Source organism: Deinococcus sonorensis KR-87 (assembly GCF_040256395.1).
GTDB classification, from domain to species: domain Bacteria; phylum Deinococcota; class Deinococci; order Deinococcales; family Deinococcaceae; genus Deinococcus; species Deinococcus sonorensis.
In genome coordinates this window covers 2,068,108-2,288,523 of the sequence record NZ_CP158299.1, presented here as the reverse complement: position 1 = coordinate 2,288,523, position 220,416 = coordinate 2,068,108, and the positions used below count along the sequence as shown (strand labels likewise).

The window sequence follows — 220,416 nt, the reverse complement described above, 5'->3', positions numbered from 1 at the left end:
GCCCGCGAGGCCGCCCAGATTCTGCTGCACTACCGCCGCACCGGCTTCGACGTGGAACTCAAGACCAGCGCCGAGGACCCGGTGACGGTGGCCGACCGGGAGGCCAGCGAACTGATCGTGGCCGGGCTGCGCGAGGCCTTCCCGGACGACGGCATCCTGAGCGAGGAACTGCTCGACACCGACGAGCGCCTGAGCCGCGAGCGCGTGTGGATCATTGACCCGATTGACGGCACCAAGGAGTACGTGGACGGCACCCCGGACTACTGCGTGTCCATCGGGCTGAGCGTGAACGGGCAGGCCATGCTGGGCGTGGTGCTGGCCCCCGAGAAGGATGAGCTGTTCAGCGGCATCGTGGGCCAGGGCGTGTGGAAGAACGGGCAGCCGAGCGGCTTCAGTGACCGCGCGCCCCAGGACAGCGTGATTGCCGTCTCGGACTCGGAGCACGAGCGTGAGCTGCACCGCTACCCGCTGCCGCACATGAAACCCAGCGGGAGCATCGCGCTGAAGCTGGCGCGCATCTCGGCCGGCGAGGCCGACGCCACCTTCACCATGAGCCCGCGCAGCGAGTGGGACATCGCGGCCGGGATGGCGCTGGTGGAGGCAGCTGGCGGGGTGTACAGCCGCCGCAACAGCGCCCCGATCGTGCTGAACAGCCCGCGCCCGGAGCTGCGCCGGGGCTTCATCGGCGGCCGGGCCGACACGGTGGCGTGGCTGAAGGACGAACTGGTGCGGCTGGACGTGCCGGAGCAGATCCACGGCGTGACCGAGCAGGACGACGTGTGGGTGCTGGTGCCGGACGAGGTGCGGGCCCTGGTGCAGCCGGGCAAGAATCTGCACCTGCGGCAGGCGGGCGGCTCGGAGCAGCCGGGCCGGCTGGTGGCCTGGGCGCTGGTGCAGCCGCAGCCGGGCCGGGCTCAGCTGCTGCGGCTGGAGGGCGAGGCGTTCCACCAGGACATCCTGCAGCGCGATCTGGTCCGCATCTACGGACCGCTTGAAGCGGCCTCGTCCGGCGGCTGACCCGCCGCCGACCCTGCTAGACTGGCCGCAGATGATCAACATTGTGACCGACTCCACCAGTGACCTGACGCTGGAGGAGCAACACCAGTACGGCATCGTGTCCGTGCCGCTGTACGTGCTGTTCGGCGGCCAGATGTACAAGGACGGCCTGGAGATCACGCCCGCCGACCTGTTCAAGGGCCTGCGCGAAGGCAAGAAGACGCCGTCCACCAGCCAGCCGAGCCCGGCCGAGTTTGCAGCGGCCTACGAGCAGGCGCTGCAGTCGGCCGACGAGGTGCTGAGCCTGCACATCAGCGGGCAGCTGTCCGGCACGGTGGGCAGCGCCCGGCTGGCGGCCCAGGACTTCGGCGGCCGGGTGACCGTCATGGACACCCATACGGTCGCAATGGGCCTGGGCATGCAGGCGATCCGCGCCCAGCAGCGCGCCGCCGAGGGCCGGCCCATGGCCGAGATCGTCTCGGAGCTGGAGCGGCTGCAGCGGCACGCGCACATCCGCTTTACGGTGGAGACGCTGGACTTCCTGCGGATGAACGGCCGCATCGGCGGGGCCGCCGCGCTGCTGGGCGGCTTGCTGAACATCAAGCCGATCCTCGCGGTGCAGGGCGGCCGGGTGGAGGCGGCGGGCCGGGTGCGTGGGGCCAAGAAGGCGCTCTCGGAGATCAGCCAGTATGCCCGCGACTACATCCGGCAGCACGGCCGCACCCGCATCAGTTTCATCTGCACCGACGGTGGCGAGACCACCCTGGAGGAACTGCGCGCCAGCCTGCAGGGCCAGGACTTCGAGGATTTCGGCAACCACAAGTTCGGTGCCGTGATCGCCACCCACGCCGGTCCGGGAACGTACGGGCTGGCGCTGGAGCCGGTGCAGGCCTGAGCCGGTGCGGCTGCTGCCTCCCCGCCTGCTGCGCCGCAAGGGGCGCTATGTGCTGCTGGCCGCCGCGCTGGCGCTCGGCTGGTCCCTGAGGCCACACCCGGCCAGTCCGCCCACGGACCAAGCCGCCGTACCTCCCGTCCGCTGTGCGGGCGCGCCGCCCACCGCCGCCGCCCCGGCAGCTCCCAGCCGGCTGTCCGGGCGGCTGGGCCTGTACGTGGCGGTCATCGACCCGCTGACGCTCAAACCGCTGCGCGCGGTGGCGCAGGCGCCGGATCAGGTGTTTCCGCTGGCCAGCAGCTACAAGCAGGCGGTGCTGTGGGCACTGCTGAAGCAGGTGGATGCCGGGCAGGTGAAACTCTCCGAACGCTTCGACGTGACGACCGCCAACCAGAGCCTGGGCAACTACCCGCACGACCACAGCGACGTGCGGACGCTGGCTGGTCGCATGATCCACAACTCGGACAACACCGCCACCGACATCCTGCACCGCCGCGCCGGGCTGGCCAGCGTGCAGGCGATTCCGGAGCGGCTGAACCTGTGCCACACCCGCCTGATCCTGCCCACCAAAACCTGGTGGACGGCGCAGGCGGGCCTGTCTCCCCGCTTCCCCGGCCCGGCCACCTTCGCCCGGCTGCGCGGCCCGGACCTGCTGCAGGCGGCCGAAAAGATGGATCAGGACGCCCAACAGCTGCGCTCCGACCGGCTGCAACTGCGACTGGACGATTACTTCGACCACCGCTACGCCCCCGAGACGGATCTGGGTACCCAGAACGTCAGCACGCCCTACGAGTTCGCCCAGCTGATCGCGCAGGAGTTCCTGCGGCCGGGCCTGAGTGCCCAGGGGGCGGCCCTGCAGCGCGAGGTGATGGCCACCGGCTTTGGCCGGTCGCGGCTGCGGGCGCCCATCCGCTACTTCGGCGGCAAGGGCGGCAATGGCTGGCGGCTGCTGACGTACACCGGCTACTTCGAGACCCCGACCGGCGAGCACGTGGTCTACACCTTCATGCAGCACGGCGCCGACCAGAGTTACACCATGCACAACACCGCCGCCGCCTTCGCCTGGATCAACGCGGCGGTGGCCGAGGTGTTGAAAGCCGGCGACGAGGGCCATCGCCCCGGGCCGGCAGTCCTCGCCAGCCGACGTTAGGGCTGCTACTTCAGGTACGGCCGGAACGGGGCGAGCGCCTGGGCGTCTGGCTTGACCGCCTTGCTCCCGCTGATCAGCAGCAGCCCGTCAGCGCGGGGGTTCTGGTAGCGCCCCCCTTTGAAGCTCAGCAGGTACGGCCCGCTGAGCAGCACCTGGGCGCCCCCCTGTCGCGCCACCACCCGGCTGGCCGAGAGGGTGGGCGTCTGCGCCCTGACGCCGCCCAGCGCCGTCAGGATCCCAGCCTTCAGGTCCAGCCGGACCTGCGCGGCGCTCAGCTGCCGGATCTCCCGGTCCGAATAGGTCAGGTGGCCGCTGGCCTCGATCAGGCCGCTGCGCTGGTCGTAGCTCAGCGTGTCGGCGCTGAGCGTGCCCCCCTCGCGGGTGTGCAGCGTCACGTGGCTGGCCGTCAGGTTCTGCCCGGACAGGTAGCTGATCTGTGCGGCGTCCAGCGTCAGGCCGGAGGCAGCGTCCACGGCGGTGCCGCCCTGCGGCAGCTCGGTGCGGCCGGTGCCGAGGTCCATCCGCTGCTCGCCGCGCGCGGTGATCTGAAAGCCCCCGAAGGTGGCGGCCTGCGCGGGCAGCAGGGTCAGGGAGGTGAGGGTCAGGAGGGCCAGCACTCGGCGCATACGCATGACCGTACCCTACAGGCTGCCAGCACAGCCGCGTGAGGACGCGGGTCAGGGGCCGGTCAGGTGCGCCCAGACGCGGTCTCATGGCATCCGGCGGTGTCCGGAGTACACTTCCGGCAGGTGAAACGTCTCTTTGTTCTCTTGCTGCTGCTGAGTGGGCTTGCCCAGGCGGCTCCCCGCGTCGGCACGCACGACGGCTATACCCGGCTGGTCTTTGACCTGCCCGCCGCCTCCAGCCTGTCCACCACCCGCAGCGGCAGCACCGTGACGGTGCAGCTGAGCGTGGCCCTGAAAGCGGAGCAGGGCACGCTCTCGGGCCCGGCCACCCGCTACGCCATCCAGGGCAAGGCCGTGAGCCTGACGCTCGCCACAGCGCAGCAGCCGGTGTCGGCCCAGATCTATCCGGCGGCCGCCGGTCAGCCAAACCGCCTGGTGATTGACCTGCCGGCCGCCTCCCGCGCCCCGGTCGCCACCCGCCCGCCGACCACCGCCACCGTCAAGCCGGCCAGCACCGCCCAGAAGCCGCGCCTGACGGTCGTGATCGATCCGGGGCACGGCGGGGTGGATTCGGGCATGGCCAGCACCTGGGTCACCGAGAAGCAGGTGACGCTGGACGTAGGCCTGCGGGTCCGCGCGTACCTGGAAGCCCACGGTGTGAAGGTCATCATGACCCGCGACCGCGACACCCAGCTGTCCAGAGACAAGCAGACCGACCTGGAGATGCGCTCGCGGCTGGCCAAGGCTGGCACCGTGAACGCCTACATCAGCATTCACGTCAATGCCGGCAACAGCGCCGCCCAGGGCATCGAGACGTACTACTTCGGCAGTTCGCTGGGGAGCAGCAACCGCTCGCTGGCCGTCTCGGAGAACGGCGGCGGCAACGTGGGCGAAACCCTGACCCGGCAGGCCAGCAGCACCGCCCAGAATCTGGTGGGCGACCTGCTGTCCCAGGCCAAGCTGGCGTTCAGCGCCAACCTGGCCCGCTCGGTCCAGAGCGCGCTGATCGGGAGCACCTCCGCCGTGAACCGCGGTGTCCACAGCGACGCCTTCTACGTGATCCGCAACCCGACCGTGCCGGCCATCCTGACTGAGATCGGGTTCGGCAGCAACCCGGCCGAGGGGGCCCGGCTGGCGCAGCCGGCCTACCGGGACCGGGTGGCGGTGGCCATCGCCCGGGGCATCCTCAGCTTCCTGAAGGCCGACGAGTAGCGCCGGCCGCTCAGCGGCGCTTCTTGACCTGCCACTCCTCCTCCGCGATGCCGGCGCGCAGGTTGACCGCGCGGGCCATGATGAACAGCAGGTCCGAGACGCGGTTCAGGTACACCTGGGCCTGCAGATTGACCGTCTCCTGCTCGGCCAGCCGGATCACGTCACGCTCGGCCCGCCGCGCCACGGCCCGCGCCACCTGCAGGCTGGCCGCCGCCGGCGTCCCGCCCGGGTGAATGAACTGCGTCAGCGGCGGCACGCCCTCCTGGTAGCGGTCGATCATCGCTTCCAGGTGCGCCACGTCCTGCTCGTCCAGCCGGGCGATGTTCTTGCTGTAGGGGCTCTCGCTGCGGGTGGCCAGATCGGCGCCCAGATCGAAGAGCGCATTCTGCAGGTACTCCAGATCGGTGTCCAGCTCCGGGTCCGGCCGGTGTGAGCGGGTGTTGTGCGCGCGCGCCAGCCCCAGCAGGCTGTTGAGTTCGTCCACCGTGCCGTAGGCTTCCACCCGCACGTGGCCCTTGCTGACCCGGTCGCTTCCGTAGAGACCGGTCAGTCCGGCATCCCCTGTCCTGGTATAGAGCTTCATGGCTCCAGGGTAGTGGAAGCGGGGCGGGAATGGAGGATGGCTGTGCCTCCATTCCCGCCCCGGCACCCGCTTCTGGGTTACGGCTGGGCCAGCCGGCCGGTCTCGTCGGTGAGCTGGCGCAACTTCTCGGCCAGCGCGGGCGTCAGCTGGCCGTCGCGGTAGCGCCACGTCCAGTTCTGCGGCCCGGTGGTGCCGGGCAGGTTCATGCGGTCGGAGGACGGCAGGTTCAGCAGGTCCTGCAGCGGCACCACGCTCAGCTTGGCGCGGCTGCGGAAGGCCAGCTGGGTCAGCTCCCACGCGAAGGTCTGCTCGGTGGGGTTGCTGCTGGTGTACACCCGGTAGGTGTGGCGCTCCAGCTCCTCGGCATTGACCCACCAGCCGCGCGAGGTGTCGTTGTCGTGGGTGCCGGTGTAGACCACCTGGTTCTCGCGCAGGTTGCTGGGCAGGAAGGCGTTCACGCTGAAGTCGCCGCCCCCGAAGGCGAACTGCAGCACGGCCATGCCGGGAAAGTGGAAGTCGTCACGCAGCTTCTCCACGTCCGGCGTCACCACGCCCAGGTCCTCGGCGATGATGTCCACCTCGCCCAGCGCCTTCAGGACCGCGCTGAACATCTCGTGGCCGGGCGCCGGCACCCAGCGCCCGTGCACCGCCGTCTCGGCCGGGAACGGAATCTCCCAGTGGGCGGCAAAGCCGCGGAAGTGGTCGATGCGAATCACGTCGAACAGCTTGAGGCTGCCCTGGAAGCGCTCGGTCCACCAGCGGTAGCCGTCCTTGGCCATCACGTCCCAGCGGTACAGCGGGTTGCCCCACAACTGGCCGGTCTCGCTGAAGTAGTCGGGCGGCACGCCCGCCACCGCCACCGGCTGGCGCTGCTCGTCGAACAGGAACTGCTCCGGGTGGGCCCAGGCGTCGGAGCTGTCCATCGCCACGAAGATCGGAATGTCTCCGACCACCAGCACGCCCTTGCTGTGGGCGTACTCGCGCAGTTCGCGCCACTGCCGGAAGAACAGGAACTGCACGAACGCCACCCGCCGCAGGTCGCGCTCCAGCCGGCTGCGCGCCTCGTCCAGCACCGCCGGCTCGCGGTCGCGCAGCGGGGCGGGCCAGGCGTTCCAGGGCAGCCCACCCTGGGTGGCCTTGATGGCGGTGTACAGCGCGTAATCGTCGAGCCAGCCGGCCTCCTCGGCACTGAAGGCAGCCAGTTCATCCTTGAGCTGGGGGGCCACGCCGCGCTCGAAGTGCGCGAAGGCCCGGTCCAGCATCTGGTTGCGCCAGATGTACTGCAGCCCAAAATCCACCCGGTCCAGGTTGAAGGTCGGCACCGCGTCGAAGTCGGCCGCTTCAAGCAGACCCAGGTCCTTCAGGGCGTCCAGGCTGATCAGGTAGGGGTTGCCCGCGAAGGCACTGAACGACTGGTAAGGGCTGTCACCGTAGCCGGTGGGGCCCAGCGGCATCACCTGCCAGTAGCGCTGGCCGGCCTGCGCCAGCCAGTCCACGAACGCGAAGGCGGAGGTGCCCAGCTCACCGATGCCGTAGGGACCGGGCAGGCTGGTGGGATGCAGCAGAACGCCGCTGGAACGGGAGATACTCATGCTTGACTCCTTCTTCGGACCGGGACGGATGGCCGGCGGCCTCGCGCTGGCGGACCCGCAGGGCCCACGGGTTTGGAAGCACTTCCACTCAACTGCCCGTCACCGCGCCCGATCATGTCCGGGCATTCTAACGTGATGCGGGCGTCGTGCGGCGACCTGCACCGCATGACCCTCTCAGTACCCACGGCCGGTCGGCACCCGGCCCTCCGGGGCGCCGCCCTGCTGCATCTCCCGCAGGAAGGTCGTCGCGTAGTCAGCACCGCGCTGCGGTAGGTCGTCGGTGGTGCTGGCGATGTGCGGGGTGATGATCACCTGCTCCAGGCCCCACAGCGGATGGTCCTGCGGCAGCGGCTCTGGCTCGGTCACGTCCAGAGCCGCCCCGGCGACCTGCCCGGCCTGCACCGCCGAGAGCAGCGCGTCCGGGTCAATCAGCTCGCCGCGCCCCAGGTTCAGCACCCACGCGCCGGGCTTGAGCTGTTCCAACCGCTGCGCGTTCAGGATGTGGCGGGTGGCCGGGGTGCCGGGCAGCAGCAGCACCAGATCGTCGGCCTTCCCCAGCGCCGCGCGCACCTCTTCATCGCTGCTGCGGGAGGTCAGGCCGCTGACCCGCGCCCCGAACGGCTGCAGCATCCCCTCCAGCAGCCGCCCGATGTGGCCGTACCCCCAGATCACCACCTCACGGCCCCGCAGGGTGTGGAGTGACCCGCTTAGGCCCCAGTGGCCCTCGCGCTGGGCATCCCGGAAGCGGGACAGCCCGCGCCCGGCGCTCAGCAGCAGCGCGGCGGCGTGCTGGGCCACCGCGTCGTCGTGGAGCGTGTGGGCGTTGTAGAGGGCCACTCCTTCCGGCAGGTCCGGCAGCAGATGATCCACACCCGCCGTGAGCGTGAGCACCCACTTCAGGCCGCCCCGGGTCAGCAGGGTCCGGCGGGCCTCCCGGGGGAGCCCCCACAGCACCAGCCCGTCCGCGGGGCCGTCCGGCAGATGATCGGCAGAAACATAGGCCACCTCCAGGCCCGGCAGGTGCAGGGCACGGAACGGTGGCTGGTCAGGAAGCAACACGCGCATGAAGTCATTCTGCCGGGCCGGGCGGGGCGGGGCGGGCCATGCCGTCAGAAACGGTAAAGGGTGGGGTGAGGCTCAGTCCTGCGTCGCTGCCCCCACACCCGCCAACCAGTCCTCGCGCACCACTTCCATGTGGACGTCGGTGCGTTCGTCGTGGACGCTGCGGCCCACCTCCCGGAATCCGCAGGCCAGAAAAGCCCGCTGGGCCCGGCGGTTGTGCGCGAAGGTAGTCAGCCGCACCCGCGACAGCGGCGGCTCGCGCTGCACGAAGGCCCAGGCCAGCACCGCCATCACCGCCTCGCGGCCATAGCCGTGGCCCCACAGCTCACGCTCCCCGATCATCACGCCCAGGGTGGCGAAGCGGGCCGCCACCGGCGGCGAGGGGCGCAGGTCGTACAGTTCCACGCTGCCGATAAACCGCTCCGACTCGTCCAGGATGCCGAAGCCGTGCCGGTCGCCACTGCGTTCCTCGTCCAGCATCACGCGCCGGAACAGAAACTCCGGCAGCCGGATCGGCTGCGCCCCGTTCCAGTCGGCCAGCTCGCGGTCGCGGAAATACTGGTGCAGCCGCCGCCATTCGGCGGGGCTCAGCTGCACCAGGGGTTTGAGGGTCACGCGACCGGAGACGGGACGGCTCATGCAGAGGTCAGTCTAGCAGTGCGTGGGGAGCGGTTCAGGTCGGCTCCGGCAGCTGGGGGTCCACGTAGACCGTTTTCTGCTGGGTGTAATGCACCTGCCCGGCCGAGGCTCCACGCGGCCGCCAGACGTGCTTGATGCGCGTGTAGTCCACCGCCACGTTGCCGGACTGACGCGCCTTGCTGTGATAGGCGGCCAGCTGCGCCGCGAACAGCACATCCGGCGTCTGCAGTTCCCGGCCCCCGCTGCGCACCAGCACATGCGAGCCGGGGAACCCCTGCACGTGGAACCAGTGGTCCATGCTGCGCCCGACCCGGTGGGTCAGGGTGGCGTTCTCCTTGTTGTTGCGGCCCACCAGCACCTCGTAGCCGCCCGGCGAGGTGTAGCGCGCACCGTAGGGGCTGCGGTCCGGGCGCGCCTGCTCCAGCTGCGCCTGCAGCTGCTCCAGGCGCTCCAGCGGGGCATCCTCCAGGGCGGCCCGGTCCCGCTGCACCTCGGCCAGTTCTGCGCGCAGGCCCTCCTCGCGTTCGGCCAGCCGCAGGTACACCTCCTCGCGGCGGCGGGCGCGGGTGTAGCGCTTCTCGGCGTTCTGCACGGCGGTCAGCTGCGGCTCCAGGCTCAGCGGCACCTCTCCGCTGCCGTCGAAGGCCGGCAGCAGCACCGTGCTGGCTCCGGCCGGCACCTGATGCTGATAGGCCATCAGCAGGTCCGCTTCCTGACGCTCATGGGCCGCCGTTTCCAGGCCTTCCACGGCCCGGTCCACGTCGGCGGTCTGGTTGCGCAGCAGTGTCAGGCGGCGCTCCAGTGGCTCACGCAGCGTCTTGCGCAGCTGGGCGGCCTTCTCCTGGCGGCTGGACTCGCGGGCACCCTCGCTGACGGTGGCAGCGTCAGCGCTGGGGTCCTCTACCAGCGACTGCAGGGCCGCGTAGACCTGCGGCCAGCGTTCCTGCGGCGGCTCACTGCCCGGCAACCCGGCCCGGCGCACCAGTTCGGCGCCCAGCACCGTGCCCAGGCCGTCAATGCGTTCGCGCCAGCGGGACAGCGGCAGGGTCCGGAGCGCTTCGGCGTCCTGGGGGCTCATCGTGCGGGGGTCCAGCTTGTCGTACGGCGGTGGCGGCGTGTACTGGCCCCCGCTGCGGACCGTGCGGAAACGGTTGCGGCTGCCGGTGATCTCGCGCCCGGCGGCCACGATGCGCCCTTCCCAGCCGGTGGCATCGTCCAGCACCAGCAGGTTGCAGTTGCGTCCGGTCAACTCGAACAGCAGCCGCGCCGGGGGCACGTCCACGAAGCCCGACTCGCCGGACAGCCAAAACTGCGCGACCCGGTCGAGCTTGAGCTGCTCGGCCGAGGTTAGGTCGCCGCGCACGCGGGCCACCAGCAGCCGCTGGAACGGGTTGTGCGGCTCGCCGCGCAGGCGCTCACGGCTGAGGTAGACCACCGGCTGAGGCGGCCGGTAGCTGAATACCAGGTTGCCGTGCCCCTCCAGCAGCAGCGCCGCCGTGGTCTCGTCCGGAAACGCCCAGCCGAGCGTGCGGGCCGGCAGCAGCGGCTGCAGCTGCGCCAAGGCCGCCGCGAGTGTCAGGCCTTCCATGCGGTCTCCCCCACCCCCCTCACCGGGCCCGCACGAACTCGATCAGCTGCTGATAGCTGGCCGCGTCGTAGGGGTCCGGCACCGTGTAGCCGTTCACGAAGACCGTGGGGGTGCCGGACACCTCCAGCCGGTCTGCCTCGGCCAGCCCAGCGTCCACCTCCGCCCGACCGGCGCGGCTGGCCACACAGCGCTGGTACTGGTCCAGATTCAGCCCCACCTGGGCCGCCACAGCCCGGTAGGCGGCCACCGGACTGTCGGCACGCTGCCAGTCGTTGCGGCGAAACAGCGCATCCTTGAACGGCCAGAACTTGCCCTGCTGCTCCGCGCACACGCTGGCTTCGGCGGCCGAGCGGGCGTTGGGGTGCAGCCGTTCTAAAGGCAGGTGATGAAACTCGAAGCGCACGTCCGGACCGAGCTGCCGCAGCACGGCCGGCAGCGCCTCCAGCTCGGCCTTCTGGCAGAAGGGGCACTGGAAATCGCTGTAGAGCCGCACCACGATGGGTGCCGCAGCGCTGCCCAGGGTGCGGGCCACCGGAACCGGCGCAAAGCCGCTCTGCTGGTGCAGCGACACCCGGACCTGCAGGCCCGCTCCGCTGGACTGGAGCCGCAGGTCGTACGCGTCCGCCTGGGTGGTGAAGCCGGCCGGCAGCGCCGCCTTCACCGAGGGGCGGCCCAGGAAGTCGGTGAGCGCGGCGGTGTAGTCGCCGTCCAGCAGCACGTTGAGGTAGCGGGCGACCAGCGCCGGATCGGCGGAGGGCACGGTCAGGGTGGCCTGTTCCAGAAAGCGGCCCCGCGGGGTCAGCTGCACCCGGACGCCGCCGGGGCCGCTCAGCTGCGCGCCGGCCTGCTGGAACCCGTGAAAGGCCGGCTGCTGCAGCAGCCTGGCCACGGGCGCGCCCACCTGGGCGAAGACGGACACGCTGCTCAGGGCGGCCAGCGCCAGCACGGTCAAGGAGCGTCGGAGGGAGGCAGTCGGCATCGGCGCAGTCTAGCGCCCGCGCCGCGTTATACCCGCACGAACTCGTCCACACCCAGCACAAACATCACGGCGCCGCCTACCGGCACCTCCACCGGTTCGGCCACCAGGCCCTCGCCCTGCTCGCCCATCGGGACGCTGGGGGTTACCAGCCGGGTGCGGGAGCGGCAGGTCTGCGACACCAGGCGCTTGAGGGCGTCCATCCGTTCATTCTGGACGCCGATCATCAGGGTGGTGTTGCCCTCGCGCAGGAAGCCGCCGGTGGAGGCCAGCTTCGTGACCTCGAAGGCATTTTCGGACAGGGCACGCATCAGGGTCGCTGCGTCGGCATCCTGGATGACGGCGAGAACGAGTTTCATGAAAGGCAGTGTAGCAGGCCATCCGCGCCTGTCCGTCAGGGGGCCGCCTGCATCCTGCATGCAGACACGCTAGACTTCCCGGGTGAATCTTGACTTTCTGAAGGCCCTGCTGTCCCAGGCTGCTCCCAGCGGGTACGAAGCCCGCGCCGCCGCCGTCTGGCGCGCCGAAGCTGAGACCTTTGCCGACCGCGTGACGGAAGACCACTACGGCAACGTCTACGCGGAGATCAACGTCTCCGAGGACCGGCCGATCGCCCTGATGGGCCACCTCGACGAGATCGGGCTGATCGTGTCGTACATCAACGACAAGGGCTTCATCTCGGTGCTGCCGGTCGGTGGCTGGGACCCGCAGGTGCTGGTGGGCCAGCGTGTGCGGCTGCTGGCCGAGGACGGCGACATCCTGGGCGTGATCGGCAAAAAGGCCATCCACGTGATGGACGCCGAGGACCGCAGCAAGGCCAGCAAGCTCGAAGACCTGTGGATCGACACCGCCCTGGAGGTCGAGGAGGTCAAGCGGCGCGTGCCGGTCGGCACGGTCGGCGTGATCGAGCAGCCGCCCATCGAGCAGAACGGCCACATCATCAGCAAGGCGGTGGACAACCGCGCCGGGGCCTTCATCGTGCTGGAGGCGCTGCGGGCCATGAAGGCCGCCGGCGTCACGCGCCGGGTGGTGGCGGTGGCCACCAGCCAGGAGGAGATCGGCTGCTTCGGCGCGCAGGTCAGCGGCTACCACCTGAACCCGGTGGCGGGCGTGGTGGTGGACGTGACGCACGAGACCAGCCAGCCGGGCGTGGAGGAGAAGAAGTACGGCGTGGCCCCCTTCGGCAGCGGCGCCAACCTGTCGGTGGGCCCGATGCTCAACCCGGTGATCGTGCGGCAGATGAAGCAGGTGGCCGCCGAGCAGAGCATTCCCTACACCCTCTCGGCCAGCGGCCGCTACACCGGCACCGACAACGACACCCTGGCGCTGACGCGCGCGGGCGTGCCGGCCGCCGTGGTCAGCATTCCCAACCGCTACATGCACAGCCCCAGCGAGATGGTGCGCCTCAGCGACGTGCAGGCCTGCATCGACATCATCGCGGCGTGGGTGGGCAGTCTGAAGGGCGAGCAGGACTACACCCGCCGGTAAGGCAGCAACACATGGCCCCCGGATGCCCTTACGGGTCCGGGGGCCATGTGTTGCCTGTGCCTATCCGGCCAGCACCGCTGCTTCCGGGCGGGCATCCAGCACCGCGTCCGGCACGCCGCTCAGCGCCGCCTCGATCACGTCCAGACCAGCGCCCGGCAGGTGCGCCCGCTCCGAGAGGGTGCGCTTCCAGTGGCGCGCCCCCGGCTGCCCCGCGAACAGGCCCAGCGTGTGGCGCATCAGGCGGCTGAGGTACACGTCCTGGGCCAGCATCCGCTCCACGTACGGCAGGTAGCGCTCCATCACCTCGCGGCGGGTGGGCACCGGGGCCACGTCCCCGAAGAGGTCGGCATCCACGCGGGCCAGCACGTAGGGGTTCTGATACGCTTCCCGGCCCACCATCACGCCGTCCGCCCAGCCGAGGTGGGCCTGGGCGGCCTCCAGAGAGGTGATGCCCCCGTTGAGCACGAAGGTCAGGTGCGGGAAGTCCTGCTTCAGCTGCCGCACCACCTCGTAGCGCAGCGGCGGGATCTCCCGGTTCTGCTTGGGCGAGAGGCCGCTCAGCCAGGCCTTGCGGGCGTGCACGATGAAGGTCTGGCAGCCGGCCGCCGCCACCGTACTCACGAAGTGGGTCAGGTGCTCGTAGCTGTCGAGGTCGTCGATGCCGATGCGGTGCTTGACCGTGACCGGCAGCCGGGTGGCCGCGCGCATGGCCGCCACGCCCTCCGCCACCAGTTCGGGCCGCGCCATCAGGCAGGCCCCGAACATGCCGTTCTGAACCCGGTCACTCGGGCAGCCCACGTTCAGGTTGATCTCGTGGTAGCCCCACTGCTCGCCCAGGCGGGCCGCCTCCGCCAGGGCGGCGGGGTCCGAGCCGCCCAGTTGCAGCGCCACCGGCCCCTCCTCGGGGCTGAAGTCCAGGTGGCGGGCGCGGTCGCCGTGCAGCAGTGCCCCGGTGGTGATCATCTCGGTGTACAGCAGGGCATGGCGGCTGTGCTGACGGTGGAACATCCGGCAGTGCCGGTCGGTCCAGTCGAGCATCGGGGCCACCGAGAAGCGGTGGGAGGCGGGAGCAGCGTTCATCAATCGACCAGTGTAAACGCTGGACCAAGCCGGCTTGGTGACGCCCCTTTCCCTGACTAAATCCGTGCTCATCCAGACTCAGGGGCGCTGGAGGGTTCGGCTGGTTTAATGGCGGCATGAACAAGAACACCATCCTGGTCACGGTCGCTGCGTTGGTGGGCCTGGGACTCGGCGCCACCGTCATGCGCGACCAGGTGCCGGTTTCACTGGCGCAACAGACGGGCAGCACGGCCAAAAGCACGGCGGCCGCGGCGGCCAGCGCTGTGCAGAAGGAAGCCGGCGCCCGGCTGCAGAACGAGACCAACACCATCGACATCGTCAAGCGCTACGAGCCGGGGCTGGTCTACATCAGCACCGAGCAGACGGTCCAGGCGGACCCCTATGCCCAGATGATGTTCGGGCAGGGCGGCGCGCAGGTGCAGGAGGGCGTGGGCTCCGGGTTCTTCGTGAATGCCGCGGGCGACATCCTGACCAACTACCACGTGGTGCAGGACGCCGACAAGATCACCATCCGGGTCCAGAACCAGACCAAGACCTACGCCGCCACCGTGATCGGCCGCGCCCCGCAGTACGACCTCGCGCTGATCCGCAGCAGCACGCTGCCCAAGAACCTGATCCGGCCGATTCCGCTGGGCGACTCCAGCGCCCTGGCGGTGGGCCAGAAGGCCATCGCAATGGGCGCGCCGTTCGGCTTTGACTTCAGCGTCACCGAAGGCATCGTCTCCAGCACGCAGCGGCGCATCCCGATCGGGTTCAGCACCAACGGCCAGGGCATCAACCAGAACGCCATCCAGACCGACGCGGCCATCAACCCCGGCAACAGCGGCGGCCCACTGCTGAACAGCGCGGGACAGGTGATCGGCATCAACACCCAGATCATCAGCCCCAGCGGCTCGCAGAGCGGCACCGGCCAGAGCGCGGGCGTGGGCTTCGCCATTCCCATCAACGCCGCCAAGACCCTGCTGCCCCGGCTGCAGGCAGCCAAAGGTGGCGTGGTGACGGCCCCGGTGCTGGGCATCACGGCCGGCCTGATCGGCTTCCAGAACGGCGCGGGCGGCACCCAGCAGATCGCGGTGGGCCTGGGCGAGCTGCGCGACGAGGCCAAGCAGCAGTACAAGCTGCCGAACTCCGGTCTGGTGATCGCCACGGTGCTGCCGAACACGCCGGCCTCGCGCGCCGGGCTGAAGGGCGGGACCAGCACGCAGCAGTTCCAGGGCGGCCAGATCTCCCTGGGCGGCGACGTGATCACCAAGGTGAACGGGCAGCCGATCGACACGCTGGAAGACCTGCAGTCGTACCTGATCGACAAGCGCCAGGGCGACACCATCACCCTGACGGTGGTGCGCGGCGGCAAGAGCCGGAACGTCAAGGTGACGCTGGACGCCTCCGCCTTCAGCAATTAAGGCGCAGGCTGCGTGAGACAATGCCGGGCGTGACCGCGCCGCCCACCCTCCGGACCCTGCTGCCGCTCCAGCCTCCGCCCCACGGTGGAGGCTGGCCGGTGCTGTCTGCCGCCGCGCTGCCGCAGGTGCCGCCGACCTGGAGCCCGGATCAGGCGCGCGCCGTGGCGCGAGACGCTGGCGCACCAGGAGTGGCGGTGGTGGAGCAGGGCACCCTGCTGGGCGTGCTGAATTGGGCCGACCTGAAGCCCCCCAGTCACCCCGTGGACGCCCGGCAGCTGTACGCGGCCCTGCCGGCCCCGGCCCGTGGGCTGCTGGAGCAGCTGGCGGTGCTCGCGGGTCCACGGGCCCAGGTGGCGCTGGTGGGCGGCGCGGTGCGTGATCTGCTGCTGCAGGCGGCCAGCGAGACGCCGGACCTAGACATCGTGGTGAGCGGCGTGGAGGTGGAGCTGCTGTTGGAGCGGCTGGGACTGCCCCGGCTGTGGCACCCGGCCTACCGCAACGCCACCCTCACGCTGCCGGGCGGTCTGGTGGCCGACGTGGTGAGCGCGCGAATGGAACAGTACCCGCAGCCGGGCGCGTCGCCGCTTCCCTTCCCCGGCACCCTGATGCAGGACCTGCAGCGCCGCGACTTCAGCGTGAATGCGCTGGCGCTGCTGATCGGCCCGGATGGACAGCCGGTGGGCCTGCGCTGTCCGGAAGGCGCGCTGGACGATCTGGCGGCCCGTACCCTGCGGCCCCTGCATGACCACAGCTTTCGGGACGACGCCTCGCGCCTGATCCGGGCCGCCCGGCTGGCCGCCCGGCTGGACCTGCGGGCCCACCCCGCGCTGCTGGCCCAGGTGCCGGACGCCCTGCGCGAGGCGCCGCACACACCGAGACTGTGGGCCGAGCTGCGCCTGCTGCTGGATGAACCGGCGCCGGGCCGGGCCGCCTGGCGCCTGCAGACGTGGGGCGCGGGCACCCTGCTGCCCGAAGGCGCCGCCGAGGTGCTGGAGCGCCTGGACGCCCGGCAACCCGCCCCTGGCGCGACGCTGGCGGCCGCCGCGCTCTACAGCCGCACCCCGGACGCCCCGGCCCTGGCCCGGCAGCTGGGCCTGGGCGAGCGGGCGCTGGACCTGCTGGCCCGGGCACGCAGCGACCGGCCGTACCCGCCCGGCACGCCGGAGGCCACCCTGCGGGAGGTGCTGGGCCTCGCTCCCCCCTATCCGCCGCTGCAGGGCCGCGACCTGCTGAGCCTGGGTCTCCCGCCCGGGCCGCAGGTCGGCGAGGTGCTGGCCCACCTGAGCCGGCTGCGGGCCCAGCACCGGCTGCACTCCCGCGACGACGAGGTGGCGGCTGTGCAGGCCTATCTTGCGGAGCGCGGCTGATGTTCGGCCCGATCAGCCAAATTGCCCGGGACCCGCTGGTGCTGGTGCTGCTGGTGCTGGCGGTGCTGGGCGGGCTGGTGCTGCACAACGTGGCGCAGGCACAGCTGGCCCGGCGTCTGGGCGACCCGTCCGGGCAGCGGGCGGGCTTCGGCACGCCGGAACCGCCGGTGCATTTCAGTCTGTGGGGGCTGCTCGGCTATCTGCTGCTGGGGCTGGCGCTGCCACGCCCGGTGCCGCTGGCACTGCGCGGCCGGCGGGCCGGCTGGGTGCTGCTGTCCGGGCCGCTGCTGCTGCTGCTGAGCGCGCTGGTGCTGCTGGTGCTACAACGCGCCCAGCAGGTGTGGCTCTCCACCTTCGACCCGCTGGGACACGCGCTGCAGATGGCGGCGCTGGGCCTGACCCAGCACGCGCTGTTCTTTGTGCTGCCGCTGCCGGGCCTGGACGTGGGCCGCGCCCTGGAACAGGCCGCTCCACGCCCGGCGCAGCGCCTGATGGCCCAGCTCAAGGGGGCGGGCGTGCCGGTCACCTACATCGTGTGGCTGCTGCTGGCGCTGTCGGGCGGGCTGGGCTGGGTGACCGCTCCGGTCTGGCGCGGGCTGGGCACCGTGATCGCGTGGCTGCCGCTGTGAACGCCCCTCATCTGGCCAGCCCCTAGAATGGCCGGGTGCTGATCGGTCTCCTGCAAACCAACCCCGTCGCCTTTGTCATCACTGCACTGGCCCTGGTTCTGTCGCTCGCCGCCCACGAGTTCGCCCATGCCTACACCGCCGACCGGCTGGGCGACTCGACGCCTCGGCGCTTCGGGCGGGTCACGCTCAATCCGCTGGCCCATCTGGACCCCTTCGGAACGCTGCTGCTGCTGTTCGCCGGCTTCGGCTTCGCCAAGCCGGTGCCGGTCAACCCCACCACTCTGGGTCGCTGGGGCACCTTCTGGGTGTCGGCCGCCGGGCCCCTCTCCAATCTGGCCATCGCCATTGTGGCTGGACTGCTGCTACGCATCTTTCAGGACGGACAGCTGGCCGTGCAGGTGCTGATTGCGGTGCTGGAAATCAACGTGGTGCTGGCGGTGTTCAACCTGATTCCCATTCCGCTGCTGGACGGGAGCCGCATGCTGGCCGCCCTGTTCCCGCGCACCCTGGGCCGCTCCTTGATGCAGTTCGAGATGATGCCGTACAGCTTCATCGTGGTGATGGTGTTTATCTACCTGGCCCGGCCGCTGATCAGCCAGATCATCAATGTGGTGGGCGGCTGGGTGTTGCGGCTCGTCGGCTTCTGAGCACGAGCCGGCTGCTCAGGCGCTGTCCAGCTGCGTGAAGCAGACCTCCCCCACCTCGTCCAGCTCCAGGGCGCTGTGATCGGTCAGGCTGGTCCAGACCTCCCCCCCGTTCAGCTCGGCAGCCCGGTTCATCAGCGGCCGGTCGGCGGCGGGGTGCAGCGTGGCCCACAGCATGGCCGCGCCGCTGTGGAGCAGCAGCGCCCCCACCGGCTCTCCCCCCGCGTAGGCCATCAGCAGCAGCGGGTCCGGAACGTTCGGAAGGGCCGCCTGCAGGCTGCGGGTCAGGGCGCCGCTCCATTCCGGCAGCCCGGACGCCTCGGCCAGCACCGTGCTGAAGCGGGCCAGCTGAAGGGGCGACACCTGCTCTACCGCCAGCACCTCCGGCTGCGGGTGCGGCCGATAGCGTCCAACCCGCAGCGTCTCCACCACCTCCAGCCCCGGCAGCGGTTCCAGGCTGGCCACCAGCGGCGGCGCGTCCTGGCCGAGGTACCACGCCCGGAGCAGCGGCAGCAGGGCCTGGTCCCCGTCCCTCAGGTAACTGGCGTTGACGCCCAGGAGCGGGGACCCCGGGGTGTGTAAGGTGGGCACGCCCCGCACCTCGCGCTGCACGGTGCTGAGCGGCCGGTAGTAGGCCAGCAGCCGCTCCAGCGCGTCCGGCACGGTCAGCGTCCGACGGTGAGCGTCACGTTGACGGTACGGCCCGCCGGCGCCACCTTCACGGTGCGGCCCACCTCCACCAGCAGACCGTTCCAGCCGCGCCCCAGCGTGGCGGAAAAGCCGCGCGCCGCATTCACGCGGGCATCGGTGCTGGCCCAGCTGAGCACCAGGGTGGCGCGGCCCACCACCGGCACCGCTTCCTGCAGCCCCTCGCCGCTGTCGTAGCGGCCGTTTCCGTTGCGGTCGGCGTACACGTACAGCCGCAGATCGGCGATGCTCGCCTCACCGCTGACCGTGATCGGCTCCAGCACGCCGGGCCAGGCGATGGCGTCGGGGCGGAGGCTCGAGAGGTACCGTCCGGGCGGGGCCACGTCCGGCAGGTCCAGGCTGAAGCGGCCGTCCTGCACCGGCACGCTCACCACCTCAGCGCCCGGCTGACCGGCAGGGTCCAGCACAAAACCGGCCACCCGCGCCTGGGGAGGCGGAGAGCCGGTCACCGTCCCGCTGACCGACAGGGCGGCAGCTCCGCTGGTCGTGGCGGCCAGCAGCAGGGCCAGGAGGGGCCTGTTCATGGTGGGAGTATAGGCGGCCCAGCTGACGGCGTCTTGATCGTCCATCAGGGGGGGAGGGGGTATTCACATTGCCTCCTCACCGGTCCCGGCAACCGGCGTCACGTTCTGGCGGCGCGGCCGGGCGTTTACTGACCGGCATGACGCTTCCTCTCTCGGTGCTGGACCTGTCTCCGGTGCCTTCCGGCAGCAGCGGGGCCCAGGCGCTGCAGCGCACCCTGGATCTTGCCCGTTTCACCGACCGGCTGGGCTACACCCGCTACTGGATGGCCGAGCATCACAACATGGCTTCCGTGGTGAGCAGCGCGCCGGAGGTGCTGCTGGGCGCGCTGGCCACCCAGACCCGCCGCATCCGCATCGGGTCCGGCGGCATCATGCTGCCGAACCACTCGCCGCTGAAGGTGGCCGAAACCTTCCGCACCCTGGCGGGGCTGGCCCCCGGCCGGGTGGACCTGGGACTGGGCCGCGCGCCCGGCACCGATCAGGTCACCGCCCTGGCGCTGCGCCGCAACCAGGAGGCGGTCTACGCCGACGACTTCCCGCAGCAGCTCGCCTACCTGCGCGCCTTCTCGGGCGAAGGGGAGTTTCCGGACGGTCACCCCTTCGCGCGGGTGCAGGCCAGCCCGGTGGATGTGCCGCTGCCGCCGCTGTACCTGCTGAGCAGCAGCGGCTACAGCGCCCGGCTGGCCGCCCAGCTGGGGCTGGGCTTCGCGTTTGCCCATCATTTCAGCCCGGCCGCCGCCGCCGAGTCCATGCAGATGTACCGCGACGAGTTCCAGCCCTCGGAGGCGTTCCCGGAGCCGCACGCCATCTTGACCGTGGCCGCAGCCGTGGCCGACACCGACGAGGAAGCGGACCACCTGGCCCGCACCCTGGACCTGATGACCCTGAACATCCGGTCCGGCCGCCGCTCGCCGCTGCCCAGCCCGGAGGAGGCGCTGGCCTACCCGTACAGCCCGGCGGAACTGGCCTTCGTGCAGGCGAACCGCAGAAACCAGTTCATCGGCACGCCGGACGTGGTGAGGGAGCGGCTGCTGGCCCTGGCCACCGACCTGCAGGCCGACGAGCTGATGATCACCACCAACCTGCACAGCCACGAGGCGCGCAAGCATTCGTATGCGCTGCTGGCCCGGGCCTTCGGGCTACAGGAGCAGGCGACCGCCGAACTGGTGAGTGGGCGATAACGTCCGCCCCTACGCCAGTCCTGCCTGACCTTCCAGCCGCTCCAGCACGTCCCGGCGCTGCCGCAGTGCCGGGACGATAAAGCGGGTCAGCACGTCCAGCACCGCTGCGTCCTGTTCCGGCGAGAGCGGATCATGCAGCAGCTGTTGCAGGTCCACGGCCAGGTCCTCCAGCGTCCGGCGGCACAGGTAGAACCCGGTCAGCACCGGCGACGGCACGAAGGCGTGCCCGGCTGCCGCCTGATACACCGGCAGCACCTCGGGCAGCATGTCCTCCAGCATCCACAGGTCATGTTCGGCCGGAGCCAGCCGGGCGGTCTCCCAGTCAATCAGCCAGAGCGCGCCCACCTCGTCGCGCATCACGTTGCCGCCGTGGGCGTCGGTGTGGCAGGCCACGAACGGCCAGGTCGCGGCACGCGCGGCCTGCTGGAAACGCCGGGCCTGCGCCAGGAGCCGCCGCAGTTCGGCCCGGTGCGGATGCAGCAGGGCACGCAGGGCGACCACCACCGGGCGGTCGTGCGGCCGGGCCATCCAGACCCGCTGCAGGTCCGCAGCCAGCGTGTCGGCAAACGGCAGCCCGAAGTCCTCCGGTGGAACCGGCCAGCCGGACACGCTGGCCTGGAGCACCGGCGTCAGGGCATGCAGCCGGCCCAGCAGAGCCGCCAGTTCGGACTGAGCTGCGGCCCAATCCTGCCCGAGAGGGACTCCCTCAATCCAGCGGTGGACGGCCAGGGTGAAGCCACCGGTGTGGCCGACCGCTGCACCGGTCAGGGTTGGCACCGGCACCTGCACCTGAAGGACGGCGGCCTGAAGCGCCTGAAGCAGCGGCAGTTCGGCCCTGACCCGCTGCCGTGCCTCGGCCCAGAACGGCGTGCCGGGCAGCACCTTGACGAAGAACGTGCCGCTCTGCCCCTGAGCGCGGTAGGCGGGCGCGGTGCCGTGCGGCAGGAACTCGAACCGGTCCACGGTCAGGCCATAGTGCGTCTGCAGACCCTGCTGCAGGGCGGCATGCGGAAGCGGGGGCTCGGCGCTCATCGAACCGCAGTCTAGAAACGGCGGAGCACTAAAAAAAGCGGCCGGCCCACTGGCCAGCCGCTTCCCTGGTTGTGCCGCTTACTTGTTCAGCACCTGCTTCACCAGATCGATGATCTGGGGCATGGTGTCGGCCACCGGCACCTGGGCGGCGGCGAAGGCGGCCAGCTTGCTCTCCGGGGTGCCCACGTTGCCCATGATGATGGCGCCCGCGTGACCCATGCGCTTGCCGGCCGGCGCGCTGCGCCCGCTGATGAACGCTACCACCGGCTTCTTCATGTGACTGGCGATGTACTCGGCGGCAGCTTCCTCGTCGGCACCGCCGATCTCACCGATGACCACCACGGCGTCGGTGTCGGGGTCCGCCTCGAACAGCGGCAGCACGTCCGCGAAGGTGGTCCCGATGACCGGGTCGCCGCCGATGCCCACGGTGGTGCTGGTGCCCAGGCCCGCGTCGCCCAGCAGCTTGGCCGCCTCGTAGGTGAGGGTGCCGCTGCGCGAGATCAGGCCGATGCGGCCCTTCTGCTCGTAGATGCGGTTGGGCATGATGCCGATCTTGGTCTCGCCGCTGCTGACCAGACCCGGGCAATTGCCGCCGATCAGCCGGATGCCCTTGCCGCCCGCCTGCCGGCTAGCCGCGTCCAGCGCCTTGACTTCCTGCACCGCGCGCATCATGTCCACGGTCGGCACGCCCTCGGTGATCAGCACGATCAGTTCCACGCCGGCGTGCGCCGCTTCCAGCACGCTGTCGGCCGCGCCGAACGGCGGCACGAAGATGATCGAGACGTCCGGGTGCAGCGCCTCCACCGCCTCCGCCACGCTGTTGTAGACCGGCAGACCTTCCACTTCGCTGCCGCCCTTGCCGGGGGTCACGCCGCCCACGACCTTGGTGCCGAAGGCCAGCATGGCCTTGGTGTGGTTCAGTCCCTCACGGCCGGTGATGCCCTGCACGATCACCCGGCTGTCCTTGTTGACCAGAATCGCCATTACTTCTTCGCCTCCTCGACGGCGGCCTCGGCGGCCTGGAACATATCGGGGTACATCTTGATCAGGTCGCTGTTCACGTCCTGCAGCAACGCCTTGGCCTCATCCTCGGCGGTCCCGGCGATGCGCATGCGCACCGGCTTGGTCAGGATGCCCTCGTTGAGCGCCTGGATCACGCCCTTGGCCACCTCGTCGGCGCGGGTGATGCCGCCGAAGATGTTGATGAAGATGCTCTTGACGTCCGGGTCCTTGCTGACCAGCTTGACCGCGTTGTACACGATGTCGGCGCGCGCACCGCCGCCGATGTCCAGGAAGTTGGCCGGCTTGCCGCCCGCGCGGTTCACCACGTCCAGCGTGGTCATCACGATGCCGGCGCCGTTGCCCAGCACGCCGGTGCTGCCGTCGAGCTTCACGTAGGCAAAGCCGTACTTGGCGGCCTCCACCTCCAGCGGATGGTCGGCTTCGCTCTCGCGCAGCTCGGCCAGGTCCGGGTGACGGAACAGGGCGTTGTCGTCCACATCGAACTTGGTGTCGAGCGCCAGCGGGGTGCCGTTCTCGTCAATGAACAGCGGGTTGATCTCGACGAGGTTGGCGTCGAGTTCCAGCGCCGCGCGGCTCATGCGGACCATGATGTCGGCGATCTTGTTGAGGTTGCCCTTGAAGCCGGCCTTGAGCGCTACTTCGCGCGCCTCGTAGGGGCGCAGGCCGGTCACCGGGTCCACGCGGTGGCGGATGATCGCCTCCGGACGCTCGGCAGCCAGTTCCTCGATCTCCATGCCACCCTCCGCGCAGGCCATCAGGGTGAAGCTCTGGACGTTGCGGTCCACGATCATCCCGACGTAGTACTCCACGCCCTTGTCGATGTCCACGGCCTTGGTGACCAGCACCTTGTTGACGGTCAGGCCCTTGATGTCCATGCCCAGGATCTTCTGACCGTTCTCGTAGGCCTTGTCGGGGGTGGGGCTGAACTTCACGCCGCCCGCCTTGCCGCGCCCGCCCACGTACACCTGCGCCTTGACCACGACCGGCTGGCCGTACTCGTTGGCGATGGTGCGCACCTCGTCGGGGGTGTACGCGACCTTGCCTTCCTGCACATTCACGCCGAAGCGGCGCAGCAGTTCCTTGCCTTGATACTCGTGGAGTTTCACAGTGTCCTCCTCGTGACGGACCAGGGGGCCGCACGATCCCCGGACTGGATGTCCGGACTTGCTGGGTTGTACCTGGGCAGTTTGCCGTTCCCAATCGCTGAGTATACGCGCCCCCCCGGGCCGAGCGGTCGCCTGTCCCTGAAGCGGGTACAGCCTGCGGCTCAGGCCTGCTGCGGGCGGGCCGCCCGGCCACGCCGCATCGCCAGCAGCGGGGCGACCAGGGCCAGCAGCAGGCCCAGACTGCCAAACTGCGGCCGGGTGGGCAGCAGGAACAGCGCCAGCATCAGCCCGCCCTGCAACAGCAGGGTGCTGACGGTCATCAGCAGGTCGCCGCGCTGCCCACCCCGGCGGAACAGGTCGGCGCGGCGCACCTCCATCGGCCGCCACAGCACGATCAGGGCGCTGCCCAGCACGGCCCACAGCCCCAGCAGCGCGCCCAGGGCCGAGCGCAGCCCAGGGGCGTGCCACAGGCCCGCGGCGCTCAGCAGCAGCCACAGCCCCAGCACCGGCAGGGTGGCGGCCCACAGCCGCAGCCAGCGGAGCCGCGTCAGCGACTGCGGCGCGGACAGCAGCAGGTCCGGCGCCTCCTCTCCGTTGGTGGTGATCAGGGCCAGGCTGGTGGCCAGCGAACCGAGCGCCAGAATGCCGGCCCCCCCCACCAGCTGACCGGCGCCGCCCTGCCGCAGCAGCACGAAGCCGAGCGGTACCAGATACACCAGCTGCAGCAGAATGCGCGACAGCAGCAGCGGATCGCGCGCCAACAGCCGCCATTCCTTGATCAGCACAGCGAGCGCCCCGCTGCGAAAGTGCAGCGGCCGGAGCGCCGAGCGGCGGCCACGTGGCGCAGCACGGCCATGCATGCCCGCCTGCTGCGCGCCGCGCTGGAAGGCACCCTCCAGCAGGGTCACACTCAGCCCGAACAGGACGGCGGCCGCCGCCAGCATCGTCAGGGTCGGCAGCGGTTCCAGCCACAGCGCCCGCGCCGGGTACCACAGCGCGCTGCCCTCGCCGAGCGGCCCGCCGCCCTGCAGGGTCTGTTGCAGCCGCTGCAGCAGTTCCGGCGTCACCACGCCGGAGACTTCCCGCCCGCGCAGGTTCTGCAGCTGGGTCACGATGAAAAACGCGGCGCCACTCAGCGCCCCCACAATGGACGCCGCGGTGCGGGCCCGGCGCACCCCGATCAGCCGCACCAGCCCCAGCGTGATCAGCCCGGCCAGCGACGCGGCGAGCAGCGACAGCGACAGCAGCCACGGCAGCAGGCCCAGCAGCCGCCACAGCCCGGCCACCAGGGCGAACACCACCACCGGCACCGCCAGCAGGCCGTACAGCGTGCCCGCAGACACCGCCACGCCCAGCAGCCGCGAGGCCAGCACGGTCCGGGGGCGCAGCGGAGCGCCCAGCAGCAGGTCCAGGTCGCCGCGCTCGTACAGCGCTTCCAGGGTGGCGCTGATGGCTGCCGAGAGCATCAGCAGGAACACCAGCAGCGTGATGGCCCCGGCCAGCAGCAGTCCCGGCCCCTGCAGCTGCCCCAGCGCCGCCAGCGGACCGCGCAGCTGCCACAGCCAGGGGGCCGCCGCCACGGCCCCAAACACCAGCAGGCCCACCGCCACCAGCGCCAGGATGCGGGTGCTGCGCTGAGCCAGCAGGACGCGCCAGCTGACCCGCAGCTGCATCCGCAGCAGCCATAGCAGCGAGCCGGGCCGGGCCGGCGTGCCCCGCCGGGCCGTCCAGGGGCGCTCAGGCGACGACATCGGCGTCCGGAGTCTGAACCAGTTCCAGGAACACGTCCTCGAGCGAGCCGGCACCCGCGTGCCCGGCCCGGGCGCGCAGCTGCTCCAGCGTGCCCTCGGCGATCAGCTCCCCGCCCCGGATCACCCCGATGCGGTCCGAGAGTCGCTCGGCCACCTCCATGATGTGGGTGGTCAGCACCACCGCGCCGCCCCGCTCCACGAAGTCGCGCAGCGCGTCCTTGACCTGACGGGCGGCCGCCGCGTCCAGGCCGGTCAGCGGCTCGTCCAGCAGCAGCAGGCTCGGCTGGTGGATCAGCGCGCCGGCCAGCGCCAGCTTCTGTTTCATGCCCCTGGAGAAGCCCTCGGTCAGCTCCGACCCGTGCGACCACAGGTCCAGCCAGCGCAGCAGCCGTTCGGCCTCGGGGGCCGCCTGGGCGGCCGGAATGCCCCACAGGCCCGCCACGAACTCCAGGTACTCGGCCGGGCGCAGCTTGCCGTACAGCATCGGGTCGTCCGGCAGGTAGGCCAGCCGCCGCTTGGCCTCCAGCGGCTCTTTCAACACGCTGTGGCCGTAGATCCGCACGTCGCCGCCGTCCGGGGCCAGCAGGCCGGCGATCATTCGCAGGGTGGTGGTCTTGCCGGCCCCGTTGGTGCCGAGCAGGGCATACAGCTCGCCCGGCGGCACCGTCAGGCTGAGCCGGTCCACGGCGGGCCGGCCCGAGAAGGTCTTGCGGAGGTGCTGCAGCTCCAGGGCCGGAGAGGGGCTCGTCATGAGGCAGGGTACGCCGCCCGGCCGCCAGAAGTTGCCCCGAGCCGCCGCGTCAGTGGTCCTTCGAGCGCCGCTCCTGTTCGCCCAGCCAGCGGAGCAGCAGGTCCTCGATCAGCTCGTTCATGTTGCCGCTGCGGCCCCGGTCCAGCTGCCGCCAGACCGCGCGCAGCGTCTCCTTGCGGACGTACACCATCTCCAGCCGCTCGGTGCTGGACAGCTTCTCCGCCTCCTTGCGCTTGAGCTTCTGACCGTCCAGATAGGCGAACCGCTTAGCCATGCGCTCTCCCCCCGCTCACAGCACTTCCCTCGACAGGCTCACGATGTCGGCCCAGGCCTGGGCGGCGCGCTCGTCCGGCAGGTCGCGGCACAGCACGCCCAGTTCCGCCGCCCGCACGTACACCGCGTATTGACGCACCAGCGTGTTGCAGACGGTCAGGCCCGCGTCGCGCAGGTCCTCGCGGGCCTGGGCGCCGGCCTGCCCCACCGGCGGCACCCGGTTGAGCACCACCCGCAGCTTGCGCCGCGCCCCGCCCTCCCCCACCAGATACTCGGCCAGGTGCAGGGTGCTTTCCAGCTCCAGGGTGCTGACGCCGCTGGGCAGCAGGATCACGTCGGCCCGCTCCGACAGGTCGCGCAGCTCACGGCGCTTGGGGCGACCCTCGGTGTCGATCAGCACCGCGTCCAGTTCGCGCAGCCGTTTGGGCCGGACCTCGTCGGGCAGCAGAACCTCGAACGGCAGGCCGGGGCCGGGGCCGTGCTGCGCGGCCCGGCGGGCCCAGCCCACGCTGGAGCCGACCCGGCCGTCCTCGTCGATCAGCACGACGTTCAGGCCCCGTTCCGCGAGCGCGCCGGTGAGATGGACGCTGAGGGTGCTCTTGCCCACGCCGCCTTTTTCAGATGTGATGGCCACGACGGCAGACATGGCTCAAGGTAGCAGGCAGAATTTGTTCATGAGTCAGGTGGAGCAGATGATGCGCGGCGAACGCTACTGGACCGCGCGGGCGATGCAGGAGCAGGGCAGCCGCTTCTTTCAGGCGCTGGGGCACGCGCTGGAGGCCGCCGACCGGGCGAACGAGCGGCGCATCTACGAGAGCTGGACCGCCGAGTGCTGGGACTTCTACCAGCGCGGGCTGACGCTGGCCGCGGCGGAGGCAGACGGATGAGGCCGGCAGCAAAGTGGCTACACTGACCGCTATGACCAGCTTCGATCCAACCTTCAATCTGAAGTACCGCGACATCAACGCGCCGACCATCCTGGCCGTGTTCGCCCACCCGGACGACGAGGCCTTCAGCGTGGGCGGCACGCTCGCCTACTACGCCGAGCGCGGCGTGCGGGTGGTGCTGGCCTGCGCCACCCGGGGCGAGGCCGGCAAGATCACCGACCCCAGCATGACGGTAGAGGACCTGGGCGCCCAGCGCGAGCAGGAACTGCGCAACGCCTGCGAGGCCCTGGGCATTCCGGCCCCGGTGTTCCTGGGCTACCACGACTCGGGCCGCGAGGAACGCACCCGCCACGACGATCCCCGGGCCCTGATGAACGTGGACGTGTTCGAACTGGAAAAGGACATACGCGCGTTGATCGAGGAGTACCGGCCGCAGGTGATCATCACCTTCGACCCGCACGGCGGCTACGGCCACGTGGACCACATTCAGGTGCACCGCGCCACGAGTGCGGCCTTCTTCTCGACCGGGCACCTGCAGGGCGCGCCGCAGCGGCTGTACTTCACCGCGCTGAGCCTGGAGACCGCCAAGCGCATGGAGATGTTCAACCCCGGCAACGACCCGGAAATCTACGGAGTCAGCGAGCAGACGACGCTGGTGCGGATGGACGTGAGCCGCTACGCCGGGCGCAAGAAGGCCGCGCTGGCCGCCCACGGCACCCAGATGGGGCCGCAGAGCCGCATGGGCCAGATGTCGGAGGCCGACCGCGCCCAGATGGAGCAGACGCTGCTGGGCCGCGAGGCGTTCAGCCTGGGCGGCAGCCGGGCCTCGGTCCCGCGCTACCCGTTGGGCGGACTGTTTGACGGCGTGGACTACGTGATGTACGTGGACGACTGAACCCGGGCGCTGATGGCACTGTGCGAACTGTGTGGCCGGGACGTGCCGCGCACCACCCTGCACCATCTGGTGCCGCGGGTGGTGGGCCGGCGGCGGGGCGAGCGGGTGGTGGACCTGCCCACCGCTCAGCTGTGTCCGCCCTGCCACAAGATGCTGCACCGCCTGTACTCCAACCATGAGCTGGGCCGCGACCTGAGCAGCCTGGAGGCGCTGCGGCAGCAGCCCGAGGTGCAGCGCTTCGTGAAGTGGGTGCGGACCCAGCCGGGCAGCAAGGGCGTGCGGGTGAAATGAAGGGAGGGGGCCGGAATGCTGTTCCGGCCCCCTCCCTCATATCCGCTCAGCTGAGGCCCAGCGCGGCCTCCAGCGCCACCTCGATCATCTGGTTGAAGGTGGTCTGACGTTCCTCGGCGGTCGTCTCCTCGTGGGTGATCAGGTGGTCGCTGACGGTCAGGACGGTCAGGGCGCGCACGCCGGCCTTCGCGGCGATGGTGTACAGCCCGGCCGCCTCCATCTCGACGGCCAGCACGCCGTACTCGGCCCAGCGCTGCATCACGCCCGGGTTGTCCTGGTAGAAGGTGTCGCTGGAAACGATGTTCCCGACGTGCGTGCTGAAGCCGTGCGCCTGGGCCCGCTGGTACGCGGCCATCAGCAGCCCGAAGTCCGCGATGGGGGCGTAATCCAGCCCCTGGAAGCGAATGCGGTTGACGTTGCTGTCGGTGCAGGCGGCCTGCGCCAGCACCAGATCGCGGACGTGCACGCCCGTCTGGTACGACCCGCAGGTGCCGACCCGCACCAGCGTCTGGACCCCGTAGCTGTGAATCAGCTCGTGGGTGTAGATGCTGGCGCTGGCGATGCCCATGCCGGTGCCCTGCACGCTCACCGGCTGGCCCCGGTAGGTGCCGGTGTAGCCGAGCATGCCGCGCACCGAGTTGTGCTGCACCGGGTTGTCGAAGAACGTCTGGGCGATGTGCTGGGCGCGCAGCGGGTCGCCGGGGAGCAGGACGGTGGGGGCAATCTGGCCTTCACTGGCATTCAGGTGGACACTCATGCGGCCCAGGGTAGCGCCTGATGCACAGCCAGATGCCCTGCGGTACGCTGACCCATGACCACATCCAGGCCCGAGGTGGCCTTCCAGGTGAACATGGAGGACGGCGGGGTGGTGCTGCTGGTGGACGCCCCGACCACGGTGCAGGCCCATGCCCAGGCCCTCGGTACCCCTCTGGAGGATTTCGGGGAGGCCGTGAACAGCATGCGGGCGGTGCTGCAGCGCCTCTACGACGGCCTGAACGGCCTGGACCCGGCCCAGATCAGCGTCACGCTGGGCCTGACCATCAAGTCCGGCAGCGTGCTGAAACTGGTGGCCGACGCCGAAGCCCAGGTGCAGGTCACGCTGAGCTGGGGAAAAGGCAGCTGAAAGGGCAGAAGGGCAGAGGCTAAGCTTCAGCTGGCAGGATGATGCCCTCCTTCGCCCAGCGTCTCTGGTCTTCATTCTGCCGGGCAGGACGGCCTGCCCGTTGATACAGAGTCTCCAATCCGCCTCTCCGTGCACCGGGGCGGCCCGGTGCTTGACGCCCTGCTCCGCCCACCGCTCTGCCCCTGGTTACAGCCCGAACAGGTCGCGCATACTGCCTTCCACCTCGGCCGCCTCTGTCACCTGCTCCACCTCGTCGGGGCGGGTGGCCCAAGCGGGGAACGGGTAGTTCACCAGCACCGGATTCGGCACGTCCGGCTGGCTGACCAGCATGCTGCCCGGCTGCAGAATACCGGCCCGGGCGCGGAAGCTCTGCGGCAGGAAGCGGTACTCGGGGCGCTCGGCCTCGGCCATGTCCAGGCGGCCCACCACCCGGATGGCCGCGTTGCTCACGATGCGGCGCTCCACCTCTGAGGCGGTCTGCTGCGCCCCGATCAGGATGATGCCCAGGGACCGGCCACGCTCAGCGATGTCCAGCAGCACGTCTTTGATCGGACTGTCGCCCTCGCGCGGGGCGTACTTGTTCAGCTCGTCCAGCACCACGAAGATGGTGTTGCTGCGCCCGGTGCGCTCCTTGTACTCGAACAGGTCGCGCAGCAGCACCCCCACCACGAACATCTGGCCGTGCCCGGACAGTTTGTGAATGTCCACCACGCTCAGCTGCCGGTCGGGGCGGGTCAGGTCCGGGCGATACTGGGCCGCCTGGGCCGCGCTGAGGTCGCCGCGGATCAGCGGCGCGAGGTGCTTCTGCACGCCGCGCAGCCGCCGGATGAACGCCTGAAGGGTCGCCGGGGCCTGCTTGCCCACCCAGCGCGGGTCGCCGTTGCCGTCGTTCTCGTCCAGCAGCTTGTATTCCAGGTAGCTGACCAGCTTCGGGAAGGTGTCCACGCGGACCTCGCCGAGTTCGCTGAACTGGAGTTCCTCGTCCAGCATCACGTCGGTGTCGGGCTTCCAGTCGGCCACGGTCAGGTACGGCTGCTCCCCGTCCCGGCTGAGCCGGAAGAGCTTCTCCTCGATGCTGCCGATCACGAAGCCCAGGTTCAGGCTGCTGTCGCGGTCCGCGAAGCTGTAGGGCAGCATCCGGCGCCGGCAGAACTCGCGCAGGGTGAACACGAACGGCGTGACCCCGCTGGTGCGCTGCTCCACGTGCGGCACGATGCTGCTGCCGGTGCCGCCCGGCCGGGGCGGCGCCAGGAACTGCACGTCGCGGAATGGTTCCTGCGGCAGACCCAGCAACTGGTAGCGGTTGGCGGCCAGCCCCTTGCCGCGCTGCACGCCCGCCTCGATCTCGCTGGCGCTGCGGTTGGGCCGGTCCAGGAACATCAGGTCCTCGCCCTTCACGTTGAAGATCACGGCCCGGGTGTCGCTGGCGCCCTTGCCCAGCACCCCGCTGCGGAAGATGCTGTGCAGCAGGAACAGCGCGTAGCTGGTCTTGGTGGCCACCCCGGAGATGCCGGAGATGTTGATATGCCCGCCGCTCTCACCGTTCACGAAGCGGTAGTTGAGCGGCATCACCTGCCCGTCGGCCAGCAGGCCGCCGGGGAACGCCGCGTCCTTCATCTTGTCGGCGGACAGCGCCATGTGCAGGTCGGCGCCGCGCGCGTGCAGCACCGGGTCGCCCGGCTGCGGCGGCACGAAGTTCTCCGGATCCACCCGTGTCACCAGCACCCGCGCGGCGTAGCTGACGCTGGCCGGCAGCACGCCCGCCATCACGTCCTCCACGTCCGACTCGAAGCTCACGCCCTCGTGCCGCTTGCGCACGCTCTCCACCAGCCCGTAGAACGCCACTTCCAGCCCGTCGGGGCGGCGGGTACGCGCCACCACCAGATCGTCCAGCTGCACGCTCTGGCCGCTGGCCACCAGGAACCAGAAGCTGGTGGGCGTGGCGTCCTCGGTGCCCAGCACCCGGCCCAGCATCAGGCCACCCCGCCCAGCACCGCCGCTCCCAGCTCGGCGGCGATGTGCGCCCGGATGCGCCGGGTCACCAGGTTCAGGTCGCCCATGCTGCGGCCCATGGCGGTTTCCAGAGCGGCGGTGGGAATCAGGTTCTGTGGCGCGCGCGGGTCCTTATGCGCCTGCCCGGCCAGCCGGCACAGCAGGGTCCCGCTCACGTTGGCGACCGCCCGTACGATGGGCGGCAGGAAATCCGGCTCCTCCGGGGCGTACATCTCCAGCCGCATCACGCCGGCCAGCGGGTGCAGGTGGAACGGCGCCTCGCACAGCCGCACGTACCACGAGAAGCGGGTGAACTGGTTGTGGCCGTAGCGCAGGTGCAGGATCGGGGTGCGCTCGCCGGGCTTCAGGCGGGCCAGCAGTTCCATGCGGCCCGGGTCGATGTACATGGTGTGCAGCGTCTTGACGCAGCCGACCACCGCGCCGCCCAGGTTGCGGCCGCGCAGGGTGCCGTCCTGGATGGTCAGGGCGCTCAGCACCTCGCGGTCGTCGTCCTCGTCGAAGGGGACGCTGCTGGCCAGCCCGTGCGACAGCTGCTGCTCGGCCTCCAGCATCAGTGCCTGGATGTGGGCAGCCGGCGCCGTGGCCTCGTCCCGGTCCGCCGGGAACCCGGACGGCCGGTACTCCAGCTGACCGGTATGGGGGTTGCGCGGCGACAGCTGTACCGGGCTGAGCTGCATGTTGGCGCCGTGGGCCAGGACCCGCTGGACCCGCACGTCCTTGAGCTCGGCGGGGCGGCTGCCGTGTGGGCACAGGTCCACGGCGCCGGCCACGAACGCGCCGTACCCGGCAAAGCTGCTCTGCCCCTGATCGTCCTCAATCAGCAGCCGGGCTTCCATGCGCGGCTTGCCGTCCACCACATAGACGCGCTTGAGGCGCTGGGGAATGTCACGTGGGGCGATGGCCGCCCACCTCGGCGTCTCGATGTCGATGGCCTCCCCATTGAAGGCGTGAAGAGAGAGCTGGCCGCTCTGGGTGTCCACGGGCCAGGGGTCGAGACGTATCCGCATAGCCGGTAGATTAACAGATGAAGCCAGGGGCGTTTTGATGAGAGCGAAGTGACGCAGCGGCCCAGAGCGCCCACCGGAACTGGACAGCGGCCGTGTCCGGACCCCACCGCCCGTCTACGCTGGAAGCATGAAACTGATCACGGCGGTGGTGCGCCCCGAGCGGATCGGAGCGGTCAAGGAAGCGCTGTTTCAGGCGGGCATCAGTGGGATCACGCTCAGCCGGGTCAGTGGGCACGGCGGCGAGCGGGAGGTGGTGGAGCATTACCGGGGCACCCGCGTGATGGTCGAGTTTCACGAGAAGGTGGAATTCAGAATGGCGGTCAGCGAGCCGTTCGTGGAGGTGGCGATTCAGGCCATCCTTCAGTCGGCCCGCACCGGCGAGGTGGGGGACGGCAAGATCTTCGTGCAGCCGCTGGAACGGGTGGTCCGCATCCGCACCGGCGAGCAGGACAACGCCGCCCTCACCCCCGTCACGGAAACGCAGCTGTCCCCGCAGGACGCCTCCTGAGGGAACAACGGCAGAGGGCGGCCTCTTTCATGCGGCCGCCCTGACAGCATCACAGCGCCTGTGTTCAGCCGGCGCTCAGTGCCTGCGACACCTTCACGAGCTGTGCCGACGCCTCGTCACGGACCAGGCCGCCGTGGTAGGTCAGGATCTGCCGCACCGGCAGGGCGCTCAGCTTCTCCACGCTGCGGATCGCCTCCGGCATGTCGGGGGTGGCACGCTCCATCGGCCCGTGCAACTCTCCGCCACTGCTGGTCATGGCGTCTCCGGTGATCAGGATGTCGTCCTGCTCCACGAAGAGGCTCAGGTGCCCGGTGGTGTGGCCCGGGGTGGCCACCACCCGCACGCCGCCCGCCATCGGCAGCACCTCACCGTCCTGCAGCACCCGGTCCACCGCGATGCGCGGCGGGTCCAGCAGGTAGGCCTTCAGCGCGGGCGAGGCCGTGTCGAGCATCCGCTGGCGCATTTCGGGCGAGGGCGTCTTCTGGGAGGGCAGGTCGCCCACCAGATACGGCACCTCCTGCTCCAGCGCCATCACCTGCGCGCCGCTGGCGGCCACCAGCACGGCCAGCGACCCGATGTGATCCAGGTCGTGGTGGGTGATGATGATCTGTCGCAGGTCCTTCACTCCCAGCCCGGCCTCCCGAAGAGCCGTTTCGATCAGGTCCTGCATGCCGGGCATGCCGGTGTCCACCAGGGTGGCCCCCTGTAGGTCATCGAGGATCAGGGCGGGGTAGATGGAGGTCTGGCCGCCGCTCAGCGTGGCCTGGAGGTCCAGCGCGTAGACGTGATCGCTGAGCTTCATGCGGCACCGCAGGTCGGGCGGGAAGGGCGCAGGGCGGCAGATGATGGCGTCATGGGCCGATGGTAGGCCGTGGCCGGCCCGCTCTACCTTGGGGAACCCTGAAGAAAGCAGGCTACAGGACGGCGCTGACCAGCGTGATCACCAGGGCGCCCAGACACATGCCCACGCTGGCCGCCGCCCCGGTGAGGTCGCTCTCCTCGCGCGCCCGGCCGGTCCCGATGCCGTGGGCCACGGCGCCCAGCGCGATCCCCCGCGCGACCGGCGCGTGGACGCCCAGCCGGGTCAGCAGGCCCGGCAGCGCCACCGCCCCGATCAGGCCCACCAGAATCACGAAGGCCGCCGCCAGCGAGGGCGCGCCGTGCAGCCGCTGGGCGATGGCGTACGCCACCGGGCTGGTGACCGGATCGGTGATCAGGGCCAGCCGCACCTCGCGCGGGGCCTGCACCAGCCGCGCCCCCAGCGCGTTCACCGCCGAGGACAGCAACGTGCCGGCCACGCCGCCGAGCAGCACGGCCCGCCATGCCCGGCGGATCAGGGCGCGCTGGCGGTAGAGCGGCACCGCCAGCGCCACCACCGCCGGGGTGAGCAGGGCACTGAGTGGCCGCGCGTCGGCGCTGTAGGCGGCGTAGCTGGTCCGCGTCAGCAGCAGAAGCGGCACCACGATCAGGCAGGCAATCAGGGTGGGGTTCATGAGGGGCGAGCGGGTGCGCGCCTGGAGCGCCGCGCCCAGGGCATAGGCCAGCAGGCTGACGGCCAGCCACAGCATCGGAGCGCTCACCGGTCTCCCCCGTCCGGGACCGCGCCCAGCCGGGTGGCCAGCAGCCCCGCCACCGACCCGCCGATCAGCACGCCGGCGGCCATCACCAGCAGCCAGCCGGGCCACGCGCGGCCGTACCCCAGGTAGTCCACCACGCCCACCGCCGCCGGCACGAACAGCAGTGACAGCAGCCCGATCAGCGTGTCGGCGGCGCCCTCCACCCAGGCGAGCGGCACCAGCCGGGTCGCCAGCGCCAGCAGCAGCAGCAGCAGCCCCACCACCGAGCCGGGCAGCGGCAGGCGGGTCCAGCCGACCAGCGCCTGCCCCAGCACCGCGAAGCCGAACAGCAGGCCCAGGCCCAGCGCCCCGCGCAGGACCGACGTCACCTCAGGCCTGGGCCAGCCGGCGGGTCATGCCGCGCACCACCTGTTTGGCGTGCCGAGCCACCCGCGGCATGAACTCGCGGTAGTCCACGTTGGCCGTGCCGTCGGCGGTGTCGGACACCGAGCGGATCACCACGAACGGCACCCCATGCCGGGCACACACCTGCGCCACCGCCGCCCCCTCCATCTCGGCACAGGCAGCTCCGAAGGTCTGCCACAGCCACGCCACCCGGTCGCGGTCCGCCACGAACACGTCGCCGCTCACCACCCGTCCGGCCATCACGTGCAGCTCCGGCAGCTCATGGGCCGCGCTCAGCGCCAGTTCGCGCAGCGCCTCGTCGGCGGTCCAGGCCAGCGTCTCGCCGGGGATCACGCCCAGCTCGTAGCCGAGCGGCGTCACGTCCACGTCGTGCTGCACGCAGTCGGTGGACACCACGATGTCCCCCACCCGCAGCTCCGGATGCACCCCGCCCGCCACTCCGGTAAAGATGACCCGGGTCGCGCCGGCCATCAGCAGGTAGGTGGTGGTCATGGCCGCATTCACCTTGCCGATGCCGGCCACCGTCAGCAACACCTCCTGGCCATCCAGGCGGCCGCGCAGCAGCGTCACGCCGGGATGTTCAATGCGCGTCAGGCCTTCCAGCTCCTCCTGAAGCAGCTCCACTTCTTCCTGCATGGCACCGATGATTCCGAGCATGCGGGCAGTATAGGGAAGTGCACTCAGCCGGGCATCGTCCGCCCCTGGCCGTCGTAGTCGGCGCGGGCGCTCAGCACCTCCATCATGTGCTGCTCGGCCCAGCACCCCATCTGCACCACCACCTCCTGCAGGCTGCGGCCCAGCGGGGTCAGGCAGTACTCGGTGTGCGGCGGGACCACCGGATACACCCGGCGAGCCACCAGACCGTCGCGCTCCAGGTCGCGCAGCGTCTGGGTCAGCATCTTCTGCGAGATGCCCTCGATGGCGGTGTGCAGTTGACTGTAACGCAGCGTCCCGTCACGCAGCGCGTACACCACCAGCATGTTCCACTTGCCGGCAATCAGCTCCAGCACGGAATTGGAGGGGCACGAGCGGCTCAGCACGTTGAGGGCCATGGTCATGCCACCATGCTACACCTATACGCACCAAAAGGTATGTACTTCCCAAAAAGTTCGCTTGGCCGTACGCTGCAGCAGGAGGTTCACCATGATTCTGATCACCACCCCGAACGGCAAGGTCGGCAGCGAGATCGTCCGGCAACTCCAGGCACAGGGCACCCCGGTGCGTGTCGGCGCACACACGGTGGAGAAGGCCCGGGCCGCCTTCCCGGACACCGAGGTCGTTCATTTTGATTTCAACGATGAGGCCAGCGTCCACGCTGCGCTGCAGGGTGTGGACCGGCTATACCTCGCCTCCCCCGGCCCGATGCCGGCAGCCCCCGTCAAGCGCGTGGTGGACCTGGCGAAGGAAGCGGGCGTGCAGCACGTGGTGCGGCTCTCGGCGCTGGGCGCGGAGCAGGGCGACAACCCGCTGCGCGACGTGGAACGGCACCTGGAAGCGTCCGGCCTGCAGTGGACCTTCCTGCGCCCCAACTGGTTCATGCAGAACTACAGCACCGACATGGCCGGCGGCATCCGGGAGCAGGGTCAGCTGCTGGAGCCGGCCGGCGACGCAGCCACCGGCTTCGTGGACGCCCGCGACATCGCGGCGGTGGGCGTGGCGGCCCTGACGACCGACGGCCACGCCGGACAGGCCTACGGCATCACCGGCCCGGCAGCGCTCACCCGCACTGAGGTGGCGGCGGCCATCTCGGCGGCCACTGGGCGCGAGGTGCAGTACCAGCCGATCAGCGAGGAGCAGTATCAGCAGGTGATGGGCCGCGCCGGCGCGCCCGACGCCTACGTGGGCCTGATGACCAACCTGTACCAGATGGTGCGGGCCGGCTACACCGCCACCGTCACGGACGACGTGCAGCGGGTGACCGGCCGGGCGCCCATTTCCTTTGAGCAGTTTGCCCGCGATCACGCGGACACCTGGCGCTGAGGCGGCTTACTGGCCCAGCACGAACACGGCGGCGGTGCGGCCCGGCAAGCTCAGGTGCAGGTAGCCGCCGCTGACGCTCATCCCGGCGTTCTGCGGCTGGCCGCCCGGCTCGTGAAACAGGCTGCCGGTCAGCGGCTGCCCGGCCAGGGTGGAGCGCAGCGAGTAGGTGCGGCGGGCGTCCTGGTTGTTCCAGGCGACCAGCACCGTCTGGTTGCCGGCGGTGCGGGTGTAGACCAGCAGCTGGGAATTCACGCTGTCCGGCACGTCCAGCAGCTGCAGGGTGCCGCCCGACAGCGCCGGGCTGGCCTTGCGCACCGTGATGGCGTCCTGGGCCGTCTGGAAGACCGCGCGCTCGGCGGGCGTCCACTGGTCCTCGAAGCGCATGTCGTGGCGGTTGTCCGGGTTGGCGCCGCCCCGCTGCGCGATTTCGATGCCCTGGTAGAGCACCGGAATGCCCGGCAGCGTCATCAGGGCGCGCAGGGCGTAGGCGGTGCGGGCCTGCCCCTGGTCCTCGAACAGCGTGCCGCTGGCAAACCGTGGCAGGTCGTGGTTGTCCAGGAAGGCCGCGATCAGCTGCGGCTGCGGCACCTGCTGGTTCTGGGTCAGCACCGAGCGCAGCGGCCCGAAGCCGGCGCCGTGCATGACGCTCCTGTTCATGGCGTCCTGCAGCGAGAAGTCGAACAGGCTGGACAGCCCCAGCTGCTGGTACTCGCGGATGGTAGCGGCGTCGGCGCCGTAGTACTCGCCCAGCGTGAAGGTGCCGGCAGCCCGGTCGCGCGTCACCAGCCGCTGCAGAAAGGTGGCGTCCACATGCTTGATGGCGTCGTAGCGGAAGGCGTCCACCCCCTGCTGCCGCCAGAAGTCGGCGTTGCCGTACAGCAGGTCCTGCACCTCGCCCACCTGCTGGTTCAGGTCCGGCAGGCCACTCAGCGGGCAGTCGGTGTCGTGCTGGGCCGGGGTCATGGCCCGGTCGCAGTCCTGCTGGGTATGAAACCAGCCGGGATGCTCGCGGGTGGCCGGCGCGCCGGGACCGTAGTGGTTGATCACCTGATCCAGCATCACCCGCAGGTTCAGGCTGTGGGCCTTCTGGGTGAAGCCCTGAAACTGTGCCAGGGTCCCGAAGTGCGGGTCCACGCTCCGGAAGTCGTAGGGCCAGTACCCGTGGTAGCCGGCGGTGCCGTCGGTCAGCCCGTCCTTCTGCTGGTAGATCGGCGTCAGCCAGACCGCGGTGGCGCCCAGCGTCTGGATGTAGTTCAGGCGGCTGGTCAGGCCGGTCAGGTCACCGCCGTGCCACGCCCGCAGGTTGGTCTTGTCCACGCCCTGGTTGTTGGTGGCGTCGCCGTCCGAGAAGCGGTCCGGCATCACCTGATAGATGATCTGTCCGGTCCAGTCGGGCAGCGCAGCCGGCGCGGCACTCTGGGCCTGGGCGCCGGCGGCCAGCAGCAGGGTGGTCAGGGCGAGCGGTTTCATGGCCGGTATTGTACCGGGCCTCGGCTGGCCCGGAGCGGCGCTGCTAGACTGCCGGCATGACCAGGGGCAAGAAACCTACCCGCAAACCCACGCCCCGCGCCGGGGCCACCGACACCAAGTCGGCCAGCAGCGGCTCCCGCCCGGCCCGGCCCGGTGGCCCGCGCCGCCCCAACCCGCCGCGCAAGGACGCGCCGCAGCTGGACGCGCCCCCCGCCAGCGCCAAGTTCCGCGACCGGGACGGCGAGGTGCACACCTTTCCCGAGAGCGCCCTGAAACGGCTGGCCGCCCAGATCCTGCAGGAACGAAGGAAGGTGTGGCGTTACCGGCCCTTCTCGTTTCCGCTGTTCACGCCCAGCGGCACCGAGCAGGCCATGTACTTCGATTTCTACGTCTACGACAACATGGACAGCGTGGTCCGGCTGATTCTGGTCACGCCGCGCGAGAGCCGCGACGTGTGGGACCGGATCGGGCGCTTCAAGCAGCAGTACCCCACCTACAGCTACGAGCTGTGGACCCCGGACGCGCTGGCGCGGCTGAGCAACCCGCGCGCCCGGCTGGGCTTCTGAGCTGACTGACTTCCCCAGTTAATGTAAACAATCTCTGAGGAGGGGTGGCCCTGTCAGCCGGGGCCACCCTTGCGCCATGATGAGGGCGTCAAGTGGAGCGTGGAAGCACTTCCATTTCCGGTGCATGAACCGGCTTCCTCTCCACTGACCAGACCCAATTCCCTCTGTTGACTAAGGGGCGGCTGCCCACCGGCACCCCGCCCCCAGGAGCACAATCATGACCAAGACCGACCTCAGCGCGCCCACTCCTCCCGCCACCCCGGCTGCCGTTCCGTACACCGGACGGCAACTGCCCGGACGCAGCTACCCGCTCGGCTCGATCTGGGACGGCCAGGGCACCAACTTCGCGCTCTACAGCGAGAACGCCCGCAAGGTCACGCTCTGCCTCTTTGATGAGCAGGGCCGGGAGACCCAGGTGCAGATGCCCGAGCAGACCGCGTTCATCTGGCACGTGTACCTGCCGCAGATCGGCCCCGGGCAGCGGTACGGCTACCGGGTGGACGGCGAGTACGCCCCGGAGCGTGGCCTGCGCTTCAACCCGCAGGTGGTGCTGAGCGACCCGTACGCCCGCGCGCTGGCCGGCACCGAACAGTTTGACCAGGGCGTCTTTGGCTACCAGATGGGCGGCAACGAGGACTTCGACCCGGCCACCGAACCGCAGCACGGCGCCCCGCTGGCCGTGGTGGTGGACAACGCCTTCGACTGGCAGGGGGACCATCGCCCGAACATTCCGCTGCACCAGTCCGTGATCTATGAGGCCCACGTCAAGGGTCTGACCATGCTGCACCCGGACGTGCCAGAAGAGCTGCGCGGCACCTACGCCGGTATCGCCACCGAGCCGGTGCTGCAGTACCTCAAGACGCTGGGCATCACCACCATCGAGCTGATGCCGGTGCACCAGCACGTGGACGACCCCTTCCTGCTCGACAAGGGCCTGACGAACTACTGGGGCTACAGCTCGCTGGCGTATTTCGCGCCGGACGTGCGCTACAGCGCGTATGCGCGGCGTGGCGAGCTGGGCGGCGAAGTGCGCGAGTTCAAGGAGATGGTGCGGGCGCTGCACCGGGCCGGCATCGAGGTGATTCTGGACGTGGTGTACAACCACACCGCCGAGGGCAACCACCTGGGCCCGACCTTCAGCTTCAAAGGCATCGATAACCCCACCTACTACCGGCTGGTGCAGGACAACCCGCGCTTCTACTTCGACTACACCGGCACCGGCAACAGCCTGAACGTGCGCCACCCGCAGACGCTGCAGCTGATCATGGACAGCCTGCGCTACTGGATCAGCGAGATGCACGTGGACGGCTTCCGCTTCGATCTGGCCAGCACCCTGGCACGCGGCCTGCACGAGGTGGACCAGCTGAGCAGCTTCTTCACCATCATCCATCAGGACCCGACCATCGGGCAGGCCAAGCTGATCGCCGAGCCGTGGGATGTGGGCGAGGGCGGCTATCAGGTGGGCAACTTCCCGGTGCAGTGGGCCGAGTGGAACGGCATCTACCGCGACGACATGCGCGCCTTCTGGAAGGGCGAGGGCGGGCTGGCCAGCGAGATCGGCTACCGGCTGACCGGCAGCTCGGACCTGTATCAGAGTGACGGGCGCAAGCCGTACGCCAGCATCAACTTCGTGACCGCCCACGACGGCTTCACGCTGCGCGACACCGTGATGTACAACGACAAGCACAACGAGGCCAACCAGGAAGGCAACCAGGACGGCCACAACGACAACCGCAGCTGGAACTGCGGCGTGGAAGGCCCCACCGACGACCCGGACATCAACGCGCTGCGCGCGCGTCAGCAACGCAACATCCTGGCCACGCTGATGCTGTCGCAGGGCACGCCGATGCTGCTGGGCGGCGACGAGTTCGGACGCACCCAGCAGGGCAACAACAACGCCTACTGCCAGGACAACGAGATCAGCTGGTTCGACTGGGAAAACCAGGATCAGGGCCTGCTGGAATTCACCCGGCGGCTGATCCGGCTGCGGCGCGAGCATCCGGGGCTGCACCGGCGCAAGTTCTTCTCGGGCCGCCCGATCCGTGGGCAGGTCAGCGACATTCTGTGGCTGCGCCACGACGGCGAGATGATGACCGACCAGGACTGGAGCAGCGCCCAGACCCAGAGCCTGGCGATGTTCCTGGACGGCAACGGCCTGAACGACCTGGACGCTGAAGGACAGCCGCTGCGCGACGACCACCTGCTGCTGATGCTGTCAGCGTCGCACGTGGACCTGGACTTCACCCTGCCCAAGATCACCGAGTGTGACCAGTGGGAGCTGCTGCTCGACACCACGGACGACAACGCCGCCGGAACGCGGGTCCAGGCCGGCAGCGCCGTGAACCTGACGGCCCGCAGCGTCCAGCTGTACCGCTGTCCGCGCCGGAACTAAAGGGCAACGAGAGAGCGGGGCGGGCCACCTTCAGGCCCGCCCCGCTTGCTGTCAAGGAACAGTGGTAGTGGGCCACCTTCTTGCCGCTCTGAGCCAGGATCGCCGTCTGACCTGTGGCAGGACCGGGCGTTTTCAGGACTTTCCGCAATCTGCGTGAACCAGCCCCCGCTTCAGGCACTCAGGCGACTGGTTCACGCGGGCCCTCCTCCAGGCGCTCTGCCTGGCGCTTCAGGATGCCTGAGGGCCAGCCTTCCCCGCTGAGCCAACGGAACGCACAGCCTCAGATGTCCAAGGCCACCCGCCACGTAGCCTCGTCATGCAGTCACCGAATGGGTGCGCGGCAGGAGAGGATGCCGCGGAACGCTGAAGCTCAGCAGGGAGCCCAGCACCAGCCCGGCCGCGGCGGCCAGGAACGCCACGGTGTAGCTGCCGGTCAGGTCGTACAGCACGCCCGGCAGGTACGCGCCCAGGGCCGACCCGAGCTGATGACTGAGCGAGAGCAGACCGAACACGGTCCCGACCGAGTGGCCCTCGAACAGGCGGGAGGCGAGCACCTGGGTGGGCGCGAGCACCGCGAAGTCCACCAGCCCGAACACCATCCCAAACCCCATCAGCCACACCGAATGGTGCGGTGCAACCACCAGCACGACCAGCGTCACCGCCCGCACGGCATACAGCGTGCCGAGAATCTTGCGGTTGTCCAGCCGGTCCGCCAGTGGCCCGGAGGCCAGTGTGCCGAGGATGTTGAAGGCCGCCAGCAGACTGACCGCTGCGCCGGTCACGCCCGTCGAGTAGCCGTGATCGTGGGCGAATGGGACCAGGTGGGTATCAATCATGCCGGTCGTGGACACGCCGCAGATGAAGAACGGCAACGCCAGGCTCCAGAACGCCCGCGTGGTCCACAGATTCACGCGGCTGGCCGGTGGGTCCGGCGTCACAGTGGGGGCGGTGGTCACGTCCGGGGCCAGCTCATCCGAGGTGTCTTCACCGTACGGACGCAGCCCCAGATCGGCAGGGCCGGCCCGCAGGAACGTCAGCAGCAGCGGCACCACGATCACCACCGAGAAGGCGCCGAGCGCCCCCAGGGTCACGCGCCAGCCATAGGCCTCAATCAGGAAGAGCGACGCCGGCACCAGCACCAGTTGCCCCGCACCGAAACCCGCCTCGATGATGCCGAACGCCAGACCCCGCCTCGCCTTGAACCACTGTGTGACGGCCACAGACGCGGCCACGCCGGACGCGCCGCCAAACCCGAGCGAGGCAAGAATGCCGTACACCACGGTCAGGGCCACGGGCGAGTGGACGAACGCCGCCGTCACCAGGCTCAGGCCCACGAGCAACACGCTGAGCGACAACACCCGCCGCACCCCCACCCGGTCCACCAGGCGGCCCACCAGCGGCTGGGTGAGGCCGTACACCACGAAGCTCACCAGGGACACAAAGGAAATCGTGCTGCGGCTGACGCTGAACTCGTGTTCCCATGGGGTGACGAAGGCACCGAAGGCCAGGCGAACGCCCTGCGCCGCCAGAATGCCGAAGAAGCACACCGCGAGGATGATCCAGGCGTAGTGGACGCGGGGCCTCTGGGGGCGGGTCGGCAGGATCACCGGATCACCCGGACAGCAGCGTGAGGGGGCATCAGCATGCCCGCACGGTAGCCAACGAAGGCCCGATGCGTCTTGTAAAAACTTGCGCCCCGGATGGCCCCAGATTCCTTTCGCGGGCCTATCCTGAGGGCATGAGCGAAGGCACACCGCCACACCGGAAACGCCTCGGCCGAGACGAGGCGCGGCTGTGGCGCGTGCCGTTCCTGGGCGGCCTGGACGTGCTTCAGGCGCGCTTCGTGAAGCAGGCTTTTGCCCGGCACACGCACGAGGAGTTCACGGTGGGGGTGGTGCATCAGGGCGCGGCGGAGTTCTGGAACCGGGGCGCGGAACGGATCGCCCCTTCAGGCAGCGTCATGATGATCAACGCAGACGAGGTGACCACCGGGCACTCGTACGCGGAGGACGGCTATCTGCATCTGGTGCTGTACCCCACTGCGGAGCAGCTGCGCTGCGTAGCAGCCGAGGTCACGGGCCGGCGGGTGGTGACGCCGTATTTTCCACAGAGTGTGGCGGAGGCACCGGAGGTGGCGGGGCGGCTCACAGCGGCCCACCGCACACTTGCGGATCCGTCCGCCTCGCTGCTGTTCCGCGAAAGCGCCCTTCAGGCCGCCCTGACCAGCCTGGTGACCACGCTGGCCGAGGAGCGCCTGTCCCCCGCCCGGACGGGCCGGGAGCGGACGGCGGTGCGCCTGGTGCGCACGTATCTGGACGACCATGCCACCGAAGAGGTGGCGCTGGAGACCCTGGCCCAGCTGGCCGGTCTCAGCGCCTTTCACCTCAACCGGGTGTTCCGGCAGGAGGTGGGCCTGCCCCCACACGCCTATCAGGTACAGGCGCGGATTCGGCAGGCACAGGCCTGGATTGCCGCCGGCTGGAGTCTGGCGGAGGTGGCGCTCGCCGCAGGCTTCAGCGACCAGAGCGCCCTCTCCACTCAGTTCCGGCGGCACGTGGGCGTCACGCCCGGCCAGTACGCGCGAGGCACCGCGCGTTCCCGACCCGGGTAATGCGGGTCAGGAGCGGCCCTGCAGTCGCTTTTCACGCCGCACGAGCTGCACGAACTGTGCCAGCCGGGGCGCGCGGTTCCAGCGGCTGCGGTCGCCCGCCACCCGCCAGACCCACTCCACGCCCATGCGCCGTGTCCAGGCCGGCGCCAGATTGGCAGTGCCGCTCAGCACGTCCAGCACGCCGCCCACCCCGATCATCACCGGGACGTTCATCACGCCGCGCCAGTATTCGTTGAAGATCTCCTGCCGGGCCGCGCCCATGGCGGTCAGCAGCAGGTCCGGACGGCTGTCGCGCACCAGTTCGGCCACCCGCACGTCCTCGGAGATGTCGAAGTAGCCGTGGTGTGTGCCGGCCACCACGATGCCGTAACGGGCGGCGGCCTGCTGGGCCGCGGCTTCGGCCACCCCGGGCCGGGCGCCCAGGAAGAACACCCGCAGGTTGGCGCCGTGGCGCTGCATCAGGCCCGCACTCAGGTCGAAGCCCGGCGCGCGCGGCACCTCCAGGCCCAGCAGCTGACGGGCGGCCCACACGATGCCCACCCCGTCCGCCGTCACCAGATCGGCCCGCTGCATGGCTGACGTGAATGTCTCGTCGCTGCGGCCCTGCATGATGAATTCCGGGTTGAGCGTGACCACCGTGTGCGGCGCGCGCGGCTGGGCCAGCCAGTCGCCCAGCAGGTCCAGCGCCGCCTCCAGCGACACCGGGTCGAGCGGCAGCCCCAGCAGCTGCACGCGCCCGGACCTGGGCTCCCCGGTCACGCCCTCCTCCAAGCTGACAGTTGCATCTGTACCTCCGGTGGGCGGCCTGTGGCACGGCCACGCCGCCCGAACGCCGGGAGTGTAGCACGCGAAAAGTGCGTTTGGCCGCCTTTGGCCTGGGCGAAAGCTCCTGATACTGTGGGCCATATGCTTCCTGGTTTCTTTGGCGCACTCACCACCGAGGCGCGGACTGCGGTGACCGCCGCCGCCCGCACGGTCCACTGGACCCGCGGCAGCCTGCTGCACCACAGCGACGACGCTGCCGACGCCGCCTACGCGCTGAATTCCGGCCATGTGCGGCTGTACCGGCTGGGCAGCGGCGCGCGCGAGGTCACGGTGAATGTGCACACCGCCGGCGAGCTGCTGGGCATGGCCACCCTGGTGGACGGCAGCCGCTACGGGCTGTATGCCGAGGCCATGGACGACGTGGAGGCGCTGGTGCTGGGCGGCGACCACCTGCGCACGCTGATCCGGCAGCACCCGGACGTGGCGGTGGCGCTGACCGCCCAGGTGGCCCGCCAGACCCGCAACCTGCAGGAGCGCCTCTCGCAGCTGGTGTTTCTGGAGGTGTCGCAGCGGCTGGCGCTGGCGCTGCTGGGGCTGGCGCACGACAACGCCTCGGAGCTGGAAAACGGGCAGCTGGCGCTCAAGGGCCGCATCTCGCATCAGGACCTGGCGCACACGGTCGGCAGCACCCGCGAGACCATCACCAAGTTGCTGGGCGACTTCCGGACGCGCGGGCTGCTGGACCTGGGCTACCGCCGCATCGTGATCACCGACCTCTCCGGGCTGGAGGTGGCAGCGCGGCATCCGCTGAGCTCGTGAGCCCGGTGCAGACGCGCCGCAGCATCGCCGCCGACTACCGGGCCGGGCGGCTGCAGGAGCGGTTCCGGCTGACGCCGGATCAGCTGGAGGAGGCCGCCCGTCTCGAGCGCCCGGAGCTGGACCGGGAGGCGCTGAGCCGCGCCCTGCGCCAGTACCATCAGGACCTGGGCACGCTGGACGCCACCAGCGAGGCGCTGCTGGAGCGTCTGGCCCATCCGGCCTCGCGGGTGGTGGTCACCGGGCAGCAGGCTGGCCTGCTGGGCGGTCCCGCCTACAGCGTCCACAAGGGTGCCGGCGCCGCTCTGCTCGCCCGGCAGCTGGACCGGCCCGACGCCCCGGTGGTCGGCATCTACTGGATCGCCAGCCAGGACCACGACGCTGACGAGGTGGCCAGCACCACCCTGCTGGACCACGCCGAGACTCTGCACCGCCTGACCCTGGACCTGCCGCGCGGCGTGCCGGTGGGACGCATCGCGTGGCAGCCGGAATGGACCCGGCAGGTGCATGAGCTGCTCGACTGCTTCGAGACCCAGCCGGTCTACCGCGAGCAGGTCCGCGCCCGCCTGAATTTCGCCCTGCAGGGGCGCAGCTACGCCGACGTGTTCGCCCGCCTGATGCACCGCCTGTTGGGTCCGGCCGGCCTGCTGGTGCTGGACCCGCTGCACCCGGCGCTGGCAGGGCTGATGAAGGGCGCGTTGCAGCGCGAGCTGACGGCCCCTCTGGAAGGGCCGCGCCGCATCGAGCAGGCGGCCGCTCAGCTGGAGCGGCTGGGCTACACGCCACAGCTGCGTCGACCGGAAGGGGCCACCAACCTGTTCCTGGAGCGCGAGGACGGCCAGCGCATTCTGCTGCGCCAGGACCAGGGCAGCTTCGAGGCCGAGGGCGAACGGTTCAGCGCGGGCGAGCTGAGCGCCCTGCTGGATGGGGAGCCCAGCCGCATCACCCCGGCGGCGGGCCTGCGTCCGGTGATTCAGGACGCGCTGCTGCCCACCGTGGCCTTTGTGGTGGGGCCGGGCGAAATCGCGTACGGAGCGCAGCTGCGCGAGGTGTATCCGCTGCATGGCCTGGAGCAGCCGCTGCTGTGGCCGCGCTTGAGCGTGACGTGGCTGGAACCGAACGTGGCACGGATGCTTGGCCGCTTCGGGCTGGACGCCGCCACCTTCCAGCAGGACCCGGAAGCCGCCCTCGGCCGGGCGCTGGCCCGCGAACGGGAAGCGGGCGCGGTGTCGGCCGAGCAGCTCACGCGCCTGGCCGCTGAGTTCCAGACGCTGGCCGGACAGCTGGCCGCACTGGACCCGACCCTGGAAACGGCGGCCCTGCGGGTCCAGACCCGCAGCCTGGGTCAGCTGGCCCGGCTGCAGGAGCGGGCGGTGCGCGCGCTGGCCCGCGCCGAGGACGACCGCAGCCGCCAGCTGACCCGGCTGAAGCTGCACCTGCTCCCGAACGGCGTGCCGCAGGAGCGCGAGATGAATTTCCTGACCTACCTGCTCAAGCACGGTGAAGAACCGCTGCGCCGGCTGCTGGAGCAGGACCCGGCTGCTTCGGTGGAACTGCGCCTGAGCTGAGGAAAAGGGCAACAACTCAAGGCAGGTGCGGGTGGCCGAACATCAGCCACCCGCACCTGTTTGCCCGTCTTCAGCGCAGGGTCAGCGCTTTGCCGGAGGTGTCGCGCACCGAAACGCTGGTGAAGCTGCCGGCCACGTCCACCGCGATCCAGGGGCTGGTGAGCGCCTGGGTGGTGATGGCGCCGGCGGCAGGCGTGGTCACGTTGACGGTCAGCTCCAGTACCCCGCCCGAGATGCGCGCCGAGTTCAGCGACAGCCCGTACCCACCGGTGGGCCGCTGCCCCAGGAACACCCCCACCACGCTGTGCCCGGCGCTGAGGGTCGGCAGCGGCGGACGGGTGGTCTGCAGGCCGTAGGCCACCGACCACAGGCTGGCCAGCGCCGAGGCGTCGCGCGCAACGATCAGCTGGCCCACGTCGCTGGCGGCGTTGTTGCCCCCGGCCACCTGCCGGGCCGCCGAGCTGACCGGGGTCGTGGCCGGGGCGGTGGCCGCGCTGGAGGTGACCACGCCGGACTGCACGTACAGCCCGGTGAGCAGGTGACGCTCAGCGGTCGGCGCCGGCTCCACCGCCAGCGGCGCGTCCGGCAGGACGCTGTCCGGCAGCACCGCCACCACCAGCACCCCCTTGCCAAGCAGCTGGCTGCCCAGCGCGTCGGCCTCGGCGTCGGTGAGGCTGCCTGCGCCGCGCAGGCTGGTGGTGCGCTGCGGCGTGGCCAGCACCGTCTGCCCGGCGCTGATGGCTCCGCTCAGGCGAAACCAGCCCGTTCCGTCCGTCAGGTAGACGCCGCCCAGGTTGCCGCCCGCCTGGATGGTGTAGGTGCCGTTCTGGGCGCTGCGCGTCACGCTCAGCTGCGCGCCCAGCGGCTGGGTGACGCCCCGGTAGGTGGCGCGGCCATCAATGCTGAGGGTGCCGGGCAGCGCCAGCGCGTCGTCGGCCAGCTGGGCCTTGAGCTCCACCTGGACGGCCCCCAGCTTCACCGCGCTGCTGCCGCCGCTGACGTTCCCGTAGATCCAGACGATGCGTTCCTGGCTGCTCCCGTACAGCAGCGCCTCGTGCACCGACAGATTGGATGGGTTCTGCATGCTGCACCCGCTGAGCAGGGCCAGGCCCAAAATGAGGCCCACGCCAAGTTTCGTCTTCATGACGTGCATCTTATGGGGTGCATCTGACCCATGACTGAACCGCCCTTTACACAACCTGAAAGGGCCGCGCTCAGCCGGAGAGCCCCAGCAGCTCACCGGCGTGCTGCAGCGCCGCCTCGGAGGTGTTGCCGCTCAGCATCCGGGCAATCTCGTGCAGCCGCTCCTGGGCCGACAGCGGCCGCACGCTGGTGTGGGTGCGTCCACCCTGCAGCACCTTCTCCACCTTGAAGTGGTGGTCGGCCCTGGCCGCAATCTGCGCCAGGTGCGTCACCACCAGCACCTGACGGTCGCGCGCCAGCGTGTACAGCTGCTCGGCCACCGCCAGGGCCGCTGCCCCGCCGATCCCGGCGTCCACCTCGTCGAACACCACCGCCGGGGTGCCAGCCCCCAGCACCGTGCTGATCGCCAGCATCACGCGCGACAGCTCGCCTCCGGAGGCCACCTCTGACAGACTGCCCAGCGCCTCGCCGGGGTTGGCGCTGAACACCAGCCGCACGTCCTGCAGGCCATGCGGCCCCGGCTCGGCCAGCGGCTCCAGCTGAAACTCCATCCGGGCATGCGGCATGCCCAGCTCGCGCACCACCGACACCAGCCGCGCCGCCAGCGGGCCGGCATGAACGGCCCGGGCACGCCCCAGCCGCTCCCCGTGCTGGCGCACCACCTGCAGCAGCCGCTCCACCTCGGCGTCCAGGGTGCCGGCATCCTGCTCGTCGCGGTTCAGCGCGCTCAGTTCCTGCTCCACCCGAGCCTGAAATTCCAGCACGTCGTCCAGCTCTGGGCCGTACTTGGTGCGCAGGCGGGCCAGCAGGCTCAGCCGCGTCTCCACCCGTTCCAGTTCCTCCGGGTCCGGGGCGCTGTCCTCGGCCAGACTCCGCAGCTCACCCACCACCGCCTGCACCGCCTCCAGCGCGGTCCGGAGTTCGGTCTGCAGCTGCGCGGAGGTCTCGTCGTATTTCGCCCCGCTGTTCAGGGAGCGCACCGCCTCGGCGATCAGACCGGCCGCGTTGATCTCGCCCTCGCTGAGCAGCTCCAGCGCTCCGGCGGCGCCCGCCGCGATGCTTTCCAGATTGGAGAGGCGGCCCAGTTCCGCCTGGAGCGGCTCCTCTTCCCCGGCCTGCGGCGCGGCGTCCCCGATCTCCTTGGCCTGAAATTCCAGCAGGTCCAGCTGTCTGGCCCGCTCACGCTCGTTGCGGCGCAGCGTCTCCAGCCGCGAGGTGGCCTGCTGCCACGCCCGGTACGCCTGGATGTAGGCGGCCAGTTCGTCCGGAAGCTGCCGGTCCAGCAGGTCGCGCTGGTGGGCGGGGCTCAGCAGGCTCTGGGCGCTATGCTGCCAGTGGATGGTCAGGCGTTCGCCGGTCCACTCGCCGAGTTCGCGCACCGCCACCACCTCGCCGTCCAGCCGGGCAGTGCTGCGGCCCTGCACCGTGATGCGGCGCGACGCGCTCTGCTCCTGCTCCCCGAAAAAAGCCGTCACCAGCAGGTCGTCGGTGCCGCTGCGGATCAGGTCCGAGCCGCCGCGCCCGCCCAGCAGCAGGCCCAGCGCGTCCACGATGATGCTCTTGCCCGCGCCGGTCTCGCCGGTGAAGGCCAGAAACCCGCCGGGCAGGTCCAGGTCCAGCGTCTCGATGGTCGCCAGACGACGCACCTCCAGCCGCGTCAGTGCTGGCGCGGCTGGAGCGGGGGGCGGCGTGTGGGTGGGGGTCGGCTGCCGACGTGAAGGCACGCAGCAGTCTAGCAAGTTCGTCTGAAGCGCAAGTGTCCCAGTGCCCCTTCCGGGGCGGGACCGCTCAGCGGGTCTCGCCGGGCTTGGGGTCGCCGGCCGCCGGGTGCACCACGGACGGCTGGGCCGGCGTGACCGGGGCTTCCGGCGTCAGGGCCGCGCTGCCCGGCTCGGTGGGCATCACCGGCACCACCGGCGTCTGGGCCATCACCGTCTCGGTGCTGACGCTGCTGAGCAGCAGGTCCAGCAGTCCGGCGGCCCGCGCCTGCTCCACCGCCTTGTGGGTCACGATCTCGCCGGCATTCAGGATGATGTTGTCCTGACGGTCCAGCACCACCCGGTTCACCGGGCGGCCCAGCGCCTCGAGAATCTGATGTTCCTCAGCGTCCTCGCTGACCCGGTCGCGGGTTTCGCTGATCCAGCTGCGCGCCCGGTCCAGCAGGCCGGTCGCGCCCTCACGCACCGTCTGCGCGCCGGCCGCCAACCGGTCGCCGGCCACCTGCACCCCGTCCTGCAGCGACGACCCGCTGGTCGGCGCCGCGTTGCCTTCCACCGCCGCTTCCAGTTCGGCCTCGCGGCCCTGGAAGCGCGCCCGGTTCAGCACGGCCTCGGTCACGATCTGGCCCTGCGCCGCGATGAAACTGCGCTGCGGGCCGTACACGTCGTGCAGCACCCGGCGTCCGATCAGGCGGGCCGGGCTCGGCTGGAAGTGTTCACGGACCGACTCCCCCGCCTCCTGAACCTGCGCCCGGATCACCTGGGTGCTCTGCTGCACCTGACCGCTGGTGGCCGCCGCCACCAGGGTGGCCAGCATGCCGTGGTCCTGGGCCAGCAGCGCCTGGGCGTCGCCGATGACCTCGCCGCGCCGCGCCACCACCAGGCCATCCGGCGTCACGACGTCCGCGCCGGCCATCCGGCCGATCACAAATTCACGCTGGCGCTCGGCGGACGCATCCGCCAGGTTCTCGTAGTGCTCCACGATGGTGGTACGTGCAGTGCTGACGCCCTGCTGCGTCTGCTCGCGGGCGCTGCTGTAGGCCTCCTGCAGCGCGCCGCCGCCCGCCGCCACGGTCAGGGCGCCCAGCAGCCCCAGCTGCTCGGCCTGCTGGGCGTGCAGCGCTGTGATGGTCTCGCCGCTGTGCACCAGCACACTGCCGGACTCGGCGGCCACGTCACGCGACGCCACCTTGCCGACCACGAAGGCCTTCTGCCGCTCGCGGGCGGCGTCACTCACGCTGTCGGCTGCACTCCGCACGTTCTCGGAGACGGTGCCGGCCGCGCTGCGGACGCCCTCGGCCACCGAACCCGCCGCGCCGGACAGGCTCTCTCCGGCGCTCTGGAAGGCACCCTGTAGGCCGCCGGCCGGCTGCTCCTCCATGGCCGCCGCCACCGTCACCGGGACGATGGCCGCCTCCACACCGATGGTGATGCTGTCGGGCGCCGGCACGAAGGTGCGCCCGGCGCTCAGGTCGCTGAAGAGCCCGCCGGTCGCCTCGTAGCCCACCACGTGCCCGCTCGTCTCGTCGAAGAACACGTCGGCGATGCGGCCCAGGTCCTTGCCGTCGGTGGTCAGCAGGTTCAGGCCCACCAGACTCTTCTTGCTGTGCAGCGCGTCCGAAACCACGCCGTCGTCCTGGGCGTTGACCACCGAGCCGACCGAGCCGATCATGATGGCGTCCTCACCGAAGCTGCGAATGTCCTGAAACGGCACCACCCGCGCGCCCCGGAACCAGCCGCCCTCGTCCACCAGCAGCGCCAGCAGCTGATTGCCTTGCTCGTCGAACACCAGGTCGTGGACGCTCTCCACCCGCTCTCCACTTTCCAGCGCCACGATTTTACTGCCGATCAGTTCTCTGGCCTTGAGCATGCATGCCTCCGCCCGCGTTCCGGGCTCACGTGTGGTGACTTCAAAATCCGAGATTCAACAGGCCCTGCGGCTTGAGGTACAGGAAATACGCCAGCAGGAAGAGGATGATCAGCACCACCACCACGATCAGGACAGTGTTGCCCCCACCTGAGCCCTTGCCGTTCAGTCTGGTCATGCGGCCTCCATTGCGGTCACTGTAGAGAGCCTGGCGCGGCGGATGCATTTACTTGGCTCAGCCGCGCTTGCCCTTCCCTTGCGCTGGTCTTTAAGGATGAAGCCGCTGTCACCCGGCGGCCGCAAGCGTGAAGAGCACTTCATCCTGTTCAGGCGCAAGCCGCTAGACTGTCAGGCAGATGCCTTCTGAACGCACCCTGTCCACTGCACGGCGCCACGTTCTTCCTGTCCTCGGTCTGGGCCTGGGCGGCGCGGTGCTGTGCGGCGCCCTGGCCCTGGCGATCAGCAGCGGGGGCGGCACCATCGCCCCGGGGTTGCAGGTCAACGGCCTGGACCTGGGCGGGCTCAGCCGGGAGCAGGCGCTCGCGAAACTCCAGGCCCAGCCGGCGACCGTCCCGCAGGTGCAGGTGGTGGCTGTGGGCAACCGCTGGACGGTGCCGGCCAGCACGCTCGGCTGGAAGACCGACCTGGAAGCGACGGTGGACGCAGTGCTGCGCGCCAGCGGTGAGCGGGGCGTGCTGGACCGGGTAGAGGCATTCCTGGGTCAGGCCAAGGTGCAGCCACTGCCGCTGATGGAGCGGGTGGATCAGGCGCAAGCCGTCAAGGGCCTCACGACGCTGAGCAGCAGCCTGACCCGCCCGGCCCGCAACGCCAAGATCATCTTCGACCGCACCCGCTACGCGGTCACGCCGGACCAGCGCGGGCAGCAGGTGAACGTGGCGGGCGCCGCCCAGCAGTTCAGCCAGCAGCCGCAGCTGCGCACGCTGACCCTGACGGTGCTCCCGGTGGAGCCGCAGTACAGCGCGGCCAGCCTGCGCGACGTGGTGGAGCAGGGCAACGCGCTGGTGCGGCCGATGCAGATCACGCTGGCCGGCACCGACCGCACCGCCACCCTGACCGCCCTGCAGGTTGCCAACCTGTACTGGGTGCGCCCCGCCGGCATCGAACTGGACCAGGACGCCGTGAAGAGCAGCCTGGCGCGCATCGCCAACACCCTGGACCAGCCGGCCCACGACGCCCGCTACGCCCTGCAGGGCGGCAAGCTGACCCGCGTGCCGGAGCAGAGCGGCGTGGTGCTGAACCAGGCGCAGGCGGCCCGGCCGCTGACCGAGGCGGTGCTGGACCCGGCCCAGCGCAGCGTGACGCTGCCGGTCCAGACCAGCCAGCCAACCCTGACGGTCGCGTCGCTGCCGGACCCGCACAAGCTGACGCTGATCGCCACCGGCACCAGCACCTACTACCACTCCAGCGTGCAGCGCCGCACCAACGTGGCGAACGCCGCCAGCAAGATCGACGGCACGGTGGTGGCTCCGGGCGGCACCTTTTCGTTCCTGAACGCCCTGGGCAGCATCTCCGAGGACAACGGCTTCGTGGGCGGGCTGATCATTTCCGGGGGCCGGACGGTGGACGGGCTGGGCGGCGGGGTCTGTCAGGTCAGCACCACCACCTTCCGGGCGCTGTATCAGGCGGGCCTACCGGTCGTGGAGCGCAACCAGCATAGCTACCGCGTCGGCTACTACGAGCCGCAGGTGGGGTTCGAGGCGGCCGTCTATGACCCCGGCAAGGACCTGCGCCTGCAAAATGACACCGGCGGCCCGCTGCTGATCCGCACCCTCAACAACAACGCGAAGTCCAGCCTGAGCGTTCAGGTCTGGGGCCTCCCGCAGACGCGCAAGGTCAGTGTTTCCCGGGCGGTCATCACCGGCCATACCCCGCACCCGAGGGCCAAATACGTGCAAAATCCGGCGCTGCCCGCAGGCGTGACCCGGCAGGTGGACTGGGCCGCCGACGGCTACAACCTGTACATCACCCGCACCATCAAGGATGCCAGCGGCGTGCGCACCGACAGGACCGTCACCAACTACAAGCCGTGGCAGGCGGTGTACGAGGTGGGTGTCCGGCGCTCGGGGTCGAGCGACCAGTAGGCCGCCCGGCCCCGGCCGCTCACACGAAGGCGCTCAGGCCCGTGACCGCGCGTCCCACCACCAGGGTGTTGATCTCGTTGGTGCCTTCGTAGCTGTAGATCGCCTCGGTGTCACAGAAGTGCTTGGCCACCCCGTGCTCCAGCAGGATGCCGTTGCCCCCGAAGGTCTCGCGGGCCAGCGCCACCGTCTCGCGGCAGCGGGCGGCGGTCATCACCTTGGCCAGGGCCGCGTGCTCGTCGCGCATCTGGCCCGCGTCCTCCATCTGTGACAGGCGCAGACACAGCGTCTGCATCGCCGTGACGTTGGCCAGCATGTGCACCAGATTGTTCTGGACCAGCTGAAACGACCCGATCGGCTTGCCGAACTGCTGGCGCGTCTGGGCGTAGCGCAGGGCCAGTTCGTAAGCGCCCATCGCGCAGCCCACCCCCTGCCACGCCACCCCGGCGCGCGTCAGGCGCAGCACGTCGGCAGTGGTGCGGAAGTTTGGCGCGTTCTGCAGCCGGTCGGTGTCCGGCACCCGGCAGTCCGTGAGGGTGATCTCGCCGTTCTCCACCATCCGCAGCGCGATCTTGCCCTGTATCTTCTCCACCGTGTACCCGGGCGTGCCGCGCCGCACCAGGAAGCCCTTGACCTGATCGTCGGCCACGTCACGCGCCCAGATCACCGTGAAGTCGCTGAAGGTGCTGTTGCCGATCCACTTCTTCCGGCCGTTCAGCACCCAAGCGTCGCCGTCGCGGCGGGCGGTGGTGTGCAGGCCGCGGCTCACCTGACTGCCGCCCTCCGGCTCGGTCAGCCCGAAGGCCCCGATCACCTGCAAGTCCAGCACCTTCGGCAGCCACTCGCGTTTCTGCGCGTCGCTGCCGCCCAGCGCGATGCTAGCCGCCGCCAGCCCGGCATGCACCCCGAAGAACACGGCGGTGCTCACGTCCACGCGGCAGAACTCCTGGGTCAGCAGGCCCTCCACCACGCTGGCGTCGGGGGTGCGGCTGCCGTCCTCGTTCCAGATGCGCCGCAGCAGGTTCAACTCGCGCAGCCGGGGAATCAGCTGCTGCGGGAACTCGTCGCGCGACCAGTGGTCGTTCATGATCGGCGCCACCTCCGTCTCCATGAAGCGGCGCGCCGCGGCCGCCACCTCGCGCTGGGCGGGCGTCAGGGTGTTCAGGAGTCCGAAGAAGTCGCCGTTCGGTTCCGGCAGCGCCTTGGCCGGCTTCTGCGGCGCCATGACGGCGCCAGCCAGCTGGCGCAGTTGCCCTTCCGGCAGGCCAGCCGCTGCGTTCAGCAGCGCGGGCAGGTCGATGGTGCGGCTCAACTGTTCCAGCTTGGCGGGGTCCAGCTGGGACAGCGCCGCCTGCAAGGAGGATGTGGAGGTCATGCCTCCAGTCTGAGGGCCTGACGCCACAGCACCGGATGGCAACCCACAACCGCGCTTCATCCAGGCTTGAGCGTGCCGCCGAGCTTTACTTCACGCGGGTCAGGGCGTCCAGCGCCAGCCGGTAGCTGGGGTTCAGCGACAGCGCCTTCTGGTAGCTCTCGCGCGCCTTCAGCCGGTCGGGGGCCGCGCTGCCTGCCCCGCGCTCATACGACAGGCCCAGGTAGTACAGGTATTCCCAGCTGGTGCTGGCCAGCGCGGACGCCCGGGTCAGGTCGGCGCGTGCCTCTTTCAGCTGTCCCTGATCCAGTTCCAGCCGCCCCAGGTAGAAGTAGAACTCCGGGTAGCGCAGCGGCTCCAGCTGGATGGCCGCCTGCAGCTGTTTACGTGCCGTCACGTTGTCCTTGGCCAGATAGCTCACCACGCCGTATTGGCCCACCGTGTAGGCATTGTTGGGGCTGAGCTTGGCCGCCTGCGCCGCCTCGGGGATCGCGGCGGCGATGTTGCCGCTCACGGCCAGCAGCTTGGCATAGTAGGCGCGGCTGAAGCCGTCGCGCGGGTCGGCGATCACGGCGCGCTGCAGGCTGTCCACCGCGCCGGTCAGGTTGCCGGTGGCGAAGTACATGTCGCCGAGGTTGTACAGAATCACCGCGTTGTCCGGGTTGAGCGACGAGGCCTGCTTGAAGCTGTCGATGGCCGCTTTGTTATCGCCGCGCAGCCGGTTGACGTAGCCGCGCTCGTTCAGGATCTTGGAGAGGTTGACGTTCAGGTCCGGGCCGCCTGCCGCCCGCGCCGCCGTCTCGGCGCTGGCGAGCACCCGCAGCGCCTGATCCAGGTTGCCCTGCACGCCGCTGCGGTCGCTGGTGCCCACGTACTGGGCCTGATACGCCTGTGCCAGCGCCACGTATCCGCTGATGCCGCGCGGGTCCAGCGTCACCAGCCGGCGCAGGCTCTCCAGCGCCGGCCCGTACAGCCGCAGCTTGATCTGGGTGCGGCCCAGCCCCAGCAGCGCTTCCCGGCTGGCCGGGTCCTGTTCGGCGGCGGCGCGGAAGGCCACGTAGGCATTGTCGTAGTTGGCTCGGTCGTAATAGAACACGCCCAGCGCCACATAGTTGGCGACCGGCGCCTGCCGGGCCGGTGTGGACGGTGTCTGTACCGGGGCAGCCTGCGACTGGGCCGCCTGGGTCTGGGCCAGCACCGGGCCGAACATGGTCGCCGTGAGCAGCAGGCTGAGCATACGTCGTTTCACTCGAAGACCTCCGGGTCACAGGCTGCCCTGCCGGGCCGCTCACCCTGTCAGGAACATCTGTGAGATGATACAAAATCCGCTCAATCGGTGTTGCCAAGTGGCATGAAGCCTTCGACCAGTGTGGCGCCGCCGGATGATGAACGGCTGACCCGTTACACTCGCCGCATGAGTGAGACTGCTGCGAGGCCCCGCAGGCTGGGCCTGACCGGCTCGATCGGGGCCGGCAAGAGCACCGTGGCCGCGCTGCTGCGCGCCCGTGGCCTGACGGTGCTGGACGCCGACGCCGAGGCGCGGGCGCTGGGCCACGACCCGGACGTGCTGGCCGAGGTCACGGCCCAGCTGGGGCCACAGTACGTGCAGGACGGGGCGCTGGATCGCCCGGCGCTGGCCGCGCTGGTGTTCTCCGACCCGCCACGGCGCGAGGTGCTCAACCGCATCCTGCATCCCCGGGTCCGGGCACGGATGGCGGCCCAGGAGCAGGCGGCGGCGGGTCGGGGCGAGGTGTGGGTGGTGCAGGACGTGCCGCTGCTGTTCGAGGGTGGGCTGGACGCCCAGATGGATCACGTGCTGGTGGTGGACGCCCCCGCCGAGGTGCGCCAGCAGCGGGTGCAGGCCCGCAGCGGGCTGAGTGCCGAGGCGTTTCAGGCCCGCGACGCCGCCCAGCTGAGCCCGGCCGAGAAGCGGGCGCGGGCCAGCGCCGTGCTGGACAACAGCGGCAGCCAGGAGGCGCTGGAGCGTCAGCTGGATGAGGCGCTGCGTCAGCTGGGCATTCTGCCCGGCTGAGCCGGCCGCCAAAATCCCCTACACTGGCGGCGTGCGCTCTCCCCTGCCTCCCACGCCGCTGACCCGCACCCTGCTCAGCCGCATCGAGACCGGACGGCTGGTGCTGTACAGCCTGGTGGCGGGCGGGCTGGTGGGCCTGCTGGGCAGCGGCTGGCGATACGTGCTGGACTGGAGCGTGACGCAGGCGGCCAGCCTGATCGGCTACCGCCCGCCGGGCGTGGCGGGCGAGGGCGGTCTGCTGATGGCCTTCGGGGACGCCGCGCCGTGGGGCCTGCTGCTGCTGCCGCTGGCGGCGGTGCTGTACGCCTGGCTGATTCCCGGCGAGCGCGGTGACCCGCTGGACCAGGTGGTGGCCGGCTATCACGCGCGCGGCGAATGGCCTGGCCCGCTGGTGCAGCTGCAGACGCTGCTGGCCACCCTGGTGGGCCACGCCGCCCAGCTGCTGGTGGGGCGCGACAGCACCTTCACGGCGCTCGGCAGCCTGTCGGCGCTGCTGCTGGGCCGGCTGTCGCGGCTCGACGCGGTGACCCGCCGGACCCTGACGCTCGCCTCGGTGGCGGCGGCGCTCGGTCTGGTGCTGCATGCGCCGCTGGCGAGCGCGGTCCTGATGACCGAGACGCTCTACCGGCGCTTCGAGTTCGAGTTCGAGCTGCTGATGCCGTGCGTGCTGGCCTCGGTGTGCGCGGCGGCCGTGTATGGGCTGCTGTGGGGCTTCGATCCGCTGTTCGCGCTGCCCGGCACGCTCAGCGTGAGCGCCGGTCAGCTGCTGGTGTCCTTGCTGCTGGCCGGCATCGTGACGGGCGTGGCGTGGCTGCTGACCCAGGTGGTGCGGGTGCTCCCGGCCAGCCTGACGGTGGGGTGGCCCCGCCTGCTGCTGGCCGGCGGCTTCGGGCTGCTGACGGCCGCGCTCGCGCTGCGCGGCACGCCCGCCGTGCTGGGCAGCGGCAGCGGCTGGCTGCAGCTGGCGCTCAGCGGCTTCCTGGGGCCGGAAGCCAGCGGGATGGCCGCCTGGCGCTGGCTGCTGATGGCGCTGGGCGCCCGGCTGGCCTTCGGCGGCGGGGTGCTGGTGTCGGCGTCCACCGGCGGGCTGCTGGGGGTGGCGCTCACCTCGCTGCTGGGCCTCAACCTGGACCTGCCGGTGGCGGCCCTGGTGGGAGCGGCCGCCTTCCTGAGCGTGACGCTGAACGCGCCGGTGGCCGCGGCACTGCTGACCGTGACCTGGGGCGGGGAAACGCTCTTGCCCGCCGTGCTGGCCGCCAGCGGGCTGGCCCACGCGCTGAGCGGCGAGGCCAGCCTGGTGGCCGCCCAGGTGCGTGACCGGGGCGCCAGCCGGATCCACAGCGTCCTGATCAGTCCGTTGGCCCGGCCTGGGGCGGCGCGCGCTCCCGAGCCGGACCAGAAACCTGCCGCGTCGCGGGCCAGCGCGGACCCGGCCCGGCAGCTGTACCGCGAGCCGCTGCCCCGCAGCTGGCAGGGCGCCCGCGCCGGCATCCTGAGCCTGCCCGCCGGGCTGGAACTGATGGGGGTGGTGCGCCAGGGTCAGGTGCTGCTGGCCCGGCCGGAGCTGCCGCTACAACCGGGCGACGAACTGCTGCTGCTGGCCAGCCCGGCTGTTCACGCCGGCTGGCTGGACACCATGCGCCTGCCGGAGCAGAGGCAGACGCTCGCCGAGACGCCGCAGGCGTTGCGATGACCGCGGCCGTTCTCTACGACTGGCTCAACCCGCTCGACACCTCCCGCCGCTATCCCAGCGAGGCCAGCGGCGCGGAGGGTGATCTGCGTGACCCCTACGAACGCGACCGCGCGCGCATCATCCACAGCGGCGCGTTCCGTCGGTTGCAGGGCAAGAGTCAGATCTTCGCGGCCGGCTGGAGCGGGTACCTGCGCACCCGCGTCACGCACGCGATGGAGGTGGCGCAGATCGCGCGGGCCATCGCCAGCAACCACGGCCTGCCGGGCAGCCTGGCCGAGGCCGCCGCCCTCGCCCACGACCTGGGCCATCCGCCCTTCGGGCACAACGGCGAGGACGCACTCAACCGCTGCATGCAGCCGTACGGCGGCTTCGAGGGCAATGCCCAGACCTACCGCATCCTGACCCGGCTGGAGGGCCTGACCACCCGGCATCCCGGCGCGAACGTCACCCGCGCCACGCTGCTGGGGGTGCTGAAGTACCCGGGCGGCCGGCACGGCCACCCGGCGCTGTACGCCGACGACGCCCAGGACGATCAGGGCTGGCTGTACGCCGGGCACCCGGAGTACCGGGAAGGCCGCAGCATCATCTGTCAGATCATGGACTGGGCCGACGACATCGCCTACAGCCTGCACGACCTGGAGGACGGGCTGGCCACCCGCCTCCTGAACCACCGCGACCTGGGCAGCGGCGAGGCGCTGGAGCGGGTGACGGCCCGGGCGCGACGGGCACTGCCCGGGCTGGACGCCGGAGACGTGCGCCCGGTGCTGGCTGGACTGGCGGCCCGACTGGACGACGGACACAGCCTGGCCCCCGGCACCGCCCGGGTACGCGAGGTGGTGGGCCGCTACGTCCACGCCTTCGTAACCGCCACCCGTATCGAAGCACCGACCAGCCCGCAGAGCGCCTTTGACTTCCGGCTGGTGGTGCCGCCGGACCTGGCGGCCGAGTGCGTGGTGCTGAAGGCCATCACCCAGGAGCTGATCCTACGCGAGCAGCGCACCGGGGTGTATGCGCGGCAGGCCGTGACCATCGTCACTGACCTGTTCAGTCTGCTGCTGGAAACCGCGCTCGGTGACCTGGACGACGTGCGCGCAGCGGTGCTGCCGCTGGAGACCCGCGCTGCCCTGGCCGCAAGTGCCGACGAGGCGGCGCGGGCGCGGGTGGTGTGCGACTTCGTGAGCAGCATGACCGACGCGCAGGCCAGCCAGTACCACGAACGCCTGTTCAGCGCGGCCCCGTCCTCGCCGTTCGCCCCGCTGTAACGGCGCCCCCTTCTCAGCCACCCCCGACAGGCACGGCGCATAATGCCCCGGTGCCTGAACCGTTGTCTGCCGCCCTGCCCGACCACCTCCCGGAGCAACAGCGCGGCTGGGACCGCAACGCCCGGCTGGGCATCTGGAACGGCTGGCTGGTGCAGCTCGGCGACGGCTTTTTGAGCGTGACGGTGGTGCTGGCCGGCTTCGCGGCGCGGCTGGGCGCACCCAATCTGGTGATCGGACTGCTGCCGGCCATCGCGCAGGGCGGCTGGATGCTGCCGCAGATGCTGGTGGCCGCCCGGGTGCGCTCGATGCCGTACAAGCTCCCGATCTACCGCTCGGCGGCGTTCGTGCGGGCCGGCAGCTACGTCAGCATGGTGCTGGTCGCCGCGCTGCTGTCGCACACGCCGCTGCTGTGCCTGACGCTGTTCACCCTGGCGATGGTGGTCAATGCGCTGGCGTCCGGGGTGTCGGGGCTGCCGTTTCTGGAGGTGTGCAGCAAGGTGGTGCCGGCGCACCGCCGGGCCGCCTTCTTCAGCATCCGCAACCTGGGCGGCGGCCTGCTGGCTTTCGGGGCGGGACTGCTGGTCCGCCAGATTCTGGCGTCGGAGCTTCCGTTCCCGCTGAACTACGCGCTGGTGTTCGCGCTGGCCACCGCCGCCTACACCGTGGGCTACGGGGTGTTCGGGCGGGTGCAGGAACCGGCCGACCCGGTGCTGCCCGCCTCCGACTTCCGGCAGGAACTGCGGAGCGTGCCGCTGACCATCCGCGCCGACCCGTACTTCCGGGCCTTCCTGCTGGTGCGGCTGACGTTGGCCTTCGCCAGCATGGCTGACCCCTTCTACGCGGTGTACGCGCTGCGCGAACTGCACGTGCCGGGCAGCCAGCTCGGTGTATTCCTGATGGCGCTGGCTGGGGCCGCGCCGCTGTCCAACGTACTGTGGCGGCGGGTGGCGGACCTGAAGGGGTCGCGCCGCATCATCCGCTACTCGTCGGTCTGCTCTCTGCTGGCCCCATTGCTGGCGCTGCTGATCGGGCACCTGGGGCCGGGGGCCACCGGCGCCTACCTGCTGGTGTTCGTGGCGGGCAGCGTGGCGGCGCAGGGCTTCAACCTGGGACACACCAACCACCTGCTGAACATCGCGCCGCCCGAGGCCCGCAGCCGCTACATCGGCACGCTCAACACGCTGGTGGGGCTGGCGCTGTTCGCACCGGTGCTGGGCGGCCTGATCGCGGACCAGCTCGGCTACCGCACCGTGTTCGTGGCCTGCGCCGTGCTGTTCGCGCTGGCGTGGTGGCAGTGCGGCCAGCTGCGCCGCGACGCCTGACGCGTCAGCGCCGGGCCGCGTCCTGCAGGGCGGCGTGGGCGGCCCAGTACCCGCCCATGCCGTGAACGCCGCCTCCGGGCGGGGTGCTGGCGCTGCACAGGTACACCCCCGGCAACGGCGTGCGGTACGGCACCGGGCTCAGCACCGGGCGGGCCAGCAGCTGCCACAGGTCGTTGGCTCCCCCGCCCACGTCGCCCCCGGTCAGGTTGGCATTCGCCTGCTGCAGCTGCTGAGGGGTGGTGACGCGCCGGGCGAGGACCCGGTCCCGGAAGCCCGGGGCCGCGCGCTCGATCTGCGCTTCCAGCTGTGCCGACGCGTCGCCCCGGTACCCATTCGGAACGTGCATGTAGGCCCAGACCGTGTGCTGGGTGTCCGGCGCCCGGCTGGAGTCGAAGAGCGTGTGCTGGGCCAGCAGCACAAACGGCCGGGCCGGCGCCTGCCCGTGATGGGGTGCGCGCTCGGCCAGCTCCAGTTCCGGCAGGGTGCCGCCCAGGTGCACCGTGCCGGCCTGCCCGACCCGCGCGTCGGCCCAGGGCAGGGGGCCGGACAGCGCGTAATCCAGCTTGTAGGCACCGGGGCCGGGCCGCACGCGCCGAAGCTGCGCCGCATACGCCTGGGGCACGCGGTCGCTTGCCAGCCGCAGAAAGGTGGGCAACGACGTATCCAGCAGCACCGCGTCTGCACGCGGCAACTCCCGCAGACTGGACACCGGCGTGTTCAGCCTTATTTCACCGCCCAGATGGCGCAGCAGGCCCGCCATCGCCTCAGCCAGTTGCTGCGCCCCACCCCGCGGAAACGGCCAGCCGACCGCATGCCCGGCCACCGCCAGCATCAGCCCGAATGAACTGCTGAGCGGAGTGCCGAGCGGCAGGCCGGAGTGGGCCGCGAGTCCGCCCAGCAGCGCCCGGGCCTGAGGCGTGCGGAACAGCGTCCGCGCCAGCAGCGAGGCCGGTGGCACACCGCGCAGGCCAAAGCGGGCCAGTGTGAACGGATGCCGTGGTATCCGCAGCAGCGGGCGCAGACTGTCGTCCAGCAGGTCGGGCCACGCCTGCACCAGCGGGCGCATCAGCCGCAGGTAGGCTTGACCGTCTACGCCCAGCCCGTCGGCCGTCTGTTCCAGCGAGCGATGCAGCAGCGCGGCCCCGCCCGGCAGCGGGTGGGCCAGCGCCACCGGCGGCTGCACCCACTCCAGCCCGTAGGCGTGGAGCGGCAGGGTGCGCAGGTAGGGACTGGCGGCCGCCAGCGGATGGATGGCCGAGCCCACATCGTGGACAAAGCCCGGCAGCGTCAGCGGGGCGCTGCCCAGGGCGCCGCCCACCCGGCCCGCCGCCTCATGCACCTCCACCCGCCAGCCGGCCTGGGCCAGCCGGATCGCTGCCGCCAGCCCGTTCGGCCCGGATCCCACCACCACGGCCGAGCGTCCCCGTAAAGCGGTCATGGGCGCATCATGGCACGGGCAGGGAAACAAGCGGGGAACAGCCGCCCGGACTGTTCCCCCGCCCACAACGCGGCGCTTACGCCAGCCGGCTGCGAATCCAGTCCGCCAGCTCGCTGATCTTCACGCGCTCCTGGGCCAGCGTGTCACGGTCGCGCACCGTGACGGTGTCCTTCAGGCCGCCGTCCGAGCCCTCGGCACTCTGACCGATGGTGTCGAAGTCCACCGTAACGCAGTAGGGCGTGCCCACCTCGTCGTGGCGGCGGTAGGCCTTGCCGATGTTGCCGCTGTCCTCGTACAGCACCCGACCCAGGCCCAGCCGCTGCAGATCCGCCTTGATGGCGCGCGCCACCGACGTGATCTCCTCGCGGTTGCGGGCCAGCGGAATGACCGCCACCTTGATCGGGGCGAGATGCGGCTTCAGCTTCAGCACGATGCGCTCGCTGCCGTTCTCCAGCGTCTCCTTGGTGAACGCCTCGCTCAGCACCGCCAGCAGGGCCCGGTCCACGCCCGCCGACGGCTCAATCACGAACGGCACGACCGGCTTGTTGGTCTCGGGGTGCGGAATGGTCAGCTTGGCGATGCTGTCGAGGTTTTCCTCCACGCTGGCCACCAGCCCCAGTTCGGCCTGCGCCTTGGTGTGCGAGCCGAGGTCATAGTCGGTGCGGTTGGCGATGCCCTCGATCTCCTCGTGGCCCAGCGTGGGATAGTCGTACATCAGGTCGTAGGTGCGCTTGCTATAGTGCGCCAGATCTTCCTTCGGCACGTCCAGAATCTGGATGCGGCTGCGCGGCACTCCCTGCGCCTCCCACCAGCTGAGCCGGCGCTCCAGCCAGTGCTCGTGCCACTCCTCATCGGTGCCGGGTACGCAGAAGAACTCGATCTCCATCTGCTCCAGCTCACGGACCCGGAAGATGAAGTTGCGCGGGGTGATCTCGTTGCGGAAGGCCTTGCCGATCTGAGCAATGCCGAACGGCAGCCGCCGCGAAGTGCTGTCCACCACGTTCTTGAAGTTGGTGAAGATGCCCTGAGCAGTCTCGGGGCGCAGGTAGCCGTAGCTGTCCTCGTCGGCGGTCGGGCCGATGGTCGTCTTGAACATCATGTTGAACGGCTTGGGCTCAGTCCAGTCACCCACCTCGCCGGAGAAGGGGTCGCGCACCCCTGCCGCAATCAGCGCCGCGCTGGCCCGCGCCGGCTGCCGCACCAGGGCCGCGACCAGGGCTGGGAAGTTGTCCGTACTCTCGCCCATCTGCTCAGCCACCTGCGCCTGCACGGCGTCCTTCTGGTCCTTGACCAGATGATCCAGCCGGTAGCGCTTGTTGGTCTTCTTGTTATCGACCATCGGGTCAGAGAAGGTCGCCTCGTGGCCGCTGTGCCGCAGCACCTGCCGGTGCATGATGATGCTGGCGTCCAGGCCCTCCATGTCGTCGCGCTCGTAGACGTTGCTGCGCCACCACGCGGCCTTGATGTTGTTTTTCAGCTCCACGCCCAGCGGGCCGTAGTCGTAGAAGCCCTGCAGGCCCCCGTAGATCTCGGAGCCCTGAAAAATAAAGCCCCTGCGCTTGCACAGACTGACGAGTTCTTCCATTGAGCTTGCCGACATCCTGGCTCCTTTCCGAGCGGCCCGGAGCCAAAAAAGCCCCAGGCGATCACTCGCCTGGGGACGCGGACGACCTGTCCACGCGGTTCCACCCCAGTTCCCGCCCGGCCATCCGCCGGATACGGGCACCTTCTTCACCTCATGCTCCCCGCTGCCCTTCGCTGCCCGCCACCGTCCTGGCTCTCACCGTCCCAGGCTCGCTCCTCAGCGCGTGTGCAGGTACTCCTGCGGATCGTCGCCCCTACAGGATGCGGCAGGCGAAGGCACGGGTCAAGAGGTCAGCGCAGCGGGAAGCTGGCTCGCACGCCCACGCCGCTGATGAAGCCGAGCCGGGCAATGCCCTCCAGCGAGTAGCTGCCGAAGTCCTTGCCCACGATCAAGTGAGCGTTTGCCAGCACCAGAGGAGATAACAGGGTGTAAATATCACCTTCAAATGAAAGCCCGCTTCCGAGCCCTCCACCGAAGTAAAAACCATCGCTGGTGTTCAGCAGATCCGTGTCCACACGCAGGAAAGGCTCGACGGGACCGAAGCCTCCAATGACCCCACCACTTAAAACACCCCGCAGCTGCAGCGTACCGGAGCTGTTCGCTGGTGCCTGCACCGAGAGACTGAGTGTGCCCTCTCCAAATCCTGGATAGAAGAGGCCTAAGGACCCGCCGGCCCGAAATTGCGCTGCATTAGCCGTACTGGACAGCGCTGATACCACTACAGCCGTCATTAAAACTTTCATAAGTCTCATGATTGGAGTATACGGGTCAGACCCCGGCCGGCGGCACAATAATGCGTCTCTCGCTTGAACTTCAGTTCAGGTGACTGCCCGGCCCGTCCTTGCCTTCCTTCTGCTCAGCGCGGCGGCGCAGTTCGCGGGCCAGCTGGCTGAAGTCGTCGGCGCTCGGCAGGATGTTGCGGGTCTTTTTGCGGGCGTCCTGAACCACCTGCGCCTGGATTGTGCGGCTGATCGGCTGTCCTTCGCGCTTGCGCTCGAAATAATTCTGGGCCACCCGGCCCAGCGCATACGTCCAGCCGTACACGGCAGGGGCTGTGATGAGGCCGCCGATCACCGGCAGGGCCAGCTTGGCCAGCCCACGCATCACCTGACGGGCCATCATGCCGTAGGCGACGGTGGCGCCCAGTTCCTGCACGATCTCGCGGCCCCGCTCGGGTGTGATGTCAAAGCCGTAGATCTTGCCGACATGCAGCACCATCTTGATCTGGACCGGCGTGATCAGCAGCAGGTCTGCGAAGGGCAGCGGCTCCACCGCCACGGCTCCGGACAGCAGGGCGGCGCTGCGGATCACCTCTTCTGCGTTCTGCTCCGGGCTCTGAGCCGGGTCAACGTCGAAGTTGAAGTTGTCGAGCACCTGCTTCAGAAGGGGCAACATACCAGAAGTGTAACGTGCGAGTTTTAGCGCTCCTGCCAGGGGGTCTTTACCTGCTCTTGTTCAGAGGGAGGACCATCAAACAACCACTCCCAACAATCAAGAACACTTTAGGGACTCTGCAGGTTCCGTCACCTCGCCGTTCTTAAGCTGCACTCATCAGGCACAGTGTCTGGAGAGGAGCGCCATCAATGTCCAATTTCGCCATTTACATGATCGGGATCGTCGTGCTTATCATCGCGCTGTTCTTCGCCGGGAACACGTTCGGCTGGCCCCAGTCGTATGTGATCATCGGGGCCATCATTCTGCTGGGCATCGGCATCCTGGCTGGGGTCACCAGCACCAAACGCCGCGACCCGCCGGCCGGCGAGTAAGCGCAACAGACCAACGGCCCCGGCAGTCAGTCCGGGGCCGTGCTCTTGGCAGCTGTGGCGGAGAGGATGAGATTCGAACTCACGGTACCGTTGCCAGCACATACGCTTTCCAGGCGTACCCCTTCAACCACTCGGGCACCTCTCCAGGCCTGGGTCTCCCCGTTCAGGGCGGCTCAGGTTAGCGCGTGAGGCCGATAAAGTGCAAGCTCTCTCAGAACCCCAGGACCGGATGCGGCTTGTACGGCTCCTGCAGGCTCTGCAGGTCCTCCGGGGAGAGCTGCACTTCCAGCGCGGCCACCGCATCGTCCAGGTGGGACATCTTGCTGGCCCCGATGATCGGGGCGCTCACGCCCGGCTGGGCCAGCAGCCACGCGGTGGCCACCTGGGCCGGTGTCACGCCCAGCCGCCCGGCCACGTCGGCCACCCGCTGCTGCACCGCATAATCGCTCTCGGTGCGGTACATGCTCTGGCTGAAGCCGTCACTCTTGCCACGGGTGGTCTGGCCGCCGTCCTGTCGGCGATTGCCGGCCAGAAAGCCGCGGGCCAGCGGGCTCCAGGGAATCACGCCCACGCCGTCCTCCCGGCACAGCGGCAGCATCTCGCGCTCCTCTTCTCGGTACACCAGGTTGTAATGGTTCTGCATGCTGATAAAGCGGGTCAGGCCGTGCAGGTCGGCCGTGTGCTGCATCTTCGCGAACTGGTAGGCGTACATGCTGCTGGCCCCGATGTAGCGCACCATGCCCAGCCGCACCAGATCGTGCAGCGCGGTCATGGTCTCCAGCACCGGCGTCTGCGGGTCAAAGCGGTGAATCTGATACAGGTCGATGTAGTCGGTGCCCAGGCGCTTCAGGCTGGCCTGCACCGCGTCCATGATGTGCTTGCGGCTCAGGCCCCGGTCGTTGGGTCCGTCACCCATGGGGCTGTGGACCTTGCTGGCGATGATTACCTGATCGCGCCGGGCAAAGTCACGCAGGGCGCGGCCGGTGATCTCCTCGCTGACGCCCAGGCTGTACACGTCGGCGGTATCGAAGAAATTGATGCCGGCCTCCAGCGCCCGCTGAAAGAACGGCCGGCTGTGCTCCTCGTCCAGCACCCAGTCGCGCCACTGCGGGTCGCCGTAGGTCATACACCCCAGTGCGATGCGCGAGACCTTCAGGCCGCTCTGTCCCAATCGGATGTAGTCCATAGGCCCGACCCTACCCCCGGCCCGGCCGCCTTGTCCAACCTTCAGCCTTCCTGAAGACGGATGGGGCTGGCCTGGGCCGACCCGGACCGCACACAGATTGCCTATCCTGCCTGCATGTCCGCCGTCCCGTCCAGGCCCGACGCTGTCCTCCGGCCACCGCTGTGGTCTGCCCTGCTGCTGAACCTGCCCCTCCCCGGCAGCGGCCTGACGCTGCTGAACCGGCCGTGGTGGCACGCCTGCTGGCTGCTGCTGCAGACGCTCAGTCTGCTGGCGGCAACTCGGCTGCTCCCCGAGCGGCCCGCGCTGGCCGTGACGCTGCCACTCCTGGTCTGGTTGGCCCTGCAACTGCACACGGCAGCCGTCCATCGCCAGACTTCAGCGGGCTTGGCCCCTGCAGGCGGGACCTGGCCCCTGATCCTCGGCCTGGGGGTGCTGTGGGTGGCGCTCCTGGCCGCCGTGCTGCCGGGCCTGCTGGCCGCGCGCACCGCACAGGTCAGCAACCCGGACGCCCAGTATCTGCAGCAGGTCATCATCGCGGCCGGTGTGGTGGCGATCACCGGCCAGGACCCCAGCGGCCCCTGCGACGCTCTGGCGGGCCAGGAAAGCCTGCTCCCCCCGATGCCTGAACACTTTGCCCGCTGCACGGTGGACGGCCACGACCTGGACAACCCGGCCGTGACCGCCACCCTGAAGGACGGCTCTACCCTGCGCTGGCCGGAGCGCTAGAGCTGCTGGCCCAGCTGCCGCAGCGCCGCCACCAGCAGCGGCCCCTCCACCGCCATCACGCGCGCCCGCAGCGTCTCAAGCGTGTCGTCCGGCTGCACCGGCACCCGCTGTTGCAGCAGGATGGGGCCCTCGTCAATGCCCGCTTCCACCTGATGCACCGTGGCCCCACTCTCGGCGTCTCCAGCAGCCAGTACCGCCTGATGCACCCGGTCGCCGTACATGCCGCGCCCGCCGTACCGCGGCAGCAGGCTGGGATGCACGTTGACCAGCCGGCCGTGATAGGCGGCCAGGGTGGCCGGACCCAGCTCCTTCATGTAGCCGCTGAGCACCAGCACGTCCACGCCGGCACGCTGCAGGGCCGACAGGATCGCCCGGTCCAGTTCGGCGGGGTCCGGATGATGGGCCGAGCTGAGGTGCAGCGCCTGCAGCCCCTCCTGCCGCGCGAACGCCAACGCCTGGGAGCTGCTGTTGTTGCTGATCAGCACCACCGGCTCGGCGTCCAGTTCGCCGCTGCGGACCGCCTGCACCACCGCCCGCGCCCCGCTGCCCCCATGCGATGACAGGAAGCCCAGCCTCACCTCAGCTGCCCGATCTCCTGCAGCAGATAGGCGCTGGTCAGAATGCCGTTGTGATAGTCCGACAGCGCGAAGCTCTCGTTGGGGCTGTGCGGGGCGTCCTCGTTGAGGCCCATGTCCACCAGCAGCACCGGCGCCCCCAGCAGGGACCGGAAGGCCGCCACGATCGGAATGCTGCCGCCGGTGCGGGCATAGGCGGGCCGCTTGCCGTAGACGCGCTCCAGCGCCGCGCCGGCCGCCTGCACGTACGGGCTGTCCAGGTCCACCTTGACCGGCTGGCCGCCGTGCAGGCCCACCACCTCCACCTGCGCGCCCTCTGGCGCCAGCGTCGGAATGTACTGCTTGACCAGCTCGGTGATGCGTTCCGGGTCCTGGCCCGGCACCAGCCGCATGCTGATCTTGGCCCCGGCCTTGCCGGCGATCACGGTCTTGCTGCCCTCGCCCTGGTAGCCGCCCCAGATACCGTTTACGTCCAGGGTCGGGCGCGCCCACAGCCGCTCCAGCGTGCTGTAGCCGGCCTCGCCCGGCAGCGCGGTCGCCCCGATGCTGGCGGCGAACTCGGCGTCATTGTGCGGCAGCTGCGCCCACATCTCGCGCTCCTGGTCGGTCAGTTCCTCGACCCCGTCGTAGAAGCCCGGCACCGTCACGCGGCCCTGCTCGTCTTTGAGCCGCGCGATGATGCTGGCAAGCGCATTGATCGGGTTGGGTGCCGCGCCGCCGTAGCTGCCGCTGTGCAGGTCGCGGTTGGCGCCGGTCACATGCACCTCCACGTAGCTCAGCCCGCGCAGGCCGTAGGTGACGGTCGGCACGTCCGGCGCAAAGCGCGAGCCGTCCGAGATCACAATCACGTCGGCCTGCAGCTCGTCCTGGTGCTCTCGGATGTACGGCTCCAGATTCCGGCTGCCCACTTCCTCCTCGCCTTCCAGCAGGAACTTCAGGTTGACCGGCAGCTCACCCTGGCTCAGCAGCAGCTCGGCGCCGCGCACGTGGGCGTACGCCTGTCCCTTGTCGTCGGTGCTGCCGCGCGCGTAGATGCGCCCATTCCGCACAGTCGGCTCGAAGGGCGGGGTGGTCCACATCTCCAGCGGCGCCTCCGGCTGCACGTCGTAGTGGCCGTAGATCAGCACGGTGGGGGCGCCAGGGGCCTTCAGCCGCTCGGCGTACACCACCGGATGCCCGGCGGTGGGGTCCACCCGCGCCTCGAAGCCCAGGCGGTCCAGCTTGGCGCGCAGGAACTCGGCGGCGCGGCCCATGTCGGCCTGATGCGTGGGGTCGGCGCTCACGGACGGAATCCGCAGCAGCTCGAACAGTTCCTGGTCGGCCTGGGCAGTGTCCAGATGGTCATTCAGCGTCATGCCGCCGATTGTATGCCATCCGCCGCCGCTAGCCCTGCAGGTACACCGTCTCCAGAATCCCGCTGCCCAGCAGTCCCGGACGCTCGTTCAGCCGCACCATGAAGCCGCTGCCGCGCAGATAGGCCATGCCGCTGTCCAGGCCCAGCACCAGCCCGCCCGCGTAGCTGTGCGGATGCTGGCTGGCGCCCGGCTCGTCCGCACGCAGCACGAAGACTGGCGTGTGTCCGTGGGCGATGCGCCGGCCACCGTAGCGTTCCAGCTGCTGCCGGGCCCGCTCGCGGCCGTCCGGCCCCGCAAAGGTCGAGCGCTCGGCAAAGGCATTCAGCAGCTCGCCCCAGATGTCGGGCGTCTGGGCATGCAGCAGGGCGGCCATCCGCTGGTTCACTGCCTCCAGACTCTGGCCGAGCCGCTGATAGAGCGGGGCGTCGGCGTGCACGAACAGCCAGTGGTCCAGCTGCAGCATGGCCGGGCGCGCCTGCAGCCACGTCACGTCGGTCGGCTCGATGCGGGCCAGGTCGCGGCGACGGCCACCGTTCTGTCGCCAGTAGTCATACAGGCCGTAGGGGTCGTTGCCGGCCGCCCGGCGTCCACCAAAGTGCAGCGCGGCCAGCAGCATCACCTCGTGATTACCCAGCAGGCTGTACACCTCGCCGCCCACCTGGGCCGCCTGCCGTTCCAGCGCCTGCACCAACCGCAGCACCGCGAATCCGTCGGGGCCCCGGTCGGTCAGGTCGCCCAGGAAGACCAGTCGGGCGTCGCCGCCGGTCCAGCGGTCCTGCTCGTCCACCAGCCGTGCACGCCGCAGCAGGGTCCGGAGCGGCACCAGCGCGCCGTGCACGTCTCCCACCACCCACAGGTCAGCCATTCATTCGTCCTGCAGATCACTGTAGCTGAGAATGGCATGAAGCATCCTCACCCTTCAGGGGGTCCTGCCGGGGGCGGCCGACTCCGGATCAGGTGGAGATACTGCTGTGTAGCCGCGCTGAGAGAACCCGGCACCGCCTCCGGAGCAACCCAGCCGACCTCCGCTGCATCGTCGGCAGCCCGCGCCTCACCCTGAACCTGGGCGGCTCCATACAGCACGGTGACCCAGTCCACCACGTTGCCGTCCGGGTACACGAAGCGGGCGTCGGGACCACTCACAACCCCGAGCAGCACCAACTCCCCGACCCGCAGGCCGGTCTCCTCCTGCAGTTCCCGGCGGGCTGCGTCCTGAGTGCACTCGCCCGGCTTGACCCGGCCACCCGGCACGTCCCACGACCCATTGTCCCGCCGGCGCACCAGCAGCACCCGGCCATCACGGTCAACGCAGGCGACACCCGCCCCCACCAGCTGTCGGGAGGGTACTCCTCGCTGAACAGGGCTTCGGAATCCCCGAAACCACCGGCCGACCGCTGGCATCACCCGGCGTTATTCCGAAGCGTCCGCGTCCGGCGCGGGGAGCTCGCGCCACGCGGTCATGCGGTTCTGGATGTCCTGCTGGATGCTGACGATGCGGCCCTCCATCCTGGAATGCGCCGCCTCCAGTTCGTAGCGCAGGCGCATGATTTCCTCCACGCCCGCCAGATTCACCCCGAGTTCCTGGGTGAAGCGCCGGATCTCGCGCAGGTGATCAATGTCGCGCTCGCTGTACAGCCGGGTCTTGCCGCTGCTGCGTCCCGGCCGGATCAGCCCCTTGCGCTCGTACAGGCGCAGCGTCTGCGGGTGCATGTCCACCAGTTCTGCGGCGATGCTGATCACATACACTGGCCGGTCGCGGGGGTCCAGCCGGGCGTCCGGGGCGGGCAGGCCCATCGGCCGGGTCTTCTCGCGGATCTGGTCCTCGATGCGGGCGATCTCGGCCTCGAACTCTTCCTGCAGATCGTCCAGCTGATGCTGGAGGCGCATCACCTCCTCCACCCCGGCCAGATTCACCCCGAGTTCCTGGGTCAGTCGCCGGATCTCGCGCAGGTGATCAATGTCGCGCTCGCTGTACAGCCGGGTCTTGCCGCTGCTGCGTCCCGGCCGGATCAGCCCTTTGCGCTCATACAGGCGCAGCGTCTGTGGATGCATGTCCACCAGTTCTGCTGCCACGCTGATCACATACACCGGACGTTGTTTGGCATCAGTGGCCATAAGGATGCTGAGTATACCTCAGTCAAGTTGCCTGAAATGCGGAGCGCACACCAGTGAAGGAAACAATGGGGCCGTGTTTCTGACGGCGCTCCCACCCCATGATAGACACCCAAAACGCCCGCCACGCCCTCCCCCAAGGACCCCACCCATCGAACGGGTCCTGGTTGGCTGTGCAGAATTTGACAGCGCTTTCTTAGAAGGGTATAGTTCGGATCAAGCACGTATGGAAGCGAATATCACCCTTGCCCGAGTGGCACGTGAGGCCGGCGTTTCGGCCAGCACGGTCTCGCGTATTCTGACAGGCTCTGCCAACGTCAGTCCCGAGAAACGTGAACATGTGCAACGCGTTCTGGCGAAGCTGAACTACCGACCGAACGTGCTTGCTCGCGGACTGGCCAGTGGCCGGACCATGAGCGTCGGCGTCCTGACACAGGACATTTCCAGCCCGTTCTATGGCGACATGGTGCGGGGCATTGAGCAGGGCCTGGGTGGCAGCGGCTACCAGACGGTGTTCATGAGCGGCCACTGGCACGCCAAAGCCGAGATGGAGGCCATCGAGAGCCTGCTGGCCCGGCGGGTGGACGCGCTGGCCGTCCTGGGCGGATCGGTGCCGGACGAGCAGCTGAGGACCGTGGCGCAGAGCGTTCCCCTGAGCCTGCTGGGCCGGACGGTCGCCGGACTGGAAGGGCAGTGCCTGCGACTGGACCAGCTGGAAGGTGCGCGCGCCATCACCCACCACCTGATCGAGATGGGCCACCGCCGGATCGCCCACATCACCGGCGATATGTCTCATCCGGACGCGCAGGACCGGCTGGCCGGCTACCGCGCCGCCCTCGACGAGGCGCAGCTCGCCTTCGATCCGGAGCTGGTGCAGCAGGGGGACTTTCTGGAGGCGTCCGGCTACCTGGCCGCCACCCGGCTGTTCGAGGGCCGCAGCGTGTTCAGCGCGGTGTTCGCCGCCAACGACCAGATGGCCTACGGCGCGCGGCTGGCCCTGCACCGCCGGGGCCTGCGGGTCCCCGACGACGTGTCCCTGGTGGGGTATGATGACCTTCCCGGTTCCACCTACACCTCTCCCCCGCTCACCACGGTTCGTCAGCCGACCTTTCAGATGGGTCAGGCCGCCGCCCAGTGGATCCTGCACCAGCTGGCCGGCCAGCCGTATCTGTTGCCGCCCCTGACCGTTCAGCTGGTGATCCGCGAGTCCACCGCCCGACGACGCAGTACCTGAACGCCGAGTTCTTCCGCGCCCAGCCGCATCCGTCAACGATGTTTGTGAAAGCGCTTTCAACCGTCCGCCCCCGTCCCGACGCCCTTTCACCCGTTCTGCTGTCCCGGAGGACCCTATGCACAAGATCGCTCTTGCTCTGACCCTGGCACTGACCGCCAGCCTCGCCGGCGCCCAAGCCAAGAAGACCATCACCATCGGCGTGTTCCCCGACCTGGACAGCGTGGTCAAGGCGGCGCTCCCCGGCTTCAACAAGAAGTTCCCGAACATCGAGGTCAAGATCAACTCGCTGGCCTACGCTGACCACCACAACGCCCTGACCACCGCGCTGGCGACCGGCTCGGGTGCCAACGACGTGGAAGCCATCGACTTCGGCTACGTGGCGAAGTTCGCCGAGGGCGGCGGTCTGGTGGACATCAGCAAGGCTCCGTATAACGCTGGCCAGTACCGCAGCCGCTTCGTGGCCTACACCTTCCCGCAGGCCATGACCGACGACGGCCGGATGGTCGCCATGCCCACCGACATCGGCCCGGGCTCGATGTTCTACCGCACCGACCTGCTGCAGAAGGCCGGCGTGAAGCCCACCGACCTGAACAAGAGCTGGGACTCGTACATCGCGGCTGGCAAGAAGATCGTGGCGGCCAACCCCGGCACCTTCCTGATCCCCGACGCCTCCGAGGTCGAGGGCATCATGATCCGCAGCGGCCTGAAGCCGGGTGAAGGTCTGTACTTCGACAAGGACAACAAGGTGCTGGTCAGCCCGACCAACCCGCGCTTCGTCAACGCCTTCACGGTGGCCAAGCAGATCCGCGACGCCAAGCTGGACGCCCGGGCCGGCGCCGCCTTCAGCAGCGACTGGACCACCGCCTTCCAGAAGGGCAACCTGGCCAGCGAGGTGAGCGGCGCGTGGCTGGTGGGCCACATGCAGAACTGGCTCGCCAAGGACTTCGCCGGCAAGTGGGCGGCCCTCCAGCTGCCGGGCAACAGCTTCACCAGCTACGGCGGCAGCTTCTACGGCATCCCCAGCCAGAGCAAGAACAAGACCGAGGCCTGGGAGCTGATCAAGTACCTGACCACCGACGCCAACCAGCAGATCCTGGCGTTCAAGACCACCGGCGCCTTCCCCGCGCTGCGTGCGGCCCAGACCGCGCCGCTCTTCAACGAGGGCGTGCCGTACCTGGCCGGCCAGAAGGCCCGTCAGCTGTGGCGCACCGCCGCCAACCGCATTCAGCCGATCGACGTGAACCGGCTGGACCCGGTCGCCGACCAGATCGTGGCCGATGCGCTCACCAGCGTGCTGGACGGCTCCAAGACCGTCGAGCAGGCGCTGAGCGAGGCCCAGGCCCTGATCCAGCGCCGCGCCCGCTGATCTGACCCTGGAGGGGGCCGCACCCAGGCGGCCCCTTTCGCCCTATCGCCACAGAGGAGAGCACCGTGCAAGCCCGGATCCCGACTGTACCTGAGCGCCTCCCCCTGAGGGCTCGCTGGGATAACTTCCAGCGCCGTTACGCGCCGTACATCTTCATCAGTCCGTTTTTCATTCTGTTCGCCATTTTCGGCCTGTTCCCGATTGTCTTCTCGCTGTACCTGTCGTTCCACGCGTGGCAGCCGGCCAGCGGCCTGGGCTCCATGACCTTCGTGGGCTGGCGCAACTTCACCGACAACCTGACGGACCCCACCTTCTGGCAGTCGCTGAAGAACACCGGCATCATCGCGCTGGAATCCGGCATCCCCCAACACCTGATCGCCATTCCCCTGGCATTTGCCATCAACATGAGTCTGAAGCGTGTGCAGGGCCTGGTCACGGCGCTGTACTTTTTGCCGTACATCACCTCGGTGGTGGCCATCGCGGTGATTTTCGTGACGATCTTCAGCTGGCAGTACGGCGTGCTGAACGTGGTGCTGACCAGCCTGCACAGCCTGCCGCTGATTGGCGGCCTGTTCCCGGCCGAGAACATCAACTGGCTGGGCAACCGCAACTTCATTCAGCCGGCCGTGGCGAGCGTGGTGGTGTGGCGCTACGTGGGCTGGAACGTGGTGCTGTACCTCAGCGGTCTCCAGGCGATCCCGCGCGACCTGTACGAGGCCGCCAGCGTGGACGGCGCCTCGGTATGGCAGCAGTTCCGCTACATCACCCTGCCGCTGCTGCGTCCGATCATGTTCGTGGCCATCACGCTGACCCTGATCGGCAACCTGCAGCTGTTCGAGGAGCCGTACATCATCGCCGGCGATTCGGGCGGCATCGGCAACATGGCCCTCACCACCGTGATGTACATGTACCGCACCTACAACTTCTACTCGGATGCCGGCCTCGCCGCCGCGATGTCGTGGCTGCTGTTCATCCTGATCGGAGCGCTGACCTTCTTGAATAACCGCATCTTTGGCAAGAGCCGCCTGTCGGGGAGTGACTGAGATGGCGGTCGCGTACTCCTCGGCGCCCAACACCGCCCGCCGCAGCATCGGCAAGCCCCTGTCACGCGGCGCGGCGCTGGCCCTGCTGGTCCTGGGCGCGCTGCTGACGGTGCTGCCGTTCTACTTCATGTTCGTGTTCGCCACCCACTCGCGCGGCGAGATCTTCAACCTGCCGCCGCCAACCTGGTTCGGGCATAACCTGACCACCAACTACGACAGCTTGCTGGGCCGCGTGCCGTTCTGGCGCAATCTCTGGAACAGCCTGTATCTGGCGGTCCTGAGCACCGTCACCACCCTGTTCTTCTGCTCGCTGGCCGGCTTCGCCTTCGCGATGTACAACTTTCGCTTCCGCGACCAGCTGTTTGCGATGGTGCTGGCCACCCTGCTGATTCCGGGCGCGCTCAACATCGTGCCGTTCGCGCTGATCATGCAGGCGTTCGGCTGGATCGACTCGCCCCGGGCGCTGTGGGTGCCGGGCATGGCCAGCGCCTTCGGCATCTTCCTGATGCGCCAGTACATCGGCAGCGCCATTCCCAAGGAACTGGTGGAGGCGGCCCGCATCGACGGCGACAGTGAGTTCGGCATCTACCGCCGCATCGTGCTGCCGCTGTGCGGCCCGGCGCTCGCCACCCTGGGGCTGGTGACGTTCATCAACAGCTGGAACAACTTCCTGGGGCCGCTGATCATCTTCCGCAGCGTCGAAACCTACACGGCGCCGCTGGCGCTGCGGACGCTGCAGGGTCTGGTCAACACCGACTGGGGTGCCCTGATGTGCGGCGTGGCGCTGACGGTGGTGCCGCTGCTGGTGGTGTTCGCCTTCGCCTCTCGCCAGCTGATCGAGGGCCTGACCAGCGGAGCGCTCAAGGGCTGACGTTCCGTTTTCCGGCCACACAGAGCGGCGCCCGGTGACTATCACCGGGCGCCGCTCTGTGTGCTGGGTTCAGCGGTCGCCAAAGTCGATCGGGAGCGCGCGCACCACCGGGAGCGTCTGCTGCTGGCGGGCCAGTTCCATCCGCTGCTCGGCCAGGCTGTGGCTGCGGGTCAGCGCGGTCTGCGGCTGGGCCTTGCGGAGCTGCTGGGTGCTGCTCACAGGCCACCGCTGACGGTCCGGGCGCCGAAGTCGATCGGGCCGCCCAGGGTCACCTGCCGCGCCCCGAAATCGATCGGGCCACCCTTGAGGGTCAGGCGCGTGCCGAAATCAATCGGGCCGCCCTTGGTGGTGGTGCGGGCGCCGAAGTCGACCGGCCCAGCGGCCAGGCCGGTGGAACAGGCGGTCAGGGCGGCTGTGACAATCATCAACGTCAGCTTGGAGGTCATGCGAGTACCATAAGGACCGAAGCGTTTAGGAACGTTTCATCTGCCATGGACAAATCCGACCTGCAAGTGCTGTTCGAAGCTCAGGCGTACGACGCCGTGATTGCCCATGCGGCGATCTCGGCCACGACGGCGGCCGATCATGCCTGGAACGGCATCGCCCTGCTCCGCACCGGCCGCCTGAAGGAAGCGGAAGGTGCCCTCCACCGCGCCGCCATCCTGGGTCACCCCGAGGGCACGGTGGAATACGGCAACCTGCTGCGGCTGCTGGGGCGCTTCGACGACGCCTGCCTGCACTTTCAGGAGATCGCCGAGCACATCCAGGACCCGGAACTGCGGCTGCGGCTGCTGCGCTGGTGGGGCGTGGCGCAGTTCCAGGCGGGCCACCCGGAGGAAGGCCTCCGGCGGGTGGAACGGGCCTGGCACGGCTACGTGGCGCACGGCGACGACCAGCTGACCGCCCGGGTCAGCCAGTCGCTCGCGCAGATGCACCTGCTGCTCGGCCATACCGACCGCGCCAAACTGCTGTTGCAGGAGGCGGTGCGGGCGCTGGCGCTGGGCACGGACCCCCGGCCACGCCTGAGCGCCCTCAAGATCCTGCTGGACCTGCAGCTGAGCAGCGGTGACCTGGCCCAGGCCCAGGCGACCCTGACGGAGGCGCTGGCCCTGTCGAGCGCGACGGACGCGCAGCGCGAGCACGCGCTGCTGCTGGGCAGCGCGGCCGAACTGTACCGGCTGTCCGGCGAGTACGAGCAGTACGCCCGGACGCTGGTCACGGTGGCACAGCAGGCCGAAGACCTGGGCGACTTCAACCTGCGCGTCTGGAGTGTGGCCCGGCTGGCCGACCACCAGAGTCTGCAGGGCCTGCACGGTCAGGCGCTGGAGACCCTGCTCGGCTTCGGGCAGCTGCCGCAGGACTGGCCCCCGGAACTGTGGGCCACCGACGGTGTGCTGCGGCGACGCCGGGGGGACGTGCACGGCGGCTACGACAGCCTGGAGCGCGCCGCCGGGGGCTTCCGCGAGGCCGGTCGGATGCCGGAGATGATCCGGGTGCATCTGCATCTGGCTTCGTGCGCGCTGCGGCTGCGCCGGGAGTCGGTGACGGTGACGCTGTTGCAGGAGGCGCTGACCCAGATGCTGCGGCTGCGCCAGCTGTTCGAGTTCAAGCCGGACCTGGAGGAGCTCTCGGAGTTGCTGCAGTTCGCGGTGCTGGACCCGGAGCTGAGCCCGCTGCTGGAGCCGCTGCTGGACCGGCTGGGCCACCTGACCGGCCAGCCGCGCCTGCCGGAGGACGGCGCCATGCAGCTTCAGCTCAGCACCCTGGGCCGCTCCGCCGTGTTCAAGGACGGCACCGAGATCAGCTTCGCGTACCTGAACACCCCGCTGGTCCTGACGTATCTGGCGCTGCATCCAGGCCGCACCCGCGCCCAGATGCAGCTGGACCTGTTTCCGGAGCGCGACGCGCGCGAGGCGGCCGGGTACGTGCGCCAGTGCATCTGGGACCTGCGCGACAAGCTCGGGCCGGAGGTCATCAGCTTCGAGGGCCCGCACAAGTCGCCGCGCTACCGGCTGGGGCGGCTGGTCAAGGTGGAACTGGACCTGCAGCAGTTCCAGCAGGCGATTCACACCGGTGAGCTGGCCCGCGCGCTGGCGCTGTACCGGGGCGAATTCCTGCCGGGCGTGGAGGAGGCCGACTGGCTGCTGCAGATGCGCGATGAAGCGCGCCTGACCCTGACCTTCGAGCTGCGCAACCAGATGGCCCGTTACCGCTCAGAAGGTGACCAGCGCCGGGTGGTGCTGCTGGCCAATCAGCTGCTGCGTGCCGATCCGCTGGACGTGGAAGTGATGCAGGAGCGCGTGGACGCCGCCCGGACCTTCGCCCCCGCACCGGAACTGGCCCGCTACGTGGCCCAGCTGAACCGCATGCTGAACTGACGCCGGAACAGCAGCAAGAGGGGTCAGCCCACCCAGGCCGGCCCCTCTCTTCATGACGTGCTCTTCAGCTCAGACGCGCAGGGTGTTGCTGATGACGCCCGTCGCCACCAGCACCAGAATCAGGATGCCGGCAATGACCCGGTAGATGGCGAAGCCCTTGAAGTCGTGCCCGCTGACGAAGCGCAGCAGCCAGCCGATGGCAAAGTAGGCCACGATGAAGCTGACCACGAACCCGATGGCCACGTTCGCGAGACCCGCGTCGCCGAGTTCATGGCGGTGCTTGATGAAGTCCAGCAGTGTGGCGCCGCCCAGCACCGGGATGCCCAGATAGAAGCTGAACTGGGTGGCGGTGGGCCGGTCCAGGCCGGTCAGCATGCCGCCCAGGATGCTGCTGGCGCTGCGCGAGAAGCCGGGCCACAGCAGCGCCAGACACTGGGCAAGGCCCACCAGGATCGCCTGCGGGAGGTTCAGGTCTTCCAGCCGGTGCGTTCTGGCCTGCCGGGGCCGCAGCTCAATGACGTACATCAGCACGCCGCCCACGATCAGCGCCCACGCCACCACGCTCGGCGTGAACAGCGCGGCCTTGATCTTGCTGCCGAACAGCGCGCCCAGGATCACCGCCGGGATGCACGCCACCACGATGCCCAGCCACATGCGCTGCACGCCCCGGTCGCTGCCGATGGTGCTGGCCTGCCGCACCAGATCGCGCCAGTAGTACGCCACGACCGCCAGAATGGCGCCGCCCTGAATCACCACCTCGAAGGTGCTCAGGATGTTCTTGTCCCAGGGCACCCGCAGCAGGTCGCCCGCCACGATCAGGTGTCCGGTGCTGCTGATCGGCAGAAATTCGGTGATGCCCTCGACGATGCCCAGAATGACGCTATAGATCCAATCCACGCCCGGCAGCTTACCCGATGCGGCGTATACGCAGCGTATAGGGAGGGCTCTGCTACACTGCCGGCAGTCGCGGTGACTGGCGTCGCGTGGGGCACCACGGGGAAGCCGCAGACGGTGAAGTGGCCGCACGCCTGGGCCGGAGCCGCGCACCCCTGGCGCGGCCCAGTTTCCAGGAGGCAGGCTATGCAGAAACGCGCGCTGGTATCGGTGTCGGACAAGACGGGTGTGGTGGAGTTCGCCCGGCAGCTGGTGGAGGCCGGCTGGGAGGTGCTCAGCACCGGCGGCACCCTGAACGCCCTGAGCGGCGCGGGCCTCCCCGTCACCCCGGTGGCCGACGTGACCGGCTTTCCCGAGATTCTGGACGGCCGGGTCAAGACCCTGCACCCGAACATCCACGGCGGCATTCTGGCCCGCCGTGACGAAGGCCACCTGGCTGAGCTGGAGCGGCACCAGATCGCGCCGATCGATCTGGTGTGCGTCAACCTGTACCCCTTCCGTGAAACGGTGGAGAGTGGCGCGGCCTTTGACGACGTAATCGAAAACATCGACATCGGTGGCCCGGCCATGATCCGGGCGGCCGCCAAGAACCACGCCGGTGTGCTGGTGCTGGTGGACCCTGCCGACTACCCGCTGGCGCTGCAGGCCGAGGTCAGCCCGGAGGAACGTCGCCGTCTGGCAGCCAAGGCCTTCGGGCACACCGCCGCCTACGACGCGGCCATCACCCGCTACCTGAACGGCGATCAGCCGGGCTTCCCGGCGCAGGTAACGCTGGAGCTGAGCCGGGTGGGCGACCTGCGCTACGGCGAGAACCCGCATCAGCCGGCCAGCGTGTACCGGGTCGGCAATGAGCGTGGCCCGGTGCTGGACGCGCAGGTGCTGAGCGGCAAACCGATGAGCTTCAACAACTACGCCGATACCGACGCGGCCTGGGCGCTGGTGCAGGAGTTCAGCGAGCCGGCCTGCGTGGCGGTCAAGCATGCCAATCCCTGCGGCGTGGCGGTGGGCGAGTCGGCCCGGGCCGCCTGGGAACGTGCCCGCGACGCCGACACCCTGAGCGTGTACGGCGGCATCGTGGCGCTCAACCGACCGCTGGACCTGGACGCGGCCCAGGCGATGCGCGGCACGTTTCTGGAGGTGGTGATCGCTCCGGAGGTGAGTGAGGAGGCGCTGGACTGGCTGCGCGCCAGGAAGCCGGATCTGCGAGTGCTGCGGGCGGCCCAGGACCGTTCGGGGCGCCTGGAGTACCGGCCGCTGGTGGGGGGCCTGCTCGCGCAGCAGCGCGACAACCGCGTCTGGGACGACATCTGCGCGGAGGTGGTCACCAAGCGTCAGCCCACCGAGCAGGAATGGCAGGACCTGGGGTTCGCGTGGCGCGTGACCAAGCACGCCCGCAGCAACAACGTGGTGCTGGCGCGCGGCGGCGTGACGGTCGGGGTTGGCGCCGGCGCGGTCAGCCGCATCTGGGCTGCCGAACGGGCGGTACAGAACGCGGGCGAGGCGGCCCGGGGCGCGGTGCTGGCCTCGGAGGCCTTTTTCCCGTACGACGACGTGGTGCGGCTGGCGGCCTCAGCGGGCGTGACGGCGGTGCTGCAGCCGGGCGGTGCCAAGCGGGACCCGGAAAACGTGGCGGCGGCCAACGAGCTGGGCCTGAGCATGGTCTTCACCGGCAGCCGGCACTTCCGACATTGAGCCGCGCGGCACCGGGGGCCTCACAATGAAGCCGATGACCGACCTGCCCTCCCCCGCCCCGCAGCTGCTGCTGGGCAAGCCGCTGGCCGACCGGGTGCGCCGGGAGGTGCGTGCCGGCGTGGCGGCCCTGGACCTGCGGCCCCAGCTGGTGGCGGTGGTGGCGTCCAGCGACCCGGCCACCCACGTGTACGTGCAGAGCAAGCAGCGCAATGCCGAGCGTCTGGGCGTGACGCTCACGGTACAGGCGCTCGGCGCCGACGTGTCTCAGGCGGACCTGCACGCCGAACTGGAGCGGCTGTCGGCTGACCCGGCGGTACACGGCATCGTGCTGGAGATGCCGCTCAGCCCCCACCTGGACGCCGACCTCGCCATGCTGCATCTGGCGCCCAGCAAGGACATCGAGGGCCTGACGCCCGCCAATCTCGCGCTGGTGGCGGCCGGACGCGAGCCGGAGGCGCTGCTGCCGCCCACCCCGCGCAGCGTGCGCTTTCTGCTGCGCGAGGTGCTGGACCTGCAGGGGGCCCGGGTGGCCATCGTGGGGCCGGGCCGCACAGTGGGCCGGCCGCTGGCGTGGATGCTGAACAACCGGGGCGCGACTGTGACGCTCTGCAACGAGCACACTCGCGATCTGGCGGCGGTGCTGGCCCCCCAGGACGCGGTGGTGATGGCGGTGGGCCGCGCCGGGCTGCTGGGCGCCGGGCAGGTTCAGGCCACACAGGTGATCATTGACGCCGGCATCAACGTGACGCCCGACGGGGTGGTGGGCGACGTGGGACCGGAGGTGGCGGCGCGGGTGCGGGCCATCAGCCCGGTGCCGGGGGGGGTGGGGCCGCTCACCTCCGCGCTGATGTTCCAGAATCTGTTGCGTGCCATCCGGTTGCAACGCGGCGAACCGGTAGACTGAGGGCACCATTCAGCTGCTGAAACCGCTCGCATAAAGCCCAGAAGACGCTTTATTGCCGGGCCAGGGTTTTTATCGCAATGAAATGACAGCTTTTGGCAAAACACCACATGATGGTTTCAAGGCCAATCATGAAAGACACATTGACATGCGCTGAAGCCATCCTTAAAATGCAGCATCTCGGACGCAGATGGCGTAGGAGTGCAGTTCACCGGAGGCACCATGAAGAAACTTGGCCTTTCCATTCTGACCCTGGCTGGTGCAATGGCACTGGGCAGCGCGAACGCGGCGCAGGTTATCAAGATCGCCAGCATGTCGCCGCTCACTGGTTCCAGCTCGGACCTGGGTCTCCAGATCCGCAACGCCACGGAGATGGCCATCAAGGAGCAGAAGGCGGCGTTCCTGAAGATGGGCTTTGACCTGCAGTTCGTCGCCTACGACGACCAGGCCGACCCCACCACCGGCACCGCCAACGCCCGCCGCATCGCCGCCGACAACAGCATCCTGGCGATGGTCGGCACGCTGAACTCCGGCGTGGTCATCCCGTCCTCGGAAGTGCTGGCCCCCGCGCACGTCGCCATCGTGTCGCCCGCCAACACCAACCCGAAGGTCACGGACCGCGCGCTCTCGAACATGAACCGCATCTGCGCCCGCGACGACTCGCAGGGCCCGGCCGGCGCGGACTTCCTGATCGACACCGTCAAGGTCAAGAAGGTCTACGTCTTGAACGACAAGACCCCCTACGGCCAGGGCCTGGCCGACGCCGCCGAGGCGCGCCTGAAGAGCAAGGGCGTGACCATCAGCTTCTCGGAAGGCACCGACGAGAAGAGCGACTTCTCCAGCATCATCACCAAGATCAAGCAGGCCAAGCCGGACGCCATCTACTTCGGCGGTCTGTACGGCCAGGTGGGCCCGTTCGCCAAGCAGCTGCGTGAAGCGGGCGTGGCCATCCCGGTGATGGGCGGCGACGGCTACGACAGCCCGGACCTGCTGTCGCTGGCCGGTGCCGGCGCCAAGGACATCTACTTCACCACCGTCGCCCCGCCGCTGGAGGCCGTGCCGGCCGCCAAGGCCGTGGCCGCCCGCTACAAGGCCGCCTACAAGAAGGACATGGCCGGCTTCGGCATCATGGGCTACGACAGCGCCAACGTGGTGCTGGCCGGCGTCATGAGCGCCATCAAGGCCAACGGGGGCAAGCTGCCCACCCGCGTGCAGGTGGAGACGGCGGTCCGCAAGACCAACCTGACCAGCGGCACCCTGACCGGCGCCATCGACTTCAACAGCGTCGGTGACCGCACCACGGCCAAGATGTTCATCATCCAGGTCAAGAACGCCGGCAGCAAGCTGGACTTCAGCACCGCCGGCACCGTGAACGTGAAGGTCGCCAAGCAGTAATTGCCTGGAGCGCTTCAGCTGGGGGCGGGCCGGAGGCGTTGAGCCCCGGCCCGCCCCTTCGCGTTGAAGGGGCCGCTGCGGTGCCGACGCGCCCCGACACCCGGTCCTGCACGCGGAAGCGCCCTTCTCCTTCCGGCCTGCCCGTCATTCGTCCAACCAGAGGTCATGCGTGGAAAGTCTGCTGACAGATATCCTGATCAACGGCCTGCTGCTCGGAACGCTTTACGCCATTATCGCCCTGGGTTACACCATGGTGTACGGCATCCTGCAGCTGATCAACTTCGCCCATTCCGAGGTCTTCCTGACCGGAGCGGTGGTGGCCTTCGAAACCTTCCGCCTGCTCGCCCCCGACCCTGCCAACCCCGGCAGCGGCCTGAACCCCTACCTGGTGCTGGCCATTGCGCTGGTGGTCGCCATGATCGTGTGCGGCCTGCTCAACGTGGTGATCGAGCGCCTGGCCTACCGGCCGCTCCGTAACGCGCCCAAGCTGGTGCCGCTGATCAGCGCCATTGGTGTGTCCCTCATTCTGCAGGACGTGATCAAGCTGCTGGAGGGCTTTCAGGGCCGCTTCCAGCTGGCGGTCAACGTCCCGGAAACCTTTACCCAGACGGTCTTCTCGGTGGGCGACACCAACGTGAAGGTCCGCGACCTGGCGCTGGTGGTGGTGGCGGCCGTGATGCTGTTCAGCCTGGACCGCCTTGTGAACCACAGCAAGCCGGGCCGGGCCATCCGCGCCGTGGCGCAGGACCGCGTTACCGCTGGTCTGATGGGCATTGACGCCAACCGCATGATCGCGCTGACCTTCGCCATCGGCGGGGCGCTGGGCGGTGTGGGCGGCGTGCTGTTCGCCATGAAGTTCCCCAACCTGGACCCCTACTCCGGCACCATCCCCGGCATCAAGGCCTTCAGCGCCGCCGTGCTGGGCGGCATCGGCAGCATTCCCGGCGCGGTGCTGGGCGGGCTGGTGCTGGGCGTGGTCGAGAACTTCCTGGGCGTGCTCAGCAGCTTCTCGTTCGTGTTCCCCAAGCTGTCCTTCCTGGCCGCCATCGGCGCGCAATATAAGGACGTGGGCGCCTTCATCACCCTGATCGTGATCCTGATCTTCAAGCCGAGCGGCCTGCTGGGCCGCAGCACCACGGAGAAAGTATGACCGCCGTCAGAAAGCCGGGGCCGCTGCGGCCAGTCAGGCAGCCGGACCGCACCATTCCGCTGGTCGTGTACACCGTCATCACCGGCCTGCTGCTGTTCCTGGGCTCCGGGCGGCTGGTGCCGGGCGTCAGCTTCCCGGCCATCGCGCTGGCCTTCGTGTTCGCCGCGTTCCTGGGCAGCCTGCTGCTGGCCTACCAGTGGCGCGCCAACGGCGTGGTCAAGCTGCTGGTGGGCATCTTCGTGCTGCTGTTCGTGGTGCCGGACATCGGGCGCGGCAACGGCAGCTTCTTCGATCTGGCAATCCAGATGTGCATCTTCGCGGCGCTGGCGCTGGGCCTGAACATCGTGGTGGGTCTGGCCGGGCTGCTGGACCTGGGCTACGTGGCCTTTTTCGCGGTGGGCGCGTACATCTGGGGCATCTTCGGCAGCGGCCAGTTCCAGCAGATCGTGCAGTCGGACCTGCCGTATACGCCGCTCACCACCGGGGGCTGGCTGATTCCGCTGCTGCTGACCGCGCTGGGCGTGGCCGGCTACCTCTGGATGAAGGCCATCGACCGCGCCCATCCCGGCGCCCTGAAGCCGCAGGGCGGGCAGCGCTTCGGCCGCGCCCTGGCGGTGTTCCTGATCGTGGTGGGCGTGGTGAGCGCCCTGATTCTGGTGGCCACCCTGATCCGCGCCGGCATCACCTGGTACTACACCGGCCACCCGGCGGGCCTGACCGGGCTGACCGGCGGCCTCAACCCCAACTTCTTCTGGCTGTTCATCATTCTGGCCGTCGCCGCCGCCGCCATCGTGGGCGTGCTGATCGGCCTGCCGGTGCTGAAGCTCAAGGGGGACTACTTGGCCATCGTGACGCTGGGGCTGGGTGAGGTGATCCGGGTGTTCGCCAACAACCTCACCAAGTACACCAACGGCCCGCAGGGCATCACCAGCATCACCGCCGCGCCGGTGCCGCTGCTGGACCGGCTGGCCGGCAGCCTCGGGTTCCCGCCGGAGCAGTTCAAGCTGTTCTTCCTGTACTTCCTGGTGCTGATCGTGATCGGCGTGGTCATCACCGTGAACGTGCGGCTCAGCCGCAGCAACATCGGCCGCGCCTGGGTCGCCATCCGTGAGGACGAGATCGCCGCGCAGGCGATGGGCGTGCCGCTGGTGCGCACCAAGATTCTGGCCTTCGCCACGGGCGCGAGCTTCGCCGGCATCATGGGCGTGATCTTCGCGGCCAAGCAGCAGTTCATCAGCCCCGAGAGCTTCACCTTCTTCCAGAGCATCAGCGTGCTGACCATGGTGATTCTGGGCGGCATGGGCAACATCGCCGGCGTGATTCTGGGCGCGGCGGTGGTGACGCTGCTGAACCTCTCGATCCTGACCGCGCTCTCCGAGTCGCTGCAGGCGCTGCCGAACTTCAACAGCAACCTGGACCCGGCCAAGTACAACCGGCTGATCTTCGGCGCGATTCTGGTGCTGATGATGCTGTTCCGGCCGGAAGGGCTGCTGCCGTCCCAGAGGCAGCAGGTGATGATGCACGAGCACGACGACGACTCGCCGGCCCAGGGCGCCCTGACCACCGCCGCCGACGGCGACCCGCTGCCGGAGGTCCATTCTCCGGGCCTGGCCACCCGCGCCGAGGATGACCGCGCAGGAGGCGACCGATGAGCCCGATTCAGAACAGGGCCAAGTCACGCGGCAGCGTGCTGAGCGTCAAGGGGCTGACCAAGACCTTCGGCGGCCTGCTGGCCGTGAACAGCGTGGACCTGGAAGTGCCGGAGGCCTCGATCATCAGCGTGATCGGGCCGAACGGCGCCGGCAAGACCACCTTCTTCAACATGATCACCGGCATCTACGAGCCGGACAAGGGCAGCATCGAGCTGGCGGGCCGCGATCTGGTGGGCCTGCGCCCGGATCAGGTGACGGCCGCCGGCATCGCGCGCACCTTCCAGAACATCCGCCTGTTCGCGGCTATGACCGCGGAGGAGAACATCCTGGTGGGCCGCCACCCGCGCCTCAAGGCCGGGTACGTGGACGCGCTGCTGCGGACCCGCCGCTTCCACGAGGACGAGGCGAGCGCGCGTGAGGCGGCCCAGGTGCTGCTGGACTTCGTGGGCCTGGGCCGGATGCGCAATGAGCTGAGCACCAGCCTCCCCTACGGCGACCAGCGTCGACTGGAGATCGCGCGGGCGCTGGCCACCAACCCCAAGGTGATCCTGCTGGACGAGCCGGCCGCCGGCATGAACCCGCGCGAGACCGAGAACCTCAAGGCCCTGATTCGCAGCGTTCGCGACGAGCTGGGCGTGACGGTGGTGCTGATCGAGCACGACATGCGGCTGGTGATGACGCTCAGCGAGCACATCACGGTGCTGGACTACGGCACCAAGATCGCCGAGGGCCTGCCGCATCAGGTCCGCAACGACCCGCGCGTGATGGAGGCCTACCTGGGCCGCGGCGCGGCGGCGGGCGAGTACGGCAAGGAGGGCGGCGCGAGTGCTTGAGCTGCAGGACGTACACACCTATTACGGGCACATCCACGCGCTCAAGGGCGTCACGATGGACGTGCCGGACGGCGAGATCGTGGCGCTGATCGGCGGCAACGGAGCCGGCAAGACCACCACCCTGCGCACCGTCAGCGGCATGCAGCGGCACAAGAGCGGCAGCGTGCGGCTGAAGGGCCAGGACATCGCGGGCCTGCGCCCGGACCAGATCATGCGTCTGGGCATGAGCCACGTGCCGGAAGGTCGGCGCATCTTTCCGCAGCTGACGGTGCGCGAGAACCTGGAGCTGGGCGCCTACACGCTCAGCGACCGCAAGGTGATCGAGCAGCGGGTGCAGGAGGGCTTCGAGCTGTTTCCGCGCCTGCGCGAGCGCATGTCGCAGCTGGGCGGCACCCTCTCGGGCGGCGAGCAGCAGATGCTGGCCATCGCACGCGCGCTGATGGTGGACCCCACCCTGCTGCTGCTGGACGAACCCTCAATGGGGCTGTCGCCCAAGTTCGTGGAAGCGATCTTCGACATCGTGGAGCGGCTCAACCGTGAGCGCGGCACCACCATCCTGCTGGTGGAGCAGAACGCCAGCATGGCGCTGGCGGTGGCAAAACGCGCCTACGTGCTGCAGACCGGCGAGATCCGGCTCAGCGGCGACGCCGGCGTGATCGCTCAGGACGAGAGCGTCCGCAAGGCTTACCTCGGCGAGGACTGAAAGCTTTACACTGAAGGCCAGCCCACCCTTTTCCCCTGCTTGACAGGTCTAGATGAGCGCCCTACGCTACGGGCCAACGTGCCCGGATGACGTTTCGCTCAACCTTATCTGAACACCGTGCCGCTTTTTCCCTGGAGGAACCCATGAAGAAACTGTTTTTGACCGCCCTGCTGGCCAGCTCGATGCTCGGAGGCGCGCAGGCGGCCACCCTGGTGTTCGGCAACAACGGCGACCCGGTGAGCCTGGAGCCGGGCAACATCACCGACGGCATCAGCCTCGCGGTGCAGCGCCAGATCTACGACACCCTGGTGGACTTCAAGGACGGCACCACCGACCCGACCCCGGGCCTGGCCATCAGCTGGAAGAGCAACCCCGACGCCACCGTCTGGACCTTCAACCTGCGCAAGAACGTCAAGTTCCAGGACGGTACCCCCTTCAACGCCGACGCCGTGGTGTTCAACTGGACCCGCTTCTGGGACCCCAAGTCGCCGTACGGCTTCCGTGACCAGGGCCGCACTTACGAGATCATGGCCGACCTGCTGGGCGGCTTCAAGGGCGACAAGACGGCCGTCATCAAGAACATCGTCAAGGTCGACGACTCGACCGTGCGCTTCGAGCTGACCGGCGGCAACTCCGACTTCCCGGTGGTGATTGGTGCCGGGTACTTCGGCATGGCCAGCCCCACCGCCATCAAGGCGCAGGGCGCCAAGTACGGCACGCCCGCCAGCACGCCGGTCGGCACCGGCCCCTTCAGCTTCGTGAGCTGGAAGACCGGCGACAGCGTGGTGCTGAAGCCAAACATGGAGTACTGGGGCGCCAAGCCGAAGGTGACCGGACTGGTCATCCGCAGCATCAAGGACCCCTCGCAGCGCCTGAACGAGCTGAAGGCCGGCACCATCGACTTCGCCAGCGACCTCACCCCTGACAGCCTGAACGCGGTCAAGGCCGACAAGAACCTGACGGCGGTGCTGAAGCCTAGCTTCAACGTGGGCTTCCTGAGCCTCAACAACCGCAACAAGTACCTCGCCAACCAGCAGGTGCGCACCGCCATCAGCATGGCCATCAACAAGAAGGCCATCGCAGAGGCGTTCTGGAACGGTCTGGCCGTCAGCAACGCGAGCTTCCTGCCGCCGGTGATGGCCTGGGCCAACAGCGACGCCGTGCCGGCCGATTACAAGTACGACCCGGCCGCGGCCAAGAAGATGCTGGCCGACGCCGGGTACGCCAACGGCTTCAGTCTGGACCTGTGGTACATGCCGGTCAGCCGCCCGTACTTCCCGAACCCCAAGGACATCGCGCAGGCGATCGCTGCAGACCTCTCGGCGGTGGGCATCAAGGCCAACCTCAAGACCGAGGACTGGGCCAAGTACCTGGACGACCGCAACAAGGAACCCGGCTTCGACATGTACATGATCGGCTGGACCGGTGACTACGGCTCGCCCGACAACTTCTACGGTGCGTACTACGGCGCCAACGCCAGCGACGACATCAACTACAACCCCGCCCAGCTGCAGTCGCTGCTGGAGCAGGGCCGCGCCGCCCTGACCCGCCCCGGCAAGGCCAAGGTCTACGCCCAGCTGCACGAGCTGACCTACAAGGCCGCGTTCCGCATCCCGATGGCGCACAGCCAGCCGCTGGCCGCCGCCCGCACCTACGTGAAGGGCTGGGTGCCCAGCCCGCTGGGCAGCGAGGCCTTCAACAACATCATTCTGGTCGGCAAGAAGTAAGGCGAGGCGTCCGGCCTCTGCACTGACCGGCCGGTTTCCACAGCCTCCGTCCACGCTGATGGAGGCTGTGTTGTTGTTGAGGGGCGCTCATCGCCCTGTCCTTCTCTTTCCTGCTCCAAAGGAGTTCTGCCTTGGCCCCCTACATCCTGCGCCGCCTGTGGCGCACCCTGCTGGTCCTGATCGGCATCAGCGTGGTGGTGTTCACTTTCGTGCGGAGCATTCCCGGCGATCCGGCCACGGCCATTCTGGGCGAGCGCGCCAACCCGGAGTCGGTGGCGCGCCTGACCAAGCAGCTGGGTCTGGACAAACCGTGGTTCTTCAACCCGGCCCACCCGCTGGACGCCCAGTACCCGCTGTACGTGAACGCCCTGCTGCACGGCGACCTGGGCGCCGGCATCAAGTCGCAGATCCCGGTGCGCGACGAGCTGCGCAGCCGCTTCCCTGCCACCGCCGAACTGGCGATCGGGGCGCTGTTCTTTGCGCTGCTGATCGGGCTGCCGGCCGGCATTCTGGCGGCGCTGCGCCGCAACAGCGCCTGGGACAGCCTCGCCACCGGGCTGTCGCTGGTCGGGGTCAGCATGCCGATCTTCTGGCTGGGCCTGCTGCTGGTGTGGATCTTCGCGGTGCTGCTCGGCTGGCTGCCGCCCAGCGCCCGGCTGTCCACCGGGGTGGACCTGCAGCCGGTGACTGGCCTGTACGTGCTAGACGGCCTGCTGCGCGGCCAGCCGGCGGCCAGCTGGGACGCGCTGCGGCACCTGATCCTGCCGGCCATCGCGCTGGGCAGCATTCCGATGGCCATCATTGCCCGCATCACCCGCTCGTCGCTGCTGGAAGTGCTGGGGCAGGACTACGTGCGGACCGCCCGGGCCAAAGGCGTGGCGGCCAACCGGGTCACCATCCGGCACGCGCTGCGCAACGCCCTGCTGCCGGTGGTGACGGTGGTGGGCCTGCAGGCCGGCGCGCTGCTGGGCGGCGCGGTGCTGACCGAGACCATCTTCAGCTGGCCGGGCCTGGGCTCGTGGCTGTACGACGCGATCAGCCTGCGCGACTACCCGGTGATTCAGGGCGGTGTGATCTTCGCGGCCCTGATCGTGAGCGTGGTCAACCTGCTGGTGGACCTGAGCTACGCCCTGCTGGACCCGCGGATTCAGTACCGCTAGAAACATGAGGCGAGAGATGATGATGAACCCCCCAAGCATGGCGGAGCCCACATGACCGCAGCGGCCCCCGCCACCGCCCCCCGGCGGTCGCAGAACGTATTCTGGCGCCGCTTCCGGCGCAGCGCCCCCGGCAAGATCGGGGCGGTGATCGTGCTGATCTTTCTGGTGCTGGCGCTGCTGGCCCCGGTGCTGCGCCCCTACGACCCCAGCAGCGACGTGGACTACCGCTTCCGGCTGGCGCCGCCCAGCATCTCGGCGCTCTGGAACGCCGAGACCCGCACCCGCTACACCGACGCGGTCAGCGGCCGGGTGGACTACTTCCGCCATCCCTTCGGCACCGACAACCTGGGCCGCGACATAGCGGTGCGGGTCTGGTACGGCGCGCGGGTCAGTCTGGCCATCGGCTTCCTGGCCACCGCACTGGCGCTGCTGATCGGCAGCGTGCTGGGCCTGCTGGCCGGCTTCTTCGGCGGTCCCACCGACACGGTACTCGGTTACGTCAGTGACGTGATGCTGGCGTTTCCGAGCATCCTGATCGCCATCGGGGTGGCCACCATCCTGACCCGCCTGCCGGGCCTGTACACCGTGATGCTGGCCGTCAGCATTCCGCAGATTCCCACCTACCTGCGGCTGGCCCGCAGCGTGGTGTTGAGTATCCGCGAGCGCGAGTTCGTGCAGGCGGCCGGCGCTCTGGGCGCCACTTCCGGCCGCCTGATGTTCCGGCATGTGCTGCCCAACAGCCTGTCCCCGCTGATCGTGCAGGGCGCGCTGAGCATCGCCACCGCCACCATCGAGGCGGCCGCGCTGGGCTTCCTGGGCCTGGGCGTGCCGCCCCCGGCGCCCGAGTGGGGCACCATGCTGGCCGACAGCCGCGACTATTACACCAGCGCCGCCTGGACCATGATCTTTCCGGGGCTGGCCATCCTGCTGTCGGTGCTGGGCTTCAACCTGCTGGGCGACGGCCTGCGCGACGTGCTGGACCCCAGAAGCACCCAGTAACCAGAAAACCCGCAAACAAACAAAGGAGGCCAGCAGCTGCTGGCCTCCTTCGCTGTGCCGCCTACTCCAGCCGGCTGACCTCGCGGCCCGGCAGCCCGTGGGCGTGGGCGGCCTTCAGGGCGTCCAGGGCGCGGCCCCGGTGGCTGATGGCCCGCTTCTCCTGCACGCTCAGCTCGGCCATGCTGCGCCCGTCCGGCAGCAGGAACAGCGGATCATACCCGAAGCCGTTCTGACCGCGCGGCCCCTGAAGCAGCTCTCCCTGCACCTCGCCCCGGTAGGTTTCCAGATGCCCGTCCGGGTACGACAGCAGCAGCACCGAGATGAACTTCGCGGCTCTTTCCGTCTTGCCACGCATCTGCTCCAGCAGGTACAGGTTGCGCTCGGTATCGCTGCCCACGTTGCCGTAGCGCGCGCTGTACACGCCGGGTGCCCCCGACAGCGCCGCCACTTCCAGCCCGCTGTCGTCGGCCAGCGCCACCAGACCAGTCTGGGCCGTCACGGCGCAGGCTTTCAGGGCGGCGTTCTCCTCGTAGGTGCTGCCGGTCTCCTCCGGCAGCATCAGCCGGGGTAGCCGGGGGTCATTCAGGGCCAGCAGCTCCCAGCCCAGGTCCTGGAGCGCGTCTTGAATCTCGGCCACTTTGCCCGCGTTGGAGGTGGCGACCACCACGCGCATCGGTTCAACAGTCATAACCCGCATGATAGAGGATGCAGACCGGCGCGGTCGCCGCATTTCTGAACCGTGGCCCACCGGCCCGCGCTCAGTACTGACGCCCGAAGATCACCCGCTTGCTGTACCCGCTGGGTTTCCCGGTGTGGAAGCACACGCCACTCTCCTCCTCGGCAAAGAATTCGCCGTCCGAGAGCGGCTCGTTGCGGATGGTGGCCTTGGTCTCCTCCTTGATCTGCCGCTCGCTCTCCGGGTCGCCGCAGTGGAAGGCCCGCACCCACTTGCCGGCCTCGATGGCGGCCTTGAACTCGTCGTAGCTGTCCACCGTGACGGTGTTCTCCAGCAGGAAGTCGGTGGCCCGCTGCAGCAGGAACGCCTGAATGCCGTTCAGGCGCTCGACCATGCCCTGCACCGCCTCGGCCCGGGGCAGCGTCTCCTTGTCAGCACCGGTGCGGTTCTTGACCACCACCACGCCCTGCTCCAGATCGCGGGGGCCAAGTTCGATGCGGACCGGCACGCCCTTGAGCTCCCAGTCGTTGTACTTGAAGCCGTTGGTCACGCCGTCGCGCTTGTCCACCTTGACGCGCAGGCCGGCGGCCCTCAGCTCGGCGGCCAGCCGCTCGCCCTCCTCCACCATCTGGTCGAAGTTGTCCTTGCGGCCCACCGGAATGATCACCACCTGGATGGGCGCGATGTTGGGCGGCATGATCAGGCCCTGATCGTCGCCGTGGGTCATGATCAGCGCGCCGATGATGCGGCTGCTGATGGCCCAGCTGGTGGTGTGCGCGTAGTCTTCCTTCTGCTCGCGGGTCTGGAACTTCACGTCGAAGGCCCTGGAGAAGTTCTGGCCCAGGTAGTGCGAGGTGCCGCTCTGCAGCGCCTTGCCGTCGCGCATCATGCCCTCGATGCTGTAGGTGGCCACCGCCCCGGCGAAACGCTCGCTGGCGGTTTTCTCGCCGCGCACCACCGGCAGCGCCAGCACGTCGCGGCAGAACTCGTGGTAGATGTCCAGCATCTGCCGTACCTCGGCGCGCGCCTCCGCCTCGCTGGCGTGGGCGGTATGGCCCTCGTGCCAGTAGAACTCGCTGGTGCGCAGGAACAGCTTAGTGCGCAGCTCGGCCCGGAACACCGCGCCCCACTGGTAGTGCAGGAACGGCAGGTCGCGGTAGCTGTTCAGCCAGTTGCTCCACATGTGCCCGATGATGGTCTCGGAGGTGGGGCGCATCACGTACGGCTCGTCCAGCACGTCATTGCCGATCTTGCTGACGGTGAAGAGCTCCGGGGCGAAGCCCTCCACGTGATCGGCCTCTCTGGCGATGAAGTTCATCGGGATCAGGGTCGGGAACAGCAGGCTCTCGTGGCCGGTCTCCTTGAACTTGTCATCGAGCCAGCGCTGGATGCGCTCCCACAGCGCCGAGCCGTAAGGCTTGACGACCATGGCGCCCTTGACCGGGCTGTAGTCGGCCAGGTCGGCCTTGACCACCACCTCGTTGTACCACTCGTTGAAATCCACCGATTGCGGCGTCACGCCGTACTGCGCTGCTTTCTTGTCGCCCGTCATGAGCCGCAGGATAGCAGGGGCAGGCCAGTGGCAGCCGGTCCGGGGCACTGTACTTTTTTAAAGCTCTCCTGAAGGCCTCCGTAAACCGAGCACAAGAGCGGGCCCATCCAGCCACCCCACCGCCAGGACTACGTTGAGCCCAGGAGGGATCACATGACCCAGAACGACATGAGCCAGGTGGACGACGCGATGGAGCAGGACCTCAAGGCCCGCATCACCGAGCACCTGCAGATCAAGGACGTCAACGGTGAGCACGTGGGCACCGTGGACCACCTGGACGGCGACCGCATCAAGCTGACCAAGAGTGACAGCAGCGACGGCCAGCACCACTACATCGACCTGTCGGACGTGCGGAGCGTGGACGACGTGGCCGTGTACCTGGAGAAGAGCCGCGACGATCTGAACCTCGGCTGAGGATCAAGCAACAGGCCGCGCCCGGATCATCTCCGGGCGCGGCCTCTTCAATGCTCTACTTCAGCTGCGATTGCACGCGCCTGAGCAGGTCGCCGGCCCCCACAATGCCCACCCGCAGCATCTGCACGTAGAGGTCCGGGTCGAGCGGCGTGCCCTCGGCCCCGCCCTGCGCCTCAATCAGCTGGCCGTCCAGTGTGGCGATCACGTTCAGGTCGGCGGTGGCGCGCACGTCCTCCTGATAGTCCAGGTCCAGCCGCACCTCGCCGTCCACCAGACCCACGCTCACCGCGCCCACCGGATGCCGGATCGGCCAGTCGCTGAGCGTTCCGGCGTGAATCATCCGGTCGCACAGGTCGTGGAGGGCCGCGTACCCGGCCAGCAGCGACGCGATGCGGGTGCCACCGTCGGCCTGCAGCACGTCGCAGTCGATCACCAGCGTCTGGTTGCGGAAGGGCGTCAGGTCCAGCGAGGCGCGGAAGGCCCGGCCCAGCAGGCGCTGAATCTCATGGCGGCGGCCGTTACTGAGGTTGCGTTCGCGGCCGAGCCGCTCCTGGGTGGCGCGCGGCAGCATCGAGTACTCGGCCATCAGCCAGCCCTCGCGCTTGCCGCGCATGTGCGGCGGGACCTTCGGGTCGGTGCTGACCGTGGCCAGCACCTGGGTGTTGCCCAGATGCAGCAGGGCGCTGCCCTCGGCGTAACGGCTGACACTGCGCCGCACCGTGAGTTCTCGGGGCTGGAGCAGATCGCGCCCCTGGCGGGCGCTGGGCCGGGCAGACGTGTGCGTCAAAGCGGAACCTCAATCCGGATGCCCGTCACCGCGACATCCTCCTGCATCAATTGTCGCACGACCGGCTGCACCTGAGCAGGATTCCCGGTGGTCAGGTAACGAACCTGCCCGCCCACCGGGTTCAACAACCCGCGCTCCGTCAGCACCTGGCGCGTTCGCCGGGCCACTCCCCGGCCCGAATCGAACAGGGCGAAGCGGTCCCCGAAGCTGCGGCGGATGGCCGGCACCAAGAACGGATAATGGGTGCAGCCCAGCACCAGCGTGTCCATGCCCTGATCGGCGGCCGGGGTCAGCAGGTCGCGCAGGGCCGTGTCCGTGGCGGGCGCGTCCTGCTGGCCCGCCTCCACCGCCGGCACCATGCCGTTGTGCCACAGCGGCAGCACCCGGATCCCGGCCGGCTGCGCGAACTGCGCCACCACGTCCCGCAGCAGCGACCCCTCCAGCGTGACGGGGGTAGCGAAGACGCCCACCACGCCGCTGCGGGTGGCGGCCACCGCCGGCTTCAGCGCCGGCACCAGCCCGATCACCGGCAGGCCGTCGCCCACCCAGGCGCGCACCGAGGCCAGCGAGAAGGCGCAGGCGGTGTTGCAGGCGATCACCACCGCCTTGCAGCCCTGCTCTCTGAGCCACTGGATGGCCGAGCGGGTCAGCTGCTCCACCTCGGCGGGCGAGCGCTCCCCGTACGGCGCGTGGGCGCTGTCGGCGTAATAGAGGAAGTCCTCGGCGGGCAGTTCACGGCGCAATTCGGCCAGCACGCTCAGGCCGCCCACCCCCGAATCGAAGACCCCCACCGGAGCGGCGGCGCTCATTGGGGCGGGTCGGTCACGGCCGCGCCCGAGTCGCGCAGCAGCACCGGAGTGTCAAAGTCCCGCTGCGGCCACTGCGGCTGCATGGTGATGGCGTCCGGCGGGCAGCTGCGGGCACACGCGTTACAGCCGGTGCAGGCCGCGAGGTTCAGGTGCAGCGTGACCCGGCCGTCCGGCTGCACGTCCCGGACGATCGCGTCGGTGGGACACACGTTGTCGCACACCGGACAGTCAATGCAGCTGTCGTCCACCACCGGGGCGGGCCAGTACACCGCCGTGTCCGGCGCCGGGGTGGGCTTCATGGCCCGCAGCCGCCACTGCCACTCGTCCGGCACCCGGTCCTGCGGCTCGGACCAGTCCACGAACGGCAGCGGCTGGTCCGGAATCGCCTGCGCCGCCACGCTGCGCGCGCTGCGGGCCAGCGCCCCGAACATGCTGCGGCGACTGACCCGCTCGCCCCCACCCCCCACGCTGGGATCGCCGCGCCGCAGCGTGACCGGCGCGGTGTGCCCGGTGGCGGCCCTCAACTGCTGGGCCTGTTCCACCACCCGCTCCACCGAAGCCGGCACCGAGGGATCGCCCAGGTCGCAGGCGGCACAGTCGCCGTGCACCAGCGCCAGCGGCAGGTCCCAGGCCCCGGCGGCCATGACGGCGCTCTCGGTCACGCGGCCCAGGCAGGCCAGCGTCTTGCCCGCCTCGTCGCTGCGGCTGCACACCAGCCGGGCGCCGCCGTCCTGCTGCCGCTGGTCGCGCACGGCCGCGATGGTGGCGGTCACGTCGTACTCCAGCGCCCCGGTCGGGCAGGCCTGCACGCACAGGCCGCAGCCGGTGCAGCGCGACGGGTCGATGCTGACCGACGTCTGGATGCTGACCGCCTCATGCGGGCAGGCCTGCTGGCACAGGTCGCAGCCGCCCACCACCAGCCGCTCCGACAGACAGCGCGGCCCGGTGTACCGGGGCACCGGGTTGCCGTAATCGCCCAGCAGCTTGAAAACTCCCTCTAGCACGCTCTTCCCTGCATATCCGGCAGTCTAGCGCCTGGGGCCGTCCCCAACTGCGAGGTTGTGCGTGCTGCGGGGGGGCTCAGAACAGCCGCAGCCGGTAGAACACGTAGGCCAGGATGCCGCTGACCGCCACCATCAGCCCGATCACCACCGGGAACATATACGGATGCGTCTGGAACGGAATCGGCACGTTCATGCCGAACACGCCGGTGATCAGGGTCGGAATGGCCACCAGGATGGTGGTCACGGTCAGCAGCTTCACCACCTGGTTCACGTTGTTGCTGATCACGCTGGCGAAGGTGCCGCTCATGCTGGTCAGGATGTTGCTGGCGATGCCCACCATCTCGATGGCCTGCAGGTTCTCGATCAGCACGTCGTCCAGCAGGTCGGCGTCCTCCTCGTACATCTCGAAGATGCGGTCGCGCTTGACCCGCTCCATCATCAGCTCGTTGGCCTTCAGGGCGGTCATGAAGTACACCAGGCTCTTCTCCAGCTTCAGCAGCTCCAGCAGCTCCTTGTTGCGGGTGCTGCTCTCCAGCCGGTCCTCGGTGCGGTCCACCTGCTTGTTGATGTGCCGCACGTCAATCAGGAACCGCTGCGCGTTGCGCAGGAACAGCTGCAGCGTCAGGCGGTTCTTCTTGGCGGTGTGGACGGTGCGGATCAGGCCGCCCACCAGGTCGCGGACCACCGGGTTCTCCATCGCGCAAACCGTCACCAGACAGTGATCGGTGTGCAGGATGCCGAGCGGCACCGTGTCGTAGGGAATATCGCTGGCGTCGGGCAGCCGGTAGCTGGTCTGCATGATGATGAGCAGCTGTCCATCCTCGCGTTCGAAACGGCTGCGCTCGTCCGGGTCGAGCGGATATGACAGGTAGTCCAGCTCCAGGCCAGTCTCGCGGCTCACCACCGCCAGCTCCTCGGCGCTGGGACGCTGCACGTCAATCCAGCAGCCGTCCACGAAGTGGTCCACGGTCTGCAGCTTGCCTCCGATGCTGCGGTAGTAGGTCAGCATGGAAGCCTTGGGGTGTTCAGTTCAGGGACAGGGCACATGGCGACCTCCGGGCGTGACAGGCATGACAAGGTGGTATGGGCCCTGAACTGGGCGGTTCCAGATCGTTGTTCATGTCATCACCTCCCGGACGCGCCGTCGTCTCTGGCGGCTCCTGGACTCACTGCCCAGGCCGCCGCAGCGCCCCGCATGCTAGCTCAGCGGTCCAGGGTGGAGCAACCGCCCCGGGCGCCCTGCACCGGCCCTCATGCCGCGTCTCTAGACTGGCCGGGTGACCCTGTTGCGCCTGTTTGCCCGTCAGGTGACGGCCCGCGTGCTGCCGCTGGCCCTGACCGCCGCCCTGATGGTCGGGGCGGCCGCCCTGCTGGCCCGGCAGGCCCCGCAGGCGCAGCTGCTGACCTGGGGCCTGCTGCTGATCGGTCTGGTGCCGCTGCTGACGTGGCTGCTCGGCGGGCTGTCGGCGTTCGGACGCGGGGTGGGCGGGCGGCTGCCCACCTCCGGCCACCGGTGGGCCTGGAGCGCCTACCTGCGGCTGCTGCTGGAAATCCTGCTGCTGAGCGGCGTGTGGGTGGCCATCCTGCTGACCTTCGGGGTGGGCGTGCTGCCGCTCGGCAACCTAGGCACCAGCGGCAGCGGCGGGCAGGCGCTGGGGCTGATGCTGCTGGCCGCCCTGGTCGGCCCACCGGCCACCAGCATCGCGGGCGGAGCCATCGGGCGCAGTTCCCGGCTGGGCTTCAGCGGCGGGGTGCTGGCCTTTCTGCTGCTCAGCGGAGTGTGGTGGGTGCTGTCCAGCCGGCTGCCCGGTGGGGTGGCCCTCAGCGTGCCGCTGCAGGGCTTTCCAGCCGAGTACTGCCCGGCCCGCTGCGTGCTGCGGGCCAACGGCGCGGCGCTGGCGCTCCAGCCGTGCTGGGCGCTGGTGATGCTGTGGCTGGCCGGACATAGCCTGTCGCGGGCCACCCGCCCGCCGCTGCGTAGCCTGCCGGTGGACTTCCCCGCCGGAGTTCAGGACACCGGACCGCAGCACCGGACCTGACCCCCGCCCTTCATCCGGCTGCATACGTTGACGGGCGCTGCATCCTGCGCTATAGTTTCGTCATCACCGCCTGAGAAGGGCGGATTTTTTTTGTCCCGTAGGCGCTATGCTCAGCCGGTCATGAATACCGCCACTCCTGCGCCGGGCCCGCTCGCCGGGCTGCGCGTCATCGAAATGGGTTCGCTGCTGGCCGGACCGTTCGCGGGCCAGCTGCTGGGCGACTTCGGGGCCGAGGTCATCAAGGTGGAGCCGCCCGGCCAGGGCGACCCGATGCGCGTATGGGGCCAGCACCGGCCGCAGGGCCACAGCCTCTGGTTTCCGATCATCGCGCGCAACAAGAAGTCGGTCACGCTGAACCTGCGCCTGCCTGAAGGCCAGCAGCTGGCCCGCGAGCTGCTCAGCACGGCGGACGTGCTGGTGGAGAACTTCCGCCCCGGCACGCTGGAGGGCTGGGGGCTGGGCCCGGATACGCTGCAGCAGCTGAATCCGGGGCTAGTGATGCTGCGCGTCAGCGGCTACGGCCAGACCGGGCCGTACCGGGATCGGGCCGGCTTCGGCAGCATTGGGGAGGCGGTGGGCGGCCTGCGGGCGCTGACCGGCGAACCCGGGCGGCCACCGGTGCGGGTAGGCGTGACCATCGGGGACATGCTGGCCGGGACCCTGGGCGCGCTCGGCACCATGATGGCGCTGTACAGCCGCACCACCAGCGGACGGGGTCAGGTGGTCGACGTGGCGCTGTACGAGGCGGTGCTGACCTACATGGAGAGCCTGATTCCGGAATTCGCGCTGGCGGGCCAGATCCGGGAACGCTCCGGCAGCACCCTGCCGGGCATCGCGCCCTCAAACATCTACCCGGCGCTGGGGCCGGACGGTCAGCCGGGCGAGTGGGTGGTGATCGGGGCCAACGCCGACACGGTGTTCCGGCGGCTGTGCGCCGAAATGGGGCGACCGGAGCTGAGTGACCACCCGGACTACCGGGGCCACGAGGCACGCGGCCTCCACATGAATGAGCTGGACGAGCTGATCGCGGCCTGGACGGCCACCCTGCCCGCAGACGAGCTGGTGACGACGGCTAGGGCAGGCTGGAGTCCCGGCCAGCCGGGTCTACAGCGCCCGCGAGATGCTGCAGGACCCGCACTTCGCGGCCAGGGGCAACATCGTGCGGCTGCACCACGAGCAACTGGGCAGCTTCCCAATGCAGGGCGTGGTACCGCGCCTGAGTGAAACGCCCGGCGCGGTGCGCAGCCTGGGGCCACAGCTCGGGCAGCACAATCAGGACGTCTACGGCGGGCTGCTGGGCCACACGGCCGGGCAGCTGGCCGCCTTTCAGGAACAGGGGGTGATCTGAGTGACGGCGGTACAGATCGTGGAGGTGGGGCCGCGCGACGGCCTGCAGAACGAGGCGACCCGGCTCTCCCCCACCCTGCGGGCGGAGCTGGTCCGGCAGCTGCTGGAGGCGGGACTGCCGCACGTCGAGGCGGTGAGTTTCGTGCATCCGGCGCGGGTGCCGCAGATGAGCGGCGCCGAGGAGGTGCTGACCGACGTGGAGGCCAGCACGCCCGGCGCCATCCTGACCGGTCTGGTGCTGAACGAGCGCGGGTTCGAGCGGGCGCTGGCGGCAGGGCTGCGGCGGGTGCGGTATTCGTTCCCGGTGACCGACGGCTTTGCCCGCGCCAACCAGAACACGACGGTGGCGGAGGCCCTGGAGCTGGCCACCCACCTGATCGGGCGGGCGAAGCGCGAGGGGCTGCACATCGGGGTGGTGCTGGCCACCAGTTTCGGCTGCCCCTTTGACGGCCGGGTGACGACCACCCAGACGCTGCGGGTGGCCGAGCAGGTGGCGCAGGCGGGCCCGGACGAACTGGTCTTTGCCGACACCATCGGCGTGGGGGCGCCACATGCCGTGCGGGAGCTGGTCCAGGCGGCGGTGGCCTGGAACCGGCCCGGGCTGCAGCTCGGCGGGCATTTCCACAACACCCGCAACACCGGCTATGCCAACGCGCTGGCAGCGGTCGAAGCCGGCGCCACCGTACTGGACAGCAGCGTGGGCGGGCTGGGCGGCTGCCCGTTCGCGCCGCGCGCCACCGGCAATATCGCCACCGAGGATCTGGGGTACCTGCTGCGCGAGATGGGCCTCCAGACCGGCCTGAACCTGGACGCGCTGATCCGGACCTCGCGCTGGCTGGAGGAGCAGCTGGGCCATGAACTCCCGGGCATGCTCTACAAGGCCGGCGACTTCTGAGCCCGCCTACACTGAACCCATGACCCGCCGCACCCCGCCCACGCCCCACGTTCCGCCGGCCCTGAAGCGCCGGGCGCTGGAGCTGCTTACCCTGCTGGAGGCCAGCTACCCGGACGCCCGCACCGAGCTGGAGTACACCACCCCCTTCGAACTGCTGGTGGCCACGGTGCTGTCGGCGCAGGCCACCGACGTGAGCGTGAACGCCGCCACGCCCGCGCTGTTCGCCCGTTACCCGAACGCGGCCGCGCTCAGCCAGGCCACCCCGGAGGAGGTGGAGCCGTTCATCCGCACCATCGGGCTGTACCGGGGCAAGGCGCGGCATCTGGTGGCGCTGTCTCAGCTGCTGCTGGAGCGGCACGCGGGCGAGGTGCCAAACGACTTCGAGGCGGTGGTGGCGCTGCCCGGCGCGGGCCGCAAAACGGCCAATGTGGTGCTGAGCAACGCCTACGGCTACCCGGCCATCGCGGTGGACACCCATGTGGGCCGGCTGGCCCGGCGGCTGGGCCTCAGCACGAACACCAATCCCGACCGGGTGGAGCAGGACCTGCAGCGGCTGTTTCCCCAGGACCGGTGGGTCTTCCTGCACCACGCCCTGATCCTGCACGGGCGGCGGGTGTGTGTGGCGCGCAAGCCGCTGTGCAGCCGCTGCACGCTCGCCGCGCTGTGCCCGAAGGTGGACGTGGTGCAGGCCGGCTGAATCCTAAAGGCTGGCTTCAGGGGCCAGTTGTGGGCGTCCTGCACACGCTTTTGCTGGCGGCGCCCGCATCCGGTGCACGGCAGCACGTCTGGGAGCCTGCGCCCCGCGTCCCGGAAATAGGGGTACACTGGCCCCGATGAATGAGAGCGGACAGTTGGAGCGTCTGTACCAGGTGCAGCAGCTCGATTTGACCCTGGACCAGTTGCGCGAGCAGGAAGGCGAAACGTCCAGCGAGTTACGGGAGGCGCGGGCACAGCAAGAGCGCATCAACAACGACCTCGAGGACACCGAGATCACCCTGGAGAACGTCGAGAAGCAGGTGCGGCGCCTGGAACTGGATGTGGGCACCACCAACGAGCAGATCGCCCGCAACAAGGCAGAACAGGACAAGAACGCCACCAATCCCAAGATGCAGTCGCAGTACGAGAACGTGATCCAGCAGCTGCAGGAACGCGTCTCCGAGTACGAGGAGAGCCTCGCGCCCTACTACGAGCAGCAGAGCGCCCTGAGCGAGCGCGCCAAGGCGCTGCGGGCCGAGCACCGCGCCCTGCGGCCGCGCCTGGGCGAGCTGGAGGATGCCGACACCGCCCGCATCCAGGGGCTGCGTGACCAGGGACAGGGCACCCGCGACGAGCGCAAGGAGCTGGCCAAGGACCTGGACTCGCGGCTGCTCAAGGAATACGAGATGATCCGCAAATCCAAGAAGGGCATCGGCATCGTGCCGTTCGAGGGTGGGCGCTGCACCGGCTGCAACGTGATGCTGCCGACCAACGTGCAGCAGCGGGCCGCGCTGGGCAAGCTGCCGGGCGTGCGCTGTCCCAGCTGCGGGCGCTTTCTGTTCAAGCCGAGCTGAGCGGGAACATGGGTGGAGCGGGAGGCCGGGGCAGCTGCCCCGGCCTCCCGCTGCTGATGAAGTGCTGCTGAACCCAGCCTCCCGCCGCCGCGTGATACAACCACCCATGCCGTCCGTCCAACCTGACAGCCTGTATGCCCTGACGTTTCCCTCGGACCCCCAGCTGTCCCCGGACGGCCGGCGCGCGGTCTTCGTGCTGACCCGCATCGAGGAGGAGGACCCGCTGGCGGCGGATCCCGCTTTTCCCAAGCCGCGCTACCGCAGCCGCCTGCAGCTGACCGACGGCGGCCCGGCCCGCGATCTGACCGCCGGGCGGGGCCGCGACGCCTCGCCGCGCTGGTCGCCAGACGGGCGCACCATCGCGTTCCTGAGCGACCGGGACGAGCGCACCAAGGGGCGCATGCAGCTGTATGTGCTCGCGCCGGACGGCGGCGAGGCCCGCCAGCTCACCACCTTCAAGACGGGCGTGTCGGGCGCGGAATGGAGCCCGGACGGGCAGTTCCTAAGTTTCCAGAGCCGGGGCGACACGGAGGACAAGCGGGAGGAGCGCGGCGAGCCGTACGCCACCGAGGCGCTGTCCTACCGCTCCAACGGACGGGGCCTGCTGCCCGAGACGCCGGCGGCGCTGTACCTGCACCGGCTGGACAGCGGCGAGACCCGGCTGTGGCACCAGCCGGAGCAGCCGATCAGCGACTATGCGTGGTGGCCGGATGGGCGCGGCGTGCTGCTGGTCAGCAGCCTGAGCAACACCGACGCGGCCCAGTGGCGCAGCGAGGTGTTCGACCTGCCGCTGGAGGGAGAACGCCGGCAGCTCACCAGCTGGGCCGCTCCGATCGGCAATCTGGCCCCGCATCCGGACGGGGTGCGCTTCGCCGGGGTGGGCCGCGCCCCCGGCACCCTCAACACCCAGGACCCGCACGTGTTTCTGTTCTCGGAGAGTGGCGAGGGCCGCCGGCTGGACGGCGGCTGGGACCGGCCCACCAGCAACATCGTGGCCGGCGACCTGCACGTGGGCAGCTTTCCGGAGCGCCCGCGCTGGCGCGACGAGCAGATTCTGACGCTGCTGTCCACCCTGGGCGGCAGCACCGCCATCATCGAGCTGGGGTTGGACGGAGAGGTGCAGGTGCAGCAGCACGACCCGGAGCGCCTGATCAGCGCTTTCAGCCTGCAGGCCGGGCAGCTGGCGTGGCTCTCGGAGAGCGTGACCGAGCCGCCTGAGCTGTACCTGAACGGCGAGCGCATCACCCATCAGGGGGCCACGCTGCCCTTCACGCCGCGGGGGGCGCAGCGCGTGACGTTCCAGAACGAGCTGGGGGAAGGCGAAGGCTGGGTGATGCTGCCGGAAGGTGACGGCCCCTTCCCCGCCCTGCTGAATATCCACGGCGGGCCGCACACCGCCTACGGGCACGGCTTCATGCACGAGTTCCAGCTGTTCGCGCAGCAGGGCTACGCCGTGTGCTACAGCAACCCGCGCGGCTCGGTGGGCTACGGACAGGCCTGGTCCGACGACATCCAGGACCGCTGGGGCACGGTGGACATGCAGGACCTGCTGGCCTTCTTCGATGCCTGCCTGGCACAGATGCCGCAGCTGGACGCCAGGCGCACCGCCGTGATGGGCGGCAGCTACGGCGGCTACATGACCAACTGGATCACCAGCCAGACCGACCGCTTCCAGGCGGCCGTCACCGACCGCAGCATCTGCAACCTGATCAGCTTCGGCGGCACCTCCGACATCGGGGCGCGCTTCTGGGACGACGAGCTGGGCGGCAACTTCCAGCGCAGCCACGACGTGCCGCACCTGTGGCAGATGAGCCCGCTGAATTACGTGGAGCAGGTGAGCACGCCGACCCTGATCATCCACAGCCTGGACGACCTGCGCTGTCCGATCGAGCAGGGCGAGCAGTGGTACACCGCGCTTCAGCTGCACGGCGTTCCGACCCGCTTCGTGCGCTTTCCCGGCGAGGACCATGAGCTGAGCCGCTCAGGCCGCCCCGACCGGCGGGTGCGGCGGCTGCAGGAGTACCTGGACTGGCTGAAGCGCTACCTGTAAGCACCCTAGGGGTTCAGAAACAGCTCCCCGACCCGCCGGATGAAGCGCTCGCGCCGCTCCAGCTGGGCCGGGGTGTACTGTTCGGCCAGCAGCCGGTCCTTGAACGCGGTGAGGGTCTGCTCCGGCGGCACGTCCCAGCTCTGGAGCGGGGTACACCCGATCTGCATGTCCTGGCCCCAGACCCACTCGGGGTTGGTGGGCAGCCCGAACGCGGCCGCCTCCAGCGGCCAGGTGGCGTCCACCGTCATGTCGCCGTGCGGCGTATGCACCACCAGATAATTGTGGACATCCACCACCGGTTCGCCCGCCGCCAGCGCCTTCAGTTCCGGGTCCATGTCGGCGCCGGGCGGCAGGCGGATCAGCTGGGTACACGCGATCAGGCGGCTCTGCAGCCCCCACTCGAGCAGCAGCGCCTGAAGCAGCTCATGTTTGGTGGAGCAGGTGCCGCGCCACCCGCCGATGATGCCGGCCGGCTCATGGGTGTCGGCGCGGGCATACGGCATGTCTCGCACCAGCCGGAACGCCAGCTCCGGCGTGAGCCGTTCTTCGGCACCGATCAGGCCTCGCTCCAGCGCGGCGCCATGCAGGTGCTCTCCCAGGGGTCCGGCCCAGCGTGTCATGCCTCAGGGTAGATCACGGGTCTGCGCCGCTACAATGCCCGCATGCTCTTTCTTTCCATCGTGCTGCTGGCGCTCGCCTTTCTGGTGGGCAGCCTGCCGCTGGGCCACCTGCTGCTGGCGCGGCTGGGGCTGGATACCCGTGTCAACAGCGCCTACAACCTGGGCGTCGAGAATGTCCTGCGCCGCGTCGGACCGGGGCCGGCGCTGCTGAGCGCGGCCCTGGACGCCGCCAAGGGCTTCCTGGCCGTCCTGATGACCTCCAGCCTGAGCGGCGTGAGCGGCAGCGGCCCGGAGCTGAGCGTGCTGGCCGGGCTGGCCGCCTACCTGGGTCACCTGAACCCGCCCGCCCGGCTGTACGGGGCCACCGCCCCGCGTGGACGCGGCAACCTGGTGCTGCTGGGGGTGCTGGCCGGGCTGAGCGTGGCGGCCCACCTGAACTACTGGTACACGGTGCTGCCGCTGGTGGTGTACGCGGGCGTGCTGGGCCTGGGCGGCTTCGTGAGCGTGGCGACGCTGGCGGGTCTGGCGGTCTTCGCGCTGCTGATCGGGCTGAGCGGCCTGGGCGTGGCGGCCAAGCTGGCCGCCCTGGCGCTGCTGCTGAGCGCGGCGTGGCGCTTCAAGGAGAACATCGGGCGGGTGCTGGACGGCACCGAGCCGCGCATCGGTCAGGACGTGCCGGTGACCGGCAAGCGTGACGACGTGGTGGTGGCCGCCTTCATGATTCACCCGCTGGACCTGCAGGACTTCTGGCAGAGCCGGCGCTTCTCGTGGATGCGTCCGCTGGTGCAGCGCGGCGTGATCCGCGAACAGACGGTGCGCCAGATGGCCGAGAGCATCCGTCCGATGAAGGTGGGTGAGCTGAGCGGCATCCGCACCACCGGCGGCAAGGAGGTGCGCGCCTACCTGCTGAGCAGCCCGCTGCTGCCGGAAGTGTTCCGCGACAACCCGGAGCTGGCCACCCGCCGGGCGGTGGAGGGAGCGCGGTTGGCGCAGGAACTCGGCGCCTCGGTGTTCGGGCTGGGGGCCTTCTGGAGCGTGGTGGGCAACAAGGGCATCGACGTGCAGGCGGCGGTGCCGGGCATCACCGTCACCAACGGCGGGGCGTACACCTCCGGCACCATCAAGGCCGCCATTCCCGGCATCCTGCAGCACTTTCAGGCGGAGGGCCGCGACCTGAAGCAGGCCACCGCCGCCGTGGTGGGCGCCAACGGGGTGGTGGCCTTCGGGATTGCCCGCACCATCGCGCCGCAGGTCCGGCGGGTGATCATGCTGGGCCGCGACCTGGAACGGCTGGAGCGCAGCGCCAACACCCTGCGCCGCGCCAACAAGGACACCGAGATCATCACCACCACCGACTACGGTGCCCTGCGGGAGGCCGACCTGATCTTCACGGCCACCAGCGACCCGGACCCGGTGATTTTCCCGCAGCACGTGAAGCCGGGCACCTGGATCTTCGACGAGGGCCGTCCCGCAGACGTGGACGATTCGGTGCGGGCGGTGCCGGGCGTGCGGATCATTCCCGGCGGCGTGGTGCGCCCGCCGGGCCGGATGCAGACGCAGGTGAACCTGCACTTCGGGGAGGGCGCGGTGCCGGCGTGTCTGGCTGAGACGCTGATCATCGCGGCCACCGGCGAGCACGAGCGCAAGAGCCTGGGCGCGCAGACGCTCACCGAGAACGTCAACTTCTTCGTGGAACAGGCGGACCGGCTGGGCTTTCACGTGGTGGACTGACCCGGCCCACGTCCGCGGCTCTCATGGAGCTATACCCGGTCTGTACCACCGCCCCTATACACTGCCCTCACATGGCCTTCTCCCTGGACCCCGACTACCTGATCAAGACCTTCTCCTATGTCGGCATGGCCGGCATCGTGTTTGCCGAGACCGGCCTGCTGCTGGGGTTCTTCCTTCCGGGCGACAGCCTGCTGATCGCCGCCGGCCTGTTTGCCGCCAACGGCGACCTGAACCTGCTGCTGGTGATGCTGGTGTGCGCGGTGGCCGCCTTTGTGGGCAACACCGCCGGCTACTGGATCGGGCGGCGGTTCGGGGCCGGGGTCTTCGCGCGGGTGCGCTTCCTCAAGCCGGAGTACGTGGTGCAGGCCCGGGAGTTCTTCGCGCGGCACGGCAACCAGACGCTGGTGCTGTCGCGCTTCATCCCGGTGATCCGCACCCTGGTGCCCACCCTGGCCGGCACGGTGGGCGTGGATTTCCGGCTGTTCACCATCTACAACGCGGTGGGGGCCGTGCTGTGGAGCGTGTCGGTGCCGCTCGCGGGCTTTCTGCTGGGCAAGGTCATTCCCAAGGACATTCTGGACAAGTACATCCTGGTGGTGATCGCGGTGGTGCTGGTGGCGTCCCTGATTCCGGTGGGCCTGGAGGTTCTGCGCCGGCGCCGCAAGAGCGCCACCTGAGCCAGGGCACAACACAGCGGCGCACCCTTGCATCTGGGTGCGCCGCTTTTCTTCAGGGTTTCAGCTGCCCGGCAGGTCCGGGTAGATCGCGTCCGGGTCGGCGCCGCTGCGGACGCCATCGTCAAAGATCTCGGTGTCCGAGTCCGATTTGCTGCCCGGTTCCTGATGGGTGCCGGGACCCGGATGGGTGCCGATCTTCTGCGCCTCCTGGCTGGACAGATCCTCGTTGTCCACGGAGACGTCGCCCTGATCCAGATGGTCCTGTTCGTGCTTGTCGCTCTGTGTCATGGTGTGCTCCCTTCGGTACCGGTTCAGCCTAGACCGCTCCCGGCAGGCCACTGGCGTCCGGCGCCACTTTCCGAACGCTGTCTGAATGTGGGCGCCTCGGCCCGCGAGCGGCATCTGCAGGGCAGACGCGTCCGCTTCCCTGCTAGCATCGCCACGTGACTGCTGCCGCCTGCCCTCCTGTCCGTGTTGCCGGAACCCGCTGAATGCTCGCCACCGTGAGGAGTGTGGCCCTGATCGGCGTGGACGCGGCCGTGGTGGACGTGGAGGTGGACGTGTCTCCGGGCCTGCCGGCCTTCACCATCGTGGGCCTGCCGGATCAGGCGATCAGCGAATCGAGGGAGCGGGTCCGCGCAGCCATCCGCAACAGCGGGTACCCGTTTCCGGCCGCCCGCATCACGGTCAATCTGGCGCCCGCCGATCTGAGGAAGGAAGGCCCGCTGTACGACCTGCCGATTGCGCTGGGCGTACTGGCGGCCCAGGAGCTGCTGCCGGCCGCGCAGCTGCACGGGCTGCTGGTGGCCGGAGAACTGGCGCTGGACGGCTCGCTGCGGGCGGTGGCAGGCGCCGTGAACCTGGCCCTGCTGGCGGCCGAGCGGCAGCGCGCGGTGCTGCTGCCGGAGCTCTCGGCCCCGGAGGCCGCACTGATTGACGAGGTGACGGTGTACGGCCCGGCCAGCCTGCGCGCGGCGGTGCAGCACCTGAACGGGGAGGTGCTACTCTCCCCTACTCCCCCGGACCCGCCGGACGACACCCAGGAGCTGCTGCCGGACCTGGCCGACATCAAGGGGCAGGCCCAGGCCAAGCGCGCCCTGGAAATCGCGCTGGCGGGCGGCCACAACCTGCTGCTGATCGGGTCACCCGGCAGCGGGAAGACCATGCTGGCCCGCCGCGCTCCCGGCCTGCTGCCACGCCTTACGCGGGCCGAGGCGCTGGAGGTGACGCGCATCCACAGTGCTGCCGGCCTGCTGACGCCGCGCAGCGGACTGGTGCGGACCCCACCGTACCGGGCGCCGCACCACACGGTCTCGGATGCCGGACTGATCGGGGGCGGCAGCATTCCGCGCCCCGGCGAGGTGTCGCTGGCCCACCGGGGCGTGCTGTTCCTGGACGAGTTTCCGGAATTCGACCGCCGGTCGCTGGAGATGCTGCGTCAGCCGCTGGAGGACGGGCAGCTGACCATCTCCCGGGCGCGGGCCACCGTGCGTTACCCGGCCCAGTTCCAGCTGATCGCCGCGATGAATCCGTGTCCTTGTGGCCACTTGGGTGACCCGGAACGGCCCTGTACCTGCACGCCCGCCGAGCGAACACGGTACGCGTCGCGCATCTCCGGCCCGCTGCTGGACCGCATCGATCTGGTGATGCGGGTGCCGCGCCTGACGGTGGACGAGCTGAGCCGCGCCCAGCCGAGCGAACCGAGCGCCGTGGTGCGATCACGGCTGCAGGCGGCCCGCGAGACGATGCTGCAACGGCAGGGAGAACGCAACGGGCTGCTGGCCGGTCAGGCGCTGCGGCAGCACGCGCCGCTGGCAGCCGGACCCGACGCCTTTATTCGTGCCGCCGCCCGGCAGCTGGCCCTGACCGGGCGCGGCTACGACCGGGTGCTGCGGGTGGCCCGCACCATCGCGGACCTCGCGGGGCAGCCGGACATCAACGAGGCTCATCTGGCCGAGGCAGTGAGTTTCCGCCCGCGCAGCCTGGTGTAGCGGGGCCGCCCCGGCTTGTCCTTGAGCGGAGCGGTGCCGGAACTTCATGCCAGAACTTCACAATACGGAGCATGAATCTCTCTGGAAAAGTCGTGCTGATCACTGGGGCGTCCGGTGGAATCGGGCTGGCCGCCGCGCGGCTGTTTGCTGCCCAGGGCGCCCGGGTGGCGCTGGCCGCCCGATCTGCGGAGCGGCTGCAGGCGCTGGCCGAGGAACTGCCGGGCGCCCTGGCGGTGCCCACCGACATGCTCGACGACGCGGCGGTGCGCCGGATGGTGACGGGCACCCACCGTCATTACGGACAGCTGGACGTGCTGGTCAACAACGCCGGGCGCGGCATGCATGTGCCGGTGGAGCAGGCCAGCCTGGAGGATTACCGCCAGCTGCTGGACCTGAACGTGGTCAGCGTGCTGAACGCCATGCAGGCGGCCATTCCGCTGATGCGGCAGCAGGGGGGCGGCGCCATCGTGAATGTCAGCTCCGGCACCACCAAGATGCTGATTCCCGGGCTCGCCCCGTACTCGTCGAGCAAGCACGCCCTGAACAACCTCTCGCTGGTGGCCCGCGCTGAACTCGCCCCGGACGGCATCGTGGTGAGCGTGGTGCATCCGGGCATGACCGACACCGACTTCGGCCGCAACTCGGTGTCGGCCACCCCCGAGCGGGCCGGCAGCTATCGCCAGGGTGACCCACCGGAGTACGCCGCCGGCCTGATCCTGGAGGCGGTCCAGACGGGCGCGGCCGAGGTGTATGCCGCCAGCGTCCAGGCGCGGCTGGACCGGGCCAGCGTCTAGACTGCATCCATGACCAGCCAGTTTCCGGCCGAAACCAGTGCCAGCGGCGCGTTCGTGCGGCAGCCGTACACCTTCCGGGGCCGCTTCAGCCGCGACGGTTCCACCCCCTTCCCGGCCGAGGCCGGTCGTTACCGGCTGTACGTGTCGCTGGCCTGCCCGTGGGCCCACCGCGCCGTGATCGTGCGGGAACTGCTGGGCCTGCAGGACGCCATCTCGCTGGCGGTGGTGGACCCGGTGCGCGACGAGCGCGGCTGGGCGCTGCGCCCGGGCGACGGCCACGGCCCGGACACGGTGGGCGGCTTTCAGTTCCTGTCGGAAGCGTACCTGCGCTCGGACCCGAACTATCAGGGCCGCTACACCGTGCCGTGCATCTGGGACACGCAGACCGGGCAGCTCGTGACCAACAACTACCCGGACATCACGCTGGACTTCGAGACCGAGTTCACGGCCTTTCAGCGGCCCGGCGCCCCGGACCTGTACCCGGAAGCGCTGCGCCCAGAGATCGACGCCCTCAATGCCGTGATCTACGAGGAGGTGAACAACGGGGTCTACCGGGCGGGCTTCGCGGCCAACCAGGCGCGGTACGACGAGGCCGTCACCACGCTCTTCGCCCGGCTGGATGCGCTGGAGCAGCATCTGGCTACGCGGCGCTACCTGGTGGGCGGGCAGCTGACCGAGGCCGACATCCGGCTGTTCACCACGCTGGTGCGGTTCGACGCGGTATATGTGGGCCACTTCAAGTGCAACCTGCGTAGGCTGGTGGACTACCCGAACCTGTGGGGCTATGCCCGCGACCTGTATCAGCGGCCCGCTTTCCGGGAAACGGTGAACTTCGATCACATCAAGCGTCACTACTACCTGACGCACCCGAAGCTGGACCCCACCGGCATCGTGCCGCTGGGACCGCTGACCGACTGGGACGCACCGCACCAGCGGGAGCGGCTGGCGTGAATCCGCTGGACAATCCGTTCTGGCACGCCCTGACCGGCCCCCAGCGGCCCTACAGCCGCAGCGGTGGGCAGGCGGCCCGCTACGAGCCCCAGTTCGCCCCGATGGCCGGACTGGAGGCCAACACGCCCGCGGCCTGGGCCGACCTGACCACGCTGACTCCTCCGGGCGACACGGTGGCCCTGTTCGGCCCGACCCTGCTGGACGCCCCGGCCGGCTGGACCCGGGTGGGCCAGGGCGACCCGATCCAGATGGTGCAGCTGCAGGCCCAGGCTCCCCTGCCGACCCCCGCCGGGTTCACCGTGCGCCCGCTGGGTGAGGCGGACGTTCCGGCCATCCTGGCGCTGGTGCAGCTGACCCGGCCGGGCCCCTTCCGGCCCCAGACGGTGGAACTGGGCCTGTATCTGGGCCTCTGGGACGAGCGGCACCCGGACGGCCCCCTGCTGGCAGCCATGACCGGCGAGCGGGCCCGTCTGGAGGGGGCCCGTGAGATCAGCGCCGTCTGCACCCACCCGGACTATCGCCGTCAGGGGCTGGCCCGCACGCTGGTGTCGCAGGTGGCCGCGCATACCCGTGCGGCTGGGCAGCGGCCCTTCCTGCACGTGAACCGCGACAACACGGCGGCCCAGGCCACCTACGCCAGCCTGGGCTTTGAAGCCCGGGAACAGCTGTGGGTGAGCGTGATGCGCCGCGACGAGGCAGCCGAGGGCGGCTTACACTCTCAGGCATGACCTTCTCGATCGTGGGGCGCGACGCCCGGACCGGTGACCTGGGCGTGGCGGTGGCCAGCAAATTCCTGGCGGTGGGCGCGCTGGTGCCGTACGCCCGCAGCGGGGTGGGCGCGGTGGCCACCCAGAGTTACGTGAACCCGAAGTTTGGACCGGACGGCCTGCGCCTGCTCTCCGAGGGATACGCGGCGGCCGAGGTCATGGCGCTCTTCCGGCAGCAGGATGGGCAGATCGAGCAGCGGCAGTTCGGACTGGTCAGTGCCAGCGGGGACAGCGCCACCCACACCGGCAGCGGCTGTCACGCCTGGGCCGGTGGGATGGCCCGCCCGGACGTGGCGGTGCAGGGCAACATCCTGACCGGGCCGGAGGTGGTGGACGCGATGCTGTCCGCCTGGGACAAGGAAGCCGCCCTGCCGCTGCCCCGTCGGCTGCTGGCCGCCCTGCTCGCGGGTGACGCGGCCGGCGGCGACCGGCGTGGCCGGCAGTCGGCCGCGCTGCTGGTGGTGGGACCGGGACGCGGGTACGGCGGCCTGAGCGACGACTGGGTCAACCTGCGCGCCGACGACCATCCGCAGCCGGTGCAGGAACTGGCGCGGCTGCTGGACACCTTCGACCTGCTGTTCGGGCGGCCGGAGCAGACCCGGCTCCTAAGTGCGGAGGAACTCGGGTGGCTGCGCGCCGAGCTGGTGCGGCAGGGGTACGTGCCGGAGCTGCCGGACGGCCCCTGGGACCAGGCCACCGAGGCCGCGCTGTGGGCACTGTACGGCACCGAGAATCTGGAGGAGCGCTGGGTGGCGGGCGGGCAGGTGGATCCGGTGGCGCTGGCGTACCTGCAGCAGCGCTGGTCCTGAAGCGGCGCGGGCGGCGGTACACTGAGCCATGCGCCTCTCCACCACGGACATCTATGCCTTCCAGGCGCTGGGATACCTGGGAACGCAGGACGCGGCCCGCTGGATCTCCAGCGATGACATCAGCGAACACACCGGCATCGCCCGGCCCTACCTGGTCCGGATCCTGGCGGCCCTGAGCGCCAAGGGCGTGATTCGCAGCAAGAAGGGCATCGGGGGCGGCTACGCGCTGGCCCGCAAACCTCAGCTGATCAGCCTGTGCGAGGTGGTGCGCGCGGTGGACGGGCCGGTAGCGCCGCTCAGCTGTATCTCGCTCAACTGGCGTGAGCACTGTGCTGAGGAAGAACGCTGTCACGCCCGCAACACGGTGTACGTACGGATGCGCGACGCGATGCTCGCGGTGCTTCAGGAGTTCAGCGTGAATGATCTGGTGCAGGATGCCCAGGCGGGCGTCAGCTATCACCACTGCCTGGAACATCTCCTGCGGCCCAACGTCTAGCACGCAGAGAGGCGGACGTCCCAGATCCGGGACGCCCGCCTCTATGTGCCGCCTTACTTCACAACGGAGATGATCACGTAGTTGATCTTGGTGTTGGTGCCGCCCACCGCATCGATGGTCAGCAGGCCGTCCGAGACCTCGACGGTAGTGGTCGCCTCGCGGAACAGGTTCTCCTTGGACGGCACGAACTTGTTGATCAGCGCCTTGCCTTCCACGTTGATCACATGCTCGCTAGGTCCGGAGGTGAAGGTGCTGGTATCGGCGTCGCCGACACCCACCGTCACGGTGTAATTGCCGTTCGGCACCTTGTACTCCCAGGCGGCGCTGGCCGACACCTTCGGATCACGGCAGATGCTGGCGCACTGCAGGTGAATGAGGGCGTACTGACGCTCCTCTAGCCCGACCGCCACGCCGGGATTGCCGCGACGGTTGCGGGCGTTCACCGAGATGTCCAGCGGGGTGGGGGTGGGGGTGCGAGCGGTGGCTTCCGTGACCCAGCCGTAACCACGAGCGGCGCTGTAGGCCAGACCGTTCTCCGGGGTGTACCCGGGCGGCGTAATGTCGTTCGAGGTAGCGGGCCGGAAGCTGAAGCGGAACACAGTGGGGGCCACCGCACTGACCGTCACGGTCGCCTGCGCCGACTTGCTGGTGTAGCCGGGGACCGTCGAGGTGGCCGTAATGGTCACGGTACCGACGGCATGAGCAGTGATCAGGCCATTGCTGTTCACCGAAGCGATGTTGTCGTCGCTGCTGCTCCACAGCACCGTCTGCGCGGGCTGCTGGCCGCCCGCCACTCCGTTCACGCGGGCATTAGCCTTCAGGGTGCCGCCCAGCACCACCACGTTGCCCTCCAGGGTAATGTCCACGCTCTGCACCGCCACCACATTAGTAGGCGTGGGCGTGTTTCCGCAGGCCATCAGGCCCAACGAGAGGCAGGCAATCAAGGTCGAGGGAAGGAGAAGACGGGCAACAGGATGGTTGGACATGGGAAGACCTGGACCTTTCCGAGGGGCAGAAGGCGAACGTGGGGAACAACTTATGGGTGAGATGTACATCCGGTGATGACGAATTTAGGATGCATGAGGGAGCGTAAATATTTCGTTGCGGGGAAATTACGCATTAGGAGGCAATAAGGAGAGTGGCTAGAATCCGAGCGCTACGCAGAGGCCTGTTTCCGTTCAAGTAAAATTTCAGTAAGCCGCAAGATAGGGCCCCACTGTTTCCAGTGGGGCCCTATGGTGTGCTGTTTTACTGAACGGCGTCGATGGTCAGGAAGTTCAGCTTGGTGTTGGTGCCACCCTTGGCATCGATCGTCAGGAAATTGTCGGTGACGGTCACCGCCACAACCGCCGACGCCTTGAAGTTGCCAGCCGTCGTGCTCGGGGTGAACTTCACAACCTGCGTACCTTCAACGTTGATGACATCAACACTGTCGACGTTCTTGAGATCGCCCACACCCACAGTCACGTTGTACTTGCCGTTAGGCACCTTGTATTCAAACGCAGCCGACTGCTTCTCCGGGCTTCCCACGGTGCAGCCCCCGCACTGCATGTTGATCTGCGTGTTGAAGCGCTGATCGGCAGCATTGTTCAGGCCGTACCGGTTGAGGTTGTCGCGGGTGTTGTTCACCAGGCTCAGCGGCGTCATGGCGGGCAGGTCGGTTTCCTTGACCCAACCGGACGTGCCGTCGAAGGCCGCGCCTGTGTTGGCGACGTAGCCGGCAGGCAGCGGAGTTGTGGGGCTGGTGGTCACGGCGGCAGTAGCCGGACGGAAGCTGATCTTCACCGGGGTGAAGGGGCCGCCGCCAGTGTTCCCGGCAGTCACGGTCACGTCAAACGTGCCGCTCTGCTTGGTATCCACTTTCGAGGTGGCGGTGATGGTGGCGGTGCCGGCCGACACGCCGGTGATTAAGCCGGTGTCGCTGACCGTGGCAACTGCATCGTTGTTCGAGCTCCAGGTGACGGTCTGGGCCGGCGTGCCGGTGCCAACAACGGTGGCGGTGGCCTGAGTGGTCTCACCGACTGCGATGCTTGCGGCAGGGGCGGTGACGGTCACGCTGGTGACGGTGGCAGTAGGCACAGTCGTGCCGCCTCCGCAGGACATCAGGACCATCGAGAGTGCAGCAGCAGCGGGAACAGCAAAACGCACGGTACGGGAGATAGTCATGGGGAAACCTCAACCTTTCCAGAAATGAGAGAGCGACGTGTGAGCATGACGAACCGAACGTGAGTGGTGACCTTCGTGTTTCGGTTGACGGGATTATCCTCGCGCGCCCACCGTAAAAGATTCGTTGCGACGGGCGATGAGGACCGTGAGCCTATACCCCCCGACGGGGGAATTCCTGACCGCCAAAGCCGCAATTGGAACCTGTCCTGCACTGTCGCAGAAGCCCAAAGACGGCTGATGAGAAGGTGTTTTTATTTTTCGGACACGTTGAGTGTCCCCCGCTACGGTCGCTGGACATTAAAGGTGCAGTCAAGGTAGCGACCGCACCGGCATCCTTACAGAAGCACAGACAAGTTGATGGAATTTGTCAGCTAGATGAGGTACCTTTCTTGTCAGGTATTGGAGGAACGGCATGAAGACGGATCTGAGCGCCCTCAAATTCAACCAGATCAGCGTGGTGACGCTTACGGCCCTGGCCCTGGCGCTGCGCATGCCCTGGTTGAGCGGACTGCTGGGTCTGGCGATGCTGATCGGTGCCGCCTGGCCCGTCCACAGTCCTCTCAAAGCCGCCTACCGCGCGCTTGGTCCGGTGTTGGGGCTGCGGCCTCAGGTAGTGGACGAGGCGCCTCAGGCGCACCAATTCGCCCAGGGGATTGGCGGCAGCGTGCTGCTGCTCAGTGCCCTGAGCGGGCTGGCGGGTCTGCCCCTGCTGAGCGCCGGCCTGGGGCTGCTGGTCATTATACTGGCCCTGCTCAACCTCACCACCCGCATCTGTGTCGGCTGCCTGCTGTATTTCCAGTGGCGCCTGCTGCAGTACCGTCTGACCCACTGAACCATTCCCGGTGAGCCCTTCACCGCCCCAACCCGGAGATTCCATGAGCGACATCGAACGCCTGAAAAAAGAGAAGCCGCCGTTTGACATCATTGACGATATTCACGTGTACGCGCGCGAGGGCGTCATCGACCCGGAGTGGATCGATATGCTCAAGTGGTACGGCGTGTACCCGCAGCGCCCCCAGGAGGACGGCTTCCTGATGATGCGCGTCAAGGTACCCGGCGCCACCTACAGCAGTGACGCTCTGCGCGAGATCGCCAGCATCAGCGACGATTACGCGCGCGGCACGCTGGACGTCTCGGACCGGCAGGCCTTCCAGTTTCACTGGCTGACCATCCGCGACGTGCCTACCATCTTCAGCCGCCTGGAGCAGATCAGGCTGCACACGCGCGGCGCCTGCGGCGACACCGTGCGTGCTGTGATCGCCAGCCCGCTGGCCGGCCTGGACGCCCGCGAAGTGCTGGACGTGGCGCCGCTGGCGCACCAGCTGGACCGTGAGCTGAGCGGCAACCCGGACTTTGGCGACCTGCCGCGCAAGTTCAAAATCAGCATCACCGGATCGCCGGAGCTGGAAGGCATTCACCTGATCAACGACATCGGCTTCCTGGCCCATGAGGTGAACGGCGAAGTCGGCTTCGACGTGTGGGTGGGCGGCGGTCTGGGTGCGGTCGCGCACCTGGCCGAGCGCCTGGGCGTGTTCGTGCGCCCGGAAGAGGTGGTGGAGGTGGCCATGGCCATCGCCGGCGCCTACCGCGACCACGGCTACCGTCAGAACCGCAAGAAGAGCCGCCTGAAGTACCTGATCAAGGATCTGGGCGCGGCCGGCTTCCGTCAGATCGTGGAGACCGAGTACCTGAAGCGCCCGCTCACCGACGGGCCGCAGGCGCCGGTGGCTCGCTTCGGCGGCAACGACGTGCTGGGCGTGCACCCGCAGAAGGGTGGCGGCTATTACGTGGTGGTGGCCACCACGGTAGGGCGCATCAACCCGGACAAGGCCCGCGCCCTGGCCGACCTCGCCGACCGCTACGGCAGCGGCGAGCTGCGCAACACCCCCTTCCAGAACATCCTGATTCCGAACGTGCAGCAGCCGGAGGCGCTGAGCCTGGAGCTGCAGGCGCTGGACCTCGCGCCCGACACCGGCATGCGCGGCACCACCATCGCCTGCACCGGCACGCAGTTCTGCCGATTGGCGCTGACGGAAACCAAGGAGCGCACCGCCAACCTGATCGATCACCTGGAGGCCGGTGGACTGGCCCTGCCGCAGCTGCCCGTCACCATCAATCTGACCGGCTGCAGCAACGCCTGCACCCGCTATCAGGTGGCGGACCTGGGCTTCATGGGCTCGCTGCGCAAGAACGCCGAGGGCGTGGAAGAGGAAGCCTACCAGGTGCATCTGGCGGGCGGCATCGGTGCGGCGCAGCGCCTGGGCACCAAGCTCAAGGGCGTGGTGCTGGCCAAGGACCTGGACCGCTACACCGCCTCGGTGCTGCGCGACTACGAAACCCAGGGCCTGCCGGACGAGACCTTCGTGCAGTTCGCCGACCGCGTCGGCGCCGAACGCTTCCTGCCGGACGCCGTCCTGAACCCCGACAAGCAGCCGGTGGGCGTGTGAGCCGGGCTGCGGAAGGCCGGGTGCTGTGGTTCACCGGCCTGTCAGGCGCCGGCAAGAGCACCCTGGCGAGCGCCCTCTACCGGGAGCTGGAGCGGCGTGGTGAACGGGTGGAGCTGCTGGACGGCGACGCCGTGCGCGAAAACCTGAGCAAGGGCCTGGGCTTCTCCAAGGCCGACCGCGACACCAACGTGCGGCGCATCGCCTTCGTGGCTGGGCTGCTGGCCCGCCACGGGGTGACGGTGCTGGTGAGCGCCATCTCTCCGTACCGCGACACCCGTGACGCGGTGCTGAGTGAGCTGCCGAACGCCTCGGAGATCTTCGTGGACGCGCCGCTCTCGGTGGTCACGGAGCGCGACGTGAAGGGTCTGTACCTGCGCGCCCTGGCCGGTGAGATTCCGCATTTCACCGGCGTCTCGGACCCCTACGAGGCCCCGCTCTCCCCCGCCCTGCACCTGCGCACCGACCAGCAGAGCATCGAGGCCTGCCTGGAGCAGGTGCTGGCGCTCGCCACCTCGGAGGTGGGCCGTGACGCTGCTTACGCCTGAGGTGAGCGCGTCGGTGCCGGCCTTCGGGCCGGACACCGATCCGCTGGAGGTGATCGGCTGGGCCCTGCAGGCGCACCCGGATCTGGTGATGCCGAGCGCCTTCAACCTGAACGGCGTGGTGCTGCTGGACCTCGCGGCGCGGGCCGGCTACACCGGCGACGTGCTGTTTGTGGATACCGGCTATCACTTCCCGGAGACGCTCGCCACCCGTGACCGCCTCGCGGAGCGCTACCCGCAGCTGAACTTCGTGACGCTGAACGCCGGGGCCAGCCCTGACGACGGCCAGACCCCGGACGGCCTGTACGCCACCAACCCGGACGCCTGCTGCGCGGCGCGCAAGGTGGAGCCGCTGCAGCGCCACCTGAAGAGCCGCAACCCTTCGGCTCTGCTGAACGCCCGCAGCCGAGATCAGGCCAGCACCCGCGCGGACATCCCCTTCGTGGAAGACGGCGCCCGGCGCAAGATCAATCCGCTGGCCTACTGGACCCGCGAGCAGCTGGAGGTCTACGCCACCGCCCATGATCTGCCGGTCAACCCGCTGTACTTCGACGGTTTCCTGAGCATCGGCTGCTGGCCCTGTACCCGTGCGGTGCGGCCGGGAGAGGATGCCCGTGCCGGCCGCTGGGCCGGGCAGGGCAAGACCGAATGTGGCCTGTGGGCCGGCGAGCAGCGGCTCTAACACATTTTTTTTGCCGGATTAGTTGACCTGAACCATCAATTGAAGCTTTCCTCGAGAGGATCCCGAATGACCATCCTGACCCATCATCCCCTGACGCTCCCCACCCCTCTCGGCGGCACCCTGGTCAACCGGGTCCGCAGCGCCCAGCCGGGCGAACTGCAGGGCCGGCCCGCCCTGGAACTCAGCGACCGCAGCTACGCCGACCTGGAGATGCTCGCCAGCGGCGCGTATTCCCCACTGACCGGCTTCCTGGGTGAGGCCGACTACCGCTCGGTGGTCGAGCGCATGCGCCTCGCCGACGGCACCCCCTGGAGCATTCCCATCACGCTGGCGGTCAGCAGCGAGGAAGCGGCCAAGGCGCGCGGTGTGGTGGCCCTGACCCGGCAGGGTGAGCCGGTCGGCTTCATCGAGGTCAGCGAGACCTACACCCCGGACAAGCGCTGGGAAGCCCGCGAAGTGTACCGGACCGAGGACGTGGCGCACCCGGGCGTGGCCGCGCTGTACAGCTCCGGCGAGGTGTACGTGGCCGGCGCCATCACGCTGTATCAGGTGCCCCGGGGCAACTTCCCGGCGCACCACCGCACGCCCGCCGAGGTGCGCGAGGTGATCGAGGCGCGCGGCTGGCGCAGCACCGTGGCCTTCCAGACCCGCAACCCGATCCACCGCGCCCACGAGTACCTGCAGAAGGTGGCGCTGGAGCTGGTGGACGGCCTGCTGCTGCACCCGCTGGTGGGCACCACCAAGGGCGACGACGTGCCGGCCGACGTGCGCGTGAAGGCCTACGAGGTGCTGCTGGAGCGCTACTACCCGCGTGAGCGCACCCTGCTGAGCGTGTACCCGGCGGCCATGCGCTACGCCGGTCCGCGAGAGGCCATCCTGCACGCGCTGTCCAGGCGCAACTACGGCGCCACCCACTTCATCGTGGGCCGCGACCACGCCGGGGTGGGCAGCTACTACGGCACCTACGAGGCGCAGGAGATCTTCTCGCACTTCACGGCGCAGGAACTGGGCATCCAGATCCTGAAGTTCGAGCACACCTTCTACTGCAAGACCTGCGGGCAGCTGGTCAGCCCCCGCACCTGCCCGCACGACGGCTCGCACCACCTGGTGCTGAGCGGCACCAAGGTGCGCGAGCTGCTGCGGGCCGGCGAGGCGCTGCCCGCCGAGTTCACCCGGCCCGAGGTGGCTGAGGTGCTGCGCGAGGGCTATCGCCGCTGAACGTTTCTTGAAGCGGCCTTCAGCTGTCTGAAGACCAAGCGTCCCCTGCACCCCCCAACATTTAAGGCATCCTGCTACATCCTGCCTTGCTGTTGCCCCACCCCTGAGGCTCCCATGACCAATCGCACACACCTCCTGACCGCCGCCGTGCTGCTCAGCCTGGGCCTGACCCAGGCGCAGCAGGCCACCACCATCCGCATCGGCTACTTTCCCAACCTGACCCACGCCCCCGCGCTGGTGGCGCTGGACCGGGGCGACTTCCAGAAGGCTTTCGGGAAGGTCACGCTGCAGACACGCGACTTCGTGTCGGGCACCCAGCTGTCAGAAGCCTTCGCTGCCGGGCAGATCGACATCGGGTACATCGGGCCAGGACCGGCCATCAACGCCGCCGCGCGTGGCCTGCCGGTCCAGATCATCGCGGGCGCCTCGAATGCCGGCGCGGTGCTGATCGCCCGCAAGGACGTGAGCATTGCCAGCTTCAAGGATCTGGCCGGCAAGCGGGTGGCGGTGCCGTCGCTCGGCAACACCCAGGACATCAGCCTGCGGCACATCCTCAAGGAGCAGGGTCTCAAGGCGCAGACGGACGGCGGCACCGTCACCATCGTGCCGGTGGCACCTGCCGATGTGGCCGCCGCCTTCTCCAGCCGTCAGATCGACGCAGCGCTGGTGCCGGAACCGTGGGGGGCGCAGCTGCAGCAGCAGGGCAATAAGCTGGTGCTGGACGAGAAGGCCATCTGGCGGAACGGCGACTACCCGACCGCCGTGGTGATCGTGAATACCAAGTTCGCGGCCGCCAACCCGGAACTGGTGAAGGCCTTCCTGAAGGCCCACCTGAGCGCCGTCGCCTTCATCAAGAAGAACCCACCGGCGGCCCAGCAGGCCATCAGCCGGCAGCTGGAGAAGCTGACCGGACAGAAGGTGGCCCCGCTGGTGCTGCAGCGCGCACTGTCGCGCACCCAGATCTCCGCCGACCTCAACCAGGACGCACTGCGCGAGTACGCCGACCTGAACAAGGAAGCAGGCTACACCCGTGAGGTGCCGGATCTGAGCAAGGTTGTGAACCTCAGCGTGTTGAAATCGCTGCAGACAGGCGGCAAATGACGTCAGCCAGCGTCAGCCCCCATCCGGGCGGCGCTGGCCGGCGCGTGCGGGCCCTGGCCCTGCAGCTGGGCGGGCTGCTGCTGCTGTTGCTGCTGTGGTGGTTCCTGACCGACGTGCGTCAGGTGTGGCCCAGCTACGTGATGCCGGGACCGAAGGCCGTCTGGAGTGAGATCCAGTACGGCCTGTTCGGCAAGTCGCCCGACGGCAAGCTGCTGACGGCGGTGCTCAACTCGCTGCGGCGGGTCGCCGTCGGCTACCTGATTGCCGTGGCGCTCGGAACGCTGGCTGGCCTGGCGCTGGCGTCGTGGCGGATTCTGCGCGACACGGTGGGCAGCTACCTGACGGCGCTTCAGAGCATTCCGTCCATCGCCTTCGTGCCGCTGGCCATCGTGTTCCTGGGCCTGAACGAGCGCGCGGTGCTGGCGGTGGTGATTCTGGAGGGCTTCATTCCGGTGGCGCTGGCGGTGTCGGGCGCGCTCGGCAACGTGCCGCCGGCCCTGCGGGTGGCCGGGCGCACCCTGGGCGCGTCCGGCCTGGGGCTGGTGACGTCGGGTGATGTTCCCGGCCAGCCTGCCATCGCTGGTGGGCGGCCTGAGAACCGCCTGGAGCTTCTCGTGGCGCGCCCTGATCGGAGCGGAACTGCTGACCACCAACCCGGGCCTGGGCCAGCTGCTGGAAATTGGACGCAACACCGCCAACGCCGCGCTGGTCATCTCTACCATTCTGATCGTGGGGGTGGTGGGCGGGCTGTTCGATCAGTTGATCCGCGCGCTGGAGGCCCGCGTCCGCCGTGACCACGGCCTGGAGGTGCAGTCATGACCCGTGTGGTAGAAGTCAGCAATGAGCGGCGCAGCACGGAGCGCACCATGAGCAGCCAGGGCGCCACGCTGGCGCTGCAGGACGTGACGTACCGCTACGGCGCCAGCCGGACCCAGGCGCCGGCCGGGGTGGGGCCGCTGCAGCTGAGTGTGGCCGCCGGCGAGTTCGTGTGTGTGGTGGGGCCCAGCGGCAGCGGCAAGAGCACCCTGCTTTCGCTGCTGTCGGGCTTCCTGAAGCCTCAGGCCGGGCAGATCCTGCTGGATCAGCAGGTGCTGCGCGGGCCGGATCAGGCGCTGACGCTGGTGCAGCAGGAGCACGCCCTGTTTCCGTGGCGCACGGTGCTGGGCAACGTGATGTTCGGGCTGGAGTCGCGCCGCATGCCGCGCGCCGAGCGCCAGCAGCGAGCGCGGGCGGCCCTGGAGATGGTGGGGCTGGACGGATACGCCGACCGCCGGGTTCACGAGCTGTCAGGTGGGCAGCGCCAGAGGGTCTCACTGGCCCGCGCGCTGGCCCTGCGCCCCCGGCTGCTACTGCTGGACGAACCGTTCAGCGCCCTGGACGTGAACACCCGCGCCACCCTGGGCCAGGAGCTGCTGACACTGTGGCAGCGCCAGGGCAGCACGGTGCTGTTCGTGACGCACAACCTGGACGAGGCCCTCTCGCTGGGCCAGCGGGTGGTGGCGCTGCGGGCCGGCGCGGTGGCGCTTGACCAGCTCGCAGAAGAACTCAGCATTGAGACGCTGAGAGCCGTTCTGGACGGCGAAGCACTGGTCTGAAGGCCCTTCGCGCCTCAGGCCAGCAGCTCGGCCGTGAGGTGATCTACCCGGCGCGGCAGTGGCTCCAGCCGATCCAGCTGCGCGGCCAGCATCTGCATCATCCGCCAGCCGAGCAGTTCCTCGCTCAGCTGAAACGGACGGTCGCCCGGGCGGCGGACCACCACCAGCGCCGGCGACGCGTCCAGGCTGTCCAGCGGCAGCATCAGGGCCGCCTCTCCGCCTGAGGTCAGCTGCTCGTAGCGCTGCCCGGTGAACCGGACGTTGAGGTAGCGCTGCGGCTGCCCGCTCCCAAGCGTCTGGGCCGTCAGCCCCTCGCCGACCGACACCCGGCAGTGCTGCGGCATCGGCACCTGACCCAGCGAGATGACCGACATCAGCGCGTCGTCCTGCGGGGCGAGCAGCACCACCGAATGTGCGTTGAGCGTCACCAGCAACGCCTCGCACAGGGCACGCGCCACCTGCTCCACGCTATGGCCGTGGCTCCAAGCTTCCGCCAACGCGAGCAGTGCCTGCAGTTCCTGCTGATGCCGCTGCTCGCGCTGACGGCGTTCGCGTCCCTGGAGCAGCGCCGCGATCTTGCGCGCAAAGGCGCTCGCCTGGCTGAGTGATTCGGGGGCAAAGGCGCTCTCCTTGGAGAAGTTGTCGAGGTTCAGCAGCGCCACCACCTCCCGCCCCACCACCACCGGCACGCACAGGTTGACCTCAATGCGCCTCAATCCATACGCTTCGCCCAGCGTCACCATCCGGCTGCCTTCCGGCTGCTGCGGCTCGGTGCGCAGCCGGGGCAGGCCCGCCAGATATCCGCTGAGGTTGGGGCCATACCAGGCGCGCTGCTGCGCCACACTCAGCCGCTGGCCCAGCAGCCGGTCGTCGAAGTTGTGCTGCGCCCGGATCACGAACTCCTGATCTTCCAGCAGCAGCAGGCTGCCCGCCTCGGCCCCCGGCACCGCCATCACGGCCGAGCTCAGCAGGTCGTCCCACTCGCCCTCGATCTGGCCCGCGTCGCGGCCCAGATCGTCCAGCGTCGAGAGCAGGGTGGCCCAGAGCGTATGCTGCCCAGCCTGCTCGTCGGGCATCATGATGTGCGTGGTATGCGCGCTGGGCGACGGTGCCGGAGCCTGCGTCGCGCTCGCCACCACGATCTGGTCCCGGCCACCGCGTTTGGCCGCGTACAGCGCCGAGTCGGCCCGGCGGAACACGCTGGCCCCGATGCCGCGCTGTCCGGCCTGCGCCACTCCCAGCGAACACGTCAACGACGGAGGCTGATGTTCGTCGGTGCCGCTCACCACGACGGTCAGGCGCACCCCCTGCCAGATGCGCTGCGCCAGGGCCAGCGCCGCGTCCGGACGGCCCGGCAGCACCACCGCGAATTCCTCGCCGCCGATGCGGTAGGCGCGGCCCCGGTGTGGCAGCGTGGCTTCCAGGACCGCCCCGACCGCCTGAATGGCCCGGTCGCCGGTGTCATGGCCGTAGCGGTCGTTGACCTGCTTGAAGTGGTCGATGTCCAGCAGGATCAGGTGATCGTGCGGCTGCAGGTGTTCCAGATCGCGCTGAAATTGACGCCGGTTGAGCAGCCCGGTGAGCGGATCGGTGTGCGCCAGCGCCTGATACGAGCGGGTCAGGCGCACCAGCTGGGCGCGCGAGTGCAACACCCCCGCAGCCACGCCCAGCCCCAGGGCGTGGCTCAGGGGCAGCACCAGCAGCAGCTCGCGCAGCAGGTCGGCCGAGATCAGGCCATACGGCAGCGCCATCGCGCCGAACACCACCAGCGGTTCCCACCACGCCAGCTGCAGGGTGCGGCGCCCTCGCCACAGGCCCGCCGCCACCAGCCAGCTGAACGCTCCGCTCAACAGTTCCGGCACCACCCCGGCGCCGCCGACGATCAGGCGCGCCAGCACGGCGCAGGCCAGCACCGGCAGGGAAAAGCGCGGCCCGAAGGTCAGCAGCAACAGCAGCGGCGGCAGCAGGCGCAGGTCAATCAGCACGCCCGGCAGCGGCACCCACGGCGTCAGCATCAGCAGCAGCGTGCTGACGGCGCCGGCCAGCAGCAGCGGCACCTTCAGGCGCTGGCTGGGCATGTCCGGCTGCAGCAACAACCCGGCCGCGAAGGCCAGCACGATCACCAGAAGCAGACCATACGCCAGAGGAAGCAGCACGCTGAGTGACAACAAGTCGTCCTTTCCGAACGGATGGCCCGGCCACCGGGCGGGCGGCCTGATGGCTCAGCCCGCCGCAGAGCAGCTCACAGTTTACCCACACATTTCCTCATGTGCCATGCCGCGCGCCCCCCTTCCTGGGGGTGAGGACCCCTACCAGGGGGCCTTCAGGGGCGGCCGGTGCCCTCGATGGCCCGCTCGATGCGGCGGTCCGGGATGAGCCACATCAGGGCCACCAGGATCAGGCAGCCCCCCGAGACCATCACGCCCACCTGGCCCAGCAGCGGTGTCAGCAATGCCACCACGTACCCCACCAGCGAGAGGTTGCCTTTCAGATCGCTGCCGATGGCGTCCTGGAGCAGGTGGTTGTTGTGGTCAGTCCGGATGATGGTGCGAACCAGCAGGGAGTAGGCCAGGGCGCACAGCAGGGCGTCGGCGGCGTACACCATCATCGGCACCGGCGCGAAGTGGGACTCGCCCGCCCAGTCCGTGACGAACGGCAGCAGCGACAGCCAGAACAGCAGGTGCAGGTTGGCCCACAACACGCCGCCGCTGACGCGCTGCACGGTATGCATCAGGTGATGGTGGTTGGTCCAGTAGATGCCCACAAACACGAAACTGATCAGATAGCTGAGCAGCACCGGCCACAGCTGCAGCAGGTCCGCCCAGCTGTGGCCCTCAGGCCGCCTCAGTTCCAGCACCATGATGGTGATGACGATGGCCAGTACCCCGTCCGAGAACGCTTCCAGTCTGTTTTTGGTCATGCGGCGCTCCCCCTGACCCTCACTATGACGGGTCGGTGAACGCCAGGACAGGCCAAAGAAAAGCGGCCCGGCCTCTTCAGGACGGGTCGCCATGTTCAGCTGCAAAGATTCAGGCCGCGCCGACCTTCTCCGCGATGATGCCCTCGATGTACTCCACCACGCTGCGCAGCGGCACGCGGGTCAGGACGTCTTCCAGGAAGGCCGTGACCAGCATCTTCTCGGCCAGCTCCTGACGAATGCCGCGCGAGCGCAGGAAGAACAGCTGCTCCTGGTCCACCGGGCCGGTGGTGCTGCCGTGGCTGCAGCGCACATCGTTGGCGTTGATCTCCAGCTGCGGCACGCTGTAGTTGCGCGCGTCGCTCGACAGCATCAGGGTGCGGTGCTTCTGGTAGGCGTCGGTCTTCTGGGCGCCCAGATCCACCTTGATCATGCCGCTGAACACGCCCACCGAGGCGTCGTCGCCCACGCCCTTGTACAGCAGGTCGCTGTGCGCGTTGGGGGCGGCATGGTGCTGCAGGGTGTAGTGATCGAAGTGCTGGTCCTTGTTGGCGAAGTACAGAGCCAGCATCTCGCTGTCGGAGCCCTGGCCGCGCAGGTAACTCTGCATCTCGGTGCGGCTGAGCGTGCCGCCCATGGTGACCACCAGGCTGTTGAGGGTGGCGTCACGGCCCACGTCGCCACGCTGGCGCTGGATGTGCGTCACGCCCTCGCCCCAGTTCTGGATGCTGACGTAGCGTACCCGCGCCGCCTGCTTCAGCACCAGTTCCACCGCGCCGATGGCGTAGGTGCCGGGCAGCGCCTCGCTGTCCTGCTCGTCGATGAAGGTGACGCTGGCGTTCTCCTCGGCCACCACCAGGGTGCGGGTGGCGGTGTAGGTGCCGGCCTCGCTCATCACCCGGAACGACCCCAGGGGCAGCTCCACGTCCACACCGCGCGGCACGTACACAAAAGCGCCGTTGGTCCACAACGCCGCTGCCAGCGCGCTGAACTTGCCCTCGCTGGGGTCCGGGCTCTTGCTGGGGGTGGTGCCGGGCGCGGCGATGGTGGTGTCGTCCGGCACTTCGGCCGGGACCACGCTGTACAGGTACTGCTGCACCTTGTCGCCGTGCTGCTCCACCGCTGAGCGCAGGTCGGTGAAGATCACGCCCTTCGCGCTCAGTTCGGCCGGCAGTTCGGTGCGGTACACCACGTCCGGGCCGTCCAGCACCAGGTAGGCACCCACGTCGGTGCTGGTCAGGCGCTTCTGCACGCTGGCCGGCAGCGCCGTGATGTCCTGCACCACGTCACGCTTCCCGTGTGGGCGCAGCGAGGCGAAGTCCACGTCCACGCGGGTGTACTTCCAGGCCTCGACGCCCTCATGCGGCACGTCCAGGCTGTTGAAGAGGGTCAGGCCCTCCTTGCGCTTGGCGGTCAGCCACTCGGGGCCGCCCGCCTGGGTGATCAGGTCTTCCGTGAAGGGTTGGGTCATGGGGTCTCCAGTCAGAGGTGAGGCGGTCAGCCGAAGAACGATTCGACTTCCAGCACGAAGCCGCCCGGCGTGTTGAAGTAGAAGGTCAGCCGGCCGTTGTTCTCGTGCGGCTCGGGAATCTCGAAGCCTGCGCCGGTCAGCTGGGCGTGCATGGCCCGCACCTGCTCGGGCGTGTCCTGCATGAAGCCGATGTGGAACACCTTGGGGTAGGTCACGTCCGGGGCGCGGAACACCGAGATCAGTGATCCGGCATCGTCGCGCAGGAAGGCCATGCGGTCGTTCATGGGCATGCCCTCCCCGGCCGGCCGCAGGCCGAAGTGCTGCTGGAACAGGTCCACGGTGGCGGGAACGTCAGTGACACCCAGATTGATGTGGTTGAGTTTCAAGGCGGTCCTTTGTAGTTCGCAACAGAAGCGAGATGAGGCGACAGGTCCTGCAAGGGTTGGGGGCAGCCGTGGCCACCCCCCTTCAGCACACTCCAGGAACCGCCCAGGGGCAGTTCCCGAAGGCTCTCTTACCCGACGCTGCCTTCCATCTCCAGTTCGATCAGGCGGTTCAGTTCCACCGCGTACTCCAGCGGCAGTTCCTTGGCGATCGGCTCGATGAAGCCGCGCACGATCAGCCCGGCGGCCTGGTCCTCGCTCAGCCCACGGCTCTGCAGGTACAGGATCTGCTCGTCGTTGATCTTGGACACGGTGGCCTCATGGCCCACCCGCGCGGTCTTCTCCTCGATCTCGATGTAGGGGTAGGTGTCGGTGCGGGCCTCGTCGTCCAGCAGCAGGGCGTCGCACTCCACGTTGGTCTTGGCGCCGGTGGCCCCCTCGTAGATCTTGACCAGGCCGCGGTAGCTGCTGCGGCCGCTGTCCTTGCTGATGCTCTTGCTGACGATGGTGCCGCTGGTGTGCGCCGCGAAGTGCACGATCTTGGCGCCGGCGTCCTGGTGCTGGCCACGGCCGGCCATGGCGATACTCAGCACCTCGCCGCGCGCGCCCTCTTCCATCAGGTAGCAGGCCGGGTACTTCATGGTGACCTTGCTGCCGAGGTTGCCGTCCACCCACTCCATCACGCCGTTGCCGTACACGGCGGCGCGCTGGGTCACGAGGTTGTAGACGTTGTGGCTCCAGTTCTGGATGGTGCTGTAGCGGAAGCGGGCCCCCTCCTTCACGACGATCTCGATGACGCCCGAGTGGAAGCTGTCGGAGGCGTAGGTGGGGGCGGTGCAGCCCTCGATGTAGTGCGCCTGGGCGCCTTCATCCACGATGATCAGGGTGCGCTCGAACTGGCCGCTGCTCTCCGCGTTGATGCGGAAGTAGGTCTGCAGCGGAATGTCCACCTTGACGCCCTTCGGCACGTACACGAACGACCCACCGGACCACACGGCGCTGTTGATGGCCGCGAACTTGTTGTCCTGCGGCGGCACGATCGTGGCGAAGTGCTCGCGGAACAGGTCCGGGTACTGCTTCAGGCCGTCCTCGATGCTCAGGAACACCACGCCCAGCTTCTCCCACTCGTCCTTGAGGTTGTGGTACACCATCTCGGACTCGTACTGCGCGCCCACGCCGGCCAGCGCCTTGCGCTCGGCCTCCGGAATGCCCAGCCGCTCGAAGGTCTGCTTCACGTCGTCCGGCACGTCGTCCCAGCTGCGGGCGTTAAAGCCTTCGGGCTTGATGTAGTAGTAGATCTCGTCGAGGTTCAGGCCCGAGAGGTCCGCGCCCCACTCGGGCATCGGCTTGGCGTAGAAGATGTCCAGCGCCTTGAGCCGGAAGTCCAGCATCCACTGCGGCTCGTCCTTGGCCTTCGAGATCATCTCGACGACCTCGCGGCTCAGGCCCTTGGGCGCCTTGATCGCGTAGTTCTCGGGATTGCTCCAGCCGAACTCGTACTCGGTATTGATGTTGGACGCTTCAGGATTAACGGTCATGGTGACTCCTTGAAAGAGGGCCGTGCAGGGCAACGTGGGGCCGGCACTCGGCCGGCCCGGCCACGTTCAGGCGCCGGCCGCCAGTTCCTTGACCCAGTCGTAGCCCTGGGTGTCGAGCTTCTTGGCCAGCTCCGGGCCGCCGCTCTGCACCACGCGGCCGTTGACGATGATGTGCACCTTGTCCGGCACGATGTAGTCCAGCAGGCGCTGGTAGTGGGTGATGATCAGCCCGCCCAGCTCCGGCCCACGGATGCTGTTGACACCCTTGGCCACGATCTTGAGCGCGTCCACGTCTAGGCCCGAGTCGGTCTCGTCCATGATGATGTAGCGCGGGTCGAGCATCAGCATCTGAAGAATCTCGTTGCGCTTCTTCTCGCCGCCGGAAAAGCCCTCGTTGAGGTAGCGCTCCACGATGCTCTCGTCCCACTCGAGCGTCTTGAGGGCGGCGGTCAGCTTGCCGTAGAACTCGGTGAAGCTGACCTCCTCGCCCTCGGCCTTGCGGGCCTGCATGGCGAGGCGCAGGAAGTTGGCGATGGTCACACCGGGAATCTCGACCGGGTACTGGAAGGCCAAGAACACCCCCAGGCGGGCGCGCTCGTCCGGCTCCAGCTCCAGGATGTTCACGCCGTCCACCAGCACCTCGCCCTCGGTCACGGTGTACTCGGGGTCGCCCACGATCACCTTGGCCAGCGTGCTCTTGCCGTTGCCGTTCGGCCCCATCACGGCATGCAGCTCGCCGCGCGGCACCGTCAGGTTGATGCCCTTCAGGATCGGCAGGTCGCCGACCGTGGCATGCAGGTTGCGGATTTCAAGGGTGTGGGGCTGGTGTTCGCTCATCTGGGCTCCTCTGGGGCGCGGTAAGATCACTCACACGCACCCGACATGCACTTCAGGCCGGCTCCTTGTTGAGAACCGTTCCTACTTACTGGTTCATTTTAGGCGCTTGAGCCCCTAAAGTCGAGTGATTTACTCTGCTATTGTCGGCCGCCGGCTTCTTGCGCGCCCAGGCGGGGAAAGCCCTGCTCACACACGCTCATTTCACGCTTGCCACGCGGCTGCGTGATACCGGTAGAGGGTGAAGCTGAATCTCCTGAATCTGCTGACGGCAGCCGGTCCCCTGCTGTGGGTGCTGGTGGCCCTCTCGGTCTACGTCGTCTATCTGGCCGTGCTGCGGTTTCAGGTGCTGGGCCGGCTGGGCGCGAGCGCCGAAGCCACCATTCAGCGCGTGCGCGCCAACACGGCCGAGAGCGGGCCGCAGGCGGCCCTGGCCGAACTGGACCGCAGCGGCGCCCGGATGCCGGCCGCCGTTGTCGCGCGCGCCGGCCTGAGCCGCGCCGACCGGGGGCCGGAAGCGGCCCAGGCGGCCATGAACGCGGCGGTGCTGGCCGAGGATGCGCGGCTGTACGCCGGCCTCAGCGCGCTGGGCACGGCGGCGCAGGTGGGACCGCTGCTGGGCCTGCTCGGCACGGTCATCGGCATGGTGCGCTCGTTTCTGGTGTTCTCCCAGACCACCAGCCCCACCACCGAGCAGCTCGCCACCGGCATCAGCGAGGCGCTGATCAACACGGCGGGCGGCCTGATCGTGGCGGTGGTGGCCTACGTGGCGCGCAACATGCTGCGCACCCGCGCCGACCGGATTGCGACCAGCATGGAACGGGTGCGCGAGGAGCTGCCCAGCTGGCTGGTGCGGCCGCAGCGCCCGGCCCCGACCACGCCGCTGGAGTTCGACTTCGCGCCGAGGGTGCGGCCTTGAACCGGAGCACGCCGGCACGCGGAGGCGGTCATGCGGCGTAGGTACCGGGAAGACTCGCCCATTGCCTTCGATTTCGCGCCGATGGTGGACATCGTGCTGCTGCTGCTGATCTTTTTCATGCTGACCAGCAACCTCGCCTCGCGCAACAACGCCCTGCCGCTGGACCTGCCGCGCGCCAGCACCACCGTGCAGGAAACGCCCAACCTGCCGCTGGTCAGCGTGGACGCCTCCGGCAAGGTCTACCTGAACGGCAAGGCCACCACGCTGACCCGGCTGGGCGCCCAGCTCAAGCCGCTGCTGGCCAGCAGCGGCGGGCTGGTGGGCCTGCGCGCCGACGAGAAGGGCAGCTACGGCACCGTGGTGGGCGTGATGGACGTCATCAAACGTGCAGGAGGAGAGCGGCTTGCGCTCGGTACCCGTCAGCCCTGAACGCTCCGAGGCGCCCCGTGAGCAGCGGCGGGCGCTGGGGGCGGCCATCGTGCTGCACGGCGCCCTGCTGCTGGGGCTGGTGCTGCTGCGCGTGACCGAGCCGCCGCGGGTGGTGGCCGCGCCCGATCTCCGCCGGGCGCCGATGGAGGTGGTGACGCTGGCCGACCCGCAGGTGAAGGCCACGCCTGCCGTGACCCCCACGCCCGCTCCGACCCCCACCCGCCGTGCCACGCCGGTCACCCGTCCGGCCACACCGCGCACCACCCCCACGCCGGCGCCCCGGCCAGCGCCTACACCCCAGGCCACGCCGACGCCGCAGCGTCCGGCCACCCCCACTCCAGAACCACAGCGCCAGCCGGCCGCCCGCACCGCCACGCCCGGCGCCACCGCCGGCTCGTCTGGAACCCCAACACAGAGCCGGCCCGCACCCAGCCGCGCCCAGCCTTCCGCCGTCCCGGCGCCCACCGCCAGTCCGACACCCAGCCGCACTCCGGCCGCGCAGCCGGCCCAGACGCCCGCCGAGGCCGCGCCGGCCCGGACCCCCGCCACCCAGACGCCGGACCCCACCGAACCAGCCGTGACCACGCCCCGTCCCTCCACGACCGAGGCGGCCCAGCCGGCTCCCGAGGAGGCGCGCGCCCCGGCCGTTCAGCCGGAGCAGAGCCAGCCGGAGGCGAGCGCTTCGGTGACGGCCCTGCCCCGCCGGGAAGACGCCGCTGCTCCCGCCGCCAGCACCGAGACGGCCACCAGCCCGGCACGGCAGCAGAGCAACGCGGACGCCGACCCGGCTCCGGCCCGGGGGGCTTCGCCTGCGGCCCGGCCCGCCGAGGCCGCCCCGGAAGCGGCGCGCGGCGACGCGGCCAATCAGCCTCAGGACAGCGTGCCGGAGGCGGCCCCCTCGCCGCGTGGAACCCTGCCTCAGGCCTCCACCACCACCGCCGAGCCGGCGCGTGGCGGCGGCAGCCAGGGCAGCAGCAGCGCCGCCACACCCGAAGCGGGCCGCGCTCCGGTCAGCGCGCCGCCCAGCACGGACCCGGCCCCCGTGGCCGCGGCCCGCACCCCCACCCCCCAGCCGGCCGAGAGCGCCGGCAGCACCGTGCCCCGGGCGGGCACAGCCGACCGTTCACCGGAGGGCAGCGCTCCCGCTGAGGCCGCCCGCGGCGCCGCCGAGACGCCAGCGCCGGAATCCGGGCCCGCCGACACCGCCGCGCCCGGCCGGGGGAGCAGCGCCGCCGTGACGCCTCCGGCCACCGAAGATACGGCGGCCGCTCCGCGCAGCGAGCCGCAGGGGGGCAACAGCGACGCCAGCGCCCCGGACGCAGCAACGGCAGCCCCTGGCAGAAGCGGCAGCCCCGCCGACACCAGTACCAGTGGCGGCAGCCCGGCCGGCGAGGCACCCCGGACGGCCGGAGGTGGGGGCGGCAGCAGCCCCGCCGCGCCCGAGACCGGCCGGGGCGGTGGAGCCGGCACCGGGACCGGCACGGCGCCCGGCAGTGGGGCTGGCGAAACGGCCGGGCGCGGCCCCGGAACCGGCAGCGGTACCCAGGCCGGGCAGGAGACCCGCAGCGAGCTGTGCGGGGTGGTCATCGATGTCCGGGGGCTGGGCAGCAACTTCCAGCGCACCATGACCTCCTATGTGTTCAGTCAGAGCGGGCAGGTGCTGTGGCCGGACCAGGCGCTGATCAAGGGCGTGGACAAGGAACTGGTGAACCAGGGCCTGCTGCACACCTACGCCAGCGACGAAAGCACGGTCCAGGCGGAACTGAAGCGCTTCGGGATTGCGGCGGGTCAGGTCAAGCGGGTCAAGGCGGTCGCCGTGCGTCCCCCCTACGGCACCCAGGCCAGCTATCAAGCCGACGCGGTGCTGGACGCCAGCGGCGCCGCCACGCTCAAGGCTGCCGGCAGCGCCTGCCGGATCGTGTATCTGAAATGACCCGGGCCCAGGTGTGTTTTCTTCGTGTCAGCCGTCAGTTTCACATCATTCCCCTGTGTTGAGGTAGAGCATGCGTAAGTTTCTGATATTGACCCTGAGTGTCCTGACCGCCGCTCCCGCCCTGGCCTGGGTGCCGAAGCTGGAGGAAACCACCGCCAAGACCGTGATCGACAGCGCCTATGGCCGCCGCACCGACCCGGTCCTGACCTACCTGAACGTGGACCTGAGCGTGCAGGACGGAGCCTTCAAATCCGGCAAGGCGGCCGTGAACGCCTTCGACGGTGGCGAGCAGTGCGTGGCCGACTGGCTGGCCAAGCCCACCGACTACACGGCCGGGAGCCGGCCCACCAGCCTGACCCTCAGCGGACAGGCCGATCAGCTGTTCTTCCAGGCGCAGCAGGCGCGCGACAGCTTCAAGAGCCTCACCCCCGCCGACGCGCTCAAGGACACGGCCAGCCGGCTGCCGGACGGTCAGCTGCGGCTGGACGTGGGGGTGGCCGGGCTGCCCAGCCAGCAGCAGCGCAGCGCCTACCTGGTGCGGATGCGCGGCCCGGACGGCAAGCTGATCGCCCCGGTGAAGAGCAGCTACGTGAACGACTGGAAGCCGATGAACGGTGCGGCCAGCGCCACCCCGTCCACGCCCAGCACCCCGGCTTCTGCCCAGGGCCCCTACGCCGGCACGCTGGTCTACTACTTCGAGCCGCTGAAGGCTGGCCTGCCCGCCAACGCCAAGGTGGACATCCTGATCCGCACCGAGGCCGACACCACCTGCGCCTACGCCGTTCCGATGGACCTGAGCAGCTTCTACTGAGCCTCCCCTCCGCAGGCCGCTTCCAGCTGGAGGCGGCCTGTGTCCATTCCTGTGGCCGCCGAGCCTGTACGCTGCTCCCTGTGACCCGTTATTTTGCCCCTGCCAAGATCAACCTGGGCCTGAGTGTGCTGGACCAGCGCTCGGACGGCTACCACTCGCTGCACAGCCTGATGGTGCCGCTGAGCATCGGTGACGAACTGGAGGTCCGGGCCGCCGACCAGCTGACCCTGCAGGTGGAGGGAGCCGCGCTGAGCGCCGGACCGGACAATCTGGTGTACCGGGCGGCCCGGGCCTACCTGGACGCGGCCGGTCTGCAGCAGGGCGCCGAGATCGTGCTGCACAAGCAGCTGCCGCTGGCATCCGGGCTGGGCGGCGGCAGCAGCGACGCGGCCACCACCCTGATGGCCCTGGCGCGGCTGTACCCGGCGGGTGTGGACCTGAGGCCGCTGGCCGAGCGACTCGGCGCGGACGTACCGTTCTTTCTGCTGGGTCAGGCGGCCCTCGCCGAAGGCATCGGTGAGCGCCTGACCCCGCTGGCGGTGCAGCGGCTGCAGGTGGTGCTGGTGAACCCGGGCGTGGCGGTGAGTGCCGCCGACGCCTACCGCTGGCTGGACGAGGAGGAGGGGTACACCCCCCCGCTGGATCTGGACCGGATGCTGGCCAGCTTCGGGCAGCTGGAGCAGCCGGGCGAGGCCGGACAGGCCCCCATCCTCAATGCCCTGCAGCCGCCCGTCAGCGCCCGACATCCGGAGATCGCGGAGGCCCTGACGGCGCTCCGAGAAGCTGGCCTGCACGCCCCCCTGATGAGCGGCTCCGGCAGCACCTGCTTTGCCCTGGCCGCCAGCGCCGATCAGGCGCTGACGGCGGCCGAGCAGCTGGCCCGCCAGTATCCGGCGTGGTGGATCCAGGCCGCCCACACCGTCTCCTCCCCGCTGATTCAGGGGTTGTAGCGCTTGATAATGCCGCCGAAGGCGTCCGGCGCCGCCGCCCGGTAGAACACCAGACTGATCGGCAGGGCGCTGCCGCTGGCCGGCACAAAGTCCAGGTTGATGGTGTTGGATTCGGCGCGCCACAGCAGGGTGGGCTGGTCCGGCAGGCTGGCCGTGCCGCTGCGCGGCAGCTTGATCGCCTGGGTGATCGGGCCGTCCTGCACATTCATAGCGCCCCGGTACAGGCCGCCGCGCGGGCTGAGCGCCACGGCCACGTCGCGGGCCCCCTGCACCTCGATGCTGTACAGCACGCCGTAGTTGCCCATCAGCCGCTGAGCCTGACCGGTCAGCACGTCGGTGCCGGTCAGCGCCGGGTCCACCTGCCCGTCCCCGATCACCAGCCGGGCCGGCAGCTGCGACAGGTTCACGCGCAGGGGCCGCACCGCGTTGGGGAAGGTGCCGCGCTGGTGGCGGCCGTCCGGCTGCAGGTACGGCAGCTGCTGCACCACCTGGGCGGTGGGCGGCAGGCCGTCGTCCAGCATCACGAAGGTCAGTTCCACCCGGCCGGTGGTGCTGAGGTCCTGCATCACGTTCACGCCGCTGCCGCTGCTGAGGGTGGGGCTGGCGTACACCGCCACGCTCTCCCCCGCCCCCACGATGACGCTCTGGCCGCCGCTGGAGGCGAAGTAGTCCATCAGCGTCACCTGCCCCAGCAGGCCCTCCACGCGGGTAGGGGCCGTCTCGCCCAGCCGGTCGGTCCGCAGCTCCACCGGTCGGCTTTCGAGGTTGCGCGCCACCACATACAGCCGGGCCGGACCCGGCTGCGCGTTGACGTGGTAGGCCAGCAGCCGCACCCGCCCCGCCACCGAGTCCTGATACAGCACCCCGCTGCTGGCGGGCGCTTCCGGGCTGTCACTGAAGATCAGCGGGTAGTTGGCCGCCGAGCTGACCGGCTGGGCCGTCAGGGCCGGATACTTCAGCACGTTGCTGTCGGCGAAGGTGTCGCCAGGGCCGGCGTACTTCAGGGCGTAGCCGAGCGGGGTATCCACGCTGGCCCCGGTCACGGTGATGGTGCGGGCGTAGGGCGCGCTCTGCAGGCCCCGGGCGTTGGTCACCTGCAGCGTCACGGTGTACTGGCCCGGCGTGAAGTACACGTCCTGCCGGCCGGTCCAGCGCCGGTTGACGAGGTCCGAGCCGTCCGGATCGAAGGCGTACTCGGTGTAGACCACCCGCTCCCCCGGCGCGTAGGTGCTCTTGTCGGTACTGAAGCGGGCCTGCGGCGCCATCGGGTTGCCGCCGGGGGGCAGGGCGGTGAGGGTGAGGGTCCGGCTGTCGTCGCTGAAGCCGAGGTTGGCATTCAGCGCGTCGGCCAGCAGCCGGGCGCTGATGTACAGCACGCCGCCCAGGTTCGTCACGCTGCCGTCCGCCTGCAGGCTGCCACCCAGCGCGGCCTGGTTGCTGCGCAGGTCCAGGGTCAGGCGGCCCAGCTGCAGCTGCTGGGCGTCGCCGCCGATGTCCTGCGCGAGCAGGGCCGCCGTCTCGCGCAGCGGCAGCATGGTGCGGCCCTTGACCACACGCGGCGGGTTCTGGAAGGTGTAGCTGTCTCCGTTGCGGTAGGCAGCGGTCTGGTCGGTGGTCGCCTGGAGCTGGACCGAACTGATGGCGCTGGCCCAGGGCAGCAGCGCGAAAAGACTGAGGAAGAACACGAGGAAACGCACCGCGCAAGTATATGCAGGAGTGCCTGACGCGAATCTGGCAGCGGTGACCCTAGGCGGCCCGGCGCTGCGCCCTGGCCCAGCGCAGTTCGGCAATCACGAACGCGACCGTGTTGAGCAGGTAGCACGCCGCGAGCACCGCCAGCAGCACCGTGTCGAGGCCGGGGGCGCTCATCCCCGGCAGCGCGCGCGACGACACCAGCCCGCGCTGCACGCCCAGCGCCGCCACCGTGAAGGCCCAGCCGAGCAGCAGCACGCTGCCCCAGGCGCCGTCCAGCTGCGCCGACCCCGGCACCAGCAGCGCCACCAGGCGGTACAGCGCCGGCCGACCGGCGAGGCGGCCCACGGGAAGCCGCGGCACCAGCAACCACAGCACGCTGACGGCGCCCAGCACCATCAGCAGCGCGGCCAGCGCCACCTGCAGCGGCCGGGACAGCCCGGTGGGCAGCCGGGTCAGGGCGCCCCACGGATCGCGCAGCAGCGCCAGAGCGCTGCTGCCCGGCGCCAGGTCTACCGCCTGCACCAGCGTCTGCTGGTCCGGGTAGCACAGCCGCGGCTGCGGGCCGCGCAGCTGGCGCTGGAACGCGGCCTCCGGCACCGCCGGATTCAGGCCCAGGTTGTACGCGGCGCTGGTGAGTTGCGGGTCGGCGGCCAGCGCCCGGCGGTACAGCTCCCGCGCCTGCGGCTGGTCGTCGCGGCCCGCGGCCAGCACGCCCAGATTGTTGAGCGCGCAGGGGAGCGGCGTGGGCGCCTCGTACAGCTGACGCGCCACCGACGCGTCCCCGTCCAGCTGCGCCGCCAGCCCCCGGATCAACCCGATGCTGCGGCTGTCGCCCGCCGGCCCCAGCTGCTCCAGCTGATCGTAGAACCACGCGCCCCCATAGGTGCCGGCGTTCAGGGCGGGCGCCAGAATGCGGGCGTTGACCCGCTGGGTCCAGGCGAGGCTGGAGAGCGTCACCAGCAGCGCCGCCACCAGGGTGGCCAGCACCAGCCGCTCCCCAAAGCCCGCATAGGACAGGGTGAGCCGCCGCGCCCGTGACAGCGGATGCCGCAGCCAGGAGCCGTAGCGCCCGCCCAGCGGAGCCAGGTCGCGGCCCTGCACCGACCAGTAATGGGCCGTGTAGCCGAGCAGCGCGGCCAGCAGCGCCACGGCCAGCCCGAGCGTGGCCAGCTTTGCGGCGTCCCGCAGGCGCAGCAGCGCGTCGGGGCCCAGGTTGTAGAGCGTGCCGCCCGCCAGCGAACGGCTGAACTGCCGCCACTCGTCGGCCTCGCCGCTGCGTCCCTGGGCGTCCAGCACCGCCGCGTACCGGGCGTACACTTCCGGATACCCTTCGAAGCGCGGCGACACCTCGCGCAGGTAGCGAATCCACACGTCGGCGCGGCGCAGCCGGTTCTGGCGCAGCAGCACGTTCAGGTAGCCGAGCGGATTGCCGTAGGCACGCAGCGCCGCGTGGCTGACCGGCAGGTCCGGGTCGTAGCCACGTTCGGCCCAGTCGCGCCGGGCCCGGTCCAGGGCGATGTCGGCGGCGCTGGGAAACCCGGCCGCGTCGAGGGCCGCCGCCAGCTGCACCGAGGCCGCGAACGGCACCTGCGCCGAGACCGCCCGCTGCACCGCCTCCAGGGCCCCGAACTGGTCCCCGCGCTGGCGCGCCAGCCGGGCCAGCCGCAGCTGCAGAAAGGGATTGACCGGGTCCTGCGCCGCCGCTGCAGACAGCTGCGCCTGCGGAATCACGGCGGCGGCTCGGGCGAGCCAGCCGGTCACGTCCGGGACGGGGGGCAGCACCACCCGCTCCTGCACCGCCATGTCACTGACCGTGAAGGTGTCGCGCACGCTGCCCAGGCCCACCGTCACCCGGAACACGCCGCCGCCCGCGTCCAGCGCCGAGACGACGTCCGGCAGGTCCAGCCGCAGCCGCTGCTCACCCGAGTCGGTGTAGGCGTACAGTGACGGCCCCACCGCCAGCCACGTCAGGCCGTCCTGACGCAGCGGCCCGCTGATCGGGCCGAGCGCAGCCGGGTAGCTGCGGCTCCAGGTCACGCGGCCAGTGTCCGCCGTGAAGCTCAGGGTCCGGTCGTCCAGCGCCGCCTGGGCAGCGGCCAGCTGGATCACCATCAGCAGGCCCAGCAGCAGCGCTCGCCGCAGCGCCCGGATCATGCCTCCCGCTCCGGCGAGCGCAGCATCTGCAGGCCCCGCAGCACCATCACCACACCTCCGGCCAGAAAGCTGACGAGTCCGCCGAACAGCAGCGAGAACACGATGCCGATCGGCAGCATCGCCACCGAGACCGCCGGCACCGCGTTCATCTTCAGACGCGGTTGCAGCGTACGTTTGTACACCGGAATCAGCGCCAGCGCCAGCACGTAGGTCGGAATGGCCGCGATGGGCGAGGCCACCAGGAACGCGCCGCCGAAGGGAGCCACGCCCGCGCCGCCATTGAAGCGGAAATACACGGGGTAGCAGTGGCCCAGCACCACCCCGAACACCGCCAGCCACATCGCGTCCGGCGCAAAATATCGGGCGAGTCCCACCGCCACCATGCCCTTCACGAAGTCCAGCACCATCACGGTCGCCCCGGCGGCGGCCCCGTACTGACGAAAGGTGCCGCTGGCCCCTGGCAGGTCCTTGTCGCGGATATCGGTGCCGCGCAGACGGGAATACAGCACACCCATCACCAGGGAGCCGATCAGGTACGAACCCAGCAGGACGGCAGCAGAAACGGGCAAGGAGGACACGCTGGCATTGTAGCGACCTGCAGCGTGCCGCGAACTCGGCGTTACCGCAGGCTGACCTGCACGCTCAGCTCGCCGGCCGCCTCCACCCCGACCAGCAGCGCCTGCGGCTGCACCGTGAGCTGCTGGAGCCGCAGCCCGGTCAGGGCACCGCCCAGCTGCACGCCCGGCGCGGGCGCGTAGGGCAGCCGCGCCTGCACGTCCTGCCTTGCCCGCGTCAGCAGCGGCGCGAGGTCGGCGCGGGCCTGCTGCGCCACCAGCCGCTGCACCCGGGCGTCGGCCAGCCAGCCGAGCACCCGCTGCGTCAGGCCGCTGGGCCGGGTCCGGACCGTCACCCCCTCCAGCGTCAGCACGGTGCCGCTCAGCCGCGGCGTGCCGGTCACGTCCAGGGTCGCGGTGACCGGCACGCCCAGCGCGGTGAGCCGGACCTCCACCGCCGCCTGCAGGCGCTGGCCCTGAGGCGTGAGCGTGACGCGCCGCACCTGCAGCCGGGGACGCAGCGGCAGGGGAAGAGGGAAGTCCTGCCGTCCGGCGTAGCGGGTGGCCAGCTGCGATAGCTCCGGGTATGGCAGTGACAGCGGCAGGTTCAGATGCACGCCCTGCACCGTTGGCGTGCCGGTCTGCAGCGGGGGCAGCTCCGGCACGGTGGAGGGCGGCGGGGTGCCCAGCCCGGCCGTGGCCGCAAAGCTCGCCGCCAGCGTGAGGCTGAGCTGCTCCGGACCGAAGTTCAGGGCCGAGACCAGCAGCCCCTTGGGCACCACCCGGGCATACGCGGGGGCGCCCAGCTGCGCGGCCGGCAGGGTCCACGGCTGGGCCAGCTGCGTCCAGAATTGACGGGCGTGGCCGGGCAAGTCCAGCCCCGCGCTGGCCGCCGCGCCGATCTGCGCCGCGATGCCGTTCAGCTGGGCGCGGATCTGCGGGTCCACCAGCCCCTGAACGTCGAGGTTCACGCCCTGGGCGAGCTCCAGCCGGATCGGGTCGGTCCAGTGGTAGTCGGCCTGGACCGGCAGTTGCAGCTGCCAGTCGGCGCTCAGGTGGGGGGTCAGCCGCAGCGTGACCACCGCGCTGCCCGCCACGTCCCGCGCCAGAAAGGCCCCGATGCCGGCCGGCGTGGCGCGGATGCGGGCCGTGACCGGCAGCTCAACCCGCAGGCTGCTGCCCTCCGGAGTCAGGACCAGCGGGCCGCTGCGCTCCACATCACCGGCCAGATGCACCACCAGCAGGCCGCCCAGCAGCACCTGATCCTGATCGATGTGGCTGAGCAGCGTCGGCGCCTGCCGCTCGGCCGCCGCCTGCAGGGCACTCAGCGGCAGGTGCAGCGGCACCACCGCGCTCGAGAGGGTAGCGGGCAGCACCGGCGCGGCGCCAGCGGGCCCCACGCTCAGCAGGGACGCCAGCGCTGCGGCACGCAGCAGGGCAGGAACAGGACGCATGCCTTCAGCGTGCCGCGCCACAGCTGACGCGACGTGAGGACGCCCGGACGCGTCACCGGGTCCGCCGACCGCGCCGCCGCTCCAGCCAGCGCCGCCAGAACAGCAGGTTGCCGAGCAGCAGCGCCACCACCAGCAGCACCAGCAGCCCTTCTGCCAGGCCGATCACCTACTTGTGGCTGGCTTTCCAGTCCAGGGCCAGCTCCTCGTAGTAGTCGCGCGCCCGGTCCACGGCGTGGTCGAGCAGCGCGTCCAGGTCGTCGTTGCTGCCGTAGTACACGTTGGACCAGAGCTTCAGCCGCTGCACCGTGAGCGCGCTGCCGCCGACCGTCACGGGCGCCGCGCCGCGCAGTTCCAGCGACAGCTCGACCACATAGGCGTAGACCTTGTCGTCGGTCTGGAAGGTGTCGAGCGTGAGCGTCTGGTCCACCAGACAGGTCTTGGGGTCGCCGTAGCTGAGGCCGTACAGGGTGGCATACCGCTCCATCCGCTGCTCCAGCTCCGCCGCGACCTCGCTGTTGTCGTCGTCGTCCACCGTGACCTGGGCGCTGGGCGGACACAGCTGCTCCGCCTTCAGGCCGCGCAGGTTCCCGGCCTGGTCCTGGGCCAGCGCGTGCCCTGCGGTGGCCAGGGCGAGCAGGGTCAGCAGGGCGGCGGGTCGCTTCAGGAGGGTCATGTCAGGCAGTGTAGCGGCTGGCTGTGGCGCCGCGCCGTTCTCAGCCGGGTGCCAGACTTTGTCATGAACGCGCTGCTACCCTGCAGTGTGATGAAGACCCGGCTGCAGCGGCTGTTCACTGCGGGCGCCCTCTTGAGCAGCGTGCTGGGCAGTGTCCAGGCACTGAGCGTACCGATGAGTGGCTGGAGCGCCAGCACGCCCGCCCAGGACACCTGGAACAGCGACAACGGCGCGTGTGTGCTGCAGGAGATGCGCCTCAGTCAGGCGTTCACCAGCTTTCAGGATGCCGAGGCGGCCCGGAAATTTGCCCTGCGGATCCAGCAGGCGCTGATGGCCCAGAAGCTCGACGCGGTGGTGACGCAGCCGGTGGACCGGGCCGGACGCTGGACCGTGCTGGCGGCGTACCTGTTCACGAAGGACGGCGTGCAGTACCGCGCCACCCAGCTGTACCTTTCGGACGCCGGCAAACTGCGAACCGTGACCGGCAGCACCGCCAACGGCGAGGCCAGCGACTGCGTGGCACAGATGCATGACTTTCTGCGGTACCTGGCCAACTGAGGGGCTGCTCAGCGAGGCGAGCGCCGCAGGGCCACCGCGCTGCTGGCCGCCGCCAGTGACCCCAGCCCCGGCTGCCGCGTCAGCAGGCCGAGGGCCAGCGTCCCCAGCCCCAGCAGCCGGGCCGTCCGCACCCGCTCCCCCGACACCTGCCGGTCCGTGTGGTCACAGCGGCTGACCGGCACTTCCGGGCGCAGCAATCCGCCGGCCAGCGCCAGGGCGGCCAGGTCCAGCAGCGGCAGGGACCGCTCCCGGGCAGCGGGCCGCACGGCGGGCAGCAGGCCGGCCGCCAGCGCCACCGGCCCGCTCCAGCGCGGCGCGCTCCAGGCGTCATCCAGCGCCGACGAGAGCAGCAGCGCCGCGCCCGGCACCAGGGCGGCCACCCGCTGTCCGGTGCCGGCGCACAGCGCAGCCTGCACCGTCAGCGCGGCGGCGTCGGGGCCGCTGACCGGCAGGCCCACCGTGCCGGCCAGTACCCGCAGGCTGCTCAGCACGGTCCCGGCCCCCAGCAGCCCGGCCGCCGACCCCGGCTGCGCGGCACCCTGAAGCGCGGCCAGCAGCAACGCCACGCTGGCACTCCCCGGCTGGTCCGGGTCCAGCTCACGGGCGGTGGCCCAGCCGGTAAAGGCGGCGGCGGCGGTCCCGGCCGCCTGGGCGGGCGAGCGGCCGAGCAGCGCCGCCCCCAGCCCCGCCAGCACGCTACCCACCACCACGAAGCGGTTGGACGGCACCTTCAGGTCGATCGGACGCGGCAGGGCGGAAGCAACAGGCGGGGTCATGGCTCAGCCTACCGGTCCGGACGGCAGCACAGGTGTAGGCCAGCTTGCGGCGTTCACCACGCTTGGAGCCGCTCTTCCAGCCGGGCCCGCACGGCCGGCCATTCCTCGGGCAGCACCGAGTACAGCACGCTGTCCCGCGCCTCTCCGTCGGTCCGGCGCTGGTAGCGGCGCAGCGTGCCCTCCTCCACCGCGCCCAGCTTCCGCAATGCGGCCCGGCTGCGGGCGTTACGGGCGTCCACCCGGAACTGCACCCGGCCGACCTCCAACACCTCGAAGGCCCGCTGCAGCAGCAGGAACTTGCCCGCCGGGTTGGCCACGCCACCGTGATAGGCCGCCCCGATCACCGTGCCGATCTCCACCCAGCCGTCCGGACGGTTGAGGGTATACGAGATGCGCCCGGCCACCACGCCCGCCACCAGGAGGACCCAGTCCACCCGGTTCGGCTGGGCCAGCAGCCGCTGCACGTAGCCGGTCCAGCCTTCCAGGCTGCCGTCGTCCGGCACGCCGCGCGCCACATAGCGGGTGGTGGCCGGGTCCAGGCAGGCCATCAGGCCGCGGGCATGCTCCAGGCCCAGCGGCGTCAGCCGGACCTCGCCCCGCTGCAGGATGGGCCGGGCACTCCAGTCGGGTTCGGTGGCGGGTGTCATGCCTCTACCGTACAGGTCCACCCCCACCCGGCCCTAGACCTCTGTATTGACGCTGTTCTGACGCGTCTCTAGAGTAGGTGTCATGAGCACACTTACTCTGCCCCCCCAGGCGACCCCGGCTGGGCTGGCGGTGGACATCGCCGCCTTCGCCATGCATCAGGGCGAACTGCAGGTGTTGCTGGTCGAGCGCGGCACCCTGCCGCACGCCCGCACCTGGGCGCTGCCCGGCGGCTTTGTGCAACTGAACGAGGAACTCCACGAGGCGGCCCTGCGCGAGCTGCGCACCGAGACGACGGTGGAGCTGGAACCGAGGCTGCTGGAGCAGTTCTACACCTTCGGGGCGGTGGACCGGGACCCGCGCGGGCGCATCGTGAGCGTGGCGCACATGGCGGTGCTGCCGCACGGCACCGTCAGCGTGACCGGCGGCGGCAACACCCTGGGCGCCGGCTGGTTTCCGGCGCACCAGCCACCCCCGCTGGCCTTCGACCACGCGGAGATTCTGGCCCACGCCATCGAGCGGCTGCAGGTGCGGCTGGAGTACGCCAATCTGGCACTGGAATTTCTGCCGGAGACGTTCACGCTGCCGGAACTTCAGGGCGTCCACGAGGCGATCCTGAACCGGAAGCTGGACAAGCGCAACTTCCGCAAGCGGCTGCTGGCGCAGGGGGTGCTGGCCACCAGCGGCGAGCGCCGCAGCGGGGTGGGACGGCCGGCCCAGCTGTACCGCCGGGCCGGTCGGCTGCGGCTGGTGGGCAACCTGTAGCGCTCAGGCGCTGAACTGGTGGACCACCCAGGCGCCGTAGTAATGCACGAAATGGGCGTTGCAGGCCTTGAAGGCCGCACAGACCGGCGCGTGATCCTGGCGGGCCGGGAGCGCCACCGACACCACGATGTGGCCGCTCGCCAGCGCCCACAGATAACGCTCGATGTTGTCGCGCTCGTCGGTCATGCCCTGCAGCAGCCGGCGGAAGCGCGCCAGCACGCCGCTGTAGCGGCCGTCGTGGTCCAGCTCGCGGATGCCGGCCTCACCGATCAGCACCCGCACCTGACTCTCGGCGAGGCCCAGGTCCAGCAGCCGCTGGCTGAAGTCGCGGACCTCCTCCAGCTCCGAGAAAATACCGTAAACGCTGTTGCGCGGACCGTTCATCAGATGGGTGGACCGTTCGGTCATGACAGGGCCTCCTGGACATCAGGCAAGGCGAACGCACGGACGCGGAACCGGCAGGATGAAGGTGAGGTACCCAGAGGGTACGCTGCCCCCCGCGCCCCCAACTGCAGGCCACACAGCATTCCGGCCCGGACCTTGGTCGGGCGCCCCACCCCGACCTCGGTCCAGCGCCACAGCAAAGGGGCGGCCCGTTCAGGGGCCGCCCCTCCTCTCGTTAGCGACTCAGACGCCGTGCTGTCCGGTCAGAGCCTTCTGGACCGGCGTGCCGGTCACGCCCTCGAAGCTGTTGATCTCCTCGATGAAGCGGTTGAACAGGTAGCGGCTGTCGTGGGGGCCGGGGCTGGCCTCCGGGTGGTACTGCACGCTGAACACCGGGTAGCGCACGTGCGCCATGCCCTCCAGGGTGTTGTCGTTGAGGTTGATGTGGGTGGCCACGAACTGCTGGTCCGGAATGCTCTCCAGGTCCACCGCGTAGCCGTGGTTCTGGGCCGTGATCTCCACGTGCCCGGTCAGCAGGTTCTTGACCGGCTGGTTGCCGCCCCGGTGCCCGAACTTCATCTTGAAGGTGCGCCCGCCGGCAGCCAGCCCCAGAATCTGGTGGCCCAGGCAGATGCCGAAGGTGGGCAGCAGGCCCATCAGTTCCCAGGCGGTCTTGTGAGCGTACTCGGGCGCGCTGGGGTCGCCGGGGCCGTTCGAGAGGAACAGGCCGTGCGGCTGCAGCGCCATGATCTGCGCCGGACTGGTGTGCGCCGGCACCACGATCGGCTCGATGCCCACCTCGGCCAGCCGCTCGATGATGGTGTGCTTGATGCCGAAGTCCATCAGGACCACCCGCTTGCCCTGCTTGAGCGTCGGGAAGGCGTAGGGCAGCGGCGTCGTGACTTCCGGGGTCATGTCGCGGCCGTCAATGTCCTCGTGGCCCCGCGCGCGCGCCACCAGCACCTGCTCCTCGGCCGGCGAGAACTCACCGTACGGGTCTTCCGGGTGCGTGTGCGAGCGGTGCGCCACCACGCCCTTGACCACGCCGCCCTCGCGCAGCCGCCGCACCAGGGCGCGGGTGTCGATGCCCTGGATGCTCACGATGCCGTGCTGCTGCATGAAGCTCTCCAGCGACTGCTGGGCGCGGTGGTTGCTGTACCCCTCCGAGAACTCCCGGCCGATGAAGCCGCGCACGTAGGGTTTGTTGCTCTCCATGTCGTAGATGGCCACGCCGTAGTTCCCGATGTGCGGGTAGGTCATGGTCACGATCTGACCGTTGTAGCTGGGGTCGGTCATGATCTCCTGGTAGCCGGTCATGCTGGTGTTGAACACCACCTCGCCCACCGTCTCGCCCCGGTGCCCGAAGGCGTAGCCCCGGTAGACCGTTCCGTCCTCAAGCGCCAGCACGGCGCGTTCCTTACGAATCATGGTGTCCTCCTCCATTTGCGCCTCACAGGACGCGTTTGATGGTCGTTACTCCCAGGTGAAGCCGATGGATGACTTGGTCAGGATGAGTCCGTCATTCACCGTCGTCTGGGCCGACATGCCCTGGTAGCGATTGATGATATCAGCGGCTCCCCCGGCGAATAGTGCACCGACCATCGCTGCCTGAGGGTCGTTGCTGCGGCGGAGCAGATCCTCAAGGTCACTGTCCGACACCTCGCCGGGGCGGCGGGCGTAGCTCCAGCCGCCCACTCCGTCCATCTTCAGCCCCGCCGCCTGGAACGCCGGATCGTCCGCCAGGACCGGCTGATCGGTAGCCAGGGCCGCCTTCAGAGCCTGATCGCTGAACGCGGTGATCAGGTACCCGTCCCGGAAGGCATACACCAGCTTCAGCTGCGAGACGGCCTGCTTGAGTGAGCCGAGCTGCGCCTCGGTGCTGCGCTGCAGGCTGCCGCTCATGGCGCCCGCCGGCTTGAACAGAGAGGCGCTGCCCGCGCCCGCCAGCGAGTCCAGCGTGTCCGGCAGCGCCTGAATGGCCGTGTTCAGCGCGGCGACATACTCGGGCAGGTGCGCCTGGGCGGCGGCCATGTCGCGCACCCGCTGGTAGGTCACGGTGCTGGACAGCCCGTCCTGGTCGAGGCGGTTGCCGGCCAGCGTCACCTGGGCGCACTCGTCGCCGAGATAGCGGGCCGAGCGCTCCAGATGGCTGGCAAGCTGGCTGTCGGTCAGGAAGCCGGTGGGGTCCACCAGGTCCAGGCGGGTCAGCCAGCGGCCCACGTAACCGTTGCTCTCGCTGGCGCAGGCAGTCGCCTGCACCGACTGGGCGTCGGCCGGAATCAGGCGCTGCACCTGGAAATCGGTGGTGTGGGTCAGGATGGCGTACAGCGGGGTGTCCTTGCCCTGGGCGTTCGGCACGTGCGCCGCCTGCGCCTCAAGGCCCTGTTCGGTGGTGGTGAAGCCCGCCGCGTACTGGCCCAGCGTGTCGAGGGCGTCCACCAGCGGCGAGAACAGGCGCGGCACCAGCTCCTTGGCCAGGGCGCCCCGCACCATCTTGGCCATGGCCGAGAAGTTGAGGTACAGGCCCAGCTGCTGCTCGCCCGCCGCGCGGGACGGAGCGGTGTACACCGCCGACTCGCCCAGGCGCGGCGCGGTGCGGCCACTCAGCCGCGCCAGATAGCTCATCAGCAGCGTCTTGTCGGTGGACAGGTAGACCAGATCGTCGGCGGTGCCCACGAACATGTCCTTCTGCCGCACGAAGCGGAACCGCCCGACCGCCGCGCCCTTGCCCTTCACCATCGCGGTGACCAGGGGCCGGGTCTGCTCCCCCACGCGGGACACGGCCAGCAGCTCCGGCGAGAAGCCCCCGGCCGGGGTTCCGACCGAGAATACCCCCAGCACCGCTTCCTGCCCCAGCGTCTCCCGCAGCAACGGGCCGACACCGTCGGTCATCTCGTCGGCCTCGTCCTCGAAGCCGATGGCGCTGGCCGCCGAATTCACCACCCCCAGCAGACGCTCAAACGCGGAGGCGGCGTTATGGGTTTCCAGCGTGACCAGCGCGCCAGCCGGCAGGTTCTGGGTCAGGGGCGCGGCGGTCGCCGTAGAGACGGCGATCAGGGCAGACAGCATGAGGGTGTGCTTCATGCTTCTCAAGATAGCCGGGCAGCCCGGCGCACCTCCTCGAACTTGCCGCTCAGGCACCGGTCACCGCCGGAATCAGCCGCTTCTCCATGGCAATCTCGTTGCAGTTCTCAAAAAAGGCACACCGCTGGCACTCGCTCCACACCCGGGGATGCAGATGCGTCTTGTCGATGCGGGTGTAGCCACACTTCTCAAAAAAACCCTGCTGATACGTCCAGGCGAACAGCGTCGGCAGCGCGATCTCGTGGGCCTCGCGCTCGCAGGCCTCCACCAGCATCCGGCCCAGCCCCCGACCCTGAAAATTCGGGTGAATCGCCAGCCCGCGCACCTCGGCGAGGTCCGGGGCCAGCAGGTGCAGGCCGCACACCCCGGCCAGCCCGCCGGGCCGCCCCTCGTGCTCGTCCGCTATGACCAGATGGAAGTCCCGGATCGTCTCGGCCAGCAGCGCCCGGCTTCGCACCAGCATCTGGCCCCTGGCCGCCCAGTAGCCGATCAGCTCATGGATGGCCTCGATGTCGGAGAGGCGGGCCTTGCGCTCCTGGAGCGGGGCCTGCGGGTGAAGGTCGGGAACGGCGATGCTGTCGAGGGTCAGGGTCATGATCTTCAGTACTCCATGCAGGAAAGAAAGCGGGCGCCCCACTCGGGCCGGTGGTGCGGCTGGCCCGGTGGAGCGCCAGCGGCGGTCAGGTCAGGCTGCGCATCCAGGTGGTGCTGCCCGGGCGGGTGGCGTGGCTTCGGTAGTGCGTGACCTGGGGCGCATCGGGAATATCGGCCATCACGATGGCCAGCGGAATCTGGGTGAAGCCGAAGGTCTCCCAGTCGCCGCCGGTGCTGAACATGTAGATGGCGCGGTCGCCGCGCAGTTGCGCGTGGGTCACGGCGCTCATTACCAGGGCCCGGCCCAAGCCCTGGCCGCGTGCCGAGGGAGCCACCGCAGCTCCGCGCAGCAGCGACACGCCGTCGCCGTGCTCCAGCCCGATGGCGCCCACCGGCTGGCCGTCGCGCTCCATCAGCCAGTAGGTGGTGCCCAGGACCATCACGCCGTCGGTGTCCAGGCCGGCGTCGGTCATGACCTTCAGCACCGCCCGGTAGTCGGCAGGCGTCACGGCGCGGATCTTGGTGTGTTCGTCCATCTGGATGTCCTCCACTGCTGAATTGTTGGTCATGGTTGTTATTTTGCCCCTTTGTGAAGAAAGGTGCTAGCCGGAGAGGTCCAGCTTCCAGGCCTGCTCGGTGTGCAGCCAGCCGCGGCACTCGCCGCTGCGGACCTGAGGCGCGGTCGGCAGGCGGTCGGCCACCTCCTGTGGCGGCACCGCCACGAAGCCCAGCCGCTGCCAGTACCCCCCCGCGTGGCTGGAGAACAGATAGACCGCCCGGTCGCCCCGCTTCCGGGCCGCCGCCAGCGCCACTCGGGCCAGCCGCGCCCCGACGCCCTGACCCTGCCGCCCCGACGCCACGCAGGCCGAGCGCAGCAGCGAGGCCCCCTCGCCGTGCTCCAGCCCGATGCAGCCGGCCACCTGACCGTCCAGCTCCGCCAGCCAGTAGCGGCTGGCCTCCAGCGTGGCGGTGATGAGGGCGGGGTCGTGACTGAGGCCGGTGTCCAGAATCAGCCGGTGGATGGTGGGCAGGTCGGGGGCATCGGCGGCGCGGATGCTGAGCTGCCGGGCGGCCAGCTTCAGGAAGTGGCGTAAGCCCGCGCCCGCCGCCAGCTCATGGTTCCAGCGCGGAATGACGTGCAGGTGGACGTGCGGAATGTGCGCCCCGCCCGCCGGGCACACGTTCCAGCCGATGGTGTAGCCGTCCGGCTGCACGGTGGCCTGCAGGTGCTCCCGCACCTCGGCCAGCAGCCGGTGGGTGGCCAGGACCTCCTCCGGGGTCAGGTCAAAGACCGTCTGTCGGGGCGTTCTGGTCACGATCAGGCCGGCATACGGCAGGCCGTCACTGTACCGGGCGTCCTGGGTATACACGCACAGGTCGTTCTCCAGCAGCACCTCGCCGTCCGTGAAGTCGGCGCGGGTGGACAGCGGGTTCTCGTCCGGGTGGGCCAGCCAGTGCTGCCACTCCTGTTCGCGCTGCTCCAGCAGGGTTCCGTCCAGCCGCGCCGTCACGTCCATGTCAGCCGTCCAGCTCCGACAGGGCGGCCTGCACGGCCGCCTGCACCCGCTCGGGCGCGGTGCCGCCGAAGCTGCCGCGTCCGGCCACGCTCGCCTCCACCGTGAGCTGACCGGCCACCTCGGCGCTCAGCAGCGGGTGGGCCTGCCGCATCTCATTGTCGGTCAGTTCCCACAGCTGCCGGCCACTGCGGCTGGCCAGCCCCACCAGCCCGCCCACCACCTCGTGCGCCTCACGGAACGGCACGCCGGAACGCGCCAGATGATCGGCGAGGTCGGTGGCGGTGCTGTAGCCACGGGCAGCGGCGGCGCGGGTGACATCGGCGTTCCACGTGCTTTTGGGCAGCATCTCGGCGTACAGGCGCAGGGTGATGCTGCAGGTGTCGAAGCTGTCGAACACCCCTTCCTTGTCCTCCTGCAGATCCTTGTTGTAGGCCAGCGGGGTGCCCTTCACCACCGTCAGCAGACCCATCAGGTTGCCGAACACCCGCCCGGACTTGCCCCGGGCCAGCTCCGAGACGTCCGGGTTCTTCTTCTGCGGCATGATGCTGCTGCCGGTGGTGTGGCTGTCCGGCAGCGTCAGGAAGCCGAACTCGAAGGTGCTGTACAGCACCGTCTCCTCCGACAGCCGCGACAGGTGCGCCATCAGGATGCTGCAGGCCGACAGGAACTCCAGCGCGAAGTCGCGGCTGCCCACCCCATCCAGGCTGTTGGCGGTCGGGCGCGCAAAGCCCAGGGCGGCGGCGGTGGCGTGCCGGTCAATCGGCCAGGGGGTGCCGGCCAGCGCCGCGCTGCCCAGCGGCGACTCGTCCATGCGGGCGGCCGCGTCCCGGAATCGGCCTTCATCGCGCTTGAGCATCTCAGCGTAGGCCAGGAACCAGTGCGACAGCAGGATTGGCTGGGCCACCTGCAGGTGGGTGTAGCCGGGCAGGATGACTGGCTGGCCCTGGTCACTGGTCAGGTGCCGCTGCGCCTCCTGCACCATCACCGACCGCAGTTGCCGGGTCAGGTCCGCCAGTTGCAGGGTCGCCTCCTTCACGAACAGCCGGAAGTCCACGGCCACCTGATCGTTGCGGCTGCGGGCCGTGTGCAGCTTGCCCGCCACCGGTCCGATGCGGTCGCGCAGGGCCGCCTCCACGTTCATGTGCACGTCCTCGCGGTCCAGCCGCCACTCGAAGTGGCCGGCCCGGATGTCGGTCAGGATCGCCTGCAGGCCCTCACTGATCTGGGCCACCTCGTCGGCGGCCAGGATCCCCACCTGCCCCAGCATCGCCACGTGCGCCAGCGAGCCGCGAATATCCTGCTCCGCCAGACGCTGGTCAAACGGAACGGACGCGTTGTACTGCTCCACCAGATCGGCGGTGGCTTCCGCAAAGCGTCCGCCCCAGAGTTTCCTGTCTTGTGCTTGATTGGTCATGCGTTGTCCTTTCCACCGTTCCAAGGCAAGATCCGTCGAGCGTGAAGTCTGCGAGCTGCTGCAACAGCCACCACAGGTTGACTCCGCAGCCGGCGGACTGGGCAAACCAGAGCAGCCGTCGCCACGAAACCCCGGCCTGGATGACCCGCGCCAACGCCACCACCGATGTCAACGAAAAGCCCAATAGGGCGAAGATCAGGGCAGGTAAACAGGTTCACAGCTGCTCAATGTCCTTCACCAGCACCACCGGCGGGGGGCTGGCCGGATGGGCGTAGGCGTACAGGTCCGCTGTCCTGACGTACCCGAGCTGCTCGTAAAACGGCAGGACATTCAGGTTGAACTGCGAGACTGCCAGCAGCACCCGCTGACGGCCCGTGTCCTGGGCGTGCCGCTCCACCGCCTGCACCAGCTGCATGCCCAGGCCCCGGCCGCGCACCTCCGGCCGGGTGGCCAGCCGGTTGAGGGTCAGGGTCTGTGGCCCGTCCGGGCGGTAGCCCACACAGCCCACCACCCGGTCCCCATCCAGCGCCACAAACCCGCCCGCCTGTGGCGCCGACAGTGCCGCCTCCAGCTCCTGAGGCGTGACGCGGCTCCAGCTGCTGCGCGGGTCCATGCCGGCCGCCATCATCACCTCATGGAAGGCGGGCACGTCGGTCAGGCGGGCGGGCCGGATCATTCCGTGTCCACCACCAGACGCATCTCGTTGGTGGCCGCAAACCCCAGCTGCTCGTACAGCGGCCGCCCGAACTTGGAGGCGTGCAGGCTGAGGGTGCGGATGCCCCGGCGCCGCGTCTCCTCGATCGCTTGCTGAGTCAGCGCCCGTGCAAGGCCCCGGCCCCGGTGCTCCGGACGGGTGTACACGTTCTGCAGGTAACTGCGCAGCGGCTGCGGATCGAGGTAGTGCGGCGACCAGTCGTGTAGCAGGAGACCGGCCCCGGCCACCTCCTCCCCTTCGTACACTACGAACCAGCCCACATAGGTGCCCGCCTGCAGGTGCCGCTCCACCCACGGCGCGAACTGCGCCACCGTTTCGCGGTACTCGGTGCCCATGTCGGTGAACATGGCCTCGCGCTGGGCAGCGATCAGCGCGGCGTCGTCGGGGGTGGCCGGGCGCACGGTATAGCCGGCGGGCAGGGTCATGCTTCGGCCCGCGCCCAGATCTGCGCCAGGTGATGCCGCTGGTGCTGGAGGTAGTCCTCGGCCAGCCAGCCGAGCGTCACCGGTGCTCCTCCGCCGACGCTCAGCGTGTGAGCCAGCGCCGCCTCGGGCAGCCCGGCGATCACGTGCGCCATATGCGTCTGGTAGGCCGCCCACAGCGTGACCAGCTCGGCCCAGGGCCGCTGCTGATACCCACCCGCCTGGACCCAGGCGTTCTGATCGTAGCCGGGCAGCTCCAGCCCGCTTTCTGCCGCCGCGCGGACGAAGCGGAGGTGGTTGTTGACCCCGCTGTCGATCAGGTGGCCCAGCACCTGCCGGGCACTCCAGACCCCGGCCTCCGGCTGATGCCCGGACGGCGCCTCTCCCACGGCCTGGAGCCGGGGCAGCACCTCCGCGATCATGTCCTGCAGCCCGCTCACTTCACGCTTCCTGAGGTTGCTTCTGGGCCTTGGCCGCCACCCGCGCCTGCACCCGCATCCGCAGCGCGTTCAGCTTGATGAAGGCCCCGGCGTCGTGCTGGTTGTAGTCGCCGCCCGCCTCGAAGCTCACCAGGTCCTTGTCGTAGAGGCTCTTGGGCGCCTTGCGGCCCACCACCGTGGCGTTGCCCTTATACAGCTTGATGCGGGCCGTGCCGGTCACGCTGCTCGCCACGTGGTCCAGGTACACCTGCAGCGCCTCGCGCTCCGGGGCGAACCAGAAGCCGTTGTACACCAGCTCGGCGTACTTGGGGGCCAGCTGGTCGCGCTGGTGCAGCACTTCGCGGTCCAGCGTCAGGCTCTCCACGGCGCGGCGGGCGTGGTACAGCAGGGTGCCGCCGGGGGTCTCGTAGACGCCACGGCTCTTCATGCCCACAAAGCGGTTCTCGACCAGGTCCAGGCGTCCCACCCCGTGCTGACCCGCGAGCTGGTTGGCCTTCGTCAGCAGCGCGGCCGGGGTCAGGCGCTCGCCGTTGATCGCCACCGGGTTGCCCGCCTCAAACTCAATCTCCACATATTCCGGCTGATCCGGCGCCTCGCTGGGGTCCACCGTCAGCTTGAACATGTGGGCAGGCGGCTCGGCCCAGGGGTCTTCCAGAATGCCGCCCTCATAGCTGATGTGCAGCAGGTTGGCGTCGGTGCTCCAGGGGTCCTTCTTGGTGGTGGGCACCGGAATGCCGTGCTCCACCGCGAACGCTTCCAGATCGGCGCGGCCCTGGAAGCTCCAGTCGCGCCAGGGGGCCACCGTCACGATGTCCGGCTTCAGGGCGTAGGCGGTCATCTCGAAGCGCACCTGATCGTTGCCCTTGCCGGTCGCCCCGTGCGACACGGCCACGGCGCCCTCCTGCTCGGCGATCTCCACCATCTTCTTGGCGATCAGCGGCCGGGCAATGCTGGTGCCCAGCAGGTAATAGCCCTCGTACAGCGCCGACGCGCGGAACATCGGGAAGACATAGTCGCGCACGAACTCCTCGCGCAGGTCCAGCGCGTAGGCGGCCACCGCGCCGGTGTTCAGCGCCTTGACGCGCGCCTCCTCCACCTCGTCACCCTGACCCAGGTCGGCGGTGAAGGCCACCACCTCATAGTTGCGCTCGGTCTGGAGCCACTTGAGGATGATCGAGGTGTCGAGTCCGCCCGAATATGCCAGCACGATCTTTTCTTTGCTCATGGCCTGATTGTCTCCTGTTTCGGTGAACGGGGCAGCACAAGGCCACCCGGCGCGACTGCACCCGGCCTCCTTCCTTATCGGGAGGGCCGGGGCGTCAGCGTCGGGTGGTCAGGGTCTGCATGAGGGTGTATGAGTATGCACCGATGGCGCATAGCTATGCAGAAGGGTAGCAGCTGAGCGCGACAGGCGCAAGTGTGGACGCTTTGTTCAGCCGCCCAGGTACTGGCCCAGCCGCTGCAACGCCTCCTCGATCTCCGCTTCCGGCTTGCAGAAGGCGAAGCGGAGCAGGCCCGGCGGAGCCGCGTGCTGCACGTAGAAGGCGGCCCCCGGGATCACGGCCACCCGCCCCTCCTCTACCAGCCGGTCCGCGTCCAGACCCACGCCGATGGCGCTCAGGAAGTACGTGCCCTGCGGCTCCATCACCTCAAGCCCCAGGGCCCTGAGGCCCTGGGCCAGCCGCTGCATGCGGGCGCGGTAACCGTCGCGCAGCTGAGAATAGAACCCCGACTGCCGGGCCATGGGCAGCGCCAGCGCGACGGCCGCCTGCAGCGGGCCGGGCGCGCAGAAGGTGGTCCACTGGTGCAGGCCCGCCACCTGGGCCGCGTGGCCCGGCGGGGTCACGATCCAGCCGACCCGCCAGCCGGTCGCCTCCAGGCGCTTTCCGGCGCTGCCCACCGTGAAAGTGCGCTCCGGGGCAAGTGTTCGCAGCGGCACCGGGGCGTCGCCGTAGTACAGCTCGTCATACACCTCGTCACTGATGATCCACAGGTCATGCTCGCGGGCCAGCGCCACGATGCGTTCGAGCTCCACACGGCTGAAGACGCTGCCGGTAGGGTTGTAGGGCGAGTTGATCAGCAGGGCGCGGGTGCGCGGGGTGATGGCTTGGGCCATCCGGTCCAGGTCGGCGGCCCAGGCACCGCCCTCCAGCCGCATCGGGACCGTGACCGGCTGGGCGCCCGCCAGCCGCGCCTGCGGCCAGTAGATGTCGAAGACCGGCTCGAGCATCAGCACCTCGTCGCCGGGGCCGTAGAGCGCCTGGGCCAGCACCGCCATCGCCTCGGTGGCGCCGCAGGTCACGACCACCTGCTCCGGCGCCACGTTCAGATCGCGGCCCAGCGCCTCACGCAGCAGCGGCAGTCCGGGCGGCGGGGTGTACTGGTCGCCCCGGCCCAGGGCCTCGCGGGCAGCGTCCAGCAGGAAGGCCGGAGGGGCGCCGGACGGAAAGCCCTGGCCTAGGTTAATGGCCCCGTGCCGGACGGCCAGCCCGCTCATCCGGGCGAAGATGCTCTCGGTGGCCAGGGCGGACCGGGCGTGCAGCTGTGCAGGCATACCTGCAGTGTGGCGCAGATTGAGTTGAAGCAGGCCCGGAACGTTTGCACAGGCGCGGAACCACCAGAAAAAACCGCCCCCCAGCAGGAGGCGGTTGCAGAGCCATATGCTTCAGGGCAGGCGGTAGTTGACGCCAAGCCGCAGGCCGTAGCCCAGGCCAATGCCGCCGCCACCAGTGCCGAGCCCGATGCTGGGGCCAGCCGAGGCCTCCAGGAACGGGGTGAAGTCGGAGGTGTTGTTGAAGTTGACGCCAGCCAGCACGTTGGGATACAGCGAGAAGCCAGCCCCACCACCCAAGTACACGCCCGCACCCAGACCGAAGCCGTAGTAGGTGCTGAAGTTGCCGGTGTCGGCGCCCGTGTCGAAGGGAATCAGGTAGGACACGTCACCGTTGACGGCCAAAGTAGCTGAGCCGCCAAACACGGATACCAGCGGCAAGCCCAAGCCATAGCGCAGCCCGTTATCCTGCTGATACTGGATGCCGAAGAGGTACCCACCCACCTGGTCGGCGGCGGCGGTAGAGGCGAGGGCAGCGACGGTCAGACCCAACAGCAGCTTCTTCATGAGCCGATTGTAAGCAGGCGCGCGGCAGACGGTACTTAGGATTTCTGAATAGACCAGGCAGGCCCCTGGGTTTTTCTCTGCATAAGCATGCAGCTACCCCTCCGCTGAATCCATGCTAGGCTTGAGCCTCGGAATGCCCAAGCGTACCGATCTACAGACGATTCTGATCCTCGGCAGCGGCCCTATCCAGATTGGGCAGGCTGCCGAGTTCGATTACAGCGGCACTCAGGCTCTCAAGGCCCTCAAGCAGGAGGGCTACCGGGTGGTGCTGGTCAACAGCAACCCGGCCACGATCATGACCGACCCCGACCTCTCGGACGCCACGTATCTGGAACCGCTCACCCCGGAGTTCGTGGAACGGGTGATCGCGCTCGAACAGCCTGACGCCCTGCTGCCCACTCTGGGTGGCCAGACGGCGCTGAACCTCGCTATGGACCTGCACGAGCGCGGCACGCTGGAAAAGTACGGCGTGGAGCTGATCGGCGCGGGCGTCGAGGCCATCAAGAAGGGCGAGGACCGCGAGCTGTTCCAGGCGGCCATGGCCAAGATCGGCGTGGAGACGGCGCGCGGTCGGATGGTCCACAGCATGGACGAGGCCATCGAGTACCAGAAGGAGATCGGGCTGCCGATCGTGATCCGGCCCAGCTTCACGCTCGGCGGCACCGGCGGCGGCATCGCGCACACCTACGAGGAGTTTCTGGACATCACTGAGGGCGGCCTGCGCGACAGCCCGGTCACCTCGGTGCTGCTGGAGGAGAGCATCCTCGGCTGGAAGGAATACGAGCTGGAGGTGATGCGCGACACCGCCGACACGGTGATCATCATCACCAGCATCGAGAACTTTGACCCGATGGGCGTGCACACCGGCGACAGCATCACGGTGGCCCCGGCGCAGACGCTCAGCGATGTGGAGTATCAGCGGCTCCGTGACCAGTCGCTGGCCATCATCCGCGAGATCGGGGTGGCGACCGGCGGCAGCAACATCCAGTTCGCGGTGAACCCGGACAACGGGCGCGTCATCGTGATCGAGATGAACCCGCGGGTCAGCCGCTCCTCCGCCCTGGCCAGCAAGGCCACCGGCTTCCCCATCGCTAAGATCGCGGCCCTGCTGGCGGTCGGCTACCACCTGGACGAGCTGCCCAACGACATCACCCGCGTGACCCCGGCGTCGTTCGAGCCGAGCATCGACTACGTGGTGACCAAGATTCCGCGCTTCGCCTTCGAGAAGTTCCCCGGCACCCCGGACGCCCTGGGCACCCAGATGCGCAGCGTGGGCGAGGTAATGGCGGTGGGCCGAACCTTCAAGGAGAGCCTGCAGAAGGCGCTGCGCAGCACCGAGAGCGACGTGCGGGGCGTGTACGCCCAGATGGACGTGGCGGGCCTCCGCGCGCTGCTGTACCCCAATCCACGCCGGCTGGAGGCCATCATTGAGCTGATGCGCCGGGGCGAGACGGTAGACCAGCTGTTCGAGGCGACCAAGATTGACCCGTGGTTCCTGGGGCAGCTGCACGAGATCATCGCCGCCGAGGGCGAGATTCTGGAACTTGGGCCGATCCGGGAGTGGAAGTACGAGTACTGGCGCGAGGTGAAGCGGCTGGGCTTCAGCGACGCCCGCATCGGGGAGATCGTGGGGCTGAGCGAGCTGGAGGTGCGCGCCCTGCGCAAAACTGCCCGCGCCACCCCCGTGTACAAGACGGTGGACACCTGCGCCGCCGAGTTCGAGGCGCACACGCCCTACCACTACAGCACCTACGAGTGGGAGGACGAGGTGCGCGCCACCGACAAGCCCAAGGTGGTGATCCTGGGCTCCGGCCCCAACCGCATCGGGCAGGGCGTGGAGTTCGACTACGCCACGGTGCACGCGGTCTGGGCGCTGCAGGAGGCCGGCTACGAGACCATCATGGTGAACAGCAATCCCGAGACGGTCAGCACCGACTACGACACGGCCGACCGGCTGTACTTCGAGCCGCTGACCTTCGAGGATGTGATGAACATCGTCGAGCACGAGAAGCCCATCGGGGTGATCGTGCAGCTGGGCGGGCAGACACCGCTGAAGCTGGCCGCCCGGCTGGAGGCGGCCGGCGCGCCCATCATCGGCACCAGCCCGGCCACCATCCACGAGGCGGAAGACCGCGCCAGCTTCAACGCGCTGTGCGAGCGGCTGGGCATTCCGCAGCCGAGGGGGCTGGTGGCGAAGAACGCGGGGGAGGCGCAGGCGCTGGCCGCTCAGCTGGGCTTCCCGCTGATGGCCCGCCCCAGCTATGTGCTGGGCGGCCGGGCCATGCGGACGGTGCGGAGCGAACACGAGCTGCAGACCTACCTCGACGAGGTGTACGCGGCGGTGGAGGGCCAGCCGAGCATCCTGCTCGACCAGTACCTGGAAGGAGCGCTGGAGCTGGACGTGGACTGCCTGTCCGACGGCTCCGTGGCGGTGGTCGCCGGCATCATGGAACACATCGAGGCGGCCGGGGTGCACAGCGGCGACAGCGCCTGCATCATCCCGCCGGTGAGCCTGAGCGCTGAGCTGACCGCCACGGTCAAGGCCACCACCGAGCGGCTGGCGCTGGAACTGGGCGTGAAGGGCCTGATGAACGTGCAGTACGCGATCAAGGATGGGGTGGCGTACATCCTGGAGGCCAACCCGCGCGCCAGCCGGACCGTGCCGTACGTGAGCAAGGCCACCGGCCACCCGCTCGCCAAGTACGCCGCCCGCATCGCCGTGGGGCAGACACTGGAGCAGATCGGCTTTGCACAGACGCCCACGCCTGCCATGTACAGCGTCAAGGAAGTGCATCTGCCGTTCCTGAAGTTCAGAGGCGTGCTGCCGGTGCTGGGGCCGGAGATGAAGAGCACCGGTGAGAGCATGGGTATTGACGCAGACCCGTATCTGGCGTACTTCCGCGCAGAGCTCGGGGCCAAGAGCAACCTGCCGCTGAAGGGCACCGCGCTGCTGCTGGGCGAGGGGCTGGACGATGTGGCCGGAACCCTGGAGGGGGCCGGGCTGAGCGTAATCCGGGCACAGGACGGCGAGGCCCTGCCAGACCTGTTGATTGACGTGACCGGCAGTCCGCTGCTCCGGACCGCGCTGGAGCGGGGCGTGCCGATCGTGAGCACGAAGGAGGGCGCGGAGTGGACGGCGAAAGCGATTGCTGCGGCGCAGGGGCAGACCCTCGGCGTGCAGAGCCTGCAGCGGTGGCTGAGCGCCCAGGCCGGCGCTTCCGGCCAGTGAATGCCGCTTGACGCCCTGCACACCCGCCCCACCTCCCTCCTGTCTACCCTGAACCATGACCGACCGATCGAACGATGAGAACGAGGCCCAGGCCCAGCAGGAGCAGTACGCCCGAATGCAGGAGGACGACGCCCGTCGCGGCGTGACCAGCGCCGGCGGGGCCGGCAGCACCGGCACGCCCGGTAATCAGGAGGCCGGCGCGGAAACCTCCGACGAGGATCAGCCAGCCGCCGGCTTCCAGGACGGAAGCTGAGTTCAGACCTACAAAGAGGGGCCGCTCCAGCATGGAAGCGGCCCCTCTTGCTGTGACTGCGCCGGGGCTATTCTGACCCATACCTTCACGGCTTCTGAATGCCGCACACTTAGGCTTCCAGTCAGGCAGACTTCTTCCTGCCTGAGCCTGGAGGACCCCATGAGCGACCATCACGATCATCACGACGATCCCTTTCACGACCTGGGCCTGAGGGCCGACGCGAGCATGATGTTGCACTCTCCGCTGGATCGCCGCCGGGTGCTGGCGCTGGGCCTGCTGGGCCTCGGCACGCTGGTGGGCTGCGGGGCCGCGGCCAGTTCCGCCAGCGCGGCGGGCACCGGCACGGCGGCCTGCCCCGCTCCCATTCCTTCCGAGACGGCCGGCCCCTACCCCGCCGACGGCTCGGTGGCTTCCGGTCAGTCGGTCAACGTCCTGACCCGCTCCGGGATCGTGCGCCGCGACATCCGTACCAGCCTCGGCACCGGCCACACGGCGGCGGGCGTGCCGCTCACCGTGGTGCTGAATCTGGTGAATACGGCGGCCAGCTGCGCCCCGCTGTCCGGGTACGCCGTCTACATCTGGCACTGCACCCAGGACGGCCAGTATTCGCTGTACAGCCAGGATGCGGTGGCCGAAGATTACCTGCGCGGAGTCCAGACCAGCGGCGCAGACGGCACGGTAACGTTCCAGACGGTCTTTCCCGGCTGTTATGCCGGGCGGTGGCCGCACATCCACTTCGAGGTGTATCCGTCGCTCAGCCGCGCCACTTCGGCCGCCAGCCGCATTCAGGCCTCTCAGCTGGCGCTCCCTCAGGCGGCCTGTCAGAAGGTCTACGCCCAGAGCGGCTACGAGGCGAGCGTCCGCAACCTCTCGCAGAGCTCGCTCGCCACTGACAACGTGTTCAGCGACGGGGCCACCCTGCAGACGCCCACCATGACCGGAAGCGTCCGCGCCGGCTACACCGCCACCCTGACGGTGGGCCTGGCCCGCTGAGCGCGGGTCGAAAGCCTCTCTTCAGGCACCGGTCAGGCGTTCCGTGTCATCCTGACCGCATGTTCTCCCGACCCCTCCTGCGTACCCTGGCCCTGGCGGTGGCCAGTCTGGCCACCGCCCAGGCTGCCACGGCCATCACCACCACCAGCCTCAACCTGCACCGTCAGCCGGCCCTGAGCGGCCCGGTGATACAGGTGATCCCGGCACAGACCCTGCTCACCGTCGCCTGCAGCGGCAACTGGTGCCGCACCAGCTACCGGGGACACGGTGGGTACGTGGCCCGTTCGCTGATGCGCCCGCTCACCCGCAGCGCGCCGCTGTCCGGGCGCGGCGTGGTGTACTTCCGCTCGTGCACGGCCGCGCGTGCGGCCGGGGCCGCTCCCCTCCGGCTGGCCCACCCCGGTTACCGCACCGGCCTGGACCGCAATCACAACGGCGTGGCCTGCGAACAGGGCGAGTAAACTTCCCGCCCGGGAGCGTGAGTACCCTTCAGACCGGCACGCCCTCAATGATGGAGAAGCCATAACCGGCGTCGCGGATGTCCGTCAGGGTAAATCCGGCGTGTTCAAACAGCGTGCGGAACTCGGCCGTGGTGCGCTCACGGCCGCCCGGACCCACCAGCATGTTCAGGTCCGAGAGCGAGGCGTGCCGGTCCCGGACGCCCTGATCCATCCGCCGCTCAATCACCAGCAGCGACGCGCCCGGCGCCATCGCTTCATGGCACCGCTGCAGGATCTGGATCGCCTGTTCGTCGTCCCAGTCGTGCAGCACCGCCTTGAGCAGGTAGGCCCCGCCTCCGGGCGGCACGCCCTCAAAGAAACTGCCGGAGACCACCCGGCACCGCTCCGCCAGCCCGGCCTCGGTCAGCAACGGTCCAGCGTGCGCCACCACTTGCGGCTGATCGAACAGCACGCCCTTCAGGTCCGGAAACTTCTGGAGCAGGGCGATCAGCAGCGTACCCCGGCCACCGCCCACATCAATCACCGTGCCGTAGCGCCCGAAATCGGTACGTTCGAGCAGGGCATGCTGCGCCCGACGGGTGTTGCCAGTCATGGCCGCGTCGAAGATCCGGTTCTCTTCCGGCCGCTGCGCCCAGTAGGCCCACAGGCTCTCCCCGTTCAGGTGGGCAAAGGCGTTCTCGCCAGTCTGGACGCTGTGCAGAAGCCCAGACCAGGCCTGCCAGATGTAGGGTCGGCCTATAAACCGGGCCATGCCCGCCAGCGAGTCCGGAGCGTCGGAGCGCAGCGCCTCTCCCGTTGCGGTCAACCCAAAGCGCTGTCCCAGGTGCTCGGCCAGCACTCCAGCGTCAGCGAGCGCCCGCAGCAGCCGGTACAGCGATCCCGGGTGGCTTCCGGTCCGCTCGGCCAGTTCGGCGCTGGCCAGCGGCCCGCCGGCCAGCAGATCGGCAATGCCAAGGGTGGCCGCGACGTGGAGGGCCTGTGAGACCCGGTACCCGTTCAGCAGGGTGAGCAGGTGGTCCGAGGGACGGGCCGACGCCTCTGGTTCATTCATGGCAGCTCCAGACATCGAGAGAGGTCTATGGGTGTCGGAGCCGCCAGAGGGTTCGCTCAGCCGTTACTCTACGTCCTGGAGATACGCGCCGTACCCTTCCGCTTCCATCTGGGCCTTCGGAACGAAGCGCAGCGCGGCGCTGTTGATGCAGTAGCGCAGCCCTCCCTCCGCCTGCGGGCCGTCCGGGAAGACGTGACCGAGGTGCGAGTCGGCCAGCGGCGACCGGACCTCGGTGCGCGCGTAGCCGATCTTGTAATCGGTGTTTTCCCGGATGGCCGCGCTCGGCAGCGGGCGGGTGAAGCTGGGCCAGCCGCAACCGGCGTCGTACTTGTCGCGGCTGCTGAACAGCGGCTCGCCCGACACCACGTCCACGTAGAGGCCCGGCGCGTCGGTGTTCCAGTACTCACCGGTGAAGGCGCGCTCGGTGCCCTCATGCTGCGTCACCTGATACTGGGTCGGCGTCAGCCGCTCGCGCAGTTCGGCGTCGCTGGGCTTCTGGAAGGTGCCCGGTCTGGTGGTGGTCATGGGGCGAGTGTAGCGGTCCTGGCCCTACGCAACTGAGAGGCGCCGCCCAGAGCGGGCGCTTCACGGCTGATCCAGCAGCGCGCCCACGGCCTCCACCGTGCGCCAGTTGCGCACGGTGACCACCGGCCCCAGTGGCGCCAGATTCAGGTCGCTGTGGCCCAGCCCGTCCGGCAGGTGCAGGTACACCTCGCGGCCCCTCGCTTCCCAGGCAGTCCCGGCCCGCGCCCGCACCGCCGTCACCCGCTGCGGGTCCGGCGGCTCGGGCAGAAAAGCCACATGCACGGTGGTGGGATCGGCGGCGGCCTGGGCCAGATACGGGCAGTGGCGCCGCACGGCGCCCCACTCATCGGCCCGGCGCAGCACCACGTCCACCGCAAAGCCGAAGGCCTGCAGCAGGGCCGCCTGGAGCCGGTCCACGTCCGGCCCGTCCGCCTGGAACACCACGTTGCCGCTCTGCAGGTAGGTCTTCACCCGGGTACAGCCAGCGGCCTCGAAGACGGTCCGCAGCGCCGGCATCGGCACCCGGCGGTGGCCCCCGACGTTGATGCCGCGCAGCAGGGCCACGTGCAGGTGAGCGGTCATGGCGTCATTGTGCGGCACATTCGGCTTTGTTTTCTAAAGCGCGTCAGAATAGAGGGCATGACTGCCTCCGCTCCCCTGACTCCATTGACCGCCCCCCGCCTGCAGGTTGACATCTGGTCCGACATCGCCTGCCCCTGGTGCTACATCGGCAAGCGGCGCTTCGAGGCGGCCCTGCAGCAGTTCCCGTACCTGGATCAGGTCGAGGTGGTGTGGCACAGCTTCGAGTTGGACCCCCAGGCGCCTCTGCAGCCGGCCGGGTCCATGCGCGACCTGCTGGCCGGCAAGTACGGCCGCAGCCCGGAGCAGGCACAGCAGATGCTGAACCAGATGACCGAGACGGCCGCCGCCGATGGCCTGACCTACCACTTCGACCGCTTGCAGCCCACCAACACCTTCCAGGCGCATCAGCTGGTGCATCTGGCGGCGCAGCACGGACTGCAGGACGCGATGAAGGAGCGGCTGTTCCGCGCCTACCTGACCGAAGGCGCCCACCTGGGTGAGCTGGACACCCTGGTGCGCCTGGCCGCCGAGGTGGGGCTGGACGCCGCAGAGGCCCGAACTGCGCTGGAGCAGCAGACCCACGCCGCTGCGGTGCGTCAGGACGAGGCGCAGGCGCAGGCCTACGGCATCCAGGGGGTTCCGTTCTTTGTGCTGGGCGGCAAATACGGCGTCAGCGGTGCCCAGCCGCCGGAGGTGCTCGCCGGTGCCCTGCAGCAGCTGTGGCAGGAACAGCTCGCCTCCAGCACCCCCATTCAGTTGCTCGCACCGGACGCTGCCAGCTGTCAGGACGGAGCGTGCGACGTGCCGCAAAAGGGCCAGGGCGACTGAAGGCCTGACCTCAAGCTTCTCATCTGACGGGGTGCTGTGGCTTCATACTCTAAGCACAGGCTTAAGAAGTCCTCTATACTCGCATCAGGAGCAATGAGCACACGGTGAAGGGTGCAGGCATTGCGCACCGGCTGGTCACGCACAGGCCGCGCCCGGCTGATGCAGGTCAGCTCACCGACTCCAGATGATGACGCCCGAGTCCACGTACTCTGCCGCAAGGGAGGCCGCCCACCTTGACCCCCGATAGCCTGACCACCAATACCTGGAACAGCCTGCAGCGCAAGATCTTCCTGGTCCTGGGGCCGGTCGGCGCCCTGGCATGTGTGGCGGCGCTGATCGCGCAGCTCAGCTCACTGGACCCGCTGGACGCGGTCGCGCTGCCGCTGCTGGCAGGGCTGCTGAGCCTGATCAGTGTGCTGCTCGCCTTCCAGCGGCTGAGTGTGCAGATCGCGATCCGGACGGCCCTGGCCGGCATCAGCGTATATTTTCTGGCGGCGCTGCATCACCAGTTCGGCTGGTTTGTGCTGAAGTACTCGATGCTCAGCGAGAACACCTACTGGTTTGCGGTGCTGTACGCCATCTCCTTCGTGGCGTTTCCGCCCAAGCTGGCGCTGCGCACGTGCACGGTGGTGTTCGTGCTGTCGGTGCTGATCTGCGGGGCTGACCTGCTGACCCTGTCGCTGAGCGGCCAGCTGAACTACCGGATGGTGGCGGCAGTGGTGCAGTTCACGCTGGCGAGCAGCGTGCTGATCGGGGCCCAGTTCGCGCTGGGCATCATGCGCGAGCAGCTGGATCAGGTGCGGCTGGCCGCCTACATCGACGTGCTGACTGGCCTGCCGAACCGCCGGTATGCCCAGCAGCAGCTGGAACGGCGCATCCAGGAAGGCAAGGGCTTTGCGCTGGTGATGCTGGACATCGACCACTTCAAGCAGGTGAACGACACCTACGGCCACGAGGCCGGCGACATGGTGCTGCGCGAGACGGCGCGGGTGGTCAGCCGCCACCTGAGCGGCGCCCAGTTCCTGGCCCGTTGGGGTGGCGAGGAATTTGTCCTGGTGCTGCCGGGCCTGCACAAGCACGGCGGCAAGGCCCTGGCGGAGGCGGCCCGCACCGAGCTGTACCAGCACGTGTTCGATCAGGTGGGCGGGCTGACCGCTAGCTTCGGCGTGGCCGAGTGGGTGGCGGGCGAGTCGCTGGAAACGGTCATGCGCCGTGCGGACGCGGCGCTCTATGCGGCCAAGCGGCAGGGGCGCAACGGGGTCCGGGTGGCTATGGAGGACGGGCGCCTGACCCGGCTGGACCTGCCGGCCCATCCGCTGCAGGTCCCGACCAAGCTGCCGGAGGTGCGTCCTCCGGACCCGGAAGGCAGCGCCGCCCTGTAGTCTCCCCTCCCCTATTCAGCGGCTCAACGCGGCGGCACGCAGGAATGCGGCCGCGGCCTGCTCCACGTCCTGGGCGGTGGTGGCCTCCCCGAAACTGAAGCGCAGGCTGGCCCTCGCCTGGGCGTCACTCAGGCCCAGCGCGGTGAGCACGTGGCTCGGCTGCATGGTGCCGGCGCTGCAGGCACTGCCGGCGCTGGCCGCCACGCCTGCCAGGTCCAGGTTCATCAGCAGCGCCTCGCCGTCTGCCCCGGCCACGGTGAAACTGGCCACCTTGGGGCTGCCCTGGGCAGTGTGGTTGGCCCGGACCGCGTCGTCGGCCAGGGCGAGCCGGGTGAACAGGTCGTTCAGGGCGCGCAGGTGGGCGTGGGTCTGCGGCTGCCGCCCGGCGGCCTCCTGCAACCCTACTCCTGCAGCGTACACGCCCGGCGCGTTCTGGGTGCCGGCCCGCAACCCGCGCTCCTGACCTCCGCCCAGCGGCAGCGGCGGCAGCTCCAGCCCCCGGCGCAGGTACAGAAAACCCACCCCCAGCGGCCCGCCCCACTTGTGCGCGCTGAAGCTGGCAAAATCCACGTTCCAGGCATGCAGGTCCACCGGCAGCACGCCCGGCGACTGCACCGCGTCGGTATGGAACAGGGCCCCACCCCGGTGCGCCACCTCGGCCAGCGCCGCCACATCCTGTACCGCTCCGATCTCGTTGTTGGCATGATGAATGCTGACCAGCACGGTATCGGAGCGCAGCGCCGCCTCCACGGCCTCGGGCGCGATCCGGCCGTGCGGGTCCGGGCTCAGCACCGTCACGTCCATGCCCTGCCCCGCCAGCCAGCGGGCCGGCGTCAGGACCGCCGAGTGCTCGATGGCCGAAGTGATCAGGTGGCCCCGGTGATGGTGCTGCTGCGCCACCCCCAGCAGCACATGGTTGTCTCCCTCGGTGCCGCCCCCGTTGGCCAGCAGTTCCAGCGGACTGGCCCCTAGCGCCGCCGCCACCAGCGTGCGCCCCTCCTCCAGCCGCTCACGCAGCCGCTGACCGGCCCGGTGCACGCTGGCCGGGTTGCCCGCCAGGGTCGCCACCTCGCTGTAGGCCCGCAGCGCGGAGGCGCGCATCGGCTGGGTGGCCGCGTAATCCAGGTAGATCATGACCGGGCGCTCACTGGGCCGGAAAGCTGGTGTAGTCCTGCCCGTTGACCCGCACCACAAACACGGCGTCGCCACGCACCTGAATGCCGTCCTGCTGCGCCGAGGCCCCGGTCACCGTGCCGGTGGCGGTGGGGGCCAGCACCGGGCGCTCGCCGTCCAGGTCGCGCACCACGATCTCCACTGTGCCGCTGGGCAGCGTGGCCGGGAAGGTGTAGCTCAGCTGCACCGTGCGGGCCTGGGTCTGCGCCGGCTGCGCCTGGGTCTCCGTGGCCGTCAGCGCGGGCACCGAAGGGCTCACGGTCGCGGGCGCGGTGTCCTGTGGCACCGCAGGAATGCTGTCCACCGTGGTGGTGGGGGTGTCGGTGGTGTCGGGGACGCTCGGCTCGGTGGTCTCCGTGGTGGCGGGCGGGGTATACACCGGTGGCGGCAGCGGCAGGCTGTCGGCCGGACGGCTGGGGCCGGTATAGGGCGCCATGGCGATGGTCAGGGTGACCGGCGCGCCCACCTCCACCCGCACATACGGAGCCGGGTCCTGGCTCAGCACGGTGTTCTCGCGGGCATTGCTCGCCTGACGGCGCACCCGGTTGACCACCAGTCCGGCCCGGCGTGCCAGGTCGCGGGCATCGTCGAAGGCCAGGCCGGTGAGCGGCGGCAGCCAGGTGAGCTTGCTGGTGCCGCCCGACACCAGCAGCGTCACCTTATCGCCGCGCTGGGCGGTGGCCCCGGCCTCCGGCAGCTGCGCGATCACGCGGCCCTTGGGCGTGCCGGAGAAGGTGCCGTCCACGGTCATGACGGCCCCACGGGTCAGGCGGTTCTCGGCCAGCTGCGCCTGCACCTGATCCAGGTTCAGCTCCTCCAGGCGCGGTACCGTCAGCGAGGGCGGATTGTTGACGGTCAGGGTGATCTGGCGGCCCACCGGCAGGTCGCTGCCGGCGGCCGGGTCCTGCGACACCACCGCACCCACCGGCAGGCCCGGCCCCTCGCCGGTGGCATACGCCACCCGGAACCCGTCACCGGCGAGCGTCTGGGCGGCCTGCTCGGCCGGCTGGCCCACCACCTTCTGGACCGTGCGCGACGGGGGGTTCAGATAGATGCGCGCCGCCTGAACGCCCAGGTAGCCGGCCCCGCCCAGGAACAGCAGGCCCGGCAGCACCGCCCAGACGCTCAGCACCGGCCGGCGGCGGCGCACCCGGCCGCGGCCCAGCGGCGTGAGCAACTGGGTATTCAGCTGCACCGCCTCCTCCAAGGTGTGCTGCCGGGGGGCCAGGTAAGCCAGCTGCGGCTGGCCGTCCGGATCCAGCAGCACCTCGGCGTCGGTCAGCGAGAATCCGTGTTCGGCCAGCTGGGTGCCCAGGTCGCGCACCGCCTGCACCGCGTCCTCGTGGCGGACCGGCAGGTCCAGGAACTGCGCCAGCGGCTGGCCCTCCAGCGGGCGCCACACCGCGTAGTACGCGCCGGGCCGGGCCACCACGTCCACCAGCCCCGCCGGCGACAGCGCCTTAAGAGCCGAGCGGTAGCGGTGGAAGAAACTGCGCTCCGCCGGCCCGGTCACCTCGAACCAGCCGAGCCGCAGCAGCGGCTCGCGGCCCTCCTGCTGCACCGTATACAGCACCGTCTGGTCCTCGCGCGACACCTCGGAGAGCACCAGGTACTTGCCGTCGATGCGGGTTTCAGGGCCTTGAACGTCGGAACGGGTCATGCGAGTTGCAGTATAGCGGCCCGGCGTGAGGCGGGTTCCCCGGCCTGCTCAGAGCCGCTCGGGCAGCCGTTCCAGACCCGCCTGCCCCACCCGGCGCAGGGCCGCCTCCACCGTCTCGCCGCTCAGCGGATGGCGCCACCCCGGGGCCACCTCGGCCAGCGGTGCCAGCACAAACCCGCGTTCGAAGGCCAGCGGGTGTGGCAGGGTCAGCCCGGCCTGCTGGATCACCTGCCCGCCCACGCCGATCAGGTCCAGGTCCAGCACTCTGGGACCCCAGCGCTCCACACGTACCCGGCCGTAGCGTTCCTCGGTCTGCAGCAGCGCCCTGAGCAGCGCGCCCGGGTCCAGGTCGGTGCCGAGCGCCAGCGCCGCATTCAGGTAATCCGGCTGGCCGGGCGGGCCGCCCACCGCCCGCGTGCGGTAGAGGTGCGAGCCGGCCTGCACCGTACCCAGGCGGGCCAGCTCGGTGCGCGCCCAGCGCAGGGCCGCCGCCGGATCGCCCAGATTGGCCCCCAGCGCGATCAAGGCGGGTTCAGCCACGGTCCGGTCCACCCTGTAGGTCGGCGCGGTGCAGGGTCAGCTCCGCGTACACGTCGCGGAAGATGCCCGCGATCGGAGCGTGCGGCTTGTGCGCCCGTACCGTCACCGCCTCCAGCAGCGGCTGCTCGCGCAGCAGGCGGCGGGCCACCCGGTCGGCCAGCACCTCGATCAGCTGATGGCGCCGGCCGGTCACCTCCTGGGCAATCTGGTCGTACACCGCCGCGTAGTTCACCGCCCGCTCCAGCCGGTCCGGCAGGCCCCGGAAGTCGTAGTGCAGCTCGGCGTCCACCACAAAGCGCGCCCCGAAGCGGGCCTCCTCCTCGTAGACGCCGTGCCGGGCATGAAATTCCAGACCGCTCAGGACCACCTTGCTGCTCATGGCTCCGAGTCTAGACCAGGGCCGGGCCCGGTTACGGCTCACCCATCAGCGCCGCCTGCACCCGCAGCGCCTGCACATGCCCCGGCACGTCGTGGACCCGGACGATGGCTGCACCCTGCCGCGCCGCGTACAGGTGCGCCGCCAGCGACCCCGCATCCCGGCGATCGGCCTGCGGCTCGCCCCCCAGCGTGCCGATAAAGCGTTTGCGGCTGGCGCCCACCAGCAGCGGGTCCGGGCCGTGGCTGAGCTGCCGCAGGCCGCGCAGCAGCGCCAGGTTGTGCGCCTGCGTCTTGCCGAAGCCCAGTCCGGGGTCCAGCAGCACGCCCGGCACGCCGTCGGCGCGGGCCAGCTGTGCCTGGGTGTGCAGGTACAGGGCCACCTCGCCCACCACGTCCCGGTAGTGCGGCGAACGCTGCATGGTGCGCGGTTCGCCCTGCATGTGCATGATGCAGGCAGCAGCCCCGTGCTCCGCGCACACCCGGCGCATCTGCGGGTCGCGCAGGCCCGAGACGTCGTTGATCAGGTGCGCTCCGGCGCGCAGGCAGGCGTCGGCCACCTCCGGTTTGAGGGTATCCACGCTCAGCACTGCTCCACTGCCGGTGAGCGCCCGCAGCAGGGGCAGCACCCGGTCCAGTTCGGTGGCGGCGTCCACCGGCTCCGCGCCGGGCCGGGTGCTTTCGCCGCCGATGTCCAGCATCAGCGCGCCCGCATCCAGCATGCGCCGGGCCTGCTGCAATGCCCGCTCCAGCGTGGCGTGCTGGCCACCGTCGCTGAACGAGTCGGGCGTGACGTTCAGGATGCCCATCACCGCGCAGCCGTCCCAGCGCAGCTGCCAGTGGCCACCGGTTCGCACTGTCCCTGGCACAGCCCGGCCGAACGTCAGCTGCGCCACCGGCCTACTCCTCGGTGCGGAAGCTGACCAGCACCCGCCGCGCCCGTTTGTCCGGGTAGGCGTCCACCCAGGCGGGCAGCTTGCGGCCGCTGCGAAACGGCACATAGCTGCGCCCAGCCGCTTCCAGTTCGGTGTCCAGCACCGTCACCACCAGGTGGTCGTCCGGCACCGGCGTGCCGGGCCGCAGTGGGTAACGGGCCTGCGGCGAACCGGAGCTCGCGCGCACCACCACCGGGCGGCGGCTTCCACGCTGCCGGCTGCTGGCCCCCTCCTCGGTCGGCTTGCCGCGTGGCCGGGAACACACGGCGTAGATCACCGACCCCGGCGTGACCTCGGCCAACCCGTAGATGGCCACCGAGGCGCTCACGTCGGCGCGGCGGGCCAGCTCATACAGCGCCCGCCCGGTGGGGCCGTAGCGCCGCAGCACGTCGTCGAGCAGTTCGCTGGGCAGCAGCAGCGCCGAGGCGCCCACATTGCACAGCGTCTCGATCACCTCCTCCAGCCGTTCCCCCTCGAAGCTGTCATGGACCGCACTCAGCAGGTCGTCGTCCGAGAGCAGCAGCGCGTGGCTGATCTCGTGGGCCAGCGTGAAGCGCTGCCGTTCCGGCGAGGCCTTGTTGTTGATCAGGATGACGTCGTGTTCCGGGTCGTAGGCGCCGTCGCGCTCCCCCAGATCCATGTACACCAGCCGGGCACCCAGGCCGCTCGCCAGCGCCTGCGCGTCCGAGCCGGGCAGGCCACGGCCGTACGTGCTGGCCAGTTCGCGCATGCGGGCCTTGTGGGCCGGGTCGATGGCGCCTTCCGGAGCCGGCGACGCGTCGCTCGCCGCCACCTCAGCCGCCGAGCAGCGACCGCACCAGCGCCACGTAGTCGGCCTGGGCCTGCTCGGCGCTGGTGCCCTTCAGGGCTGCCCAAGCGTCGTACTTGGCGCCGCCCGCGAAGTCGAAACCGCCGGGGCGCTCGCCGCTCACGTCACCGGCGGTGCCCTGCTTGTAGAGCGCGTACAACTTCAGCAGCGTGGCGTTGCTGGGCCGCTCGTCCAGCGTCTTGATGTCCTGCTGCGCCTGCTCGAACGCGGGAAGGGTCATGCCGGCAGTCTACCGGGTCAGCGGCTGCCGAAGTCCTGGGTGGCGTAGGTATGGAAATACGAGCTGGCGGCCGGATCGTTGACGTAACCCACGCCCAGTTCCCTAAACGCCGGATTCATGATGTTCAGGCAGTGGTGGTAGCTGGCAACCCAGGCATCCACCATCTGCTCGGCCGTGTACCCGGCGATGATGTTCTCCCCGACAGCCGTCCAGCCGGTGTACCCGGCCCGCTCGATGCGCACGTCGAAGGTGCTGCCATCGCTGCCGGTGTGTGAGAAGCCGGCCGCCGTCTTCTGGTCGGCCATGTCCTGGCTGTGCGCCTGGGCCGCTGCTGCCAGCTGAGCATTCCAGCGCAGCGGTGGGGCCGCCTGGAACGCCTGACTCTCCCCGGTGGCCACGTCCTTGCAGACCCGGGCCTGAGCCCGCGCCTGATTGGTCTGGTCCAGAATCAGCTGCTGCTGGACCGTCAGGGAGGTTGTACCGGTTGACGGCTGCTGCGGAGTGCTCCCGGTGCCCATGCCGCAGGCCGCCAGCGTCAGGGCCAGACCGATGGCGCCCCCCAGCCGGACGATGCGGCCCATTGTGCCCGCTGCAACTCGTGGTGTCATGGGGTCAGGGTAGCCGCCGCCACCTTGCGCAAACGTCACGGGAACGAGGTTTGCAGCTCTCCAACGGGCCTTCATGAACACACCGCCGCGCCCAGAACGGGCAGCGGCGGGGTCGGGGAACGTTCGGAAAATTTAGCGGCTGACCGGCTGGGCCATGAACGGCGCGATGGCCGCCTGGAACGCCTCGTAGCCGGCGAAGTCCAGCTGCTGCTCGTTGTCGCTGAGCGCGGTAGCGGGGCTGGGGTGCACCTCGATGTGGATGCCGTCGGCGCCCACCGCCAGCGCGGCGCGGGCCAGCGGAATCAGCAGGTCGCGGCGACCGGCGGCGTGCGTCACGTCCACGATCACCGGCAGGTGGGTTTCCTGCTTGGCCAGCGCGACTGCGCTGAGGTCCAGGGTGTTGCGGGTCCACTTCTCGAAGGTACGAATGCCGCGCTCGCACAGGATGACCTCGCGGTTGCCCTCCGCCAGGATGTACTCGGCGGCGTACAGCCACTCCTCGATGGTCGCCGCGAAGCCGCGCTTGAGCAGCACCGGCTTGCGCGCCCGGCCCACCTCGCGCAGCAGCGAGAAGTTGTGCATGTTGCGCGCGCCCACCTGCAGGATGTCGGCGTACTCGGCCACCACCTCCACATCGCGGGTGTCCATCACCTCGGTCACGAACAGCTGCCCGTTCTCCTTGGCGGCCCCACTGCCGATGATCAGGCCGTCAATGCCCATGCCCTGGAAGCCGTAGGGGCTGGTGCGCGGCTTGTAGGCGCCGCCGCGCAGCACCCGCACCCCTTTGCCCGCCAGGAAGTGGGCCGTGGCGTCCATCTGCTCCTCGCTCTCGATGCTGCACGGTCCGGCCACGATCACGGGCGGGCTGTCGCCGCCGATCTGCACGCCGCCGATGTTCAGCACCGTGTCATGCTGCTGCACCTTGCGCGAGACCAGCAGCTGCTTCTTGTCGTTGGACTCTTCCAGGTCCAGGCTGGCCTTCATGATCTCCTTGAAGATCGCCTTGATGGCCGCCGACGTGAAGGGCCCCTGGTTCAGCTGTTCCAGCTCCCGGAACTGCGCCTCTTCACGTGCTGGGTCGTAGTGGTGCGGGCGGCCCTCCTGGGTCTTGGCCTGCCCGATCATCGCCACCACCTCGCCGCGCCGACTCAGCAGGGTCAGCAGCTCACGGTTGATCTCGTCCACCTCGTGGCGGAGCGCTTCGATACTGCGAGACGTCGTCATGGACGCATTCTAAAGAACACCGCCCCGGAGGGGCGGCAGGTTCACTAGTCAATCTGGAGGAAAGGTCAGGCGCTCCGGAACGCTTCAGGTGCAGGCAAGCGCAGGCTTAAAACTGGCATCTGACAGGTCAGCTGTCACAGCCCCGCGAAGGGATCGCCTTCCAGCACCGGGGCGGGCTTAACCCGGAACACGCGCGACAGCAGCACACCCAGTTCGTACAGCAGGTACAGCGGGCCGGCAAACAGCGACATGTTGACCGGGTCGGTGGTGGGCGTGATGATGGCCGCCGCAACCAGACAGACGATGAAGGCGTACTTGCGGACCCGGCCCAGCATCACGTGGTTCACGACGCCGATCTTGGTCAGCACCACCGCCAGAATCGGCATCTCGAAGAACAGCCCGAAGGCGACCATTACGGTCGTGAGCTGCCCGATGTAGGTGCCCACGCTCAGGAAGGCCGAGACGGTCCCGCCCAGGAAGTCGGCCAGGAACTGGACCATCGGCGGCACGATCAGGTAGTAGGCGGTGACCACGCCCGCCAGGAAGCTGACCCCGGCCCCCACGATGAACGGCGCGGCCCAGCGGCGCTCCTCGTCGTACAGGCCCGGAGCGATGAACAGCCAGACCTGATGCAGGATGAACGGCAGCGCGATCGCCAGCCCGGCCCACAGCGCGATGTTGAAGCTCATCAGCAGCTGTTCCGGCAGCTGGGTGGCCACCAGCTGCAGTTTGCCGGCGGCGTAGAGCTTGGTGTGCTTGAGCGGCTCCTGAAGCAGCCGAAGAATGTGCGGCACCTGCCACCATGCCGCCCCCATTCCCAGCACCAGGAAGATCAGGGCGTAGATGATGCGCCGCCGCAACTCCTCCAGATGGTCCATCAGGGGCGCCGTGCCCTGTCCGTTGTCGGTCATGGCTGCCCCCCTGCCTATTCGCGCCGCTCTTCAGGGCGCACGTCGTTCGAGGGCTCGTCCTTGGTGGTGCTTCTGAACTCGCGGATGCCCTGGCCCAGCCCCTTGCCCAGCTCGGGCAGCTTCCGGGCGCCGAACAGCAGCACCAGCACGACCAGAATCAGAATAATTTCGAGTGGACCCATGGGTTCTTCTCCTTGAACACGCGCGGCTGACAGCTGAGCCAGCGGAAGAGGCCTGATAACGCAGATGGGAGTGCAAAGAACGCGGCCGGCAGATCCGGACGCTTCCGCGCCTGTCTCATTGTGTTATACGCTCACCCGCCGCAACTGGATGTTCAGACGCGTTCAAGAAATGAAGAAGATGCGGTCACGCGCCTCAGGACCGTCCGGCGGTCAGCCAGCCGGCCAGCCAGGGCAGCTTGGCTCCCAGCCGTTCCCCAAAGCGGCCCCAGTAGCGCCGCGACCAGCCCTCCAGCGTGCGCTGGCGCCCGCGCGCCACCGCCATGGCCCCTTCCGGCACGTCCTCATGGATGGTGCTGCCGGCCGCGATGAATGCGGCGTCGCCCACCACGCGCGGGGCCACCAGGGTGCTGTTGCTCCCCACGAACACGCCCGCCCCGATCTGGGTGCGGTGCTTGTCCAGCCCATCGAAGTTGGCGACGATGGTGCCGGCGCCGATGTTGGTCTGCTCCCCGATGCTCACGTCGCCCAGGTAGGCGAGGTGCCCGGCCTTGACGCCCGCGTGCAGCTGGGCGTTCTTGATCTCGACGAAGTTGCCGACATGCACCCCCGTGCCGAGGGCCGCGCCGGGCCGCAGCCGCGCGAACGGCCCCACCTCGCTCGCCTCGCCCACCTCACAGCCCTCCAGCAGGGTGTGTGGGCGGATCAGCACCCGGTCGTGCACCAGGGCGCTGTCCAGCACGCTGTGCGCGCCGACCTGCACGCCCGCCCCGATGCGGGTCTGGCCGCGCAGCACCACGCCCGGCTCCACCGTGCAGTCCGGGCCGATCTCGACCGTGTCCTCGATGCGGGTGGTGCCGGGGCTCTGCAGCGTGACGCCCGCGCGCATGTGGCGCTCCTGAATGCGCCGCTGCATCAGCCGCTCCAGCTCGGCCAGCTGCACCCGGTCGTTGGCGCCCATGACCTCGCTGGGGTCCGGGATGTGGTAGGCCAGCACCGAGTGGCCCGACTCGCGGTACAGCCGCAGCAGGTCGGTGATGTAGTATTCGCCGGCCTCATTGTCGTTGCCGATCTGCTCGGCCAGCGTGCGGGCCTGCTCGTCCATCAGGTACACGCCGCTGTTGAACTCCTGCACCACCCGCTCGTCGGGCGTGGCGTCCTTCTGCTCCACGATCCGCAGCACCTCGCCCCCGTCGCCCCGGATGATGCGTCCGTACCCGGTCGCGTCGGGAAGGGTGCTGGTCAGGACCGTCAGGGCGTGCTCGTCCTCGCGGTGCTCGGCCAGCATGGCCCGGAGCGTGTCCGACGACAGCATCGGGCTGTCGCCGTACAGCAGCAGCACGTCGGCGCCGCCCTGCAGCAGCCGCGCGGCGGTCAGAAAGGCGTGGCCGGTGCCGAGCTGCTGCGCCTGGCGGGCAAACCGCACGCCCAGCGGGCGCAGCGCGGCCTCCACCTGATCGGCGCCGTGGCCGGTGACCACCACCACGTCGCGCGCGCCCAGCTCGCGCGCCACCTTCACCGACCACGCCACCATCGGCCGGCCCGCCACCGGATGCAGCATCTTGGGCAGGGCCGAGCGCATACGGGTGCCCTGACCCGCGGCCAGGATCACCACGTCCAGCGGGCGGCTCACAGTGGAGCCTGCGCGGTGGACTTCACCTGCTCCGGCTGCTGCCGCAGCCGCCACAGCATGTAGATGGACAGCAGGATCAGCGGAATGCTGAACAGCTGCGTCTCAGTCCACAGCCCGATGCCCGGCGCATTCAGGCCCTCGTTCAGGTAGCTCTTGATCAGCAGCGGGTTGAGGCGGAAGGTCTCCTCCCAGCCGGCGCGCAGAATGCTGTACCACAGCCAAAACTGCCAGAACACCCAGCCCGGACGCGGGCTGCGCAGCCACACGAAGGCCAGCACCGACAGGATGATGCCGATGATCACGCCGTACAGCTGGGTGAAGTGCACCGGGGCGGTCATGACCTGCTGCCCGCCGATGTTCTGACAGTACTGCACCAGATTGAGCGGCGTGGCCGGGTTGCACATGCTGTCGTGGAAGCCGCGCGCCCACGCGGGCCAGTGAAAGCCGACCGGCCAGCCGGTGACGCGGCCCACCGTGTCCGAGCCGTTCATGATGTTGCCGATGCGCCCGCCGATGATGCCGAAGCACACGCCCGGCACGAACAGGTCTGCGTAGCGGTAGAAGTTGATGCGGTGCCGCCGCGCCGCCCACACCAGATAGGCCACACCGAAGATCAGGCCGCCGTGGATGCTGATGCCGCCCTGCCGGATGTTGATGATGTCGAGCAGCAGCGGCAGGCCCGACTTGCCGGCGAAGAGGTTCCAGGAGGTGGCCACGAAGAACAGCCGCGCCCCGATCACCCCCCATACCACCGACCACAGGATCAGGTCGGAGAAGAGCTGCTCGTTGAGGCCGCGCTGGCGGGCCATCCGGGTGCCGATCACCGCGCCGATGACGATGCCCAGGGTAATCAGGACGCCGTACCAGGCGATGGTGAAGTTGCCGATCTGTAGGAAGACTGGATGCATGGGTATCGGGGCCAGTGTACCCCCCGGCGGGCCCGGAGGTCGCCGGTCAGCCCGGCGAGCCCGCGCGCAGCCGCTCCAGCCGGGCGCGGCTGAGGACGCCCTTGGCCAGCACTGCGCCGCCGCGCACCAGCACCGGCACGTCCCAGCCGTAACGCCGCTCCAGCTCCGGGTCGCCGGTCACGTCCACCCGGGTGTAGGGCCACTCCAGGGCGGCCAGCGCAGCCTCGGCGTCCTCGCAGAGGTGGCAGCCAGCGCGCGAGTACAGCACGTCGCTCACAGCACGCTCCGGGCCGGGTCGTAGAGCCGCCACAGCTCGTACAGGCCGATCAAGAGGTGCAGCACGAACTTGGCCGCAATGCCGGCCAGCAGCCCGATCAAGGTGCCCCAGGCGGCCCGCAGCGCCTCCAGCGGCGGCTTGCGGACCCAGAGGAGTTCGGCGGCCAGCGCTCCACCCAGCGGCCCGATGATCAGCCCGAACGGCAGGAACAGGCCCACCAGCCCGCCGATCAATGCGCCCCAGCCGGCCTGACGACTGCCCCCATAGCGCCGAGCCCCCCAGGCGGAGGCGAAGTTGTCGATCAGCGAGATGGCAAGGGTCAGCGCACCAAAGCTGAGCAGAAACGGCAGGTCCGGCCACAGCTGAAAGCCGTCCATCAGCGTGGCGGCCACCGAGCCGACAAAGATGATCAGGGTGGCCGGCACCACCGGCAGGAAGGTGCCCACCATGCCGATGAGCCACGCGACCAGAAAGACCAGAAAGGCAGCCGTCATATGTGCCCGGGTACGGGGGCAAGGGGCGCAAGGTTGCGCCGCGCCCCGGGCTTCCCCGGTACGCTGTGGCCATGACCAGCGACCATCAGCTCTCCCGCACCCTATCGTTCCTGCTGCGGCATGCGCCCCAGCAGGCCGGGCTGACGCTGCAACCGGGCGGCTGGGTGAGTGTGGACGACCTGCTGCGCGGTCTGGCGACTCAGGGCCTCACCGTGGATCGCGCTCAGCTGGAGCGGGTGGTGGCCACCAGCGACAAGCAGCGGTTCACCCTGGACGCCGCCACCGACCGCATCCGGGCCAACCAGGGCCACAGCGTGCCTGTCGACCTGGGCCTGACGCCCCTCACGCCCCCGCCCCTGCTGTATCACGGCACCGCTGTCCGGCTGCTGGACACCATTCTGCGGGAGGGGCTGCGGCAGATGCAGCGCCACCACGTCCACCTCTCCGCCGACCCGGACACGGCCCGGCGGGTGGGGCACCGGCGGGGCCCGGCGGTGATCCTGACGGTGGACGCGTTCGGCATGCTTCAGGCGGGCCACCTGTTCTTCCGGTCCAGCAACGGGGTGTGGCTGACCGAGCGGGTGCCGCCCGAGTATGTGCGCGTGCTGAAGTGAGGGCGGCCGCCCCGCTCAGGCCAGCGGCCCGGCCCGGTCCTCCGCCAGATGCCAGGCCCAGGCCCGCCGCAGCCGGCCCACCGCCTCGGGCAGATGCTCGGGCGGCAGCGTGAACGGCAGGCGCAGCGAGCGGTCCGGCAGCGGCGTGACGCCCATCGAAGCGCCGGGAAACAGCCGGATGCCGGCCCGGCGGGCGGTGAGCGTGAAGCGGGTGGCACTGTCGGTCGGCAGTTCCACCCACAAAAACTGGCCGCCTTCCGGTACCAGGAACGCCCAGTCCGGCAACTGCTCCCGCAGCAACGTGACCAGCGTGTCGCGGGCCGGCCGCACCAGGGCGCGGCGTTCCTCTCTCAGCGCAGGTAGCTGCCGAAGCAGGTCCAGCGCGATGGCCTGCGCCGGCAGCGACGTGCCGAAATCCGACAGGGTCTTGGCCTGACTCAGTGGCGCGAGGTAGCGCTCCGGCGAGCGCAGCCACCCCACCCTCAGCCCGGCCCAGAACAGCTTGCTCAGCGACCCCACGCTGATGACGGGCCCCTCCGGGGTGTGGCTCGCCACCGGCGGCGGGGCCGGGCGGTCCAGGTCCAGTTCGCTCAGCGTTTCGTCCTCGATGGTGGGCACCCCGGCGCGGTCCAGCAGCGCGGCCACCTCGCGCCGCACCGAGGCGGGCATTACGGTGCCGGTGGGGTTCTGGAAGGTGGGCGTCAGGAAGACCAGACGCGGCTGTCCCTGCAGACCCGCTTCCAGCGCGTGCGGCGCGACCCCGTCCGGCCCCACCGGCAGGCCCTGCAGCTCGGCGCCGGCCGCACGGAACACGTCGATGGCCCCGAAGTAGGTGGGCGTTTCCAGCAGCGCCCGGTCGCCGGCGTTCAGGAAGGTCTGGGCGATCAGGGCGATGGCCTGCTGCGCTCCACTGGTGATGATGATCTGCTCGGGCCGGGTGGGCACGCCCTGCCGGGTGTAGTGGTCGGCCAGGCAGACCCGGAGCGCCGGCAGGCCCAGCGGGTGATAGCGCGACTCCTCGAAGGCGCTGCCCAGGGCCGCCTGCAGCCGGCGTCGGTGGGCCTCGGTAAGGCTCGGCACCGCGATGGTGAGGTCCAGTTCACCGGGCGGTGCGGTGGCCGCCTGGACCGGCGTGCGCAGCGTCAGGACCGGGTGGGCCCTGGGTGCGGCGGCGGTCACGCGGGTGCCGCTGCCCTGCCGGCGCTCCAGCCAGCCCTCCAGTGCCAGCAGGTCGTAGCCGGTGACCACCGTGCTGCGGCTGATGCCCAGCAGCGAGGCCAGTTCCCGTTCCGCCGGGAGGCGCTCCTGCCCGGCCAGCCGCCCGTCCTGAATGGCCCGCTGCAGGGCCTGGGCCAGCTGCCGGTAGCGGACGCCCGGTTCCAGGTTCCAGCCGTGCAGCAGGGTGCTCCAGCGAAGGGGGTCCATGCAGCAGTCTAGCAGTCCACTTCTGGCAATTGGATTGCCTCTGTCCGGTCCAATTTCAGGTGGACCGCCTCTGGTGCCGAGATGCCCGCCTGCCCAGACTGAAGCCAGGAGGCCACATGACCACACCCCCCATCTCCGCTCCCCTTTCGCCCTGGCGCCAGCTGCTCCAGGACCTGTCGCCCTCGGCCCTGCTCAGCGGTCTGGTGGCCGTGATCGTCGGCATTGCCGGCCCCACCGTGCTGGTGTACGCTGTGGCCGCCAGCGCCCACCTGCCGGAACGGGCGGTGCTGAGCTGGGTGTGGGCCAGCACCGTGATCTGCGGGCTGGTGACGGTGCTGCTGAGCCTGCGGACCCGCCAGCCGATCCTGAGCACCTGGTCCACCCCCGGCATCGCCTTTCTGGCCACCGCCCTGCCGGGGCACAGCCTGCCGGAAGCGGCGGGGGCTTTCGTGGTCTCGGGGCTGCTGGTGGTGCTGCTCGGTACCCTGCCGCCGCTGACCCGGCTGATGCAGCGGATTCCCGGCCCGTTGGCCGCCGCCCTGAACGCGGCCATCCTGCTGCCGTTCGGCTTTCATGCGGTGCAGGCGCTCACCCGCCAGCCGCTGCTGGTGGGCGGCATGATCGCGGCCTACGTGGGGCTGAGGGTTCTGGCGCCCCGCTGGGCGGTGGCCGGGGTGCTGGGCGCGGGCATAGTGCTGAGTGCGGTCCTGGGCCTGCTGCACCATGTGGCGATTCCGCTGGCTCCGGTGCATCCCCAGCTGTTGCGGCCGGAGTTCAGCCTGCGCGGCGTGCTGGATCTGGCATTGCCGCTGACTCTGCTGGCCTTCACCGGGCAGGTGGTGCCGGGGATGGCGGTGCTGCAGACGCTCGGCTACCGGCCTCCCGCCGGCCTGATCGTGCGGACCACCGGGGTCGCCTCGGTGGCGGCGGCGTTCGTGGGCTGCCACTCGCTGACGCTGGGCGCGCTGCTCGCCAACATTGTGGCCGGGCCGGAGGCGCACCCGGACCCGAAGCGCCGCTACGTGGCCGCTGTGACCGCCGGAACGCTCAATATCGTGGTGGGCAGCTTCGCCGGCACCTTCCTGGCGGTGATGTCGGTGCTGCCGCAGGACGCCATCACCGCGCTGGCCGGTCTGGCCCTGCTGGCGGCCATGGCCTCGTCATTGCAGGCGGCCCTGCAGGGTCCGGGGGGCCGGCTGGCCGCCCCCACCGTCCTGATCGTGACCCTGTCGGGCATCGCGCCGCTGGGCATCGGGGCCGCCTTCTGGGGCATTCTGGCCGGGCTGGCCGTGCATGCGCTGGAACGTCCACGCGCGGCGCGTCCGGCACCGGCGCCCACCGTGCCGGTGCCGGACCCGAACGCTCGTTAGGTTTGACTTGCTAGACTCGCGGTATGGACAAGGCAGTGATTGTGGCGGCCAGCCGGACGCCCACCGGCAAGTTTCTGGGCAGCCTGCAGGACGTGAAAGCGGTAGAACTCGGCAGCATCACGCTGCAGGAAACCCTGAGGCGCAGCGGCGTTCCGGCCGACCTGATCGACGAGGTGATCATGGGGCAGGTGGTGCAGGCGGGCAGCGGGCAGAACCCGGCGCGTCAGGCGGCCATCCGGGCCGGCGTGCCGAACGCGGCGGGCGCCCTCACCGTCAACAAGGTGTGCGGCAGTGGCCTCAAGGCGGTGATCCTGGCCGCACAGAGCATTCGGGCCGGCGACCAGCAGGCGGTGCTGGCCGGCGGCATGGAGAGCATGAGCAACTCGCCGTACCTGCTGCCGGGCGCCCGCAAGGGGCTGCGGATGGGGCACGGGCAGGTGCTGGACGCCAACACCCTGGACGGCCTGTGGTGCAGCATCAACGAGGAGGGCATGGGCCTAACCGGCGAGCGGGTGGCCGAGAAGTACGGCACCAGCCGGGAGGCCCAGGACCAGTACGCCGTGGAGAGCCACCGCCGCGCCGTGGCTGCCCAGCAGGCCGGGCGCTTTCAGGACGAGATCGTGCCGGTGACGGTGAAGGGCCGCAAGGGCGACACGGTGGTGGACACCGATGAGGGACCGCGCCAGGACAGCAGCATGGAAACGCTGGGGCGGCTGAAGCCCGCCTTCCGCGAGGGCGGCACTGTGACGGCCGGCAACGCGCCGGGCCTGAACGACGGCGCGGCCAGCGTGCTGGTGATGAGCGAGGCGCTGGCCCAGGCGCACGGCCTGACCCCGCTGGCCGAGGTGGTGGGCTACGCCAGCGGCGGCCTCGCGCCGGAGTGGGTGATGATGACGCCGGTGCCGGCCACCCAGAAGCTGATGCAGCAGCTCGGCTGGCAGGTGGGCGACGTGGACCTGTGGGAGCTGAATGAGGCTTTCAGCGTGCAGAGCCTGGCCGTGACGCAGGAACTGGGCCTGGACCCGGCGCGGGTGAACGTGAACGGCGGCGCGGTGGCGCTGGGCCATCCGATCGGGGCCAGCGGCGCGCGCATTCTGGTCACGCTGCTGCACGCGCTGCGGCAGCAGGAGAAGGAAATTGGCGTCGCGACCCTGTGCATGGGCGGCGGCAACGGCCTGGCCATGGCCGTGCGGCGGTTAAGCTGAGGCCATGAACGCACCGACCCTCTGGATGATCGTCAGCCAGTACCTGAAAAGCCCGGATGAAGTGGCGGCCGTCACGCCGCGCCACCGCGAGTGGCTGGACCAGCACTACCGCTCCGGGCTGTTTCTGGTGTCGGGACGTCAGCTGAGCGGGCAGGGCGGGATCATCCTGGCGCGAGCTGAAAGCCAGACGGAGCTGGAAGCGGTGTTCGAGCAGGACCCCTTTGTGCAGGAGGGCTGCTCCGAGTACAGCTACACCCCGTTTACCCCGGTCAAACGCGGCCGGGGCATCGAGATTGAAGGCGTGCCGCTGGTGGAGTAAGAGTCAGCGTCTCGGACCCAGGCTCCAAGGCTTCAGAAGCATACCGGTTCCAGTCGAGGGCTCTTAGAGCAGACTGGTGAATCCGCGCCTGAACTCAGGCTGAATTGCGGGGCTGGAAGACTGGGCGCAGTTTCTCTTTCCGCTGGCCAGCCTGAGCTTTCAAGGAGTCAATCTATGCATTTTGGTGTTATCGGAGCAGGACAGATGGGCGGCGGCATTGCCCAGGTGGCCGCGCAGAGCGGCTTTGACGTGACGGTGCAGGACGTGCAGCAGGAATTCCTGGACCGGGGCCGGGCCACCATCCAGAAGTCGCTGAGCAAGCTGCACGAGAAAGGCCGGCTGAGCAGCACCCCGGACGAGATCCTGGGCCGCATCCGCTTCACCACCGAGCTGACGGCCTTCGCGGGCTGCGACCTGGTGGTGGAGGCCATCGTCGAGAACCAGCAGGTCAAGGCCGGGCTGTTCCGTCAGCTGGGCGAGGTCGTGAAGCCGGACGGCATCCTGGCCAGCAATACCAGCAGCATCCCCATCACGTCGCTGGCCACCGCCAGCGGCCGGCCGGAGCGCTTCATCGGGATGCATTTCATGAATCCAGTGCCGCTGATGCAGCTCGTCGAGGTGATCCGGGGGTATCAGACCAGCGACGCCACCGCGCAGTTCGTGACCGAGACGGCCGAGCGGATGGGCAAGACGCCGCTCTCGTGCAACGACTTTCCCGGCTTCGTGAGCAACCGCATCCTGATGCCGATGCTCAACGAGGCCATCCAGTGCGTGATGGAGGGGGTGGCGGAGCCGGAAGCCATCGACGGCATCATGAAACTCGGCATGAACCACCCGATGGGGCCGCTCACGCTGGCCGACTTCATTGGCCTGGACACCTGCCTGAGCATCATGGAGGTGCTGCACCGGGGCCTGGGCGACGACAAGTACCGGCCGTCTCCCCTGCTGCGCAAGATGGTGCAGGCGGGGCTGCTGGGCCGCAAGAGCGGGCAGGGCTTCTACCGCTACTGAGCAGGTCGGGTACAGTCAGGCATGCCCATTGAAGCAGCGGAATGGCAGGACGCCTGTCGCCTGGGGCCCCGGCCCGGCTTCACCCCACAGATCAGCGTGCTGGTCGGGATGATGCACTACGCGCGGCTCACCACCCGCGAGGCCGTGGAGGGGCTGAGCGTTCAGGAGCTGGACGCCCTTCCGCCCGGTTTCTCGAATTCCATCGGCATGCTGCTGGCGCATATGGCGGCCACCGACCGGCTGTATCAGGCGGCCAGCTTCGAGGGCCGCTCCTGCTTTGAGGCGGACGACTATGCACCCTATGTGGGGGCGATGACCTTCGGCTGGAAGGGCGAGCCCGTGCGGGGCCGCACCCTGGACGACCTGCTGGCCGAACTGGACGCCACCCGGGCCGAAACCCTGCGGCAGCTGGCCGAGCACGACGATGACTGGCTGACCACCCTGCTCACCGCGCCCGGCTTCGACGACATGAACCAGCACTGGGCCTGGTTCCATGTGATGGAGGACGAGCTGAGCCACCGCGGGCAGATCCGGATTCTCCGCAAGGCGCTCGCCCTCCAGACCCCGCCGGTCAGCTGAGCGGGCGCAGCATCTGCACCACCGCTGCCGGGGCGGGCGTCTGGCCTTCCTCGGCCCCCGGCGTCACGAAGTAGAAAGACAGCGCCAGCAGCAGGTACACGGCCAGCAGCAGCACGCCCTCGAACCACGTGGCCTCGCCGTCCTTGGTCACGGTGGTCACGGTGAGCGCCACCGCCACGATGGCCACCAGTTCCAGCGGGCTGGAAAACACCAGGTTCATCGGCTTCCCGATCAGGTACGACAGGATCACCAGCAGCGGCGCCGTGAAGAGCGCCACCTGAATGGTGGCGCCGACCGCGATGTTGATGGCCAGCCCGATCTTGCCCTGCCGCGCGAAGTAGCTGCCCGCGATGTACTCGGCGAAGTTGCCCACCACCGCCAGCACAATGATGCCCAGAAAGAAGGGGCTCAGGCCCAGGGTGGTGCTGGTCGCCTCCAGCGCTCCTGACAGCATCTCGGATTCCAGGGCGATCAGGGCCGTGCCGCCGACCAGCACGGCCATCGCCTTCCAGAGGGGCCACAGCGGACCACTGTGGCCCTCATCCTCGCCTTCCAGCGCGAAGGCGTCCCTGTGCGTCACCAGTGTGTAGACCAGATTCAGCGCGTACACCAGGATCAGCACGATGGCCACGCCCAGGCTCAGGTGCTCGTCCAGGTTGGTGCGTGCCGCTGAGCTGGCCGCCGCGAACCCCGGCAGCTGCTCGGTGTAATCGAACAGCGCCGGCAGCACCAGCGCGATCACCACCAGGAACAGCATGCTGTTCAGCTGGCCGGCGTTCTGGCGGCTGAAGCGCTGGTCAGAGCGGCCCAGGCTGCCGATCAGGATGGCCAGCCCCAGCCCCAGCAGCGCGTTGCCGATGATGCTGCCGGTGATCTGCGCCTTGACCACCGTGCTGTTGCCGCCGATCAGCACGAAGATGGCGATGATCAGCTCGGCGAGATTGCCGAACGTCACATTCAGCAGCCCGCCGATGGTCTGCCCGGCGCGCGCCGCCACCTGTTCGGTGGCCTTTCTCAGCCAGTCGGCCAGCGGAATGATGGCGATGGTGGCGGTGACAAACACCCAGAGCGGTGGCGAGTGGAACACGTATTCCAGCAGCAGGCTGATCGGAATAAAGCCCAGCAGCACATTCATCCACATGAGCGGAGTGTATAGCCCGCGACTGCCGGAAGCGCCGGGGACGATGTCTTGCGATTTTGCTCAGGTGAGTACGATACTCATAGGTGTATCGGGGTCTGCCCTGATCCGGAGGCATCATGGTACAGACGGCCCTCTCCCTGCTCCTGTCTTCCATCCAGGCCCTGCTCCATCTGCTGCTTCCGCTGGGCCTGCTGCTGGGCGCCGTGCTGGTGGCCCTGCTGCTGATCGGTCTGCTTGACCGGGGCCGGTTCGAACGGACGCTCGCGGCGGCGGTGCAGCACGTGCCGCGCCTGGGCAGCTGGCTGCTGGCCGCGCTGGCCCTGGGCGTGACCGTGCTGGGCCTGGACGTGGTGCGCCGCAGCGTGGACCTGCAGCTGGGCGCCCAGGTGAACGCCCATTACGCCAATACCGCTGACCCCGAGACCAGCGAGACGGTGCAGCAGGCGCCCGTGGTGACGTACCTGACCGAGCGGACCTACACCCGCACCCTCACCCTGCCGCCGGACCTGCTGAGGCGGGTGGGCACCGAGGGCGTGCAGGTGCTGGCCCCCTATCTGCAGGACCCCAGCAGCGACACCATCATCCGGCTGCGCGACCGCTTCAGTCGCAGCGGCAACACCGTGGTGTTCAGCCGCGAGGCCACCCAGCAGGTGCAGGAGTACATCCGGCTGGATTCGAGCCGGGTGGTTGCGGACCTGAAGTTCGTCGGCGCGGCGCAGGGGGGCCGCCAGAGTCATTACAACGCCACCTTCACTGCCGAATACGCGTTTACCAATCCGCTCAGCACCCCGGCCACCGTGCGCTTCGCCTTTCCGCTGCCGGTCGGGAGCGGCACCCTCAGCGGGTTTCTCATGACCGTGAACGGCCAGACCTACCGCCCCAGCGACCTGAGCGAGGGCAGCGTGTGGGAAGGTCAGGTACCGGCCGGCGCCGCCGTGCGGGTTCAGGTGGCCTATCAGCATCAGGGGTCGCGGGGGTGGAGTTACGGCCTCGCGCAGCGCCGGGAGCCGGTGCAGCACCTGGACCTGACGGTCAGGACCGACGCCCCGGCCCGCTTTCAGCGCTACAGCCTGTACCCCACCAGCCTGCAGACCACCCCCTTCAGCAGCACCCAGACGCTGCGCTGGCAGCTGAACGAGGCCATCACGGCACAGAACGTGGCCGTCGTGTTCGCCCAGGGGTCACTGCGCGAGACGCTGGCCAAGCTGCACCTGTTCGCCCCGCTGGCCGTGCTGCTGGGCGCTGTTCTGCTGCTGCTCTGGAGCCACACCCGGCGATTCGCGCTGGGAGCGGGGCGACTGGCGGTGGCGATCGTGGCGCTGGGGCTTGGCTTCGCGCTGGGTGGGGTGCTCAACAGCTATCTGCCGCCGCTGCCCGCAGAACTAATGGGGACGCTGCTGGGGCTGCTGCTGGCCTGGCTGGCGCTGGGCCGGACATATCTGCTGCCGCTGCTGCTGACGGCCCTCTCCCCGCTGAGTTTTCTGGCGGTGGGCCATGCCGGATTGCTGTTGACCCTGCTTGGCGTGGGGGTGGTGGCCCTGCTGGTCTGGCCCTACCGGCAGAGGCAGGCTTTCGTCCGAACGGTCCGGACCAGCTGAGGAAAACGTGGGCGGGAGACGGACCTCACGACTGGTCCGTCTCCCGCCCGCACCCCTCCTCTACTTGTTCTGCTCTTGGAACTGCCGCTCCCACAGCAGGTCGCGCAGCACCCAGCCGGTGCCGGGAAAGCGCAGTCCGAACTTGATCTCGTCCAGCATGTAGGCGCGCAGTTCGGCCGCGCTGTAGCCCTGCGCCACCAGTTCGCCCAGCGTGCGCTCGCCGTCCAGCGCCGCCGCCACCCGCCCGCCACGGCCGCTGCCCACCTGATGCTTCAGCCGCAGCGCAAACCAGGCGTAGGTGTCCAGTCGCGTCAGCTTGCCGTTTTCCACCCCCTCGGCCACCCGCTCGGCCACCTCGAACAGCGGCATGTGGGTGCTGCGGGCGACCACCCGCACGCTCTTGCCCTCCGGGGTGTCGAAGAGGGGCAGGTCGCCGGTGAACACAGCGCTGGGGCTGCCGATCACCTGGCACAGCTGCGACCATTCGTCGCTGTAGCGGGCCCAGTCGGCGGTGATTTTGTCATAGGCAGCCAGCGGCACACCCTGCATTTCCTGCACCGAGAAGCTGAAGCTGCCCTGCTCCGGCAGCAGCGGACTGGCATAGATGGCGTCCAGACCGAGCCAGTCCAGGATGCCGCCGTCCACCACCTCGCCCTGCACGAACGAGACGTTGAAGGGAATTTCGGCGTCGGCCACCAGCAGACCGGTCTGCCGGCTGACATGCAGCAGCTCCATTACCCCGATGAGCGGCGCATCATAAAAAAGACCCTGCATGCCGCACAAGGTAGCAGCTTTTAATATGTCAGCGCTTCGCCCATCTGGGGCTGATGGATCCGGCCCTCCAGGCCGTTGAGCGGCCGGCCACTGCCGCCCCGGCGCCACGCCATCAGCTCGGCCAGGATGCTCAGCGCCACCTCCTCCGGGGCCTCGGCACCGATGCCCAGCCCCACCGGACTGTGCAGGCGCTCCAGCTGCTCCGGCGTGCAGACGTGGCCCTCACCCTCCAGGGTGTCCAGCAGGCCCTGCGTGCGGCTGCGCGGCCCTAGCACCCCCACGTAGGCCGCAGGGCTGCCCAGGGCGTGCCACAGGCACTCCCGGTCCCGGTCCAGGTGGTGGTTCATGATGACCGCCTGGGTGCGCGGCGACACGCTCAGGGCGTCCAGCTGATCGGTCGCCAGCAGCTGCAGGCGGGCGCCGGGAAAGCGCCCAGGCGTCAGGAACGCAGCGCGCGCGTCCACCACCGTCACCTGATAGCCCAGCGCCACCGCCTGCGCGCTGAGCGGCACCGCGTCATGGCCCGCACCGTAGATCAGCAACTCCGGGGCCGGCGCGTTCAGGTCAATGAACAGCGCCTGCCCGTCCGGCAGCTCGGCGCGGGCGGCGCGCGGTTCACGGGCGGCCAGCCGCGCCTGCGCCAGCGTCAGGACCTCGGGCGGCGTGCCGCCGGGCAGCTGCCCGCTCACCTGCACCTCTCCTGCCGCGTCCGGTACCAGCAGCAGGCGGCCCGGCCCCTCCAGCGGCTGCACCAGGGCCGCCGCCTGCCCGGACCTCAGGGCAGTCAGCCATCCGCGCGTCACCTCGTCGTCCGGGTCCACCCGCTCGATCCGCACGTCCACGCTGCCGCCGCAGCCCAGGCCCAGGCCCCAGGTGGCGTCCTCGGTCAGGTCGTAATGCACCACCCGCGCCTCCCCGCTGGCAATCACCTCCAGCGCGGCCTCCACCACCTCGGCCTCCAGGCAGCCGCCCGAGAGCATGCACACCTGCGCGCCGTCGTCCAGCACCAGCATGCGGGTGCCCTCGCGACGGTAGGCGCTGCCCCAGACCTGCACCACAGTGGCGATGGCCGCGCGCTGACCGCGTGCCAGGGCGGCGTCCAGCGCGGCCAGCAGCGTCCGGGTTTCTGCAGCGTTCATGTGGGTGGAGTGTAGCGTGCCTCCGGACGGCAGATCACGCCGACCCTCACCTTCAGCCGGCCTGCTCCTTGACCACGCCGGTTCGCAGGAACTCCTGCAGCATCGGTTCCAGGTCGTGCAGGGCCACGTCCGAGCGCATGGCGTACTCGGCGGGCGTCTGCCGGTCCGCGATGGCCCGCAGGAACGACAGGCCGACCCCGCCGTGCTGGCTGCGGAAACTCTGGTGCACCGTGGTGATGGCGTTGAGCGCGTCGCGGCCCCGCAGCGTCAGGCTGTACTGGTGGTGCGCCCAGCCGGCCAGGCTGCGCGGCAGGATCAGCGTCTGAGGGCGCAGCGGTGCCGGAAACGCGCCCTCATACGACATGCCGCACGGCATGGTGGCCACGATCTCGCCGCGCGAGTAGAAGATGGCGCCCCTGGGGCGGGCATGCAGGCCGGTGAAGTCCTCGGTCAGATTGAACTTCCACGCGCGGCTGCCCACCCCCGACAGGATGTGCGCCAGATGCGACGGCAGCGCGTAGGCGTTGAGCGGGGCGCCCTGCTCGTAGAGGTGCAGCAGCTCACCCAGCGCCTGTTCGCCGGTGCTGGTGATGGTGGCCGCCGCGACCGTACGGCCCTCGTACACCAGCACGTAGGCGGCCTGATCCGCCAGCTGGGCGTGCAGGTAGCCGTACCAGCCCAGATCGTGCAGGTGGCGCAGGAAGTCGTGGAGGTTGCAGAAGCCCTGGGTGAGGCCCATGAAGGTGGGCGGCACCTGCGGCAGAAAGCGCGGCAGGAACGGCGTGACGCCCGGAAACATCGCGCTCAGCTCCGGAATCACCAGCATCGAGTCTCCGCCCTCATCCTCCGGGTCCAGGCTGTCGGGGAACGGCTGGCCGTCCAGCGGCTCGTCCGATCCGGGGGGCAGCTTGTGCCGGGGCGTCTCGCCGCTGCTCACGATCCGACTCCGCTCAGGCCGCCCCGGTACCGCCGGCCGTTCTGCACGTACCGCTCGGCGTGGCCTTCCAGCATCACCGGGCGGACCACCCGCGCCGGCACGCCCACGGCCAGCATCCCGGCCGGCACCGCCTGACCTTCCGGCAGCAGCGCACCGGCGCCCAGCACGGCGCCGGCCCCCAGGCGACTGCCGTTGAGCAGCACGGCGCCCATGCCCACCAGACTGCCCGCCTCGCAGATGGCGCCGTGCACCACGGCCCGGTGCCCCACCGTCACGCCCGGCTCCAGGACGCAGGGAAAGCCGGGGTCGGCATGCAGCACGGCCCCGTCCTGCACGTTGCTGCCGTCGCCCACCGTGATGCGTTCGGTGTCACCGCGCAGCACCGCACCGAACCACACGCTGGCCTGCGCGCCCACCGTCACCCGGCCGATCAGGTCGGCGCTGGGGGCCAGGAACGCAGTGGGGTCTACTTCGGGGGCGACCCCATTCAGGGCGTACGACGGCATCTCGGTCCTCCGGGCTCGGAACTGGGGGCAGGGTGAGGTTCAGGACGCGGCGAGGGCTTCACGGAGCAGCTCTTGATCGTGCGGGTAGCTTAGCATTCCCAGCGCCTGCTCCGGCCCGAAGAATCCCCCCTCGCCGAAGGTGTCCTCCAGCTGCACCTCCTGCGCTTCGGTGCTCATCAGGAACCAGTGAATGGCCCGCGGTTCGCCCCGGCTGTTGGTGTAGCGGGTTGTGCTCAGCGGCCGGATGATGCTCGCGTGCACGCCGCCTTCCTCGTGCACCTCGCGCTCGGCCGTCTGCTCCAGCGTCTCGCCCGGCTCGATGTGGCCCTTGGGAAAGGCCCAGCCGCCGCTGCGGTAGCGAACCAGCAGCACCTGCCCCGCCCGGTTGAGCACCACGCCGCCCGCGCCCGGAACCGCCTGCTCAGGAGGGCTCGTCATGGCCGTCAGTATAAAGCAGGCCTCATCAGGGCACCCAGCCGTACCCCCGCCAGCCCCATCCTCGCGGCGGCGCGGCCGCCCAAATCTGTGGCCGGCATGAGACGTCCAGGCCCTACCATGTCAGGCATGGCCGAGGCTTCCCCTTCCGATGTGACGCCCGCTGAGGCAGCGGCGCCGCCCGTCACCACCTACCCGGTGCAGTTCACGGGCGAGCCGGGCGAGTATTTTCGCCTGTGGATCGTCAACGTGCTGCTGAGCGTGGTGACGCTGGGCATCTACCTGCCGTGGGCGCGGGTGCGGACCCGGCAGTATTTCTACGGCCACACCTGGCTGGACGGCCAGAACTTCGAGTACACCGCCAACCCGGTCGCTCTGCTGCGCGGGTATCTGCTGGTGGGGGTGCTGTTCGCGGCCTACTCCATCTCGCAACAGTTCCAGGACTACTGGTGGATCACCGGGCTGCTGGGGCTGCTGTTTTTCGCGCTGTACCCCTTCCTGCTCTACCGCTCGCTGCGCTTCAATGCCGCCAACACCATCCACCGGGGGCTGAGCTTTCAGTTTGTGGGCCGGCCGGGCGGCGCCTACGTGGCGTACCTGCTGATCATGCTCTCGGTGCCGTTCTCGCTGGGCCTGACCTTCCCGCTGGCGGTGTGGATGCAGCGCCGCTACCTGCTGACGCACGTGGCCTACGGCACCACCCGCGCCGAGTTCAACAAGGACGTGGGCGTGGTGTACACCATCTTTCTGACGGCGGTGGCGGTGATGATCGCGGCCAGCGTGGTGGTGGGGGTGCTGGCGCTGGTGGGCGTGGTGGCTGCCGGCGGCCTCGGACGGTTGGACGACTGGTTCCCGAACGGGGGTCCGGAGGACAGCGTGGTGCTGTTCATCATTCTGGGCGTGATCGCGTATGTGCTGCTGCTGCTGCTGTACGCCTCGGTCGGGCAGTATCTGCGGGCCGCGCTGCTGCGCTACAGCCTGCAGGACCTGTACCTGGGCCGCACCCTGCGCCTGCAGACCAGCCTGAATCCGGTGCGGCTGGCCTGGATTAACGTGTCGAACGTGGCGGTGCAGCTGATCACACTGGGACTCGCCACCCCCTGGGCCGCCATCCGCCGGACCCGCTACCTGATGGCCCACCTGCAGGTGCAGACCATCGCCAGCCTGGACGACTTCCAGGCGGCGGCCACGCCGCAGGAGTCGGCGCTGGGCGAGGCGGCCAGCGAGTTCTTCAACTTCGACCTGGGCTTCTGATGACGGACGCGGTGCACTTCGAGGCGATCTTTTTCGATGGCCTGAGCTCGCGCCCCCAGCCGGCGCAGGCCACGGTGGACGGCGAGACGCTGGTGGTCCGGCCTGAGCGCCAGGAGCAGCGCTACGCCCTGAGCACTCTGAAGGTGCAGCCGCCGCTGGGCCGGCTGCGGCGCGTGATCCGGCTCCCGGGCGGCGCCCGCCTGGAATCGGACGATCAGGCGGCCATCGCGCAGCTGGAACGGCGGCTGCATCAGAACGGGCGGCTGTGGGCAGTGCAGCGGCTGGAGGCGCGCTGGCAGGCAGCGCTGCTCAGCGTGGTGGGGGTGGTGCTGTTCGGGGTGCTGTTCGTACTCTACGGGCTGCCGGCCCTGGCGAAGGCGGCGGCGGCCCTCACGCCGCCTCCGGTGCTGACCAGCCTGGACCGGCAGACGGTGCGGCTGGTAGATAATGAGTACCTGCAGCCCAGCACGCTGGGGCACGCGCGGCAGCAGCAGCTGAGCCGGGCGTTCCGCCAGCTGGCGGCGGAGGCGGGCGGCCCGTATCACTACCGGCTGCTGTTCCGCGACGGGGGCAGAGACGTGGGCGCCAACGCCTTCGCCCTGCCGGACGGAAGCGTGTTCGTGACCGATCAGCTGGTGCGGCTGGCCCACAGCGATCAGGAGATCCTGGGCGTGCTGGCCCACGAACTCGGTCACGTGAAGCACCGGCACGCCATGCAGAGCGTGTACTCGGGCCTGGGCCTGACGCTGATGATCTCGGTGGTGGCCGGCGACGTGACCAGCGCCGCCACCGTGGCGGGCGCCATTCCGGCAGTGCTGCTCCAGGGCAAGTACAGCCGCCAGATGGAGTCCCAGGCCGACGCAGACGCCGGGCACTGGCTGATGCGGCATGGGGGCACCACCCGGCCGCTGCAGGACATTCTGCAGCGGCTGGTGGCGCAGGACGAGGACAGCAAGACGCACAGCCGGGTGCTGGACCTGCTGGCCAGCCATCCGGGCGTGGAGGCCCGGGTGGCGCAGCTGAAAGCCATTGAGGCGGAAAGCGGACGCTAGGCGCCGGCCTACTCCAGCGCGGACTCCAGGTCCGTCAGCAGGTCCGAGATGTCCTCAATGCCCACCGAGAAGCGCAGCAGTTCCGGGGTGATGTCCAGGCGGCGGCGGTCCGCTTCCGGCAGGGCGCGGTGGCTGGTGCTCCAGGGATGCGAGAGCGTGGACACCACGTCCGCCAAGCTGGGGGCCAGCGGAATGCGCCCGGCCAGCCGGCGCACGAACTGCGAGGCGTCCTCCACCTCCAGGCTCATCATGCCGCCAAAGCCGTCCGGGTACAGTTCCTGGGCGAGCTTGAACTGTGGGTGGCTCTCCAGCCCGGGGTGATAGACCCGCCGCACCCGGGGGTGGTTCTGCAGCACGTCGGCCACCGCCTGCGCGTTCCCACTGTGCGCCCGCATCCGCAGCCCCAGCGTCTTGAGGCCCTGCATCGTCATCCAGGCATCGAAGGCGCTGATGGTGCCGCCCAGACGGATCAGCTTCAGGCGGGCCGCCGCCACCAGATCAGCGCGGCCCGCCACCACGCCTCCGAACGCCGTGCTGTGGCCGCTCAGGTACTTGCTGACCGAGTGCGTGATCAGGTCCGCGCCGTGCTCGGCGGGCCGGAACATGGCGGGCGAGGCAAAGGTGTTGTCCACGCTCAGCAGGGCCCCGCGTTCGTGGGCCAGCCGCGCCAGCGCCGGCACGTCCACCACTGTCAGCAGCGGGTTGGTCAGGCTTTCGACGTGCAGCAGCCGGGTGGTGGGCCGGAAGGCGGCCGCCACCGCCTCCAGGTCCAGAGCGTCCACGAAGCTCACCTCGATGCCCAGGCGCGGCAGCTCGTCCCGCAGCAGGGCGTAGCTGACCCCGTACACCCGCTCGTCCGTGACCACGTGGTCGCCACTCTTCAGCACGCTCAGGAAGGCCGCGCTGATGGCGGCCATGCCGCTGGCCCCGCAGGCCGCCGCCTCGGTGCGCTCCAGCTGCGCCACGGCGCGCTCCAGCGACTGGGCATTCGGGGTGCCGTTGCGGTAATAGAAGTACCCGCCCTCCTGCCCCGCCATGCTCGCCTCCAGCGCTTCCAGGTCCGGAAAGCTGTAGACGGTGGACTGATAGATGGGCTCCACCAGCGGCTGGTTGACGCTCGGCACGCTCTGTTCGCCCGCACGGGCCGCGACGGTGGTGATGGACTGGGGCAGGTTCGCATTGCTCATGCCGCACAGCATAGAGCGTGAAAACCACCGTCCACCCGGCCGGAACACTCAAGCGACGCTGAAGGCAGGTCAGGTGGCGGCCCGTTAAGGTCAGGCAAGATGACTTCACAGGCAGAGGGGGGCGCCCGAACGGCTGGGCTGGACCGGCGCTGGCGCTGGGGTGGCGTGCTGCTCGGCGTGGGCCTGGGCGCGTTCTTCGACGGGATTGTGCTGCATCAGCTACTGCAGTGGCATCACATGGTCAGCAGCGAGTACGAGCCCGACACCGTCCGCAACCTGAAGATCAACACGCTCGGGGACGGCCTGTTCCACGTGGGCGCGGCCATTTTCACCGTGATCGGGCTGCTGCTGCTGTGGAGCGGCACACGCGGACGGCATCCGGTCTGGCCCACCTCGGCCCTGATTGGCACGCTGCTGTTCGGCTGGGGCCTGTTCAATGACATCGAAGGGCTGGTGGACCACCACCTGCTGCAGCTGCATCACGTTCGGCCGGGGCCGAACCAGCTCGCCTACGACCTGGGCTACCTGCTGTGGGGCGCGGTGATGCTGGTGATCGGCTGGGCACTGATGCGGAACACGCGGACAAAGAATTAATCCGGAGGGCCTGAGCGGTCTGGGCCGGAACAGCTGAGCGAGGCGCGACAGGGGGTCCGGTTCAGCGGCTCTGGTCCGCTCCTCCACCTGGCAGAGCGGCCTGCCCGTTGACGCCTTCCTTCGCCCAGCGTCTCTGATCCTCTGAGGTGCTATCATCAAACCCCGGAGGCCGAGTGCCCCGGCTTTTTTATTTGGGCCGAAACAGCAGACATCCCTGGGAGGGACGATTCAATGAAATACATATTTGTGACGGGCGGCGTGGTCAGCAGCCTTGGGAAAGGTGTGGCCACGGCCTCGCTCGGGGCGTTGCTGCGGGCGCGCGGGTACAAGGTCACGGCGGTCAAGGTGGACCCCTACATCAACATCGACGCGGGCACCATGCGGCCCTACGAGCACGGCGAGGTGTTCGTGACCGCCTCGGGCGCCGAAACCGACCTGGACCTGGGCAACTACGAGCGCTTCCTGGACCTGGACGTGCCGGAGGGCAGCAATCTGACCACCGGTCAGGTGTACCAGGAGGTGATCCGGCGCGAGCGGGCCGGCGACTACCTCTCGCAGACGGTGCAGGTGATTCCGCACGTCACCGACGAGATCAAGCGGCGCATCCGCACGGCCGGCGAGCGGGCCGGGGCCGAGATCGTGATCGTGGAGGTGGGCGGCACGGTGGGCGATATGGAGAGCCTGCCGTTCCTGGAGGCCATCCGGCAGTTCCGCTTCGACGAGGGCGAGGAGAACACCCTCTACCTGCACCTGACGCTGGTGCCGTACCTGGGCACCAGCAACGAGTTCAAGACCAAACCCACCCAGCACTCGGTGGCGGCGCTGCGCAGCTACGGCATCAGCCCGGACATCGTGATGGTCCGCAGCAAGGAGAAGCTGCCGGAAGACATCACAAAGAAGATCGCGCTGTTTACCAGCGTGCGGTCCAACCGGGTGTTCTCCAGCTACGACGTGCCGCACGTCTACGAGGTGCCCACCGCGCTGGAGGAGCAGGGACTGGGCAAGGCGGTGGAGGAACTGCTGCAGCTGGAACCGGTACTGCCGAACCTCAGCGTGTGGCAGAAGGCGGTGCGGGTGATCCGGCAGCCGGAGCACGAGGTGACCATCGCGCTGGCCGGCAAGTACACCGCCATGCCGGACGCCTACCTGAGCCTGCTGGAGAGCCTGACGCACGCCGGCATCGCCAACGACGCCCGGGTGAACATCAAGTGGGTCAACGCCGAGGACCTGGAGGGCGAGCCGCAGCGCTACTTCGAGGACGTGGACGGCATTCTGGTGCCGGGCGGGTTCGGGATCCGCGGCATCGAGGGCAAGATCCGGGCCGCCGAGTACGCCCGCCTGAACCGGGTGCCGTACCTGGGCATCTGCCTGGGCATGCAGATCGCGGTGATCGAGTACGCGCGGCACGTGGTCGGCCTGGAGGCCGCCAACAGCGCCGAGTTCGACCCGTACGCCCCGCACCGGGTCATCGACCTGATGCCGGAGCAGCTGGAGGTGGGCGGCATGGGCGGCACCATGCGCCTGGGCGACTGGCCGATGCAGCTGGAGGCCGGCACCCGCATGGCCGAGCTGTACAGCGTGCCGCAGGGCGGCTCCGTGATGGAGCGCCACCGCCACCGCTACGAGGTCAACCCGGAGTACGTGCCGCAGCTGCAACAGGCGGGCCTGACCATCAGCGGCGTGACGCCAGGCATGGCCGGGCGCGGCGCCGGACTGGTGGAGAGCATCGAGCTGAAGGACCATCCGTTCTTCGTGGCGATGCAGGCGCATCCGGAGTTCAAGAGCCGCCCGATGCGGCCCAGCCCGCCCTTTGCCGGTTTTATCCGCGCGGCGCTGGACCAGCAGCAGCAGTAAAGACCAGGGAAGCGGGGACGGGAGCTGATGGCTCCCGTCCCCGCTTCCCTTGGGCACAGGCCGTCGCGCCGGCCAGGAAATCAGCCGTGCTCCGGCCGGTACCGCGCCCGCACAATGCCGCTGGGCAGGGCGGTGCTCTCCAGCAGGGTGAGACGGATGTCCGGCAGACCGGACCCAAAGAGCGGAATGCCTGAGCCCAGCACCCGGGGCACCCAGAACAAGGTCAGGTCGGTGACGAGGCCGGCGGCGAGGCCCTGCCGCACGGCGTTTCCACCGTCGAGATACACCCGGCGCTGCCCCTCGGCCCTCAGGCGGGCCAGCAAGTCCGGAAGCGCGCCAGCGAAGAACGCCTCGCCTGCACGCGGCTCGGCGGGGCGATGTGTCAGGACCACCACCCGCTTCCCGGCGTATGGCCACTCAGGAAAGCCCAGCACGGTGTCATAGGTCGTGCGGCCCACCACCAGCACGTCCACCTCCGCCATCAGCCCGGTGTATCCCGTGTCGTCCGGGGAGTCCTGGGGCCCTTCCATCAGCCAGTCGAGCGAGCCGTCCTCGCGGGCAATGTAGCCGTCAAGGCTGAGTGCCAGGAACACCGAGACCTGCATAGCCACACTCTACAGCGGCTGCAGGCGGGTCCGCCGTGCCGCCGCCAGCCGGGCAGCGTGCGCCTCTGACCTGCGGCGTGGCCGGGCACGGACGGACATCACGGTGACGTTTAGGTGTCCTCACCCTATGACAGCGGCGGACGCGTACCGTTGCAGGCTGAGAGGGGGCCACCATGACGACCGACACGAACACCGCGCCACTGCTGGGCGCCGAGCTGACGCCGGAGGGCACCTACTTCCGGGTCTGGAGCACCCGTGCCCGGGAGGTGGCGGTCTGCCTGAACGGTCAGCTGCACCCGCTGGAGCCGCTGACACCGGGCGATTCCCGCTTCCAGACGCTGCTGGAGGCTCCGGCCGGGTCCCGGTATCACTTCGTGCTGGACGGCGTGAAGACCCCGGACCCCTACGCCCGCTTTCTGCCGGAGGGCGTGCATGCCGACGCCGAGGTGATCGACCCGGAGCGCTACATCTGGCAGCACGAGGGCTGGAGCGGACTGGACCTGCAGGAGTGTGTGTTCTACGAGCTGCACGTGGGCACCTTCACCCCGGAGGGCACCTACGAGGCGGCGCTGCAGAAGCTGCCGTACCTGCGCGAACTGGGGGTGACGGCGGTGGAGCTGATGCCGCTGGCCGCCTTCCCCGGGGAGCGCGGCTGGGGCTACGACGGGGTGGCGCTGTTCGCCCCCTACGCCCCGTACGGCCGTCCGGAGGACCTGAAAGCCTTTGTGGACGCCGCGCACGGGCTGGGTCTGGCGGTGTTTCTGGACGTGGTGTACAACCACTTCGGGCCGGACGGCAACTACCTGACCCGCTACAGCCCCGAGTACTTCACCGACCGCTTCCATACCCCGTGGGGCAACGGCCTGGACTACCACGAGGAGCACATGCGGCGGCTGATCACCCTGAACGCCCGCATGTGGCTCACCGAGTACCGCTTCGATGGCCTGCGGCTGGACGCCACCCAGGAGATTCAGGACGACAGCGAGCGCCATATCCTGCGCGAGCTGGCCGACGCGGTCCATGCCCTGGGCGGCCATCACCTGATGGTGGCCGAGGACTACCGCAACCTGCCGGAACTGGTCACCGAGATGCATCTGGACGCGATCTGGGTGGACGACTTCCACCACACGGTGCGGGTGACGCTGACCGGCGAGACCGACGGGTACTATGGCCCGTTCGAGCGCGGCGCGGCGGCGCTGGCCCACGTGTTGCAGCGCGGCTGGGTGTATGAGGGCCAGAACTGGCCGCTGCGCGACGAGCCGCGCGGCAAACCGGCCGATGCCCTGGAGGCGTCCAGCTTCGTGTACTTCATCCAGAACCACGACCAGATCGGCAACCGGCCCAAAGGTGACCGGCTGTCGCACCACCCGCAGGTGACCCCGCAGGCGTACCGGGCGGCCAGCATGCTGCTGCTGTTCCTGCCGATGACGCCGTTGCTGTTCCAGGGCCAGGAGTGGGCGGCCAGCACGCCGTTCCAGTTCTTCACCGACCATCACGGAGAGCTGGGGGCACTGGTATCCGAGGGGCGGCGGCAGGAGTTCGGGCACTTCGAGGGCTTTGACGACTCGGTGCCGGACCCACAGGACGAGGCCACCTTCCGGAACAGCAAGCTGCGCTGGGACGAGCAGGAGCAGGGAGACCACGCCGCAACGCTGACGCTGTACCGCGAGCTGCTGGAGTTGCGCCGCTCCGACTCGGTGCTGATGGACGCCCGGCGTGACCGGCTGGAGGCGGGCCATGACGGCGACGTGCTGTGGGTGCGCCGCCAGGACGACGCGGGCGAGCGGCTGCTGCTGTGGAACCTGGGCGAGCCGAGGGCGCTGGACGACCTGAAGCTGCCGTCTCCCCTGCCACCCCGGGTGATTCTGCACAGTGAGGGCGGCACGCCGGACGGGCTGCTGCACACGCACCACGCGGTGCTGAGGGGGAACGCATGACCGGCTCCGCGTCAGGCCGGCTGCCCGGCACCACCTACCGGCTGCAGCTGCACAAGGACTTCACCTTCGCGCGGGCCGAGCGGGTGCTGGACTACCTGAAGCGGCTGGGGATCACGGACCTGTACCTGTCGCCCATCTGGGCGGCCATGCCCGGCAGCACCCACGGCTACGACGTGACCGACCACGCCCAGGTGAACCCGGAGCTGGGCGGGCGCAAGGGGCTGGAGCGGCTCTCGGCGGCGGCCCGGGCGCGCGGCATGGGCGTGATCGTGGACTTCGTGCCGAACCACATGGGCGTGGGTGGCGGTCACAACCCCTACTGGGAGGACGTGCTGGAGCACGGGCAGGCCTCAAGGTACGCCCACTTCTTCGACATTGACTGGCGGCCGCTGAAGCGCTCGCTGGAGGGCAAGGTGCTGCTGCCGGTGCTGGGCGACCAGTACGGCCGGGTGCTGGAGCGCCACGAACTGAAAGTGCAGCGCCAGGGTGGACGCTTCGGGCTGCATTACTACGAGCGGGTGTTCCCGCTGTCGCCGCGCTCGCTGGCCCCGCTGCTGCACCGGGCCGAACAGCTGTGCGAGCTGTCGGAGGCGAGCGACGTGCGCGCCGAACTCGCGTCGCTGTCGCTGCAGGCCGGCAACCTGCCCAACGCCAGCGCCTCGCCGGACGCCGCCGAACGCGCCTCCCGCGCCCGCGAGACGGCCGTGATCCAGCGGCGGCTGGAGGGCATCGCCCAGGCCAGCCCCAGCATTGCCCGCGCGCTGGACGTGGCAGTGCGCGAGCTGAACAGCAACGTGGAGCAGCTGGACCATCTGGTGCAGCAGCAGAACTACCGCTTGGCCTTCTGGCGGGTGGCGTCCGAGCAGATCAACTACCGCCGCTTCTTCGACATCAACGAGCTGGCCGCGCTGCGGATGGAGGACCCGCGCGTTTTCGAGTGGGCCCACCGCCTGCTGCTGGAGCTGGTGCAGCAGGGCGTGGTGACTGGCATCCGGCTGGACCACACCGACGGCCTGTTCGACCCGGCCGGGTACTTCCAGGCGCTGCAGGAGGGGGCGGCGCGCGCGCTGGGCGTGACGTGGACGCCCGGCTCGCCGGACCCGCTGCCGCTGTACGTGGTGGCCGAGAAGATTCTGGAACCGGGCGAGGCGCTGCCGGACGGCTGGCCGATCCACGGCACCACCGGCTACGACTTCCTGGCCCAGCTGAACGGCGTGTTCGTGGACGACGGCAACGCCCAGGAGATGAGCGCGCTGTACCGCCGCGTGACCGGCGACCCCGACCCGTACGGCGAGACGCTGCACGACACCAAGGAACTGATCCTGCGCAGCAGCCTGGCCAGCGAGCTGAACGGTCTGGCCGAGCGGCTGGAGCGGCTGGCCGAGCACGACCTGCGCTGGCGCGACTTCACGCTCAGCACCCTGCGGACCGCGCTGCGCGAGGTGATCGCCTGCTTCCCGGTGTACCGCACCTATGTGCGCCAGGGCGGGGCCAGGGAGCCGGGCGACGACGCCAAGATCCGGCACGCGGTCCGCGACGCTCGGGCCCTCAACCGCGACCTGGACGGCAGCGTCTTCGATTTTCTGGAGGCGGTGCTGACAGTGGACGCGCAGGACGAGCGTCAGCGGCAGGTCTACACCGACTTCGCCATGACCTTCCAGCAGCTCACCGGGCCGGTCACGGCCAAGGGCGCCGAGGACACCGCCTTCTACCGGTACGTGCGGCTGCTGAGCCTGAACGAGGTGGGCAGCGATCCGGCCCTGTTCGGCACGCCGCCCGCCAGCTTCCACCGTCAGACCCAGGAGCGGACGGCCCACTGGCCACACGCGATGCTGGCGGGCAGCACCCACGACACCAAGCGCGGCGAGGACACCCGCGCCCGCATCTCGGTGCTGAGCGAGCTGCCGCAGACGTGGGCCGCCTACCTCAGCGCGTGGTCCCGACTGAGCCGGCCCTTCGAGCAGACGGTCCAGGGCCTGCGCGGCCCGCAGCACTGGCCCGGCCATCAGGACACCTACGCGCTGTACCAGACGATGCTGGGCGCGTGGCCGCTGGACGGCAACCTGGAGGGCTTTCAGGCGCGGCTGGAGGAGTACGCCATCAAGTCGGCGCGTGAGGCCAAGCTACACACCACCTGGGCCAACCCGAACGCGGAGTACGAGGGGCAGCTCACCGGACTGATCGGGGGCCTGCTGGAGAACAGCGACTTCCGGCAGGGCCTGGAGGAACTGCACGCCCGCATCTCGCCCTACGGCGCGCTCAATGGCCTGTCGGCGGCGCTGGTGCGGCTGACCGCGCCGGGCGTCCCCGACACCTACCAGGGCTCCGAGGGCTGGAACCAGTCGCTGGTGGACCCGGACAACCGCCGCCCGGTGGACTATGCCCTGCTGTCGCGGCAGCTCGCGCGGCTGGAAAAGCGGCACGCCAGCGCTCCGCTGCGGCTGGCCACCGAACTGCTGGAGCAGTACCAGGACGGGGCCGTGAAGCAGCTGGTGGTGTGGGCAGCGCTGCAGGCGAGGCAGCAGGAGCCGGAGCTGTTCAGCGAGGGGCGCTATGTGCCGCTCAAGGCCGGCAAGTACCTGCTCAGCTTCGCCCGCGAGCATCAGGACCGGCTGGCGGTGGTGGCCGTTCCGCGCCTGAGCCTGACCCTCACCCGTGAGCAGCAGCCGTGGCCGCTGGGCGAGGTGTGGGGGCAGCGCACCCTGCGGCTGCCTCGCAACGGACGCTACCGCAACCTGCTGACCGGCGAGCGCTTCACGGTGCGCGGTGAGCGGCTGGCCCTGGCCAAGCTGCTGGAGTTCTTCCCGCTGGCGCTGCTGATCTGGGAAGCTTCAGACTGAATGGAGCCGTTCCGGATACAGTTCGGGAACTTTCTTCATGCCGGCTGCGTATCCTGAGACATGAACACATACCTGACCCAGCGGGCCAGTTCGGAATCTGTCGTTCGCAGCTTCATGGGCCGCACCTACTCCTGGATGACCGCCGGGCTGGTGCTGACGGCCGTCATCGCCTACCTCACCGGCCACAACGAGAACACCCTGGCGTGGGCCGGGCAGAACGTCCTGCTGCTGTTCATCGCCCAGTTCGGCGTGGTGATGTTCCTGAGCTTCGCCATCCAGCGCATCAGCAGCATGGTGGCCGGCGTGCTGTTCATGGCCTACGCGGCCCTGACCGGCCTGACCTTCAGCCTGATTCTGCAGCGCTACACCGGCAGCGACGTGACGGCCGCCTTCCTGAGCAGCGCCGGCACCTTCGGCGTGATGAGCGCCTACGGCTACTTCACCAAGCGCAACCTGTCGGCGTGGGGCAACTTCCTGATGTTCGCGCTGATCGGACTGGTGATCGCCATGCTGGTGAACCTGTTCGTGGCGAGCGGCCCGCTGAGTCTGGTCATCAGCGGCATCGGCGTGCTGCTGTTTGCTGCGCTGACCGCCTACGACACCAACAAGCTGCGTCAGATTGCCCTGACCGGCATGGACGGCGAGCTGGCCGAGAAGACCGCTGTGTTCGGTGCCCTGCAGCTGTACCTGGACTTCATCAACATGTTCCTCTTCCTGCTGCGCCTGTTCGGTGCGGGTGGCAGCAGCCGCAACTGAGCGAGCAAATGGTCAGGCGGGCCGGGAGTACTTCCCGGCCCGCCTCCTTTATGGTGACCCCATGCAACGGCTGATCCTGGTCCGGCACGGCGAAACCCTGAGTGTTGGCCCCAAGCGGCTGCGGGGGCAGGACAGCCTGCCGGACCCCCTCAGCGCGCTGGGGGCCCGGCAGGCGGCCGCCTGTGGAGAGGCGCTGGCCGCCCTCCAGCTTCCGGAGCCGCGCGTCTACGCCAGTTCGTATCTGCGGGCCCAGCAGACCGCTCAGCTGATCGGGCATGCCCTGAACGTTCCGGTGCAGGTGTTGGACGGCCTGCACGAGCTCGACCCGGGCCACTGGACCGGGCGGCCCCAGAGCGATCTCCAGACGCTCGGGCACCTGTTGACCCGGCCGGACGGGTCGTTCGGCTTTCCCGGTGGTGAGGATCAGGCGGCCGCGGCCCGGCGTGGTCAGGCCGCGCTGAAAGCGGCGTTGGCCCAGGGCGGCACCCCGGTTGTGGTGTCACACGGGCTGATGATCCGGGTGCTGCTGAGCGAGTTGCTGGGGGCGGGCGGCCCGCTGTGCTGGGGCAGCGGCCCCTACGATCATCCGGCCGCCGCGTGGTCAGAGCTGAGCGGGCAGGGTGGCCGGTGGACCGCGGTGCGGCTTCGTGCCACCGCGCCGGTGCCTCAAATCTGACGCTGCTCCACCTGCCAGCGCTCCAGCAACTCGCGCGCCTGCCGGGCATGCAGTTCCTCGATCATCTGGCCCTGGTGGCTGACCACGCCCTGGCCCTGGGCCGCGGCGGCCTCCCAGCGCTCCAGCAGCGCGCGGGCCGCCTGCGCCTCCTCGTCGCTCACGCCGTACACCCGGTTGGCCCCCTCAAGCTGGGATGGATGGATCAGGGTTCGGCCATCGAAGCCCAGGTCACGGCCCTGCACACAGCTGACCAGGAAGCCCTCAGGGTCCTTTAAGTCGTTCCATACCGCGTCCAGCGTCAGCAGGCCATGGGCCCGGGCGGCCAGCACCACCGCCGAGAGTGCATATAACAGCGGCTGCCGGTCCCGGCCCGGACGTGCCCGCAGGCCCAGCGCCAGGTCGTTGGCGCCGGCCATCAGTCCGGCCACGCCCGGCACCCGGCTCAGCTCCGGCGCGTTCAGCACCCCCAGCGGCGTCTCGATCATCAGCCAGAGCGGGATGCCCAGGTGCAGGTCGCGGATCACGGCCGCCTGCTCACTCTTGGGCAGCACGATCCCCGCCGGAGCCGCGGTGAGCGCCATCTCCAGGTCCGCCTGGAAGTGCGGCGTCTCCGGGGTGTTCAGGCGCACCAGCACCGGGCCGGGAAAGCGCCTGTCCGCCAGGAAGCGGGCGGCCGCCTGCCGGGCCTCCGCCTTGGCGCCGGGCGCCACCGCGTCCTCCAGGTCCAGCACCAGCGCGTCTGCCGCGAGCCCGGCAGCTTTCTCCAGCGCCCGGGGCTTGTCGGCTGGCACGTACAGCACCGAGCGCCAGGAACTCATCGGCGGCGCTCCGGAGCCCGGCGCCGCGCGGCACTGGAGGCGAGCAGCAGCGGCACCAGCGCCAGCAGCATCCGCGTCACCCGCATCGGCTCAGCCCCCCTGCAGCACCGCTTCGATGCGGTCCAGCTCGGCCTCGCTGAGCGGTGCCCCGTTAAGCGCCCCCACCAGTTCATTCAGCTGCTCCGGACGGCTGGCCCCCACCAGCGCCGAGGTGACCTCCGGGTGCCGCAGCACCCAGGCCAGCGCCAGCTGGGCCAGCGACTGGCCGCGCGCCTGGGCCACCTCGTTCAGCCGGGCGATCTGGGAGAGCCGCTGGTCGGTGAGGTGTTCCGGGCGCAGGAAGCCCACCTTGCCGGCCGCCCGCGAGTCCTCGGGAATGCCGTGCAGGTACTTGCCGGTCAGCATGCCCTGGGCCAGCGGGCTGAACACGATGCTGCCCATGCCCTCGTCGCGCAGCGCTTCCAGCAGGCCCTGTTCCACGCCGCGCTCGAACATGCTGTATTTCGGCTGGTGAATCAGGCAGGGGGTGCCCTGTTCGCGCAGCAGCGCGGCGGCGCGGCGGGTCAGCTCCGGCGGATAGTTGCTGATGCCCACGTACAGCGCCCGTCCGCTGCGGACGATGTCGCTGAGGGCCATCATCGTCTCCTCCAGCGGGGTTTCCGGGTCGGGGCGGTGATGGTAGAAGATGTCCACGTAGTCCAGGCCCAGGCGCTGCAGGCTCTGGTCCAGGCTGGCGTGCAGGTACTTGCGACTCCCCCAGTCGCCATACGGCCCCGGCCACATGGTGTAGCCGGCCTTGCTGCTGATGATCAGCTCGTCGCGGTACGGGCGCAGGTCCTGGGCCAGCAGCTGCCCGAAGGTCTGCTCGGCGCTGCCGGGAGGCGGCCCGTAGTTGTTGGCCAGATCGAAGTGGGTGATGCCCAGGTCGAAGGCGCGGCGCACCATGGCGCGGGCATTCTCCAGCCGGTCAATGCCGCCGAAGTTGTGCCACAGCCCCAGCGAGATGGCCGGCAGTTTCAGGCCGCTCCGCCCGGTGCGGCGGTACGGCAGGTGGTCGTAGCGGTCGGCGGCCGGCAGGTAGGCGTTCAGCTGGGTCATGAGGTCGGACCTTCTTTCGTCGGGCGGTGTGCCCGCCATTCGCTCGGCACCGTACCACGCGCCGCCAGTCCGGGCGATTGTGTCCGGCGCTGCGCTGGAGAATTGACAGCATTCACTGGACGTGTCATCTTCTTTGTAACCGCTTACAATCCTGCAGCCGACCCCGGTCTGCCGCCGGCGTCGTATTGTAACCGGTTACATGATCGAAGCTCGCCCTCTACATCAGGCCCAACTCCACCGAGGTCCGCATGCCCAAGCCCACCATCGATGACATCGCCCGCGCCGCCGGCGTGAGCAAGGGAACCGTGAGCCGGGTGATCAACCAGCACAGCACGGTGGCCCAGCGCACCCGCGCCCGCGTCGAGGCGCTGATGAGCGAGATGGGCTACGTGCCGGACCCGGCCGCCCGCCACCTGTCGTGGCGGACTGGGCAGACGCTGGGCCTGTCCACCCTCTCCGGCGACCCGCTTCTCAGCCCGTATCAGGTGCTGTTCCGGCGGGCGCTGGAGCAGCACACCGCGCCGGCCGGCGTTCAGCTGCTGGACCTGCACGGCGACCTGGGCACGGTGGGCCGGCTGCCCTCAGCGGTGCTGCTGATGCACATCCGCGACGACGACAGCCGGCTGCCGTTCCTGGAGCAGCAGGGCGTGCCGGTGGTGCTGATCGGCCACCATCCGCAGCACAGCTGGGTGGCCCCGGACGACCGGGGCGGCGCGGCGCTGGCCACCCGGCAGCTCACGCAGGCGGGACACCGTGACCTGCTGTTCCTGGGCAGCGGTGAAAGTCAGGTGGCGCGCGACCGGCACGCCGGGTTCCTGGACGCGGCGCGGGAGGTGGGAGCCACCGTGCAGACGCTGCCCGGCGGGTTCACCGTGCTGGACGGCTACCGCACCGTCCGCCGCGCCTGGGAGGACGGCCTGCGCTTCAGCGGCTGTTTCGCGGCCAGCGATGAGCTGGCGGTGGGCGTGGTGGCCGCCCTCTCGGACCTGGGGCTGGAAGTGCCTCAGGACGTGTCGGTGGTGGGCTTCGACGGCCTGCCGGAACTGCCGCTCCCCATTCCGCTCAGCACGGTAGCCCAGGACATCGCCGGCATTGCCGAGGTGGCCCTGAAGCTGGTGCAGGAAGCCCTGGAGGGCCTGCCGCCCCGCGGCGAGTACGTGCCGGTGGTGCTGCAGCCGGGCGCCACCGTGGCGCCCGCCCCCCGCTGACCCTGATATTCGTGCTCTTTGTACTCCCCCGGAGGTTTTCATGAAACGGACTGCGCTTTCCCTGCTCGCCCTCAGCCTGATCGCCGCCGGCGCCCAGGCCCAGACCACCATCAAGATCAACGGCTACGCCGGTCAGGACCCGGCCATCGTCGGCGACCTGATCAACCGCTTCGTGAAGCCGCAGCTGGCCAAGGACAACATCAGCGTGGTGTACGAGCCGCTGCAGGGCGACTACAACCAGAGCCTCACCACCCTGCTGGCCGCCGGCAACGCCGGTGACGTGTTCTACCTGCCGGCCGAGACGCTCGACACCTACGTGGCCACCAACAAGATCCAGCCGCTCAACGGCCTGGTGTCCACCACGCCGTTCCTCAAGAGCCTGAACACCACCTTCACCCGCAACGGCAAGGTCTACGCCATCGCCAAGGACTTCAACACCCTGACGCTGGTCTACAACAAGGACCTCTTCGATGAGGCCAAGGTGGCGTACCCGAACAACAACGACACCTGGACCAGCCTGCAGACCAAGCTCACCAACCTGAAGAAGGCGCTGGGCAACGACTACTACGGCATCTGCCTGGCCCCGGACTTCGCGCGGATGGGGCAGTTCGCCTTCGCCAACGGCTGGAACCAGTTCGACAGCAAGGGCAAGACCAACCTGCAGGACCCGGCCTTCGTGGCGGCCTTCAACTACTTCACCGGGCTGGCCAAGAACAAGGTCGGCGTACAGCCCAGTGAGCTGTCGCAGGACTGGTCCGGCGGCTGCCTGGCCACCGGCAAGGTCGGGGTGGCCATTGAGGGCAACTGGATCGTGGGCTTCCTGAAGGACAACGCGCCGAACCTGAAGTACGGCACCGCCCTGATTCCGAAGGCCGACAAGACCGGCAAGCGCGGCAACTTCCTGTACACGGTCGGCTGGGCCATCAACAGCGACTCCAAGAACAAGGCCGCTGCCGCCAAGGTGCTGAACATCCTGACCAGCGCGCCGGTGCAGCAGTACGTGCTGGAGCAGGGCCTGGCCATTCCCAGCCGCACCGCCCTGCAGTCCAACGCCTACTTCAAGAAGACCGACCCCGGCGCGCAGAACAGCCTGGCGGTGTTCCAGGGCGCCTCGGACGGCACCGTCAAGGGATACACCTTCGGGCCGCAGGGTCCGGACTGGATCAAGCCGATCAACACGGCGCTGGCCGCCGTGCTGAGTGGGCAGAAGAGTGCGGCGGACGCGCTCAAGCAGGCCCAGTCGGACATGAACACCCTCCAGAAGCGCTGATCCGGCATCTCATCGCACGGGGGGTCGGCAGCCACAGCCGCGGCCCCCCGTGCCGCTGACCGGCGCTGGGGAACGCGGGCCCCGCGCCTCTCCCCCGGCTCCACTGTCTGCGCCCAGGAGGGTGTCATGTACAAGAAGGCTCAGGCAACCGCCACGGCCTACCTGTTTCTCGCTCCGTTTCTGATCAGCACGCTGGTGTTCTTCTTCTATGCCTTCGCGCGTGCGCTGTACTACTCGTTCACCGACTTCAACCTGTTCAACACGCCGCACCTGATCGGCCTGCGGCCCTACGTGGACGTGCTGGCCGACCCGTCGTTCCGGCGGGCGCTGGCCAACACGCTGATCTTCTCCATCTCGGTGACGATCCTGCAGACCATCGGCTCGCTGCTGATGGCCGTCGCCCTCAACAACCGCATCCGGGGGCAGGCGTTCTTCCGTTCGGCGTGGTACATGCCCAGCATCACCTCGTCGGTGGTCATCACGCTGATCTTCCTGTGGCTGTTCCAGCGCCGGGGCGTGGCCAACTACCTGATCACGCAGTTCCAGACGTATCTGCCGATCATCCTCTCGTTCCTGGGCATCCTGGTGGCGGCCCAGATCATCCAGGTGCTGTACGAGCGCTCACGGCGACTGCCGGCCGGCTGGTTTGACCCCGCGCTGGCCGCCGTGAGCGCCCTGATCGCGGCCGGCCTGACCGCGCTGCTGAGCGTGCTGGGTGTGGTGGGGGCGCGTGCGGTGCAACCGTTTGACTTCCAGTACTTCTCCGACAGCTGGCTGAGCATCGGCGGGGTGCAGGTGCTGAGCATGCCGCTGCTGGTGGTCATCATCATGAACACCTTCACCACCATTCCGACCCTGATGCTGTTCTTCCTGGCGGGCCTGCAGAACATCCCCGGGGCGCTGTACGAGGCCGCCGACATCGACGGCGCGACGCCCTACCAGAAACTCAGGAACGTGACGGTCCCGATGCTGCGACCGGTCACGTTTTTTGTGGTGACGGTCAGCCTGATCGGCACCATGCAGATGTTCGATCAGGTGGCGGTGATCGGCAGCGCCGCGCCGCAGAACACCCTGATCACCCTGGCGTACTACGTGTACGCCAACACCTTCAAGTCCGGCGCTGCGCCGGTCAACATGGCCGCCGCCGCCGCCATCATCCTGGCGCTGATCATCCTGCTGATGGTGTTCATCCAGCGGCGCTTCTTCGTCACGGCGGAGGCCCAGTGATGGGGCCGCTGTCCTGCCTGCAAGGAGGGTTCCGATGACTGTTCCGTCTCTGCCGGCCCGGGCGACGGCCGCCATCCCGGACCAGGAGCGCTGGCTGCAGCGCCGCCGCTGGTCCCGGGCCGGCTGGCTGTACGCCTTCATGCTGGTGATGAGCCTGGTGTTCCTGGGCCCCTTCCTGATGGGCCTGCTGAGCAGCGTCAAGGACAACCCCAACGAGTACCCGCCCCGGCTGCTGATTCCGCAGTTCAGCGCCCAGGTGATCCGCAACGCCTACCGGCTGGGCCAGCAGGGCAGCGGCGACGGCTGGAACGGTGGCCTGAGCCCGGACCATCAGGTGACCTTCGACGTCTCGGTGCGTTCGCCCGCCGGGGCCCCGCAGGCCGCGCCGAGCATCGCGCTGTTTCCGTACCAGCCGAACAGCCTGGTGGCCATCGCCCGGCAGGCGCAGGCCAAGGATTACGCCCGCGTCTCGACCGTTCAGGTGGGGCAGCAGGGCGACGTGCGCCAGTACCGCACCACCGTGAGCTACCCGGCCCTGACCCGGCGCACCGGAGCACTGGTGCGCGCCAAACTCGGTCAGGCCAGCAGCACCCTGCAGGCGATCCTGCCCGGCGGGAACACGGTCCCCGTCACCCTCGACACGCCGGAGGCCCAGGCGGTCCAGTACCAGCTGAACCAGGATCAGGTGGTGGAACTGGTGCACTCGGGCAACGCCTACTACCTGCGCGGCCCGATCTTCCAGCGCACCCCGCTGGAGGTGGACGTGCAGCGCGGGCAGAGCATCGTGGACAGCACCATCCCGGCCAGCGACCGGCAGAACTTTGACCGCAGCTTCGCCTACCGCAACATCACGCCCGGATTCCTGGGCTACACCTTCAACAACTACCGCCGCGCCTTCGATGAAACCATGGACCCCACCTCGGGCCGCAGCCTGTTCCTGTCGTGGATGTTCAACTCGTTCCTGTACGCCTTCCTGCGGGTGGCGGCGGCCATCGTCTTCTGCTCGCTGGCCGGTTACGCGCTGGCCCGGCTGAACTTTCCCGGCCGCAACCTGCTGTTCCTGGTGGGGGTGCTGTTCGTGCAGATGGTGCCCAGCCAGGTGAACCTGGTCAGCAATTACGTGCTGCTGCGCGACCTGCACCTGCTGAACATCTGGGGCCTGTGGCTCAACGGGCTGGTGGCGGCGGGCGGCGTGTTCCTGATGAAGCAGTTCTTCGAGGGCATGCCCAAGGAACTGGAGGAATCGGCAAGCATCGACGGCGCGGGGCCCTTCACCACCTTCTGGCGCGTCATGCTGCCCCAGGCGGGACCGGCGCTGACCGCGCTGGCCATCACCCAGTTCCAGGGCGCCTGGAACGACTTCTTCTGGCCGGTGGTGCTGCTGCGCCAGAACACCAACTTCACGCTGACGGTGGGCCTGTCCAACTTCCGGCAGGCCTACGGCGGCCAGGGCGACTACGGCCTGATCCTCTCGGGCGCCGTGCTGAGCGCCATCCCGGTCATCATCGTGTTCGTGGTGTTTCAGCGCTACTTTATCAGCACCGGTGCAGACAGCGCCGTCAAGGGCTGATCCGGCCCGGCGCCCCCTCTATCTGGAGTTCCTATGTTGAGTACACGCACCGTCCTGAAAGACAATGAGCTGTACCTGGTGGGCGACGCCGCGTATACGGTCGCCTCCGGGGAGGCGGGCCTGTACCGCCGCGACACCCGCCACCTCTCCCGCTACCGCTGGCTGTTGGACGGCGAGGCCCCGCAACCGCTGGTGCAGCACCTGCGCTCGCCGTTCTGGATGCATGAGGAGGCCGGCAACGCCAACCTGGGCTACACCATGCACACCGGCCTCACCCGGGACCTGACGCTCAGCGCGGGCGGCCTGCAGGACCGTGTGACGGTCCGGATCTACACCCCGGGCCAGCACCGGCTGAGCCTGGAACTGGCCGCCGACTTTGTGGACATGTTCGAGGTGCGCGGCTGGCAGCCGCTGGAGGGCCGGGTGGTGACCGCCAAGGCGGTGCCGGGCGGCGTGGCCTTCCGCTACACCGCCGGCGACGGCCTGCAGGTCAGCACGGTGGTGACCAGCAGCCCCGCCGGCGAGTGGGACGGCTCGGCGCTGCACTGGACGGTAGACCAGGACCTGACCGTGACGGTCACGGTTCAGGCGCTGAACGGCCAGGAAGCTCCGCCCCTGCCGGACCCGGCAGCGCTGCTGCAGGATTACCGTCAGTGGGAAGCCCCCTTCACGCTGCCGGATTCCGCCGACCAGCATGTGCTGGAGCGCAGCCTGCAGGACCTGCGCAGCCTGCTGTTCCATACCCCGCAGGGCCCCTTTCCGGCGGCGGGCCTGCCGTGGTTCGTGGCGCCCTTTGGCCGCGACTCGCTGATCATCGCCCATCTGGTGCAGCATCACCGCCCGGACGTGGCGCTGGGCGTGGCGCGCTACCTGGCCGCCCATCAGGGCCAGCGCTTCGATGACGCGACCCTGGAGCAGCCGGGCAAGATCCTGCACGAGGAGCGCACCGGTGAACTGACCCGCACCGGTCAGACCGCGTTCCGGCCGTACTACGGCACCGCCGACGCCACGCCGCTGTTCGTGTGGCTGGTGGGCGAACTGAGCCGCTCGTATCCGGAACTGGCCCGCGAACTGCGCCCCAACTGGGAAGCCGCGCTGGAGTGGATGATGGGTCCCGGCGACCCGGACCAGGACCTGCTGATCGAGTACACGCCGCATGCGGAGGGCATCCGCAATCAGGTATGGAAGGACAGCGGCGACAGCACCTTCAGCGCCGAGGGGGTGGACGCCGAGGGCAGCATCGCCGTAATCGAGGTGCAGGGGTACGCCTACGCCGCCTACCTCGCCGGCGCGCAGCTGTCGCGGCTGGTGGGTGAGCCGGAACGGGCAAACGGGTACTTCGAGCGGGCGCAGGCGCTGCGCGAACGGGTGCAGCAGACCTTCTGGTGGCCCGAGCGCAACTACTACGCCCACGCGCTGGACGGCCAGAAACGGCCGTTGAAGGTGCTGGTCAGCAACCCGGCCCACACGCTCTGGACCGGCCTGTTTGCCCCGGAGTACGCGGGCGCGGTGGTGAAGGCCGCCATGAGCTCGGAACTGTACAGCGGCTGGGGCCTGCGGACGCTCGGCACCGGGGAGGTGCGCTACAACCCGGTCAGCTATCACAACGGCTCGGTGTGGCCGCACGACACGGCGGTGTTCGCGCTGGGCATGGAGCGCTACGGCTATGAGGCCGAGGCGCGGCGGGTGGCCCGCGACCTGTATGACGCGGCCCGCTGGGCGACGGACGCGCGGCTGCCGGAACTGTTCGCCGGGTTCGCCCGCGAGGACGGCCCGCCGGTGCCGTATCCGGCCGCCTGCCACCCGCAGGGGTGGGACGCGGCCATTCCGCTGGCTCTGGCCCACCTGATCGCCGAGCCGGTCAGCCCGGCCGAACGGGTGGAGTCCAAGCAGGGCTCATAGACGCCCGGCACCCTCCAGGCCTCCCAATCCCAGCGGCACCCGGGCCATCACCCGGGTGCCGCGCTGTTGTCGCGCTCCATCCACTCGCGCCGCAGCAGGGCCAGCTGCACGCTGTCATAGCGCTGGCCCTCCCACAGCCGGGCCTCCGGGACCCGGCCGCACTCACGGTACCCGACCCGCTCGGCTGCCCGCACCATGCGCTGGTTGCCGCTCCAGGTGGTCAGCGTCAGCAGGTGGGCCGGGGTTTCCTGCAGGGAGCGGCGGGTCCACTCGCGCAGCGCCGTGGTGCCGTACCCGCCGCCCCAGTGCACCGGATCGAAGATCACGATGCCGAGTTCCAGCCAGCCGCCCACCTCGGGCGGGTCCCAGCGCCGCGTGACGATGCCGCTCATCGCCCCATCAATCTCGATGATCTGCTGATGCGGGGAACTCAGATCCGACATGGCCTGCGTGAGGTAGCGGGCCAGGGTTAGTGGCGGAATGGCCCGGGCTTCATGCAGGTAGGGCGCGTCCCAGCGTTTCCACTCGGCGTCCGGCAGGTCATACACCCAGCGCCACAGTTCGGAGAGGTCGGTCACGGTGCGGGGGCGCAGGCGCATCATTCGCCCATGCTGCCACAGCGCAGGGTGGCCGGTGAACAGGGCAAAAAAAAGACGTCCTCTTCGGACGTTGATAAGAAAAATATAGCGTCAAATACAGGCGTTGTCAAGCCTATGCATCCGAACGGAGACACAGAGGCGGCCCACTTCCGGGCCGCCCCTCCTCGTTACAGGAAGCGGAACTGACCGTCCTGCAGGTCCACCGTCACGTCTCCCCCGCCCTGCAGCCGGCCGAACAGCAGCAGATCAGCCAGCGGGCGGCTCAGCTCGCGCTCGATGACGCGGGCCAGTGGGCGCGCTCCCATCGCCGGGTCGTAGCCGAGTTCGGCCAGCCGGGCGCGCGCTGCTGGCGTGACCTGCAGCGCGGCGGCACGCTCCTGCAGCTGCGCCGTGAGCTGCGCCAGGAACTTGTCCACCACCTGCGCCATCACTTCCGGGGCCAGTGGGCGGAACAGCAGCACGCCGTCCAGCCGGTTGCGGAACTCCGGCGTAAAGGTGCGCGTGACCGCCTCCAGCATCTGGCCCTCGCGCCCGCTGCGCCCGAAGCCCAGGGCGGGCCGCGCGGCGTCGGCAGCCCCGGCGTTGGTGGTGTAGAGGATGATCAGGCCGCGTCCGTCCACTTTCTTGCCGGTGTGGTCGGTCAGAGTGCCGTGGTCCATCAGCTGCAGGAACACGTTGTACACGTCCGGATGTGCCTTCTCGATCTCGTCGAGCAGCAGCACCGCGTGCGGATGCTTGCTGATGCCGTCGGTGAGCAGGCCGCCCTGATCGAAGCCCACGTAGCCGGGCGGCGCCCCGATCAGGCGCGAGGCGGTGTGCGCCTCCTGGTACTCGCTCATGTCGAAGCGCAACAGCTCCACCCCCAGCCGCTCGGCCAGCGCGCGGCTCAGCTCGGTCTTGCCCACGCCGGTCGGCCCGGCCAGCAGGAACGCGGCCTGCGGTCGCTGCGGGTCGCGCAGCCCGGCGCGGGCCAGCTTGACCGCGCTGGCGATGGTCTCCACGGCCTCGTCCTGGCCGTACACCCGCCCCTTCAGGTCGTGTTCCAGCGTGGCGAGGCTCTGCACCTCCTCGGCCTTGACCGCTCCCAGCGGCACCCGCGCCATCCGCGACACGGTCGCCTCAATGTCGGCCACGGTGACGGTCTGGCCGCCCCCTGAGCGCCCGGCGCTGTAGGCGGCCCCCGCCTCGTCCAGCACATCAATGGCCTTGTCCGGCAGGAAACGGTCGCGCAGGTGCCGCACGCTCAGGGCCACGGCAGCGGCCAGCGCGTCTTCGTCGTACCGGACCCGGTGGTGCTCGGCGTAGCGCGAGGCCAGCCCCCTCACGATCGCCAGCGCGTCGGCCTCGGACGGTTCCGGCACCTCCACCACCCCGAAGCGCCGCCACAGCGCCCGGTCACGCTCCAGGTGGCGCAGTTCCTGCGGCGTGGTGGCGCCCAGCACCCGCAGCCGCCCGCGCGCCAGCGCCGGCTTGAGCAGGTTGGCGGCGTCCATGCTGCCGCCCTCGGTGGCCCCAGCGCCCACCAGGGTATGCAGCTCATCGATGAACAGCACGGCGTTCTGGCCGTCCAGTGCCGACAGCACCGCCTTGAGCCGCGCCTCGAAGTCGCCGCGGTAGCGGGTGCCGGCCAGCAGCGCGCCCAGGTCCAGGGCATACACGCTCGCGCCCTTCAGGAAGGCCGGCACGTCGCCGCCCGCCACCTGCTGGGCCAGCCCCTCGGCCAGCGCCGTCTTGCCCACCCCCGGCTCGCCCACCAGCACCGGGTTGTTCTTGGTGCGCCTCGCCAGGATGTGCGTCAGGCGGGTCAGCTCCGCCTCGCGGCCCACCAGCGGGTCGTAGCGGCCCTCACGGGCCCCGGCGGTCAGGTCCTCGGCGTAGGCCTTCAGCGGATCGTCCTGCGGCTCGGCTTCCGGCTCCGCCCCCTGCTCGTCCACACCCCGGGTGCGGCGCGTCACCTCGCGGCCCGCCACCCGGGCGCGCCCGTGGCTGAGGTAGCTCAGCACGTCCAGCCGGGTCAGGCCCTGGCGCTCCAGCAGGTAGCGTGCCTGGCTGTCCGGCTGCTCCAGCAGTTCGGCCAGCACCCGCGCGCCGTCCACCGGCTCGTCCGGCTTGCCGGAGGCGTAGCGCTGCACCAGCGCCTCCTGCACCACCGCCCGCACCATCAGGCTCAGGTCCGGGCCGTCATCCACCACCTCGAAGTCGGCCAGGGCCAGTTCCAGGTCGCCGCGCAGCCGCTCCAGGCTGACGCCGCAGGCCAGCAGCAGCTCCCGCGCGCTGGGCTCCTCGGTGAGCGCCAGCAGCAGGTGCTCCAGCGTCACGTACTCGTGCCCGCGCCCGGAGGCGTCGTCCACTGCCCGTTGAATGGCGTCCTGCAGCTGTTCACTGATCATGACGCGGCCTCCGGTTCCAGGCTCAGCGCCAGCGGATGGCCCTCCTGGCGCGCGTGGGCCGTCACCTGGGCCGCCTTGGTCTCGGCCACCTCACGGGTGTAGACCCCGGCCAGCCCGGAACCGCGCTGGTGCACGTTCAGCATGATGGTCTCGGCGTCGGCCAGCGACTTGCGGAAGTAGCGCGTCAGCACCATCACCACGAACTCCATCGGGGTGTAGTCGTCGTTGAGCAGCAGCACCCGGAACAGCCGGGGCCGCGTGAGCTGGGTCTGATCCAGCGTCTGCGTCTGGCCACCATCCTGGGACTCTCGCCTGGTCATGAGCGCATGCTAGCGCCTGTGCGCGGCGGGTTTGGGAGCTGACGAACGGTGCCGGGTCGCTCAGGGCACGATGACGGTGCGGCCCCGGATCTGCCCGGCCAGAATCTGCTCGGCCAGCCGCTGCACCTCTGCGAGCGGCTGCACCGTGACGCCCTCGCTGTAGAGCGTGCCGGGCAGTTCCCGGCTCAGCCGCTGCCACGCCCGTTCCCGCCGCTCGGGCGGGCACATCACGCTGTCGATGCCCAGCAGCGCCACCCCGCGCAGGATGAATGGCAACACGGTGGTGGGCAGCCCGCTGCCCCCGGCCAACCCGCAGGCGGCCGCCGCGCCGCCGCGTTTCAGGCAGCTCAGCACGCCGGCCAGGGTCTCGCCGCCCACCGCGTCCACAGCCCCGGCAAAGCGTTCTTTTTCCAGCGGCCGCTTCAGGCTGCTCAGTTCCTCGCGCCCGATGATCTGGGCGGCCCCCAGCCCCTGCAGGTAGCCGGCCTCCTGGGGCCGCCCGGTGGACGCGACCACCCGGTAGCCGAGCGCCGAGAGCAGCGCCACCGCCACGCTGCCCACGCCTCCGGACGCGCCCGTGACCACCACCTCCCCCTGCTCCGGGGTCAGGCCGTGGTCTTCCAGCGCCATCACGCTCATCATGGCCGTGAAGCCGGCGGTGCCGATGGCCATGGCGTCCTGGGCACTCAGGCCCTCCGGGCGGCAGGTCAGCCAGTCGGCCTGCACGCGGGCATGGGTGGCGTAGCCGCCCCAGAACTGCTCCCCGATGCCCCAGCCGGTCAGCAGCACCGGGTCGCCGGGCGCGTAGCGCGCGTCGCTGGACTCCACCACCGTGCCGGCCAGATCGATGCCCGGCACCATCGGATAGCGGCGCACCACACCCGGGCGGCCCAGCACCGCCAGCCCGTCCTTGTAGTTCAGGCTGGAGGCCTCGACCTGCACCAGCACGTCGCCGTCCGGGAGGTCCTGCACCGTCAGGTCGTCGCGGAGGGTGGCCGTCACCGTCTTGTCCTCGGCCTGGGTCAGCATCAGGGCGCGCACCTGCTGGGGGGATGAAAGGGTCATGGCCGCAGTGTGGCACACCCGCCGCGCCGGGCGCGGGGCAGCTCAAGGCCACGACAAGGACCCGGAGGCGAGGTGCCTCCGGGCCGGGTGACCATCAGTTTACTTGGCGGCTTCGAAGGTCAGGTTGGCCTTCATGCCCTTGTCGGCGTGGGTGGGCAGGTCGCAGTAGGCGTTGTAGGTGCCGGCGGGCAGCGAGGCGATCAGCACGGCCTTCTCGCCCTTCTTGAGCACCGGCGTGGCCAGCTCGACCATCTTGTCGCCGATCATCGCCTGGATCCGGAAGTCATGGGGGTACTGGCCGTCGTTCTCCACCTCAAAGCGCGCCATGGTGCCCTTGACCGTGATGGTCTTGGCCCCCAGCGACCACTCGCTGAGCTTGACAACCACCGTCTGCGGCGCGCTGGCCGCCTGCATCAGCGCCGCTGGAGCCAGCACCGTCAGAGCCGCCGCCGCCATCAGACCTTTCAGCATTCCGTTCATAGAACCTCCCTGTATGGTGCCGGATACCCTCCGAAGTCCATGAATGTAGCCTAAGCATCGCCCCCGGTCGGGGGTACGGTCCAGGGTCCGCCCCTACCCCCGACCAAAGTCTGAAGTGCCGCCCCCAGGACCCATAATCAGGACATGCGGTTCAGGCGTCACTCCTTTTCACCTTCGCTCAGCCTGGCCGGGCGCTACAGCCTGCTGAGTTTCGGGGTGCTGCTGCTGTGCGGCCTGCTGATCGGGGCCTGGGTCAGCCGCAGCATCCGCGACGGCGTGGTGCACCGCACCGCCGCCAGCGCCGCGCTGTACGTGGAGAACTATGTGGTGGGTTCGTTTCAGGGGTTCAGCCGCAGCGGCGGCCTGACCGCCCAGGAGCGGCGGCAGCTGAACTGGATCCTGACCAAGACGCCGCTGGCCCAGGAGATCGTGGCGATCCGTATCTGGGGGCCGGGCGGGCGCGTCATCTACGGCCAGGACGAGGGCCGAACCTTTGACGTCAAGGATGAGCAGGCGGACGCCTGGAACGGGCAAGTGGTGTCGCACGTCAGCACCCTGGAGGACGCCGAGAACGGCACCCAGCGGGCCCGCTGGAACCGGCTGCTGGAAACCTACACGCCGCTGCGGCAGGAGGGCAGCGACCGGGTGATCGCGGTGGCGGAGTTCTACCAGACGGTGGACGACCTGGAGCGGCAGCAGGCGGCGGCCACCCGCGAGAGCTGGGGCGTAGTGACGCTGACCATGCTGGGCGCGTACCTGCTGCTGGCCGGCGTGGTCCGCCAGGGCAGCGACACCATCCTGCATCAGCAGCGGCAGCTCCAGGCCGAGCTGCAGCGCAACGAGGAGCTGCACCACCGGGTCAGCCGGGCCGCCACCCGCACCACCACCCTGAACGAGCGCTACCTGATGCGCGTCTCGGCCGAACTGCACGACGGCCCGGCCCAGGAACTCGGCTACGCGTTGCTGCGGCTGGAGGGGGTGGGCCAGCACCTGACGCAGCTGCCCGCCGAGCAGGCCCACCAGGCCGAGCAGCATCTGGAACTGATTGAGCGCTCGCTGCGGGCTGCCATGACCGAGATGCGTGACATCTCCAGCGGCCTGCGGCTGCCGGCGCTGGACGGCCTGGACCTGGACCAGACCATCCAGCGGGCGGTGCAGGACCACCAGCGACGCACCGGCACCACGGTGACGCTGCAGACGGACGGCCCGCTGCCGGCGGCCGCCCTGCCGGTCCGCATGACCGCCTACCGGCTGGTGCAGGAGGCGCTCAACAACGCCCAGCGGCACGCCGGTGGCCAGCACATGACGGTCCAGTGCGTGATCCAGGGCGCGCAGCTGCGGCTGGAGGTGCAGGACCACGGTCCCGGATTCGACGCGCTGCAGCCGCAGCCCGGGCACCTGCACCTGGGGCTCAACGGCATGCGCGAACGCACCGAGAGCCTGGGCGGCACCTTCGAAGTGCGCTCCGGCCCGCACGGCACGCAGGTGCTGGCCTGCCTGCCACTTCACCCCCCCGGCGACAGCCCGGAAGCCGAACTGGAGGCCCTGACCCCGTGAACACCCCCGCGAACCCCTCTGCCCTGCCGCTGCGCATCGTGATTGTGGACGACCACCCGCTGTTCCGGGAGGGCGTGGCCGCCGCCCTGGGCATGGAGCCGGACCTGGAGGTGGTGGCCGAGGGGTCCAGCGCCGAGGAGGCGCTGCAGCTGGTGGGCCAGCACCTGCCGGACGTGGTGCTGCTGGACCTGAACATGCCGGGCGGCGGCCTGAACGCCGTGAACGCCCTGAGCGCCCGCTACCCGGTGACGTCGGGTGATGATGCTGACCGTCAGCGCCGATGAAGCGGACGTGACGGCGGCGCTGCGGGCCGGGGCGCGCGGCTACGCCCTGAAGGGCATCTCCGGCCGTGAGCTGCGCTCGGTGGTGCGCTCGCTGCATGCCGGCGAGGTGTACGTGACGCCGGGGCTGGCGGCCAGCCTGCTGCTGGAACTCAGCGGCCCGCGCCGGCCCACCACCGACCCCCTGTCAGAACTGACCGCCCGCGAGCGTCAGATTCTGGAGGGCGTGGCGGCTGGGCGCAGCAACAAGGAGATTGCGCGCGACCTGGATCTGACCGAGAAGACGGTCAAGGGGTA

221 protein-coding genes, 1 tRNA gene, 1 pseudogene and 1 riboswitch (2 of these 224 cut by a window edge) are annotated in these 220,416 nt (G+C 69.5%); of the genes and pseudogenes, 104 read left to right on the top strand and 119 right to left on the bottom strand.

From position 1 onward, the window contains the following. The 3 genes in view from ABOD76_RS16530 to ABOD76_RS16520 are tightly spaced (at most 31 nt apart) and all read left to right on the top strand, a layout consistent with a single transcriptional unit that may run on beyond the window. Nucleotides 1-1,017, top strand: the 3' portion of a protein-coding gene (locus ABOD76_RS16530) for a 3'(2'),5'-bisphosphate nucleotidase CysQ family protein (protein WP_350243060.1). 48 nt of this gene lie to the left of the window's left edge; 1,017 of the gene's 1,065 nt are visible here — the last part of the coding sequence; the start codon falls outside the window, past its left edge; its stop codon occupies nt 1,015-1,017. Nucleotides 1,018-1,048: 31 nt separating this feature from the next. Continuing rightward, complete coding sequence (locus ABOD76_RS16525) at nt 1,049-1,891, top strand: DegV family protein (protein WP_350243059.1); 843 nt, start codon at nt 1,049-1,051, stop codon at nt 1,889-1,891. Between the two features lie 4 nt (nt 1,892-1,895). After that, a complete protein-coding gene (locus ABOD76_RS16520) occupies nt 1,896-3,038 on the top strand; it encodes a serine hydrolase (RefSeq protein ID WP_350243058.1) in 1,143 nt (380 codons plus the stop codon). Between the two features lie 5 nt (nt 3,039-3,043). On the opposite strand, the gene ABOD76_RS16515 is transcribed toward ABOD76_RS16520, so the two are convergent. Then, entirely contained in the window at nt 3,044-3,670 is a 627-nt protein-coding gene (locus ABOD76_RS16515) for a hypothetical protein (RefSeq protein WP_350243057.1), read from the bottom strand. Between the two features lie 117 nt (nt 3,671-3,787). Here ABOD76_RS16515 and ABOD76_RS16510 point away from each other — a divergent pair, with 117 nt between their 5' ends. Beyond that, complete coding sequence (locus ABOD76_RS16510; protein ID WP_350243056.1) at nt 3,788-4,876, top strand: N-acetylmuramoyl-L-alanine amidase family protein; 1,089 nt, start codon at nt 3,788-3,790, stop codon at nt 4,874-4,876. Between the two features lie 10 nt (nt 4,877-4,886). Here ABOD76_RS16510 and ABOD76_RS16505 read toward each other — a convergent pair whose 3' ends face one another. From ABOD76_RS16505 to ABOD76_RS16475, 7 genes are all read right to left on the bottom strand, one after another. Then, nucleotides 4,887-5,459 carry a cob(I)yrinic acid a,c-diamide adenosyltransferase gene (locus ABOD76_RS16505; RefSeq protein WP_350243055.1) on the bottom strand — a complete coding sequence of 191 codons (573 nt, stop codon included), beginning with the start codon at nt 5,457-5,459 and terminating at the stop codon, nt 4,887-4,889. 77 nt (nt 5,460-5,536) lie between these two features. Further along, nucleotides 5,537-7,051 (bottom strand): 4-alpha-glucanotransferase, encoded by a 1,515-nt coding sequence (gene malQ, locus ABOD76_RS16500; RefSeq protein ID WP_350243054.1) that lies wholly within the window; start codon nt 7,049-7,051, stop codon nt 5,537-5,539. Nucleotides 7,052-7,225: 174 nt separating this feature from the next. Continuing rightward, on the bottom strand, nt 7,226-8,116 hold the full coding sequence (locus ABOD76_RS16495) for a D-2-hydroxyacid dehydrogenase (RefSeq protein ID WP_350243053.1): 891 nt from the start codon (nt 8,114-8,116) through the stop codon (nt 7,226-7,228). 72 nt (nt 8,117-8,188) lie between these two features. After that, the gene (locus ABOD76_RS16490; RefSeq protein WP_350243052.1) at nt 8,189-8,752 is read right to left on the bottom strand and encodes a GNAT family N-acetyltransferase; all 564 of its coding nucleotides are present in this window, start codon (nt 8,750-8,752) and stop codon (nt 8,189-8,191) included. A gap of 34 nt (nt 8,753-8,786) precedes the next feature. Next, complete coding sequence (locus ABOD76_RS16485; protein WP_350243051.1) at nt 8,787-10,340, bottom strand: Rqc2 family fibronectin-binding protein; 1,554 nt, start codon at nt 10,338-10,340, stop codon at nt 8,787-8,789. A gap of 19 nt (nt 10,341-10,359) precedes the next feature. Next, the gene (locus tag ABOD76_RS16480; protein ID WP_350243050.1) at nt 10,360-11,319 is read right to left on the bottom strand and encodes a DsbA family protein; all 960 of its coding nucleotides are present in this window, start codon (nt 11,317-11,319) and stop codon (nt 10,360-10,362) included. 26 nt (nt 11,320-11,345) lie between these two features. After that, on the bottom strand, nt 11,346-11,675 hold the full coding sequence (locus ABOD76_RS16475; protein WP_350243049.1) for a cyclic-di-AMP receptor: 330 nt from the start codon (nt 11,673-11,675) through the stop codon (nt 11,346-11,348). An 82-nt stretch (nt 11,676-11,757) separates the two neighbouring features. On the opposite strand from ABOD76_RS16475, the gene ABOD76_RS16470 reads away from it, so the two are divergent. After that, nucleotides 11,758-12,804 (top strand): M42 family metallopeptidase, encoded by a 1,047-nt coding sequence (locus tag ABOD76_RS16470; RefSeq protein ID WP_350243048.1) that lies wholly within the window; start codon nt 11,758-11,760, stop codon nt 12,802-12,804. 60 nt (nt 12,805-12,864) lie between these two features. On the opposite strand, the gene dusA is transcribed toward ABOD76_RS16470, so the two are convergent. Beyond that, entirely contained in the window at nt 12,865-13,884 is a 1,020-nt protein-coding gene (gene dusA, locus ABOD76_RS16465) for a tRNA dihydrouridine(20/20a) synthase DusA (protein WP_350243047.1), read from the bottom strand. A gap of 116 nt (nt 13,885-14,000) precedes the next feature. Here dusA and ABOD76_RS16460 point away from each other — a divergent pair, with 116 nt between their 5' ends. The 4 genes from ABOD76_RS16460 to ABOD76_RS16445 are packed head-to-tail and all read left to right on the top strand — an operon-like array spanning nt 14,001 to nt 17,930. Continuing rightward, the gene (locus tag ABOD76_RS16460; RefSeq protein ID WP_350243046.1) at nt 14,001-15,287 is read left to right on the top strand and encodes a S1C family serine protease; all 1,287 of its coding nucleotides are present in this window, start codon (nt 14,001-14,003) and stop codon (nt 15,285-15,287) included. 29 nt (nt 15,288-15,316) lie between these two features. Next, nucleotides 15,317-16,654, top strand: coding sequence for a CCA tRNA nucleotidyltransferase (locus tag ABOD76_RS16455; protein ID WP_350243045.1), 1,338 nt, complete (start codon nt 15,317-15,319; stop codon nt 16,652-16,654). Further along, entirely contained in the window at nt 16,654-17,283 is a 630-nt protein-coding gene (locus tag ABOD76_RS16450) for a hypothetical protein (protein ID WP_350243044.1), read from the top strand. The genes ABOD76_RS16455 and ABOD76_RS16450 overlap by 1 nt, the downstream gene beginning before the upstream one ends. Before the next feature lie 35 nt (nt 17,284-17,318). After that, nucleotides 17,319-17,930, top strand: coding sequence for a site-2 protease family protein (locus ABOD76_RS16445; protein WP_350243043.1), 612 nt, complete (start codon nt 17,319-17,321; stop codon nt 17,928-17,930). Nucleotides 17,931-17,945: 15 nt separating this feature from the next. Here ABOD76_RS16445 and ABOD76_RS16440 read toward each other — a convergent pair whose 3' ends face one another. Further along, nucleotides 17,946-18,590 (bottom strand): hypothetical protein, encoded by a 645-nt coding sequence (locus ABOD76_RS16440; RefSeq protein ID WP_350243042.1) that lies wholly within the window; start codon nt 18,588-18,590, stop codon nt 17,946-17,948. Between the two features lie 2 nt (nt 18,591-18,592). Continuing rightward, the gene (locus tag ABOD76_RS16435; protein ID WP_350243041.1) at nt 18,593-19,159 is read right to left on the bottom strand and encodes a hypothetical protein; all 567 of its coding nucleotides are present in this window, start codon (nt 19,157-19,159) and stop codon (nt 18,593-18,595) included. Between the two features lie 137 nt (nt 19,160-19,296). On the opposite strand from ABOD76_RS16435, the gene ABOD76_RS16430 reads away from it, so the two are divergent. Then, nucleotides 19,297-20,340 carry an LLM class flavin-dependent oxidoreductase gene (locus ABOD76_RS16430; protein ID WP_350243040.1) on the top strand — a complete coding sequence of 348 codons (1,044 nt, stop codon included), beginning with the start codon at nt 19,297-19,299 and terminating at the stop codon, nt 20,338-20,340. A 9-nt stretch (nt 20,341-20,349) separates the two neighbouring features. Here ABOD76_RS16430 and ABOD76_RS16425 read toward each other — a convergent pair whose 3' ends face one another. From ABOD76_RS16425 to ABOD76_RS16395, 7 genes are all read right to left on the bottom strand, one after another. Then, nucleotides 20,350-21,372 carry a phosphotransferase enzyme family protein gene (locus tag ABOD76_RS16425; protein ID WP_350243039.1) on the bottom strand — a complete coding sequence of 341 codons (1,023 nt, stop codon included), beginning with the start codon at nt 21,370-21,372 and terminating at the stop codon, nt 20,350-20,352. 78 nt (nt 21,373-21,450) lie between these two features. Beyond that, nucleotides 21,451-22,356 (bottom strand): succinate--CoA ligase subunit alpha, encoded by a 906-nt coding sequence (gene sucD, locus ABOD76_RS16420; RefSeq protein ID WP_350243038.1) that lies wholly within the window; start codon nt 22,354-22,356, stop codon nt 21,451-21,453. After that, a complete protein-coding gene (gene sucC, locus ABOD76_RS16415; protein ID WP_350243037.1) occupies nt 22,356-23,501 on the bottom strand; it encodes an ADP-forming succinate--CoA ligase subunit beta in 1,146 nt (381 codons plus the stop codon). The genes sucD and sucC overlap by 1 nt, the downstream gene beginning before the upstream one ends. A 161-nt stretch (nt 23,502-23,662) precedes the next feature. Then, a complete protein-coding gene (locus ABOD76_RS16410) occupies nt 23,663-25,252 on the bottom strand; it encodes a hypothetical protein (protein WP_350243036.1) in 1,590 nt (529 codons plus the stop codon). Next, nucleotides 25,239-26,003: an ABC transporter ATP-binding protein gene (locus tag ABOD76_RS16405; protein WP_350243035.1), complete on the bottom strand. Its 765-nt coding sequence runs from the start codon at nt 26,001-26,003 to the stop codon at nt 25,239-25,241. Before ABOD76_RS16405 ends, ABOD76_RS16410 begins: the two co-directional genes overlap by 14 nt. Before the next feature lie 49 nt (nt 26,004-26,052). Beyond that, on the bottom strand, nt 26,053-26,277 hold the full coding sequence (locus ABOD76_RS16400) for a hypothetical protein (protein WP_350243034.1): 225 nt from the start codon (nt 26,275-26,277) through the stop codon (nt 26,053-26,055). A 15-nt stretch (nt 26,278-26,292) separates the two neighbouring features. After that, nucleotides 26,293-26,922, bottom strand: coding sequence for a ParA family protein (locus tag ABOD76_RS16395; RefSeq protein WP_350243033.1), 630 nt, complete (start codon nt 26,920-26,922; stop codon nt 26,293-26,295). Nucleotides 26,923-26,950: 28 nt separating this feature from the next. Between ABOD76_RS16395 and ABOD76_RS16390 the strand changes: the two genes are divergently transcribed. From ABOD76_RS16390 to ABOD76_RS16380, 3 genes are read left to right on the top strand one after another with little or no spacing between them, the layout of a single operon-like run. Then, the gene (locus ABOD76_RS16390) at nt 26,951-27,163 is read left to right on the top strand and encodes a hypothetical protein (protein WP_350243032.1); all 213 of its coding nucleotides are present in this window, start codon (nt 26,951-26,953) and stop codon (nt 27,161-27,163) included. 31 nt (nt 27,164-27,194) lie between these two features. Next, complete coding sequence (locus ABOD76_RS16385) at nt 27,195-28,058, top strand: PIG-L deacetylase family protein (protein WP_350243031.1); 864 nt, start codon at nt 27,195-27,197, stop codon at nt 28,056-28,058. A 12-nt stretch (nt 28,059-28,070) separates the two neighbouring features. Then, nucleotides 28,071-28,349: an HNH endonuclease gene (locus tag ABOD76_RS16380; protein WP_350243030.1), complete on the top strand. Its 279-nt coding sequence runs from the start codon at nt 28,071-28,073 to the stop codon at nt 28,347-28,349. 46 nt (nt 28,350-28,395) lie between these two features. Here ABOD76_RS16380 and deoD read toward each other — a convergent pair whose 3' ends face one another. Beyond that, nucleotides 28,396-29,106 (bottom strand): purine-nucleoside phosphorylase, encoded by a 711-nt coding sequence (gene deoD, locus ABOD76_RS16375; RefSeq protein ID WP_350243029.1) that lies wholly within the window; start codon nt 29,104-29,106, stop codon nt 28,396-28,398. A 54-nt stretch (nt 29,107-29,160) separates the two neighbouring features. Between deoD and ABOD76_RS16370 the strand changes: the two genes are divergently transcribed. Next, entirely contained in the window at nt 29,161-29,472 is a 312-nt protein-coding gene (locus tag ABOD76_RS16370) for a hypothetical protein (RefSeq protein WP_350243028.1), read from the top strand. A gap of 186 nt (nt 29,473-29,658) precedes the next feature. Here ABOD76_RS16370 and ABOD76_RS16365 read toward each other — a convergent pair whose 3' ends face one another. Then, complete coding sequence (locus tag ABOD76_RS16365) at nt 29,659-31,446, bottom strand: ATP-binding protein (RefSeq protein ID WP_350243027.1); 1,788 nt, start codon at nt 31,444-31,446, stop codon at nt 29,659-29,661. Then, the gene (locus tag ABOD76_RS16360; RefSeq protein ID WP_350243026.1) at nt 31,446-32,492 is read right to left on the bottom strand and encodes a DNA double-strand break repair nuclease NurA; all 1,047 of its coding nucleotides are present in this window, start codon (nt 32,490-32,492) and stop codon (nt 31,446-31,448) included. The genes ABOD76_RS16365 and ABOD76_RS16360 overlap by 1 nt, the downstream gene beginning before the upstream one ends. A gap of 127 nt (nt 32,493-32,619) precedes the next feature. On the opposite strand from ABOD76_RS16360, the gene ABOD76_RS16355 reads away from it, so the two are divergent. Continuing rightward, nucleotides 32,620-33,000 carry a P-II family nitrogen regulator gene (locus tag ABOD76_RS16355; RefSeq protein WP_350243025.1) on the top strand — a complete coding sequence of 127 codons (381 nt, stop codon included), beginning with the start codon at nt 32,620-32,622 and terminating at the stop codon, nt 32,998-33,000. Nucleotides 33,001-33,064: 64 nt separating this feature from the next. On the opposite strand, the gene ABOD76_RS16350 is transcribed toward ABOD76_RS16355, so the two are convergent. The 5 genes from ABOD76_RS16350 to ABOD76_RS16330 all read right to left on the bottom strand — a co-directional run bounded on the left by ABOD76_RS16350 (nt 33,065) and on the right by ABOD76_RS16330 (nt 36,040). Further along, the gene (locus ABOD76_RS16350; RefSeq protein ID WP_350243024.1) at nt 33,065-33,802 is read right to left on the bottom strand and encodes an MBL fold metallo-hydrolase; all 738 of its coding nucleotides are present in this window, start codon (nt 33,800-33,802) and stop codon (nt 33,065-33,067) included. Nucleotides 33,803-33,914: 112 nt separating this feature from the next. Further along, nucleotides 33,915-34,580, bottom strand: coding sequence for an LrgB family protein (locus ABOD76_RS16345; RefSeq protein WP_350243023.1), 666 nt, complete (start codon nt 34,578-34,580; stop codon nt 33,915-33,917). Then, complete coding sequence (locus ABOD76_RS16340) at nt 34,577-34,945, bottom strand: CidA/LrgA family protein (RefSeq protein ID WP_350243022.1); 369 nt, start codon at nt 34,943-34,945, stop codon at nt 34,577-34,579. Before ABOD76_RS16340 ends, ABOD76_RS16345 begins: the two co-directional genes overlap by 4 nt. A gap of 1 nt (nt 34,946) precedes the next feature. After that, complete coding sequence (locus tag ABOD76_RS16335; protein WP_350243021.1) at nt 34,947-35,639, bottom strand: 5'-methylthioadenosine/adenosylhomocysteine nucleosidase; 693 nt, start codon at nt 35,637-35,639, stop codon at nt 34,947-34,949. 23 nt (nt 35,640-35,662) lie between these two features. After that, on the bottom strand, nt 35,663-36,040 hold the full coding sequence (locus ABOD76_RS16330) for a winged helix-turn-helix transcriptional regulator (protein ID WP_350243020.1): 378 nt from the start codon (nt 36,038-36,040) through the stop codon (nt 35,663-35,665). A gap of 85 nt (nt 36,041-36,125) precedes the next feature. Between ABOD76_RS16330 and ABOD76_RS16325 the strand changes: the two genes are divergently transcribed. Beyond that, nucleotides 36,126-36,962, top strand: coding sequence for an SDR family oxidoreductase (locus ABOD76_RS16325; RefSeq protein WP_350243019.1), 837 nt, complete (start codon nt 36,126-36,128; stop codon nt 36,960-36,962). A gap of 6 nt (nt 36,963-36,968) precedes the next feature. Here ABOD76_RS16325 and ABOD76_RS16320 read toward each other — a convergent pair whose 3' ends face one another. Continuing rightward, nucleotides 36,969-38,432 carry an alpha-amylase family glycosyl hydrolase gene (locus ABOD76_RS16320; protein ID WP_350243018.1) on the bottom strand — a complete coding sequence of 488 codons (1,464 nt, stop codon included), beginning with the start codon at nt 38,430-38,432 and terminating at the stop codon, nt 36,969-36,971. Between the two features lie 56 nt (nt 38,433-38,488). Between ABOD76_RS16320 and ABOD76_RS16315 the strand changes: the two genes are divergently transcribed. Together ABOD76_RS16315 and glgX are read left to right on the top strand one after the other, a co-directional pair. Beyond that, nucleotides 38,489-38,998, top strand: coding sequence for a hypothetical protein (locus ABOD76_RS16315; protein ID WP_350243017.1), 510 nt, complete (start codon nt 38,489-38,491; stop codon nt 38,996-38,998). A gap of 217 nt (nt 38,999-39,215) precedes the next feature. Further along, entirely contained in the window at nt 39,216-41,390 is a 2,175-nt protein-coding gene (glgX, locus tag ABOD76_RS16310; protein ID WP_350243016.1) for a glycogen debranching protein GlgX, read from the top strand. 314 nt (nt 41,391-41,704) lie between these two features. Here glgX and ABOD76_RS16305 read toward each other — a convergent pair whose 3' ends face one another. Next, complete coding sequence (locus ABOD76_RS16305; protein WP_350243015.1) at nt 41,705-42,997, bottom strand: MFS transporter; 1,293 nt, start codon at nt 42,995-42,997, stop codon at nt 41,705-41,707. 131 nt (nt 42,998-43,128) lie between these two features. Here ABOD76_RS16305 and ABOD76_RS16300 point away from each other — a divergent pair, with 131 nt between their 5' ends. After that, nucleotides 43,129-44,001, top strand: a complete 873-nt coding sequence (locus ABOD76_RS16300) for a helix-turn-helix domain-containing protein (protein WP_350243014.1) — start codon at nt 43,129-43,131, stop codon at nt 43,999-44,001. Nucleotides 44,002-44,007: 6 nt separating this feature from the next. Here ABOD76_RS16300 and ABOD76_RS16295 read toward each other — a convergent pair whose 3' ends face one another. Next, nucleotides 44,008-44,760, bottom strand: coding sequence for a WecB/TagA/CpsF family glycosyltransferase (locus ABOD76_RS16295; RefSeq protein WP_350243013.1), 753 nt, complete (start codon nt 44,758-44,760; stop codon nt 44,008-44,010). A 147-nt stretch (nt 44,761-44,907) separates the two neighbouring features. Here ABOD76_RS16295 and ABOD76_RS16290 point away from each other — a divergent pair, with 147 nt between their 5' ends. Further along, nucleotides 44,908-45,585, top strand: a complete 678-nt coding sequence (locus ABOD76_RS16290; protein ID WP_350243012.1) for a Crp/Fnr family transcriptional regulator — start codon at nt 44,908-44,910, stop codon at nt 45,583-45,585. A 5-nt stretch (nt 45,586-45,590) separates the two neighbouring features. Beyond that, nucleotides 45,591-47,150, top strand: coding sequence for a bacillithiol biosynthesis cysteine-adding enzyme BshC (gene bshC, locus ABOD76_RS16285; RefSeq protein ID WP_350245292.1), 1,560 nt, complete (start codon nt 45,591-45,593; stop codon nt 47,148-47,150). Between the two features lie 70 nt (nt 47,151-47,220). On the opposite strand, the gene ABOD76_RS16280 is transcribed toward bshC, so the two are convergent. The 4 genes from ABOD76_RS16280 to ABOD76_RS16265 all read right to left on the bottom strand — a co-directional run bounded on the left by ABOD76_RS16280 (nt 47,221) and on the right by ABOD76_RS16265 (nt 52,056). Beyond that, nucleotides 47,221-48,294, bottom strand: a complete 1,074-nt coding sequence (locus tag ABOD76_RS16280; protein WP_350243011.1) for a protease complex subunit PrcB family protein — start codon at nt 48,292-48,294, stop codon at nt 47,221-47,223. 70 nt (nt 48,295-48,364) lie between these two features. Then, nucleotides 48,365-50,017, bottom strand: a complete 1,653-nt coding sequence (gene recN / locus ABOD76_RS16275; protein WP_350243010.1) for a DNA repair protein RecN — start codon at nt 50,015-50,017, stop codon at nt 48,365-48,367. 64 nt (nt 50,018-50,081) lie between these two features. Further along, nucleotides 50,082-51,881: a PRC-barrel domain-containing protein gene (locus ABOD76_RS16270; protein WP_350243009.1), complete on the bottom strand. Its 1,800-nt coding sequence runs from the start codon at nt 51,879-51,881 to the stop codon at nt 50,082-50,084. 40 nt (nt 51,882-51,921) lie between these two features. Beyond that, complete coding sequence (locus ABOD76_RS16265; protein WP_350243008.1) at nt 51,922-52,056, bottom strand: hypothetical protein; 135 nt, start codon at nt 52,054-52,056, stop codon at nt 51,922-51,924. A gap of 178 nt (nt 52,057-52,234) precedes the next feature. Here ABOD76_RS16265 and ABOD76_RS16260 point away from each other — a divergent pair, with 178 nt between their 5' ends. Next, nucleotides 52,235-53,980 carry a VanW family protein gene (locus tag ABOD76_RS16260; protein ID WP_350243007.1) on the top strand — a complete coding sequence of 582 codons (1,746 nt, stop codon included), beginning with the start codon at nt 52,235-52,237 and terminating at the stop codon, nt 53,978-53,980. Between the two features lie 19 nt (nt 53,981-53,999). Here ABOD76_RS16260 and ABOD76_RS16255 read toward each other — a convergent pair whose 3' ends face one another. Together ABOD76_RS16255 and ABOD76_RS16250 are read right to left on the bottom strand one after the other, a co-directional pair. Further along, a complete protein-coding gene (locus ABOD76_RS16255) occupies nt 54,000-55,352 on the bottom strand; it encodes an acyl-CoA dehydrogenase family protein (protein WP_350243006.1) in 1,353 nt (450 codons plus the stop codon). Nucleotides 55,353-55,437: 85 nt separating this feature from the next. Further along, nucleotides 55,438-56,598, bottom strand: coding sequence for a tetratricopeptide repeat protein (locus ABOD76_RS16250; RefSeq protein WP_350243005.1), 1,161 nt, complete (start codon nt 56,596-56,598; stop codon nt 55,438-55,440). 165 nt (nt 56,599-56,763) lie between these two features. On the opposite strand from ABOD76_RS16250, the gene coaE reads away from it, so the two are divergent. From coaE to ABOD76_RS16230, 4 genes are read left to right on the top strand one after another with little or no spacing between them, the layout of a single operon-like run. Continuing rightward, a complete protein-coding gene (coaE, locus tag ABOD76_RS16245; RefSeq protein ID WP_350243004.1) occupies nt 56,764-57,381 on the top strand; it encodes a dephospho-CoA kinase in 618 nt (205 codons plus the stop codon). Between the two features lie 31 nt (nt 57,382-57,412). Then, nucleotides 57,413-59,074, top strand: coding sequence for a chloride channel protein (locus tag ABOD76_RS16240; protein ID WP_350243003.1), 1,662 nt, complete (start codon nt 57,413-57,415; stop codon nt 59,072-59,074). Beyond that, complete coding sequence (dgt, locus tag ABOD76_RS16235; protein WP_350243002.1) at nt 59,071-60,336, top strand: dGTP triphosphohydrolase; 1,266 nt, start codon at nt 59,071-59,073, stop codon at nt 60,334-60,336. The genes ABOD76_RS16240 and dgt overlap by 4 nt, the downstream gene beginning before the upstream one ends. A gap of 50 nt (nt 60,337-60,386) precedes the next feature. Beyond that, complete coding sequence (locus tag ABOD76_RS16230; RefSeq protein WP_350243001.1) at nt 60,387-61,658, top strand: MFS transporter; 1,272 nt, start codon at nt 60,387-60,389, stop codon at nt 61,656-61,658. 4 nt (nt 61,659-61,662) lie between these two features. Here the strand turns inward: ABOD76_RS16230 and ABOD76_RS16225 are convergent, their stop codons facing one another. The 4 genes from ABOD76_RS16225 to ABOD76_RS16210 all read right to left on the bottom strand — a co-directional run bounded on the left by ABOD76_RS16225 (nt 61,663) and on the right by ABOD76_RS16210 (nt 66,076). Then, nucleotides 61,663-63,096 carry a phytoene desaturase family protein gene (locus ABOD76_RS16225; protein ID WP_350243000.1) on the bottom strand — a complete coding sequence of 478 codons (1,434 nt, stop codon included), beginning with the start codon at nt 63,094-63,096 and terminating at the stop codon, nt 61,663-61,665. 76 nt (nt 63,097-63,172) lie between these two features. Further along, nucleotides 63,173-64,696 (bottom strand): glycine--tRNA ligase, encoded by a 1,524-nt coding sequence (locus ABOD76_RS16220; RefSeq protein ID WP_350242999.1) that lies wholly within the window; start codon nt 64,694-64,696, stop codon nt 63,173-63,175. A gap of 275 nt (nt 64,697-64,971) precedes the next feature. Then, nucleotides 64,972-65,433, bottom strand: coding sequence for a hypothetical protein (locus tag ABOD76_RS16215; RefSeq protein ID WP_350242998.1), 462 nt, complete (start codon nt 65,431-65,433; stop codon nt 64,972-64,974). 61 nt (nt 65,434-65,494) lie between these two features. Continuing rightward, the gene (locus ABOD76_RS16210) at nt 65,495-66,076 is read right to left on the bottom strand and encodes a YcjF family protein (RefSeq protein WP_350242997.1); all 582 of its coding nucleotides are present in this window, start codon (nt 66,074-66,076) and stop codon (nt 65,495-65,497) included. A 188-nt stretch (nt 66,077-66,264) separates the two neighbouring features. On the opposite strand from ABOD76_RS16210, the gene ABOD76_RS16205 reads away from it, so the two are divergent. Next, nucleotides 66,265-66,447, top strand: a complete 183-nt coding sequence (locus ABOD76_RS16205; RefSeq protein WP_350242996.1) for a hypothetical protein — start codon at nt 66,265-66,267, stop codon at nt 66,445-66,447. A gap of 55 nt (nt 66,448-66,502) precedes the next feature. On the opposite strand, the gene ABOD76_RS16200 is transcribed toward ABOD76_RS16205, so the two are convergent. Beyond that, nucleotides 66,503-66,592, bottom strand: a tRNA-Ser gene (locus ABOD76_RS16200). 66 nt (nt 66,593-66,658) lie between these two features. Continuing rightward, nucleotides 66,659-67,633, bottom strand: a complete 975-nt coding sequence (locus ABOD76_RS16195; RefSeq protein WP_350242995.1) for an aldo/keto reductase — start codon at nt 67,631-67,633, stop codon at nt 66,659-66,661. Between the two features lie 114 nt (nt 67,634-67,747). Here ABOD76_RS16195 and ABOD76_RS16190 point away from each other — a divergent pair, with 114 nt between their 5' ends. Continuing rightward, the gene (locus ABOD76_RS16190; protein ID WP_350242994.1) at nt 67,748-68,359 is read left to right on the top strand and encodes a hypothetical protein; all 612 of its coding nucleotides are present in this window, start codon (nt 67,748-67,750) and stop codon (nt 68,357-68,359) included. On the opposite strand, the gene purN is transcribed toward ABOD76_RS16190, so the two are convergent. The 5 genes from purN to hspR all read right to left on the bottom strand — a co-directional run bounded on the left by purN (nt 68,356) and on the right by hspR (nt 72,404). Beyond that, nucleotides 68,356-68,937 (bottom strand): phosphoribosylglycinamide formyltransferase, encoded by a 582-nt coding sequence (gene purN / locus ABOD76_RS16185; protein ID WP_350242993.1) that lies wholly within the window; start codon nt 68,935-68,937, stop codon nt 68,356-68,358. The genes ABOD76_RS16190 and purN overlap by 4 nt on opposite strands. Then, nucleotides 68,934-70,289: a dipeptidase gene (locus ABOD76_RS16180; protein ID WP_350242992.1), complete on the bottom strand. Its 1,356-nt coding sequence runs from the start codon at nt 70,287-70,289 to the stop codon at nt 68,934-68,936. Before ABOD76_RS16180 ends, purN begins: the two co-directional genes overlap by 4 nt. 28 nt (nt 70,290-70,317) lie before the next feature. Then, a complete protein-coding gene (locus ABOD76_RS16175) occupies nt 70,318-71,154 on the bottom strand; it encodes a metallophosphoesterase (protein ID WP_350242991.1) in 837 nt (278 codons plus the stop codon). Nucleotides 71,155-71,201: 47 nt separating this feature from the next. After that, nucleotides 71,202-71,618, bottom strand: coding sequence for an NUDIX domain-containing protein (locus ABOD76_RS16170; protein ID WP_350242990.1), 417 nt, complete (start codon nt 71,616-71,618; stop codon nt 71,202-71,204). A gap of 81 nt (nt 71,619-71,699) precedes the next feature. Further along, complete coding sequence (gene hspR, locus ABOD76_RS16165; RefSeq protein ID WP_350242989.1) at nt 71,700-72,404, bottom strand: heat shock protein transcriptional repressor HspR, fused homodimer type; 705 nt, start codon at nt 72,402-72,404, stop codon at nt 71,700-71,702. 223 nt (nt 72,405-72,627) lie between these two features. On the opposite strand from hspR, the gene ABOD76_RS16160 reads away from it, so the two are divergent. From ABOD76_RS16160 to ABOD76_RS16145, 4 genes are all read left to right on the top strand, one after another. Further along, nucleotides 72,628-73,635, top strand: coding sequence for a LacI family DNA-binding transcriptional regulator (locus ABOD76_RS16160; protein WP_350242988.1), 1,008 nt, complete (start codon nt 72,628-72,630; stop codon nt 73,633-73,635). A 115-nt stretch (nt 73,636-73,750) separates the two neighbouring features. Beyond that, nucleotides 73,751-75,001, top strand: a complete 1,251-nt coding sequence (locus tag ABOD76_RS16155) for an ABC transporter substrate-binding protein (protein WP_350242987.1) — start codon at nt 73,751-73,753, stop codon at nt 74,999-75,001. 65 nt (nt 75,002-75,066) lie between these two features. Next, nucleotides 75,067-76,044: a carbohydrate ABC transporter permease gene (locus ABOD76_RS16150; protein ID WP_350242986.1), complete on the top strand. Its 978-nt coding sequence runs from the start codon at nt 75,067-75,069 to the stop codon at nt 76,042-76,044. 1 nt (nt 76,045) lies between these two features. After that, nucleotides 76,046-76,915, top strand: coding sequence for a carbohydrate ABC transporter permease (locus ABOD76_RS16145; RefSeq protein ID WP_350242985.1), 870 nt, complete (start codon nt 76,046-76,048; stop codon nt 76,913-76,915). Between the two features lie 69 nt (nt 76,916-76,984). Here the strand turns inward: ABOD76_RS16145 and ABOD76_RS16140 are convergent, their stop codons facing one another. Further along, complete coding sequence (locus ABOD76_RS16140; RefSeq protein WP_350242984.1) at nt 76,985-77,134, bottom strand: hypothetical protein; 150 nt, start codon at nt 77,132-77,134, stop codon at nt 76,985-76,987. After that, nucleotides 77,131-77,361 (bottom strand): hypothetical protein, encoded by a 231-nt coding sequence (locus ABOD76_RS16135; RefSeq protein WP_350242983.1) that lies wholly within the window; start codon nt 77,359-77,361, stop codon nt 77,131-77,133. The genes ABOD76_RS16140 and ABOD76_RS16135 overlap by 4 nt, the downstream gene beginning before the upstream one ends. 45 nt (nt 77,362-77,406) lie before the next feature. Here ABOD76_RS16135 and ABOD76_RS16130 point away from each other — a divergent pair, with 45 nt between their 5' ends. After that, on the top strand, nt 77,407-79,293 hold the full coding sequence (locus ABOD76_RS16130; RefSeq protein ID WP_350242982.1) for an SARP family transcriptional regulator: 1,887 nt from the start codon (nt 77,407-77,409) through the stop codon (nt 79,291-79,293). Between the two features lie 69 nt (nt 79,294-79,362). Here the strand turns inward: ABOD76_RS16130 and ABOD76_RS16125 are convergent, their stop codons facing one another. Next, nucleotides 79,363-80,190 carry an undecaprenyl-diphosphate phosphatase gene (locus tag ABOD76_RS16125; RefSeq protein ID WP_350242981.1) on the bottom strand — a complete coding sequence of 276 codons (828 nt, stop codon included), beginning with the start codon at nt 80,188-80,190 and terminating at the stop codon, nt 79,363-79,365. Nucleotides 80,191-80,252: 62 nt separating this feature from the next. Then, a riboswitch (ZMP/ZTP riboswitch) is annotated at nt 80,253-80,334 on the top strand. A gap of 39 nt (nt 80,335-80,373) precedes the next feature. On the opposite strand from ABOD76_RS16125, the gene purH reads away from it, so the two are divergent. The 10 genes from purH (at nt 80,374) to ABOD76_RS16075 (ending at nt 92,399) form a co-directional block, all read left to right on the top strand. Further along, nucleotides 80,374-81,879, top strand: coding sequence for a bifunctional phosphoribosylaminoimidazolecarboxamide formyltransferase/IMP cyclohydrolase (purH, locus tag ABOD76_RS16120; RefSeq protein ID WP_350242980.1), 1,506 nt, complete (start codon nt 80,374-80,376; stop codon nt 81,877-81,879). Nucleotides 81,880-81,913: 34 nt separating this feature from the next. Further along, nucleotides 81,914-82,783, top strand: coding sequence for a bifunctional 5,10-methylenetetrahydrofolate dehydrogenase/5,10-methenyltetrahydrofolate cyclohydrolase (locus ABOD76_RS16115; protein WP_350242979.1), 870 nt, complete (start codon nt 81,914-81,916; stop codon nt 82,781-82,783). Nucleotides 82,784-83,002: 219 nt separating this feature from the next. Then, a complete protein-coding gene (locus tag ABOD76_RS16110) occupies nt 83,003-84,175 on the top strand; it encodes a branched-chain amino acid ABC transporter substrate-binding protein (protein WP_350242978.1) in 1,173 nt (390 codons plus the stop codon). Between the two features lie 169 nt (nt 84,176-84,344). Continuing rightward, nucleotides 84,345-85,325 carry a branched-chain amino acid ABC transporter permease gene (locus ABOD76_RS16105; RefSeq protein WP_350242977.1) on the top strand — a complete coding sequence of 327 codons (981 nt, stop codon included), beginning with the start codon at nt 84,345-84,347 and terminating at the stop codon, nt 85,323-85,325. Further along, nucleotides 85,322-86,977 carry a branched-chain amino acid ABC transporter permease gene (locus tag ABOD76_RS16100; RefSeq protein ID WP_350242976.1) on the top strand — a complete coding sequence of 552 codons (1,656 nt, stop codon included), beginning with the start codon at nt 85,322-85,324 and terminating at the stop codon, nt 86,975-86,977. The genes ABOD76_RS16105 and ABOD76_RS16100 overlap by 4 nt, the downstream gene beginning before the upstream one ends. Continuing rightward, a complete protein-coding gene (locus tag ABOD76_RS16095) occupies nt 86,974-87,810 on the top strand; it encodes an ABC transporter ATP-binding protein (RefSeq protein WP_350242975.1) in 837 nt (278 codons plus the stop codon). Before ABOD76_RS16100 ends, ABOD76_RS16095 begins: the two co-directional genes overlap by 4 nt. Then, nucleotides 87,803-88,513, top strand: a complete 711-nt coding sequence (locus tag ABOD76_RS16090) for an ABC transporter ATP-binding protein (RefSeq protein ID WP_350242974.1) — start codon at nt 87,803-87,805, stop codon at nt 88,511-88,513. Before ABOD76_RS16095 ends, ABOD76_RS16090 begins: the two co-directional genes overlap by 8 nt. Nucleotides 88,514-88,656: 143 nt before the next feature. Continuing rightward, nucleotides 88,657-90,240, top strand: coding sequence for an ABC transporter substrate-binding protein (locus ABOD76_RS16085; RefSeq protein WP_350242973.1), 1,584 nt, complete (start codon nt 88,657-88,659; stop codon nt 90,238-90,240). Between the two features lie 131 nt (nt 90,241-90,371). Further along, nucleotides 90,372-91,400, top strand: a complete 1,029-nt coding sequence (locus tag ABOD76_RS16080; RefSeq protein ID WP_350242972.1) for an ABC transporter permease — start codon at nt 90,372-90,374, stop codon at nt 91,398-91,400. Nucleotides 91,401-91,451: 51 nt separating this feature from the next. Continuing rightward, nucleotides 91,452-92,399, top strand: coding sequence for an ABC transporter permease (locus tag ABOD76_RS16075; protein WP_350242971.1), 948 nt, complete (start codon nt 91,452-91,454; stop codon nt 92,397-92,399). Nucleotides 92,400-92,460: 61 nt separating this feature from the next. On the opposite strand, the gene rdgB is transcribed toward ABOD76_RS16075, so the two are convergent. Next, entirely contained in the window at nt 92,461-93,087 is a 627-nt protein-coding gene (gene rdgB, locus ABOD76_RS16070) for an RdgB/HAM1 family non-canonical purine NTP pyrophosphatase (protein WP_350242970.1), read from the bottom strand. 70 nt (nt 93,088-93,157) lie between these two features. Next, nucleotides 93,158-94,627 (bottom strand): proline--tRNA ligase, encoded by a 1,470-nt coding sequence (gene proS / locus ABOD76_RS16065; protein ID WP_350242969.1) that lies wholly within the window; start codon nt 94,625-94,627, stop codon nt 93,158-93,160. A 153-nt stretch (nt 94,628-94,780) separates the two neighbouring features. Between proS and ABOD76_RS16060 the strand changes: the two genes are divergently transcribed. Continuing rightward, the gene (locus ABOD76_RS16060) at nt 94,781-95,041 is read left to right on the top strand and encodes a DUF2171 domain-containing protein (protein WP_350242968.1); all 261 of its coding nucleotides are present in this window, start codon (nt 94,781-94,783) and stop codon (nt 95,039-95,041) included. 55 nt (nt 95,042-95,096) lie between these two features. Here the strand turns inward: ABOD76_RS16060 and rph are convergent, their stop codons facing one another. The 4 genes from rph to ABOD76_RS16040 form a co-directional block, all read right to left on the bottom strand. Further along, entirely contained in the window at nt 95,097-95,828 is a 732-nt protein-coding gene (gene rph / locus ABOD76_RS16055) for a ribonuclease PH (RefSeq protein ID WP_350242967.1), read from the bottom strand. After that, on the bottom strand, nt 95,825-96,637 hold the full coding sequence (gene murI, locus ABOD76_RS16050) for a glutamate racemase (RefSeq protein ID WP_350242966.1): 813 nt from the start codon (nt 96,635-96,637) through the stop codon (nt 95,825-95,827). The genes rph and murI overlap by 4 nt, the downstream gene beginning before the upstream one ends. Then, nucleotides 96,634-97,641: a 4Fe-4S binding protein gene (locus ABOD76_RS16045; RefSeq protein WP_350242965.1), complete on the bottom strand. Its 1,008-nt coding sequence runs from the start codon at nt 97,639-97,641 to the stop codon at nt 96,634-96,636. Before ABOD76_RS16045 ends, murI begins: the two co-directional genes overlap by 4 nt. 76 nt (nt 97,642-97,717) lie before the next feature. Further along, nucleotides 97,718-98,650 (bottom strand): magnesium transporter CorA family protein, encoded by a 933-nt coding sequence (locus tag ABOD76_RS16040; protein ID WP_350242964.1) that lies wholly within the window; start codon nt 98,648-98,650, stop codon nt 97,718-97,720. A 268-nt stretch (nt 98,651-98,918) separates the two neighbouring features. On the opposite strand from ABOD76_RS16040, the gene ABOD76_RS16035 reads away from it, so the two are divergent. The 7 genes from ABOD76_RS16035 to ABOD76_RS16005 all read left to right on the top strand — a co-directional run bounded on the left by ABOD76_RS16035 (nt 98,919) and on the right by ABOD76_RS16005 (nt 105,522). Then, a complete protein-coding gene (locus tag ABOD76_RS16035; protein WP_350242963.1) occupies nt 98,919-99,680 on the top strand; it encodes a hypothetical protein in 762 nt (253 codons plus the stop codon). Nucleotides 99,681-99,800: 120 nt separating this feature from the next. Next, nucleotides 99,801-100,904 carry a CaiB/BaiF CoA transferase family protein gene (locus tag ABOD76_RS16030; RefSeq protein ID WP_350242962.1) on the top strand — a complete coding sequence of 368 codons (1,104 nt, stop codon included), beginning with the start codon at nt 99,801-99,803 and terminating at the stop codon, nt 100,902-100,904. Further along, nucleotides 100,801-101,028 (top strand): CoA transferase, encoded by a 228-nt coding sequence (locus ABOD76_RS16025; RefSeq protein ID WP_350242961.1) that lies wholly within the window; start codon nt 100,801-100,803, stop codon nt 101,026-101,028. The genes ABOD76_RS16030 and ABOD76_RS16025 overlap by 104 nt, the downstream gene beginning before the upstream one ends. Continuing rightward, a complete protein-coding gene (locus ABOD76_RS16020; protein ID WP_350242960.1) occupies nt 101,029-101,922 on the top strand; it encodes a hydroxymethylglutaryl-CoA lyase in 894 nt (297 codons plus the stop codon). 19 nt (nt 101,923-101,941) lie between these two features. Next, on the top strand, nt 101,942-102,619 hold the full coding sequence (nth, locus tag ABOD76_RS16015) for an endonuclease III (protein WP_350242959.1): 678 nt from the start codon (nt 101,942-101,944) through the stop codon (nt 102,617-102,619). Nucleotides 102,620-102,755: 136 nt separating this feature from the next. Continuing rightward, complete coding sequence (locus ABOD76_RS16010) at nt 102,756-103,472, top strand: zinc ribbon domain-containing protein (protein WP_350242958.1); 717 nt, start codon at nt 102,756-102,758, stop codon at nt 103,470-103,472. Between the two features lie 106 nt (nt 103,473-103,578). Beyond that, a complete protein-coding gene (locus tag ABOD76_RS16005; RefSeq protein WP_350242957.1) occupies nt 103,579-105,522 on the top strand; it encodes a S9 family peptidase in 1,944 nt (647 codons plus the stop codon). Nucleotides 105,523-105,527: 5 nt separating this feature from the next. Here the strand turns inward: ABOD76_RS16005 and ABOD76_RS16000 are convergent, their stop codons facing one another. Continuing rightward, nucleotides 105,528-106,142: a hypothetical protein gene (locus ABOD76_RS16000; RefSeq protein WP_350242956.1), complete on the bottom strand. Its 615-nt coding sequence runs from the start codon at nt 106,140-106,142 to the stop codon at nt 105,528-105,530. A gap of 42 nt (nt 106,143-106,184) precedes the next feature. On the opposite strand from ABOD76_RS16000, the gene ABOD76_RS15995 reads away from it, so the two are divergent. Continuing rightward, nucleotides 106,185-107,873 carry a glycerol-3-phosphate acyltransferase gene (locus ABOD76_RS15995; RefSeq protein ID WP_350242955.1) on the top strand — a complete coding sequence of 563 codons (1,689 nt, stop codon included), beginning with the start codon at nt 106,185-106,187 and terminating at the stop codon, nt 107,871-107,873. 71 nt (nt 107,874-107,944) lie between these two features. Further along, a complete protein-coding gene (locus ABOD76_RS15990; RefSeq protein WP_350242954.1) occupies nt 107,945-108,550 on the top strand; it encodes a DedA family protein in 606 nt (201 codons plus the stop codon). A gap of 60 nt (nt 108,551-108,610) precedes the next feature. Here ABOD76_RS15990 and ABOD76_RS15985 read toward each other — a convergent pair whose 3' ends face one another. Then, nucleotides 108,611-108,838 carry a hypothetical protein gene (locus ABOD76_RS15985; protein ID WP_350242953.1) on the bottom strand — a complete coding sequence of 76 codons (228 nt, stop codon included), beginning with the start codon at nt 108,836-108,838 and terminating at the stop codon, nt 108,611-108,613. Nucleotides 108,839-109,041: 203 nt separating this feature from the next. Between ABOD76_RS15985 and ABOD76_RS15980 the strand changes: the two genes are divergently transcribed. The 6 genes from ABOD76_RS15980 (at nt 109,042) to ABOD76_RS15955 (ending at nt 114,358) form a co-directional block, all read left to right on the top strand. Then, the gene (locus tag ABOD76_RS15980; RefSeq protein ID WP_350242952.1) at nt 109,042-110,541 is read left to right on the top strand and encodes a YifB family Mg chelatase-like AAA ATPase; all 1,500 of its coding nucleotides are present in this window, start codon (nt 109,042-109,044) and stop codon (nt 110,539-110,541) included. A 71-nt stretch (nt 110,542-110,612) separates the two neighbouring features. Further along, on the top strand, nt 110,613-111,335 hold the full coding sequence (locus ABOD76_RS15975; RefSeq protein ID WP_350242951.1) for an SDR family oxidoreductase: 723 nt from the start codon (nt 110,613-110,615) through the stop codon (nt 111,333-111,335). Between the two features lie 9 nt (nt 111,336-111,344). Then, a complete protein-coding gene (locus ABOD76_RS15970) occupies nt 111,345-112,286 on the top strand; it encodes a glutathione S-transferase family protein (RefSeq protein WP_350242950.1) in 942 nt (313 codons plus the stop codon). Then, a complete protein-coding gene (locus ABOD76_RS15965) occupies nt 112,283-113,014 on the top strand; it encodes a GNAT family N-acetyltransferase (protein ID WP_350242949.1) in 732 nt (243 codons plus the stop codon). Before ABOD76_RS15970 ends, ABOD76_RS15965 begins: the two co-directional genes overlap by 4 nt. Continuing rightward, on the top strand, nt 113,011-113,862 hold the full coding sequence (locus ABOD76_RS15960) for a DUF1028 domain-containing protein (protein ID WP_350242948.1): 852 nt from the start codon (nt 113,011-113,013) through the stop codon (nt 113,860-113,862). Before ABOD76_RS15965 ends, ABOD76_RS15960 begins: the two co-directional genes overlap by 4 nt. A gap of 28 nt (nt 113,863-113,890) precedes the next feature. Beyond that, nucleotides 113,891-114,358 carry an Rrf2 family transcriptional regulator gene (locus ABOD76_RS15955; protein ID WP_350242947.1) on the top strand — a complete coding sequence of 156 codons (468 nt, stop codon included), beginning with the start codon at nt 113,891-113,893 and terminating at the stop codon, nt 114,356-114,358. A 53-nt stretch (nt 114,359-114,411) separates the two neighbouring features. Here the strand turns inward: ABOD76_RS15955 and ABOD76_RS15950 are convergent, their stop codons facing one another. Beyond that, nucleotides 114,412-115,302 (bottom strand): Ig-like domain-containing protein, encoded by an 891-nt coding sequence (locus ABOD76_RS15950; RefSeq protein WP_350242946.1) that lies wholly within the window; start codon nt 115,300-115,302, stop codon nt 114,412-114,414. A gap of 304 nt (nt 115,303-115,606) precedes the next feature. Further along, nucleotides 115,607-116,524: an Ig-like domain-containing protein gene (locus ABOD76_RS15945; RefSeq protein ID WP_350242945.1), complete on the bottom strand. Its 918-nt coding sequence runs from the start codon at nt 116,522-116,524 to the stop codon at nt 115,607-115,609. 412 nt (nt 116,525-116,936) lie between these two features. On the opposite strand from ABOD76_RS15945, the gene ABOD76_RS15940 reads away from it, so the two are divergent. The 9 genes and pseudogenes from ABOD76_RS15940 to ABOD76_RS15900 all read left to right on the top strand — a co-directional run bounded on the left by ABOD76_RS15940 (nt 116,937) and on the right by ABOD76_RS15900 (nt 124,109). Next, a complete protein-coding gene (locus tag ABOD76_RS15940) occupies nt 116,937-117,356 on the top strand; it encodes a DUF4395 domain-containing protein (RefSeq protein ID WP_350242944.1) in 420 nt (139 codons plus the stop codon). 43 nt (nt 117,357-117,399) lie between these two features. Continuing rightward, the gene (locus ABOD76_RS15935) at nt 117,400-118,971 is read left to right on the top strand and encodes a nitrite/sulfite reductase (protein WP_350242943.1); all 1,572 of its coding nucleotides are present in this window, start codon (nt 117,400-117,402) and stop codon (nt 118,969-118,971) included. Then, on the top strand, nt 118,968-119,516 hold the full coding sequence (cysC, locus tag ABOD76_RS15930; protein WP_350242942.1) for an adenylyl-sulfate kinase: 549 nt from the start codon (nt 118,968-118,970) through the stop codon (nt 119,514-119,516). Before ABOD76_RS15935 ends, cysC begins: the two co-directional genes overlap by 4 nt. After that, entirely contained in the window at nt 119,497-120,195 is a 699-nt protein-coding gene (locus tag ABOD76_RS15925; RefSeq protein ID WP_380129690.1) for a phosphoadenylyl-sulfate reductase, read from the top strand. The genes cysC and ABOD76_RS15925 overlap by 20 nt, the downstream gene beginning before the upstream one ends. Nucleotides 120,196-120,261: 66 nt before the next feature. After that, nucleotides 120,262-121,413: a sulfate adenylyltransferase gene (gene sat, locus ABOD76_RS15920; protein ID WP_350242941.1), complete on the top strand. Its 1,152-nt coding sequence runs from the start codon at nt 120,262-120,264 to the stop codon at nt 121,411-121,413. A gap of 114 nt (nt 121,414-121,527) precedes the next feature. Further along, entirely contained in the window at nt 121,528-122,514 is a 987-nt protein-coding gene (locus ABOD76_RS15915) for an aliphatic sulfonate ABC transporter substrate-binding protein (protein WP_350242940.1), read from the top strand. Beyond that, nucleotides 122,511-122,993: pseudogene (locus ABOD76_RS15910) on the top strand (ABC transporter permease); the annotation flags it as partial. The gene ABOD76_RS15915 and the pseudogene ABOD76_RS15910, both read left to right, overlap by 4 nt. A 76-nt stretch (nt 122,994-123,069) precedes the next feature. Then, nucleotides 123,070-123,333, top strand: coding sequence for an ABC transporter permease (locus ABOD76_RS15905; protein WP_350245290.1), 264 nt, complete (start codon nt 123,070-123,072; stop codon nt 123,331-123,333). Then, nucleotides 123,330-124,109, top strand: coding sequence for an ABC transporter ATP-binding protein (locus ABOD76_RS15900; RefSeq protein WP_350242939.1), 780 nt, complete (start codon nt 123,330-123,332; stop codon nt 124,107-124,109). The genes ABOD76_RS15905 and ABOD76_RS15900 overlap by 4 nt, the downstream gene beginning before the upstream one ends. Before the next feature lie 14 nt (nt 124,110-124,123). Here the strand turns inward: ABOD76_RS15900 and ABOD76_RS15895 are convergent, their stop codons facing one another. The 6 genes from ABOD76_RS15895 to sufC all read right to left on the bottom strand — a co-directional run bounded on the left by ABOD76_RS15895 (nt 124,124) and on the right by sufC (nt 131,255). Further along, complete coding sequence (locus ABOD76_RS15895; RefSeq protein WP_350242938.1) at nt 124,124-126,280, bottom strand: GGDEF domain-containing protein; 2,157 nt, start codon at nt 126,278-126,280, stop codon at nt 124,124-124,126. A 152-nt stretch (nt 126,281-126,432) separates the two neighbouring features. After that, nucleotides 126,433-127,029 (bottom strand): TMEM175 family protein, encoded by a 597-nt coding sequence (locus ABOD76_RS15890; protein WP_350242937.1) that lies wholly within the window; start codon nt 127,027-127,029, stop codon nt 126,433-126,435. A 109-nt stretch (nt 127,030-127,138) separates the two neighbouring features. After that, nucleotides 127,139-128,497: a Fe-S cluster assembly protein SufD gene (gene sufD / locus ABOD76_RS15885; RefSeq protein WP_350242936.1), complete on the bottom strand. Its 1,359-nt coding sequence runs from the start codon at nt 128,495-128,497 to the stop codon at nt 127,139-127,141. 26 nt (nt 128,498-128,523) lie between these two features. Then, the gene (locus ABOD76_RS15880; protein ID WP_350242935.1) at nt 128,524-128,883 is read right to left on the bottom strand and encodes a VOC family protein; all 360 of its coding nucleotides are present in this window, start codon (nt 128,881-128,883) and stop codon (nt 128,524-128,526) included. 128 nt (nt 128,884-129,011) lie between these two features. Continuing rightward, a complete protein-coding gene (sufB, locus tag ABOD76_RS15875; protein ID WP_350242934.1) occupies nt 129,012-130,418 on the bottom strand; it encodes a Fe-S cluster assembly protein SufB in 1,407 nt (468 codons plus the stop codon). A 66-nt stretch (nt 130,419-130,484) separates the two neighbouring features. Then, nucleotides 130,485-131,255, bottom strand: a complete 771-nt coding sequence (gene sufC, locus ABOD76_RS15870; protein ID WP_350242933.1) for a Fe-S cluster assembly ATPase SufC — start codon at nt 131,253-131,255, stop codon at nt 130,485-130,487. 244 nt (nt 131,256-131,499) lie between these two features. Between sufC and ABOD76_RS15865 the strand changes: the two genes are divergently transcribed. From ABOD76_RS15865 to ABOD76_RS15845, 5 genes are all read left to right on the top strand, one after another. Then, nucleotides 131,500-132,171, top strand: coding sequence for a MotA/TolQ/ExbB proton channel family protein (locus tag ABOD76_RS15865; protein WP_350245289.1), 672 nt, complete (start codon nt 131,500-131,502; stop codon nt 132,169-132,171). 30 nt (nt 132,172-132,201) lie between these two features. After that, on the top strand, nt 132,202-132,600 hold the full coding sequence (locus ABOD76_RS15860; RefSeq protein ID WP_350242932.1) for an ExbD/TolR family protein: 399 nt from the start codon (nt 132,202-132,204) through the stop codon (nt 132,598-132,600). Next, nucleotides 132,575-134,533 carry a hypothetical protein gene (locus tag ABOD76_RS15855; protein WP_350242931.1) on the top strand — a complete coding sequence of 653 codons (1,959 nt, stop codon included), beginning with the start codon at nt 132,575-132,577 and terminating at the stop codon, nt 134,531-134,533. Before ABOD76_RS15860 ends, ABOD76_RS15855 begins: the two co-directional genes overlap by 26 nt. 70 nt (nt 134,534-134,603) lie before the next feature. After that, complete coding sequence (locus ABOD76_RS15850; RefSeq protein WP_350242930.1) at nt 134,604-135,344, top strand: hypothetical protein; 741 nt, start codon at nt 134,604-134,606, stop codon at nt 135,342-135,344. Nucleotides 135,345-135,424: 80 nt separating this feature from the next. Then, entirely contained in the window at nt 135,425-136,294 is an 870-nt protein-coding gene (locus ABOD76_RS15845; RefSeq protein ID WP_350242929.1) for a 4-(cytidine 5'-diphospho)-2-C-methyl-D-erythritol kinase, read from the top strand. On the opposite strand, the gene ABOD76_RS15840 is transcribed toward ABOD76_RS15845, so the two are convergent. The 5 genes from ABOD76_RS15840 to ABOD76_RS15820 all read right to left on the bottom strand — a co-directional run bounded on the left by ABOD76_RS15840 (nt 136,282) and on the right by ABOD76_RS15820 (nt 142,824). Continuing rightward, a complete protein-coding gene (locus ABOD76_RS15840) occupies nt 136,282-137,991 on the bottom strand; it encodes a stalk domain-containing protein (protein WP_350242928.1) in 1,710 nt (569 codons plus the stop codon). The two genes, ABOD76_RS15845 and ABOD76_RS15840, sit on opposite strands and share 13 nt — an antisense overlap. A 49-nt stretch (nt 137,992-138,040) precedes the next feature. Beyond that, nucleotides 138,041-140,143: a hypothetical protein gene (locus tag ABOD76_RS15835; protein WP_350242927.1), complete on the bottom strand. Its 2,103-nt coding sequence runs from the start codon at nt 140,141-140,143 to the stop codon at nt 138,041-138,043. Next, the gene (locus ABOD76_RS15830) at nt 140,140-140,721 is read right to left on the bottom strand and encodes a glycerol-3-phosphate acyltransferase (RefSeq protein ID WP_350242926.1); all 582 of its coding nucleotides are present in this window, start codon (nt 140,719-140,721) and stop codon (nt 140,140-140,142) included. The genes ABOD76_RS15835 and ABOD76_RS15830 overlap by 4 nt, the downstream gene beginning before the upstream one ends. A 41-nt stretch (nt 140,722-140,762) precedes the next feature. After that, entirely contained in the window at nt 140,763-142,151 is a 1,389-nt protein-coding gene (locus tag ABOD76_RS15825) for a DUF4403 family protein (RefSeq protein WP_350242925.1), read from the bottom strand. Nucleotides 142,152-142,317: 166 nt separating this feature from the next. Further along, entirely contained in the window at nt 142,318-142,824 is a 507-nt protein-coding gene (locus ABOD76_RS15820) for a hypothetical protein (protein WP_350242924.1), read from the bottom strand. A 90-nt stretch (nt 142,825-142,914) separates the two neighbouring features. Between ABOD76_RS15820 and ABOD76_RS15815 the strand changes: the two genes are divergently transcribed. Continuing rightward, nucleotides 142,915-143,382 carry a hypothetical protein gene (locus tag ABOD76_RS15815; protein WP_350242923.1) on the top strand — a complete coding sequence of 156 codons (468 nt, stop codon included), beginning with the start codon at nt 142,915-142,917 and terminating at the stop codon, nt 143,380-143,382. A gap of 8 nt (nt 143,383-143,390) precedes the next feature. Here ABOD76_RS15815 and ABOD76_RS15810 read toward each other — a convergent pair whose 3' ends face one another. After that, nucleotides 143,391-144,158, bottom strand: coding sequence for a hypothetical protein (locus ABOD76_RS15810; protein ID WP_350242922.1), 768 nt, complete (start codon nt 144,156-144,158; stop codon nt 143,391-143,393). A gap of 53 nt (nt 144,159-144,211) precedes the next feature. Continuing rightward, on the bottom strand, nt 144,212-144,805 hold the full coding sequence (locus ABOD76_RS15805) for a GNAT family N-acetyltransferase (protein ID WP_350242921.1): 594 nt from the start codon (nt 144,803-144,805) through the stop codon (nt 144,212-144,214). An 82-nt stretch (nt 144,806-144,887) separates the two neighbouring features. On the opposite strand from ABOD76_RS15805, the gene ABOD76_RS15800 reads away from it, so the two are divergent. Beyond that, nucleotides 144,888-145,568, top strand: coding sequence for an NUDIX hydrolase (locus tag ABOD76_RS15800; protein ID WP_350242920.1), 681 nt, complete (start codon nt 144,888-144,890; stop codon nt 145,566-145,568). Between the two features lie 3 nt (nt 145,569-145,571). Here the strand turns inward: ABOD76_RS15800 and ABOD76_RS15795 are convergent, their stop codons facing one another. The 13 genes from ABOD76_RS15795 to ABOD76_RS15735 all read right to left on the bottom strand — a co-directional run bounded on the left by ABOD76_RS15795 (nt 145,572) and on the right by ABOD76_RS15735 (nt 157,256). After that, on the bottom strand, nt 145,572-145,976 hold the full coding sequence (locus ABOD76_RS15795) for a hypothetical protein (protein WP_350242919.1): 405 nt from the start codon (nt 145,974-145,976) through the stop codon (nt 145,572-145,574). A 219-nt stretch (nt 145,977-146,195) separates the two neighbouring features. Then, entirely contained in the window at nt 146,196-147,380 is a 1,185-nt protein-coding gene (gene carA / locus ABOD76_RS15790) for a glutamine-hydrolyzing carbamoyl-phosphate synthase small subunit (protein ID WP_350242918.1), read from the bottom strand. A gap of 45 nt (nt 147,381-147,425) precedes the next feature. Beyond that, nucleotides 147,426-149,036 carry a hypothetical protein gene (locus tag ABOD76_RS15785; protein WP_350242917.1) on the bottom strand — a complete coding sequence of 537 codons (1,611 nt, stop codon included), beginning with the start codon at nt 149,034-149,036 and terminating at the stop codon, nt 147,426-147,428. A gap of 49 nt (nt 149,037-149,085) precedes the next feature. Then, on the bottom strand, nt 149,086-149,631 hold the full coding sequence (locus tag ABOD76_RS15780; protein ID WP_350242916.1) for an N-acetyltransferase: 546 nt from the start codon (nt 149,629-149,631) through the stop codon (nt 149,086-149,088). 85 nt (nt 149,632-149,716) lie between these two features. After that, nucleotides 149,717-150,199 carry a GNAT family N-acetyltransferase gene (locus ABOD76_RS15775; RefSeq protein ID WP_350242915.1) on the bottom strand — a complete coding sequence of 161 codons (483 nt, stop codon included), beginning with the start codon at nt 150,197-150,199 and terminating at the stop codon, nt 149,717-149,719. 33 nt (nt 150,200-150,232) lie between these two features. Beyond that, complete coding sequence (locus ABOD76_RS15770; RefSeq protein ID WP_350242914.1) at nt 150,233-151,147, bottom strand: GNAT family N-acetyltransferase; 915 nt, start codon at nt 151,145-151,147, stop codon at nt 150,233-150,235. Between the two features lies 1 nt (nt 151,148). Then, nucleotides 151,149-152,561, bottom strand: coding sequence for an argininosuccinate lyase (gene argH / locus ABOD76_RS15765; RefSeq protein WP_350242913.1), 1,413 nt, complete (start codon nt 152,559-152,561; stop codon nt 151,149-151,151). A 214-nt stretch (nt 152,562-152,775) separates the two neighbouring features. Continuing rightward, nucleotides 152,776-153,237 (bottom strand): GNAT family N-acetyltransferase, encoded by a 462-nt coding sequence (locus tag ABOD76_RS15760; RefSeq protein WP_350242912.1) that lies wholly within the window; start codon nt 153,235-153,237, stop codon nt 152,776-152,778. Then, the gene (locus tag ABOD76_RS15755; RefSeq protein ID WP_350242911.1) at nt 153,234-153,701 is read right to left on the bottom strand and encodes a GNAT family N-acetyltransferase; all 468 of its coding nucleotides are present in this window, start codon (nt 153,699-153,701) and stop codon (nt 153,234-153,236) included. The genes ABOD76_RS15760 and ABOD76_RS15755 overlap by 4 nt, the downstream gene beginning before the upstream one ends. Then, the gene (locus ABOD76_RS15750) at nt 153,698-154,138 is read right to left on the bottom strand and encodes a DinB family protein (protein ID WP_350242910.1); all 441 of its coding nucleotides are present in this window, start codon (nt 154,136-154,138) and stop codon (nt 153,698-153,700) included. Before ABOD76_RS15750 ends, ABOD76_RS15755 begins: the two co-directional genes overlap by 4 nt. 1 nt (nt 154,139) lies before the next feature. After that, complete coding sequence (locus ABOD76_RS15745; protein WP_350242909.1) at nt 154,140-155,363, bottom strand: argininosuccinate synthase; 1,224 nt, start codon at nt 155,361-155,363, stop codon at nt 154,140-154,142. 207 nt (nt 155,364-155,570) lie between these two features. After that, nucleotides 155,571-156,692, bottom strand: a complete 1,122-nt coding sequence (locus tag ABOD76_RS15740; RefSeq protein WP_350242908.1) for a pyridoxal phosphate-dependent aminotransferase — start codon at nt 156,690-156,692, stop codon at nt 155,571-155,573. 111 nt (nt 156,693-156,803) lie between these two features. Next, nucleotides 156,804-157,256: a hypothetical protein gene (locus ABOD76_RS15735; protein ID WP_350242907.1), complete on the bottom strand. Its 453-nt coding sequence runs from the start codon at nt 157,254-157,256 to the stop codon at nt 156,804-156,806. A gap of 133 nt (nt 157,257-157,389) precedes the next feature. Between ABOD76_RS15735 and carB the strand changes: the two genes are divergently transcribed. From carB to ABOD76_RS15715, 4 genes are all read left to right on the top strand, one after another. Then, on the top strand, nt 157,390-160,485 hold the full coding sequence (gene carB, locus ABOD76_RS15730; protein ID WP_350242906.1) for a carbamoyl-phosphate synthase large subunit: 3,096 nt from the start codon (nt 157,390-157,392) through the stop codon (nt 160,483-160,485). Nucleotides 160,486-160,540: 55 nt separating this feature from the next. Continuing rightward, nucleotides 160,541-160,738, top strand: coding sequence for a hypothetical protein (locus ABOD76_RS15725; RefSeq protein WP_350242905.1), 198 nt, complete (start codon nt 160,541-160,543; stop codon nt 160,736-160,738). A 159-nt stretch (nt 160,739-160,897) separates the two neighbouring features. Next, entirely contained in the window at nt 160,898-161,731 is an 834-nt protein-coding gene (locus ABOD76_RS15720) for an intradiol ring-cleavage dioxygenase (RefSeq protein ID WP_350242904.1), read from the top strand. A gap of 59 nt (nt 161,732-161,790) precedes the next feature. Beyond that, nucleotides 161,791-162,192 carry an excalibur calcium-binding domain-containing protein gene (locus ABOD76_RS15715; protein WP_350242903.1) on the top strand — a complete coding sequence of 134 codons (402 nt, stop codon included), beginning with the start codon at nt 161,791-161,793 and terminating at the stop codon, nt 162,190-162,192. Between the two features lie 28 nt (nt 162,193-162,220). Here ABOD76_RS15715 and ABOD76_RS15710 read toward each other — a convergent pair whose 3' ends face one another. From ABOD76_RS15710 to ABOD76_RS15700, 3 genes are all read right to left on the bottom strand, one after another. Next, nucleotides 162,221-163,243 (bottom strand): methyltransferase, encoded by a 1,023-nt coding sequence (locus tag ABOD76_RS15710; RefSeq protein WP_350242902.1) that lies wholly within the window; start codon nt 163,241-163,243, stop codon nt 162,221-162,223. 63 nt (nt 163,244-163,306) lie between these two features. Further along, nucleotides 163,307-163,768: a peptide-methionine (R)-S-oxide reductase MsrB gene (msrB, locus tag ABOD76_RS15705; protein WP_350242901.1), complete on the bottom strand. Its 462-nt coding sequence runs from the start codon at nt 163,766-163,768 to the stop codon at nt 163,307-163,309. Nucleotides 163,769-163,828: 60 nt separating this feature from the next. Beyond that, nucleotides 163,829-164,350: a DUF1697 domain-containing protein gene (locus ABOD76_RS15700; RefSeq protein ID WP_350242900.1), complete on the bottom strand. Its 522-nt coding sequence runs from the start codon at nt 164,348-164,350 to the stop codon at nt 163,829-163,831. A gap of 57 nt (nt 164,351-164,407) precedes the next feature. Between ABOD76_RS15700 and ABOD76_RS15695 the strand changes: the two genes are divergently transcribed. Continuing rightward, nucleotides 164,408-165,178: a DsbA family oxidoreductase gene (locus ABOD76_RS15695; RefSeq protein WP_350242899.1), complete on the top strand. Its 771-nt coding sequence runs from the start codon at nt 164,408-164,410 to the stop codon at nt 165,176-165,178. Nucleotides 165,179-165,411: 233 nt separating this feature from the next. Further along, entirely contained in the window at nt 165,412-166,560 is a 1,149-nt protein-coding gene (locus ABOD76_RS15690) for a GGDEF domain-containing protein (protein WP_350242898.1), read from the top strand. A gap of 15 nt (nt 166,561-166,575) precedes the next feature. On the opposite strand, the gene ABOD76_RS15685 is transcribed toward ABOD76_RS15690, so the two are convergent. The 15 genes from ABOD76_RS15685 to ABOD76_RS15615 form a co-directional block, all read right to left on the bottom strand. After that, nucleotides 166,576-167,694 (bottom strand): cysteine desulfurase family protein, encoded by a 1,119-nt coding sequence (locus ABOD76_RS15685; RefSeq protein WP_350242897.1) that lies wholly within the window; start codon nt 167,692-167,694, stop codon nt 166,576-166,578. A 10-nt stretch (nt 167,695-167,704) separates the two neighbouring features. Then, a complete protein-coding gene (locus ABOD76_RS15680; RefSeq protein ID WP_350242896.1) occupies nt 167,705-169,393 on the bottom strand; it encodes a PASTA domain-containing protein in 1,689 nt (562 codons plus the stop codon). A 48-nt stretch (nt 169,394-169,441) separates the two neighbouring features. Continuing rightward, nucleotides 169,442-169,933 (bottom strand): 2-amino-4-hydroxy-6-hydroxymethyldihydropteridine diphosphokinase, encoded by a 492-nt coding sequence (gene folK / locus ABOD76_RS15675; protein WP_350242895.1) that lies wholly within the window; start codon nt 169,931-169,933, stop codon nt 169,442-169,444. After that, entirely contained in the window at nt 169,926-170,312 is a 387-nt protein-coding gene (gene folB / locus ABOD76_RS15670; RefSeq protein WP_350242894.1) for a dihydroneopterin aldolase, read from the bottom strand. Before folB ends, folK begins: the two co-directional genes overlap by 8 nt. A 31-nt stretch (nt 170,313-170,343) precedes the next feature. Then, complete coding sequence (gene folP / locus ABOD76_RS15665) at nt 170,344-171,204, bottom strand: dihydropteroate synthase (protein WP_350242893.1); 861 nt, start codon at nt 171,202-171,204, stop codon at nt 170,344-170,346. Nucleotides 171,205-171,208: 4 nt separating this feature from the next. Beyond that, entirely contained in the window at nt 171,209-172,036 is an 828-nt protein-coding gene (locus tag ABOD76_RS15660) for an ImmA/IrrE family metallo-endopeptidase (protein WP_350242892.1), read from the bottom strand. 1 nt (nt 172,037) lies between these two features. After that, nucleotides 172,038-172,292 (bottom strand): acyl-CoA-binding protein, encoded by a 255-nt coding sequence (locus ABOD76_RS15655; RefSeq protein WP_350242891.1) that lies wholly within the window; start codon nt 172,290-172,292, stop codon nt 172,038-172,040. Nucleotides 172,293-172,309: 17 nt separating this feature from the next. Further along, a complete protein-coding gene (locus ABOD76_RS15650) occupies nt 172,310-172,900 on the bottom strand; it encodes a CAP domain-containing protein (protein ID WP_350242890.1) in 591 nt (196 codons plus the stop codon). A gap of 132 nt (nt 172,901-173,032) precedes the next feature. Further along, entirely contained in the window at nt 173,033-174,124 is a 1,092-nt protein-coding gene (locus tag ABOD76_RS15645; protein ID WP_350242889.1) for a bifunctional 3-deoxy-7-phosphoheptulonate synthase/chorismate mutase, read from the bottom strand. Between the two features lie 134 nt (nt 174,125-174,258). Beyond that, nucleotides 174,259-175,035, bottom strand: coding sequence for a twin-arginine translocase subunit TatC (tatC, locus tag ABOD76_RS15640; RefSeq protein ID WP_350242888.1), 777 nt, complete (start codon nt 175,033-175,035; stop codon nt 174,259-174,261). Between the two features lie 14 nt (nt 175,036-175,049). Continuing rightward, entirely contained in the window at nt 175,050-175,217 is a 168-nt protein-coding gene (tatA, locus tag ABOD76_RS15635) for a twin-arginine translocase TatA/TatE family subunit (protein ID WP_350242887.1), read from the bottom strand. A 193-nt stretch (nt 175,218-175,410) separates the two neighbouring features. Continuing rightward, nucleotides 175,411-176,796 carry a bifunctional UDP-N-acetylglucosamine diphosphorylase/glucosamine-1-phosphate N-acetyltransferase GlmU gene (glmU, locus tag ABOD76_RS15630; protein WP_350245288.1) on the bottom strand — a complete coding sequence of 462 codons (1,386 nt, stop codon included), beginning with the start codon at nt 176,794-176,796 and terminating at the stop codon, nt 175,411-175,413. A gap of 47 nt (nt 176,797-176,843) precedes the next feature. Continuing rightward, complete coding sequence (gene lgt / locus ABOD76_RS15625) at nt 176,844-177,755, bottom strand: prolipoprotein diacylglyceryl transferase (protein WP_350242886.1); 912 nt, start codon at nt 177,753-177,755, stop codon at nt 176,844-176,846. A 46-nt stretch (nt 177,756-177,801) separates the two neighbouring features. Further along, nucleotides 177,802-178,032 carry a glutaredoxin family protein gene (locus ABOD76_RS15620; protein ID WP_350242885.1) on the bottom strand — a complete coding sequence of 77 codons (231 nt, stop codon included), beginning with the start codon at nt 178,030-178,032 and terminating at the stop codon, nt 177,802-177,804. After that, nucleotides 178,029-178,526, bottom strand: a complete 498-nt coding sequence (locus ABOD76_RS15615) for a DUF456 domain-containing protein (RefSeq protein ID WP_350242884.1) — start codon at nt 178,524-178,526, stop codon at nt 178,029-178,031. The genes ABOD76_RS15620 and ABOD76_RS15615 overlap by 4 nt, the downstream gene beginning before the upstream one ends. A 71-nt stretch (nt 178,527-178,597) precedes the next feature. Between ABOD76_RS15615 and ABOD76_RS15610 the strand changes: the two genes are divergently transcribed. Further along, nucleotides 178,598-179,140: an RNA 2'-phosphotransferase gene (locus ABOD76_RS15610; protein WP_350242883.1), complete on the top strand. Its 543-nt coding sequence runs from the start codon at nt 178,598-178,600 to the stop codon at nt 179,138-179,140. Between the two features lie 15 nt (nt 179,141-179,155). Here the strand turns inward: ABOD76_RS15610 and ABOD76_RS15605 are convergent, their stop codons facing one another. Then, nucleotides 179,156-180,565 carry a PLP-dependent aminotransferase family protein gene (locus tag ABOD76_RS15605; RefSeq protein WP_350242882.1) on the bottom strand — a complete coding sequence of 470 codons (1,410 nt, stop codon included), beginning with the start codon at nt 180,563-180,565 and terminating at the stop codon, nt 179,156-179,158. Between the two features lie 116 nt (nt 180,566-180,681). Here ABOD76_RS15605 and ABOD76_RS15600 point away from each other — a divergent pair, with 116 nt between their 5' ends. From ABOD76_RS15600 to ABOD76_RS15580, 5 genes are all read left to right on the top strand, one after another. Continuing rightward, nucleotides 180,682-181,935, top strand: coding sequence for a benzoate/H(+) symporter BenE family transporter (locus tag ABOD76_RS15600; RefSeq protein ID WP_350242881.1), 1,254 nt, complete (start codon nt 180,682-180,684; stop codon nt 181,933-181,935). A gap of 23 nt (nt 181,936-181,958) precedes the next feature. Then, nucleotides 181,959-183,140: a thiolase family protein gene (locus ABOD76_RS15595; protein WP_350242880.1), complete on the top strand. Its 1,182-nt coding sequence runs from the start codon at nt 181,959-181,961 to the stop codon at nt 183,138-183,140. A 4-nt stretch (nt 183,141-183,144) separates the two neighbouring features. After that, a complete protein-coding gene (locus ABOD76_RS15590; RefSeq protein WP_350242879.1) occupies nt 183,145-183,459 on the top strand; it encodes a YciI family protein in 315 nt (104 codons plus the stop codon). A 174-nt stretch (nt 183,460-183,633) separates the two neighbouring features. Continuing rightward, nucleotides 183,634-184,470 (top strand): 3-hydroxyacyl-CoA dehydrogenase family protein, encoded by an 837-nt coding sequence (locus ABOD76_RS15585; RefSeq protein WP_350242878.1) that lies wholly within the window; start codon nt 183,634-183,636, stop codon nt 184,468-184,470. A 21-nt stretch (nt 184,471-184,491) separates the two neighbouring features. After that, the gene (locus tag ABOD76_RS15580) at nt 184,492-185,049 is read left to right on the top strand and encodes a DinB family protein (protein ID WP_350242877.1); all 558 of its coding nucleotides are present in this window, start codon (nt 184,492-184,494) and stop codon (nt 185,047-185,049) included. Here ABOD76_RS15580 and cax read toward each other — a convergent pair. Next, on the bottom strand, nt 185,042-186,190 hold the full coding sequence (gene cax / locus ABOD76_RS15575) for a calcium/proton exchanger (RefSeq protein ID WP_350242876.1): 1,149 nt from the start codon (nt 186,188-186,190) through the stop codon (nt 185,042-185,044). The two genes, ABOD76_RS15580 and cax, sit on opposite strands and share 8 nt — an antisense overlap. A gap of 116 nt (nt 186,191-186,306) precedes the next feature. On the opposite strand from cax, the gene ABOD76_RS15570 reads away from it, so the two are divergent. Beyond that, nucleotides 186,307-187,788: a hypothetical protein gene (locus ABOD76_RS15570; RefSeq protein ID WP_350242875.1), complete on the top strand. Its 1,482-nt coding sequence runs from the start codon at nt 186,307-186,309 to the stop codon at nt 187,786-187,788. A gap of 60 nt (nt 187,789-187,848) precedes the next feature. Here ABOD76_RS15570 and ABOD76_RS15565 read toward each other — a convergent pair whose 3' ends face one another. Genes ABOD76_RS15565 through ABOD76_RS15545 form a run of 5 tightly spaced genes read right to left on the bottom strand, consistent with a single transcriptional unit; the run spans nt 187,849 to nt 191,582 of the window. Further along, on the bottom strand, nt 187,849-188,562 hold the full coding sequence (locus tag ABOD76_RS15565; RefSeq protein WP_350242874.1) for a DUF4388 domain-containing protein: 714 nt from the start codon (nt 188,560-188,562) through the stop codon (nt 187,849-187,851). A gap of 20 nt (nt 188,563-188,582) precedes the next feature. Beyond that, nucleotides 188,583-189,701 carry an XdhC family protein gene (locus ABOD76_RS15560; protein WP_350242873.1) on the bottom strand — a complete coding sequence of 373 codons (1,119 nt, stop codon included), beginning with the start codon at nt 189,699-189,701 and terminating at the stop codon, nt 188,583-188,585. Nucleotides 189,702-189,753: 52 nt separating this feature from the next. Continuing rightward, complete coding sequence (locus ABOD76_RS15555) at nt 189,754-190,638, bottom strand: hypothetical protein (RefSeq protein ID WP_350242872.1); 885 nt, start codon at nt 190,636-190,638, stop codon at nt 189,754-189,756. Next, nucleotides 190,635-191,144 carry a gamma carbonic anhydrase family protein gene (locus tag ABOD76_RS15550; protein ID WP_350242871.1) on the bottom strand — a complete coding sequence of 170 codons (510 nt, stop codon included), beginning with the start codon at nt 191,142-191,144 and terminating at the stop codon, nt 190,635-190,637. Before ABOD76_RS15550 ends, ABOD76_RS15555 begins: the two co-directional genes overlap by 4 nt. A gap of 39 nt (nt 191,145-191,183) precedes the next feature. Further along, the gene (locus ABOD76_RS15545) at nt 191,184-191,582 is read right to left on the bottom strand and encodes an NUDIX hydrolase (protein WP_350242870.1); all 399 of its coding nucleotides are present in this window, start codon (nt 191,580-191,582) and stop codon (nt 191,184-191,186) included. A 126-nt stretch (nt 191,583-191,708) separates the two neighbouring features. Between ABOD76_RS15545 and ABOD76_RS15540 the strand changes: the two genes are divergently transcribed. Together ABOD76_RS15540 and ABOD76_RS15535 are read left to right on the top strand one after the other, a co-directional pair. Further along, nucleotides 191,709-192,833 (top strand): YjgN family protein, encoded by a 1,125-nt coding sequence (locus ABOD76_RS15540; RefSeq protein ID WP_350242869.1) that lies wholly within the window; start codon nt 191,709-191,711, stop codon nt 192,831-192,833. Then, nucleotides 192,833-193,885 (top strand): M48 family metallopeptidase, encoded by a 1,053-nt coding sequence (locus ABOD76_RS15535; protein ID WP_350242868.1) that lies wholly within the window; start codon nt 192,833-192,835, stop codon nt 193,883-193,885. The genes ABOD76_RS15540 and ABOD76_RS15535 overlap by 1 nt, the downstream gene beginning before the upstream one ends. Nucleotides 193,886-193,893: 8 nt before the next feature. On the opposite strand, the gene ABOD76_RS15530 is transcribed toward ABOD76_RS15535, so the two are convergent. Next, nucleotides 193,894-195,072: a trans-sulfuration enzyme family protein gene (locus ABOD76_RS15530; RefSeq protein ID WP_350242867.1), complete on the bottom strand. Its 1,179-nt coding sequence runs from the start codon at nt 195,070-195,072 to the stop codon at nt 193,894-193,896. Between the two features lie 99 nt (nt 195,073-195,171). Here ABOD76_RS15530 and ABOD76_RS15525 point away from each other — a divergent pair, with 99 nt between their 5' ends. Together ABOD76_RS15525 and ABOD76_RS15520 are read left to right on the top strand one after the other, a co-directional pair. Beyond that, a complete protein-coding gene (locus ABOD76_RS15525; protein ID WP_350242866.1) occupies nt 195,172-195,666 on the top strand; it encodes a DUF2243 domain-containing protein in 495 nt (164 codons plus the stop codon). Nucleotides 195,667-195,897: 231 nt separating this feature from the next. Continuing rightward, nucleotides 195,898-197,520: a CTP synthase gene (locus ABOD76_RS15520; RefSeq protein WP_350242865.1), complete on the top strand. Its 1,623-nt coding sequence runs from the start codon at nt 195,898-195,900 to the stop codon at nt 197,518-197,520. A gap of 80 nt (nt 197,521-197,600) precedes the next feature. Here the strand turns inward: ABOD76_RS15520 and ABOD76_RS15515 are convergent, their stop codons facing one another. Further along, nucleotides 197,601-198,125 (bottom strand): dihydrofolate reductase family protein, encoded by a 525-nt coding sequence (locus tag ABOD76_RS15515; RefSeq protein WP_350242864.1) that lies wholly within the window; start codon nt 198,123-198,125, stop codon nt 197,601-197,603. 173 nt (nt 198,126-198,298) lie between these two features. Here ABOD76_RS15515 and treZ point away from each other — a divergent pair, with 173 nt between their 5' ends. From treZ to ABOD76_RS15495, 4 genes are all read left to right on the top strand, one after another. Continuing rightward, on the top strand, nt 198,299-200,062 hold the full coding sequence (treZ, locus tag ABOD76_RS15510) for a malto-oligosyltrehalose trehalohydrolase (RefSeq protein ID WP_350242863.1): 1,764 nt from the start codon (nt 198,299-198,301) through the stop codon (nt 200,060-200,062). Next, nucleotides 200,059-202,902 carry a malto-oligosyltrehalose synthase gene (gene treY, locus ABOD76_RS15505; protein ID WP_350242862.1) on the top strand — a complete coding sequence of 948 codons (2,844 nt, stop codon included), beginning with the start codon at nt 200,059-200,061 and terminating at the stop codon, nt 202,900-202,902. The genes treZ and treY overlap by 4 nt, the downstream gene beginning before the upstream one ends. A gap of 60 nt (nt 202,903-202,962) precedes the next feature. Further along, nucleotides 202,963-203,658 (top strand): Bax inhibitor-1/YccA family protein, encoded by a 696-nt coding sequence (locus ABOD76_RS15500; protein ID WP_350242861.1) that lies wholly within the window; start codon nt 202,963-202,965, stop codon nt 203,656-203,658. 61 nt (nt 203,659-203,719) lie between these two features. Continuing rightward, a complete protein-coding gene (locus ABOD76_RS15495) occupies nt 203,720-204,334 on the top strand; it encodes a histidine phosphatase family protein (RefSeq protein ID WP_350242860.1) in 615 nt (204 codons plus the stop codon). Here ABOD76_RS15495 and ABOD76_RS15490 read toward each other — a convergent pair. Together ABOD76_RS15490 and mgrA are read right to left on the bottom strand one after the other, a co-directional pair. After that, nucleotides 204,325-205,152, bottom strand: a complete 828-nt coding sequence (locus tag ABOD76_RS15490; protein WP_350242859.1) for an HpcH/HpaI aldolase/citrate lyase family protein — start codon at nt 205,150-205,152, stop codon at nt 204,325-204,327. The genes ABOD76_RS15495 and ABOD76_RS15490 overlap by 10 nt on opposite strands. A 90-nt stretch (nt 205,153-205,242) precedes the next feature. Then, on the bottom strand, nt 205,243-206,250 hold the full coding sequence (mgrA, locus tag ABOD76_RS15485) for an L-glyceraldehyde 3-phosphate reductase (protein ID WP_350242858.1): 1,008 nt from the start codon (nt 206,248-206,250) through the stop codon (nt 205,243-205,245). A gap of 248 nt (nt 206,251-206,498) precedes the next feature. Between mgrA and ABOD76_RS15480 the strand changes: the two genes are divergently transcribed. The 5 genes from ABOD76_RS15480 (at nt 206,499) to ABOD76_RS15460 (ending at nt 213,427) form a co-directional block, all read left to right on the top strand. After that, complete coding sequence (locus ABOD76_RS15480; RefSeq protein WP_350242857.1) at nt 206,499-207,458, top strand: LacI family DNA-binding transcriptional regulator; 960 nt, start codon at nt 206,499-206,501, stop codon at nt 207,456-207,458. Nucleotides 207,459-207,498: 40 nt separating this feature from the next. After that, on the top strand, nt 207,499-208,728 hold the full coding sequence (locus tag ABOD76_RS15475) for an ABC transporter substrate-binding protein (protein WP_350242856.1): 1,230 nt from the start codon (nt 207,499-207,501) through the stop codon (nt 208,726-208,728). Nucleotides 208,729-208,854: 126 nt separating this feature from the next. Then, the gene (locus ABOD76_RS15470) at nt 208,855-209,955 is read left to right on the top strand and encodes a carbohydrate ABC transporter permease (RefSeq protein WP_350242855.1); all 1,101 of its coding nucleotides are present in this window, start codon (nt 208,855-208,857) and stop codon (nt 209,953-209,955) included. Between the two features lie 34 nt (nt 209,956-209,989). Further along, entirely contained in the window at nt 209,990-211,525 is a 1,536-nt protein-coding gene (locus ABOD76_RS15465; RefSeq protein ID WP_350242854.1) for a carbohydrate ABC transporter permease, read from the top strand. Between the two features lie 33 nt (nt 211,526-211,558). Then, nucleotides 211,559-213,427, top strand: a complete 1,869-nt coding sequence (locus ABOD76_RS15460) for an amylo-alpha-1,6-glucosidase (RefSeq protein WP_350242853.1) — start codon at nt 211,559-211,561, stop codon at nt 213,425-213,427. 47 nt (nt 213,428-213,474) lie between these two features. On the opposite strand, the gene ABOD76_RS15455 is transcribed toward ABOD76_RS15460, so the two are convergent. From ABOD76_RS15455 to ABOD76_RS15435, 5 genes are all read right to left on the bottom strand, one after another. Continuing rightward, nucleotides 213,475-214,029 carry a GNAT family N-acetyltransferase gene (locus ABOD76_RS15455; RefSeq protein WP_350242852.1) on the bottom strand — a complete coding sequence of 185 codons (555 nt, stop codon included), beginning with the start codon at nt 214,027-214,029 and terminating at the stop codon, nt 213,475-213,477. 164 nt (nt 214,030-214,193) lie between these two features. After that, nucleotides 214,194-216,416 (bottom strand): AAA family ATPase, encoded by a 2,223-nt coding sequence (locus tag ABOD76_RS15450; RefSeq protein ID WP_350242851.1) that lies wholly within the window; start codon nt 216,414-216,416, stop codon nt 214,194-214,196. Continuing rightward, nucleotides 216,413-216,736, bottom strand: coding sequence for an ATP-dependent Clp protease adapter ClpS (gene clpS, locus ABOD76_RS15445; protein ID WP_350242850.1), 324 nt, complete (start codon nt 216,734-216,736; stop codon nt 216,413-216,415). The genes ABOD76_RS15450 and clpS overlap by 4 nt, the downstream gene beginning before the upstream one ends. 60 nt (nt 216,737-216,796) lie before the next feature. Next, a complete protein-coding gene (locus tag ABOD76_RS15440; RefSeq protein WP_350242849.1) occupies nt 216,797-217,801 on the bottom strand; it encodes an MDR family oxidoreductase in 1,005 nt (334 codons plus the stop codon). 99 nt (nt 217,802-217,900) lie between these two features. Beyond that, nucleotides 217,901-218,281 carry a cupredoxin domain-containing protein gene (locus ABOD76_RS15435; RefSeq protein WP_350242848.1) on the bottom strand — a complete coding sequence of 127 codons (381 nt, stop codon included), beginning with the start codon at nt 218,279-218,281 and terminating at the stop codon, nt 217,901-217,903. Between the two features lie 144 nt (nt 218,282-218,425). Between ABOD76_RS15435 and ABOD76_RS15430 the strand changes: the two genes are divergently transcribed. The 3 genes in view from ABOD76_RS15430 to ABOD76_RS15420 are tightly spaced (each overlapping or abutting the next) and all read left to right on the top strand, a layout consistent with a single transcriptional unit that may run on beyond the window. Continuing rightward, nucleotides 218,426-219,838, top strand: a complete 1,413-nt coding sequence (locus tag ABOD76_RS15430; RefSeq protein WP_350242847.1) for a sensor histidine kinase — start codon at nt 218,426-218,428, stop codon at nt 219,836-219,838. Then, nucleotides 219,835-220,122 carry a response regulator gene (locus ABOD76_RS15425; protein WP_350242846.1) on the top strand — a complete coding sequence of 96 codons (288 nt, stop codon included), beginning with the start codon at nt 219,835-219,837 and terminating at the stop codon, nt 220,120-220,122. The genes ABOD76_RS15430 and ABOD76_RS15425 overlap by 4 nt, the downstream gene beginning before the upstream one ends. Beyond that, nucleotides 220,097-220,416, top strand: the 5' portion of a protein-coding gene (locus ABOD76_RS15420) for a response regulator transcription factor (RefSeq protein WP_350245287.1). The gene runs 82 nt beyond the window's last position; the window shows 320 of its 402 coding nt (coding positions 1-320); the start codon lies at nt 220,097-220,099; the stop codon falls past the right edge of the window. Before ABOD76_RS15425 ends, ABOD76_RS15420 begins: the two co-directional genes overlap by 26 nt.

What these genes read in the sequence shown, in the direction of transcription:
- ABOD76_RS16365 (WP_350243027.1), bottom strand. Translation starts at nt 31,446, where the DNA reads ATGCTGGGCCGGGTGCTGGGCACCGAGGACGCCACGCCCACCAGCTTC.
- argH (WP_350242913.1), bottom strand. Translation starts at nt 152,561, where the DNA reads ATGACCAATCAAGCACAAGACAGGAAACTCTGGGGCGGACGCTTTGCG.
- ABOD76_RS15760 (WP_350242912.1), bottom strand. Translation starts at nt 153,237, where the DNA reads ATGATCCGGCCCGCCCGCCTGACCGACGTGCCCGCCTTCCATGAGGTG.
- lgt (WP_350242886.1), bottom strand. Translation starts at nt 177,755, where the DNA reads ATGCATCCAGTCTTCCTACAGATCGGCAACTTCACCATCGCCTGGTAC.
- ABOD76_RS16350 (WP_350243024.1), bottom strand. Translation starts at nt 33,802, where the DNA reads ATGAAGCTCAGCGATCACGTCTACGCGCTGGACCTCCAGGCCACGCTG.
- ABOD76_RS15435 (WP_350242848.1), bottom strand. Translation starts at nt 218,281, where the DNA reads ATGAACGGAATGCTGAAAGGTCTGATGGCGGCGGCGGCTCTGACGGTG.
- ABOD76_RS16115 (WP_350242979.1), top strand. Translation starts at nt 81,914, where the DNA reads ATGACCGACCTGCCCTCCCCCGCCCCGCAGCTGCTGCTGGGCAAGCCG.
- ABOD76_RS15615 (WP_350242884.1), bottom strand. Translation starts at nt 178,526, where the DNA reads ATGACGGCTGCCTTTCTGGTCTTTCTGGTCGCGTGGCTCATCGGCATG.
- ABOD76_RS15740 (WP_350242908.1), bottom strand. Translation starts at nt 156,692, where the DNA reads ATGCCTGCACAGCTGCACGCCCGGTCCGCCCTGGCCACCGAGAGCATC.
- ABOD76_RS15470 (WP_350242855.1), top strand. Translation starts at nt 208,855, where the DNA reads ATGTACAAGAAGGCTCAGGCAACCGCCACGGCCTACCTGTTTCTCGCT.
- ABOD76_RS15780 (WP_350242916.1), bottom strand. Translation starts at nt 149,631, where the DNA reads ATGACCCTGACCCTCGACAGCATCGCCGTTCCCGACCTTCACCCGCAG.
- carA (WP_350242918.1), bottom strand. Translation starts at nt 147,380, where the DNA reads ATGATTCGTAAGGAACGCGCCGTGCTGGCGCTTGAGGACGGAACGGTC.
- ABOD76_RS16000 (WP_350242956.1), bottom strand. Translation starts at nt 106,142, where the DNA reads ATGACACGCTGGGCCGGACCCCTGGGAGAGCACCTGCATGGCGCCGCG.
- ABOD76_RS15795 (WP_350242919.1), bottom strand. Translation starts at nt 145,976, where the DNA reads ATGACCGAACGGTCCACCCATCTGATGAACGGTCCGCGCAACAGCGTT.
- ABOD76_RS15495 (WP_350242860.1), top strand. Translation starts at nt 203,720, where the DNA reads ATGCAACGGCTGATCCTGGTCCGGCACGGCGAAACCCTGAGTGTTGGC.
- ABOD76_RS16330 (WP_350243020.1), bottom strand. Translation starts at nt 36,040, where the DNA reads ATGACCATGGCCCTCAACGTGCTGAGCCGCTCGTGCCCCTCCAATTCC.
- ABOD76_RS16325 (WP_350243019.1), top strand. Translation starts at nt 36,126, where the DNA reads ATGATTCTGATCACCACCCCGAACGGCAAGGTCGGCAGCGAGATCGTC.
- ABOD76_RS15605 (WP_350242882.1), bottom strand. Translation starts at nt 180,565, where the DNA reads ATGGACCCCCTTCGCTGGAGCACCCTGCTGCACGGCTGGAACCTGGAA.
- ABOD76_RS15515 (WP_350242864.1), bottom strand. Translation starts at nt 198,125, where the DNA reads ATGCAGGTCTCGGTGTTCCTGGCACTCAGCCTTGACGGCTACATTGCC.
- sufB (WP_350242934.1), bottom strand. Translation starts at nt 130,418, where the DNA reads ATGACCGTTAATCCTGAAGCGTCCAACATCAATACCGAGTACGAGTTC.
- ABOD76_RS15980 (WP_350242952.1), top strand. Translation starts at nt 109,042, where the DNA reads ATGCTCGCCACCGTGAGGAGTGTGGCCCTGATCGGCGTGGACGCGGCC.
- ABOD76_RS16370 (WP_350243028.1), top strand. Translation starts at nt 29,161, where the DNA reads ATGACCACATCCAGGCCCGAGGTGGCCTTCCAGGTGAACATGGAGGAC.
- ABOD76_RS16075 (WP_350242971.1), top strand. Translation starts at nt 91,452, where the DNA reads ATGACCGCAGCGGCCCCCGCCACCGCCCCCCGGCGGTCGCAGAACGTA.
- ABOD76_RS15645 (WP_350242889.1), bottom strand. Translation starts at nt 174,124, where the DNA reads ATGACGACGTCTCGCAGTATCGAAGCGCTCCGCCACGAGGTGGACGAG.
- ABOD76_RS15775 (WP_350242915.1), bottom strand. Translation starts at nt 150,199, where the DNA reads ATGACCAACAATTCAGCAGTGGAGGACATCCAGATGGACGAACACACC.
- ABOD76_RS15720 (WP_350242904.1), top strand. Translation starts at nt 160,898, where the DNA reads ATGAGCGACCATCACGATCATCACGACGATCCCTTTCACGACCTGGGC.
- ABOD76_RS15570 (WP_350242875.1), top strand. Translation starts at nt 186,307, where the DNA reads ATGGTACAGACGGCCCTCTCCCTGCTCCTGTCTTCCATCCAGGCCCTG.
- ABOD76_RS15475 (WP_350242856.1), top strand. Translation starts at nt 207,499, where the DNA reads ATGAAACGGACTGCGCTTTCCCTGCTCGCCCTCAGCCTGATCGCCGCC.
- ABOD76_RS16130 (WP_350242982.1), top strand. Translation starts at nt 77,407, where the DNA reads ATGGACAAATCCGACCTGCAAGTGCTGTTCGAAGCTCAGGCGTACGAC.
- ABOD76_RS15520 (WP_350242865.1), top strand. Translation starts at nt 195,898, where the DNA reads ATGAAATACATATTTGTGACGGGCGGCGTGGTCAGCAGCCTTGGGAAA.
- ABOD76_RS15995 (WP_350242955.1), top strand. Translation starts at nt 106,185, where the DNA reads ATGCTCTTTCTTTCCATCGTGCTGCTGGCGCTCGCCTTTCTGGTGGGC.
- ABOD76_RS15440 (WP_350242849.1), bottom strand. Translation starts at nt 217,801, where the DNA reads ATGACCCTTTCATCCCCCCAGCAGGTGCGCGCCCTGATGCTGACCCAG.
- ABOD76_RS15835 (WP_350242927.1), bottom strand. Translation starts at nt 140,143, where the DNA reads ATGATCCGGGCGCTGCGGCGAGCGCTGCTGCTGGGCCTGCTGATGGTG.
- ABOD76_RS16490 (WP_350243052.1), bottom strand. Translation starts at nt 8,752, where the DNA reads ATGAGCCGTCCCGTCTCCGGTCGCGTGACCCTCAAACCCCTGGTGCAG.
- sufD (WP_350242936.1), bottom strand. Translation starts at nt 128,497, where the DNA reads ATGACCCAACCCTTCACGGAAGACCTGATCACCCAGGCGGGCGGCCCC.
- ABOD76_RS15480 (WP_350242857.1), top strand. Translation starts at nt 206,499, where the DNA reads ATGCCCAAGCCCACCATCGATGACATCGCCCGCGCCGCCGGCGTGAGC.
- clpS (WP_350242850.1), bottom strand. Translation starts at nt 216,736, where the DNA reads ATGACCAGGCGAGAGTCCCAGGATGGTGGCCAGACGCAGACGCTGGAT.
- purH (WP_350242980.1), top strand. Translation starts at nt 80,374, where the DNA reads ATGCAGAAACGCGCGCTGGTATCGGTGTCGGACAAGACGGGTGTGGTG.
- ABOD76_RS16450 (WP_350243044.1), top strand. Translation starts at nt 16,654, where the DNA reads ATGTTCGGCCCGATCAGCCAAATTGCCCGGGACCCGCTGGTGCTGGTG.
- ABOD76_RS15960 (WP_350242948.1), top strand. Translation starts at nt 113,011, where the DNA reads ATGACCTTCTCGATCGTGGGGCGCGACGCCCGGACCGGTGACCTGGGC.
- ABOD76_RS15460 (WP_350242853.1), top strand. Translation starts at nt 211,559, where the DNA reads ATGTTGAGTACACGCACCGTCCTGAAAGACAATGAGCTGTACCTGGTG.
- ABOD76_RS15610 (WP_350242883.1), top strand. Translation starts at nt 178,598, where the DNA reads ATGACCAGCGACCATCAGCTCTCCCGCACCCTATCGTTCCTGCTGCGG.
- ABOD76_RS16110 (WP_350242978.1), top strand. Translation starts at nt 83,003, where the DNA reads ATGAAGAAACTTGGCCTTTCCATTCTGACCCTGGCTGGTGCAATGGCA.
- ABOD76_RS16270 (WP_350243009.1), bottom strand. Translation starts at nt 51,881, where the DNA reads ATGCTCAAGGCCAGAGAACTGATCGGCAGTAAAATCGTGGCGCTGGAA.
- coaE (WP_350243004.1), top strand. Translation starts at nt 56,764, where the DNA reads ATGAGTGAGACTGCTGCGAGGCCCCGCAGGCTGGGCCTGACCGGCTCG.
- ABOD76_RS16195 (WP_350242995.1), bottom strand. Translation starts at nt 67,633, where the DNA reads ATGGACTACATCCGATTGGGACAGAGCGGCCTGAAGGTCTCGCGCATC.
- ABOD76_RS16145 (WP_350242985.1), top strand. Translation starts at nt 76,046, where the DNA reads ATGGCGGTCGCGTACTCCTCGGCGCCCAACACCGCCCGCCGCAGCATC.
- ABOD76_RS15600 (WP_350242881.1), top strand. Translation starts at nt 180,682, where the DNA reads ATGACCACACCCCCCATCTCCGCTCCCCTTTCGCCCTGGCGCCAGCTG.
- ABOD76_RS16040 (WP_350242964.1), bottom strand. Translation starts at nt 98,650, where the DNA reads ATGCTGACCTACTACCGCAGCATCGGAGGCAAGCTGCAGACCGTGGAC.
- ABOD76_RS16210 (WP_350242997.1), bottom strand. Translation starts at nt 66,076, where the DNA reads ATGTTGCCCCTTCTGAAGCAGGTGCTCGACAACTTCAACTTCGACGTT.
- ABOD76_RS15945 (WP_350242945.1), bottom strand. Translation starts at nt 116,524, where the DNA reads ATGACTATCTCCCGTACCGTGCGTTTTGCTGTTCCCGCTGCTGCTGCA.
- ABOD76_RS16400 (WP_350243034.1), bottom strand. Translation starts at nt 26,277, where the DNA reads ATGGCTAAGCGGTTCGCCTATCTGGACGGTCAGAAGCTCAAGCGCAAG.
- ABOD76_RS16515 (WP_350243057.1), bottom strand. Translation starts at nt 3,670, where the DNA reads ATGCGTATGCGCCGAGTGCTGGCCCTCCTGACCCTCACCTCCCTGACC.
- ABOD76_RS15535 (WP_350242868.1), top strand. Translation starts at nt 192,833, where the DNA reads ATGACGGACGCGGTGCACTTCGAGGCGATCTTTTTCGATGGCCTGAGC.
- ABOD76_RS15525 (WP_350242866.1), top strand. Translation starts at nt 195,172, where the DNA reads ATGACTTCACAGGCAGAGGGGGGCGCCCGAACGGCTGGGCTGGACCGG.
- cax (WP_350242876.1), bottom strand. Translation starts at nt 186,190, where the DNA reads ATGTGGATGAATGTGCTGCTGGGCTTTATTCCGATCAGCCTGCTGCTG.
- ABOD76_RS16100 (WP_350242976.1), top strand. Translation starts at nt 85,322, where the DNA reads ATGACCGCCGTCAGAAAGCCGGGGCCGCTGCGGCCAGTCAGGCAGCCG.
- ABOD76_RS15530 (WP_350242867.1), bottom strand. Translation starts at nt 195,072, where the DNA reads ATGAGCAATGCGAACCTGCCCCAGTCCATCACCACCGTCGCGGCCCGT.
- ABOD76_RS16010 (WP_350242958.1), top strand. Translation starts at nt 102,756, where the DNA reads ATGAATGAGAGCGGACAGTTGGAGCGTCTGTACCAGGTGCAGCAGCTC.
- folB (WP_350242894.1), bottom strand. Translation starts at nt 170,312, where the DNA reads ATGAGCAGCAAGGTGGTCCTGAGCGGTCTGGAATTTCATGCCCGGCAC.
- ABOD76_RS16260 (WP_350243007.1), top strand. Translation starts at nt 52,235, where the DNA reads ATGCCTTCTGAACGCACCCTGTCCACTGCACGGCGCCACGTTCTTCCT.
- ABOD76_RS15685 (WP_350242897.1), bottom strand. Translation starts at nt 167,694, where the DNA reads ATGATCTACCTGGATTACGCGGCCACCCAGCCGATGCGCGCCTCCGCG.
- ABOD76_RS15770 (WP_350242914.1), bottom strand. Translation starts at nt 151,147, where the DNA reads ATGGACGTGACGGCGCGGCTGGACGGAACCCTGCTGGAGCAGCGCGAA.
- ABOD76_RS15590 (WP_350242879.1), top strand. Translation starts at nt 183,145, where the DNA reads ATGAACGCACCGACCCTCTGGATGATCGTCAGCCAGTACCTGAAAAGC.
- ABOD76_RS15545 (WP_350242870.1), bottom strand. Translation starts at nt 191,582, where the DNA reads ATGACGAGCCCTCCTGAGCAGGCGGTTCCGGGCGCGGGCGGCGTGGTG.
- ABOD76_RS15700 (WP_350242900.1), bottom strand. Translation starts at nt 164,350, where the DNA reads ATGACCGCTCACCTGCACGTGGCCCTGCTGCGCGGCATCAACGTCGGG.
- ABOD76_RS15785 (WP_350242917.1), bottom strand. Translation starts at nt 149,036, where the DNA reads ATGAAGCACACCCTCATGCTGTCTGCCCTGATCGCCGTCTCTACGGCG.
- ABOD76_RS16385 (WP_350243031.1), top strand. Translation starts at nt 27,195, where the DNA reads ATGACCAGCTTCGATCCAACCTTCAATCTGAAGTACCGCGACATCAAC.
- rdgB (WP_350242970.1), bottom strand. Translation starts at nt 93,087, where the DNA reads ATGACTGTTGAACCGATGCGCGTGGTGGTCGCCACCTCCAACGCGGGC.
- ABOD76_RS16005 (WP_350242957.1), top strand. Translation starts at nt 103,579, where the DNA reads ATGCCGTCCGTCCAACCTGACAGCCTGTATGCCCTGACGTTTCCCTCG.
- ABOD76_RS16265 (WP_350243008.1), bottom strand. Translation starts at nt 52,056, where the DNA reads ATGACCAGACTGAACGGCAAGGGCTCAGGTGGGGGCAACACTGTCCTG.
- ABOD76_RS16395 (WP_350243033.1), bottom strand. Translation starts at nt 26,922, where the DNA reads ATGTCTGCCGTCGTGGCCATCACATCTGAAAAAGGCGGCGTGGGCAAG.
- ABOD76_RS16320 (WP_350243018.1), bottom strand. Translation starts at nt 38,432, where the DNA reads ATGAAACCGCTCGCCCTGACCACCCTGCTGCTGGCCGCCGGCGCCCAG.
- proS (WP_350242969.1), bottom strand. Translation starts at nt 94,627, where the DNA reads ATGACGGGCGACAAGAAAGCAGCGCAGTACGGCGTGACGCCGCAATCG.
- ABOD76_RS15970 (WP_350242950.1), top strand. Translation starts at nt 111,345, where the DNA reads ATGACCAGCCAGTTTCCGGCCGAAACCAGTGCCAGCGGCGCGTTCGTG.
- ABOD76_RS15825 (WP_350242925.1), bottom strand. Translation starts at nt 142,151, where the DNA reads ATGCGTCCTGTTCCTGCCCTGCTGCGTGCCGCAGCGCTGGCGTCCCTG.
- ABOD76_RS16425 (WP_350243039.1), bottom strand. Translation starts at nt 21,372, where the DNA reads ATGAGCGCCGAGCCCCCGCTTCCGCATGCCGCCCTGCAGCAGGGTCTG.
- ABOD76_RS16410 (WP_350243036.1), bottom strand. Translation starts at nt 25,252, where the DNA reads ATGTCGTCGCCTGAGCGCCCCTGGACGGCCCGGCGGGGCACGCCGGCC.
- ABOD76_RS15710 (WP_350242902.1), bottom strand. Translation starts at nt 163,243, where the DNA reads ATGAATGAACCAGAGGCGTCGGCCCGTCCCTCGGACCACCTGCTCACC.
- ABOD76_RS15985 (WP_350242953.1), bottom strand. Translation starts at nt 108,838, where the DNA reads ATGACACAGAGCGACAAGCACGAACAGGACCATCTGGATCAGGGCGAC.
- treZ (WP_350242863.1), top strand. Translation starts at nt 198,299, where the DNA reads ATGACGACCGACACGAACACCGCGCCACTGCTGGGCGCCGAGCTGACG.
- ABOD76_RS15915 (WP_350242940.1), top strand. Translation starts at nt 121,528, where the DNA reads ATGACCAATCGCACACACCTCCTGACCGCCGCCGTGCTGCTCAGCCTG.
- ABOD76_RS15585 (WP_350242878.1), top strand. Translation starts at nt 183,634, where the DNA reads ATGCATTTTGGTGTTATCGGAGCAGGACAGATGGGCGGCGGCATTGCC.
- ABOD76_RS16190 (WP_350242994.1), top strand. Translation starts at nt 67,748, where the DNA reads ATGTCCGCCGTCCCGTCCAGGCCCGACGCTGTCCTCCGGCCACCGCTG.
- ABOD76_RS16335 (WP_350243021.1), bottom strand. Translation starts at nt 35,639, where the DNA reads ATGCTCGGAATCATCGGTGCCATGCAGGAAGAAGTGGAGCTGCTTCAG.
- ABOD76_RS15595 (WP_350242880.1), top strand. Translation starts at nt 181,959, where the DNA reads ATGGACAAGGCAGTGATTGTGGCGGCCAGCCGGACGCCCACCGGCAAG.
- ABOD76_RS16475 (WP_350243049.1), bottom strand. Translation starts at nt 11,675, where the DNA reads ATGAAACTCGTTCTCGCCGTCATCCAGGATGCCGACGCAGCGACCCTG.
- ABOD76_RS16485 (WP_350243051.1), bottom strand. Translation starts at nt 10,340, where the DNA reads ATGGAAGGCCTGACACTCGCGGCGGCCTTGGCGCAGCTGCAGCCGCTG.
- ABOD76_RS15550 (WP_350242871.1), bottom strand. Translation starts at nt 191,144, where the DNA reads ATGCCGTCGTACGCCCTGAATGGGGTCGCCCCCGAAGTAGACCCCACT.
- ABOD76_RS15680 (WP_350242896.1), bottom strand. Translation starts at nt 169,393, where the DNA reads ATGACCCGTTCCGACGTTCAAGGCCCTGAAACCCGCATCGACGGCAAG.
- ABOD76_RS16025 (WP_350242961.1), top strand. Translation starts at nt 100,801, where the DNA reads ATGCTGCAGGACCCGCACTTCGCGGCCAGGGGCAACATCGTGCGGCTG.
- ABOD76_RS15695 (WP_350242899.1), top strand. Translation starts at nt 164,408, where the DNA reads ATGACTGCCTCCGCTCCCCTGACTCCATTGACCGCCCCCCGCCTGCAG.
- ABOD76_RS15560 (WP_350242873.1), bottom strand. Translation starts at nt 189,701, where the DNA reads ATGAACGCTGCAGAAACCCGGACGCTGCTGGCCGCGCTGGACGCCGCC.
- dusA (WP_350243047.1), bottom strand. Translation starts at nt 13,884, where the DNA reads ATGAACGCTGCTCCCGCCTCCCACCGCTTCTCGGTGGCCCCGATGCTC.
- ABOD76_RS16525 (WP_350243059.1), top strand. Translation starts at nt 1,049, where the DNA reads ATGATCAACATTGTGACCGACTCCACCAGTGACCTGACGCTGGAGGAG.
- ABOD76_RS16160 (WP_350242988.1), top strand. Translation starts at nt 72,628, where the DNA reads ATGGAAGCGAATATCACCCTTGCCCGAGTGGCACGTGAGGCCGGCGTT.
- ABOD76_RS15810 (WP_350242922.1), bottom strand. Translation starts at nt 144,158, where the DNA reads ATGACCCCGCCTGTTGCTTCCGCCCTGCCGCGTCCGATCGACCTGAAG.
- ABOD76_RS15565 (WP_350242874.1), bottom strand. Translation starts at nt 188,562, where the DNA reads ATGCAGGGTCTTTTTTATGATGCGCCGCTCATCGGGGTAATGGAGCTG.
- ABOD76_RS15650 (WP_350242890.1), bottom strand. Translation starts at nt 172,900, where the DNA reads ATGACACCACGAGTTGCAGCGGGCACAATGGGCCGCATCGTCCGGCTG.
- ABOD76_RS16405 (WP_350243035.1), bottom strand. Translation starts at nt 26,003, where the DNA reads ATGACGAGCCCCTCTCCGGCCCTGGAGCTGCAGCACCTCCGCAAGACC.
- ABOD76_RS15580 (WP_350242877.1), top strand. Translation starts at nt 184,492, where the DNA reads ATGCCCATTGAAGCAGCGGAATGGCAGGACGCCTGTCGCCTGGGGCCC.
- sufC (WP_350242933.1), bottom strand. Translation starts at nt 131,255, where the DNA reads ATGAGCGAACACCAGCCCCACACCCTTGAAATCCGCAACCTGCATGCC.
- ABOD76_RS15815 (WP_350242923.1), top strand. Translation starts at nt 142,915, where the DNA reads ATGAAGACCCGGCTGCAGCGGCTGTTCACTGCGGGCGCCCTCTTGAGC.
- dgt (WP_350243002.1), top strand. Translation starts at nt 59,071, where the DNA reads ATGACCGCGGCCGTTCTCTACGACTGGCTCAACCCGCTCGACACCTCC.
- ABOD76_RS16135 (WP_350242983.1), bottom strand. Translation starts at nt 77,361, where the DNA reads ATGACCTCCAAGCTGACGTTGATGATTGTCACAGCCGCCCTGACCGCC.
- ABOD76_RS15935 (WP_350242943.1), top strand. Translation starts at nt 117,400, where the DNA reads ATGAGCGACATCGAACGCCTGAAAAAAGAGAAGCCGCCGTTTGACATC.
- ABOD76_RS16430 (WP_350243040.1), top strand. Translation starts at nt 19,297, where the DNA reads ATGACGCTTCCTCTCTCGGTGCTGGACCTGTCTCCGGTGCCTTCCGGC.
- ABOD76_RS16355 (WP_350243025.1), top strand. Translation starts at nt 32,620, where the DNA reads ATGAAACTGATCACGGCGGTGGTGCGCCCCGAGCGGATCGGAGCGGTC.
- ABOD76_RS15900 (WP_350242939.1), top strand. Translation starts at nt 123,330, where the DNA reads ATGACCCGTGTGGTAGAAGTCAGCAATGAGCGGCGCAGCACGGAGCGC.
- ABOD76_RS16280 (WP_350243011.1), bottom strand. Translation starts at nt 48,294, where the DNA reads ATGAAGACGAAACTTGGCGTGGGCCTCATTTTGGGCCTGGCCCTGCTC.
- ABOD76_RS15860 (WP_350242932.1), top strand. Translation starts at nt 132,202, where the DNA reads ATGCGGCGTAGGTACCGGGAAGACTCGCCCATTGCCTTCGATTTCGCG.
- ABOD76_RS16460 (WP_350243046.1), top strand. Translation starts at nt 14,001, where the DNA reads ATGAACAAGAACACCATCCTGGTCACGGTCGCTGCGTTGGTGGGCCTG.
- ABOD76_RS15715 (WP_350242903.1), top strand. Translation starts at nt 161,791, where the DNA reads ATGTTCTCCCGACCCCTCCTGCGTACCCTGGCCCTGGCGGTGGCCAGT.
- ABOD76_RS16505 (WP_350243055.1), bottom strand. Translation starts at nt 5,459, where the DNA reads ATGAAGCTCTATACCAGGACAGGGGATGCCGGACTGACCGGTCTCTAC.
- mgrA (WP_350242858.1), bottom strand. Translation starts at nt 206,250, where the DNA reads ATGACCCAGCTGAACGCCTACCTGCCGGCCGCCGACCGCTACGACCAC.
- ABOD76_RS16060 (WP_350242968.1), top strand. Translation starts at nt 94,781, where the DNA reads ATGACCCAGAACGACATGAGCCAGGTGGACGACGCGATGGAGCAGGAC.
- ABOD76_RS15990 (WP_350242954.1), top strand. Translation starts at nt 107,945, where the DNA reads ATGGCCTTCTCCCTGGACCCCGACTACCTGATCAAGACCTTCTCCTAT.
- ABOD76_RS16220 (WP_350242999.1), bottom strand. Translation starts at nt 64,696, where the DNA reads ATGTCGGCAAGCTCAATGGAAGAACTCGTCAGTCTGTGCAAGCGCAGG.
- ABOD76_RS16155 (WP_350242987.1), top strand. Translation starts at nt 73,751, where the DNA reads ATGCACAAGATCGCTCTTGCTCTGACCCTGGCACTGACCGCCAGCCTC.
- ABOD76_RS15820 (WP_350242924.1), bottom strand. Translation starts at nt 142,824, where the DNA reads ATGACCCTCCTGAAGCGACCCGCCGCCCTGCTGACCCTGCTCGCCCTG.
- nth (WP_350242959.1), top strand. Translation starts at nt 101,942, where the DNA reads ATGACCCGCCGCACCCCGCCCACGCCCCACGTTCCGCCGGCCCTGAAG.
- ABOD76_RS15735 (WP_350242907.1), bottom strand. Translation starts at nt 157,256, where the DNA reads ATGAAGAAGCTGCTGTTGGGTCTGACCGTCGCTGCCCTCGCCTCTACC.
- ABOD76_RS16205 (WP_350242996.1), top strand. Translation starts at nt 66,265, where the DNA reads ATGTCCAATTTCGCCATTTACATGATCGGGATCGTCGTGCTTATCATC.
- murI (WP_350242966.1), bottom strand. Translation starts at nt 96,637, where the DNA reads ATGAGCGCCGCCGCTCCGGTGGGGGTCTTCGATTCGGGGGTGGGCGGC.
- tatA (WP_350242887.1), bottom strand. Translation starts at nt 175,217, where the DNA reads ATGGGTCCACTCGAAATTATTCTGATTCTGGTCGTGCTGGTGCTGCTG.
- ABOD76_RS15490 (WP_350242859.1), bottom strand. Translation starts at nt 205,152, where the DNA reads ATGAGTTCCTGGCGCTCGGTGCTGTACGTGCCAGCCGACAAGCCCCGG.
- glgX (WP_350243016.1), top strand. Translation starts at nt 39,216, where the DNA reads ATGACCAAGACCGACCTCAGCGCGCCCACTCCTCCCGCCACCCCGGCT.
- ABOD76_RS16085 (WP_350242973.1), top strand. Translation starts at nt 88,657, where the DNA reads ATGAAGAAACTGTTTTTGACCGCCCTGCTGGCCAGCTCGATGCTCGGA.
- ABOD76_RS15450 (WP_350242851.1), bottom strand. Translation starts at nt 216,416, where the DNA reads ATGATCAGTGAACAGCTGCAGGACGCCATTCAACGGGCAGTGGACGAC.
- msrB (WP_350242901.1), bottom strand. Translation starts at nt 163,768, where the DNA reads ATGACCACCACCAGACCGGGCACCTTCCAGAAGCCCAGCGACGCCGAA.
- treY (WP_350242862.1), top strand. Translation starts at nt 200,059, where the DNA reads ATGACCGGCTCCGCGTCAGGCCGGCTGCCCGGCACCACCTACCGGCTG.
- ABOD76_RS16215 (WP_350242998.1), bottom strand. Translation starts at nt 65,433, where the DNA reads ATGAGACTTATGAAAGTTTTAATGACGGCTGTAGTGGTATCAGCGCTG.
- ABOD76_RS15465 (WP_350242854.1), top strand. Translation starts at nt 209,990, where the DNA reads ATGACTGTTCCGTCTCTGCCGGCCCGGGCGACGGCCGCCATCCCGGAC.
- ABOD76_RS15805 (WP_350242921.1), bottom strand. Translation starts at nt 144,805, where the DNA reads ATGACACCCGCCACCGAACCCGACTGGAGTGCCCGGCCCATCCTGCAG.
- hspR (WP_350242989.1), bottom strand. Translation starts at nt 72,404, where the DNA reads ATGGCCACTGATGCCAAACAACGTCCGGTGTATGTGATCAGCGTGGCA.
- ABOD76_RS15955 (WP_350242947.1), top strand. Translation starts at nt 113,891, where the DNA reads ATGCGCCTCTCCACCACGGACATCTATGCCTTCCAGGCGCTGGGATAC.
- ABOD76_RS15975 (WP_350242951.1), top strand. Translation starts at nt 110,613, where the DNA reads ATGAATCTCTCTGGAAAAGTCGTGCTGATCACTGGGGCGTCCGGTGGA.
- deoD (WP_350243029.1), bottom strand. Translation starts at nt 29,106, where the DNA reads ATGAGTGTCCACCTGAATGCCAGTGAAGGCCAGATTGCCCCCACCGTC.
- ABOD76_RS15940 (WP_350242944.1), top strand. Translation starts at nt 116,937, where the DNA reads ATGAAGACGGATCTGAGCGCCCTCAAATTCAACCAGATCAGCGTGGTG.
- ABOD76_RS16255 (WP_350243006.1), bottom strand. Translation starts at nt 55,352, where the DNA reads ATGACCTCCACATCCTCCTTGCAGGCGGCGCTGTCCCAGCTGGACCCC.
- ABOD76_RS15725 (WP_350242905.1), top strand. Translation starts at nt 160,541, where the DNA reads ATGACCGACCGATCGAACGATGAGAACGAGGCCCAGGCCCAGCAGGAG.
- ABOD76_RS16390 (WP_350243032.1), top strand. Translation starts at nt 26,951, where the DNA reads ATGAGTCAGGTGGAGCAGATGATGCGCGGCGAACGCTACTGGACCGCG.
- ABOD76_RS16495 (WP_350243053.1), bottom strand. Translation starts at nt 8,116, where the DNA reads ATGCGCGTGTTGCTTCCTGACCAGCCACCGTTCCGTGCCCTGCACCTG.
- ABOD76_RS16360 (WP_350243026.1), bottom strand. Translation starts at nt 32,492, where the DNA reads ATGCGGATACGTCTCGACCCCTGGCCCGTGGACACCCAGAGCGGCCAG.
- ABOD76_RS15655 (WP_350242891.1), bottom strand. Translation starts at nt 172,292, where the DNA reads ATGACCCTTCCCGCGTTCGAGCAGGCGCAGCAGGACATCAAGACGCTG.
- ABOD76_RS15430 (WP_350242847.1), top strand. Translation starts at nt 218,426, where the DNA reads ATGCGGTTCAGGCGTCACTCCTTTTCACCTTCGCTCAGCCTGGCCGGG.
- ABOD76_RS15800 (WP_350242920.1), top strand. Translation starts at nt 144,888, where the DNA reads ATGAGCACACTTACTCTGCCCCCCCAGGCGACCCCGGCTGGGCTGGCG.
- sucD (WP_350243038.1), bottom strand. Translation starts at nt 22,356, where the DNA reads ATGGCGATTCTGGTCAACAAGGACAGCCGGGTGATCGTGCAGGGCATC.
- ABOD76_RS16180 (WP_350242992.1), bottom strand. Translation starts at nt 70,289, where the DNA reads ATGACGCTGAATGACCATCTGGACACTGCCCAGGCCGACCAGGAACTG.
- tatC (WP_350242888.1), bottom strand. Translation starts at nt 175,035, where the DNA reads ATGACCGACAACGGACAGGGCACGGCGCCCCTGATGGACCATCTGGAG.
- ABOD76_RS16300 (WP_350243014.1), top strand. Translation starts at nt 43,129, where the DNA reads ATGAGCGAAGGCACACCGCCACACCGGAAACGCCTCGGCCGAGACGAG.
- ABOD76_RS15745 (WP_350242909.1), bottom strand. Translation starts at nt 155,363, where the DNA reads ATGAGCAAAGAAAAGATCGTGCTGGCATATTCGGGCGGACTCGACACC.
- ABOD76_RS15455 (WP_350242852.1), bottom strand. Translation starts at nt 214,029, where the DNA reads ATGATGCGCCTGCGCCCCCGCACCGTGACCGACCTCTCCGAACTGTGG.
- ABOD76_RS16380 (WP_350243030.1), top strand. Translation starts at nt 28,071, where the DNA reads ATGGCACTGTGCGAACTGTGTGGCCGGGACGTGCCGCGCACCACCCTG.
- ABOD76_RS15850 (WP_350242930.1), top strand. Translation starts at nt 134,604, where the DNA reads ATGCGTAAGTTTCTGATATTGACCCTGAGTGTCCTGACCGCCGCTCCC.
- ABOD76_RS16175 (WP_350242991.1), bottom strand. Translation starts at nt 71,154, where the DNA reads ATGGCTGACCTGTGGGTGGTGGGAGACGTGCACGGCGCGCTGGTGCCG.
- ABOD76_RS16315 (WP_350243017.1), top strand. Translation starts at nt 38,489, where the DNA reads ATGACCAGGGGCAAGAAACCTACCCGCAAACCCACGCCCCGCGCCGGG.
- ABOD76_RS16095 (WP_350242975.1), top strand. Translation starts at nt 86,974, where the DNA reads ATGAGCCCGATTCAGAACAGGGCCAAGTCACGCGGCAGCGTGCTGAGC.
- ABOD76_RS16290 (WP_350243012.1), top strand. Translation starts at nt 44,908, where the DNA reads ATGCTTCCTGGTTTCTTTGGCGCACTCACCACCGAGGCGCGGACTGCG.
- sat (WP_350242941.1), top strand. Translation starts at nt 120,262, where the DNA reads ATGACCATCCTGACCCATCATCCCCTGACGCTCCCCACCCCTCTCGGC.
- carB (WP_350242906.1), top strand. Translation starts at nt 157,390, where the DNA reads ATGCCCAAGCGTACCGATCTACAGACGATTCTGATCCTCGGCAGCGGC.
- ABOD76_RS16225 (WP_350243000.1), bottom strand. Translation starts at nt 63,096, where the DNA reads ATGACCGCTTTACGGGGACGCTCGGCCGTGGTGGTGGGATCCGGGCCG.
- ABOD76_RS15540 (WP_350242869.1), top strand. Translation starts at nt 191,709, where the DNA reads ATGGCCGAGGCTTCCCCTTCCGATGTGACGCCCGCTGAGGCAGCGGCG.
- ABOD76_RS15500 (WP_350242861.1), top strand. Translation starts at nt 202,963, where the DNA reads ATGAACACATACCTGACCCAGCGGGCCAGTTCGGAATCTGTCGTTCGC.
- ABOD76_RS16435 (WP_350243041.1), bottom strand. Translation starts at nt 19,159, where the DNA reads ATGAACAGGCCCCTCCTGGCCCTGCTGCTGGCCGCCACGACCAGCGGA.
- glmU (WP_350245288.1), bottom strand. Translation starts at nt 176,796, where the DNA reads ATGCGCTCGGCCCTGCCCAAGATGCTGCATCCGGTGGCGGGCCGGCCG.
- ABOD76_RS16030 (WP_350242962.1), top strand. Translation starts at nt 99,801, where the DNA reads ATGAATACCGCCACTCCTGCGCCGGGCCCGCTCGCCGGGCTGCGCGTC.
- ABOD76_RS15905 (WP_350245290.1), top strand. Translation starts at nt 123,070, where the DNA reads ATGTTCCCGGCCAGCCTGCCATCGCTGGTGGGCGGCCTGAGAACCGCC.
- ABOD76_RS16480 (WP_350243050.1), bottom strand. Translation starts at nt 11,319, where the DNA reads ATGCCGACTGCCTCCCTCCGACGCTCCTTGACCGTGCTGGCGCTGGCC.
- ABOD76_RS15755 (WP_350242911.1), bottom strand. Translation starts at nt 153,701, where the DNA reads ATGACCCTGCCCGCCGGCTATACCGTGCGCCCGGCCACCCCCGACGAC.
- ABOD76_RS15890 (WP_350242937.1), bottom strand. Translation starts at nt 127,029, where the DNA reads ATGACCAAAAACAGACTGGAAGCGTTCTCGGACGGGGTACTGGCCATC.
- malQ (WP_350243054.1), bottom strand. Translation starts at nt 7,051, where the DNA reads ATGAGTATCTCCCGTTCCAGCGGCGTTCTGCTGCATCCCACCAGCCTG.